At 33.6% G+C, this 230,686-nt stretch carries 192 protein-coding genes, 3 tRNA genes, 2 rRNA genes and 3 pseudogenes (1 of these 200 cut by a window edge); 90 read left to right on the forward strand and 110 right to left on the reverse strand.

Annotation, left to right across the window (positions count from 1 at the left end; genetic code table 11):
• A 23S ribosomal RNA gene (locus ACP7AQ_RS02735) occupies positions 1–111 on the forward strand; the annotation flags it as partial.
• Between the two features lie 188 nt (positions 112–299).
• Positions 300–409: ribosomal RNA gene (gene rrf, locus ACP7AQ_RS02740) — 5S ribosomal RNA — on the forward strand.
• A gap of 333 nt (positions 410–742) precedes the next feature.
• On the opposite strand, the gene ACP7AQ_RS02745 is transcribed toward rrf, so the two are convergent.
• Complete coding sequence (locus ACP7AQ_RS02745) at positions 743–1,969, reverse strand: aminotransferase class I/II-fold pyridoxal phosphate-dependent enzyme (RefSeq protein WP_426094305.1); 1,227 nt, start codon at positions 1,967–1,969, stop codon at positions 743–745.
• A 285-nt stretch (positions 1,970–2,254) separates the two neighbouring features.
• On the opposite strand from ACP7AQ_RS02745, the gene ACP7AQ_RS02750 reads away from it, so the two are divergent.
• Positions 2,255–2,713 (forward strand): Lrp/AsnC family transcriptional regulator, encoded by a 459-nt coding sequence (locus ACP7AQ_RS02750; RefSeq protein ID WP_426063350.1) that lies wholly within the window; start codon positions 2,255–2,257, stop codon positions 2,711–2,713.
• A gap of 151 nt (positions 2,714–2,864) precedes the next feature.
• Entirely contained in the window at positions 2,865–4,268 is a 1,404-nt protein-coding gene (gene lpdA, locus ACP7AQ_RS02755) for a dihydrolipoyl dehydrogenase (protein WP_426094306.1), read from the forward strand.
• A gap of 78 nt (positions 4,269–4,346) precedes the next feature.
• Here lpdA and ACP7AQ_RS02760 read toward each other — a convergent pair whose 3' ends face one another.
• Positions 4,347–4,727 (reverse strand): DoxX family protein, encoded by a 381-nt coding sequence (locus tag ACP7AQ_RS02760; protein WP_426094307.1) that lies wholly within the window; start codon positions 4,725–4,727, stop codon positions 4,347–4,349.
• Between the two features lie 585 nt (positions 4,728–5,312).
• Between ACP7AQ_RS02760 and ACP7AQ_RS02765 the strand changes: the two genes are divergently transcribed.
• From ACP7AQ_RS02765 to ACP7AQ_RS02780, 4 genes are all read left to right on the forward strand, one after another.
• Positions 5,313–6,614: an anthranilate synthase component I family protein gene (locus ACP7AQ_RS02765; protein WP_426094308.1), complete on the forward strand. Its 1,302-nt coding sequence runs from the start codon at positions 5,313–5,315 to the stop codon at positions 6,612–6,614.
• Between the two features lie 12 nt (positions 6,615–6,626).
• A complete protein-coding gene (tilS, locus tag ACP7AQ_RS02770; RefSeq protein ID WP_426094309.1) occupies positions 6,627–7,937 on the forward strand; it encodes a tRNA lysidine(34) synthetase TilS in 1,311 nt (436 codons plus the stop codon).
• The gene (locus ACP7AQ_RS02775) at positions 7,937–9,970 is read left to right on the forward strand and encodes a protein-disulfide reductase DsbD family protein (RefSeq protein WP_426094622.1); all 2,034 of its coding nucleotides are present in this window, start codon (positions 7,937–7,939) and stop codon (positions 9,968–9,970) included. Before tilS ends, ACP7AQ_RS02775 begins: the two co-directional genes overlap by 1 nt.
• A gap of 132 nt (positions 9,971–10,102) precedes the next feature.
• The gene (locus tag ACP7AQ_RS02780) at positions 10,103–11,950 is read left to right on the forward strand and encodes a CocE/NonD family hydrolase (protein WP_426094310.1); all 1,848 of its coding nucleotides are present in this window, start codon (positions 10,103–10,105) and stop codon (positions 11,948–11,950) included.
• A 247-nt stretch (positions 11,951–12,197) separates the two neighbouring features.
• On the opposite strand, the gene ACP7AQ_RS02785 is transcribed toward ACP7AQ_RS02780, so the two are convergent.
• The 4 genes from ACP7AQ_RS02785 to ACP7AQ_RS02800 all read right to left on the reverse strand — a co-directional run bounded on the left by ACP7AQ_RS02785 (position 12,198) and on the right by ACP7AQ_RS02800 (position 18,605).
• Positions 12,198–13,514, reverse strand: a complete 1,317-nt coding sequence (locus ACP7AQ_RS02785) for an ammonium transporter (protein ID WP_426094311.1) — start codon at positions 13,512–13,514, stop codon at positions 12,198–12,200.
• 329 nt (positions 13,515–13,843) lie between these two features.
• Entirely contained in the window at positions 13,844–14,221 is a 378-nt protein-coding gene (locus ACP7AQ_RS02790; RefSeq protein WP_426063343.1) for a PH domain-containing protein, read from the reverse strand.
• 9 nt (positions 14,222–14,230) lie between these two features.
• A complete protein-coding gene (locus ACP7AQ_RS02795; RefSeq protein WP_426094312.1) occupies positions 14,231–15,538 on the reverse strand; it encodes an amidohydrolase family protein in 1,308 nt (435 codons plus the stop codon).
• A gap of 70 nt (positions 15,539–15,608) precedes the next feature.
• Positions 15,609–18,605 (reverse strand): amidohydrolase family protein, encoded by a 2,997-nt coding sequence (locus ACP7AQ_RS02800; RefSeq protein WP_426094313.1) that lies wholly within the window; start codon positions 18,603–18,605, stop codon positions 15,609–15,611.
• 233 nt (positions 18,606–18,838) lie between these two features.
• On the opposite strand from ACP7AQ_RS02800, the pseudogene ACP7AQ_RS02805 reads away from it, so the two are divergent.
• Both ACP7AQ_RS02805 and ACP7AQ_RS02810 read left to right on the forward strand, forming a co-directional pair.
• Positions 18,839–20,263 (forward strand): annotated as a pseudogene (locus ACP7AQ_RS02805) (YifB family Mg chelatase-like AAA ATPase); the annotation flags it as partial.
• A gap of 819 nt (positions 20,264–21,082) precedes the next feature.
• Positions 21,083–22,432 carry a hypothetical protein gene (locus ACP7AQ_RS02810; protein ID WP_426094314.1) on the forward strand — a complete coding sequence of 450 codons (1,350 nt, stop codon included), beginning with the start codon at positions 21,083–21,085 and terminating at the stop codon, positions 22,430–22,432.
• A 582-nt stretch (positions 22,433–23,014) separates the two neighbouring features.
• Here ACP7AQ_RS02810 and ACP7AQ_RS02815 read toward each other — a convergent pair.
• From ACP7AQ_RS02815 to ACP7AQ_RS02825, 3 genes are all read right to left on the reverse strand, one after another.
• Positions 23,015–23,770: a hypothetical protein gene (locus tag ACP7AQ_RS02815; protein WP_426094315.1), complete on the reverse strand. Its 756-nt coding sequence runs from the start codon at positions 23,768–23,770 to the stop codon at positions 23,015–23,017.
• Positions 23,771–24,220: 450 nt separating this feature from the next.
• Positions 24,221–24,598, reverse strand: a complete 378-nt coding sequence (locus ACP7AQ_RS02820) for a hypothetical protein (RefSeq protein ID WP_426094316.1) — start codon at positions 24,596–24,598, stop codon at positions 24,221–24,223.
• A 140-nt stretch (positions 24,599–24,738) separates the two neighbouring features.
• The gene (locus ACP7AQ_RS02825; protein WP_426094317.1) at positions 24,739–26,073 is read right to left on the reverse strand and encodes a hypothetical protein; all 1,335 of its coding nucleotides are present in this window, start codon (positions 26,071–26,073) and stop codon (positions 24,739–24,741) included.
• Between the two features lie 359 nt (positions 26,074–26,432).
• On the opposite strand from ACP7AQ_RS02825, the gene ACP7AQ_RS02830 reads away from it, so the two are divergent.
• On the forward strand, positions 26,433–27,020 hold the full coding sequence (locus ACP7AQ_RS02830; RefSeq protein WP_426094318.1) for a recombinase family protein: 588 nt from the start codon (positions 26,433–26,435) through the stop codon (positions 27,018–27,020).
• A 117-nt stretch (positions 27,021–27,137) separates the two neighbouring features.
• Here the strand turns inward: ACP7AQ_RS02830 and ACP7AQ_RS02835 are convergent, their stop codons facing one another.
• Together ACP7AQ_RS02835 and ACP7AQ_RS02840 are read right to left on the reverse strand one after the other, a co-directional pair.
• Positions 27,138–27,536, reverse strand: coding sequence for a hypothetical protein (locus ACP7AQ_RS02835; RefSeq protein WP_426094319.1), 399 nt, complete (start codon positions 27,534–27,536; stop codon positions 27,138–27,140).
• An 88-nt stretch (positions 27,537–27,624) separates the two neighbouring features.
• Positions 27,625–28,155, reverse strand: coding sequence for a hypothetical protein (locus ACP7AQ_RS02840; RefSeq protein WP_426094320.1), 531 nt, complete (start codon positions 28,153–28,155; stop codon positions 27,625–27,627).
• Positions 28,156–28,282: 127 nt separating this feature from the next.
• Between ACP7AQ_RS02840 and ACP7AQ_RS02845 the strand changes: the two genes are divergently transcribed.
• Positions 28,283–28,534, forward strand: coding sequence for a helix-turn-helix domain-containing protein (locus tag ACP7AQ_RS02845; protein WP_426094321.1), 252 nt, complete (start codon positions 28,283–28,285; stop codon positions 28,532–28,534).
• 161 nt (positions 28,535–28,695) lie between these two features.
• Here the strand turns inward: ACP7AQ_RS02845 and ACP7AQ_RS02850 are convergent, their stop codons facing one another.
• On the reverse strand, positions 28,696–30,189 hold the full coding sequence (locus ACP7AQ_RS02850; protein WP_426094322.1) for a recombinase family protein: 1,494 nt from the start codon (positions 30,187–30,189) through the stop codon (positions 28,696–28,698).
• Positions 30,190–30,246: 57 nt separating this feature from the next.
• Between ACP7AQ_RS02850 and ACP7AQ_RS02855 the strand changes: the two are divergent.
• Both ACP7AQ_RS02855 and ACP7AQ_RS02860 read left to right on the forward strand, forming a co-directional pair.
• Positions 30,247–30,363 (forward strand): annotated as a pseudogene (locus ACP7AQ_RS02855) (ATP-binding protein); the annotation flags it as partial.
• A gap of 152 nt (positions 30,364–30,515) precedes the next feature.
• Positions 30,516–31,301, forward strand: a complete 786-nt coding sequence (locus tag ACP7AQ_RS02860) for a pseudouridine synthase (protein WP_426063339.1) — start codon at positions 30,516–30,518, stop codon at positions 31,299–31,301.
• A 421-nt stretch (positions 31,302–31,722) separates the two neighbouring features.
• Here ACP7AQ_RS02860 and ACP7AQ_RS02865 read toward each other — a convergent pair whose 3' ends face one another.
• The 13 genes from ACP7AQ_RS02865 to ACP7AQ_RS02925 form a co-directional block, all read right to left on the reverse strand.
• On the reverse strand, positions 31,723–32,733 hold the full coding sequence (locus tag ACP7AQ_RS02865) for an alpha/beta hydrolase (RefSeq protein WP_426094323.1): 1,011 nt from the start codon (positions 32,731–32,733) through the stop codon (positions 31,723–31,725).
• 367 nt (positions 32,734–33,100) lie between these two features.
• Complete coding sequence (locus ACP7AQ_RS02870) at positions 33,101–34,390, reverse strand: DEAD/DEAH box helicase (protein ID WP_426094324.1); 1,290 nt, start codon at positions 34,388–34,390, stop codon at positions 33,101–33,103.
• 167 nt (positions 34,391–34,557) lie between these two features.
• A complete protein-coding gene (ypfJ, locus tag ACP7AQ_RS02875; protein ID WP_426063336.1) occupies positions 34,558–35,418 on the reverse strand; it encodes a KPN_02809 family neutral zinc metallopeptidase in 861 nt (286 codons plus the stop codon).
• An 82-nt stretch (positions 35,419–35,500) separates the two neighbouring features.
• Positions 35,501–39,439, reverse strand: a complete 3,939-nt coding sequence (locus ACP7AQ_RS02880) for a PAS domain S-box protein (RefSeq protein ID WP_426094325.1) — start codon at positions 39,437–39,439, stop codon at positions 35,501–35,503.
• A gap of 211 nt (positions 39,440–39,650) precedes the next feature.
• A complete protein-coding gene (locus ACP7AQ_RS02885) occupies positions 39,651–40,433 on the reverse strand; it encodes a hypothetical protein (RefSeq protein WP_426094326.1) in 783 nt (260 codons plus the stop codon).
• Positions 40,434–40,453: 20 nt separating this feature from the next.
• Positions 40,454–41,191: a nitroreductase family protein gene (locus tag ACP7AQ_RS02890; RefSeq protein WP_426094327.1), complete on the reverse strand. Its 738-nt coding sequence runs from the start codon at positions 41,189–41,191 to the stop codon at positions 40,454–40,456.
• Positions 41,182–42,510 carry an aldehyde dehydrogenase gene (locus ACP7AQ_RS02895; RefSeq protein WP_426094328.1) on the reverse strand — a complete coding sequence of 443 codons (1,329 nt, stop codon included), beginning with the start codon at positions 42,508–42,510 and terminating at the stop codon, positions 41,182–41,184. The genes ACP7AQ_RS02890 and ACP7AQ_RS02895 overlap by 10 nt, the downstream gene beginning before the upstream one ends.
• A gap of 156 nt (positions 42,511–42,666) precedes the next feature.
• On the reverse strand, positions 42,667–43,356 hold the full coding sequence (locus tag ACP7AQ_RS02900; RefSeq protein ID WP_426063331.1) for an RluA family pseudouridine synthase: 690 nt from the start codon (positions 43,354–43,356) through the stop codon (positions 42,667–42,669).
• A 30-nt stretch (positions 43,357–43,386) separates the two neighbouring features.
• Positions 43,387–44,205: a 3-methyl-2-oxobutanoate hydroxymethyltransferase gene (panB, locus tag ACP7AQ_RS02905; RefSeq protein WP_426063330.1), complete on the reverse strand. Its 819-nt coding sequence runs from the start codon at positions 44,203–44,205 to the stop codon at positions 43,387–43,389.
• A gap of 582 nt (positions 44,206–44,787) precedes the next feature.
• Positions 44,788–45,135, reverse strand: a complete 348-nt coding sequence (locus ACP7AQ_RS02910; protein ID WP_426094329.1) for a hypothetical protein — start codon at positions 45,133–45,135, stop codon at positions 44,788–44,790.
• A 4-nt stretch (positions 45,136–45,139) separates the two neighbouring features.
• Positions 45,140–45,772 (reverse strand): SatD family protein, encoded by a 633-nt coding sequence (locus ACP7AQ_RS02915; protein ID WP_426094330.1) that lies wholly within the window; start codon positions 45,770–45,772, stop codon positions 45,140–45,142.
• A 128-nt stretch (positions 45,773–45,900) separates the two neighbouring features.
• Positions 45,901–46,071, reverse strand: coding sequence for a hypothetical protein (locus ACP7AQ_RS02920; protein ID WP_426094331.1), 171 nt, complete (start codon positions 46,069–46,071; stop codon positions 45,901–45,903).
• Between the two features lie 85 nt (positions 46,072–46,156).
• Positions 46,157–47,584: an L-serine ammonia-lyase gene (locus ACP7AQ_RS02925; protein WP_426094332.1), complete on the reverse strand. Its 1,428-nt coding sequence runs from the start codon at positions 47,582–47,584 to the stop codon at positions 46,157–46,159.
• A 238-nt stretch (positions 47,585–47,822) separates the two neighbouring features.
• Between ACP7AQ_RS02925 and ACP7AQ_RS02930 the strand changes: the two genes are divergently transcribed.
• Positions 47,823–50,330 carry a M14 family metallopeptidase gene (locus ACP7AQ_RS02930; protein ID WP_426094333.1) on the forward strand — a complete coding sequence of 836 codons (2,508 nt, stop codon included), beginning with the start codon at positions 47,823–47,825 and terminating at the stop codon, positions 50,328–50,330.
• Between the two features lie 68 nt (positions 50,331–50,398).
• On the opposite strand, the gene ACP7AQ_RS02935 is transcribed toward ACP7AQ_RS02930, so the two are convergent.
• From ACP7AQ_RS02935 to ACP7AQ_RS02960, 6 genes are all read right to left on the reverse strand, one after another.
• Positions 50,399–52,693 carry a BamA/TamA family outer membrane protein gene (locus ACP7AQ_RS02935; protein ID WP_426094334.1) on the reverse strand — a complete coding sequence of 765 codons (2,295 nt, stop codon included), beginning with the start codon at positions 52,691–52,693 and terminating at the stop codon, positions 50,399–50,401.
• Positions 52,686–57,689 carry a translocation/assembly module TamB domain-containing protein gene (locus ACP7AQ_RS02940; protein ID WP_426094335.1) on the reverse strand — a complete coding sequence of 1,668 codons (5,004 nt, stop codon included), beginning with the start codon at positions 57,687–57,689 and terminating at the stop codon, positions 52,686–52,688. Before ACP7AQ_RS02940 ends, ACP7AQ_RS02935 begins: the two co-directional genes overlap by 8 nt.
• Before the next feature lie 168 nt (positions 57,690–57,857).
• Positions 57,858–59,540, reverse strand: coding sequence for a Na/Pi cotransporter family protein (locus tag ACP7AQ_RS02945; protein ID WP_426094336.1), 1,683 nt, complete (start codon positions 59,538–59,540; stop codon positions 57,858–57,860).
• 166 nt (positions 59,541–59,706) lie between these two features.
• Complete coding sequence (locus ACP7AQ_RS02950) at positions 59,707–60,516, reverse strand: NIPSNAP family protein (protein ID WP_426094337.1); 810 nt, start codon at positions 60,514–60,516, stop codon at positions 59,707–59,709.
• Between the two features lie 519 nt (positions 60,517–61,035).
• Entirely contained in the window at positions 61,036–61,620 is a 585-nt protein-coding gene (locus ACP7AQ_RS02955; protein WP_426094338.1) for a cytochrome b/b6 domain-containing protein, read from the reverse strand.
• An 85-nt stretch (positions 61,621–61,705) separates the two neighbouring features.
• Entirely contained in the window at positions 61,706–62,143 is a 438-nt protein-coding gene (locus ACP7AQ_RS02960) for an acyl-CoA thioesterase (RefSeq protein WP_426092700.1), read from the reverse strand.
• 262 nt (positions 62,144–62,405) lie between these two features.
• Here ACP7AQ_RS02960 and ACP7AQ_RS02965 point away from each other — a divergent pair, with 262 nt between their 5' ends.
• On the forward strand, positions 62,406–62,786 hold the full coding sequence (locus tag ACP7AQ_RS02965) for a hypothetical protein (RefSeq protein ID WP_426094339.1): 381 nt from the start codon (positions 62,406–62,408) through the stop codon (positions 62,784–62,786).
• A gap of 107 nt (positions 62,787–62,893) precedes the next feature.
• On the opposite strand, the gene ACP7AQ_RS02970 is transcribed toward ACP7AQ_RS02965, so the two are convergent.
• The 3 genes from ACP7AQ_RS02970 to pyrE form a co-directional block, all read right to left on the reverse strand.
• Complete coding sequence (locus ACP7AQ_RS02970; RefSeq protein WP_426094340.1) at positions 62,894–63,130, reverse strand: hypothetical protein; 237 nt, start codon at positions 63,128–63,130, stop codon at positions 62,894–62,896.
• A 71-nt stretch (positions 63,131–63,201) separates the two neighbouring features.
• A complete protein-coding gene (locus ACP7AQ_RS02975; RefSeq protein WP_426063317.1) occupies positions 63,202–63,594 on the reverse strand; it encodes an SRPBCC family protein in 393 nt (130 codons plus the stop codon).
• Positions 63,595–63,618: 24 nt separating this feature from the next.
• On the reverse strand, positions 63,619–64,266 hold the full coding sequence (pyrE, locus tag ACP7AQ_RS02980; protein ID WP_426063316.1) for an orotate phosphoribosyltransferase: 648 nt from the start codon (positions 64,264–64,266) through the stop codon (positions 63,619–63,621).
• Between the two features lie 7 nt (positions 64,267–64,273).
• On the opposite strand from pyrE, the gene ACP7AQ_RS02985 reads away from it, so the two are divergent.
• Positions 64,274–64,876 carry an NUDIX hydrolase gene (locus tag ACP7AQ_RS02985; protein ID WP_426094341.1) on the forward strand — a complete coding sequence of 201 codons (603 nt, stop codon included), beginning with the start codon at positions 64,274–64,276 and terminating at the stop codon, positions 64,874–64,876.
• A 118-nt stretch (positions 64,877–64,994) separates the two neighbouring features.
• Here ACP7AQ_RS02985 and ACP7AQ_RS02990 read toward each other — a convergent pair whose 3' ends face one another.
• A complete protein-coding gene (locus ACP7AQ_RS02990) occupies positions 64,995–66,725 on the reverse strand; it encodes a M14 family metallopeptidase (RefSeq protein WP_426094342.1) in 1,731 nt (576 codons plus the stop codon).
• 157 nt (positions 66,726–66,882) lie between these two features.
• Here ACP7AQ_RS02990 and ACP7AQ_RS02995 point away from each other — a divergent pair, with 157 nt between their 5' ends.
• Complete coding sequence (locus ACP7AQ_RS02995; protein WP_426094343.1) at positions 66,883–68,229, forward strand: DEAD/DEAH box helicase; 1,347 nt, start codon at positions 66,883–66,885, stop codon at positions 68,227–68,229.
• Positions 68,230–68,387: 158 nt separating this feature from the next.
• On the opposite strand, the gene ACP7AQ_RS03000 is transcribed toward ACP7AQ_RS02995, so the two are convergent.
• From ACP7AQ_RS03000 to ACP7AQ_RS03025, 6 genes are all read right to left on the reverse strand, one after another.
• The gene (locus ACP7AQ_RS03000) at positions 68,388–68,966 is read right to left on the reverse strand and encodes a PhnA domain-containing protein (protein WP_426094344.1); all 579 of its coding nucleotides are present in this window, start codon (positions 68,964–68,966) and stop codon (positions 68,388–68,390) included.
• Positions 68,967–69,113: 147 nt separating this feature from the next.
• The gene (gene coaD / locus ACP7AQ_RS03005; protein ID WP_426094345.1) at positions 69,114–69,569 is read right to left on the reverse strand and encodes a pantetheine-phosphate adenylyltransferase; all 456 of its coding nucleotides are present in this window, start codon (positions 69,567–69,569) and stop codon (positions 69,114–69,116) included.
• A gap of 44 nt (positions 69,570–69,613) precedes the next feature.
• Positions 69,614–70,306: a DUF421 domain-containing protein gene (locus ACP7AQ_RS03010; RefSeq protein ID WP_426063310.1), complete on the reverse strand. Its 693-nt coding sequence runs from the start codon at positions 70,304–70,306 to the stop codon at positions 69,614–69,616.
• A gap of 9 nt (positions 70,307–70,315) precedes the next feature.
• A complete protein-coding gene (locus ACP7AQ_RS03015) occupies positions 70,316–70,660 on the reverse strand; it encodes a DUF5615 family PIN-like protein (RefSeq protein WP_426094346.1) in 345 nt (114 codons plus the stop codon).
• The gene (locus ACP7AQ_RS03020; RefSeq protein WP_426094347.1) at positions 70,657–70,881 is read right to left on the reverse strand and encodes a DUF433 domain-containing protein; all 225 of its coding nucleotides are present in this window, start codon (positions 70,879–70,881) and stop codon (positions 70,657–70,659) included. The genes ACP7AQ_RS03015 and ACP7AQ_RS03020 overlap by 4 nt, the downstream gene beginning before the upstream one ends.
• Positions 70,882–70,917: 36 nt before the next feature.
• On the reverse strand, positions 70,918–71,892 hold the full coding sequence (locus tag ACP7AQ_RS03025) for a D-alanine--D-alanine ligase (RefSeq protein ID WP_426094348.1): 975 nt from the start codon (positions 71,890–71,892) through the stop codon (positions 70,918–70,920).
• Between the two features lie 263 nt (positions 71,893–72,155).
• Between ACP7AQ_RS03025 and ACP7AQ_RS03030 the strand changes: the two genes are divergently transcribed.
• The gene (locus ACP7AQ_RS03030; protein ID WP_426092710.1) at positions 72,156–72,782 is read left to right on the forward strand and encodes a PASTA domain-containing protein; all 627 of its coding nucleotides are present in this window, start codon (positions 72,156–72,158) and stop codon (positions 72,780–72,782) included.
• Positions 72,772–73,815, forward strand: a complete 1,044-nt coding sequence (locus ACP7AQ_RS03035; RefSeq protein ID WP_426094349.1) for an RluA family pseudouridine synthase — start codon at positions 72,772–72,774, stop codon at positions 73,813–73,815. The genes ACP7AQ_RS03030 and ACP7AQ_RS03035 overlap by 11 nt, the downstream gene beginning before the upstream one ends.
• A gap of 527 nt (positions 73,816–74,342) precedes the next feature.
• Here the strand turns inward: ACP7AQ_RS03035 and ACP7AQ_RS03040 are convergent.
• From ACP7AQ_RS03040 to ACP7AQ_RS03055, 4 genes are all read right to left on the reverse strand, one after another.
• Positions 74,343–74,573, reverse strand: a complete 231-nt coding sequence (locus tag ACP7AQ_RS03040; protein WP_426094350.1) for a hypothetical protein — start codon at positions 74,571–74,573, stop codon at positions 74,343–74,345.
• 538 nt (positions 74,574–75,111) lie between these two features.
• The gene (locus ACP7AQ_RS03045; RefSeq protein WP_426094351.1) at positions 75,112–76,584 is read right to left on the reverse strand and encodes a serine hydrolase; all 1,473 of its coding nucleotides are present in this window, start codon (positions 76,582–76,584) and stop codon (positions 75,112–75,114) included.
• 84 nt (positions 76,585–76,668) lie between these two features.
• Positions 76,669–77,739 (reverse strand): ligand-binding sensor domain-containing protein, encoded by a 1,071-nt coding sequence (locus tag ACP7AQ_RS03050; protein WP_426094352.1) that lies wholly within the window; start codon positions 77,737–77,739, stop codon positions 76,669–76,671.
• A 960-nt stretch (positions 77,740–78,699) separates the two neighbouring features.
• Positions 78,700–79,284: a DUF4142 domain-containing protein gene (locus ACP7AQ_RS03055; protein ID WP_426094353.1), complete on the reverse strand. Its 585-nt coding sequence runs from the start codon at positions 79,282–79,284 to the stop codon at positions 78,700–78,702.
• A 399-nt stretch (positions 79,285–79,683) separates the two neighbouring features.
• Between ACP7AQ_RS03055 and ACP7AQ_RS03060 the strand changes: the two are divergent.
• Positions 79,684–80,283: pseudogene (locus ACP7AQ_RS03060) on the forward strand (IS91 family transposase); the annotation flags it as partial.
• Positions 80,284–80,526: 243 nt separating this feature from the next.
• Here ACP7AQ_RS03060 and ACP7AQ_RS03065 read toward each other — a convergent pair.
• The 3 genes from ACP7AQ_RS03065 to ACP7AQ_RS03075 form a co-directional block, all read right to left on the reverse strand.
• Positions 80,527–81,072 (reverse strand): hypothetical protein, encoded by a 546-nt coding sequence (locus tag ACP7AQ_RS03065; RefSeq protein ID WP_426094354.1) that lies wholly within the window; start codon positions 81,070–81,072, stop codon positions 80,527–80,529.
• Positions 81,073–81,167: 95 nt separating this feature from the next.
• A complete protein-coding gene (locus ACP7AQ_RS03070; protein ID WP_426094355.1) occupies positions 81,168–82,733 on the reverse strand; it encodes an IS1182 family transposase in 1,566 nt (521 codons plus the stop codon).
• A 224-nt stretch (positions 82,734–82,957) separates the two neighbouring features.
• Positions 82,958–83,467 carry a hypothetical protein gene (locus ACP7AQ_RS03075; RefSeq protein WP_426094356.1) on the reverse strand — a complete coding sequence of 170 codons (510 nt, stop codon included), beginning with the start codon at positions 83,465–83,467 and terminating at the stop codon, positions 82,958–82,960.
• A gap of 560 nt (positions 83,468–84,027) precedes the next feature.
• On the opposite strand from ACP7AQ_RS03075, the gene dnaK reads away from it, so the two are divergent.
• Positions 84,028–85,917, forward strand: a complete 1,890-nt coding sequence (dnaK, locus tag ACP7AQ_RS03080; RefSeq protein ID WP_426063298.1) for a molecular chaperone DnaK — start codon at positions 84,028–84,030, stop codon at positions 85,915–85,917.
• A gap of 87 nt (positions 85,918–86,004) precedes the next feature.
• Here the strand turns inward: dnaK and ACP7AQ_RS03085 are convergent, their stop codons facing one another.
• Positions 86,005–86,907 (reverse strand): Brp/Blh family beta-carotene 15,15'-dioxygenase, encoded by a 903-nt coding sequence (locus ACP7AQ_RS03085; protein ID WP_426094357.1) that lies wholly within the window; start codon positions 86,905–86,907, stop codon positions 86,005–86,007.
• A gap of 111 nt (positions 86,908–87,018) precedes the next feature.
• Between ACP7AQ_RS03085 and ACP7AQ_RS03090 the strand changes: the two genes are divergently transcribed.
• Positions 87,019–87,744, forward strand: coding sequence for a bacteriorhodopsin-like (locus tag ACP7AQ_RS03090; protein WP_426094358.1), 726 nt, complete (start codon positions 87,019–87,021; stop codon positions 87,742–87,744).
• 265 nt (positions 87,745–88,009) lie between these two features.
• Here the strand turns inward: ACP7AQ_RS03090 and ACP7AQ_RS03095 are convergent, their stop codons facing one another.
• Complete coding sequence (locus tag ACP7AQ_RS03095; protein ID WP_426094359.1) at positions 88,010–90,571, reverse strand: zinc-dependent metalloprotease; 2,562 nt, start codon at positions 90,569–90,571, stop codon at positions 88,010–88,012.
• Between the two features lie 341 nt (positions 90,572–90,912).
• On the opposite strand from ACP7AQ_RS03095, the gene corA reads away from it, so the two are divergent.
• From corA to ACP7AQ_RS03155, 12 genes are all read left to right on the forward strand, one after another.
• On the forward strand, positions 90,913–91,983 hold the full coding sequence (gene corA / locus ACP7AQ_RS03100) for a magnesium/cobalt transporter CorA (RefSeq protein WP_426091660.1): 1,071 nt from the start codon (positions 90,913–90,915) through the stop codon (positions 91,981–91,983).
• A gap of 52 nt (positions 91,984–92,035) precedes the next feature.
• Positions 92,036–94,129 (forward strand): phosphate acetyltransferase, encoded by a 2,094-nt coding sequence (gene pta / locus ACP7AQ_RS03105; protein WP_426094360.1) that lies wholly within the window; start codon positions 92,036–92,038, stop codon positions 94,127–94,129.
• 1 nt (position 94,130) lies between these two features.
• Positions 94,131–95,330: an acetate/propionate family kinase gene (locus ACP7AQ_RS03110; protein ID WP_426094361.1), complete on the forward strand. Its 1,200-nt coding sequence runs from the start codon at positions 94,131–94,133 to the stop codon at positions 95,328–95,330.
• Between the two features lie 98 nt (positions 95,331–95,428).
• Positions 95,429–98,173, forward strand: coding sequence for a histidine kinase (locus ACP7AQ_RS03115; protein WP_426094362.1), 2,745 nt, complete (start codon positions 95,429–95,431; stop codon positions 98,171–98,173).
• Between the two features lie 242 nt (positions 98,174–98,415).
• Complete coding sequence (locus tag ACP7AQ_RS03120) at positions 98,416–101,397, forward strand: SusC/RagA family TonB-linked outer membrane protein (protein ID WP_426094363.1); 2,982 nt, start codon at positions 98,416–98,418, stop codon at positions 101,395–101,397.
• 4 nt (positions 101,398–101,401) lie between these two features.
• The gene (locus ACP7AQ_RS03125) at positions 101,402–102,871 is read left to right on the forward strand and encodes a RagB/SusD family nutrient uptake outer membrane protein (protein WP_426094364.1); all 1,470 of its coding nucleotides are present in this window, start codon (positions 101,402–101,404) and stop codon (positions 102,869–102,871) included.
• Positions 102,872–102,958: 87 nt separating this feature from the next.
• A complete protein-coding gene (locus ACP7AQ_RS03130; RefSeq protein ID WP_426094365.1) occupies positions 102,959–104,341 on the forward strand; it encodes a glucoamylase family protein in 1,383 nt (460 codons plus the stop codon).
• A 52-nt stretch (positions 104,342–104,393) separates the two neighbouring features.
• Positions 104,394–105,380 carry a hypothetical protein gene (locus ACP7AQ_RS03135; RefSeq protein WP_426094366.1) on the forward strand — a complete coding sequence of 329 codons (987 nt, stop codon included), beginning with the start codon at positions 104,394–104,396 and terminating at the stop codon, positions 105,378–105,380.
• A gap of 65 nt (positions 105,381–105,445) precedes the next feature.
• On the forward strand, positions 105,446–106,150 hold the full coding sequence (locus tag ACP7AQ_RS03140) for a prolyl oligopeptidase family serine peptidase (RefSeq protein WP_426094367.1): 705 nt from the start codon (positions 105,446–105,448) through the stop codon (positions 106,148–106,150).
• 244 nt (positions 106,151–106,394) lie between these two features.
• The gene (gene bglX / locus ACP7AQ_RS03145; RefSeq protein ID WP_426094368.1) at positions 106,395–108,695 is read left to right on the forward strand and encodes a beta-glucosidase BglX; all 2,301 of its coding nucleotides are present in this window, start codon (positions 106,395–106,397) and stop codon (positions 108,693–108,695) included.
• Positions 108,696–108,837: 142 nt separating this feature from the next.
• On the forward strand, positions 108,838–110,934 hold the full coding sequence (locus tag ACP7AQ_RS03150) for a glycoside hydrolase family 97 protein (RefSeq protein ID WP_426094369.1): 2,097 nt from the start codon (positions 108,838–108,840) through the stop codon (positions 110,932–110,934).
• A gap of 140 nt (positions 110,935–111,074) precedes the next feature.
• A complete protein-coding gene (locus ACP7AQ_RS03155; protein ID WP_426094370.1) occupies positions 111,075–112,454 on the forward strand; it encodes a M28 family peptidase in 1,380 nt (459 codons plus the stop codon).
• Positions 112,455–112,499: 45 nt separating this feature from the next.
• Here the strand turns inward: ACP7AQ_RS03155 and ACP7AQ_RS03160 are convergent, their stop codons facing one another.
• The 4 genes from ACP7AQ_RS03160 to ACP7AQ_RS03175 all read right to left on the reverse strand — a co-directional run bounded on the left by ACP7AQ_RS03160 (position 112,500) and on the right by ACP7AQ_RS03175 (position 116,139).
• Positions 112,500–113,594, reverse strand: a complete 1,095-nt coding sequence (locus ACP7AQ_RS03160) for a PAS domain-containing sensor histidine kinase (protein ID WP_426094371.1) — start codon at positions 113,592–113,594, stop codon at positions 112,500–112,502.
• Positions 113,595–113,806: 212 nt separating this feature from the next.
• Positions 113,807–114,652: a hypothetical protein gene (locus ACP7AQ_RS03165; protein WP_426094372.1), complete on the reverse strand. Its 846-nt coding sequence runs from the start codon at positions 114,650–114,652 to the stop codon at positions 113,807–113,809.
• A gap of 18 nt (positions 114,653–114,670) precedes the next feature.
• Positions 114,671–115,489 carry a 3-deoxy-8-phosphooctulonate synthase gene (gene kdsA, locus ACP7AQ_RS03170; protein WP_426094373.1) on the reverse strand — a complete coding sequence of 273 codons (819 nt, stop codon included), beginning with the start codon at positions 115,487–115,489 and terminating at the stop codon, positions 114,671–114,673.
• A 200-nt stretch (positions 115,490–115,689) separates the two neighbouring features.
• Positions 115,690–116,139, reverse strand: coding sequence for a 2-dehydro-3-deoxyphosphooctonate aldolase (locus ACP7AQ_RS03175; RefSeq protein ID WP_426094374.1), 450 nt, complete (start codon positions 116,137–116,139; stop codon positions 115,690–115,692).
• 194 nt (positions 116,140–116,333) lie between these two features.
• On the opposite strand from ACP7AQ_RS03175, the gene ACP7AQ_RS03180 reads away from it, so the two are divergent.
• Entirely contained in the window at positions 116,334–116,894 is a 561-nt protein-coding gene (locus ACP7AQ_RS03180; RefSeq protein ID WP_426091794.1) for a YeeE/YedE family protein, read from the forward strand.
• A 44-nt stretch (positions 116,895–116,938) separates the two neighbouring features.
• On the forward strand, positions 116,939–117,355 hold the full coding sequence (locus ACP7AQ_RS03185; protein ID WP_426091675.1) for a DUF6691 family protein: 417 nt from the start codon (positions 116,939–116,941) through the stop codon (positions 117,353–117,355).
• Between the two features lie 44 nt (positions 117,356–117,399).
• Here the strand turns inward: ACP7AQ_RS03185 and ACP7AQ_RS03190 are convergent, their stop codons facing one another.
• From ACP7AQ_RS03190 to prmA, 4 genes are all read right to left on the reverse strand, one after another.
• Positions 117,400–118,071: a lysoplasmalogenase gene (locus tag ACP7AQ_RS03190; protein ID WP_426094375.1), complete on the reverse strand. Its 672-nt coding sequence runs from the start codon at positions 118,069–118,071 to the stop codon at positions 117,400–117,402.
• A gap of 9 nt (positions 118,072–118,080) precedes the next feature.
• Positions 118,081–119,352 carry a sterol desaturase family protein gene (locus ACP7AQ_RS03195; RefSeq protein WP_426094376.1) on the reverse strand — a complete coding sequence of 424 codons (1,272 nt, stop codon included), beginning with the start codon at positions 119,350–119,352 and terminating at the stop codon, positions 118,081–118,083.
• Positions 119,353–119,446: 94 nt separating this feature from the next.
• Entirely contained in the window at positions 119,447–119,722 is a 276-nt protein-coding gene (locus tag ACP7AQ_RS03200) for an ATP-dependent Clp protease adaptor ClpS (RefSeq protein ID WP_426094377.1), read from the reverse strand.
• A gap of 45 nt (positions 119,723–119,767) precedes the next feature.
• Positions 119,768–120,601: a 50S ribosomal protein L11 methyltransferase gene (gene prmA, locus ACP7AQ_RS03205; RefSeq protein ID WP_426094378.1), complete on the reverse strand. Its 834-nt coding sequence runs from the start codon at positions 120,599–120,601 to the stop codon at positions 119,768–119,770.
• Between the two features lie 95 nt (positions 120,602–120,696).
• Here prmA and ACP7AQ_RS03210 point away from each other — a divergent pair, with 95 nt between their 5' ends.
• Positions 120,697–121,920: a porin gene (locus ACP7AQ_RS03210; RefSeq protein WP_426094379.1), complete on the forward strand. Its 1,224-nt coding sequence runs from the start codon at positions 120,697–120,699 to the stop codon at positions 121,918–121,920.
• Between the two features lie 54 nt (positions 121,921–121,974).
• Here the strand turns inward: ACP7AQ_RS03210 and tpiA are convergent, their stop codons facing one another.
• The 4 genes from tpiA to ACP7AQ_RS03230 form a co-directional block, all read right to left on the reverse strand.
• Positions 121,975–122,727, reverse strand: a complete 753-nt coding sequence (gene tpiA / locus ACP7AQ_RS03215; RefSeq protein WP_091204488.1) for a triose-phosphate isomerase — start codon at positions 122,725–122,727, stop codon at positions 121,975–121,977.
• A gap of 65 nt (positions 122,728–122,792) precedes the next feature.
• Positions 122,793–123,290 (reverse strand): TlpA family protein disulfide reductase, encoded by a 498-nt coding sequence (locus ACP7AQ_RS03220; protein WP_426094380.1) that lies wholly within the window; start codon positions 123,288–123,290, stop codon positions 122,793–122,795.
• Between the two features lie 199 nt (positions 123,291–123,489).
• Positions 123,490–124,590, reverse strand: coding sequence for a BT_3928 family protein (locus ACP7AQ_RS03225; RefSeq protein ID WP_426094381.1), 1,101 nt, complete (start codon positions 124,588–124,590; stop codon positions 123,490–123,492).
• A 19-nt stretch (positions 124,591–124,609) separates the two neighbouring features.
• Positions 124,610–125,155: a DUF1599 domain-containing protein gene (locus ACP7AQ_RS03230; protein WP_426094382.1), complete on the reverse strand. Its 546-nt coding sequence runs from the start codon at positions 125,153–125,155 to the stop codon at positions 124,610–124,612.
• An 88-nt stretch (positions 125,156–125,243) separates the two neighbouring features.
• Here ACP7AQ_RS03230 and folP point away from each other — a divergent pair, with 88 nt between their 5' ends.
• Positions 125,244–126,068, forward strand: coding sequence for a dihydropteroate synthase (gene folP, locus ACP7AQ_RS03235; RefSeq protein ID WP_426094383.1), 825 nt, complete (start codon positions 125,244–125,246; stop codon positions 126,066–126,068).
• 2 nt (positions 126,069–126,070) lie between these two features.
• Entirely contained in the window at positions 126,071–126,703 is a 633-nt protein-coding gene (locus tag ACP7AQ_RS03240; protein ID WP_426094384.1) for a hypothetical protein, read from the forward strand.
• 43 nt (positions 126,704–126,746) lie between these two features.
• Here ACP7AQ_RS03240 and rlmH read toward each other — a convergent pair whose 3' ends face one another.
• The 3 genes from rlmH to ACP7AQ_RS03255 all read right to left on the reverse strand — a co-directional run bounded on the left by rlmH (position 126,747) and on the right by ACP7AQ_RS03255 (position 128,372).
• Positions 126,747–127,220: a 23S rRNA (pseudouridine(1915)-N(3))-methyltransferase RlmH gene (gene rlmH, locus ACP7AQ_RS03245; protein WP_426094385.1), complete on the reverse strand. Its 474-nt coding sequence runs from the start codon at positions 127,218–127,220 to the stop codon at positions 126,747–126,749.
• Between the two features lie 116 nt (positions 127,221–127,336).
• Positions 127,337–127,828: a CIA30 family protein gene (locus ACP7AQ_RS03250; protein ID WP_426094386.1), complete on the reverse strand. Its 492-nt coding sequence runs from the start codon at positions 127,826–127,828 to the stop codon at positions 127,337–127,339.
• Between the two features lie 109 nt (positions 127,829–127,937).
• The gene (locus ACP7AQ_RS03255; RefSeq protein ID WP_426094387.1) at positions 127,938–128,372 is read right to left on the reverse strand and encodes a hypothetical protein; all 435 of its coding nucleotides are present in this window, start codon (positions 128,370–128,372) and stop codon (positions 127,938–127,940) included.
• Between the two features lie 358 nt (positions 128,373–128,730).
• On the opposite strand from ACP7AQ_RS03255, the gene nadC reads away from it, so the two are divergent.
• From nadC to priA, 4 genes are all read left to right on the forward strand, one after another.
• Positions 128,731–129,588 carry a carboxylating nicotinate-nucleotide diphosphorylase gene (gene nadC, locus ACP7AQ_RS03260; RefSeq protein WP_426094388.1) on the forward strand — a complete coding sequence of 286 codons (858 nt, stop codon included), beginning with the start codon at positions 128,731–128,733 and terminating at the stop codon, positions 129,586–129,588.
• Entirely contained in the window at positions 129,585–130,493 is a 909-nt protein-coding gene (locus ACP7AQ_RS03265; protein ID WP_426094389.1) for a YihY/virulence factor BrkB family protein, read from the forward strand. Before nadC ends, ACP7AQ_RS03265 begins: the two co-directional genes overlap by 4 nt.
• Before the next feature lie 122 nt (positions 130,494–130,615).
• Positions 130,616–131,044, forward strand: a complete 429-nt coding sequence (locus tag ACP7AQ_RS03270) for a DUF2147 domain-containing protein (RefSeq protein ID WP_426094390.1) — start codon at positions 130,616–130,618, stop codon at positions 131,042–131,044.
• Between the two features lie 76 nt (positions 131,045–131,120).
• Positions 131,121–133,586, forward strand: a complete 2,466-nt coding sequence (gene priA / locus ACP7AQ_RS03275; RefSeq protein WP_426094391.1) for a replication restart helicase PriA — start codon at positions 131,121–131,123, stop codon at positions 133,584–133,586.
• A 10-nt stretch (positions 133,587–133,596) separates the two neighbouring features.
• On the opposite strand, the gene ACP7AQ_RS03280 is transcribed toward priA, so the two are convergent.
• A complete protein-coding gene (locus ACP7AQ_RS03280; protein ID WP_426063260.1) occupies positions 133,597–134,292 on the reverse strand; it encodes a LytR/AlgR family response regulator transcription factor in 696 nt (231 codons plus the stop codon).
• Between the two features lie 164 nt (positions 134,293–134,456).
• On the opposite strand from ACP7AQ_RS03280, the gene rpsF reads away from it, so the two are divergent.
• From rpsF to ACP7AQ_RS03310, 6 genes are all read left to right on the forward strand, one after another.
• On the forward strand, positions 134,457–134,798 hold the full coding sequence (rpsF, locus tag ACP7AQ_RS03285; protein ID WP_035671622.1) for a 30S ribosomal protein S6: 342 nt from the start codon (positions 134,457–134,459) through the stop codon (positions 134,796–134,798).
• Positions 134,799–134,803: 5 nt separating this feature from the next.
• On the forward strand, positions 134,804–135,100 hold the full coding sequence (rpsR, locus tag ACP7AQ_RS03290; RefSeq protein ID WP_086454224.1) for a 30S ribosomal protein S18: 297 nt from the start codon (positions 134,804–134,806) through the stop codon (positions 135,098–135,100).
• Between the two features lie 65 nt (positions 135,101–135,165).
• Complete coding sequence (gene rplI, locus ACP7AQ_RS03295) at positions 135,166–135,609, forward strand: 50S ribosomal protein L9 (protein ID WP_091204520.1); 444 nt, start codon at positions 135,166–135,168, stop codon at positions 135,607–135,609.
• Positions 135,610–135,746: 137 nt separating this feature from the next.
• Positions 135,747–136,220 (forward strand): DUF6495 family protein, encoded by a 474-nt coding sequence (locus ACP7AQ_RS03300; protein WP_426063259.1) that lies wholly within the window; start codon positions 135,747–135,749, stop codon positions 136,218–136,220.
• Between the two features lie 75 nt (positions 136,221–136,295).
• Entirely contained in the window at positions 136,296–138,323 is a 2,028-nt protein-coding gene (ligA, locus tag ACP7AQ_RS03305) for an NAD-dependent DNA ligase LigA (protein ID WP_426094392.1), read from the forward strand.
• A complete protein-coding gene (locus tag ACP7AQ_RS03310) occupies positions 138,298–139,038 on the forward strand; it encodes a hypothetical protein (protein WP_426094393.1) in 741 nt (246 codons plus the stop codon). The genes ligA and ACP7AQ_RS03310 overlap by 26 nt, the downstream gene beginning before the upstream one ends.
• 15 nt (positions 139,039–139,053) lie before the next feature.
• Here the strand turns inward: ACP7AQ_RS03310 and ACP7AQ_RS03315 are convergent, their stop codons facing one another.
• A complete protein-coding gene (locus ACP7AQ_RS03315; RefSeq protein WP_426094394.1) occupies positions 139,054–139,965 on the reverse strand; it encodes a bifunctional metallophosphatase/5'-nucleotidase in 912 nt (303 codons plus the stop codon).
• 153 nt (positions 139,966–140,118) lie between these two features.
• On the reverse strand, positions 140,119–140,895 hold the full coding sequence (locus tag ACP7AQ_RS03320; protein WP_426094395.1) for a 5'-nucleotidase C-terminal domain-containing protein: 777 nt from the start codon (positions 140,893–140,895) through the stop codon (positions 140,119–140,121).
• A gap of 47 nt (positions 140,896–140,942) precedes the next feature.
• Between ACP7AQ_RS03320 and ACP7AQ_RS03325 the strand changes: the two genes are divergently transcribed.
• The 12 genes from ACP7AQ_RS03325 (at position 140,943) to ACP7AQ_RS03380 (ending at position 152,890) form a co-directional block, all read left to right on the forward strand.
• On the forward strand, positions 140,943–141,461 hold the full coding sequence (locus ACP7AQ_RS03325) for a DUF6913 domain-containing protein (RefSeq protein ID WP_426094396.1): 519 nt from the start codon (positions 140,943–140,945) through the stop codon (positions 141,459–141,461).
• A gap of 7 nt (positions 141,462–141,468) precedes the next feature.
• Complete coding sequence (dapA, locus tag ACP7AQ_RS03330; RefSeq protein ID WP_426094397.1) at positions 141,469–142,356, forward strand: 4-hydroxy-tetrahydrodipicolinate synthase; 888 nt, start codon at positions 141,469–141,471, stop codon at positions 142,354–142,356.
• A 168-nt stretch (positions 142,357–142,524) separates the two neighbouring features.
• Complete coding sequence (locus tag ACP7AQ_RS03335; RefSeq protein ID WP_426094398.1) at positions 142,525–143,325, forward strand: outer membrane protein assembly factor BamD; 801 nt, start codon at positions 142,525–142,527, stop codon at positions 143,323–143,325.
• Between the two features lie 8 nt (positions 143,326–143,333).
• On the forward strand, positions 143,334–143,651 hold the full coding sequence (locus ACP7AQ_RS03340) for a DNA-directed RNA polymerase subunit omega (protein ID WP_035671643.1): 318 nt from the start codon (positions 143,334–143,336) through the stop codon (positions 143,649–143,651).
• A 7-nt stretch (positions 143,652–143,658) separates the two neighbouring features.
• Entirely contained in the window at positions 143,659–144,876 is a 1,218-nt protein-coding gene (gene coaBC / locus ACP7AQ_RS03345) for a bifunctional phosphopantothenoylcysteine decarboxylase/phosphopantothenate--cysteine ligase CoaBC (RefSeq protein ID WP_426094399.1), read from the forward strand.
• A 66-nt stretch (positions 144,877–144,942) separates the two neighbouring features.
• Entirely contained in the window at positions 144,943–145,827 is an 885-nt protein-coding gene (locus ACP7AQ_RS03350; protein WP_426094400.1) for a DUF4835 family protein, read from the forward strand.
• Between the two features lie 52 nt (positions 145,828–145,879).
• Positions 145,880–147,532, forward strand: coding sequence for a DNA repair protein RecN (gene recN, locus ACP7AQ_RS03355; protein ID WP_426094401.1), 1,653 nt, complete (start codon positions 145,880–145,882; stop codon positions 147,530–147,532).
• Between the two features lie 90 nt (positions 147,533–147,622).
• Complete coding sequence (fabV, locus tag ACP7AQ_RS03360) at positions 147,623–148,813, forward strand: enoyl-ACP reductase FabV (RefSeq protein ID WP_426094402.1); 1,191 nt, start codon at positions 147,623–147,625, stop codon at positions 148,811–148,813.
• 114 nt (positions 148,814–148,927) lie between these two features.
• The gene (locus ACP7AQ_RS03365; RefSeq protein ID WP_426094403.1) at positions 148,928–149,929 is read left to right on the forward strand and encodes a glycosyltransferase; all 1,002 of its coding nucleotides are present in this window, start codon (positions 148,928–148,930) and stop codon (positions 149,927–149,929) included.
• Position 149,930: 1 nt separating this feature from the next.
• Positions 149,931–150,527: a dephospho-CoA kinase gene (coaE, locus tag ACP7AQ_RS03370; protein ID WP_426094404.1), complete on the forward strand. Its 597-nt coding sequence runs from the start codon at positions 149,931–149,933 to the stop codon at positions 150,525–150,527.
• A 59-nt stretch (positions 150,528–150,586) separates the two neighbouring features.
• The gene (locus ACP7AQ_RS03375; RefSeq protein WP_426094405.1) at positions 150,587–152,170 is read left to right on the forward strand and encodes a sensor histidine kinase; all 1,584 of its coding nucleotides are present in this window, start codon (positions 150,587–150,589) and stop codon (positions 152,168–152,170) included.
• A gap of 3 nt (positions 152,171–152,173) precedes the next feature.
• Positions 152,174–152,890 (forward strand): response regulator transcription factor, encoded by a 717-nt coding sequence (locus tag ACP7AQ_RS03380; protein ID WP_091204557.1) that lies wholly within the window; start codon positions 152,174–152,176, stop codon positions 152,888–152,890.
• A gap of 54 nt (positions 152,891–152,944) precedes the next feature.
• Here ACP7AQ_RS03380 and ACP7AQ_RS03385 read toward each other — a convergent pair whose 3' ends face one another.
• The 8 genes from ACP7AQ_RS03385 to ACP7AQ_RS03420 form a co-directional block, all read right to left on the reverse strand.
• Complete coding sequence (locus ACP7AQ_RS03385) at positions 152,945–153,685, reverse strand: acyl-[acyl-carrier-protein] thioesterase (RefSeq protein WP_426091708.1); 741 nt, start codon at positions 153,683–153,685, stop codon at positions 152,945–152,947.
• A 45-nt stretch (positions 153,686–153,730) separates the two neighbouring features.
• Positions 153,731–154,648, reverse strand: coding sequence for a tRNA (adenosine(37)-N6)-dimethylallyltransferase MiaA (gene miaA / locus ACP7AQ_RS03390; protein WP_426094406.1), 918 nt, complete (start codon positions 154,646–154,648; stop codon positions 153,731–153,733).
• A 44-nt stretch (positions 154,649–154,692) separates the two neighbouring features.
• Complete coding sequence (locus ACP7AQ_RS03395; RefSeq protein ID WP_426094407.1) at positions 154,693–155,637, reverse strand: ion transporter; 945 nt, start codon at positions 155,635–155,637, stop codon at positions 154,693–154,695.
• Positions 155,638–155,661: 24 nt separating this feature from the next.
• Positions 155,662–157,023, reverse strand: a complete 1,362-nt coding sequence (locus tag ACP7AQ_RS03400) for an exonuclease domain-containing protein (RefSeq protein WP_426094408.1) — start codon at positions 157,021–157,023, stop codon at positions 155,662–155,664.
• A gap of 118 nt (positions 157,024–157,141) precedes the next feature.
• Positions 157,142–157,795: a YggS family pyridoxal phosphate-dependent enzyme gene (locus tag ACP7AQ_RS03405; protein WP_426094409.1), complete on the reverse strand. Its 654-nt coding sequence runs from the start codon at positions 157,793–157,795 to the stop codon at positions 157,142–157,144.
• 33 nt (positions 157,796–157,828) lie between these two features.
• The gene (locus ACP7AQ_RS03410; protein ID WP_426094410.1) at positions 157,829–159,049 is read right to left on the reverse strand and encodes a DUF1015 domain-containing protein; all 1,221 of its coding nucleotides are present in this window, start codon (positions 159,047–159,049) and stop codon (positions 157,829–157,831) included.
• 78 nt (positions 159,050–159,127) lie between these two features.
• Positions 159,128–160,015, reverse strand: coding sequence for a 3-hydroxyacyl-CoA dehydrogenase family protein (locus ACP7AQ_RS03415; RefSeq protein WP_426094411.1), 888 nt, complete (start codon positions 160,013–160,015; stop codon positions 159,128–159,130).
• A 42-nt stretch (positions 160,016–160,057) separates the two neighbouring features.
• Positions 160,058–161,023: a Gfo/Idh/MocA family protein gene (locus tag ACP7AQ_RS03420; protein ID WP_426094412.1), complete on the reverse strand. Its 966-nt coding sequence runs from the start codon at positions 161,021–161,023 to the stop codon at positions 160,058–160,060.
• A 144-nt stretch (positions 161,024–161,167) separates the two neighbouring features.
• On the opposite strand from ACP7AQ_RS03420, the gene ACP7AQ_RS03425 reads away from it, so the two are divergent.
• The gene (locus ACP7AQ_RS03425; RefSeq protein WP_426091715.1) at positions 161,168–161,809 is read left to right on the forward strand and encodes a protein-L-isoaspartate(D-aspartate) O-methyltransferase; all 642 of its coding nucleotides are present in this window, start codon (positions 161,168–161,170) and stop codon (positions 161,807–161,809) included.
• Between the two features lie 39 nt (positions 161,810–161,848).
• On the opposite strand, the gene ACP7AQ_RS03430 is transcribed toward ACP7AQ_RS03425, so the two are convergent.
• Together ACP7AQ_RS03430 and smpB are read right to left on the reverse strand one after the other, a co-directional pair.
• A complete protein-coding gene (locus ACP7AQ_RS03430) occupies positions 161,849–162,898 on the reverse strand; it encodes a Fic family protein (RefSeq protein ID WP_426094413.1) in 1,050 nt (349 codons plus the stop codon).
• Positions 162,899–162,983: 85 nt separating this feature from the next.
• Positions 162,984–163,436 carry an SsrA-binding protein SmpB gene (gene smpB, locus ACP7AQ_RS03435; RefSeq protein WP_091204586.1) on the reverse strand — a complete coding sequence of 151 codons (453 nt, stop codon included), beginning with the start codon at positions 163,434–163,436 and terminating at the stop codon, positions 162,984–162,986.
• A gap of 145 nt (positions 163,437–163,581) precedes the next feature.
• Between smpB and ACP7AQ_RS03440 the strand changes: the two genes are divergently transcribed.
• On the forward strand, positions 163,582–164,253 hold the full coding sequence (locus ACP7AQ_RS03440; RefSeq protein WP_426094414.1) for an OmpW/AlkL family protein: 672 nt from the start codon (positions 163,582–163,584) through the stop codon (positions 164,251–164,253).
• A 105-nt stretch (positions 164,254–164,358) separates the two neighbouring features.
• Here the strand turns inward: ACP7AQ_RS03440 and ACP7AQ_RS03445 are convergent, their stop codons facing one another.
• Entirely contained in the window at positions 164,359–164,844 is a 486-nt protein-coding gene (locus tag ACP7AQ_RS03445) for a SixA phosphatase family protein (protein ID WP_426094415.1), read from the reverse strand.
• 49 nt (positions 164,845–164,893) lie between these two features.
• Here ACP7AQ_RS03445 and ACP7AQ_RS03450 point away from each other — a divergent pair, with 49 nt between their 5' ends.
• Positions 164,894–165,124 (forward strand): VF530 family DNA-binding protein, encoded by a 231-nt coding sequence (locus ACP7AQ_RS03450; RefSeq protein ID WP_426094416.1) that lies wholly within the window; start codon positions 164,894–164,896, stop codon positions 165,122–165,124.
• Positions 165,125–165,131: 7 nt separating this feature from the next.
• Here ACP7AQ_RS03450 and ACP7AQ_RS03455 read toward each other — a convergent pair whose 3' ends face one another.
• From ACP7AQ_RS03455 to ACP7AQ_RS03465, 3 genes are all read right to left on the reverse strand, one after another.
• A complete protein-coding gene (locus tag ACP7AQ_RS03455; protein ID WP_426094417.1) occupies positions 165,132–165,680 on the reverse strand; it encodes a DUF3575 domain-containing protein in 549 nt (182 codons plus the stop codon).
• Positions 165,681–165,813: 133 nt separating this feature from the next.
• Positions 165,814–166,362, reverse strand: coding sequence for a GNAT family N-acetyltransferase (locus tag ACP7AQ_RS03460; RefSeq protein WP_426094418.1), 549 nt, complete (start codon positions 166,360–166,362; stop codon positions 165,814–165,816).
• Positions 166,363–166,372: 10 nt separating this feature from the next.
• Complete coding sequence (locus ACP7AQ_RS03465) at positions 166,373–167,224, reverse strand: aldose 1-epimerase family protein (RefSeq protein ID WP_426094419.1); 852 nt, start codon at positions 167,222–167,224, stop codon at positions 166,373–166,375.
• Between the two features lie 171 nt (positions 167,225–167,395).
• Between ACP7AQ_RS03465 and ACP7AQ_RS03470 the strand changes: the two genes are divergently transcribed.
• Positions 167,396–169,663, forward strand: coding sequence for a M1 family metallopeptidase (locus ACP7AQ_RS03470; RefSeq protein ID WP_426094420.1), 2,268 nt, complete (start codon positions 167,396–167,398; stop codon positions 169,661–169,663).
• Between the two features lie 77 nt (positions 169,664–169,740).
• Here ACP7AQ_RS03470 and ACP7AQ_RS03475 read toward each other — a convergent pair whose 3' ends face one another.
• The 4 genes from ACP7AQ_RS03475 to ACP7AQ_RS03490 all read right to left on the reverse strand — a co-directional run bounded on the left by ACP7AQ_RS03475 (position 169,741) and on the right by ACP7AQ_RS03490 (position 173,393).
• Positions 169,741–170,787 (reverse strand): agmatine deiminase family protein, encoded by a 1,047-nt coding sequence (locus ACP7AQ_RS03475; protein WP_426094421.1) that lies wholly within the window; start codon positions 170,785–170,787, stop codon positions 169,741–169,743.
• On the reverse strand, positions 170,787–171,674 hold the full coding sequence (locus ACP7AQ_RS03480) for a carbon-nitrogen hydrolase (RefSeq protein WP_426094422.1): 888 nt from the start codon (positions 171,672–171,674) through the stop codon (positions 170,787–170,789). Before ACP7AQ_RS03480 ends, ACP7AQ_RS03475 begins: the two co-directional genes overlap by 1 nt.
• A 524-nt stretch (positions 171,675–172,198) precedes the next feature.
• A complete protein-coding gene (locus ACP7AQ_RS03485; RefSeq protein ID WP_426094423.1) occupies positions 172,199–172,399 on the reverse strand; it encodes a hypothetical protein in 201 nt (66 codons plus the stop codon).
• Positions 172,400–172,883: 484 nt separating this feature from the next.
• Positions 172,884–173,393: a GNAT family N-acetyltransferase gene (locus ACP7AQ_RS03490; protein ID WP_426094424.1), complete on the reverse strand. Its 510-nt coding sequence runs from the start codon at positions 173,391–173,393 to the stop codon at positions 172,884–172,886.
• Between the two features lie 223 nt (positions 173,394–173,616).
• Between ACP7AQ_RS03490 and ACP7AQ_RS03495 the strand changes: the two genes are divergently transcribed.
• Complete coding sequence (locus ACP7AQ_RS03495) at positions 173,617–174,156, forward strand: YSC84-related protein (protein WP_426094425.1); 540 nt, start codon at positions 173,617–173,619, stop codon at positions 174,154–174,156.
• Positions 174,157–174,214: 58 nt separating this feature from the next.
• Here ACP7AQ_RS03495 and ACP7AQ_RS03500 read toward each other — a convergent pair whose 3' ends face one another.
• Both ACP7AQ_RS03500 and ACP7AQ_RS03505 read right to left on the reverse strand, forming a co-directional pair.
• A complete protein-coding gene (locus tag ACP7AQ_RS03500; RefSeq protein WP_426094426.1) occupies positions 174,215–174,700 on the reverse strand; it encodes a hypothetical protein in 486 nt (161 codons plus the stop codon).
• A 182-nt stretch (positions 174,701–174,882) separates the two neighbouring features.
• Entirely contained in the window at positions 174,883–177,093 is a 2,211-nt protein-coding gene (locus ACP7AQ_RS03505) for an AAA family ATPase (protein ID WP_426094427.1), read from the reverse strand.
• 348 nt (positions 177,094–177,441) lie between these two features.
• Between ACP7AQ_RS03505 and ACP7AQ_RS03510 the strand changes: the two genes are divergently transcribed.
• Positions 177,442–178,350, forward strand: a complete 909-nt coding sequence (locus tag ACP7AQ_RS03510) for an SH3 domain-containing protein (RefSeq protein ID WP_426094428.1) — start codon at positions 177,442–177,444, stop codon at positions 178,348–178,350.
• Between the two features lie 111 nt (positions 178,351–178,461).
• Here ACP7AQ_RS03510 and ACP7AQ_RS03515 read toward each other — a convergent pair whose 3' ends face one another.
• From ACP7AQ_RS03515 to thrA, 4 genes are all read right to left on the reverse strand, one after another.
• Positions 178,462–179,871, reverse strand: a complete 1,410-nt coding sequence (locus ACP7AQ_RS03515) for a hypothetical protein (protein ID WP_426094429.1) — start codon at positions 179,869–179,871, stop codon at positions 178,462–178,464.
• Positions 179,872–180,335: 464 nt separating this feature from the next.
• On the reverse strand, positions 180,336–181,625 hold the full coding sequence (gene thrC, locus ACP7AQ_RS03520; protein WP_426094430.1) for a threonine synthase: 1,290 nt from the start codon (positions 181,623–181,625) through the stop codon (positions 180,336–180,338).
• A 128-nt stretch (positions 181,626–181,753) separates the two neighbouring features.
• Complete coding sequence (locus ACP7AQ_RS03525; RefSeq protein ID WP_426094431.1) at positions 181,754–182,680, reverse strand: homoserine kinase; 927 nt, start codon at positions 182,678–182,680, stop codon at positions 181,754–181,756.
• Between the two features lie 107 nt (positions 182,681–182,787).
• Entirely contained in the window at positions 182,788–185,235 is a 2,448-nt protein-coding gene (gene thrA / locus ACP7AQ_RS03530) for a bifunctional aspartate kinase/homoserine dehydrogenase I (RefSeq protein WP_426094432.1), read from the reverse strand.
• Between the two features lie 727 nt (positions 185,236–185,962).
• Here thrA and hutH point away from each other — a divergent pair.
• From hutH to ACP7AQ_RS03545, 3 genes are read left to right on the forward strand one after another with little or no spacing between them, the layout of a single operon-like run.
• Entirely contained in the window at positions 185,963–187,477 is a 1,515-nt protein-coding gene (gene hutH, locus ACP7AQ_RS03535) for a histidine ammonia-lyase (protein WP_426094433.1), read from the forward strand.
• Positions 187,478–187,526: 49 nt separating this feature from the next.
• The gene (locus ACP7AQ_RS03540) at positions 187,527–188,171 is read left to right on the forward strand and encodes a DUF47 domain-containing protein (protein ID WP_426063211.1); all 645 of its coding nucleotides are present in this window, start codon (positions 187,527–187,529) and stop codon (positions 188,169–188,171) included.
• 30 nt (positions 188,172–188,201) lie between these two features.
• Positions 188,202–189,485 (forward strand): anion permease, encoded by a 1,284-nt coding sequence (locus ACP7AQ_RS03545; protein ID WP_426091738.1) that lies wholly within the window; start codon positions 188,202–188,204, stop codon positions 189,483–189,485.
• Positions 189,486–189,554: 69 nt separating this feature from the next.
• Here ACP7AQ_RS03545 and ACP7AQ_RS03550 read toward each other — a convergent pair whose 3' ends face one another.
• The 4 genes from ACP7AQ_RS03550 to ACP7AQ_RS03565 form a co-directional block, all read right to left on the reverse strand.
• Positions 189,555–189,836 (reverse strand): GNAT family N-acetyltransferase, encoded by a 282-nt coding sequence (locus ACP7AQ_RS03550; RefSeq protein WP_426063209.1) that lies wholly within the window; start codon positions 189,834–189,836, stop codon positions 189,555–189,557.
• A 43-nt stretch (positions 189,837–189,879) separates the two neighbouring features.
• Positions 189,880–190,395 (reverse strand): DUF421 domain-containing protein, encoded by a 516-nt coding sequence (locus ACP7AQ_RS03555; RefSeq protein ID WP_426063208.1) that lies wholly within the window; start codon positions 190,393–190,395, stop codon positions 189,880–189,882.
• Positions 190,396–190,479: 84 nt separating this feature from the next.
• Positions 190,480–191,862: a 30S ribosomal protein S6--L-glutamate ligase gene (gene rimK, locus ACP7AQ_RS03560; RefSeq protein WP_426063207.1), complete on the reverse strand. Its 1,383-nt coding sequence runs from the start codon at positions 191,860–191,862 to the stop codon at positions 190,480–190,482.
• 137 nt (positions 191,863–191,999) lie between these two features.
• A complete protein-coding gene (locus ACP7AQ_RS03565; protein WP_426094434.1) occupies positions 192,000–194,546 on the reverse strand; it encodes an ATP-dependent Clp protease ATP-binding subunit in 2,547 nt (848 codons plus the stop codon).
• 256 nt (positions 194,547–194,802) lie between these two features.
• Between ACP7AQ_RS03565 and gyrA the strand changes: the two genes are divergently transcribed.
• Positions 194,803–197,451: a DNA gyrase subunit A gene (gene gyrA / locus ACP7AQ_RS03570; protein ID WP_426091739.1), complete on the forward strand. Its 2,649-nt coding sequence runs from the start codon at positions 194,803–194,805 to the stop codon at positions 197,449–197,451.
• 46 nt (positions 197,452–197,497) lie between these two features.
• A complete protein-coding gene (locus ACP7AQ_RS03575) occupies positions 197,498–198,766 on the forward strand; it encodes a tetratricopeptide repeat protein (RefSeq protein ID WP_426094435.1) in 1,269 nt (422 codons plus the stop codon).
• A gap of 52 nt (positions 198,767–198,818) precedes the next feature.
• Here the strand turns inward: ACP7AQ_RS03575 and ACP7AQ_RS03580 are convergent, their stop codons facing one another.
• The gene (locus ACP7AQ_RS03580) at positions 198,819–199,580 is read right to left on the reverse strand and encodes an NlpC/P60 family protein (protein WP_426063203.1); all 762 of its coding nucleotides are present in this window, start codon (positions 199,578–199,580) and stop codon (positions 198,819–198,821) included.
• A gap of 72 nt (positions 199,581–199,652) precedes the next feature.
• Positions 199,653–200,831: an acetyl-CoA C-acyltransferase gene (locus ACP7AQ_RS03585; protein WP_426094436.1), complete on the reverse strand. Its 1,179-nt coding sequence runs from the start codon at positions 200,829–200,831 to the stop codon at positions 199,653–199,655.
• Positions 200,832–201,059: 228 nt separating this feature from the next.
• Between ACP7AQ_RS03585 and ACP7AQ_RS03590 the strand changes: the two genes are divergently transcribed.
• From ACP7AQ_RS03590 to ACP7AQ_RS03600, 3 genes are all read left to right on the forward strand, one after another.
• A tRNA-Ser gene (locus ACP7AQ_RS03590) sits at positions 201,060–201,143 on the forward strand.
• A gap of 19 nt (positions 201,144–201,162) precedes the next feature.
• A tRNA-Pro gene (locus tag ACP7AQ_RS03595) sits at positions 201,163–201,237 on the forward strand.
• Between the two features lie 22 nt (positions 201,238–201,259).
• Positions 201,260–201,333: transfer RNA gene (locus ACP7AQ_RS03600), tRNA-Arg, on the forward strand.
• A 1,072-nt stretch (positions 201,334–202,405) separates the two neighbouring features.
• Here the strand turns inward: ACP7AQ_RS03600 and ACP7AQ_RS03605 are convergent.
• From ACP7AQ_RS03605 to ACP7AQ_RS03640, 8 genes are all read right to left on the reverse strand, one after another.
• Entirely contained in the window at positions 202,406–203,239 is an 834-nt protein-coding gene (locus ACP7AQ_RS03605) for a universal stress protein (protein ID WP_426094437.1), read from the reverse strand.
• Between the two features lie 287 nt (positions 203,240–203,526).
• Positions 203,527–203,673 carry a TerC family protein gene (locus tag ACP7AQ_RS03610; protein ID WP_426091795.1) on the reverse strand — a complete coding sequence of 49 codons (147 nt, stop codon included), beginning with the start codon at positions 203,671–203,673 and terminating at the stop codon, positions 203,527–203,529.
• Positions 203,664–203,906, reverse strand: coding sequence for a TerC family protein (locus ACP7AQ_RS03615; RefSeq protein WP_426094623.1), 243 nt, complete (start codon positions 203,904–203,906; stop codon positions 203,664–203,666). Before ACP7AQ_RS03615 ends, ACP7AQ_RS03610 begins: the two co-directional genes overlap by 10 nt.
• 933 nt (positions 203,907–204,839) lie before the next feature.
• Entirely contained in the window at positions 204,840–207,572 is a 2,733-nt protein-coding gene (locus ACP7AQ_RS03620; protein WP_426094438.1) for a cation-translocating P-type ATPase, read from the reverse strand.
• Between the two features lie 75 nt (positions 207,573–207,647).
• Positions 207,648–208,082, reverse strand: a complete 435-nt coding sequence (locus ACP7AQ_RS03625; RefSeq protein ID WP_426063197.1) for a phosphate-starvation-inducible PsiE family protein — start codon at positions 208,080–208,082, stop codon at positions 207,648–207,650.
• A gap of 1,266 nt (positions 208,083–209,348) precedes the next feature.
• Positions 209,349–211,886, reverse strand: a complete 2,538-nt coding sequence (locus tag ACP7AQ_RS03630; RefSeq protein WP_426094439.1) for a TonB-dependent receptor — start codon at positions 211,884–211,886, stop codon at positions 209,349–209,351.
• A 9-nt stretch (positions 211,887–211,895) separates the two neighbouring features.
• A complete protein-coding gene (locus ACP7AQ_RS03635; RefSeq protein WP_426063195.1) occupies positions 211,896–212,795 on the reverse strand; it encodes a FecR family protein in 900 nt (299 codons plus the stop codon).
• Positions 212,796–212,840: 45 nt separating this feature from the next.
• Positions 212,841–213,362 (reverse strand): RNA polymerase sigma factor, encoded by a 522-nt coding sequence (locus ACP7AQ_RS03640; RefSeq protein ID WP_426094440.1) that lies wholly within the window; start codon positions 213,360–213,362, stop codon positions 212,841–212,843.
• Positions 213,363–213,591: 229 nt separating this feature from the next.
• Here ACP7AQ_RS03640 and ACP7AQ_RS03645 point away from each other — a divergent pair, with 229 nt between their 5' ends.
• From ACP7AQ_RS03645 to ACP7AQ_RS03655, 3 genes are all read left to right on the forward strand, one after another.
• Positions 213,592–214,623 carry a hypothetical protein gene (locus ACP7AQ_RS03645; RefSeq protein ID WP_426094441.1) on the forward strand — a complete coding sequence of 344 codons (1,032 nt, stop codon included), beginning with the start codon at positions 213,592–213,594 and terminating at the stop codon, positions 214,621–214,623.
• 148 nt (positions 214,624–214,771) lie between these two features.
• On the forward strand, positions 214,772–215,491 hold the full coding sequence (locus ACP7AQ_RS03650; protein WP_426094442.1) for a hypothetical protein: 720 nt from the start codon (positions 214,772–214,774) through the stop codon (positions 215,489–215,491).
• A 384-nt stretch (positions 215,492–215,875) separates the two neighbouring features.
• Positions 215,876–216,244: a hypothetical protein gene (locus ACP7AQ_RS03655; RefSeq protein ID WP_426094443.1), complete on the forward strand. Its 369-nt coding sequence runs from the start codon at positions 215,876–215,878 to the stop codon at positions 216,242–216,244.
• An 838-nt stretch (positions 216,245–217,082) separates the two neighbouring features.
• Here ACP7AQ_RS03655 and ACP7AQ_RS03660 read toward each other — a convergent pair.
• Both ACP7AQ_RS03660 and ACP7AQ_RS03665 read right to left on the reverse strand, forming a co-directional pair.
• Positions 217,083–217,160, reverse strand: a complete 78-nt coding sequence (locus ACP7AQ_RS03660) for a hypothetical protein (protein ID WP_426094624.1) — start codon at positions 217,158–217,160, stop codon at positions 217,083–217,085.
• A 647-nt stretch (positions 217,161–217,807) separates the two neighbouring features.
• Positions 217,808–218,224, reverse strand: a complete 417-nt coding sequence (locus tag ACP7AQ_RS03665) for a DUF932 domain-containing protein (protein WP_426094444.1) — start codon at positions 218,222–218,224, stop codon at positions 217,808–217,810.
• A 51-nt stretch (positions 218,225–218,275) separates the two neighbouring features.
• Between ACP7AQ_RS03665 and ACP7AQ_RS03670 the strand changes: the two genes are divergently transcribed.
• The 3 genes from ACP7AQ_RS03670 to ACP7AQ_RS03680 are packed head-to-tail and all read left to right on the forward strand — an operon-like array spanning position 218,276 to position 219,453.
• On the forward strand, positions 218,276–218,575 hold the full coding sequence (locus ACP7AQ_RS03670) for a transposase (protein ID WP_426094445.1): 300 nt from the start codon (positions 218,276–218,278) through the stop codon (positions 218,573–218,575).
• Positions 218,572–219,099, forward strand: coding sequence for an IS3 family transposase (locus tag ACP7AQ_RS03675; RefSeq protein ID WP_426094446.1), 528 nt, complete (start codon positions 218,572–218,574; stop codon positions 219,097–219,099). Before ACP7AQ_RS03670 ends, ACP7AQ_RS03675 begins: the two co-directional genes overlap by 4 nt.
• 3 nt (positions 219,100–219,102) lie before the next feature.
• Entirely contained in the window at positions 219,103–219,453 is a 351-nt protein-coding gene (locus ACP7AQ_RS03680; RefSeq protein WP_426094447.1) for a transposase, read from the forward strand.
• 58 nt (positions 219,454–219,511) lie between these two features.
• Here the strand turns inward: ACP7AQ_RS03680 and ACP7AQ_RS03685 are convergent, their stop codons facing one another.
• A complete protein-coding gene (locus ACP7AQ_RS03685) occupies positions 219,512–219,721 on the reverse strand; it encodes a hypothetical protein (protein ID WP_426094448.1) in 210 nt (69 codons plus the stop codon).
• A 307-nt stretch (positions 219,722–220,028) separates the two neighbouring features.
• Between ACP7AQ_RS03685 and ACP7AQ_RS03690 the strand changes: the two genes are divergently transcribed.
• From ACP7AQ_RS03690 to ACP7AQ_RS03725, 8 genes are all read left to right on the forward strand, one after another.
• Complete coding sequence (locus ACP7AQ_RS03690; protein ID WP_426094449.1) at positions 220,029–220,994, forward strand: MlaD family protein; 966 nt, start codon at positions 220,029–220,031, stop codon at positions 220,992–220,994.
• 5 nt (positions 220,995–220,999) lie between these two features.
• Entirely contained in the window at positions 221,000–222,331 is a 1,332-nt protein-coding gene (locus ACP7AQ_RS03695) for a 4Fe-4S dicluster domain-containing protein (protein ID WP_426094450.1), read from the forward strand.
• Positions 222,332–222,426: 95 nt separating this feature from the next.
• Positions 222,427–223,218 carry a (Fe-S)-binding protein gene (locus ACP7AQ_RS03700; RefSeq protein WP_114755209.1) on the forward strand — a complete coding sequence of 264 codons (792 nt, stop codon included), beginning with the start codon at positions 222,427–222,429 and terminating at the stop codon, positions 223,216–223,218.
• 63 nt (positions 223,219–223,281) lie between these two features.
• Complete coding sequence (locus tag ACP7AQ_RS03705; protein WP_426094451.1) at positions 223,282–223,764, forward strand: ABC transporter ATPase; 483 nt, start codon at positions 223,282–223,284, stop codon at positions 223,762–223,764.
• Positions 223,765–223,777: 13 nt separating this feature from the next.
• On the forward strand, positions 223,778–226,774 hold the full coding sequence (locus ACP7AQ_RS03710; RefSeq protein WP_426094452.1) for a glycoside hydrolase family 3 N-terminal domain-containing protein: 2,997 nt from the start codon (positions 223,778–223,780) through the stop codon (positions 226,772–226,774).
• Positions 226,775–226,875: 101 nt separating this feature from the next.
• Positions 226,876–228,894 carry a heavy metal translocating P-type ATPase gene (locus ACP7AQ_RS03715; RefSeq protein ID WP_426094453.1) on the forward strand — a complete coding sequence of 673 codons (2,019 nt, stop codon included), beginning with the start codon at positions 226,876–226,878 and terminating at the stop codon, positions 228,892–228,894.
• A gap of 77 nt (positions 228,895–228,971) precedes the next feature.
• On the forward strand, positions 228,972–230,105 hold the full coding sequence (gene bshA / locus ACP7AQ_RS03720; protein ID WP_426094454.1) for an N-acetyl-alpha-D-glucosaminyl L-malate synthase BshA: 1,134 nt from the start codon (positions 228,972–228,974) through the stop codon (positions 230,103–230,105).
• Positions 230,106–230,176: 71 nt separating this feature from the next.
• Positions 230,177–230,605 (forward strand): protease complex subunit PrcB family protein, encoded by a 429-nt coding sequence (locus ACP7AQ_RS03725; RefSeq protein ID WP_426094455.1) that lies wholly within the window; start codon positions 230,177–230,179, stop codon positions 230,603–230,605.
• A gap of 61 nt (positions 230,606–230,666) precedes the next feature.
• On the opposite strand, the gene ACP7AQ_RS03730 is transcribed toward ACP7AQ_RS03725, so the two are convergent.
• Positions 230,667–230,686 (reverse strand): IS3 family transposase gene (locus ACP7AQ_RS03730; RefSeq protein ID WP_426094456.1); it runs 1,239 nt beyond the window's last position. Within the gene, positions 230,667–230,686 belong to an annotated coding region that runs on past the window's edge; the region does not span the whole gene.

Below are 230,686 nucleotides of genomic sequence, written 5' to 3' on the forward strand. Positions count from 1 at the left end.
AAGATGAGATTTCTTTTAAGGGTCGTGGGAGATGACCACGTTGATAGGCTATAGATGTAAAGGCAGTAATGTCATAGTCGAGTAGTACTAATAACCCGTAAGCTTATGTACGCTTTTCCCCGGGGCAACCCGGGGAAGAAACTTTCTTAATGCTGAACTTGTTTCAGTATCTTTTTTATTAGTTCCTGAAATAAATTCAGGATAAATTCTTTATCTCAGTATGTTAAGATATTATGTAATTGATGTTTATAGCAGTATAAACAACTTTACAATGATTGCCCAAAGCAATTATAACCTCTTAAGGTGGTTATTGCGGCGGGGCTCACCTCTTCCCTTCCCGAACAGAGTAGTTAAGCCCGCCTGCGCAGATGGTACTGCAGTTATGTGGGAGAGTATGTCGTCGCCTTTCTTTGAAAAACCTATTCATTTATTTGAATAGGTTTTTTTGTGTTTAATAAGTATGAGATAGAAGCATAGTAACAAATAAAAAACAATTTGATGGTCAAATAAAATACACACTTAAATTGTTTTTAATATCTATAATGTTGCATTTTAACGGATTACGGATTACGGAAATTTATAAACTTTAGAGTTAATTTAAGCATACGTTAGGTTGATTAAACCTATATTTAGGAGTTTTAGGTTACAATTCTTGTTGTCTTGTTATACCTTGATTGCAATAAAAATTGGTAAAAGAAAGCAGCAAAATATTTGCTGCTTATACAAATTGTAGAAAAATCAACTATACTGTTGAAACGTATTCGGATGTAAGAATATTCAATTCTATCATGCATTGCTTCATCATTTGATAAGTTCTTTCAATGTCATTATCTAATCCTATAGAAAATCGAATTAAACCATCAGTCAATCCCATTTCCATTTGTTCTTCGATCGGTATTTCACTAGAAGTTGAAGTTCCCGGCGCACTGAATAAGGTTTTGTAAAACCCTAAACTTACAGCAAGGTAACCCAAGTTTTTTTCTTGCATCAATTCCATTAATGCATTGGCTTTTTCTAAAGTTCCAACATCCAATGTCATCATTCCGCCAAAACCATATTCTGGATCAATCATCGTTGCATACAATTCATGACTAAGGTGACTTTTTAATCCCGGATAAACCGTTTTTAGTCCCTCTTTTTCAAAACGTTCTGCTAGATATAGCGCATTGCGACTGTGCTGTTTCATTCGGATATGTAAGGTACGCAAGTTTTTCATTACACTGGCCGAACGCAAGCTATCCATTGTTGGACCTAGTAACATACTGGCGCCACTATTCACGTTTTTTAAACTGTCAATAAATTCGTGTGAACCACAGGTAACACCAGCTACAGTATCACTGCTTCCGTTGATGTATTTTGTTAAACTGTGAATGACAATATCTGCACCTAATTTGGCTGGAGAAACGGATAATGGTGAAAATGTATTGTCCACAACTAACTTCAAATTATGTCTTTTGGCTATTTTTGCTAAACCGGCAATGTCAGCTACTTCTAGCAAAGGATTGCTCACCGTCTCGCAGTACAAAACTTTTGTTTCTTGTGTAATTGCGAATTCAACTACATCAAGTTTTGTGATGTCGACAAATGTTGTTTTGATACCTAATCTTGGCGTGAAATTCTTTAAAAAAGCATAGGTTCCACCATAAATAGTTCTGCTCGAAACGATGTGATCACCGGTTCCACACAATTGCAATAGAGTAGGCGTAATCGCTCCCATGCCTGAAGCCGAAACATTAGCTGATTCTGTTCCTTCCATTGCTGCCAATGCTTTGTCTAAGTATAAATTGCTCGGCGAGGAATGTCGAGAATACAAATAACAGCCTTCCATATTGCCTTCAAAAGTATCAAACATCGTTTTTGCCGATAAGAAAGTATAGGTTGAAGAATCTGAAATTGATGGGTTTACACCACCAAATTCACCAAAGTGCTGTAAATCCTGAATGTTGTCTGCTGGCTTTAAATTTTTCATAATTTATATTTAATCGTTAATTTAGGAGCTATTTCCAGCTATTCGTTGCAATCTTTTCTTTTTTTAACAAAAAAAGAAAAGGATTTTCACTGCTACCTGGGCTAGAAATCTGGTGTACATCGAGAAATCTATTTCAAAATAAAATCATTATAGATTAATTATCAATCATATCATTAAATATTGGATTTTAAAACTGCAAAATATGATTAATGTAAATTAAATTTCTAAATTAGCTTCTTAAATAGTGTTTATATAGATTTTATTTCAATTCAATTTTAACAAAAAATGATATTAGATTCAGTAGATAAAAAACTGCTTTTTTTATTACAGACAGATAGTAAGAAAACAACCAAAGAACTTTCCTTAAAACTCAATCTTTCAGTTACTGCCGTTTACGAACGCATAAAAAAATTAGAAAGAGAAGGAATCATCGATAAATATGTTGTGTTAGTTAATCGTTCGAAAGTAGGAAAAGGGTTTGTGGTTTTTTGTCACATTAAATTATTACAGCACATTAAAGAGTTTATCGCTAAGTTTGAAAGCGAAGTGATACAACTCAGGGAAGTGATTGAATGTCACCATGTGAGTGGAGATTACGATTATATACTAAAAATAGTCGTAAAAGATATGGAAGCCTACCGGGAATTTTTGGTTACAAAACTCACTACATTACAACATATAGGAAGCACACACAGCACATTTATGATTAGTGAAGTAAAAAGCACGACCGTTGTTGATATTTAGTAGATAGGTCCATTTACATAAATATTTAACGTTTAGTAAATACTAATTGGTAAAAATTCATAATAAAAAACCTTATGAATTAAACTTTAAACAAAACTTAATTCCTTAATTTTGTGGAACATTTTACAAAACACAATAAAAAAAATATACTATGAGTTCATTTGACGTAGTCATTATAGGTTCTGGACCAGGCGGATATGTATCAGCAATTCGTTGTGCACAGCTGGGTTTCAAAACAGCAATTATAGAAAAATATTCAACTCTTGGAGGAACTTGCCTTAATGTAGGTTGTATTCCATCAAAAGCATTACTTGCTTCCTCTCACCATTACAGTGAAATTGCTCATTTTGCAGAGCACGGGATTGAAGTTTCCGGAGAAGTAAGAGTGAATCTTGAAAAAATGATTGCCCGCAAACAAGCTGTTGTAGATCAAACTTCAGGTGGTGTGAAATTTTTAATGGACAAAAATAAAATAACAGTTCTCGAAGGGTTAGGTTCATTTGTTGATGCTACACATGTTGCTGTTGCAAAAGCGGATGGAACTTCTGAAACGATTGAAGCTAAAAATATCATTATCGCTACAGGTTCAAAACCATCTTCTTTACCATTTATTAAAATTGATAAAGAAAGAATCATCACTTCTACCGAAGCTTTGAAACTGAAAGAAGTGCCAAAACATTTGGTGATTATTGGTGGTGGAGTTATCGGAATTGAATTAGGTCAAGTGTATTTACGATTGGGAGCGCAAGTTTCTGTAGTAGAATATTTAGACAGAATCATTCCTGGAATGGATGCGTCATTGTCTAAAGAATTGACTAAAGTATTAAAAAAACAAGGCATGAAATTTTACGTTTCACACAAAGTGAAATCAGTAGAAAGAAATGGCGAAGGTGTTGTTATTCAAGCGGAAAATGCAAAAGGAGAAACAATTACTCTAGAAGGGGATTATTCATTAGTTTCTGTGGGACGTCGTCCATACACTGACGGTTTGAATGCTGAAAAAGCTGGAGTAAAAATCTCGGAGAGGGGAATGGTAGAAGTAAACGATCATTTACAAACTTCAATTCCTAATATTTATGCCATTGGCGATGTAGTCCGTGGCGCGATGTTAGCGCACAAAGCAGAAGAAGAAGGAGCAATGGTTGCTGAGATATTAGCGGGTCAAAAACCACATATTGATTATAACTTGATTCCGGGTGTCGTTTATACTTGGCCAGAAGTGGCTGCTGTAGGTCAAACGGAGGAACAATTGAAAGCGGCTGGTGTAGATTTCAAATCAGGAAGTTTCCCTTTTAAAGCGTTAGGTCGTGCAAGAGCAGGTGGAGATTTAGACGGATTTGTGAAAATTCTTGCTGATGCAAAAACGGATGAAGTGTTGGGAGTTCATATGATTGGAGCTCGATGTGCGGATTTAATTGCTGAAGCAGTTACAGCCATGGAATTTAAAGCATCTGCTGAAGATATTTCAAGAATGTCTCACGCGCATCCAACATTTGCGGAAGCGATTAAAGAAGCGGCGTTAGCGGCTACTGACAATAGAGCTTTGCATGTATAATTAGTTAAATAATTTTATTTAAAAAAAGTGAAACCCGTTCAATTGAGCGGGTTTTGTTTTTTTACCGGGTGCCTTTATTTAACCTTTTGCTACAAATAAACCTTTATAATTATCCCAATGAGTGTAAATTAAAAACAGATTTCCTAAAAATAAGAACACGGCAACAGGAATTCCTTCAGGGGACAAGAAAAAATTAATAAATAAAATGTTTAAGGTTATGGGTAGGATTAAGATATTGGCTAACGTAACATACCGTCCCACAATAAAGGAGAGTCCGCAAAGTAGTTCTATTGATTTTGCTAATGGCAAGATATAAGTAGAGGCGACTAAACCTATATTAAAAGCTTTGAAGTTTCCGGTAACTTCGGGTTCTGGTGCTAATTTTAGAAAAAAGCTAATGGACGCATAAAGTAATATAAGTCCAATTAAAGTTCGGATAGTAATAATTGCAATTTTCATAATATATTGTGTTAGAGGTTACAAATTAGATAGTTATTATTTTGGAACATCATTGTCATTCCTGTACATAATTTCCCATTGATGTCCATTTAAATCGGCAAAATTGTAATGGTACATTTATACATGATTTTATAGCTTCATATCGATCGAACCACTTTCATCAAGGGCATTTTTGACCATTACATTAACTTTTTCTCTACAATCAACATTTATGGCAACTAATAGTAGTGCACTTACATGGGCCTGGCAAATTTCTTTTTTAATAAATTCTACACCACGTAGCTCAGTAACTGGGATAGCAAAAATATTTTTGACTGTAATCTTGCTGGCAGCATGCTCATCAGAAAATTAAGGATTGCAAGAAAATCTAAGTTTAGAAAAAAAATAAATTGATTTTTTTCGCTTCTTTAACAACTAAATTTAGGGAAATTTTCGAAGCCATTATGGGAATGATTAAAAGATTAAAAAAAGTCCGAAATTGATCCTACACTATTAAAATTACAAAAAAATAAGCTAATTTTAATAAAATCGGTTATTGAAGGTTTATTTTTTGTTGTAATTTTGAATTTTAAACACCAAACCTTTTTGAGAACTTCAATTTACAAGTCTATTTCCGATCCAAAATTGTTCAAACAACAACTTTTATTTTGGTCTCAACAGTTTCGAGAAATTATTTATTTGGACAGTAATGATTATACACACAATTATTCCAATTATGATTGTGTCCTTGCCGTCGATTCATTTACTTCAATAAAGACCGATTATCACAATGCCTTTGAGGATTTAAAACAGTACCAGCAAAACACCAAAGACTGGCTTTTTGGTTATTTATCGTATGATTTAAAAAATGATATTGAGCAATTACAATCTAAGAATTATGACGGGTTGGATTTTCCGGATTTGTATTTCTTTCAGCCTAAGAAGTTGTTTTTATTGAAAGGAAATCAGCTGGAAATTCAATATCTCAAGATGTGTGATGATGAAGTGGAGGATGATTTTGAAGAAATCAGTGTTCAGCGTTTAGTGTTTAATAATCAGGAATCTGCAATAAAAATTCAGCAACGAATTCCGAAGGCGAATTATCTTGAGAAGGTCGCTAAAGCACTGGAGCACATTCATCAAGGCAATATTTATGAATCTAATTTTTGTATGGAATTTTTTGCTGAAAATGCCGTCATAAATCCAATCGAAAAATATATCAAACTCAACGAAATTTCTCAGGCACCATTTGCAGTTTTTTTTAAAAACAATAAACATTTTTTACTGTCGGCGACACCGGAACGCTATCTAAAGAAAGAAGGAGAGTTCATTATTTCGCAACCGATTAAAGGAACCGCAAAACGATTTTTGGATGCAAGTGAAGATGAGCAATCAAAAATGCGATTGGCATTAGATCCAAAAGAACGAGCCGAAAATATTATGATTACGGATTTAGTCCGCAATGATTTGTCGCGAACGGCACAAAAAGGATCAGTGGAAGTGCGAGAGTTGTGCAAAATTTATTCTTTTTTGCAAGTTCACCAAATGATATCAACGGTTACCTCTAAATTAGATTCGAAATATTCCGTAATTGATATTTTGAAAACAACTTTTCCAATGGGAAGTATGACTGGAGCGCCAAAGATTTCGGTGATGAAAATCATTGAACAACTGGAAGAAACAAAACGGGGTTTATACAGTGGAGCAGTAGGGTACTTTACACCTGAGGGAGATTTTGATTTTAACGTAGTAATTCGCAGCATTTTATACAATCAAGAAAAAAAATATGTTTCTTTTTCGGTTGGAAGTGCCATCACTTCGCAATCAATTCCTGAAAACGAGTATGAAGAATGTTTGCTAAAAGCAAAAGCTATGCGAGAAGTTTTAAGTGAAATTAAAACGAATTAATTAAATTTGAACATGCTACAGAAATTCAAAAACCATATTCTTCATAATTTCCCGTTTTTGAACGGGAAAAAAATACTGCTTGCCACAAGCGGCGGGAAAGACAGTATGGTCATGGTGCATTTGTTTCAGCAACTGGATTATAAAATAGGAATCGCACATTGCAATTTTCAATTGCGCGGAATGGAAAGTTTTGAAGATCAGAATTTCATTAAGGAATATGCCCTTACAAATGCTATTCCGATATTTATAACACAATTTGATACCAAAGCTTTTGCTGAAGATTATAAAATTTCTACACAAGTTGCAGCTCGAGAATTACGCTACAACTGGTTTTATGAATTACTAGAAACTGAAAAATATGATTATATTCTAACTGCCCATCATGCCGATGATAATTTGGAAACGTTTTTAATCAATCTGGTTCGAGGAACGGGATTAGAAGGTTTGACAGGGATTCCGGAACAGAACGAAAAAGTAATTCGTCCACTTTTGGCATTTAGCCAAGAAGAAATGGAAGAATATACAAAAATAAATACCATTCAGTGGCGCGAAGACAGCAGCAATGCATCGGATAAATACTTTCGAAATAAAATTCGTCATCATTTGGTTCCGATTTTAAAGGAATTAAATTCAAATCTCCTTTCCTCGTTTCACAAAACACAGGCGTATTTGCAGGAAGCACAAGTTATGGTCGAAGATGCTTCCATCATGATTTATCAGCAAGTTGCAAAGCAAGAGGAGGATACTATTTATTTTGATTTAATAAAATTAAAAAAATTACCCAACTATAAATCATATTTATATCAGTGGCTGAAAGAATTTGAATTTTCGGCATGGGATGATATTTATGATTTGGTCGAAAGCCAATCTGGAAAATACGTGTATTCTCCTGAATTCCGATTATTGAAAGACAGAGATTCTTTAATCCTAAGCCCAATAAATTTCGTAAATGAAAGGGAGGAATATTTTATTGCTGAAGATCAAAAAGAAGTTAATATTCCCTTAAATCTTTCATTTTGTAAAGTAGCTGACATTAGTAACGTTTCTAATAAAGCTATCTTTGTGGATGTTGATAAATTGCAATTTCCGCTAGTCTTACGTCATTGGAACGAGGGCGATAGCTTTAAACCTTTTGGTATGAATGGTAAATCGAAGAAAGTGAGTAAGCTTTTTAAAGATGAAAAATTATCGTTGATAGAAAAAGAAAACTCGTGGCTTTTGAGTTCGGATAATGAAATTGTTTGGATAATTGGCCTGCGTCAGGATGAACGTTTTAGAATAGATGACACAACAAAAAATATACTTAAAATACAATTAGAATGATGAAGAAACTACTATTTATACTTATTGCTTTTTTGGCTTTTGCCAATGGTGACGCTCAAATTCTTGATCCTGCAAAATGGACGACCAAAATAGAAAAAAAATCAGATACTAATTACATCCTAACTTTTGATGCTATTATAGAAAAAGATTGGCATCTGTATTCCCAATTTACGGCTGAAGGCGGCTCTTTGCCTTTGGAAATTAGTTTCAATAATCAAAAAGGAAATTTTAATTTAGTTGGCAAAGCCAAAGAAAGTAAAACCAAAACTGCTTTCAATGATATATTTGAAGTGAACGAAACGTACTTTGAAAATAAAGCTCAAATTCAGCAGGAGATTTCGATTATAAATCCAAAAATCACGAAAATTGAAGTCAACTTTAATTATCAGGTTTGTAAAGAAGCGTGTATCAATATCGAGAAGAATTTTACGTTTGCGATTCCTGCGACTTCAAAAACAGCAGAGATAGCTATTTTAGCAACTGATTTAACGACTATAGATTCGGCTAAAGTTGATACTGAAGTTGTAAATACCGATGTAAATAAAGCAGAAACTGTCACTCCTGAAATCGTTCCTGTTTTAGATAATAAACCTTCAACTCAAAGAGGATTATGGTCTATTTTCTTCATTGCTTTTCTTTCTGGATTTGCCGCTTTGCTTACTCCTTGTGTCTTCCCGATGATTCCTATGACAGTAAGTTTTTTTACGAAACAAAGTAAAACAAAAGCAAAAGGAATTAGGAACGCCATTATTTATGGAATTGCCATTATATTCATTTATGTAGTTTTAGGTTTCTTAGTGACTTGGATTTTTGGTGCCGATGCACTGAATGCGTTATCGACAAATGTTTGGTTTAATATTATATTTTTTATATTATTGGTCACATTTGCTGCGTCGTTTTTGGGCGCTTTTGAAATTATGTTGCCTTATTCATGGGCTAATAAAGTGGATAATCAAGCCGACAGAGGCGGAATAATTGGAATTTTATTCATGGCCTTGGCATTAGCGATTGTATCTTTTTCATGTACCGGGCCAATCGTAGGAACTCTTTTAGTCGAAGCTGCTTCCAAAGGCGGAATTGCACCAATTATTGGAATGTTCGGATTTTCATTGGCCTTAGCTTTACCTTTTATGTTGTTTGCGATGTTCCCGGGTTGGTTAAATTCATTACCAAAATCCGGTGGTTGGTTAAATACAGTTAAAGTAGTTTTAGGATTTTTAGAATTGGCTTTGGCATTCAAATTTTTATCGAATGCGGATTTGGTACTGCAGTTGCATTTCTTGGAAAGAGAAGTTTTCTTAGCGATTTGGATTGCTATTTTTGGAACATTGGCATTTTATTTATTCGGAAAAATTACGCTTCCGCATGATAGCCCGATGAATCATATTTCGGTGGGAAGATTGTCTTTTGGATTAGTAGTTTTGGCCTTTACCATCTATTTAATTCCAGGAATTTGGGGAGCACCTTTAAAATTAATTTCTGGTTTCCCGCCGCCAATGACCTATAGCGAAAGTCCATACGGAGTGGGAAACTCTAAAGGTGGTACTAATGCATCAGCTGTAATTTTGCCGAACGGCGCACATTTAGGACCACATGATCTTATAGCCTTTGAAGATTATGAAAAAGGATTGGCTTATGCCAAATCAATAAATAAACCAATTTTACTTGATTTCACAGGATATGCTTGTGTCAATTGTAGAAAAATGGAAGATTATGTTTGGTCTGATCCTGCGATTTTAAAAATATTACAAGATGAAGTGGTGCTGATCTCTTTATATGTCGATGATAAAAGAGAATTACCAAAAAGCGAGCAATATGTGTCTAAAGAAACCGGTAAAGAAATTGTAAGTGTGGGGAATAAATGGAGTGATTTTCAAATTACAAGATACAAAGCCAATGCGCAACCGTATTACATTGTTTTGGATACTGAAGAAAACATGTTATCTGATAAACCAGAAAGTTACAACTCAGATATTAACGCCTATAAAGGCTGGTTGAGAGAAGGAATTGATTCATTTAAAAAGGCCAAATAGGCCTTTTTTTTTGTTTTTTTATATTTTAAAGGCATTCGAAATATTGCTTTTAAAAATCATAAATTTAAATTTATGTTGGTTTTATTTGGTAAGATTTTTTATCTTTAAAAACTATTTTAACTTATAAAATTTATGAAAAAACTACTAAGTATTTCTCTTTTATTTCTTGGTGCGGTGTTATTTGCACAAGATAATAAAGTGAATTATGTGTCTGAAAATTACACTAAAAAAGAAGTGCATATCAAAATGCGTGACGGAGCAGAATTATTTACATCGATCTACACTCCAAAAGACATTTCCAAAAAATATCCTATTATAATGCAAAGAACGCCCTATAATTCAGGGCCTTATGGAGAAAATCAGTTCAAAAAAAGTATTTCTCCAAGTGAAACCATGATGAAGGACGGGTATATTGTAGTCTATCAAGATGTCCGCGGTCGATTTATGAGTGATGGTTTGTACGATAATATGCGTGGTTTTATTCCAAATAAAAAAGGAAAGAAAGATACCGATGAAGCTTCGGATACGTATGATACGATTGATTGGTTGGTTAAAAATGTGGCTAATAACAACGGCAATGTGGGTACTTGGGGGATTTCTTACCCTGGATTTTACGCAACATATTCTTTGTTGAGTAATCATCCGGCTTTGAAAGCAGTTTCGCCTCAAGCGTGTATTGCTGATTTCTTTTTTGATGATTTTCATCACAATGGTGCTTATTTGTTGAGCTATTGGAAAGTAACTCCATTATTTGGTCCGCAAAAAACAAAGCGTACCGTTGAGCCTTGGTATAAATTTGCGAATACGGGCACAAATGATGACTACCAGTTTTTCCTTGATGCTGGACCTCTATCTAATTTAGACAAATATTACGGTAAAGACGATGAATTTTGGCAACAACTGAAAGACCATTCCAGTTATGATGATTTTTGGCAAAAGCGTGGCATTTTACAACATTTAAAAAACATTAAACCAGCTGTAATGACAGTGGGAGGTTGGTTTGATGCTGAAGATTTATACGGTCCTTTAAATACTTATAGTACGATAGAAAAGAGCAGCAAAAACTACAACACAATCGTAATGGGACCCTGGAGTCACGGTGATTGGGCTAGAAATTCTGCAAAACAAGTAATTGGTAATATTAATTTTGGCGACAGTATTTCCGGTTATTATCAAAAAAATATAGAAGCTAATTTCTTCCGTCATTTCTTAAAAAACAACGGTAAAGGTGAAAACAAATTACCGGAAGCATATGTTTTTGACACTGGAAGAAAAGAATGGAAAACGTATGAAACTTGGCCTCCTCAAAATACTGAAAAACAAGATTTCTTTTTGCAAGGAAGTCAATTGACAAAAATGGCGAAGAAAAATATTTCTTTTGAAGAATTCATCAGTGATCCTAAAAAACCGGTTCCTTATTCTGAAGATATCAAACAAGCAGGGCTAACGCCAAGGAAATACATGACAGATGATCAGCGTTTTGCTGCTAGACGCCCCGATGTAATTGTTTTTGAAACAGAAATATTGAACGACGATACTACATTAGCCGGAGAAATATTGGCAAAATTACAAGTGTCAACCACTGGAACTGATGCGGATTGGATTGTTAAGGTGATTGACGTTTTCCCGAATGATGAACCGGAGACAAAAGAAGTGGCTCCTTATTTAAAAATGAGTAATTATCACATGATGGTGCGCAGTGAAGTGATGAGAGGGCGTTTTAGAAACAGTTTTTCAAAACCAGAACCTTTTGTAGCCAATGAAAAAACGGCAGTTAACATTAAATTACAGGATGTTTTTCATACTTTCAAAAAAGGACATAAAATCCAGATTCAGGTTCAGAGTACGTGGTTTCCATTTATTGATTTGAATCCGCAAACGTTTGTTGATAATATTTTTTATGCTAAACCAGAAGATTTTCAAAAACAAACCCACAGAATTTATAATGATTCAAAAGTTGAGTTTACTATCTTAAAATAGATAATCGGGTTAAGTAATAAGAAACCCTAAGACTATATTTTAAAATGAAATCCCAATCTTTATCTTAAGATTGGGATTTTGTTTTAAAGTATGTTGGCTAAAATTAATATTTGATAAATTAGATTTAATGCTGTTAGTTTAATGTTTAAAAAAAGAGTCTTATTTTATAAATTATCAGTTTTTAGGACAGTTGTAGAGCAAAAATAAACGCTCTGAATTTTAGAGTGTTTATTAATTTTATGATGATTTACAAAAACTCACCATGTTGAGAAATATCTAAGCCTAACTCTTCTTTTTCTTCACTTACACGAAGCGGAGTAATTTTATTTACAATAAAGAAAAGGAAATAGGAAGCTGTAAAAGCAAATATGGAAACGACTGCTAAAGCAGTTAACTGGTTCAAGAATAATGTAGCATCGCCAAAAATCAGTCCTTGGTTATCACCAACAACAGAGTTGATTGATTTTGAAGCAAATACTCCAGTTAAAAGCATTCCAACCATTCCACCGACACCATGACAGGCGAAAACGTCTAAAGCATCATCAATTTTCTCTTTATGGAAACTCCTAACCACTAAATTACTCACTATACTGGCAAAGGCTCCGATGAACATACCGTGTGAAATGCTTACAAATCCTGCCGCAGGAGTTATGGCGACTAAACCTACTACAACACCGATACAAGCTCCCATTGCGGAAAGTTTGTGACCAAGAATTTTATCAAGAAATACCCAAGACATTCCCGCAGCCGCAGCCGCAACAGTAGTCGTACCAAGAGCTTGAACTGCCAGACCGTTTGAACCTAAAGCTGATCCCGCATTGAAACCAAACCATCCAAACCATAATAAACCAGTTCCTAATAATACATAAGTGATACGAGCAGGATTTACTTTTTGTACTTTTCTTTTTCCTAAGAAAATGGCTCCGGCTAAAGCAGCCCATCCAGCACTCATGTGAACAACTGTTCCACCGGCGAAATCTAAAACTCCCATTTTAAAGAAAATGCCATCTGGATGCCAGGTCATGTGTGCCAATGGCGTGTAAACGAGTAATATGAATAAAACCATAAATAATAAGTACGCCCAAAAACGAATTCTTTCTGCAAATGCGCCTGTAATTAATGCTGGCGTGATTATGGCGAATTTCGCTTGAAATAAAGCAAACAACATAAAAGGGATTGTTGGAGCCAAACTCCATGATGTGTTGGTTCCTACACCTTGGAAAAATAAATTTGGGATAGGATTTCCTATGATACCACCAATTGATGGGCCAAACGATAATCCAAAAGCGATAACAATCCATAAAACGGTTACAATTATCATTGCCATAAAACTTTGAAGCATGGTACTGATAACATTTTTTTTGCCTACCATTCCACCATAAAAGAAACCTAAACCAGGAGTCATAATGAATACAAGTGCTGTCGCAACAATCATCCAAGCGGTATCGCCAGTATCAAATTTTACAGCTTCTGCCGGAGCAGGGTTATCTGTTAGAAAATAATTTGAAAAAAAGGTTAATACCAAGATTGTGATTAATAGTACACTTAAAATAATTTTCCTCATTGTTTTTAGTTTTAAATTTCAATAAAAATATAAAAATCATCATTAACCCCCTTAAAAAAAGCTGTTGAATGTTTTATTTTTATGATTTAAACAATGTGTACCCCTTTTTATTATAGGTATAGTGTAATATTAAGTGAAAAATTAGAATTTGTCAAAGTAAGCTCAAAGAGAAATCTTATTTTAACTGTTAAAGTGGGTATTCTTATAATATTTAATTCTCTGATCCGGATTTGTTTTATTTTTTAATTGTAAACAGAATTGGGTAAAATAAAAATGACACTAACTGAATTTCAATTAGTGTCATCTTTAGGATTTCTTCAATATTGTTTCTATTTCAAAGTATGCATACTTAAAATTTTGTATACTTCATTAATGTTGTTTCCGCCTTTTCCGAATTGTTTGATAATTGGATTGTTGTCATTATTCAACCAAATTTTTAATTCGGCATCTAAATCCAATATTCCGGCGCTTTCTTTAGAGAATTTCTTAATACTTGAATACGGAATTGACATGTAATCAACTTTGCTTCCAACCAATTGTTTTTCGACCAAAATCAGTCTTTTATTGGTGAAAATAAACATATCCCGAATAAGTTTATACGCTTTTTCAATTATCTCGCCATCAATTAAGATTGGCTCAAATTCATTAGAAATATTTTCAATATTTACTTCAGATGCATTGCCTAAAATGGCATTAAATAGTCCCATTGTATTACTTTATTTTTGATTGTATTTTGTTTTATAGCGGTCGTTCAGCTTTGTTTGATGCGTTTCCAGACTGATCATCCTGCCTTGGATAAAAGCGTTGGTCAATTTATTTGTTCTCATATCCAAAGCATCACCTTCAGAAACAAATAGTGTAGCGTCTTTTCCTTGCTCTAAGGTACCACATTGCGCATCAATTCCTAATATTTTAGCAGTATTTGATGTTATTAATTGCAACGCTTGCTCTTTGTTTAGTCCGTACGCAGCGCATGTTCCAGCTAAAAATGGTAGATTTCTGGTATTCATTCTTTCATGGGCACCGCTGTTTTCTAAACCTACAAGAACTCCTTTATCTGTTAGTAATTTAGCATTTTTGTATGGTAAATCAATATCATGATCGTCATTTTCAGGCATTTCATGCACTCGTCTAAGCAGCACGCCAATATTATTTTTTTGTAATAATTCAGCTGTTTTGTAGGCTTCATATCCGCCAACAATCACCATTTTTTTAATGCCACTTTCTTTAACAAATTGCACCGCATCGATGATTTGTTTTTCTTCATTGGCATGAATAAATAGCGTTTGGCTTCCGTCGTACAAACCTTTTGTAGATTCTAAAACTAAATTTCGCTCTTTCGAACTTTCGCCTAAATACGCTTTTGCATTAGATAAAAAAGAAGATAATTCTAAAATTTGTTTTGAATAATCCTTATTGGCCTCGATGTTTCCCGGTTCAAATCTGGTACCGCCACGTTTGAACGTAGTAGGGAAGTTGATGTGAATGCCATCATTTTCTTTTATAAGCGCATCTTTCCAGTGCCAGGCATCCAGTTGAACAATTGAGGAAGAACCAGATATAACTCCGCCTCTAGGCGTGATTTGAGCCATCAAAATACCGTTCGGTCTTACAGTTTCTATTACTTTTGAATCGGCTGTGTAAGCAACAATACTTCTTACGTGAGGCTTCATAGCGCCAATTTCATCTTCATCATCAGAAGATTTTACAGCATCAATTTCAACTAAACCTAGTGTAGAATTGGGAGCTATAAATCCTGGATAAACGTGTTTTCCGCTTGCATCAATTGTTACATCGTATGCACCGGCGGCTAATCGGATTACTCTGGCATCCGCAACCAAAGTAATTTTCCCGTCCATAAATCCGATGGCACTGTTCTCAATTATTTCGCCATTACCAAGGTGTGCTGTAGCATTGAGAATCAAAATAGATTTTGATTGTTTCGCGGCAGGTGTTTGTTGTGCCTGTGTAAGTACTGATATACTAAATGCCAATATTAAAAGATATATTTTTTTACTAATCATAGTTATAGATTTTTTAGAATTGCTTTGCTTTATCATAAAAGCACGATTGTTGAAATTTAAATGCATTGTATTATTCTTCTAAAGTATCACAATGATATTCTTTCTTCTCCGTTTTTTTTGGTTCTTGCGTGGTCATGCCTTTATTTTTTTCTTGCAATAACTGACCTATTAGCTCACTTCTTTCTTTAGCAATTGCTACTCTTTGCGCTTCATCTTTTTGAGCATCGTAATATACTATACCTTCAATTAAGGTTTTCTCAGCTTTGGAATAAATTGATAATGGATTGGTGTTCCACAATACAATATCGGCATCTTTACCCACTTTGATACTTCCTACTTTGTCATCAATATGCAATAGTTTAGCAGGATTCAGAGTAACAAATTTCCAAGCATCTTCTTCAGAAATATTCCCATATTTTACTGCTTTTGCTGCTTCCTGATTCAATCTTCGGGACATTTCAGCATCATCAGAGTTGTAGGCTACTACAATTCCGGCATTATGCATGATAGGTCCGTTGAAAGGAATAGCATCATTTACTTCAAATTTATAAGCCCACCAATCCGAAAAAGTAGAGGCTCCAACACCATGTTCTTTCATTTTGTCGGCGACTTTATAGCCTTCAAGAATGTGGGTGTAGGTATTGACTCTAAAATCGAATTTTTCGGCTACATTCATCAACATCAAAATTTCAGATTGTACATAAGAATGACAAGAGATGAAACGTTTTTTGTTTAAGATTTCGGCTAATGTTTGAAGTTCTAAATCAACTCTTGGCGCTTTCCCTTTTCCTTTTCCTTTTTTACCAGTAGAATTGTAGTTTTTCCAAGCTAAGTCATATTCTTTAGCACGTTGAAAATAGTCTGTAAAAACTTGCTCAACACCCATTCTAGTTTGCGGAAAACGAGTAGGATTTACGTTACCCCAATTGGCTTGTTTTACATTTTCTCCCAAAGCAAATTTAATAAATCCTGGTTGGTCTTTGTACAGCATTTCATCTGCAGGTGCTCCCCATTTCCATTTTACAATCGCTGAACGTCCCCCAATTGGATTGGCTGAACCGTGTAATAATTGTGATGTCGTAACTCCACCGGCTAAATCTCTGTAGATATTAATGTCTTCTGAATTCACTACATCTTGAATTGTGACCTCGGCGCTGGAGTTGTGTCCACCTTCATTCACACCATTAGAAATGGCAATATGTGAATGTTCATCAATAATTCCACTTGTTAAATGTTTTCCTTTGGCATCAACGATTGTAGCGGATGCATCAGAAATATTTTTTCCGATAGATGCTATTTTTCCGTTTTTGACCAATACATCTGTTTCTTCTAAAATACCATCTTTTTCATTGGTCCAAACGGTAGCATTTTTAAAAAGTATTGTTTCTGCTACAGGTTTCTTTAGATTTCCAAAAGCAACATTAGGAAATGTTGTTGGGATAATCATATTGTTCTTCTCAATTTTGGAGGAATCAATCGCTTTTGTAAATGGGGAGGTTTTTACCGCCGACCATTTCACTTCATTTCCATTGAATAAAACCGCTTTTCCAGAAAGATTTTGGGTGTCCTCAATATATCCAATTAATCTTGTGAAACTGGTTTTTGTTGAATCATTGGGTTTAATAACTGTAGAAATCCAATTATTGGTCATTGTAAGTTTTGACTTGATTTTTTTTGCGTCAACCGTTGTGATTTCTGATTTTGGTGCAGTAATTTCGCCATCAATCTTCCATTTGTATTTTTCAGCATTTATGGTTAAATCATAATTTCCACGAATGTCCTTCGTTGCGATGTCATTGACAACAAATTTGTTTCCTTGAACCCAGTTTTCGTATAGCACCGTTTTTTCTTCGAAAATTTCTCCGGATGTAATCACAAAATTCGCCAAACTTCCTGTTTTCAAAGTTCCCATTTCGTTACTTTTTCCTAAAAGAGCAGCAGGAATTGTCGTTAATGCTTCTAATGCTTTCGTTTTATCAAAACCATATTTGATAGCTCTTAAAAGATTTGGTCTGAAATCTTCCATCTTCTTTAACTTGTCTGTTGTCAAGGCGAAAATAATCCCATTGTCAGCTAAAACTTTAAGGTTCGTCGGTGCTTGGTTCCAAAAACGCAAGTCTTTCAATTCCATTTGGTTCGCTTGGTTTGGGTCTGAAACATCATACGCTTCCGGGAAATTGACAGGAATAATAAATTTCGAATTCGTCTTTTTGATTTCCTCAATGCGTTCAAATTCATTTCCGTTTCCTTTTAAAACATAATTTAAGCCAAATTCATTTGCTATTTTGGCAGCGCGTAAACTGTTTAATTTGTCTTCTGAAGCAAATATTTGCACTAACTTTTCATTATTCGCTAAGGCTTCTAACGACAAATCTTTGGTAGTTGAATTTCCTTTTTTATACCAGTCTAAATCATAATACATTTGGCGTAATAATGCCATCATTCCCATTAATGAACTTGGATAGGATTGATTAGTGGTTACACTTTTAGTAAAAGCAAAATGATTGGTCACTTTATCGGAAAGCAGTTGATTCTTTTTTTCAAAGTTGTTCAAAGCGATTAAAGTTCCTGATCCGCGGGCGATTCCGTCAGGTACATGAGTTCCCACTACACCAAATCCAGCTTTCAATAATTCTTCCGCTTTAGTTTGGTCGTATTTAAAAGCTTGGTAGGCATTTACCTCGGAACGAATGCTCTCATTCCAATAAAAACCGGATCTGTTAGTATCGTATGACGGATTCCTTTCGGTGGTTGCTTTTGGTTTTTCGATTCCAAAACTGGTGTAAATGTCAATAAAAGAGGGATAAATGGATCTTCCATCTAAATTGATTGTCGTACAATTTTTAGGAATTGAAATGTTATTTCCAACACCAATTACTTTTCCGTTTTGAATCAGTAAAGTACCTTTTTCAATAACTTGTGTCGGTGTTACATAGATTTTTGCATTGGTAAAAGCAGTAAAATTGCTGGTTTTGTTTTGAACACTTTCATTATTTGGAAAGTATTCCTGTGCGTAGGTTTTTGGCAGTAAAAAACTGAAAAAGAGTAGGAGTAAGATTTTTTTCATAGTATGGTTTCTAATTATTTTCTAAAAGTAGAAAAATGCTAATAGTATACGTCAATTTTTTTAATTTTAACATTTGGTTTTTGCGAAAAATGAATGGTATAGGGCTATATACCAAAGAATTTTGACTATTTTTTGAATAAATTTTTGTTATTCATTATTTCATTAAAAGTTTTGTAGGATTTGTAATTATAATAAGAAAAGTTTTTTCTAATTTTAGAATTAAATAAGGACACATGTTAGTAAAAGTTTTTGGAAGTGCAGTTTTTGGAGTCGAAGCCACAACGATTACTGTTGAAGTAAATATTGACAAAGGGATTGGATATCATTTAGTTGGCTTGCCAGACAATGCTATCAAGGAAAGTAGTTACCGTATTGCGGCAGCGCTCAAAAATAATGGCTACGCGATGCCCGGCAAAAAAATTACTATCAATATGGCTCCGGCCGATTTGCGCAAAGAAGGTTCTGCCTATGACTTGACTTTAGCCATTGGAATTTTGGTAGCCTCGGGACAAATTAATGTGGAAGATGTTGATAAATATATTATTATGGGGGAACTTTCCCTTGATGGAAGTCTTCAACCGATACGAGGTGCTTTGCCAATTGCCATAAAAGCCAAAGAAGAAGGTTTTAAAGGTTTTTTTCTTCCGAAGCAAAATGTGAAAGAAGCCGCAATTGTTGCCGGATTGGATGTTTATGGAATTGAAAATGTGCAGGAAGTAATTGATTTCCTGGAAGGAAAAGGCACTCTGGAACCAACAACAATAGATACGAGAGCAGAATTTTATAAAACCTTAGATTTTCCCGAATTTGATTTTTCTGATGTGAAAGGACAAGAAAGCATCAAACGTTGCATGGAAATTGCCGCAGCCGGAGGACATAATATTATTTTAATTGGCCCGCCGGGAGCAGGAAAAACGATGTTAGCCAAACGATTACCCAGTATTTTGCCGCCCATGACGTTGCGTGAAGCTTTAGAAACTACTAAAATTCATAGTGTGGCAGGAAAATTAAAGGAAGTCGGTCTAATGAATCAAAGACCGTTTAGAAGTCCTCATCATACCATTTCAAATGTGGCACTTGTAGGAGGAGGAAGTTATCCACAGCCTGGCGAAATTTCTATGGCGCATAATGGTGTTTTGTTTCTGGATGAGTTGCCGGAATTTAAGAGAGATGTTTTGGAAGTGATGCGTCAACCATTAGAAGATAGAGAAGTGACTATTTCCAGAGCTAAGTTTACGGTTACTTATCCGTCTTCGTTTATGTTGGTGGCTAGTATGAATCCGAGCCCTAGTGGTTTCTTCAACGATCCGGATTCTCCACAAACTTCTTCGCCACATGAAATGCAACGGTATTTGAGTAAAATATCAGGACCATTATTAGACCGAATTGATATTCACATCGAAGTAACGCCAGTTCCTTTCGAAAAATTATCGGATGACCAAAAAGCAGAAAGCAGTGTTGATATTCGCAAAAGAGTGACTGCGGCTCGTGAAATTCAAACCGAACGCTTTGAGCAAATGGAAAATATCCATTATAATGCCCAAATGAATACCAAACATATTCGGGAATATTGTGCCTTGGACGATGTTTCGAAGCAATTATTGAAAACTGCCATGGAACGATTGAATCTTTCGGCTCGGGCGTACGACCGTATTTTGAATAACAAACTTTGTTACATATAGCATAAAATTAAATTTCACTTTAACTGTTTTTAAACGAGAGTATTTCTTTAATTAACTAAATTATTAAATAGATTAAATAACTGCTTAGAACCATTGTAAGGTTACTTTTAAAGATGTTTATTGTAAGCGGCACAATGTAATATAACTCTTAACTCTTCTATAAATCAAAACTTTAGTGCTAGGTAGTATGTATAACATAGTACAAAGCACTAAAGAAATGACTTATTTTGAACCGTAATCATTTAACATGGTTTTTAAGGCGGATAAAATTAAAACAATGTAAATGTATTAAAACGAATAAAGACTCGCTTGAAGGCGCTGTATAACTGTTAAAACTCATTAAATAAACAAATGTAAAGACAATAGAATATCATTCATAATGTAATTCTGAACTTCTTAAAACTTTATTGTTGGTTGATATGTTTGTCTCGTTGTGAAAAATATTCCAAAATTTAAGAACTATTATTTTGACTGTAAATTATCTAATGAAAATTAATCAAATAGCTTAAAATTAAATTGAAAGTTGTTAAAAATTATATGTATAATTTAATATATATTTACAGATATATAAACTTGAAATAATGTCAAAAAAATACACCTTAAAAATCGTTAAAATACGGTTTAAACTCAATTAAAGTAAGGGTTTGTGTTGTTTTTTGTCATTCAATAAGTATGATACATAATGATATATAATAATTTTTTTTAATATATTTTAAGTATTAATGGTTTTGTTATGAATGTTTATTTGAGTTTGTTTGAATAAAATTAAAAAATGAAAAAGTGTCGATTAAAATAATGAAAAAAGAAGTGCCAGAAAACCAAAGTAGCGCAATTCATAATGGAATATTAGATGAATTTAAAGAATTCGAACAATCGATAAAACTTTTTAGAGACATTAGAACAATTGTTATTCCGAAACATACGGAAGAACAGTTAAGGATGAAGCGATTTGAAAAAGAACTTCTAAATGTGCATAAAGATAAAAACTTAGCCATAGAGTATTGTCTAGTATTTTTATCAAATTTTGCACATATTCATTTTGATTACAATAATCAAGATAAATGGAAGCCATTATATAGTAAGATATTGTTGGAACAAATTCCTGGGTCAGATGCTAGATATAAAAAAGTTATTGAATTTCTCTTAAAGAATATCTTCTCATCAAGTCCCATGATTGAGGTTAAAAAAAATAAAAAAGGAACACCAAGTTATGAAGTTGGTATTAATTCGATTCAATATAGACTTTCTAATAAATTTTCAAACAATGGCTTTATAAAATACACGATAACAAGCGATTCTCTTATAAAACAAAGATTAAAAGTGCAATATCGTAACATGAAAGATGTCACCACAAATCCAATTGCAAAAAATTTATTAACTGTTTACCCTAAAATAACTCTACCAACATCAGCGGAAATTTTCATCGAAGCCAAACAATTAAAAAAAAATAAATTTACGAATAACAAAGGTAAGAAGTTAACTATTTTAGGTCGAAGAAAGAAAAGTGAGTTAAAAGATTTTAGTAAGCGTTTTTCTTATGAAGACTGTTTAATGCATTTTAATTACTTAACGGTCAATGGTTTTTTGATTCCCACTATTTCAGGAAGACGAGCAGGAGGAAGAGTTTATGATTCCTTCAACTTGATGCCGTCATTCATTAGAAATCTCATTAAGATTGATAAAGAAAATGTAGTCAATATAGATTTGAAATGTCTACATCCAAATCTTTCCATGAAGTTATATAATGGAAGCAGTAAATACTTGACTCATCAGTTTATTGCAGATCAATTAAAACTTGATGTTAAGGAAGTAAAAATAGAACATTTGAGTTTTTTCAATATGAAAGAAAGTCAAATGAAATTAAGTCCATTGTTTGATTATTACACAAAGAATGAACCACAAATGTTAGAGAACCTTATAGAGGATAAAAATAAAAATACATTTAAAATAACTAGTGAAAAAATGTTTAATTTAGAAGTTAAAATAATGACAGAATCGATAAAAAGATTAAATGAAACAGATATTTACCCTTTATATGTATTTGATGCTTTACTAGTTAAATGTAGCGATCAAAATGAGACAGAATTAATTATGAATGATGTATTAAAAGAAATGGATATTTATACTATTGGAGTAAAGTCATAAAAGAGCATCGTTCGGAACAATGATAATTGAGAATGGAATTAGTCATAATAATTTTTACAAACTACTGAATGAATCAATAACCATATCTCTCTCATAAAGTACTCAGTTAAAAAACACGATTAATTACTTGATTAATAATAAAAACAGATTTCACCTGCAAAGAAGCGAACAAACCACTTGTTATAGATTGCTTAAATAATTGTAAATGGTTTATATTAACCGTATAAACAATTTTATGTAAAAATAATTAAAAAGGTATATTATATTGTTTATACATCAAGTCTTTATTGAACTATTAATGCTCTAAAAACAGATAGAACAAGTTTATATTTTATCAATTTTATAAAACTGTACGATATAATTTGAATTCAAAGCGTATCAGTTTTAAACATATATCCCAAATGCAGTACTTGTACCAATAAGTAAATTGCCCAAATCAATTGAGGCATGTGTCGTTATTTATAATGTTTTGTAGTTTTCATTACGCCTAAAGCGCTAATAAAATTTCGCTCATAGAATTTGTGGCGCCGAAACGAAGTGCATTCTCTGCTATCGACAACCAGCCATAAGGTTTATGCACTGTTAAAATAACCGTTCAATGAACTGTCTTAGATTTTGAAGTGAATCATCAATATTTTTAACTTCTTGTGCTAGCGACCTCAAGTTTGAACCAAATTCTGCCTCTACATATTGTTTTATAATTAGAGACTCTGAATCTATCAATGCAGTTGTCAGTTTTAAATTTTCATTTAGTCTCTCCTGCTTCATCGAAAGAATGATTGAAAGAAATATTATAAGTAGAAAAATCCCTATAATAAAAAAACAAGAGATTTCAATAATTCGGGCAATTATCGAGATTGGTTTTACGATTTCAATATCGGCAAAAGTGATTGTTTTAAGTGTGTAGTAAAAAAAATCAAAAGTCCTATAAGCACCTTGATAAATAAAATTTGAATCATCAACTCTATATAATTGTAGATTTAGAAAACTAAAAAATAAAATCGAATACATTAGAAACATAAAAGCTCCAAACATCCACGAAATCATATAAGCTTGCTTTCCTCTATGACCAATGATTCGCTCTTTTAATAAGTCAGCGCAGAAATTGAACATTAAAACTCTCCGAATTTGACTTTCCCTGCGAATGTCAATTTCAAGTTTTTCGTCTCCTTGATTGATGATAAATGATTTTAGTAAAAATGATGTAGACCTATCGTTTCGATTGATAATTTTCTTTATCGTTTCTTCTAACGAGTTTCCGAATATAGATGGAGGTTTAAACGCTTTACTAAGTAAAGCGAATAAATATTTAAAATAAAAATATGATATACTACACATTGTGAATACAATTGCGACTGGGCTTTTAAAAATAAGAAAAACAGCAATAGTACAAATAAAAAATATTAAATTGAATATTGATAATTTCAAATTGGTGAACCATGAAATTATAGAATTAATATAATTTCCAAACATATAGATTTTGCCAACAGATAGTATCGACTTAGGGATGAACCAAAAAATCAACAGAATTGGGTACAGAAAAAATGTAATAATGTAATACCATTTATTGAATAGAAAAAATAAAAGTAATAATACAATGTAAACTATTGGTGCATAAGAATAGTATTTTTCAAATTGCGTATTAAGAAGTATAATTTCGTCTATTCGCAAAATGAAAATGCAGATTGCTACCAGCCAAAATGAAACAAAGAAAAAATGTTTCAATGCAAAATTTAGATTCATTTGACGATCTAAATTGATATTTAAAAATGTTGACATCAGAAATAATTATTTATAATCGTAATAATTCTTGTCGTTACTCCAAAACTTTATGCATTCTCTAATTTGTATAGCTTCAAATACCGCATCATTTTTTAATTTTTGCCATTTTCCGAAACCTAAATTTTCAGCTAATTTATAAAAACCATCACCTTCATAATTATCACCAGCTCTTAAAACTAATGCACTAAGTAAAGGTCTTTCATAGTTTTCAAATTCATATACTGAAATGTCTCCAAGAATTTCACCTAGCATTTTTCTATCATAGGGGTTTTCTCGCATATTAAAATTTAAACCGCAATCATCGGAAAGTTTTTGATAAGTTACTGTTTGATTAACTTTTTGTCTTGCCAACTCAATTAAATAATTTCTAACTTTTATATTCATATTATTCAGTTTTAATTTTCTACGAGATTGTCGCATGCTACCAACATTCCTGTACTATAACCATTATTCGGTTTTTACAAATCATTCCAAATAAACCAACTTCCCATTAAGTCTATTGCCCAAATCCGTTGTAGTAGCTGTTATGCATCCTTTTTCCAATTCATATAGAATTTAAAAATCAAATCAGTTAAATATATTTTACCTTCATCAACATATAAAACTGGTCTCGAGCTGTTTTTCGAAAGGCTAGTGTTAATGTTTTGTACGGCATCTTTTATTTGAGTTCTAAATGAATTTTTAAATGATGTCTCGTCAACGTAAGTCTCGTTCTTTATGAATTTTTGTACAGTTTCGGGATCAATATTTTGCCACGACCATTTGAATATATCTGTGTAATGTACACCTTTTTCTAAATCTTCTATGCCATGACTTTTTAAGACTTTTAAAATTTCTTCGTATTGATTAAAAGCCTTATTTTCTTGCTGTTTTCGAACTCCTGCATTGATTATCCCATAAATATCTTTGTAATCATTATCTAGCTTGTCGGCAATTATTTTGCAAGTATTAAAAACCAGAACTTTTTCTTCTAACCTTTTAGTTTTAATCTGCGTAGACTCAACTCCATTTTCTAATAATAGTATTTTACAAATATACTGCACTAAAAAAGCATTGTTCATTGATGACTTTATAATTTCATTTATTACATCTTCTGATAGAAAGACATTTAATTTTGTTGTGCCTAGCTTAATTATTTCTTTGATTTCATTAATTGTAAGATAATCGAATACTAAATGTTCTAACCTTCCTGATAAATCAGGGTTATTTCGCAATGCGCGGTTTGGACTACTTGGAATTCCAATTAAAACAAATAAAATTTCATCATCTAAAAAATGTTTTAAATCTTCTGATAATGTTTTATTAAAATTAGTACTAACTAGATGATAATCTTCAAGTATGATTAAAGTGTTACTTTCTTTTAATTTGTTGCATAAGAAATTCACATCCACCTTAACTTTAGTTTTTTCTTCTGTGTAGAGGAAACTGTAGTTGATTTCATCAGAGTATGTTGAATTCACACCAGCAGTATCTTTTATACCTATTGTTGCAGAATCGGTATATGTTTTTTTATTCCCATTTGAATCGGTAGTGTGAATAATTTGACCCAAAGAAGTTTCTGATGCGATTTGATCGTAAAGTTGACTAATCGTGGATTCATTGTTACACCTGAACGTCACAATCTTTACACCATCTTTTTCAAGATGCTTTTTTCTATATACAGTTTTACCACTTTTAGAATAACCTAAAAAAAGGAGAGCGGCATCTTTTCCAGTGAAAAATTCTTCAATTCGTTTATTGAGTGAAATTCTTTCCACGAAGGTATGCAGAGGGACACCACTTATTTTAAATACTTCGGATGTTTTAAATGAGGGATTTTCAATGTTTTTTTTTCTAAATATTCTTGTAAATATATTCATAGGTTCTTGTCTGTTTTGTAAATAATAAATAACTCTCTATACCAGCTATAAGATGGCTCCAATCCATCTATTTAGTTTTGTGCCATAAAAGGCTTTAGTACTTATTTAGCTAATGTAAGATAAAAATATTACAAATCATTTAATAGACTTCCTGTTATATTATAAAAGCTTTATTTTTTTATTTAATAATCAATCAATCTATCAATTTTTAACTATACCTAAAAAGTAATACGATTTCTCATAAAGTCGAAACGTATTTATTATGGTTTTTACTGTATCAAAAGATATTACCCTAATAATGATACTATTTTGAAAGAAATGTATTACATTTATACTTTTAAAAGAAATCAAAATTAAATATGATAACAACAGCAAAATATATTAGAATCTCAACAAGCGGACAGAATGAAGCAAGACAGAAGGATTCTTCAATGATTGAGTACTTCGATATTGTATCAGGCATTGTTCCATTTACTGAACGACCACAAGCAAAGAGATTACTAGATGATGTTAGAAGCGGAGCGATTAAAACAATTGTTGTTCATTCTGTTGATAGGTTAGGACGTAACGCTTATGACATTCAAACCACGATGGAACTGTTAAATAAAGAAGATGTAAATCTAGTTATTGAGAATTTAGGTTTGCATTCAAGAATAGATGGAAAACCAAATCCAATTTTTAAAATGATATGTGACTTATTAGCAAACGTGTCACAAATTGAAAGAGAATCAATCAAAGAGCGTATAGCAGAAGGTATTGCAATTGCTAAGTTGCAAGGAAAGTACAAGGGAAGAATCAAAGGTATTACCGAATCAAATGACGATTTCTTAAGCAAATACAAAGCAGAAATAAAATTCATCAAAAACGAATCCTTGTCATTAAGTCAATTGAATAAAATGACTGACCTTTCAATCAATACAATCAGAAAGATTAAGACATTAATTTAAACAATAAATTCATTACCGCATGAATAATACCATGGAAAATGAAAGAGAAGTGAAGCACAAGACAATAAGAAAATAGACACCTTTTGAGTGTCTATTTTTTTTGCTTTAAATTTTCTTTTAAATTTTACTAAGATCAATAAAAGAAAATTTAGTGTCCGTTACCATACCACCGAATGAATTCTTTGCACGATATGTATATGATACATATACCATACTTCCATTATTTACTTGCTTTACATTATTTTCAATTTTCTTTGCCAACGTGTATTTGCTAGCACTATCTGCATCACCATATTTCTCATAATTTAATTTTCTCGTTTTTACTTCTTCTTTATTTTTTTCAAAAAGAATATTAACAACATCCGTTTTCTCTTGATTTAAACTAACTAAGACAAAGCTATCGGGGTCATTCAATTTATCTTTTACTGTCTTTTCTACAAATTTTTCTAACTTAGATTGTTGTGTGCAAGAAATCATGCTAAATAATAGTATAGCTCCTAATAGTACTTTTTTCATTGTTAATTTTATTTATTATTTAATTTTCAATTACATTATGACAAATAAGATGAGTATATTATACTCTTTGAATTTCTTATTAAGCTCTTTAGCTTTTGCTTAAATCTTTTACTAAATCACTTTTTTTAATTATATATAGAGGACTATATGTCATCATGTTAATTCTAATTTTGAATTCCTCTTTTGAAATATTATCGATAAAATTAACTTGGAATTTCCAATCAACGCCATCGGTATCTTCGGGTTGATACATCTTATTTACTGCGGCTTCAATTTCACTATAAGTCTTTGCTTGTTGTAACATGCCTTGACCAACAGATTTATTTGATGTTAGACTGCCTAATTTTGTTGCCCATCCTTCAGGAACTGGTACTTTACCAACTTCAATAATTGAAATATCAGTGAAGCCATATTTAATCAGTTTTTTAGGCATTCTTTCTGTTAATGCTTTTATTACTACTAGTGAAAATCCTTGTTGACTTATTTTTTGCAAATATTCTCCTTCGTGACTTTCTTTTACTTCTAATACTTTTTCGCCTATTGTTGGTGAGACCTGAGCAGTCATACTAAATGTCAATGCTAATAATAAAATTGTAATAATTTTTTTTGAATTTTTCATTCTTTTTAATTTGTTAATATTTAATGATTTAGATTTTAAGCAACTAAATGTTATGCATGTGGTTAAATTTACATGTTGACATTTATGTTTACTTATGGGATAAATATAACGAGTATTATTGACAACTATGTCAACAGAGTCAATAAAAATCGAATTTTACGTAAAACAATTCGGAATAAATTTAAAGAGAATTAGAGAATCGAAAAATATGACTCAATTCGATTTGGCTACTGCTATGAATGACTTGGGTTCTGAATCTCCTATTGAAAAAACAACTATTTCTAGAATTGAAAATGCAAGAACCAAAATAACCCTTACTACTGCCATAAAGTTATCTTTGGCACTTGAAGTAGATTTAAAAACGCTTTTTGATTTCTAATTAGAAAACGCAAGAATGGTAACGGATGTTTTATAAAGAAATCTCTATTATCTTTTTTATTAGATTCATTTGCGTCTGATAAATCAATTTTAATAACTTCATGTTTGTACTCGTCATTTAAAGTACTTTTTCAAAAATAGGTAGATTAAGATTTTACTATCTTAAGATAAAAAGTCGTCAACCATCATTTGTAAATTTTCATCATCAATAGGAATTCTTAATGGAAGTTCTTCATTAATATACCTTTCATTTAGAGGCTTTCTTGCTTCCCATCCAAGTTTTACGCTATTTGGTTTGTTTAGGTCATATTCTCGCCAACCAAATATATTTATTAAAACTCTTTCTTTGTCAATAATGACGTGACTAATTATTTCTTGAATCTCTGCTTTAAATAATTCTAAGTCTTCGCTAAAATGTTTGATGTCTGTTTTTAAGGCATTTTCAGAAGCTTTAATGACTTTATCAAGTTTGACGTTAATATTGGAATATTCTTCGATTTCTGTAACTAGATTAACTTTAATTTGATTGTATTCTTCTTTAGGAATATCAGAATCGAGATAAAGGTCTCTTGCTTTTATTTGTCTTTTTTCCAGTTTTTCAATTTCCTTTTTATTTAAATCAATTTTTACTTTATGAGATGATATTTGTAATTTAAATGTTTCACGAACTTGTTCGTCTTTTGTTTTTAGTGCGTGTCTTTCAACTACTTTACGCACCATTCTAAATAACCAAGGTCTATTAATTGCATTTTTGCATTTTTCATCCTTGCATATAAAGGAATCAATTCTCCCTTGTGGAATCACTTTTTGATGCATAACATTACCACATGCACATTTGATTTTTCCACTAATGATGTTAGTATTTACATTCGTTCTACTTCCAAACTTACTTCTATTACTAATAGAATCATTTGCAATTTTCCACAATTCTTCCGAAACAATTGCTGGTACAGTAAGTTCTAATCCATTATATTTTCTTAATCCTTTATGGAAGCTATTTCTGATAATACCATTCAAAGTTCCAATTGCTATTTTTCTATCATATTCTGACTCAATCATTGTGGATACATTACGCATGCCAAGGCCTTTTGAAGCGAACTCAAATATTTTTTTAATCATTGGTGCTTGAATCTCATCAATGATTGGTGTGCCATCTTGTCCTTTCTTATAACCAATAATTTTTCCTCCAAATGCTAAATTTTTTCTTGCTCTTGACATTTTTCCAGAACTTATTCTTGATGACAGCAGTCGTGCTTCATTTGCTGCCATTACACCTAATAAAGAAATCATTATTTCGGAGGCAAATGAGCGATTACCTTTCTTATCAAGAGTAGATATATCTAAGTCGTCAATGTGAATATTAATTCCTTTTTCTATATATTTTTCAACAACATTTTGAATATCATTATTTTTTCTTCCTAGTCTAGATATTTCTAGAACTAAAATATTTTTAACATCTTCATTAAGTTTGAGGTATGTTTCCATTTGATTAAAACCTACTCTTTCATCAGTTTTGGTTTTTGAACCACTTATTTTATCCTCAAAAATTTGAACTAACGTTAATTTCTTTGTAGATGCGAATTTTTTAATGTCCTCATACTGTCTTTCTAAAGATTGGTCTTGTGTACTTACTCGGAGATACGCAACTGCTTTCATTTATCTTGAATTTTTCTGTAAATATAAAAAACATTAATGAACTATATGTTATTATTAGTTATTAAAGTAGCACGCACAATCGCTGACTTGGATGCCGCTCCAATAGTTGTTTCCAGTCATATTTCCGAAGCGATTCAGTACAGAAGTTTGGATCGTGATGGTTGGTTGGGCTAAAACAGATTTCAGATTTTTGATTAGCGATTTTTGATTGGAGATGATTAAGCTCTGCAAAATTGGGAATACGCTCGCGTTAGGGAAAAAGAAAAAGATAGAAATAAATAAGTCAAAAAAGAGATTTCGATAGGAATCTCTTTTATTTTTGCCAAATGCTAGAAATTCTTTACCAAGACGAATATATTATTGCAATTAATAAACCAAGTGGATTATTGGTCCACAAATCGTTTTACGCGCGCGATGCAAAAGTGTTTGCTATTCAAGAATTGAGAAATCAAATAGGAGGGCAACATGTTTATCCTATTCATCGGTTAGATCGCAAAACATCTGGTGTCTTGTTATTTGCGTTGGATAAGGAGATTTTAAAAATTATGAATGATCGTTTTGCCACACGCGAAGTCGAAAAAAAGTATTTAGCAATTTTACGTGGTTGGTCACCCGAAGATCTAACGATTGATTATGATTTAACCAATGATGATGGCATTATACAAAATGCAATAACTTACTTTCATCGATTGCAAACTACCGAAATTGAGTTAGAATTTAACAATAAACCTACTTCACGATATTGTTTGGTAGAAGCGATTCCTGAAACTGGACGTATGCATCAATTACGAAAACATTTTAAACATATTTTTCATCCTATTTTAGGAAGTCGTCCACATGGTTGTAACAAACAAAATAAATTATGGTTGGAGAATTTTGAACTGAAAGGAATGATGCTTCATGCCCATCAATTAATTTTTAATCATCCTATAACTAATGAACAACTGATCTTGAATGCAAAGATTAATGAAGAGTTTAGCCGAGTAGGTATTATTCTTAATCTAGATTTGAATAAGTATGAAATCGCCATGACAGAAGCTGTCGCAAACACCAATGAAGATCTGGCGATACCATATTCCTATAAAAAACAAATATTATCTACATATAAATAGAATACTAATTTGTAAAGTAATGCTTTAAATTATTGTTGCATTTGGAAACAACAGTTTTCAGTATAAAGAGGAGCCGATTTCAGATTTTTTATTGACGATTTTTGATTTTAAATGTTAATTACAACGTTCCACAAAGTCTCCGATTTTGAGGAAGTGACTTTCGGTTTTCAACCGATTTTATTTTTAAAATATTTGAATTTAAAGGTCAGCCGGAGACTGAAAAATACGTACTCAAAGTCGGAGACTTTGCGTAGTGGGGAGACAAAATTAAGCTAATTATTGAGATTCGCCACCCGAGCGACAGCGAACAGGCGAAGCAAATCATCCCAAATACAAAACTAACTTTCTACAAAGTCTATTTCCCGACTAATGCTGTGAAGCTATTGGCTGCTGCCTTTCTTATTGGTGATTTATTTGTAATTCAATTTTTATTTTTATGATTGATTTCTTTCGCTATTTCACTATATAATTCAGTTCTATCTCTTTCATTAAATGGACCTGGCATGCAATGAAGCATTCCTTTCATTTCTTTATGAACTGTTGAAACTTTTGCTTCGCTTAATTTTTTTGCGTAATCCCGTCCTGTATCTCTTAAAGGATCAAATTCACAAGTTATCACAATAGCTGGCGCTAAATTTGACAAATTTTCTTCGTAGTACGGCATTGCTAAAGGATTTGTATAATCAGTCATATTTGGCAAATAACTTTCTACCCCAAAAAGCATTTCAGTTTCTTCTAAAAAATATCTATTCTTGAACTTTATATAAGCATCAGTTTTGTAAGGAATATAACTAACAGGACAATCTAAAAGTTGATATTTAATGTTTGTTAAATGTTCTTTTTTAGCTTTTATTGCTACTAATGCGGCCAAAGTCGCTCCAGCACTTTCGCCAGCTACAATTATTTGATTTGGATTTCCTTCCCATTTACTTATATTTTTTATTGTCCAAAGTAGTGTAGTATAACAATCATTGTTAGGTGTCGGAAAGGGGTGCTCTGGAGCAACTCTATAATCAACACCAACTACAATAGCGTTAAACGTGTGAGCCAAAAGTGTGGCATAAGTTACTGATACATTTGTCCACGGTAAAACAAATGCCCCACCATGAAAATAGACGATCACAGGGCTATTCTTAGGTAAATTTTTAGGTTTGAAGATAAAAACAGTTAGACTATCATTTGTGATTTTAAGAGTATCAATATTTAAACCTTCAGTATTTATAGGTACCGCATCTGTAAAATGACTACGTTGCTTTACTGTCATTTTTTTTAGTAAACCTATTTGTTTATCATTGTTACCTACCATTTTTAAGAATAAAGCTTGCCCCCAATCTATCCGCCCTTCGGGTTGGAATGTTAGAGAGTAGATGTAACCTACTATAATTACAGAAACAGCTAACAATAAAATTAATATGATTTTAAATTTTTTCATGATTTATATCTTATGAAATTGTATGCAAGTGATTAATATGTGTGCGTTTTGCAAGGCTGCCGCCAATTTGTATGTATAACAAAATCAAATAAAGCCACCCAATTTAGTGTAGATAGGAGTGACAAAGATTATATTATTTTATTCCAAATATATTCATTTTTTCTTACAAATTATCTGGCTATTGTAGATTTGTGGGATGAATTTACAAAACGATAGTATGAAAGTAAAAACGCTCTGAATAGCCCCGATAGAAATGAAAAACCTTCTTAGAGCTGGTGTTCAGCCCTAAGAAGGTTTGTAATGTATAGCGGGAAATACGTTCTAAAAAAACGAAAATATTCTGCTCCTAAAAAAGAATAAAAATTAATTATCTATTAGAACGTCTGTCATTATTTTGACTTGGACGCCTTGGACCAAAACTATTATTGGTGCTTCGGTTTGTAGTATCTGTTTTTGGTTTCTTAGGAGTGGAATCGCGTTGCTGTCTTCCTTGCCCTTGTTTGATTGGTTCTTTTGAAGCGTTAGGATCTGGCTCAAAACCTTTGATATTTTGAACCGGCAGTTTCAAGCCAACTAATTTTTCTATATCGCGCAAAAAGACCGTTTCGTCCGGACTGAATAACGAAATAGCTTCTCCATTGGCTCCGGCTCTTCCTGTACGACCAATTCGGTGAACGTAATCTTCAGGAATGTTAGGCAATTCAAAATTTACCACATGTGGTAATAACGGAATATCTAAACCTCGCGCGGCAATATCCGTAGCGACTAAAGCGGTCAGGCTTCCGTCTTTGAAACCTGCCAAGGCTTTGGTTCGTGCTCCCTGACCTTTATTTCCGTGAATAGCTGCTGCTTTGATTCCGGCACTAATCATGCTTTCCGTCAGCTTATTGGCGCCTTGTTTGGTGCGGGTAAAAACCAAAATTTGTTTCCAGTTCCCTTCTGTAATCAATTTAATTATTAATTCGGTTTTTTTCTCTTTTGCAACAGGATAAACTATTTGAGTAATAGCATCCACGGTTGTGTTTTCCGGGGTAGCCTCTACATGAACGGGATTGTGCAAAATGCCCATTGCCAATTTCTTGATGTCTTTTGAGAAGGTTGCCGAAAACATCAGGTTTTGCCTTTTTACAGGTAATACTTTTATAATACGCTCAATGTCTCGCACAAAGCCCATGTCCAGCATGCGGTCTGCTTCATCTAAAACTAAAATTTCAACTTTGGCAAGCGATATTAAACCTTGGTTTTGCAAATCGATTAACCGACCTGGTGTGGCGACTAAAATATCGACACCCTGACGCAGTTGGGTAACTTGTGGATTCTGGTTTACACCTCCAAAAATAACGGTGCTTTTTATGTCTAAAAATTCACTGTATTCTTTGATATTGGCCAATATTTGTGCTGCTAATTCTCTGGTTGGAGTTAATATTAAAGCACGAATGGGTCTTTGTCTTAAATGCTGACCCTGCGATAAGATTTGCAATATGGGTAACGTGAAACCGGCCGTTTTTCCTGTTCCAGTTTGCGCGGATGCTAAAACATCTTTGCCTTCTAATATTGGGGGAATTGCTTTTTGTTGTATTGGTGAAGGAGTTGTATATCCTTTTTTGCTGATGGCTTTAAGTAAAGCATCAGATAAGCCTAATGAGTTAAATGACATAAATTGTGTTTATGAAGCAAACACATTTATTTAGTTTACTTCTTTAATTTGGCGCGAAGGTACTGTTAATTTTTCCGATGTGCTTTTGATTGGTTGAATTTGTTTAAACTGGATAAAAAAAAAATCGGGAATACATCCCGATTTTTAAATTCTAATTGATTTTTCAATTATCTTATTTCTGCAAAAGTATCGCCTTGAGTGATATCTCCGGATTTATAGCCTTTCATAAACCAAGCTTTTCGTTGTGCAGAAGTTCCGTGTGTAAAGGATTCCGGAACAATATGTCCTTGAATTTTGGCCTGAATTGCATCATCACCAACTGCATGTGCCGCACTTAAAGCTTCATCAATATCGCCTTCCTCCAAGAAATTATTCATTTTTTGGTTGTAATGCGTCCAAACTCCAGCATAAAAATCAGCTTGCAGTTCTAAAGCCACTGATAATTTATTGGCTTCGGCAGTGCTTTTTCCTTCTTGCATTTGTCTCATTTTATTGGAAGTTCCCAACAGTGTTTGTACATGATGACCAATCTCGTGGGCAATTACATAAGCGGTGGCAAAATCACCTCCTTGCGCTCCAAATCTTGTTTTTAGCTCTTCAAAGAAAGCCAGGTCCATATACACTTTTTGATCACCAGGACAATAAAAAGGTCCCGAAGCAGAGGTAGCATTACCGCATGCAGTTTCTATAGCTTGATTGAACAGTAATAAGTTTGGTCTTTTATACTGCATGTTGTTTTCCTGAAATATTTTTCCCCAAACATCCTCTGTATCTACCAATATAGCTTCTATAAATTTGCCTTCTTCAATTTCGGCGGCTGTTAGGTCTCTTTGTTCAGTAGGAGCGCTGTTTCCTTGATGCATTTGTTCTAATATCGGCGTAAGCATTTGGGCGTTTTCACCACCAAAAACATTCAATAACAAGATAATAATCCCAATAATTCCTCCTCCAACAATTGTTTTTCCACCAGAGGACATTCCTCTTCGATCTTCAAAATTTTCACTTGAACGTCTGCCACTCCATTTCATACTTTATTATTTTAGTTGTTAATTATCTGTAATTTTATAAAATTACATTTTTTAGAGCGTTAAATAATCTTTTTTAAATACGTTAGTGTACCCACTTTAAAAATGTTTCTTCAATAATTCCTTTTATTATCGGCTTTGGAATATAATCATTCATTCCTGCCTTAAGACATTTTTCTTTTTCTTCTTTTTCCGTACCTGCAGTTATAGCAATAATAGGTACATTTTGTCCAGATTTTAAATTCCGTATGATTTCTGTTGCTTCATAGCCATTCATGATGGGCATTTGGATATCCATAAAAATAATATCTGGATGAATCGTTTCAAATTGTTCCACCGCCACTTTACCATTGGGAATTTCAAAAATTGTCACATTTGTAAATAAGTTTTTAATGATAGTTTTAAGTAATAACATGTTAACATTATTGTCCTCAACAAGCATTATTTTTATTTTTTTTGCGCTTTTATTTGGTTTGCCAACAATTTCATTGGTAATAACAGGAATTGTAATTTGCTTTACATCTTCTGATGGTTCATTGCTAATTTCTAAATCTAAATAAAAATAAAAGGCACTACCAAATTGAACTGTACTTTCTAATTGTAAGTGACTATTCATTAAACCTAATAATTGGTTAGAGATGGTGAGACCTAGTCCAGTTCCTCCAAATTTTCTTGTAGTTGAGTTATCTTCCTGAGAAAAGGCTTTAAAAATTTTCCTTTTGTTCTCCTCTTGTATTCCAATACCGGTATCAATAACAGAAAAAAGTATTTTAGCTATGGAATCATTTGTTTTTTCAGCAACTGAAACATTTAATTGTATGGAACCTTTTTCAGTAAATTTCACCGCGTTTGATAAAAGATTTAATAAAATTTGTTTTAAACGTACGCTGTCTGTCCAAATATATTTAGGTACATCTGACGCAATATTCAGTTTTAACGTCAAATTCTTTTGATTTGATTCATATAATATCAAATCAATAATTTGGCTCAAAATTTCGTGAACATCATTTTTTTCCAAATACAGTTCTAATTTTCCAGCTTCTATTTTAGAAAAATCAAGTATGTCATTTATAATATCCAATAATGATTTAGCTGACTGATTTATCGTAATCATGTATTTTTCTTGGGTTTTACCAAGATTTGTATTCATTAACAAATCAGTAAAACCGATAATTCCGTTTAATGGAGTTCTGATTTCGTGACTCATGTTTGCCAGAAATTCCGATTTCGCTTTGTTGGCCGCTTCAGCTAATTCCTTTTCCTGAACTACGTTTTCGGATTGTTTTCTCTCCGTAATATTAATGAAAATGCCTTCAAGAAAAGCAATTTTTCCGTCTTTGTAAATGGTATCTCCAAATTCCTCTACCCACACCGTGCGATTGTCTTTGTGAATTATTCGGTACGTCAAATGAATGGGGATTGTACTTTCTATTGCATTTTTTTGAGCATTAATTGTCCTTATTTTATCTTCCGGATGAATTAAATCAATGAATGACAAATGGTTATTTAGGAAATCTTCTTTTGGATAACCAGTAAGTTTTTCAACTTCATCATTGATGTAAATTTTAGTATTATTTTCATCATAATTGGATAAATAAACGGTTCCCGGAATGTTATTAGCTAATAATCTGAATTTTTCTTCGCTTTCATAAATAGCGGTTTCATTAGCAATACGCTCAATGGAAGAAGCAATATTACTCGCTAATGTTTGTAAAATATTCAATTCGTCTTCTGACCATTCTCTTTCATTTTGGGTGTCATCAAATCCTAAAAAGCCATGAAATTTGTTTTTAACGAAAATTGGAATAAGAATTATTGAAACCGCATCCACATTATTTAATTTGTTCCTAAGAGATGGATTTTCAATTTTTGGAACAATTGCTTTATAAATTTTGTTATTTAAAAGAGGTGTCAATAGCTCTTCAAAAAAATCATGAGGCAGATTTTGAAGGCTAATATTGTTAGGTGTTAATTTGATGTTATTGATCAGCCATCGGTATTTTTGGCTTATCAACCCAGTGTTCCCTTCATTTTCATAATAGTACGCTCTGTGAGATTCTGTCGCCTTTCCCATAATAATAAGGACATCCGAGAAAATATCGTTTATGTCATTACTATTCAAAAATTTCTCCGTGCAAAGTGCCAGTGCGGATAAAAGTTCACTCTTGTATTCTAATTTTTTTTCTGTTGTATAGCGACTGTGCGAAATCATGGTCAGCGATATAATATCCGAAATTGTTCGAGCAAAAATAATATCGTCGTTATCCCAATTTCTTTGTGTTCTTGTAGTTTCAAAGCTTATGGTTCCAGTTAATTCTCCATTGATAAAAATAGGAATATCAAGTTGTGATTTGATGTCAAATTTCAAGAAATAGTCATAAATGAATTCAGATATTTCCCATTTGTTAAAAACGTCTGGAGCACTTATTTGTGTTTTACTTTTTATTGAATTAAAATAAATTGGATATTTTTCTTTTTCTAAAACAGTACCTTTGCTGTACGAATTTGTGTCTAAATCATATAAGTTTTCGCATGTGATTATATTTTCGGTATATTTCCAGTAGCTTACGCGATTGCACCGAAAAACTTTTGCTGCAGATTCAATGATTTGCATCACGCTGACATCCAAATTTTTATCGTTACTAAAGTTGGTAGTTGCTAATTCTTTAATCGTTTGGTTGTATTGTTCTACTTTTTCCTGACGTATTTTATTTTCAGCTTCAATATCTTTAAATTTAGTGATATCTCGGGCAATCCCAGAATAGCCAACTACTTTTCCTAGATCATTTCTTCGGATTATCACTTTTTGTGAAACCCACAATTCTTCACCGTTCTTTTTTAATAAAGGGAACTCAATAGTTGGAAAATAATTTTCATGTTTTAATAAATTCTGATAAAAATCCATGATGCTTGTAATGTAATCTTGCCGAATAAATTCCGAATAATTTCGATTTATAATTTCGTCATTCTCGTAACCCAATGATTTGATGGTAAAGTCATTTACAAATATAAAAGTACCGTGATTATCAACTTCAAAAATGAGATCGATAGCATTTTCAATTAAATTTTTATACTGATTTTGGATTTGAATTTCATTAGTTACATCTTGCCCAATACCAATAATTAAGTTGTCCGAAAATTTTTTATGGTTCCATTGAATGTGTTTATAATCTCCATTTTGACATTTGAGTTTACGGATGAAGATCCTGTCATCCTTAAATTTAGTTTGGTAATCTTCACTTAAAAACGCTGTGTCTTCCGTGAATTTCCAATAGCCTAATCCCATAATTTCATCAACGGTATATCCTAAAATCGATTCTACATTTTCACTGCAAAATACAATTTCACCTTTTCTGTTTATAGCTAAAATCAGTGAATTCCCTTTGTTAATGATTTGATTGTTGAAACGAATTTCTTCAGTACTATTTAACCATAAAATGTAGTGCATGTAATTTATGATTAGAATTATTGAAGCACTAATTACTAGCGACAAAATTGTTTTTAATGGTACTAAATCGAAAATAAAAACAATGCCAAAATAAATAAAAACTGCCACAACAAATCCCCAATACAATTTAGCAGGTTTTATAACGCTGTAAGAAAAGAAAAAGGCTACTACATAAGCTACAATTGGTATATTGTCAGTAGGAGAAATAATTATATTTCGAGAAATAGAGCTAAAATAGACTAAATAAAATACAATAAAAATTTGTTTAATATTTCTAAAAACTATCGATGACTTAGTACTAACAAAATACAGAGCCATTAAAAATACCCCAATGGTGCAGTTTACTATCAATAAACTTTGTGGCCTTACTTTTAAAATTTCGTAAGTGATTTCTATGATAATAAGTATAATTCCTAGAAACAAAAGATAGATTTGATATTCTCGTTTTTGTGTAATTGCCTTATGGCTTCTTTCTAATAAATTACTTTTTAATCCGGTTTTTATTTTATGAATTTTGTAAATTAAAAAAATTATTAAAATAGGAATTATAACATAAAATAATTGTTTATTTATCATAGAATTAAATGTCCAAAATAAATTCAATTGTTTGGGCAAAATATTTAATTGGCTACAGTACAACACCATAGTAAAATTTTTATTAGGTTTGTGAAGAGTAGATTTGGGTTTCTGTCTTCTTTGGTTGTCAATGTAGGAAAAAAAATTAAATAAAAACCAAAACAAATTAGTATTTATGCCTTGGTTTTTATTCGTAAAGGAATTTTATTTTTTAGTTTTTTTCTTCAGATTCATCTTCAGCTTCAAAACCAATTATCTCACTGTATATGGCGTAGTGTAAGGAATAAATAAAAGGAAAAGTAAAAAAGATTCCAATACAGCAGCCTATAAAACCTACCAATGTTGCAATAGATCCAATAATAATTAATCCGAGTAAAACTAAAGGTTGTTTGGAAACTATAAGGATGCTGGTTTGTATAGCTTCTGCGGCTTTCAATTTTCCAAAAATGATAAGGGGAATCATTAGCATGGTGAATAACGACACTGTCACGGTATTAACGAAACCAAGTGCAGGTATTTGGGCGTAATTTATTATTGAGGAAATGATATAACTTGTAAGAGAAACGAGAAATGTTGCTACAAAAAGTTCCTTGAAATAAGGAGCTTTATAATACTCAAACATGGTTGAGACATGAAATTCTTCGTCTCTTTCTGCACAATATGCCATTTTTATCAGTCCTGCCGGAAATGGACTTAATAAACAGGAAATCAAGGCTGATGCTCCGGCAATGATTAAAAGAGTAATATTACTGATATTTTCCGATTGTAAATTTTCTGGTTTTAAAAAATCAACAACTGCGGGAGCTCCAAAAATTGCGATCAGTATTCCAAATGCCAAAAGACAAAGCAGAACAAAAAATACAAAAATGATTAAACCGCCATAAAGCGCAATTTTTTTGTAATTCTCGAAAGCGTGGTTGAAAACATTTCCAAAATCTAGGACGTAGCCATTCTTTTTTATTTCTTCAATACGGTATTGTGTAGCTTTATTCATTTGATTTGTAAATTGGTTGATTATATTTTAAAATAGGTTTCTTCAAAAGGGATTCGGAATCGTTTTCCATAAACACCATTTTCGTCTCGAATTCCACAGCCTAAAATCATATTGATTTCTGCGGAAGCGGGCAAATGTACTATTTTTTTAATTCTCAACGAATCAAAACCCTCCATTGGACACGTATCGTAATTTATGGCTGCCATGCTGATCATAAAATTCTGAGCTGCAAGTCCCGCACTTTTGTGGGCTACAATTCGCATGTCGCTTTGTCGAGCCTGTCGGTAAATAGGTTTGAAGATTCCAATGATTTGAAAAACAAGAAATTTTAGCATTCCGATAATTCCTAAAAAATCAAAATACAGTGTCGGAATAATTTTTTGGTAATAATTTAAAGCAAATTTTTCTCTTTTTGAATACGCTTCTTTCGGTTTTTCGCCATATAGATTTTTTAAAAAATCAATGTTCGATTGCACTCTTTTGGGCCACAAATCTTTCCTCGCTACAACAACAACCAATTGTTGTGCTGTTTTTGCAGCATTCTGGTCAAAACTGGCTTTGGCTATTTCTTGTATGATTTCCGGGGATACGATATGATAAAATTCCCAAAGCTGCATATTACTGCTTGTGGGTGCCAGAGTCGCTAATTGAATACATAGCTTTACTTTTTCTGCATCAATAGCTTCATTTTTAAAAATCCGAACGGAGCGTCTGTATTTTATGGCCTCGCTTACTGATTTTTCATTGGCTACAACCATTTTAGTACTTTTTGAATGGTTTTTAATTTGTCTTTATAAGGTGCATAACGAATAGGTAAATCAAGCCATAGTCCTCTTTTTACAATCGCTTTTTTATGCGAAAAAATATCAAAACTTAATTTTCCATGATATGCTCCCATTCCTGAGTTTCCAACTCCGCCAAAAGGCAGGCGATTGTTAGCCAAATGAATTACCGTATCATTGATGCAACCGCCACCAAAAGAATATTTTTGCAATACCTCATCGACAAACGATTTGTTTTGGGAAAATAAATAAAGCGATAGTGGTTTTTCGAAGCTTGAAATTATTTTGTCTATATCAGCTTTCGATTCATAAGAAAGTATAGGGAGTATTGGACCAAAAATTTCTTCTGTCATCACCAAACTATCCATTTTTGGTTCATCCAGTAAAGTAGGAGCAAGATATAACGAATCTCTGTTCGACTGTCCTCCAAAAAGTATTTTCTGATTTTCGAGTAAACTCAACTGACGATGCCAATTTTTTAGGTTGATGATTCTGGCAAAATCCGGAGATTCTTCAGGATTTGTGCCAAGTGCTTTTTCGATTTCCTGCATCAGTAATTTTACGAAAATAACTTTTATTTTATGGTGTACTAAAATATAATCAGGAGCCACACACGTTTGTCCAGCATTTATGATTTTCCCCCAAACAATGCGTCTGGCACTTAATTCTAAATTTGCCGTTTCGTCAACAATACAAGGACTTTTTCCGCCCAATTCCAATGTTACTGGCGTTAGGTTTTCGGCAGCTGCCTTCGCCACTATTTTTCCAACAGCGACACTTCCGGTAAAGAAAATATAATCCCAACGTTTGGACAATAAATTTGCCGCTATAGTGGCATCTCCCGTGATGACCACCACATCTTTGACAGCAAAAGTTTCGCTTATAATTTTCGCTATAATTTTCGAAGTATTTGGAGTCAGTTCAGATGGTTTTAAGGTTACTTTATTTCCAGCAGCGACAGCAGCAATAAGCGGACATAATGCCAATTGAAACGGATAGTTCCACGGAGAAAGAATCAAAACATTTCCGTATGGTTCACTATATATATAATCGGAGGAAGGGAAATTTAAAAATGAAGCCATAACTTTCTTTGGCTTAGCCCAAGAATCGATATTTTTTATGGTTTCTTTCAAATCAATAATCACATAATTAGTTTCTGTTAAAACAGCTTCAAAAGCAGGTTTTTTAAAATCATCGTACAAAGCCAAAATTATCGCTTGTTCATGTTGTGTGATGACGTGCAATAATTTTTTAAGGGATTCTTTTCGTGATTTTATATCGGTTTTGTAATTCATAAGATTATTTTAAATTAAAATTACATAATTATTATTTTATTGCAACTTTCTAACTAACGTAAAGAATAAAATAAACAGGATTATATTCCTATTTTAAACGATATAGGTCGGTAAAGTATCGTTTTTGTAATCGTTATGTTTAAAAACAGGAAAGTATCAGACTGCATTCCAAATCACATCATCTGGAGTTGGTGCGATGATTTCTATATTTTCTTTAGTAACAGGATGTACAAAAACTAATTTTCGGGCGTGCAAATGAATTCCTCCATCGGGATTGCTTCGGTCAAAACCATATTTCAAATCACCTTTTATTGGTGAACCAATAGCCGAAAGCTGTGCCCTGATTTGATGGTGTCTTCCGGTATGAAGATTGATTTCTAAAGCAAAATAATTGTTGAGTTCCTTAATAATTTTGTAATCTAAACTGGCTAGTTTACTGTCCTGAACTTCTTTTAAATGCGCTTTTGAAGTATTGTTTTTTTCGTTCCTTTTCAGGAAATGAACCAATTTATCCTCGGAATTTGATGGTTTATTCTTGACAATGCACCAATACGTTTTTTGAGTCTCACGGTTGCTGAACAACTCATTCATTCTCGTTAACGCTTTACTGGTTCGGGCAAAAACGACTATTCCAGTCGTTGGTCGGTCCAAACGGTGTACCACGCCCAGAAATACTTCTCCAGGTTTGTTGTATTTGTCTTTGATGTATTCTTTAACCACATCAGATAGTGGTTTGTCACCGGTTTTATCGCCTTGCACAATATCGCCTACTCGCTTGTTTACCACAATAAGGTGATTGTCTTCGTGAAGAACTTGAAGGTTATTTTTATTGGATATTATTTTCATTATCAGTTCCCCTTTAGGGGGTTAGGGGGCTTAATATTGTTCGCTTGAATTAGGAAAATCGCTTGATTTCACATCGGCAACATATTGACCTATGGCAGATGTCATTCCTTCATATAAATTCATATATCTCCTCAAGAAACGCGGGCTAAATTCATTGTTCATTCCTAACATGTCGTGAATTACCAAAACTTGTCCGTCAACACCGCCACCAGCACCAATCCCAATTACCGGAATCGAAATACTTTGGGCTACTTTTTCGGCTAAATGAGCAGGAATTTTTTCTAAAACTAACGCAAAACAACCTAATCTTTCCAGCAATTTAGCGTCCTCTATTAGTTTATGCGCTTCTTCTTCTTCTTTAGCACGAACGGTGTAGGTTCCAAATTTATAAATAGACTGTGGCGTTAAACCTAAATGTCCCATAACTGGAATTCCTGCGTTAAGTATTTTCTTGATAGAATCTTTTATTTCTTTACCGCCTTCCAGTTTTACAGCATGACCGCCACTTTCTTTCATGATTCTTATTGCAGAACGTAAGGCTTCTTTAGGGTCTGATTGGTAGCTTCCAAAAGGCAAATCTACAACAACCAACGCTCTTTCTATTGCTCGCACAACAGAGGAAGCGTGATAAATCATCTGATCTAATGTAATCGGTAAAGTGGTTTCATGACCGGCCATCACATTCGAAGCGGAATCACCCACTAAAATCACATCAATTCCAGCGGTATCAACGATTTTTGCCATGGTGTAATCGTATGCAGTAAGCATGGAAATTTTCTCTCCATTAGCTTTCATATCAATCAACGATTTCGTAGTAATCCTTTTATAATCTTTTTTTGCGACAGACATAATTGTTGTTTTAGAATCGTAAAGGTAATAAAATGTATATTTTTAACTCAAAAATGTAACAGTAATGTTTTTGGAGGTATCAATTAACAAAAAAAAATAATTATGCGCAGAATAGTTGTATTGATTGGATAGTTCACAGCTGCTAATTCTCAAGATCAAAATCAAGAAATTTAAAAAGTGGTTAAAACTTTTTTTGAGACTTTGCAAACCAATGATACTTTAAAACTAAAGGCTCTTTGTGATTAAACGATGATTTTACAGTCTATAAATGAGAATGCGAAAAACACTAAATTATCCAATGAAAAACAGGAAGTGTTTTTTAAATTGATAGCTTCTATTCCCTCAGAAGTAAAGTTTCAGAAAAAAATTTTGAGTTACTCCATTTAGGTAGATGGAAGTATGGCGCACGTCTGTACACCTTATAAGTTTTATTTAAATGGAAAATCAAGCCACAAAGGAGTGAATGCTTTTACGCTTTTCAAAAAAGATAATATTTGGAAAATCGTACGTCTTATTGATACCCGAAGAATGAAGTTTTGATTGGGTATTGGTTTTAAAAGATAATAGAGGCAATTAATCGTTTTATCCAATGTATTTACTGTAAAGAAAAACGTATAAAATTGCGATCATGACCGAAATAAAATTCCCCACCAAATAAAAATCATTGTACAGAGATTGCTTTACTTTATCTTGTTCATCGTCTCTTTTTAATCGTGTAGCCAATTTCAAAGCGCCAAATAAAGTCAGCGCATGTGGATAATCATTAATCATTGAAACTAATAAAAAGATTCGTTCAACGATTCCTTTAAGAAGTGATTTATAATCTATTATTTTAGTTTTTCGAATTGATTTTGGCGTGATAATATAATAAAATATACCCAGAAGCACTTCTGTAGAAAGAACTAAAACTATAAATTGAAATACTTCCATACTTTTATTTTATTGAAGTAATTGTTTGAATTATATTTTTTGCCGCATTATAGGATTCCATGTGTAATGTTTTTTCTCTTTTCCATATCAAGGAGCGGGTTTTACTCATTTTTTCAGAAACGATTTTATAGTCTTTAAATTGAATGAAATTTGACGCTAATTCATAGTCATTTTTTAAAGACCATTTGTCAGTAATATTTTCAAAAATTATGAACGCATCATTCAAAATACTTTGCTGTAATAGATTGTCTAGTGCAATGTTAAATCTAAATTTTTTGTATTTCGAATCATTCAGTTTCAATCGTGCTTCTGTTAAACCGCTTCCTAACATTTCATAAGCAATCTTTTCATTTACCAGCGTTTCTATTTCACCTTGATTCAAAACGTAGCGTAATTTAAAATTTAATTTATTGTAAATACTATTTTCCTCTAAAGTAAGAATAATTTGAATTGATGCAGTTAAGTTTTTTATTACGCCTTGAAATTCATCACCCAAAGTAATAGTCAACGGAGATAATATATCGGCTTTGTAAATTTGATTTATCTCTGCTATTAAATTTTTAAAATCTTCCATTAGTGGTTTTTGCTCCTTTTTTCCACTATTAATAATATCCGCCATCAGGATGTATTGTTTCATAAAAAATGAAATTATATATTTTATATCAAAAATAGTGAAATAAAACATATAATTTCATTTTTTGTGAAATTAAAAATAAAGTTTAAAGAAGGATAGAATTAAGTTTTAAAATTTAAAGAGAATACAAGTCAATACGAGTCCTCATTCAAGTCTGACTCTTCTTCATCTGCTTTTTTGAAATCATTGTTTAAAAAATCGATGTATTTTTTTTTATCCTTTTGATTTTTTCTAATAAGAAATACAATCAAAACGAGCATACAAATGATTACAATGCTAACTACTATCCAATTAATTTTCATAGTTTTTGATTTGAGAATATAGGCTAAATCTACTGTAAATTGGTGAATATTCGATTTTCCGTATTTTAAATTTGTGTTATAAAATTTAACAATCAGCCATATTCACTGCAATGGCTAATCCGCCTTCAGAGGTTTCTTTGTATTTATTATTCATGTCTTTGGCCGTTTGCCACATCGTGTCCACTACTTTGTCCAAAGGCACTTTTGCGTTTTTTGGGTCAGTTTCCAAGGCTAGTTCAGCGGCATTAATGGCTTTTATGGCACCCATTGTATTTCGTTCAATACACGGAATCTGAACCAGGCCGCCAATAGGATCACAGGTCAATCCTAAATGATGTTCCATCGCAATTTCGGCAGCCATTAAAACCTGTTCAGGAGTTCCGCCCATCAGTTCGCATAAGGCCGCTGCAGCCATCGAGGAAGAAACGCCAATTTCGGCCTGACAACCTCCCATTGCTGCGGATATTGTGGAACCTTTCTTGAAAATACTGCCTATTTCTCCGGCAACCATAAGGAATTGTTTGATTTCTTTTTCTCCTGCATCATGGTTTTCAATCACTAAATAATACATTAAAACGGCAGGAATTACACCTGCACTTCCATTTGTAGGAGCAGTAACCACTCGACCTAAAGCCGCGTTTACCTCATTTACCGCAAGGGCAAAACAAGAAACCCATTTTAGGATCTGGCGGAATTTGACTTCCGTTTTTCTGATTTCTTCGAGCCAGGTTTGAGGCGAATCGTAATTTGCTAAACCGATGAGGTTTTGGTGCATGTCAAAAGCACGGCGGCGTACGTTTAATCCTCCGGGAAGAATCCCTTCAGAATGACAACCAATGTACATGCATTCGAGCATCGTTTTCCAAATGCGCATCAACTCATGATCAATAACTGCTTCAGTACGCATCGATTTTTCGTTTTCATAAACGATTTCCGATATGGATTTGTTCTCTTTTATGCAATAATCCAGTAGTTCTGCCGCTTTCTCAATTGGATACGGAAAAGCACATTTTATTTCGATTTTCTTTTTAGCGTTGATGCGTTCTTCTTTGACCACAAATCCGCCACCAATAGAATAAAAGGTGGAAACGTATTCGCTGTCATCCGTCATATAAGCTGTAAAAGTCATTCCATTGGCATGAAAAGGAAGAAAGTTTTTATTGAAAACGATATCTTGAAGGAAATAAAAAGAAATTGCTTTTTCGTTTCCTAAATTGATTTCGTTTTTAGATTCAATTGATTTGATAATTACATCAATATTTTCCACGGGAATGTATTCCGGATCTTGTCCGCTCAAACCCAGCATTACTGCTAAATCCGTGGCGTGACCTTTTCCGGTTAAGGAAAGGGAACCATATAAATCTATTTTTACCCGATTTACGGCAGGAAGTAAATTTTCTTTTCTTAATTCGCTAAGAAAGCGTTCGGCAGCTCTCCAAGGCCCCAGTGTGTGGGAGCTAGAGGGTCCAACGCCAATTTTTAGCATATCAAAAACGGAGATACATTCTTCCATCTGTAGTGTCAATTTTGTTGGTTGCAAATATAATAGATTGTTGCAATGATTCGAATTGAAAATAGAATATTATTGTTTTTTTAATACCGAATATTGCCGTATTGTCAGTATCGTGCAACAAAAAATGAATTAACTAAAATGAGAAGTTTGGCAAAATTAATATTTCGTTAATCCGAAATTTGGCTTGTGAAATACTTGGTAAATGGCTATTTTTGAAGCATAACTAACCCAAAACAATATGAAAAAGACCGTTTTTTATTTTTATCTAATGCTAACTTTGGTATTGAGTGTTCATTCACAAGTGCAAAGTCCTTCCCAGTTTTTACCCAATTACGGAAAACAAATAACCTACTACCATGAGGCTGAAAATTATTTTAAGCAACTTACGGAAAAGTCCAATTTCATCAAACACCAGAAATATGGAGTAACTCCGGAACAAAGGGATTTGAATGTTTATTTTATTTCCAGTCCGGAGAATTTAGCTAATTTGGAACAAATCCGAAACAACAATTTAGCAGCCATTGGTTTATCCCAAAATAAATCTCAAATGATTGGGGATAAGTTAATAGTTTGGTTGAGTTTTAATGTTCACGGAAATGAATTTGCCGGAACCGAAAGCGCGATGACAGTGGCTTACGAATTGGTAAATCCCTCGAATGCAGAAACTAAAAAGTGGTTAGAAAATACCATTGTAATTTTGGATCCATGTATTAATCCGGACGGATATTCCAGATACGGGAATTGGTTACGAGAAATTTCAGGTAAAAAAACGCATCCGGAATTATCAGATAGAGAGCACATGGAAGTTTGGCCGGGCGGCAGATACAACCATTATATTTTTGATTTAAACAGAGACTGGGCTTGGCAAACGCAACCGGAAACCCAACAGCGTATCGCATTGTACAATCAATGGATGCCGCAAGTTCATACGGATGTACACGAAATGGGATACAATTCTCCGTATTTTTTTCCACCCTCAGCGGAACCTTTGCACGAATATATTGAAAAGTATCAAAAAGATTTTCATTACACTTTAGGTAAAAATATTTCTAAAAAATTTGATGCTCAAAACTGGATGTACAATACCGGCGAACGTTTTGATTTGTTTTATCCAAGTTATGGCGATACGTATCCTACGTACAATGGTGCGGTAGGAATGACGATGGAACAAGGCGGAATAGGCGCGGGGAGAGCCGTCACAATGAGTAACGGAATTACGCTTACGATACAAGACCGGATAACACATCACGCTACGGCAGTACTTACTGTGGTAGAATCTGCTGCGGCGCAAGCGGATGTTTTGCTGAAAGGTTTCAGAGGTTTTATGAATAATTCCCGAAAAACTGTGAAGGGAAATTATAAAATGTATGTGATGAAAAACAATCCGAAGTTGGTTCAAATGGCGGATTTATTGAAAAGAAATAATGTCGAATTCAGTTATGCCGATGCCAGTCAAAAAGCGTCCGGATTTAATTACAATACCAAAACAGAGAAAAGTTTTACGATAGAACCAAATGATTTAATTGTAAAAGTAGACCAACAAAAAGCCGTTTTTGCTCAGGTCCTTTTTGAACCAAATCAAAAATTGAATGACAGTTTATCGTATGATATTACTTCTTGGGCTTTGCCGTTGGCATATGGAGTGGAAGGCTATGCGTTGAAAAATAGTTTGCCTGTCAAAACAAAAGCGTCTATTGAAGTAAAAGATAAAGGGATTCCGCAAAATGTATATGCTTTTCATATTCCTTGGAATAACAGAATCTCAGCCCAGGTGCTTTCGCTGTTGCACCAAAATAATATCAAAGTTCGATCTGCGATGAAAAAAGCCATTTTTGGCGATGTAATAGTGGAACCAGGCGGTTTGATCGTGACCAGAGCAGATAATCCCAAAGTTATTAATTTTGAAAAAACGATTGGTGAATTGGTAAAAATAAAAACTGATTATAATTACATAGCCACAGGCTTTTCGTCGAATTCTAAAGATGTTGGTGGTGAAAATTTCAATTTATTGAAAGCACCAAAAGTTGTATTATTTTCAGGAAAAGGAGTTGGTTCTACAGAGTTTGGTGCTGCTTGGTATTTTATGGAAGAAACTATTGGGTATCCGGTGAGCGTGGTTGAGGTTAGTAATTTTGACAGATTAAAGCTTTTCAATTATAACACTTTGATTTTGGCGGACGGATATTATGATTTATCAGAAGACCAACAAAAGAAAATTGGTGAATGGATTAAAAATGGCGGAAAAGTAATTGCGATGAACAGCGCTCTTGCTCTTTTTGAGGCCAAAGAAGGATACGCGTTAAGCCCTTTTGCAACCGAAGAAGACAAATTAAGTTCTGAGAAAGAAGCCGAAGAAGAGGAGTTAAAAGAACGGTTTCTAGATTTTCAGGATTCAGAGCGCAGGTATATTTCTAAATCGATTCCTGGTGCTATCATTGAAAATCTTTTGAATAAAACACATCCAATGTCTTTTGGTTTAGGGGATAAATATTTCAGTCTAAAAACGGATGACAGGCATTATTCGCTATTGAAAAAAGCTACTAATGTTGCTTATATTCCTAAAGATTATAAAAGTTATGGTTTTGTGGGTAATGAAATCAAAAAGAAACTGAACAACACCGTAAGTTTTGCGGTGGAAAGTAAAGGCGACGGATCTGTAATTTATATGGTGGACAATCCCTTATTTAGAGGTTTTTGGGAAAATGGAAATCTGTTGTTTAGCAATGCCTTGTTTTTGGTAGACTAAATTTTAAAAATAGATTACATAAAAAGAGCATGATTATTTCGTGCTCTTTTTTGTATCAATAATATTGTTTAAAAAGGATATCCAATCGCTAAATTAAAAACTAAATTTTCTCTACGCCAAGGACCGCTTCCAAAATCAATTTTATCCAAAACCCAACGATCGCCATCAGGTAAATACGGTTTTCTTAAAGGAAAGGCAAGATCAGTTCTCAAAATAAGAAAAGAGAAATCAAAACGCAATCCGGCTCCGGCTCCAACGGCTATTTCATTCATAAACTCTTTGGAGAATTTAGCTCCGGGTTTTTCCGTATTCTCATTCAACAACCAGATGTTTCCAGCATCTATAAACAAAGCTCCTTTAACTAATCCATAGATTTTCGCGCGGTATTCAGTATTAAATTCTAATTTTAAATCACCGGATTGATCGGGTAAAAAAGTATTGGTATTTGTTGATGCGCCATCAAAACTTCCCGGCCCAATAGAACGTGCTCTAAAAGCTCTTAAACTATTGGTTCCGCCAATGAAAAACTGCTTAATAAATGGCATTTCACGGGAATTTCCGTAAGCAAAACCAGCGCCTGCGATTATTCTGGTGGCCAGTTGAGAATCAGGACCTAACTTATAGTAATGTCTGAAATCATTTTCTACTTTGATAAATTGGCTAAAAGGAACATTGAATAATTTAATTGGTTCCTTTTTTTCAATGTTTGCTCCCGAAGCTAATCCGGCGATATTACCGGCTAAGTCGATAGTTCCTTTGTAATAAAAAGTGTTTTTCTTTCTTCTTTGCAACGTATTGGTATACGTGTAGGAATAAGTTGGACCAAAAATTAACTGTTTTTCAATCACTTTTTGTAATGAAGGGTTTGCATTAATTTGTTCTTGATACAAGGGCGTTACATTTTGCGGACTGGCGTATGTAATTTCAGTAAGATTCAATAAATGTTCTTTCTGTTCGCTCTGTTTCCACAAATATCCAAAAGAGCCTTTGAAGGTTTGCAGCGAGTATAACTTAATTCTGTTTTGGAATTCATAACCCAAAGTTGCCTTAGTTTTTGGTACAAAACCACTCGGAGAATCAAGTTTGAAAGGCGCAACTAATCGTGGCCAAACTAAATTCGCTTCAGTTCCAAATCGGTAAACATTAAATCCATTATTTTGTCCGGAAACTTGTACTTCGACACCGCCAAAAGCAGATACAGTAAGCAATTCAGCACCTCTGAAAGTATTTCTGTTGCTCCAGTTTAAATTAAGTTCGGTTCCTGTATAATTAGCTGAATTCGTTTTGGCTAATAATTCCAGTCGAATTGATTTTTTAGGTAATGGTGTTAAATAATAATACGCATCCAAATAATTTCCTATTGTGTCAGAAACCGTAAATTGATTTTTTACAAATTTGAAAGTTCCCAAATTCACCAATCGATTCAGCGATAAATTATGGTTTGTACGGTTGTACAAATCTTCCTTTTTAAAGTACAATGCTCGGTCAAAAATTCGTGGTTTGAATAAATTTTCTGGGTCAATAATCGTTAAATCATTGTATTTTTGGATAGAATCCAAGTTGGTTTTTACACTGTCCATCCCAATAGAATAATTAGGATAAACAATAATTTTATTGATTTTATAAGGTGTCTCTGCAAGACTTGGCGTTTCGTCCTTAACTTTTACAATTAAATCGACCTGATGATCTGCAACAGTGCTATCAACCTGAACTCGTAAATAGTCAGGGTTAAAGTAAAAGAATCCTTTTTCCTTTAGTCTGGCGTCAATGCGAATCCTTTCTTCTTTGATGGCATCAAGGCTGTAACCGTCGTCTTTTTTCAATAAACTTCTGCGTCTTGTATTGCGCACACTAATTGAAATCATTGAAGAATCCGTAGGAAATTTAACTTCTCTAATTTTGTATTGTTGCGCTGGGTTTACAAGATATTCTGCACTTGCTTTTTTTCCTTTTCGGGTTGAATCTGCTGCAGTTTTCGTGTTGAAATAACCACTGTTTTCAGCAAAGTTTTGCAAAACGCTTTTGTTGTATTCTAAATCCACTTGGCTGTAAAAAACAGGAGGTTCACCCACTTTAGTTTTCAACCAATAGCGCCATCCTTTTTCTTTCTTTGGCGTTCCGGCCAAATTATAAATATATAGTTTTGGCTTTAATCCTAGAAAAGAAGAATTGGGTTTTGGTCTCACAATTTCTTCCAACTGGTTTTTTAACGCTTTGTTTTCTTTCTTTGAAGTTTGTTTTCCTTCCACTTTGATTTTTGCACCCGTGTAAAGCAGTTCCCCTTCCGGCAAATATTTGGTATTACTGCACGAAGACACGAACAATCCTAAAAAAAGAATATATAATAATGGACTCTTATTCATCTGATTTCTTTTTTAATTCTCTTTTTGCTATTTGCTTTGCTTTTTTTGCTTCGCTTTTAGCATATAATTCCTTGAACTTATTATAATTCATTGTAATAACGAATGCAATTCCTGTTTCAACTACTTCTCCTTGAAGTGCCACTTGATATTTGTTTACGCGGTACACTCTCATCTTATACCTTCCATCTTTAGAAAGTTGGTAATCAAGAGAGACATCTCCGGCAATATTATTGGCGTTTTGATTCACTTGTTGTGGGCCTTCGATCCCAAAGCTGCTGCCAATAGTAACTTTCAATCGGTCATTCAGCAATTTCTTGGAAATTCCCACATTCAAATCAGTTTTATTTTCGCGCTGACCAGTCGTATAATCGTCTGATGTATTCAAATCAAAATTAAGTTCTACACCTTCAATTAAGTCACCCGCTAAATTATTAAGCTGTTGTGACAAAATTTTGCTGGCACTTTCTCTTGCTAATGACGAAACGTTAGTTCCACCGGTTTCGCTGGCAAATGGATTTTCTCCAATGAAACGATTTAGTAAGAGTAAGGCAAAAACCTGCTTGTTCATTTCATCTGGTTGCTGGCGCAATTGAGTCAATTTAGCCTGTGTTGTATTTATGATTTCGGTTGAAACGCTGTTATTTCCATCAGGTAAAACAATGTCAAATGAAATAGTTGGTTTCATTAATTCTCCAGTCATTTTCAAACGGGTTTCAAAAGGAATTTTTTGTTTGTAAGTATTTCTTATTTCGGCAGTAACAGCTCCTAATTGGTCGTTTATTAAATCGATTGGCGCCGCTTCCGTTTTATAAATCGCTGTAATACTTATATCAGCAGTTGTTGGTTCTCCAGTCCACAAAATATAACTTCCTGATTTGATATCGAATTTTCTTTTGATAGCGTTAAAATTCATTTCATAACTTCCCTCAGATAATTCATATCTCCCGGTCAGCGTAGTTTTTCCGGAAGGATCAATGCCGCCGTTCAATTGTGCTTCTCCTTTTAATTTTAAGAAATCACCATTGGCTTTGTCAATAACGAGTGATAATTCAGCCTCTTTATCCACTTCAATATTTACAGAGGCATTAATCCCCTTTAACTCCATTTCACTTGTGATTTCATCAACTGAAACAGTCTTCAGAATTTGCGGATTATCTTGATCTATGAACTCAACGATTCCTTCTCTGTCTGCAATTGATGGATCAGATTGTGGTAATACTACAGTAAATTTAGTGTCTTTATTGATTTTGATATTTCCCTCAACGATAGGATTATCAATTGTCCCTCTCACTCGTAAATGGTTGTCCAAATACAATTCTCCGTAATACAAATCATTGTCTTTAGCTTCAGAATTTACGGCTTTAAAATTGTCAGCATCAATGGATAATTCAAATCCAAAATTGCTGAAATTTTCACTCTTGATAGTTCCGTTTATTGCTAAATCATTGTCTTTCTCATCTTTAATAATAAAATTATCGAAAATAATGGCATTATTTGTAAACGTGATTTTATCATTCAAAGACTTAAATTTCGCATTGAGCGGTACCGCTTTGAAACCAATTTCATTAAATTTTAATTCTCCAAGCACTTTTGGTTGTGTTGTATTTCCAGTAATCTTGAAATTCCCAGTCAAGAATCCAGTACTTTCAGCAATGTTATCCAAGGTAAAACCTTGAATACTTTTTAAATTCAGTTTTGCAATATCCAGATTCATGTCAAAACTGCTTTCGCTCGCTTTGTAATATCCTACCAAATCTACTTGATTTCCCTGACCACTGATATTCACTTTGGCATCAAATTGATTGGCAACCGCATTATTTACTTTGATGCTGATATTACCGACAGTATCTTTCTTAAAAGTGAAATTTTCAATATTTAAGTCTGAAGTAAAAAGAGGTGTGGTATTCAAATTTTTTACCAATGCGTTACCATTAATTCTTCCACTGAGCTGTAAATCTTTTTTCTCAACAAAACTTGTGATGGTATTAATGTCAAAATCCTTGAAATTAATTGCAATTGGAGCATTAGGATTATTAGATTCAGATTGGATTCGAATGTTATTTCCGTCTTTACTCAATTCGAAATTATCCGCGTAAATTCCTTTTTTTCCAAAACGAATTAGATTATTTTGCGCTATTTTCCAAGATTCATAGTTCAGTAACAAATTATCCGGACCAAGGCTCACTTCGTTATTTCCGTTAATGGCCTTTAATGTTCCAGTTATTAAATACCGTTCTACATCTTTTGCATCTTTTAGTTGTACCGTGTAATCCACAAGATTATTCTTGACTTTTCCAGTAACGCTCGTGTGCGGTAACTGAATTTGTTTGTTTTGAATGTCGTCTACAACAAAGCTGTAAAGCAGTGATTTCTCTTGAGTATCTATTTTTAAAGTCGCATTTGTAATCGTATTTGTTCCGTAAATTAATTTTGGAATAGCTCCATTAATAACAATTGAATCATTAATTGAATTGAATCGTCCTGTTACATTTATAGGTTCGAGACTTTTCAATGCAGGAATAAGTTTCAATATAATTGGATTGTCTTTTACGCCAATTTTAAAAGCGAACTGTTGGTTTTCAACTGCTATTTTTCTTGAATTTGGGTCGCTGTCATAATATTTAGCAACAGAATTTGATACCGCTTTTGCAATTTGTGACAACTTATATTTTCCATTAACTTCTGCGTCTAAAAATGGGGAATTTATTAACAAAGTGTTTTTATCAGCAGTTGATGTTGCTACAACATTTATCGAGTCAATTACAAATTGTTCTGCGGAATTGGTCACATTTATACTGTGCGCATTAACGGTTCCATTGAGATAATCTAGATCAGCCGATTGAATATCAGCATCTACTACACCTCTTATTTTTAAGGGACCTGCATGCAGATTTAGTTTTTCCAAATCGGCGATATCTACATTTAATTTTAATTTCCCGGAAGGATATTTGTCTTTAAAACTTCCGCTGCTGACTAAATCAAAAGTCAGATTAGGATCTTTAGCAGTAGCGTTTACATTGAAATTTCCATTGCGAATAGCACCTTTCACATTCAAATTTCGATACGTGTATTTATTGTAATAGGCCTTCAGGATACTTCCGTTCAATGAAGCTGTTGCAGTTTTTGGATCAAAACCAGTTCCCTTTATGTTGGCTTTTAAAGTTACTTTTCCAATGGAATCGTTTTTGATAAATTTTCCTAAATCAAAATTATAAAGTTCCGTTTGGGCATCGTATTTCTCGTAATTTTTTCTGCTTTGGTCGAAAGTTGCTTTGATTTTTGCATTGCCAAAACTGCTTACCAAGTTCATATTAGTTTTGAAACTGGCAATTGTTCCTTTAAAATTTCCTTTAACGCTGAATTTTGACGGTAACTGAATTGAATTTGGAATCGTACCTTTTGGTAAAAAGCCAACAAAATCTTTTGCACCGGTTTGCAAGTCTTTAATGTTTAAATCAAAATAGGCTTTATTCACGTCCGGTAAACCCACAATATTGCCACTTGCTGCTAATTTTGTTGTTCCAATGCCGCTAATCTCAATAGATGGAAATACAATATTATTCAATTTCCCTGTTATGGTACCGTTAATCAACAGTATGGCATTGGGATTACTCATGAAAGGATTCGTCTTATTTAGAGTAGGGGCAAAAAGCAAAATGTCTTTGATTCCCAATTTGCTTTTCTTTAAATAAGCGATAAGGCCCAATTCACCTGGGTTTCCAGCCAAAGATTCAATAGATGGGTATCCAATTCGGATTTCGTCTCGCAATTCAGTTTGAGGCGTTTTGAGATATAGTTTTTTAAGAAATGCATTCTTTTTTCCATAGAAAAATTCAGCATTAAAGGACTGAATGTTTAAACCGCTTTTGTCTTTAACTATTATGGAATTGGCATCACCAGATATATTTTCAGCATTGTAGTTCAGAAAATCGACTTGAAGGTTTAAATTGGTAAGATTTAAATGATTGTAATCAATCCCTTTTTGCACTGCTGCAACATTATTATTGTCGTAACGAAAATTAATCCGTTTGAATTCGGTCGTTTTTATTTTGACTTCCCAATTGTTTGATTTCCCTTCAACGGGTGCTTTTTTTGATACTGATTTATCTAATTTTCCAAAAGTCAAAGCGCCCTCCACACCGGTTAAATCAACACTTTCTATAATGGCAAATTGATTATCAAGATCAATTTTGTCAATTTTAACGAGTAATTTTTTCAAATAGAATGTGGTCTCTAATTTTGTTTCTTCACTTTCGTAATCGAAATCAATTTTTGCCAAATCAATTTCTCCTAATTTTAAATTTAAGATGGATTCAGGTTCGTTTTTGATTGCTGCTACTTTAGTCGCTTTGGGTATTTGAACGACACCTTGCCTCAATCTTAACTTTAATCCATTGATTTTTGCTTTGGGAATTTCAAAGTTCATTTGATCTAAATCGAAAGTTTTGATGTTTGTATCAAAATGATTTAGATTGGCATAGATATTATTTTTGGTGACAAAGTCATTGTATTTAAATTGAATTCGGTCCAGTTTTATTTGTTCTACGGAAAACTGCATTGGTGGCGAATCCGTTTTCTGTTTCTCTGGTGATTCAAAGGCTTTAATGATGTATTCAAAATTAAAAACGGCTTTTGAATCTCTATTTAAATGTGCCGTAATACCTTCTAAATGAACGGAATTAATTTCGACTTTATTGCTTAATAATTGGAATAAGCTGATATCTACGGCTAGTTTTTCTCCGGCAAAAAGGGTGTCTTTTTTCTGGTCTTCGAAATAAACACCTTCAAGAATCACTTTTTTGGGTAGTCCGATTTCTATTCTCTTTATAGTGACTTTGGTTTTGATTTTTCCTTCCAAATACGTTACCGCTTTTTTTCTGGCATAATTTTGAACGGATGGAATCTGAATAGCAACTATCAATATTAAGAGCAACAGAATTACGGATCCTATTATCCAAAGGAAAACCTTCGAAATTTTCTTTATGTATGTTTTCAAATGATGTGTTTTTTTGGTTAAAAATAACCAATTTAAATCAGAATCGCAATTTCACTGTGAAACCAAATTGGTAGCCAAGATCGAAAATTGAAGGTGAAATATGTTACGAAATTTTAAAATATAGTTGTAAAATTTTTGGGAATAAAATTTGAACGAATTACTAATATTTTAGGTTTTGTAAATAGAAATTTCATTAAAATTTTGAGCATTTTTTTCGTCCAAAATTAAATCTTTCAGTGCCATTAGCATGGCTTTATTTGACATAAATAGTTCTCTGTTGAAATTTATGACTGTTGTGATATCAATGTTTTCAACGATTGTAAGTTGTACATCGGTGTAAAAGGTATTAAGTGCTGTCGTGTAGTTTGTTTGAATAGTATTAAATATAACCTCCAATTCTTCAAAGTTTACAGGTTCTTCCAAACTCAGAAAAGTACTTAATTTTAAATATAGGTTTTCCGTTTCTTTTTTGTGATGAAGAAAAAACTGATATTTTATGTCTTTTGAAGAGTGACTGAGGTCCATTATATTGCTATCAATATCTTTTACACTTTTTACGGCATGCATGGAACTTCGCGCAGCAGAAATCAATTGGTTAAGCTCTGAATTTTGTTCGCTGTTCAATTTTGTTCTTAGTTTCAAATAGAAAGCCTGCATTTCGCCTTGTAATTGTTTTAGGAATTCATATTTCTCCTCACGGGTTTTAGATGTAAAGCTTTTTTTCTCATTGATTTCAATGTACTCGCTTTGTTTTTTAAAAGCGAGAGTGTCAATCTTGAATAATTCCAAATTGAAAAGCATTGAGTTATAAATGAAATAGCTCGTTTCTCTTCGGAATAAATCAAGGGCTGTTTCAGGTTCCGTAATAGAGGCGTGACTTATAAAAGCGGCAGTATTACCATCCGTGTTTTTGAAAAAACGTTCCAGAAATTGAGTAAATAAATCAAGAACCGGAAGGAACAATACAATTGCCAATAAATTAATAAGACTTGAAAACGTAACCAAACCAATGAGCGGATCTTTGATTTTTATGACATCAGTAATGAGCAACAGAATCGGTTTTAGCAGTGCGAACGTTATGGCAGTAATGAAAATGTTGAATAATAAATTGCCTAAAGCAACCCGTTTTTTGGAAGCGTTTCCTCCAATCGCACTCAAAAGAATTTTAATAATAGTTCCGGTTTCACCACCTAACACGATCGCTGCCGCCATTGGAAATCCAATTGCTCCGGCATTTAACGCGCTTAACGTTAATGCCATGGTTACGGAACTCGATTGAACAATGAGCGTAATAAGAAAACCAATAACGAGAAAAACGATTAGCGGCATCGAAGCATATTGCGAGAAATCGAAGTATTGAACCTGCGCTTCCATAGCGGTTTTCATAAAGGAAAGTCCGATGAACATTAAACCAAATCCCAAAAGAAAATAAGAAATGTACTTGATGTTCTTGCGGGTTCCAAGTAAAATAAGAAGAAAACCACCCAAACAAACTGCCGGATAAGCAATCACTTCAATATTAGTTTTAAAACCAAGTGTAGCGACTAACCAACTGGCAAGTGTTGTGCCCAGATTTGCTCCTAGAATAATAGCCATAGCATTCTTCATGGTAAAAACACCTGCACCCACAAACGCCAAAACCATTAGCGAAACCATCGAACTGCTTTGAAGTATGCCAGTAACTATTGTTCCACCTACCACTGCACCAATATTGTTTTTTGTTATCCGTTGCAGAAATAGTTTGAAGCTTCTTCCGGAGAGATTTTTCAGGGATTCCTCAACTAAATACATGGCGAAAAGGAATAAACCAACGCCTGCAGCAAGTTTTAGTATTGTAATGAGGGTTTCCATAGCTTAAATTGGTATTAAAGATACTTAAATTTACTAGTAAAATTTTGGTAAAATATCAACTGCTATTCTTTAAAAATTATTATTGAGGTTATTATTTTAAACAAAAAACTACAACTTTTAGGGTTGCAGTTTTAATAACTTACGATTATAATTATGTGTTGGAAAACTAATAATCAGAATAATCAGTTGGGTACAAAAAAGTAATATCTATATGGGAAATATTGTTTTTGTATTTTTCCATAGCTATTAATCCTTTCCATTCTGGTGAATCCACAAAGGCTTTCCAATGCGCATCTCTGCTTTGCTGATCTGCAAAAGTAGTCATGTACATCAAGTTCGGCATTTTGGCTCCCGAAATAACTTCGCCATAAAAAACAGCATTAAAGGCAAGGCGGTCAAAGAGTTTTATTTCTCCTCCGGCATTGAACATATCGACTTTGTTTTTGTAAATCGCTTCAGTTGCTGATTCATAACTTCTTAATTCATACACTCTATTTGCTCTTGGACTATTCAAAGCGGGACTTGACAAAATAGGATGATCTGAAAAAGCCTTTAATATAATAGATTCGATACGCAAATAAGGCGCTTGTTTGTAAGAAGCATTCAAATAATCGGCTGCGGCAGTTAAATAGATTTTGTCATTGGCCAGTTTATCTTCTAATCTTAGAAATTGATTGATGGATGAAAACGGAATAACTACGATAACTTTTTTTAGGGTGTCCGTAGCATTCGGTTTTGGTTTGAATACACCAATATTTTTAATCCCAAGTTTTTTTAAACCCGGAAGCAAAGCCTCTTTCAAATACTTTTCAGTGGTTTGTACTTGCTGTTCCGTTTTGAAAATATAAGTTTTAATTTGGTAGAATTCTCTTGATGGTGCTGCAGTTTTTACTTCGAGAATATCATTTTGTATTGTTTTAAAACTGGTAATAGTAAAAACAGTTAGCAGTGCGAAAAATAGTTTTGTAAATTTCATTTTTTCGGGTCGGAATTTTGAAGTTAGTAATTCTATAAAAGTATTAATAAAATTGCAATTTTTTAGGGTACGATTACAAAAGGAGCAGATAACTTTTTTTATTTTAAAGAAGATTCAATACATATCCCAAAACAGAGTTGACCAAAACGATAAATACGCTATTTGTTTTTTTGAATCCAAAAATTAATATACTTCTGATTTTCTCAATTAGATTGCCTTGTTTTTCTTTGATAATTTTAATCCTGCTTTTTTAATTTTACTATTTAATTTCTTTTTTTCGGTGGCCGTGAGTTCTTCTTTGACTTCGATTTCACCAAGCTATTTTTATTGCATCGATATTGAGTTCATCTAAAGCCTCTTTTAAAAATATCTTACAACTTTCACAAGCCATGTTTTTGACATATATCGTTACAGACCAATTTTACACAATTATTTTTGGATTCAATCGTTTATCCCTAATTGTTTTTTTGCTAACTACAAACCGTATAATTGCTGATCAAAAAAGAGTATTTTTTGCTTCTAATTTTCGTTTGTCTTTGTTGGTCCACTTACGATTCTGGAAATTAATCCTTGTTGGGTTGTTAATTCAGAGAAGAAAACGCCGGACAAGTGAATCACGATAAACGCCAGAAGATAATAAATAGAAAGTACGTGTATTTCCTCCATCGGTTCCTTTAGATTTTTTGGACCTAACACAATAATTAAACCGGTGATCAGGGAAATAACAACACAAACATAAAAAATTAAATAAGTCCAGTAATGGAATTTTTCTATAATGCTCAAATCTTTGTTGAACGGATTAGAGAACTTCATTTGTCCAAAAAATGGAAGCGCAATACGAATACTGTACAAACCGACCAAAACATAACCAATATAAATATGCCAGTCCCACATTGGTTTTCTTATTTTTTTAGCAAGAGTAATGAGTTGGTCTTGCGTCAACTTTTGGTCTGTAGTCGCTAAATAGTCTTGAATGATTAGCGCCACATTATTTTTATTCATCCATGTAAGTCTCAAAAAGATAGTTACAAGCAATAAAGTCATACACATGGCGATTGACCAATGCATTATTCTGTAAATGGCGGAGTATTCTCTGTTTTTCATGATTATAACGCTGTTGTGTAATTATGCTTTTGATTCAACTTTTGTAGAAATTCGAAAGTAAATCTCGTTTTCCAAGGTTTCTTTTTTAAAGATTCACAAAGCTCTCGCTTTTAGGAAAAATACTTAAGGCCTCCAGTGCAATTGCGGGCGTTGGCGACGCTAATTTTCGAAGTTTAAGGTCCATCCAAGCACCATCAACAGTTATAGTTGCGCATAGTTTATTGTCTTCATTCATGAATTCATGTACAATGGACCAGCGAGAAGCATCCGCATTTACTTTTGAGGTTTTGGTATGCATAAAAATTTTATCCGAAAGTTTTATTTCTTTTCTAAATACACATTCTTCCCTAAAAAGAATAGGACCAAAGCCTTGCGCTTGCATTACTTTCATGGTCAAGCCAAGACTTTCCAGAATTTCGATACGATGTTGTGCGCCAAAGTCATAATAAGCACTGTGTCGAACATGAAAATTAGGGTCAAGATCAGACCAACGAAAGGATAATTCTTTACTAAATGAAGTCATTGTAATTGTTTTTTAAAGTTGTTTGCGTTGTTTTTTGGATTGCTATAAAGCAAAATTAAGACGCATTGATACGGTCAAAACTACGAATAATATGTGGAAACAAACAGAACTCACAAACTTTTTAATCCTTTTTTAAGGATACGTTGCCCAATGCAATTGGGGGTTTTGTGGTTTTTTTTTCTTCAAAAAAAAATGTGGCTTGTATTTTGTAAGGGGTAAAAAGGACTATCCAATTTCGGATACTAAAAAATAACAAAAGGATATGAAAAAAATAATTCTGTTGTTGTTGATATCAGGTGGTTTGTACGCTCAAGAACAAGTGTTTAATGTGCAAAGATATTGCATAGATGAACAACCTTTCAGAAAAAACGAATGCAATGTAGCAGGAAATGAATACTCTTTTGTGTTTCTTGATATTCAAAAGCATAGTGTGGTTCTCTTTCTCACGGCGACAAAGATGAAATATAAAATTGTAGACTCCGGTGTTTTTGCTTCCGACGGGAATTACACCTTTTATACTTTAGAAAATGAGAAAGGTCAAGTAGCAATGCGGATAAATAAACAGCACACTAAAATTGAATTTATTTATCCCAATACGCATATTTATTTGACGGTTGGGAAGTCTACTAAAGCTATACGATAGGAAAGGGAATTCTAGCTCTTTACGGTTTTGTTGGCTTGATGTTTGTCGTAGTTCGGCGCTGTCGGATACGGACTAAATCAAAGTAAAACTATTAGTAGAATTATTTTTTAGCAACTATCATTGACATCTAAATTTAATATCTCTAATTCTAATGCAGATCCTTTTTTAAAAAGATCAATTAATTTTTTAAATTCTGGCTTGGCGATAAGTAAAATGCGTATTTTTTTGATTAAAATTTTAAAATTTATTTCCACAACTATGTTGCTAGCTTCTACGTTTTCTTTTGTTGCAGTAATAAATGGAAACGTATTTTCGAAAGGATAAAAATCTAATTTTGCCGTCAATTGTTGTCCGATAAAAAAGAAGCTATTAATTTGGTTTCTTTTTTATCGGAAAACAATGAATTTAAATAGTTTTACAATTTATTCATATTGCCTGCTAAAGTTTCTATGAATTTCCCAATTGGACCTTTAATCATCATGGCCATCATAGGATTGAAATCGCCTTCAAAATCCAGTTTTACATCACTTGAAGTCTGCGAAACAGCATCTATATTCGCTACTAAAGTAAATGGAAGTTTGTCGCTCGCTGCCCCTAAAACGATTTTGGTAGGAGCTACTTTTTCTTTCATTTTTAACTTTATTTCTGGCATCCCTTTCAGTCCAAAAATGAAAGCGTCGTCACCAATAACTTCAAATTTAGCAATATTTTCGGGCATTAATTTTTCAAAATTTTTCACATCACTCAGTAAATTGAATAATTCTTGAGCTGATTTTTGAACAGTAACTTTAGCGCTTTCTAAATTCATTGTTTTTATTTTTTATTAGATTTTTTAAACTTCAATAGTCCAAGTAGACGGACTCACATTCCACTCTCTTAGAACCTGTTCTTCGTCCTCATTGATATATCTTTTGGCAACAGCCAAATTCAATAAATTTTGATAATTACTCAACGTAAATAAATCTAGATTTGCACTTTTAAAGTTTTGTTCAGCAACTTTAAAGCCGTAGGTAAAGATAGCGGCCATTCCTTTTACATTAGCACCGGCTTCGCGCAACGCTTCCACCGCTAGTAAACTACTGTTTCCTGTGCTGATTAAATCTTCTACTACAACTACATTTTGTCCTTTTTGTAAAAAACCTTCCACCTGGTTTTGTCTCCCGTGTTTTTTTGGTTCCGGGCGAACATAAACAAACGGCAACCCCATACTTTCCGCTACCAGCATACCAATTCCTATTGCTCCAGTGGCTACACCGGCAATAACATCTGGTTTACCAAATTGCTTCTCTATATTCTTGGAAAATTCATCGCGGACATAATTTCTTACCGCTGGAAATGAGAGAATTAATCGGTTGTCACAATAAATAGGCGATTTCCACCCAGAAGCCCATGTAAAAGGATTTCTTGGATTCAATTTAATTGCATTTATTTGCAAAAGAAATTCGGCTGTTTTTTCGGCTGTATCTTTATTAAAAATCATATTACAAATGTATAAAGTTTTTGTTAACGACAAACCACTTTTTTTGACAAATCACATCTCCAAAGAGACAGATTTTCAATTATTTCTATTAGAAAGCATTGACATAGAGCAACTTATAGTTAAAATCTTTCAAAATAAAATTAATAAGGCCTATCTGTATCATCCGGACGAAAGCTTGATTATGAAGACTTTAAAAGCTAAAATTCCAGTGTGTAAAGCGGGAGGCGGTTTGGTTTATAATAAAAAAGGGGAGGTTTTATTCATTTTTAGAAACGGAAAATGGGATTTACCCAAGGGCGGAATCGAAAAAGGAGAGGAAATTGCAGATACTGCCATGCGTGAAGTAGAAGAGGAGACTGGCGTTAATGGCTTGGCGATATCTCACAAACTTCAAAAAACGTATCATGTTTTTAAACGGAATGGCAAATACAAACTAAAAATTACCCATTGGTTCGAAATGCAGTCTGATTTTGAAGGCACACCACAGGGGCAATTAGAAGAGGGAATTGAGAAAGTAGCCTGGATGAATCCGGAACAAATCAAAGAAGCGCTAAAAAACTCCTATGAAAACATAAAATTATTGTTCGAAGAAGAGAAGCTGCTGAAATAGCACTTCATTTTGTAAACAGAAAAGTTGATATAATAAAGTTGAACACGAATTTCACAAATTTCCACTAATTATTTGGTGGAAATTCGTGCTTAATAAATTTTTTAATTCGTGATTTTTTTTAATTTAAAATGCGATACACAGGATATTGTAAATGTGCCTTTTCATAATAAACAGAATGTTTGTAAATCCAGTCCAACTGTGCTTCCTGATTATTGATAAAAGTAACGTCACTTTGTTTTTTCAAATCAAATTCGGCTTTTAATTTTGGATTTTCTTTCAAAATCTGTGTTGCCGAATCTTCAAAAACATAATCGGAATAACCTTCTTTTTGTTGTAACATCGTATCGAAAAAATTCCAGTTGAAAAAAGAATCTATTGCTTCCGGTTCCAAAGTTTCCAGTAGGTATTTGATTCCCTTTTGTTGTGTAGGAATAACGTAATCCCCTTTGGCGAAAGCCACTTTCTCTATTTTAGCGGTTACCGAAGTGTTTCGGTGTAAATAATGACCTTCATACGCTGAACTTGTTGTTTTAAAGTCGGCAATTCTATAGCTTTCGACTTCAATTATGGTATCTTTTTTTAGTAGACGATATGTTATCGTATTACTTTTTAATAATTCGATAACAGGCCAAAATCCTCTTGGAATTATATACGCTTCCGGTATGATTATCTCTTTTACCGATTTAAATTCCTTATTGTAAGGAATGTCTTTTTTGAATGGTTTTGTTTTATCATAAAACAGGCGATTTCCAGTTGTTACATCACTTTTTTTGTAACTGGCTTCGTAGCCTAAAAACGAAAAAGGAATCGTTTTTGTACTGTCAATTTCCCATTTTATCGTGTACGATTGTTGTGGTTTATATTGCTCTTCATTTTTCAATCGCAGTTGTTTGATTTTTTGATAATTAGCATCCGTAAAATCAATTGCGGAACGCATGTATTCATACGTCACTTTCACGCGGTCGGCATATTTTTTAAGCATGTGCGTTTCCACCACAAAACCAATGGTATTAAACAATGAAGTATAACCGGTTGCGAATCTTGGGCTTTCAAAAAATTGACCAAAACCTTTTTCTGGTGTGTCCTGAAAAGCATTGACATAAGGCGTAGTTTCAATATTCTTTTTTTGTAAATCTTTCACCAAAGCAGGCATCATTTCAGTATTTAAAAAATCACCTAATACGGTTCCTAATTTATTATGTTGGGTCATAATGTACGTCAGTTTGTATTGGTAATCTGCGCCATTGCTGACGTGATTGTCAATAAAAACATCTGCATTTACTTTATGGAATATTTCTACAAAGCTTTTCGTGTTACGGGTGTCTGATTTTATAAAATCGCGATTCAAGTCATAGTTTCTGGCATTGCCACGAAAGCCATAGATTTCCGGTCCGTCCTGATTGGCTCTTGAAGTGGAGTTTCTGTTTAAAGCGCCGCCAATATTGTACACCGGAATACCAACGATAACGGTGTTTTTTGGCGCTTTTATTTTACCTAAAGCTAAATCTCTAAAAAGCTGCATTGAAGCGTCAATTCCGTCCGGTTCCCCCGCGTGAATTCCGTTATTAAGCAGAATTACCGCTTTGTTTTTTTGGATGGTTCCAAAGTCAAATTGCTTTTCCGGATTAAAAATAACCATGTGCAAAGGCTCACCACTATCTGTCAAACCCATTTTTTGAATTTCGACAGTAGGGAAATCATCCGCCAGAAGTTTGTAGTACGCAATTGTTTCTTGATAAGAGGCAGATTGATTTCCATTACCTTTTTCGAAAAAAGTATCGTATTTGTTGTTTTTTTGTGCAAAAGTACTGATGGAGAATAGTAAAAAAAGGAATGTAAAAAGTCTCATTTTTCGATTTTTGAATGGAATATCAAATGTAGCTTTTTTTAGACAGCTGTAGATATGAATGTAAGAAAAGGAAATATCCGATTAAAAAAGAATGAAAATTCATAATTCAAAATTCATAACTCACAATTAAAAATTACCTTTGCACCAAATTGAAAAAATGAATAAGAAACACCATTCCAACAATATACTTTTGAATTTAGGCATCGAAAGCCTGAACGAAATGCAGGAAGTAGCGCAAGATACCATCCTGAATGACAATAATGTTTTATTGCTTTCGCCAACAGGTTCCGGAAAAACTTTGGCTTTTTTGTTGCCGATTTTAGAAATGTTACAACCCGAAATTCAATCGGTTCAATGTTTAATTTTGGTTCCGTCACGCGAATTAGGATTGCAGATTGAGCAGGTTTGGAAAAAAATGGGAACTGATTATAAAGTAAATGTGTGCTACGGCGGACATACTATTGATACCGAAATTAAAAATTTAAGCAATCCGCCAGCAGTTTTAATAGGAACTCCGGGAAGAATCGCGGATCATATCGACAGAGGAACTTTCCGTTTGGATAAAATCCAAACGTTGATTCTCGATGAGTTTGATAAATCATTGCAATTGGGTTTCCATGAACAAATGTCTTTTATAATTGGAAAATTAACGAAACTCAACAAACGCGTTTTGGTTTCGGCCACTTCCGATATTGAAATTCCCAAATATACAAGAGTCGTAAACCCAACTATTTTAGATTTTATTCCAGAAAACGTAGCAGAAATGAATCTTACGATGAAAATGGTCGTTTCGAAAGAAAAAGACAAAATTGGAAGTTTGTTTAACTTGATTTGTTCGTTGAAATCACAATCGGCGATAGTTTTTTGTAATCATCGTGATGCTGCAGAACGCATTAGCGATACGTTGAACGAAAAAGGAATTTATGCCACGTATTATCATGGCGGAATGGATCAGGACGAAAGAGAGCGCGCGCTAATCCAGTTCAGAAACGGAAGTGTAAGTTATTTAATCACAACTGACTTGGCAGCCCGTGGACTCGATATTCCGGAAATGAATCATGTAATTCATTATCATTTACCATCCAAAGAAGACGAATTTACGCATAGAAACGGACGTACGGCTCGTATGCTTGCTTCTGGAACTGCTTATATTATTGCTCATGAAAGTGAGAAAAAAATGGATTACATCGATTATGGAATGGAAGCTTTGAAAGTTGAAAATTCCACTTCATTACCAAAACCACCTGAATTTCAAACCATTTATATCAGTGGAGGGAAGAAAAATAAACTGAATAAAATTGATATCGTAGGTTTCTTTTCCCAAAAAGGGAAATTGGAAAAAGGCGATTTAGGATTAATCGAAGTGAAAGATTTTATCTCTTTTGCAGCGGTGAAATTTAATAAAGTAAAAGACTTGCTTCATGCTATTAAGGACGAAAAAATGAAAGGCAAGAAATTCAAAATCGAAGTGGCGCGAAAAGTGATAAAGAAAGAGGAAGAGTAGTAGTTTTTTAGTGTTTAGTGCTCAGTTTTCAGTTAAAAAAAATCGTTAACAGTAAAATATTTTACTGTTAACGATTTTTTGCTGTAATGGAGTCATTATATACTGAACACTTTTTTTACAGTTCAGTCCATGAAAACTGTGATTGAAAACTATAAATACTATATTTTCTTAACATATTGCGTAATAATAACAATAGTTTGACCATCTACTTTACCTTCAATATATTCGGCGTTTTCATGGTCTAATCTGATGTTACGCACTGCAGTTCCTTGTTTGGCTACCATGCTTGAACCTTTTACTTTCAAATCTTTGATTAAAACGACTGAATCTCCAATTTCAAGAATCACACCGTTGCTGTCACGGTGAATTACTTTTGGTTCGTCTTCTTCGCCTTCACCTGTTGCTTGTGCCCAAGCTAAAGTATCTTCATCTAAATACATTTGGTCCAGTAATTCCTGAGGCCAACCAGAACCACGCAAACGGCTTAACATTCTCCACGCGACAACTTGCACGGCGGTATGTTCGCTCCACATGCTGTCATTCAAACATCTCCAATGATTTAAATCTACGTTATCCGGATTTTCGATTTGGTCGATACAGGTGCTGCAAGCCACTATACTTTCATCAAGTCCACCTTTTTTGGTTGGTAATACTTGATATACTTTTAGGTTTTCGGTTGCACCACAAAGTTCACATTTCGATCCGCTACGTTTGCTTAATTCTCTTTCTATACTCATTGTTTGATGGCTTTTATTTTTGGCTAATTTAAGATTTATTGCCTCGTTTCGCAAGTAAAATTGGTAGTGATTATTTGTCAAGTCGAGCGCAGTCGAGACGAATGGATAGTTCTCGACTGCGCTCGACTTGACAAAATCTCTTTAAAATTATTTTACTCGAACTGCATCGGGAACTAGCATTTGATATTGTCCACCATTGCGGATTACATCCCGCACAATGCTTGAGCTGATATACGAAGTTTTTGCTGCGGTCAATAAAAACACGGTTTCTATTTTTGATAGACGACGATTCGTGTGCGCAATTGCTTTTTCAAATTCGAAATCGGCAGGGTTGCGCAAACCGCGAAGGATAAAATTAGCGTTTATTCTGTGGCACAAATCAATTGTCAAACCTTCATAAGTTATTACTGAAACTTTAGGTTCGTTTTTGAATGTTTCTTCAATAAAACGCTTTCTGTCTTCCAATGAAAACATGTATTTTTTTTCGGCATTGATTCCAATGGCAATTACGATTTCATCAAATAAAGAAATACTTCTGTTAATTATGTCTTCATGTCCTAAAGTGATTGGGTCAAATGATCCCGGAAATATTGCTTTTCTCATTATACAAGATATATTTAAATCGAATGGGTTTTATTTGGGTTGAATTAAGTTTTTCTAAGTGTTCGTATTGCTTCGACCCATTCAGATTTTTCACAAACCCTGCACTCCGCATTTCCTGGTTTATGGCTTTCAGTATTTCCGCAAAAGGTGCAGGCATAAACACCTTCAGTTGGAATCGTTTTACTTTTAAGTTTAAATAAGAAAGGCAGAATTGGTAAGCCTGGTTGAACTTCATGGTCTTCATAATAGAAAACACTGATTTCGCCACTAGTTTCCATAAAGGCATTTTTCACCTGTCCTAAATGCTCTACTGATTTTAATCGGAGTTCCGAAAAAAATTCATCTTGTGCCAGACTTTCCTTTTTAAAAGTAGCAATTGAAAATTTGCCTTCGCTGATAATACATTCAGTTTTGCCTTCTATAAACTCTTCAAATCGTTTACTTTTTCCGGTTAGCCAAGTTACTAAGCGGTATAAAAGGATAATTACTAGTAATACGGTTATGGGTGGGATTATTCCAACTTCTTCATAAAACATGGGATCTCCGGCTGCTGATCCTAAAGCAATAATGATGACTGTTTCAAAAACAGATAATTGCTTTACGCCACGTTTTCCAGCTACTTTTAATGTCAATAATAAAACGGTGAACATTACCGTGGAACGGAAAATGACTTCTAACAGAAAGGATTCTGGTAAATCATTGTATAATAATCGGTTCCATTCAAAGATTTCTATCATAGCAACATTTTAATTGGTTACCTCCAAACAGGCTATTTCTGAATATTCATCGGAATTTATAAAATCTTTGATGATTGCATTTTTTGTGTTTAATTGATCTGCTAGAAAATCAGTTTTGGTATTTCCAAAACGGAGCCAAATTATTTTTGGCGGATGACCTTTTAGATTTGCTAAATCAAAAAAATCAGCATCAAAAGTTACAGTTGTAAATTTGTTTTCTTTGGCATACTTCCATATTTCAAGATCAGAACGATTTTCAATTCCGAGTTGTCTGACTTGTTTTGCTTCAGGGAAATTGGATTTAATTTTAGAGATAATTCTAAAAGAAATGTTTTGATCAAATAACAAACTCACGATGCAATTTTAATTTTACGTTCTCTATCAGCAGCGTAAGTAAGGCAAGCTTTGATTTGATTTTCGTCAATTTCGGGAAAATCTTCAATTATTTCATTTGTCGTCATCCCATTAGCCAGCCAATTTAAAACATCAAAAACAGTAATTCTGGTTCCAATTATTGTTGGTTTACCAAAACGAACACCTGAATTTATTCCGATATATTGTTTGTAATTAATCATAATGAGTTTTTTATACAAAGTTAACGAAATAATCAGTTATTCAGGCGAAGCCAATTCTATTGCATTTGTAAACAAATCTTCTAATGAAATTCCGGCGGCTTTGGCTTGTTGCGGAATCAAACTTTCCGTTGTTAATCCCGGAATAGTGTTCATTTCCAGCATGTGTGGTTCTCCGTTTACCAATATAAATTCGCTTCGGGAAAAACCTTTCATTTTCAGGACTTCGTAAGCGCGTTTAGCAATTTCACTCACTTTTTGAGTCATTTCATCCGAAATTCTGGCAGGAGTAATTTCTTGTGATTTACCCAAATATTTGGCTTCATAATCGAAAAAATCATTATCCGAAACAATTTCGGTGATGGGTAAAACGGTTACTTTTCCTTTGTAGTTGATGACTCCTACCGAAACTTCGGCGCCGTCAAGGAAACTTTCTATGATGATTTCGTTGTCTTCTTTGTACGCAATTTCTATAGCGATAGGTAATTCGGCAGCTGTTTTAACTTTTGAAATTCCAAAACTGGAACCGGCTTTATTAGGTTTTACAAAACAAGGCAAACCAACTTTAGCGACAATTTCGTCAGTATTAATAACATCGCCTTTGTTTAAGTAATAGGAAGTGGCGGTTTTTATGCCGTATGGTTTTAAAACAGATAGTAAATCGCGTTTGTTGAACGTTAGAGCTGCTTGGTAGTAATCGCAGGAAGTTTGCGGAATGTGCAATAATTCAAAATAAGCCTGCATCAATCCGTCTTCGCCTGGAGTTCCGTGGATGGCATTGAAAACGCAGTCGAAAGTGATTTTGATACCGGCAACAGTCACTGAAAAATCATTTTTATCGATGGGGAATTCGGTGTCATTAGCATCAACATAGACCCATTTTTCTTTGAAAATATGGATTCGGAATCCGTTGTATTTCGTTTTGTCCAAAAATTGATATACTACGTTTCCGCTGATTAGTGAGATTTTATACTCGCTGGAATATCCGCCCATGATGATGGCAATGTTTTTCATTTTGTATCGTTTAATGTTGCAGGTTTAATGTTTAAAGTTTTTGGATTTAATTTTAAAAAGGTTTTCTTATGAAAACGATTTGTTTTTAGCCCCGATAATAGCGATATCCTTTGCTTTTTTTCTTTAAAAAAGCAAAGATACAAGCGAATAGCGGGAAACAGCTCCTGAAATTCATCAAGAATAATCCTAAAAACGATTAAACAAAATTATCATTTTTTTTGAAACGAAATAGCTTTATCTTTGCCGCATATAAAAATAAATTTATGAGTTTACGTAAGTATCTTAGTAGTCGTGTGTTTGTAGTACAAGTATTAATTGCGATTGCCATTATTTTTGCTTTGGGGTATTTGTTTATGCATTGGTTAACTTTTACAACTGATCATGGCAATGAAATTGAGGTTCCAAATTTGAGTAAATTGACTGAAGAGCAAGTGGAGCAAAAGCTGGACGAATTGGATTTAGATTATGTGCTTTTGGATAGCGTCGATTACAGGAGCAATTTTCCGCAATACAGTGTGGTTGAACAAGATCCGACGCCGGGTACAAAAGTAAAAGTAGGTCGAAAAATATATATAAAAATAAATACCTCTGGATTTTCATCCGTGCGAATTCCTGAATTAGTAAATAAAACGTATCGTGAAGCGGTACCTACTTTGAAAGCTTTAGGGCTTGAAGAAGGGGCGGTTACGTATGTGCCAAATCTTGGAAAAGATATGGTATTGGAAATGCGTTTCAAAGGAAGAAACCTGAAAGCAGGCGACAGAGTTTTGAAATCATCGAAAATCGATTTGGTTTTGGGAGACGGAAAAATGAGTTACGAAGAAGAGGAAAATGCTGCCGACACGCTCGCTGCACCAATAGAAGAAGAAATACCAGTTGATGAACAATAATATAGAAACAATAGATTTAGAGGACGAGTTATTTGAACATTTCAGGTTTGAAGTTCCCAAAGGCCAAGCGTCGTTGCGAATTGATAAATACTTGATGGGCCTTATTCAAAATGCGACTCGCAATAAAATACAAATCGCTGCTACTGAAGGAAATATTTTTGTAAACGACGCTACGGTAAAGTCGAATTACAAGGTGAAAGCCAATGATGTGGTCCGTGTTATGCTTACGCATCCTCCTTACGAAAACCATATTATTCCCGAGAATATTCCACTTGATGTTGTGTATGAAGATGATACGTTGCTATTGATAAATAAATTGCCAGGAATGGTGGTGCACCCTGGTCATGGGAATTATACCGGAACTTTAGTGCATGCGTTGGCGTATCATTTTGATAATTTGCCAATGAACAGCAGCGAACGTCCCGGATTAGTGCATCGTATTGATAAAGACACTTCAGGTCTATTGGTAATTGCCAAAACCGAGGCGTCGATGACCCATCTTGCCAAACAATTTGAAGCTAAAACTTCCGAAAGAGAGTATGTGGCTTTGGTTTGGGGAAATGTGGTGGCTGATAAAGGAACGATTGAAGGAAACTTAGCAAGACATTCAAAAGATCGCATGCAAATGGCTGTTTTTGCTGATCCGGAAATAGGGAAACCAGCCGTGACGCATTACAAGGTGTTAGAGCGTTTTGGTTATGTGACATTGATTTCTTGCCAACTGGAAACAGGAAGAACACATCAGATTCGGGCACACCTAAAACATATAGGTCATCCTTTATTCAATGACGAGCGTTATGGCGGTCATTTGATTTTGAAAGGAACTACGTTTACCAAATACAAACAGTTTATTGACAACTGTTTCAAAGCGTTACCAAGACAGGCTTTACATGCTAAAACTTTAGGTTTTATCCATCCTACAACCGGCGAGATGATGCGCTTTGATACAGAACTTCCTCAGGATTTACAGGATTGTATCGAGAAATGGAGAGGCTATTCAAAATCCCATGGTACGGACGAAGACGAAGAATAAAATAGGAAAGTCTCGATCTTATACTATACAAAAAAGTTTAGATAAATTTATATTTGATTTTGATACTAATGAGCTCAATACTATATTGGGTTCATTCCTTTAATATTTTTTGAGGTGTGCAATTATTTAATTTTTGTAATGCCTTGATATAAAAATTTTTAAGTATTCATCATTCTGTTTATTATCAACTCAAATATTTTTTTCTCGTAAACTAACGTATTAATTCTGTAACTAAACTCGTTTAGGTGCAACTGAAGATGCTCTTTATGAACCAAAGAAAAATAACTTCTCAAAGAAGATTTTAATTAATGAATTACAGTGTGTAATTTTTTTGATGATTTTCCTTTGTCACTCCTAATCTGTTTAAAATCAAACTTTTTTTAAACGAATTACATCCATTCTAGTCGTCAATTTTTATTGATGCAGATTTAGAAATATGTTTCTCAAATATTTTGCGTATTTATTTGCACAAATAATCTTCAAACTGGTCAAACTACACTCTTTTAATTCCGGTAGTATTATTGGTTTCAACGGCGATTATCAACTTTATTTTTTGGAATATTGCTCCTTTCTTGTTTAAGATTTTCTTTGCCACTAAAAATAAATTTATCGACAAAAATATTTACAATCATTGGCAATGAGGCACTATCTGCCACATTAATTCTAACTTTTTTAATGAAATTAGTCGGCCTATTTGTACTAATTTTTAATTGTTTTGCTGTTTGTTTTGTAGAGAAGCCTTTTGTGATTGCACTCATTTCAAAAACAATTGTAAATGCTTTTCGCAAATCAAATCGAACTTTATGAAAAATAGTATCAACAATTGGGCTTTCAACATGATGGCAAACGTCACAATCCCGCGCAAAATTCGTTTTACGAATCGTAAATTTTGTGTGATTACATTACACATTTGAAATCTGCTTTCCACTTTATTTTTGCTAAATATTCTAAGCAATCTAAATCCGTTGTGAACTCATCGTTGGATTTTAAAATACTTTCTCTTGTAAATTTTACGATACTTTGAATAAATGTCAATTGATCAGTAATTATCAAACCCCCTAAAAAAATAATTATACTGTTGCTGTCAATGGACAAGCCGCGATGAGATTAAACCAGCAAAATTCAAAAATTGAATTTCTATATCCCAATACACATGTTTATTTGACGGTTGGGAAGCCAACTATGGCAGTGAAATAAAAAATGAATTAAAAAGCGTGATTTTATTATTATCCGAACGGATCGTGTTTTTGAAATCAAACATGATCCGTGCGGTTTTTTTTAAACAGTTCTACTAATTTAGGACTTTGAAATTTCTTCCAATACTTTTTTCCCGTTTTCATTATTTGGATCTAGCTCCAATGATTTTTTATAGTTGATAATCGCCAGCTTTTTATCTCCGTTTTTTAAATAGGCTTCTCCCAAACTATCGTAGGCATTTCCTGATTTTGGAAACGCTTCTACATTTAGTTTAAAAACTTCTATTGCTTCTTTTACTTTTCCGGTTTGTAACAATTGATATCCTGCGCTATTCATTTCATTTTCGTTGACAGCATAGGTATTTGAATTTTTATTGTCATTAAAATAAGTTAATCCGGATGCAATTCCTTTTTCCAGAATAACGTCTATGAAAGCAACAGCCAATGATTTTTTAGGTAAACTATATGGTTGATTGTATAGAATATTTCTAATTGCTTTACTCATCTCGTTTAAGTTCGTACCACCCGTATTAGTTAACAATACTACTAGATTTTTGTCAGAAGGAATACGGGAAAGCAAGGTGTTGAATCCATTTATTCCACCGCCATGCTCAGTAACCAGGATACTCTCATTTTTTTCTCCATTGAAAGCCTTATTGATAAACCATCCGTAACCATATTGTCCCGGTCCTGCAGGAATATAGGAATTAAATAACAGCTCTTTATTTTTTGTTGAAAGTAACTGTTCTGTGTAAAGCGCTTGATCCCATAAATACAAATCGTCTACGGTAGCATATAAAGAACCGGCAGCGTAGGGGATAGACAAATCAAGATAACTGGCATTGCTGTAGTTTTTACCGTTTTTCTCATAACCGGAAGCTCTGTTTTTCAGAATCGTTTCATGGTGGTCGAATCCTGTATTATTCATTTTGAGTGGTGTAAGAATATTGTCTTGCAAAAACTGCTCATAGGTTTTACCGGAAACTTTCTCTATAATGTAACCCAATAAAAAATAGCCGGAATTGCTGTACGCAAATTTTTCGCCTGGTGTAAACTCCAGCGGTAAGTCAGCGAATTTTTTCACAAAAGCTTCCGGGCTGTATGGATTGAAACTTATTTCTTTCACGAAAATAGGAAACGAAGTATAATTAGGAATTCCAGATGTGTGCGTCAGTAAATGATGAATAGTGATTTTATCGCCCAATGTTTTAGGATAATCAGGAAGATAGGTTGTAATAGGAACATCCAACTTTAATTTTCCCTGCTCAAGTAATTGCAGAATCAACATAGCGGTAAACTGTTTGGTAACGGAACCCAATCTATGTTTGGTATCCGGTTGGTTCGGGATATTCCATTCCATGTTTGCCATTCCAAATCCCTTTTTGTAAATGACTTTACCTGCGTCAGCGACAAGAATGGAGCCGTTAAATTGCCCGTATTCTGAATATAGATTCATCAACTTATCGATTTGTTCTGCTTTGGTTTGGCCAAAGGAAACCGTTATTGTAATTAGCTGAATGAATACACCAATTAGGATTGTCTTTAGTGCAAAATGTTTGGAACGTTGTTTCATGATGATTGTTGGTTTAAGTGATTGATGTTTTTTTTGTTCATTTTTATCTGTTGTTGCAAATTTTGTTTGTTAGTCCATTACAGGCTAGTGTTTATATTCCGAATAATTAATAAATGTTTTTCCATCGTAAAGTGAGAGACCTGTTTCTCTCGTACCCACCCAAAGATTTCCTGTTTTATCTTCCAAAATTGCCCAAACACCGTTATTGATTAGTGCATCTTTTGTTGTAAAACAGGTGAAAGAATTTCCATCGTAACGGCAAAGGCCACCACCGCCACCAAACCAAAGATTTCCGTTTTTGTCTTCTATAATTCGCATAACCGAATCACTTAGCAAGCCATCGCTTTTTGTAAAACGCGTAAATGATTTTCCATCGTAACGGTAGGCACCGCTCCAATTGCTAAACCAAATATTTCCGTTCTTGTCTTGCAATGCGGGCCAAGCCCAATTGTCACCATTTGGTTTAAGATTGGTTATAGATTTTCCATCGTAACGAAACACACCCTTATTACCCCGTCCACCAAACCAAATGTCACCTGCGTTGTCTTCTAAAATATATTCAACGTTATTATTACTGCTCATATAGCCAACTCCGCCCTCATCAATTATAAACGGAGTAAAGGATTTGCCGTCGTAGATGTAAACACCATCAATTGTTGCGAACCATAGTTTTCCGCTTTTGTCCTGCATGATACTGAATACCTCCTGCGTTTTTCTAAACTTATTGGGAGGCAGGTTTTTTCGCAAAGGAATCTGGATTTTCGCAAATGTTTTGCCATCGTGAAGACAAACTCCTGCTGCAGTGCCTATCCAAACTGTACCATCTTTATCTTCTAAAAGGGCATTAATATTATTACTGTTTAGACCATCGGTCACTAAAAATTGGGTAAAGGATTTTCCGTCATATTTATAAAGACCATTTTCTGTGGTGCCAAACCAAAGGTTACCAGCTTTGTCCTGCAGCGCACATTGTACATTGCCATATTTAGGCGAGCCAATGGTTTTTATAAGTTTAGGATGTGCAACAGATAGTATGTTTGATTCACTTCCCTTTTCTTTTGGTACGTCTTTTTTAACGGGTCCGTTGCAGGCAGTGCCAAAAAGTAATATTATCAGAAAAGTAAAAACTCGCGTTTGTGAGAAATATTTATTCATTGTTCAAATTGGCATTAAGATTTTTTATCGATTTGTTGGTTTGGGTGTCGATGTGTAATGGCTGATGACGTACGTTCGTCTAAAAACCTTTACACGAACTCTATTTGGTTAATCAGTAAGTAAATATATGTGATTTAAACTACAACTGAAATTCTTTCTTGAAAAAAGCATTCTTCATTCTTAAAACAAAACAGTCCGTAAAAAGCGTTAAAAAAGGGTGTTAGAACTCCAAAATACAAAGCCAATACTTTTAGATATTATTTTATTAGGTTTTGGTATATTAAATTTAATATTAGACGCAAGTTGTAAGCTGAAAAAATCAAACCAACATCAGCTGAGGCATGTTTGATGGTTTTCTTAGTCATGATATAATAGAAGTCCCATTGGCGTTTTATCACTCTCCCGCGAAGAGCGGGACAGGCTATGGAATTTCCACTATAGCTTGCCTTCTGCGATATACTTCGTAATTGTTTTCGATTCTAACCTTGTTTTGATAAATCAAATGGGCGTGTTGGGAGCGTTCAATGATTTTGCCTTTTCCATTCTTAATGCATTTTGTAAAGAGTTTGCGATTTACACCGAATAGCGGTTTTTGATCAGCGCGGTCCGCCTGCTTGGTATCTTGGCGGTAGCAAAAGTTCAAGTTTCTGTAAAAGCTGATTTTATGGTAAGGGAATTTGTGTTTAAAAGTGAAGGAAAATATGAAAAAAACCAAGCTGAAACCACTCCGCAAAAAAAGAGAAACAAAATCCTCTTGAAAATACCGCTACAATCTTTACGATAACTCCATAGTGTTGACGGCAGGTAATCGGTTCTCCCGTAAAAACGGGACAGGCTGTTTGACCCGGGCTTCATTGTTCGTGCTTCGCAAGCAACGCAACCCTAACTGTTAGTGGCTGGCTTTATATAAATAAAAAAACAGGAAATGACTCCTGTATTTTTAATTTTTGGAATAACCTACTAAGCGTTCAGTTCGCTCAAAATACGTTGAGTAATTGCGACATGTTCTTTAAAAGTAGCTAAAGCAAGTGTTGCTAAATGCCTACCCTGACTTTCGGCTACAGCAGTTTTGCCTTTCGAATTGTTAAGATAATCCTGTGCCAAATCACGTAAGAATTCATGATTTTCAAGCTGTGCCTTTATATAGGTTTTATCAAATTCGTTTCCTGGAGGTGTGTTTTTAATTTTTTCTAGCATAGCTTTCGCTTTTGCATCCATTGGCGGAATTGGTGTGCCTAAATCTTTAAGAACAGTAGTTACTGCAATTGCTTCAGTCAATTCAAAGCCCGCAAATTCCTTTGCGTTTTTCTGTGATGCTTTTTCTGTGGCTATTTTGCTGGTCACTAATGATAATTCTGCAGGCCCAATTACACCCATTCGAAATTCCTTTTCGTTTTTAGCATTTGGGTCATTTTCTTCATCATCTTCGAAAGTAGTAAAGGATTGCATACTTGGCGCTAGAATTGAAATTCCTGTTCCAACAGCTAGAGTACTTAAAAAAGATTTTTTGATAAAGTTGCGTCGAGGTTGTTGCTGATTGTCCATAATTTATTTTTTATTATTATTAAATAAAGTTAACGGGCAATTGAATACTTTTTCTTATATCATTTACTGTAAAAATTATATAATTAACTCATTTTCCGGTTGTTATGAGTCAAAGTTGATAAGCCTACCACTAACGTCAGTTCGTCTAAAAACCTTCAAACGAACTCATTTTAGTTAATCAGTCAGTAAATATATGTGATTTAAACTACAATTAAAATTCTTTTTGGAAAAAAGCATTCTTCATTCTTAGAATAAAACAATCCGTAAAAAGCGTTAAAAAAGGGTGTTAGAACCCCAAAATACAAAGCCAATACTTTTAGATATTGTTTTAATAGATTTTGGTCTATTAAATTAAATATTCGTCGCAGGTTGTAGGCTGAAAAAATCAGGTCGACATCAGTCAAGGTCTTGTCGAAAGTTTTCAGGGCTAAATATTGCGAAAAATTTAAGGCGAAATTGCCTACTCAATACGAACAAATTCGGCAGAAATTATGGCAGAAACCATGGATTGTATTTGCTAAGAAACCTTTTGGAAGTCCTAAATCAGTGGTGGAATATTTAGGGCGTTACACTCATAAAATCGCCATTAGTAACAATCGAATTAAAAGCATTGACAATGAAAACGTAACTTTTGATTACAAGGATTACCGAGTAGCGGGCGTTAAAAAACAAATGACGCTCACACATCAGGAATTTATCAGGCGGTTTGCGTTGCATATTTTACCCAAACGTTTTACTTCGTCAGTTCGCCCTTTGGGCTCGGGTGTAAAAATACGGCATTATGGATTTTTGAGTAGCACTTGGAAACGAAAAAAGCTAAAGCTTTTAAAAGAGAAACTTAAAGTAAAAGTGCTAAAAAAAGCAGAGAAAAAGACCTTTATGCCTAGATGTCCGTGTTGTAAAACGGGCAATTTACATCGGATAGCGGTTTTTGACCAGCGAGGTCCGCCTGCATGGTATCTTGGCGGTGGCCAAAACACCATTCCCTGTAAAAGCTGAATTATGGGTTAGGGAATTTATGCCCAAAAGTGAAGGAAAACACTAGAAAACCAAGCTGAAACCACTCCGCAAAAAAAGAGGAACAAAATCCTCTTGAAAATACCGCTACAATCTTTACGATAATTCCATAGTGTTGACGGCAGGTACTCGGTTCTCCCGTAAAAACGGGACAGGCTCTTCAACACGGGTTTCATTGTTGGTGCTGCGCACGCAACGAAACCCTAATTGTTACCAGTAGTTGTTTTATTCAGGGCGTTTTCCACCATTTTTAATCCAATTATCAACTTTTCGCCTTTTCTCTTTCGGGTTTTGGTTTTCAATTCCATATCTAATAATATCGAAATAATTGAAACTTTTTGGATATTTCGTTTTTCTTGCAATTAGAGAATTTGGAAAAGTTACTCTATAAACATTATAGGCTCTGACCGATTGATTATAAACATTAACATTAGAATTTAGTTTTTCGTTAAAGTCAGTTTCGATATTTTCGGACATTAGCTTTTCATTGATTTTGTATTCGATATATTCAAATTCTCTTGAAAATTCCTTTTTTTGAATATCCCTCGAAGTTTTTAAATAGTGCAGTAAAGTATCATTTTTGATTGTTTCAAGAATTAATTTTTCGTTCCTTAAATTTATATTTTCAGTGTATTTTTTCCAATTTTCTTCAACCTTTTTACTCGAGCTTCCTAAATTAGAGACCACACTATTTCTATAAAAATAGTAACCAACTGTACAAATTAAAACAAAACCAATTATTGTTATTAAACAACCTTTTAAAATTTTCATATTATTGATTTATACTTATTTAGTTTTCGTTTTTCAGAGGTACAATTACTGGTAACGTCAGTTCGTCTAAAAACCTCTAAACGAATAGTATTTTGTTAATCAGTGAGTAAATATATGTGATTTAAACTACAATTAAAATTCTTTCTGGGAAAAGTCACTTTAGGAGTATCAAAATAAAACAGTCCATAAAAAGCTTTAAAAATTGCTCTTAGAACCCCAAAATACAAAGCCAATACTTTTAGATATTGTTTTAGTAGATTTTGGTCTATTAAATTAAATAGTCGACGCAGGTTGTAAGCTGAAAAAATCAAACCAATATCAGCTGAGGCATGTTTGATGGTTTTCTTAGTCATGATATAATAAAAGTCCCATTGGCGTTTTATAACACCATAAGGATGTTCCACTATGGCTTGTCGTCTGCGATAGACTTCGTAATTGTTTTCGATTCTAACTTTGTTTTGATAAATCAAATCTGCGTATTGGGAGCGTTCAATGAGTCTGCCTTTGACATTTTTGGTACATTTTTTATAAAGTTGACAAGTCAAACACGCACTAGTTTTATAATGCTTCATTTGGGTTATTGACTTGCCGTTCTTTTTGGCGTACCAATTTCCGTTGGTCGTTAGGGTTTCATTGGCAGGACAGGTATAGGAATCGGTGGTTATGTTGTATTTAAAATGTTCTACATCAAAAGCCAAATCAGGTGCGTGAGCAGAAACTCCTGGAATAGCTACCAACACATCAATGCCAAGTCTATTAGCATAATCGAACTCACTCCCTGTGTGATAGCCTTTATCATAAATGGCGGTAAAATTGTTGTGACCTAAAATGGTTTTGCTTCGGCGCAACATGCCGCCCATGGCTTTGGAATCGTTTTCATTGGTCACCTTGAAATCAATTGGAATGTTATGCAGCGCATCCACTGTAGTTTGTACCGTATAGGCCACTTCCGAGATGTTGTTTCGCGTCATTATTTGGCGACTATCAGGATCCGAAGTCGAGATTTGGGTAACCCCTGTAGTATCAATTGTGTTTTGATACCCGATGTATTTTTGCTTTTGAATACTGTGTTTTTTTATCTTCTTTTCAATAATTTGTTTTTCTAAAACATCATCTTCTTCTTTAGCTAAAGCCAAGTTATATTCTTCGAGTCTAGCATCGATATAAGCAATGTGACGCTCTATTTTATTGGGATTAAAATTGTTTTTCTTGGAGTTTTGTGCTCTGAGTTTGGTACTGTCACCAGCGACAAGGCTTCCGCCAATGAGTTCAAAATGGGAGGCTAGTTTTACCGTTGCCCGAAAAACGCGCGCAATGGCTTTGGGATTGTTTTTGCGAAAATTAGCAATGGTATTGTGATCAGGAGCCAAACCTTTCAAAAGCCACATCAGCTCAATGTTCCGACTGCATTCTTTCTCCAGAGTTCTGGAAGAACGCATGCGATTGAGATAGCCGTAAATAAAGAGTTTGAGTAAATCCGAAGGATGATAAGCGGGTCTTCCGTTTTCGACAAAATCGAAAGTAAATCCAAAATCAGCAAGTTTAAGACTGTCTACAAAAAGGTCAATGAGCCTGATTTCATTGTCTTGGGCAATGGCATCATTAATCGATGAAGCAAAAAGCGGGAGTTGGTTTCTGTTGGTTCCGTTGATGAATTTCATTCCTAAATTTACATAAAACCAACGAGTTACACAAGTTATTTGACCTATTTTTCATACAAATAAATTAATGGGAAGAAGAGAGGTTATTAGACAGTTTGACGTTATGCCACTTTGAGATGGCTGGAGATTCGTAACCGCTCAGTTTTCGGTTTAAAGAAAACTTGATGCGAAACGGTAATCCCACTAAACTCCAGCTAGCTCAAAATGGCGGTTAGCGGTAGTAGTTATTCTTCTTGTTCATCTTCAATTTCTAATAATTTATTAAACCTAAAGTCAGTAAGATTTCCTTTTTGTGTTTTTTCTTTACCTCTAATATCAGTTGTCTTATTATTTTTTAAGTTAGTTATTTTTATTAAGATTGAGTTTACATTTCCAACTGCATAATAAGTATCATGTACAACATATTTATAATCGCCATTTATAAACTTAATATAATTCAAATCCATTCCTTCATTTTGAATTCCGCCACCACGTAAATAAAATGAGTATTTAAATAGATTCCAGCTTTCTTTCGTTTTTTCGGGAAACTCAAATTCAATTTTATTTTTTGTACCAAATCTATAAATGATGTATTTATCGTTTTGGTCTTTCGCTAAAACAAGTTTCTTACCATTTTGAGTTTCGAAACTATAAATTAGTTTCTCGTTTGGCAAAAGATATTTTTGAGCAAAAATTAAGTTAGAAAAGGCTAACATTAATAATATAATTAAATTTCTATTTGTCCTTTCAGTCATAAACTTGATTTTATTTAGTTCTGCGCTACTATTACCGCTAATAGGCGCGCGCTAGGCGCTGCTTCCAAGTTGCGTTTAACGCGAAGTTGGGAGAAGTTCGCGCCTATTGGGAAAAATGCGTCGCGCATTTTCCCCAACTTCTATATACTCGCTACAAACTAGCGCATATACACCCAAAATCGGTATGCTTTGCGCTACAAATGGCTTTTCTATCTTTCTGCTAATGTAATTAATATATTACGAATTATTAATATTGAAATTTTAAAGTAATCGAAAAAAAATAAATGAAGTTAGGAATCAGATTTCCTAGCCCCGACAGCAGCGGCATCCTTTTCTTTTTTTCTTTAAAAAAGAAAAGATATAGCGAATAGCGGGAATCAGCTCCTAATTCCGACTTCCGCCAAAATGAAAAACCCACTGAAATGTCATCTTGTCAGATTTTTTTACGCCAATTTTAACACAAACTGACAATTCATTGGGCCGTTTTGTATTGGCACAAAGATTGACTTATCGATTCCGAGTCTTTAAAACATGTATACAAAAAATTAAATATATTAAAAATGGGTAAAATAATCGGAATTGATTTAGGTACGACCAACTCTTGTGTTTCTGTAATGGAAGGTAATGAAGCAGTTGTTATTCCTAATGCAGAAGGAAAAAGAACAACACCATCTATCATCGCTTTTGTTGAAGGTGGAGAAATTAAAGTAGGAGATCCTGCTAAAAGACAAGCGGTAACTAATCCAACAAAGACTATTGCTTCTATCAAACGTTTTATGGGTCATTCTTTTTCAGAAATTACAGCTGAAGCAAAAAGAGTTTCTTATTCAGTAGTAAAAGGGGACAACAACACACCACGTGTGGATATTGATGGTCGTTTATACACTGCTCAAGAATTGTCAGCTATGACACTTCAAAAAATGAAAAAAACAGCTGAAGACTATTTAGGTCAAACTGTTACCGAAGCAGTTATTACTGTTCCAGCATACTTTAATGATGCACAACGTCAAGCTACAAAAGAAGCGGGTGAAATTGCAGGTCTTAAAGTAATGCGTATTATCAACGAACCTACAGCTGCTGCACTTGCTTACGGTTTAGATAAAAAAGGTAAAGATCAAAAAATTGCTGTTTACGATTTAGGTGGAGGTACATTTGATATTTCTGTTCTTGAATTAGGAGACGGAGTTTTTGAAGTATTGTCTACAAACGGTGATACTCACTTAGGTGGAGATGATTTTGACCACGAAATTATTGACTGGTTAGCTGACGAATTTAAAGCTGAAGAAGGTATTGACTTACGTCTTGATCCAATGTCATTGCAACGTTTGAAAGAAGCTGCTGAGAAAGCAAAAATTGAATTGTCTTCTTCTGCTGAAACTGAAATCAACTTGCCATATGTAACTGCTACGGCTTCAGGACCAAAACACTTAGTTAAAAAATTAACTAGAGCTCAATTTGAAAAATTAACTGATTCATTAGTAAAACGTTCTATGGCACCAGTTGCTAAAGCGTTGAAAGATGCAGGTTTAACTGTTTCAGATATTGATGAAGTTATTTTGGTTGGAGGTTCTACTCGTATGCCAAGAATTGCTGAAGAGGTTGAAAAATTCTTTGGTAAAAAAGCGTCAAAAGGAGTAAACCCTGATGAGGTTGTTGCAATTGGAGCAGCTATTCAAGGTGGAGTTCTTTCTGGAGATGTAAAAGATGTATTGTTACTTGACGTTACACCTTTATCTTTAGGTATCGAAACTATGGGTGGTGTTTTGACTAAATTAATTGAGTCTAACACAACTATTCCAACTAAAAAATCTCAAGTTTTCTCTACAGCTGCAGATTCTCAACCAACAGTTGAAATCCACGTTTTGCAAGGAGACAGAGCCATGGCAGTTGACAACAAAACTATCGGTCGTTTCCATTTAGATGGTATTCCACCAGCTCCAAGAGGTGTTCCACAAATTGAAGTAACTTTTGATATTGATGCTAATGGTATCATCAAAGTTTCGGCTACTGATAAAGGAACTGGAAAATCTCACGATATTCGTATTGAAGCTTCTTCTGGATTGACTTCTGAAGAAATCGAAAGAATGAAAAAAGATGCAGAAGCTAATGCTGACTCTGACAAACTTTTAAGAGAAAGAGCAGAAAAATTGAATGAAGCAGACGGAATGATTTTCCAAACTGAAACTCAATTAAAAGAATTAGGTTCTAAATTATCTGATGAAAACAAAGTTGCTGTAGAATATGCATTAACTGAATTGAGAATGGCACACCAATCTCAAGACATCCCTGCAATTCAAACGGCTCTTGACAACATCAACGCTGCTTGGAAAAAAGCAACTGAGGCGATGTATGCTCAAGGAGAACAAGGTCAAGGAGAAGCACAACCACAAGGGGATGCTGCTACTCAAGGTGACAATGTTGAAGACGTTGAATTTGAAGAAGTAAAATAATAATTTCCCGTAAAGATACACTGCGGTGCATCGTTACTGTTGATTTAGAAAACCGTTTGCCTTTGGTGAACGGTTTTTTTATGCATTTTATTTTTTAGTTTGTTTTTTACCTCGAAACATTTCTGTAATTACTGCTGCATGGGGAAATGTTATAGCAGCTAAAAAAGAGAAAAATAAAGCATTAAAGAGCTGTTCTCCTTTGCACAAATAGTAGATTAATGTGATTCCTAATATTGAAATGAACCAATAAATTCCTGCTGCTCTACAATAGGCAATAAAATATTTCATGGAAAAAGAGCCATTCAAAAATTTAATTTGGTCAATTATAGAAGGAATACTGTGCCACAACACAAAATAAATAGCGAATCCCCATATTAGACTGGAAGATTTAAAAAGGATTGCAAACAGAACCAAATAGAAGAATTCCAAAAGTAGTTTATTTCTGATTTTTTCTGATTTCCAAAACAAATAAGCACTTAAACCGATAAAAACGATGCCTGAAATTTGCAGTAGTAAAAATAAAGACTGGCTTGGTATACTAATATTTGCGATGTTCAAGATGATATTTTGCACTTCACCAGAGTGAAAATTAAACAATAACAATAAAATTACAAATCCGTATAAAAATTGGAACAGTATTACGAGCCATTTTGGAAATTTATGCTGAATAAAAGTTTGCCATTGCTGTTCTCCAAAATGGTACGCACTCACAATAATGAATAATAGAAGCGCCACATAAGGTATTGTATAAAACAAAAGTATACCTGTTAAAACTACAGCAATATAATACCCTAATATTTTTAGTCTTGAATTGGATTGTTTTGTGGTATCGATATTTTCAATTAAAAGTAGATCATTTGCACCATGCAAAATACCAAAAGTAAAAATTAGGAGGAAACCCAATATTATCTGAAGCTTATCTGTAAAAAAAGAGTCCATCCACAACCCAAAAAAACTGGCTACAATTGCAATATTTGAATAATTTTTCATAAATTTTAATTATCGTTTAAAATTAGTCAAAAAATATTAAACAAAAATCATTTTTTATTGTTTAACTTTTACTACATTTGAGTAAACAAAAACCATTAAAATTATTTATTTATGACAAATTTTATGTTTATTTCAGGATTAGTCGGAAAATTATCCCCAACCGATTACGTAGGTTTTACATTTTTTGTGGGCTGTATGGCAATGATGGCCGCTTCAGCATTTTTCTTTTTATCTTTAAGCCAGTTTGATAAAAAGTGGCGAACTTCAGTATTAGTGTCAGGATTAATCACTTTTATTGCTGCTGTACATTATTTCTACATGAGAGATTATTGGGCTTCATTTGGTGAATCTCCTACATTTTTTCGTTATGTAGACTGGGTACTGACCGTACCGTTAATGTGTTTAGAATTTTATCTGATACTAAAAGTAGCAGGAGCAAAACAGTCATTATTATGGAAAATGATTATTTACTCGGTGATCATGTTAGTAACAGGTTACATTGGTGAAGTTATTTCACCGGAAAATGCAGCATTGTGGGGATTCATCTCTGGAGTAGCTTATTTTTTAATCGTATACGAGATTTGGTTAGGCGAAGCTGCGAAATTAGCAGCAGTAGCTGGAGGCGAAGTACAAAAAGCACACAAAATTTTATGCTGGTTTGTACTTGTTGGTTGGTCTATTTATCCATTAGGATATATGATGGGAACAACAGGATGGTACAACGGATTTATACCAGCGGGCAATATTGACGTGGTTTATAACATAGCTGACGCGATCAATAAAATCGGTTTTGGTTTAGTAATTTATAGTTTAGCCGTAAAATCTTCAAGAGATTAATTATTCGCTTTAAATTTAATATTTATTTTGTTAAAACCGGACTAGAAATAGTTCGGTTTTTTTGTGGTATTACATCAAACAAAATACCCGACCTATTTTTTAAATAAGTCGGGTATTTTAATTCAATCATTATTGTTATTTATCACGCAGAGACGCACCGCAGCACGTTTCTACAAGGTACATTTCTGAAAGAAACATTACATTAAAGTCACATTTAACAAAAAAAAGGGAAAATGTTGTTTGAACATTTTCCCTTTTTAATTTATTATTTAGGATCTAAAGCTTCACCAATTCTAGATATTAAATCAAGTACATGGTATTTACTAATTCGGTCTGACATTCTAGCGGAAGACATTTTTAAATCATTTTTAAGTGAATTCAATTGACCTCTGGCAATAGAAGGTAAATCTGTTTGGGCTAAATTCACTCTTCTGGTATTGAATCCGTACGTTACACCAACTGGTACCGACCTTACTTCTGCATTGCCAGGCTTGAGTAAGCCAATCATTTTATCTACGTATAATTTCTGAATGTTTCTGCGATACATATCGATAGAACTGTTGCTTTTCAATTCAGAAAAAATTCCTTTGTTCAAATCAGTAATTAATTCGTCTACTGAATAATTGTCTTTACTCGCCGTTGAGGTTTCTAAAAGGCGAACCATTCTGTCACCGGCTAACAAGCTAGTTAGTGTTGCATCCTGCATTCCTTTAATAGCTTCAACACCACTTTCCGGGTTTATTTTTGAAAGAACGTTTTGATCTAGTAACCATTTTGGAGTGGTGAACAATTGCGTATTTAAGAATGCCACAGCATCTTTTTGGATACTTTTTGGCACTACTTGAAATTGATTGCCAGACATGTCATAGGTTTTTGGAGAGTCATAAATTCCACCCACGTTTTTAGTAACGTGTCCCATGTATCTTCTGAATTGTCCTGTAAGTGCGCCATAAAGCTCATCTAATTCAGCATAACTTTCACCATCTTCTTTTGTCCATTCTAATAAATTAGGCAGAATTCTTTTCAGGTTTTTTATTCCATATTCAGAGGCTCTCATTGCATTATCACCAATATCTTCTGTTTGGTATCTTGGATCATAAGGACTTGTTTCAGAACCAAACCATAAGCGATTGTTTTTGTACGCTTCCTTAGTCATTTCGTTTAAGAAAGCTTTCTCTTGCGCTTCATTTTTAGTGTCTTCAAAATAAGAATATCCCCATTTGATAGCCCATTTGTCATAATCTCCAATTCTAGGAAATAAAGTTGTAACGTTATCTTCAGGCTGTGCAACATAATTAAAACGTGCATAATCCATGATAGAAGAAGTATGACCGTTTTTCGCTTGGTAATCTTTATCTCTAAGTTTTTCAACCGGAGTGGCTGAACTTGCTCCCATATTGTGACGCAACCCTAAAGTATGTCCTACTTCATGAGAGGAAACAAAACGGATTAACTCTCCCATTAACTTATCATCAAACTTTTTTGATCTTGCAGCCGGATCAACAGCGGCAGTTTGAATCAAATACCAGTTTCTTAAAAGACTCATGATATTGTGGTACCAACCAATGTGGCTTTCTAAAATTTCACCGCTTCTTGGATCGTGAACGTTTGGACCATAAGCATTTTGAATTTCAGCTGCGAAGTATCTTAAAACAGAAAAACGAGCATCTTCCAAGCTCATTGTTGGATCATTTTCTGGCCAATATTCTCCTCGAATAGCATTCTTCCAACCTGCTCCTTCAAAAGCGATTTGCCAATCGTCAATACCTTGTTTGATGAATTTTTTCCATTTTTCCGGAGTCGCAGGGTCAATGTAATATACAATTGGTTTCAAAGGTTCAATTAATTCACCCTTTTTTTGTTTTTGTGCATCTTCAGGTGACTTAGGCTCTAAACGCCATCTCACAGCAAATACTTTGGTGTCTGATTTTTGAGATTCTTCTTCAAACACACCATATTGGTTTGCAAAATAGCCTACACGAGCATCAAATTCTCTTTTGCGCATCGGATTTTTTGGCAATAAAATCATAGAAGTATTCATTTCTACAGTAACTACTCCCGCATCTAAAGCGGATGGTAAATCAACTCCAATTTTTGGTGTTGGTGTCGTATTGATTTTTGGGGGTGTTGTTGTGAAGGTTTTTACACTTCTAATTTCAGTGTTTATTGGAAAGCTACTTACTTTGGAGATAAACGATCTGTCTTTTTGAAACGTTTGGATGTTTAATAATTGTTTCTTAATTGGATCCAAAGAAAAAGTTTGAACATCAGCATCAAAAGTTGTTGCTAAATCTACTACATAACCAGTAATCTTTCCAGTTTCATCTTTTTTGTACGCCAGAACATCATAATTTCCAATGATTGGGTCAGAAGTTGAATTTTTAACCGCCTGAGCCATTGGTTTATCTTCATCCGGAGTCATAATAACGTAAGTAATTGATCGAAGCAGGATGTTGTTATTTAATCCTTTTTCCCATCGAACCACCTGTCTGTTGATTTCTTCTCCACCAAAAATTCCGCCACCGGCCGGAGTTTTAGAATATCGGGTAATGGTCATCATTTCGCTTCCTAAAATTGAGTCTGGAATTTCAAAAAGGTATTTGTTGTCTACTTTATGAACATCAATAAGTCCTCTTTGCGTAACTGCACTTGAATCAATGACTTTTTTGTACGGTTTAGGTTCTTTCTTGGCGTCAGAAGCTTTGGTATCCACTTTGGCAACAGCATTTTTATCTGCTTTTCTTTTTTTTCGACTTTGAGCGAATGTCTCTGGAGCTGAAAAAATCAGCAGAAATACAATAAATAAGGTTAATTTTTTTTTAAGCATTTGGTTCAACATAAAATAGTTAATAATTAGTTTTCAGTGCGTAAATAGGAGAATTTTCTATTTATTCGGCATTAATCTTCAAATCTATTGATATATTTTTAAAAATATATATTTTGAAAATGCAATTTTGAATAATTAACATAAATTAACATTCGTGGAATATGTAATTATTTATTATGCTTACATGATTTTTCTCATAGAAGAGATGGTTATTTCTGTGTATTTTCGCTTTAAAATTAATAAATAGTTAGGCATAACTTTTGATTTTGGCAATGCCAAAAGGCGGAAGTAGCCGTACTTTTGATTTTTTATTGTATTATTACTTTATAAATGATTTTTGAATGAGAAAAATTAAATACAAGAAAGGAAAGAAATTGCAACCTTACAATCTGGAATATACAGGGATTCACAAAACCAAAGATTCAGAGATGCAATTATTTGTTTACGATGATTTGAATTTAGCAGAATATGAGGATTTTAAGGTTTCTAATTTAGACAACTATATAGAAAAACAAAAAACGAATTGGGTAAATATTCACGGTTTAAATAATGTGGAATGGCTAAAATCTATTGGGAATTATTTTAAAATAGATAATTTCATGTTAGCCGATATTTTAAATACAACAAGAAGAACTAAACTTGAAGAATCACACGAATTTTTATTCTTTAATATCAAATCACTTTTACCTGCAGAACATTCTGATAATATTAGTGTTGAACAAATAAGTTTTTTGATAAAGGATGGTGTTTTAATTTCTTTTCAAGAAAAAAGAAGTGATTTTTTTACTCATATTCGGGAGCGGATTCGCACACATTCGGGCTTAGTGAGAGAGAAAAAAGCGGATTATTTGTTGTATATCCTGCTAGACGCTATTATGGAAAATTTCTACATTACTTTAGAAAATGAAGAAGACAAAGTAGAAGAGTTGATCAATCTTACCAAGAAAAGTGTAGATCCAATAATTTTAGAAAAGATTGAGAAACACAGGGATAATTTTAATTTCTTAAAACGATCCATCATTCCGCTGCGCGATTCTTTATATGATATTAAAAGCGTCAAGGACGACAATATTTTTAATGCTATGGAATCAGATACTTTCAGCTTTTTTTCTCGATTGCACCAAAAGAGTTTAGAACTTTTAGAACAAATTGAATCGGATATGGGATCATTAGAAAGTGCGTCAAATTTCTTTTTTTCGGCACAAACCCATAAGATGAATGAGATTATGAAAACGCTTACCATCGTTTCGGCAATATTTATTCCGCTTACTTTTATTGTGGGAGTGTATGGTATGAATTTTGAAAATTTGCCTGAACTAAAATATCAATATGGTTATCATATTGTGATGGGAATCATGTTTTTGATTGTGATGGGAATGATAATCTATTTTAAAAAACGCCGTTGGTTTTAATACGTAAAAAGCAATATCTCCAATTTTTTTGGAATTAATTTAAAAATAAAAAATGAATAAGGCCATTTATATAGCGACAAGCGAGCAAAATAGCGGTAAGTCTATTGTCACACTGGGACTAATGAGCATGCTAATTGGTAAAACTGCCAAGGTTGGTTATTTCAGACCAATAATCGAAGATACCGAAGAAGGAGGATTTGACAATCATATTGAAACGGTGTTAGGTCATTTTGGTTTGGATATCGAGTTTGAAGATGCATTTGCCATCACAAAAAGTAAACTAATCAAGAAAAAAAATAAAGGGAAAATAGGGGAGGTTCTCGATTTGATTATTGAAAAATATAAGAAATTAGAGGAACGTTTTGATTTTGTTTTAGTTGAAGGAACCGGATTTAGTGGCGAAGGAACGGTGATAGAATTAGATATGAATGTTCTGATTGCTAAAAATCTTGGAATTCCAACCATTATTGTAGGTTCAGGAGTGGGCAAAACGCTGGAAGAATTATTGGACAGTTTGTATCTCGCTTACGATTCATTCAAAGTTAAGGATGTGGAGGTTTTGGCCGTCATTGCCAATAAGGTGCAGCAGGAGAATATAGAAATAGTAGCGAATGGATTACGAAAAACTTTGCCTGAAAGCGTAATGGTAAATGCAATTCCATTAATCCATAATTTAAACAACCCAACAGTACAGGAAATCGTCAATGAGTTGGATGCCAAAGTTTTATTTGGTGCCGCTAATTTGAACAATCAAACGGGAAATTTTAGCGTTGGCGCCATGCAATTGTGTAATTATTTGCTGCATTTAAAAGAGAATAGCCTCGTAATTACTCCCGGAGATCGTGCCGACATTATTTTAGGAGCTTTACAAGCCAATGAATCCGTAAATTATCCTACAATTTCCGGAATTGTGTTGACAGGAAATATTTTGCCGGAAATTAGTATTTTGAAATTGATAGAAGGACTTTCGCCGGTTGTTCCAATTATTGCCGTTGAAGAGGGTACTTATTTTATCACCAATAAAATAGGATCCATAAAATCTAAAATCTACGCAAACAACAAGCAGAAGATTGAAATTTCTATTACTACTTTCGAAAAATATGTAGACTTAGACAACTTGGCTGAAAAGCTGATCACTTTTGAAGCTGAAGGAATGACACCAAAAATGTTCCAGTATAATTTGGTAAAAAGAGCCAGAAAACACAGGAAACACATTGTACTGCCGGAAGGAAATGACGATCGAATTATTATGGCGGCTTCCCGTTTATTAGAAATGGATGTGGTGGATATTTCTATCATAGGCAACAAGAAACAAATAGAAAACAAAGTATCAGAATTGGGTTTGTTTTTTGATTTTTCTAAAGTGCAAATCATTAATCCGATAGAATCCGAGCATTATGATGATTATGTAAACACGTATTTTGAGTTGCGAAAAGCAAAAAACGTAACTGTAGGAATGGCGAAAGATTTGATGGAAGATGTTTCGTATTTTGGTACGATGATGGTCTACAAAGGACATGCTGACGGAATGGTTTCCGGTGCTGCACATACCACGCAACATACTATTTTACCGGCGTTGCAATTCATTAAAACAAAACCCAATTCCTCTGTCGTTTCATCGATATTTTTTATGTGTTTAGAGGACAGAGTTTCTGTTTTTGGAGATTGCGCCATTAATCCAAATCCTACTGCGGAGCAATTGGCTGAAATTGCTATTTCATCTGCCGATTCCAGTTTGGCTTTTGGTATTGAACCAAAAATCGCCATGCTTTCTTACTCATCCGGTTCTTCAGGAAAAGGAGATGAAGTGGATAAAGTGCGAACAGCAACTGAAATAGTCAGAAAAAAACGCCCCGACTTAAAAATTGAAGGGCCTATTCAATATGATGCCGCCGTAGATATGGAAGTGGGAAAAAGTAAAATGCCAAATTCGGAAGTGGCAGGACAAGCCAGCGTTCTAATTTTTCCTGATTTAAACACGGGAAACAATACGTATAAAGCAGTTCAAAGAGAAACTGGCGCATTAGCCATTGGACCGATGTTACAGGGACTAAACAAACCTGTCAATGATTTAAGCCGCGGTTGTACAGTTGATGATATTATAAATACAGTCGTGATTACTGCGATTCAAGCTCAAGGATTATAAAATGAAAATAGTAATTATAAACTCAGGAAGTTCCTCCATAAAATACCAATTAATTAATATGCCGGCAAATGAAGTAATTTGTTCGGGGATGATTGACAGAATAGGATTGGAAACTTCGAATCTAACATATGTTACAAATAGTACTAAATTAGAGGAAACGTTGCCTATTGCAAACCATAAAATAGGTTTGGAGAAAATTGCCAAATTACTGATGGATGAAACAATAGGAGTAATCAAAAGTACGGATGAAATAGAAGCTGTCGGTCATCGTGTGGTGCATGGCGGAAGCGCTTTTTCGAATACCGTAATTATTACCAGTGAGGTAAAAGACAAAATCAGAGAACTTTTTGATTTAGCACCCTTACATAATCCAGCGAATTTAGAAGGAATAAATGTGGCCGAGGAAATTTTCAATTCGGCAATACAAGTGGCTGTTTTTGATACTGCTTTCCATCAAACGATTCCAGTTGTGGCGCACAAATATGCATTGCCGAATTCCCTTTTGACAGACAATAAAATACGCGTATACGGTTTTCATGGAACGAGTCATAAGTATGTTTCAGAAAAGGCGATTCATTATTTGAAACAGAATATTATAAATAAAGTTTCGAAAATTATTACCATACATTTAGGAAATGGATGTAGCATGACAGCCATAAAAGACGGAAAAAGCATTGACCATACGCTTGGTTTTGGTCCTATGAATGGTTTGATAATGGGAACCCGAAGCGGAGATGTAGATCAATCCGTGATTTTTTATTTGGTTAACTCTTTGGGATATACGCTTGATGATGTCAATACGATGTTGCAGAAACAAAGTGGAATGCTTGGGCTTACAGGCTACAGCGATTTGAGGGATATTGAAGCGAATGCAGCGATAGGGAATGTTGATTGCCAGTTGGCTTTAGAAATGAATGCCTATCGAATTAAAAAACATATTGGTTCGTATACGGCAGTTTTAAATGGACTTGATGCTATTGTTTTTACGGCAGGAATAGGAGAGAATTCCTCTTATATTCGAAAACTGGTATGTACAGATATGGATTATTTCGGAATAGAATTAGACGATTCTAAGAATGAAATTCGTTCAAATGAAATTCGGGAAATCAATACACCCGACTCGAAAACAAAAATATTGGTCATTCCTACTAATGAGGAAATCGAAATAGCCAATCAGGTATTTAAATTATTGACGAATTAAGAAATTAATCAACTTGAAAAAAGCTTCTGTAAACAGAGGCTTTTTTTATGGCTTTTATTTGAGAAATCTAATTATATTTGGATATAAAACGCCACATTTTGAAAGCAAGAATTACAGTATTGATCCTGTTATATTTTTTTTCGTTTCAACTTTATTCTCAAGAGTTGCTACCTTTTGTTGAAAATTACAACAAATCTGATTATCATGGGGATAACCAAATTTGGAATGTAGCACAAGGAAATGATAATGCTATGTATTTTGCCAATAATTATTATTTATTGCGGTATGATGGCGTAAAATGGGAGAAATATTCGTTACCCAACAAAACGATAATCCGTTCCATAATGGTGGATGGAGATAGAATTTATTCCGGTTCTTATAAGGAATTTGGTTATTGGTACCGAAAAAACGGAAAGATGTTTTATGTTTCTATTTCTGATAAAACAACGATTTTTGATGAGAGTGATAATGAGGAGATTTGGAAAATTTTTAAATTTAAAGATAAAATTTACTTTCAATCTTTTAATGGAATTTTTCTGTATAATGGAAAAATAATCAAAAAAAATAAGTTTGATTTTTTGGTTTCCTATTGTTTTCCTGTCGGTGATGAATTATTAGTTGCTTCAGTAGAAAAAGGTATTTACAAGATGAATAATTCCAAGTTTGAAAAAGTAAAAGGTTGGGATGTTTTAGAAAATAATGTTATTCATGCTATTGAAAAATTTCAGAACCAAACGTATGTTTTTACCAAAAAAAATGGCGTTTATGTTGACAATAATGGTGTTTTAAGTCCTTGGAAAAATCCTTTAAACGATATTTTAAAAATGGCTAACATCAATGTGGCTAAATTTATTAAAAACAATAAATTAATCATTGGTACAGCAAGTAAAGGTGTTTTTGTTTTTGATTTAAACACCAATTCCTATAAAAACATCAATAGAAATAATGTCTTGATGAACAATTCTATTTTGAGTGTGGGTCTGGACAAAGAAAATGATTTATGGCTTGGTCTGGATAATGGAATTGCACATATTGAGGTCAATTCGCCAATATCTATTTTCTATGATAACTCGGGCGTTTTAGGCTCTGTGTATTCTGTCGCTACTATTGATAAAGGTTATCTGATGGCGTCCAATCATGGTATTTTTAAATTAGAAGGCAATCAATTTTCTATAGTTCCCAATACTGAAGGGCAGGCATGGAATATCAGTAAAATTAATAACAAATACCTGATAGGTCACAATGAAGGCACTTTTGTTTACGATAAAGGATTGCTCTATAAATTAAGTGCTATACATGGAGGTTGGAATGTAGCAAAAAGCAGTATCAATAATTCGTATTTGCAAGCAACATATAGCGGCGTAATTATTTATAATGATGTTGATGATTTGAATCAAAAGATAAGTATTAAAAGATTAATTAAACCAATTAAATATGTAGCTCAAAATAGGAAAAATGAAATATGGGCTGCCGATAACAACAGAGGTTTGTACCGCATTCTGTATAATGATGCCTATGAAACTACTGCGATTGAAAATGTTACCCAACGTAGCAAAATTAGTAATGATTTTGGTGTAAAAATATTTGAGTTTAGAAACGACATACTTTTTTTGATAAATAAATCCTGGTATACTTACAATTCAATCACCAATCAACTGGAAGAAAATGAACTATTTAATACTAATTTTAAAAATGTATCAAATATTGTTTCTATTGATGAAAATTACTTTCTAATACTTCAAGAAGGCCTTTTGTACCATGTTTATGCCAATGGCAATAAATTTGTCCGTACTGTTATTCAAGAGAAATATTACAAGGGGAAAATTATTAATGATAATTTAAAAGTTTTTAAAAACAAAGATAATTATCTGTTAAATCTCGATGACGGTTTTATCTCGTTGCAATTAAAGTACACGAATAAAATAGAATCAAATATAAAAATAGAAGCTTTTGTTAATGATAATTTGGTCAGCAATAAAGCAACAATACCATACAATTCGGAACTTCGTGTAGATGTAATCTCAGGTGCTTTTGGTGCAGCAAGGCCGAATTTATTTTACAAAATTAATGGAACTAAAGAATATATACCTGTAAATGAAGGTCTGATTGTCTTGAATAACTTGAATAGTGGTTCTAATGAGATTACCGTTTATCTTCATGATGGACTGAATTATGATAAAATTTCCAATTTTCAATTTGTTGTCGCTAAACCGTGGTATTTTTCTATTTGGATGATTTTATTGTACTTTATTGTAGTTGGAGGAATATTGTATTTGTATTACAAATGGAATAAAATGCGATATATACAGAAACTGGAATTGCGTGACGAGGAATTAAAACATCAAAAGAAAATATTGGAGATGGAATTGAAAGCCGAAAACGAACTGAATATTCAGGAGTATGAAAAGCACATCTTAGAACTGGAATTACAAACTAAATCATCTGAGGTTACCGGCAAATCACTTTCAATTGCGAAACAAGGTGAAATGATTGAAAACATTCAAAATATCCTGGATTCCGATGTGGATTTTAATAAACTGAAAAGTGAAATTAAAAAAGTTATAAAAATTAATGCTGTTAACAAGCATGAATGGGAAACCTTTGAAACAAATTTGAATCAGCTGCACAACGAATTTATAATTAACCTTTCTAAAAAATATCCTAACCTAACTTCGAAGGATATTAAGCTTTGCATTTACTTAAAAATGAATCTTTCGTCGAAAGAAATTGCACCTCTGATCAATATTTCTTTCAGGGGCGTAGAACTACATCGTTATCGTTTAAGGAAAAAATTGAACTTAGTTCAGGACGAAAACCTTTCTAAATTTTTATTGTCAATATAAAAAAAGAGTTCTTTTTATAGATATTATATTATTTAACCTCTTTTATTGTGGAATTAAAGTACATCATTACTACATCATTTAGATGCAGTATAATGTGTTTTTACCTTTCGTAGCTATTGTAAAATGGTGATTTTGTGTGCTAAAATAGTATTTTGATGTATTCATGTAGTAATTCCGTTTTGTCAACTATAACGTTGTAATTATCTAATTTGGCGTTACTAACTTTAACAAATTATTAATATATGAGAAATTTTATTATTAGCTTTTTAGTACTTATTCTACTTCCGGCGTATATGTCTGGCCAAGTAATTAAGGGAAAGGTATTGGATCAAAGTGGAATTGGGATTCCAGGAGCAATTGTAATTGCAGCTGATTCTAGAACTTCTGCCGATACTGATTTTGACGGTAATTTTAATATTAATGCCAAAGTAGGCGAAATATTAAAAATTAGTATGGTAGGTTTTGAAGCTGTATCAGTAACTGCGATTGCGGGTGAAATGACTATAATATTAAATGAATCGAAAGACACTGAACTAAGAGAGGTGGTTATCATAGGATATGGTTCGAGAAAAAAATCAGACAATACAGGATCAATATCACAACTTTCTGCAACAGACATCACCAAAACTAAAGTGTTGAATGCCACACAAGCAATTCAGGGAAAAGCAGCTGGTGTTCAGGTTATTGGAACAGATGTTCCGGGAAGTTCTCCTTCGCTAATCATTAGAGGTATTGGTACATATGGTGCTGACAGAACTCCTTTATATGTAGTAGATGGTATTCCTACCAAAAACATCAATAATTTGAACTCAAATGATATTGCCTCATTTGATATTTTAAAAGATGCATCATCATTAGCAATTTATGGAAATCAAGCCGCCAATGGAGTTGTAATTATTACCACAAAAAAAGGTAAAGGAGACAAGACTACTGTTGAATATGATGGGTTTTATGGCGTTCGTACTCCGCTAAGAACAGTTAAAATGGCAGGCTCAAATCGTTTTGCATATTACTCAGATGTGGCAGAACAAAACACCAGATTTTCAACCGATCAACGTTATAATACCAATTGGTTTGATGAAATTACCAGATTAGGAATGTATTCTTCGAATAACTTATCACTTTCTGGTGCTTCTGAAAAAATCAATTATTTATTCAGTTTGAACTATTATGACGAAAAAGGTGTTTTAGACGGATTGGATTTTAATCGTTTTACTTTTAGAAATAACAACGATTACAAGCTTTCGGATAAATTAAAAATTACGCAAACATTAAGTGGTTCGATTTCAAAGTCTACACCTAAACCGTTATCTGCTTTTACTTCAGCGTACAAACAATCGCCTTTAGTACAAGTTAAATATGACAATGGACGATGGGGAATGCCAATTATTGGTGCGGACGGACAAGCCTCTACCACTGGATCTTTGTTTAACAACGTAGGTAATCCTGTAGCTCAGTTAGCTTATTTTACTGAGGAGCAAAAAAATATATTGTTACAAGGAAGTCTTGCATTGGAATACAAAATTTTTGATGAATTAAAATTTACATCAAGAGTGGGATTGGAATACAACACCTTCAAAAGGTTTTCTTACACACCTACACGTGAATTGTGGTTAGCGGCAGATCCTTCAAGAGAAACAGCTAATTACTCCGCTTCAGAACCAATAAATGAATTGGTAACTGGAAGAAGTGATTACTTTAACTGGAACTTCGATAATTTCTTGACGTACAATAAAAAGTTTGCCGATATTCATGATGTTGAAGTGACATTAGGTATGTCAGCTCAACAATTTGGCAGCCGCGAAGAATTAGAAGTAAGAGGTAGAAACGTACCTGAAAATTCTAACTATTGGAGTTTAAATCAATCTAGTGCTCCTTCTAATAGTCTTGTAACACGACACGTAATAGGAAATCAAAGAAATTTAATTGGATATTTTGCAAGATTCCAATATACATTAATGGAAAAATACCTTTTCACGGGTACGATTCGTAGAGATGGTTCTTCACAATTTGGTTCCGATAACAAATGGGGTAATTTTCCATCATTTGGTTTGGGATGGGTACTTTCTAAAGAAGATTTCTTAGCGGAAAGTAAAACAATCAATTTCCTAAAACTACGTGGTGGTTGGGGAAGATTAGGAAATCAAAATGTTCCTATTAACCAACAAACATTCAATTCAGGAGCAGGTTTAGGATATGATTTTGGAGGTTCGCTTTATTCGGGAACTACTATTGGTGCATTTATTGACCCTACTTTGGGTTGGGAAATTACTGATGAGACTTCAGTTGGTTTAGACTTTAAAACATTAGAAAATAAATTATCAGGATCTTTGGACTGGTATGATAAAAACACTTCTAATGTAATTCTGAATGTTACTCCGCCGCTTACAGTGGGTACAGGAGCAACTCCTGCTCATGCAGGTGAAATCTCTAACACTGGATTTGAAGTTTCTTTGCGTTGGGATGATAACATCAATGATGATTTAAAATATTGGATTGGTGCTAATTATTCGAATAATAAAAATGAAGTTTCAAAGGTATTTAATCCATTAGCGATCAGACAAAATGGTGGTTTCATCAACAACGGACAGTTTACAAAAAGATTGGAAGTAGGACAACCTTTGGGAAGTTTTTATTTGTTTGAAGTAGCAGGTTATGATGCGAATGGGAATTTTACTTATTTTGATAAAGATGGTGGAATTACTTCGAATCCGGTTGAAACAGACAGAAAATTCTTTGGATCGTCACTACCAACTTATTATTACGGTATGAATTTAGGTTTCGAATACAAAAACATTGATTTTTCAGTGGATGCTTATGGAGTGGGTGGAAATAAAGTGTATAACGGTAAAAAAGCGCAACGTTTTGGTAACGAAAATATTGAAGCAAGTATTGCTACGGATTTTTGGACACCATCAAATACAAATGCAGGAAATCCGGCACCGTTTAATTCAGTTCCGTTATCTTCAGATTATTATTTAGAATCAGGAGCTTTCCTTCGAGTAAACAACATTACTTTAGGATACACATTGCCTAAAATAACAACATCTGTTTCTTCAGTTCGTATTTATGCAAGTGCAATAAATCCATTTATATCTCAAAAGTTCACTGGATATTCTCCAGAATTGAATAATGATGGTGATCCAATGGGACTGCAAGGAATTGAGTTAGATGCTTATCCTACTTTGAGTTCATTCATTATTGGTGCTAACGTAAAATTTTAATAAGATGAAAAAAATATTTATACCCATAACTTTAGTGGCTGTTGCGCTGCTTGTTACTAATTGTTCAAATGAATTTATAGAAGTAGCTCCGACAGAAAACATTGCCGAAGCCGATTTATTAACAATTTATAATAATAATGATGGCGCAAAAAGCTTTGTAACGGCTGTTTACAGCAACGCATTGAGTTTTAGCGCGAGTTCTTTTTCATGGAACGGATTAACGAGTATGACCTCAGATGATGCTGATAAAGGATCAGATCCTGGAGATTCAGGAACAGATAAAGACAAGTGTGATGCGCTTACTTTGGATGCTACATCTTTATCCGTTCAAGAAGTTTTTGAAACTAATTATCAAGGGATAAGTAAGGCTAACATCGCGTTGAACTACCTTCCCAGATTAGACAAAGCTGATGCTGCCGTTGTGGCACGATTAACAGGTGAAGCTAAATTTCTTCGTGCTTTAATGTATTTCAATTTGGTAAGATGTTACGGTGGTGTGCCAATTGTGGATCACGTTCCGGTACCATCATCTGCTGCAGATACTGATATGACATTAATACGCAAATCGAAAGAAGAAGTATATAAATTCATCGAAACAGATTTATTAGCGGCTATTGCGGCACTTCCTGAAAAATCAGGTTACGCAATTTCTGATTTGGGTAGAGCTACAAAAGGCTCTGCTCATGCTTTATTAGCGAAAGTATATTTATACCAAGGAAATTGGCAAGGTGTCAAAGACCAATGTGCTGCTGTTACAGGTTATAATTTAGTGGCTGATTATGCTACAATTTGGAGAGAAGTTGGCGAAGATAGTGTTGAATCTATTTTTGAAATCCGTGGTTATGGAGGAAATCCATCTCAAGGGATTGAAGGCTATATGGTCTCTCAAGGAGGCAGAGGAACCAGCGGATGGGGTTGGGGTTTCAATACGCCAACTGCAAGTCTAGCTAATTCGTATGAAGCAGGCGATGTGAGAAGAAACGCTACAATTGTTTTTGCGGGCGAAACAATGTGGGATGGCAGAGTGGTTTCTCCATTAGTTGCTAATCCTAGATATAACGAGAAAGCGTATGTAAGTAACACCAAAGAAACATTCAATGGTGATTGGGAAACGACAAAAAACATTCGTGTATTGCGTTATGCAGAAGTTTTATTGATGCAAGCTGAAGCGGCAAACGAAAGTGGGACTGGTGATGTAACTGGGCCTTTAAACAGAGTCAGAAACAGAGCTGGTTTAGCCAAAACAACTGCTACAGGACAAGTTGCTTTGAGAGCTGCAATTAGAACAGAAAGAAGACATGAGTTGGCTTTTGAACATGACAGATGGTTTGATATTGTAAGAACAGGTCAAGCAAAATCAGCTATGGCTGCTGACGGAAAAACTTTTGTTGAAGGAAAACATGAATTGTTTCCAATTCCTCAAAAATTTATCACGCAAGCGGATGGAAAAGCGACACAAAATCCAGGGTATTAATTAAAAATAAATCCCAAACCTTTTCTCTTTCCTAATGTATTTCGGGAAGGAGCTAGGGTAAAGGAAAACTACATAAAAAATCTAAAAATGATTAAATTTTCAGCTTTATTTATGCTCATTACTTTTCTTGGATGTGATTCTTCCGGACCAAGCACAGATAATGGTCCCGTAATTACTCCACCAGTTACTGTTACTCCGGTTGTAAAACTAACGGACGAGGAATTGTTGGATGTCGTTCAAAAACAAACTTTTGCTTATTTTTGGGATTATGCGGAGTCCAATTCTGGGATGGCTAGGGAGCGCTATATTCCTCAGGATCCTTCATTTGATCAAAATATTGTTACCACAGGTGGTTCTGGTTTTGGTCTGATGGCTATCGTTTCAGGAATGTCTCGTGGTTATATTTCAAAAGCACAAGGAGCAGAACGTCTGAACAAAATCGCTAATTTTCTAAATACTGCGGAGCGTTTTCACGGAGCTTGGCCGCATTGGATAAATGGTACTACAGGTCGCGTTATTCCTTTTGGAACAAAAGATAACGGTGGTGATTTAGTAGAAACCTCTTTTTTAGTGGCCGGTATGATCACCGTTCGAGAATACTTTAAAAACGGAACAACCGAAGAAAAAGCAGTAGCCCAAAAATTCGATCAGTTATGGAAAGGAGTGGACTGGAAATGGTACACCAACAATCAGAATAAATTATTCTGGCACTGGTCTCCTAATTACAACTGGGAAATGAATTTTCCTCTGGAAGGCTACAATGAATGTCTAATTACGTATGTTGTGGCAGCAGCTTCGCCGACACATGCAATTGCTCCGGCTGCTTATCACGAAGGTTGGGCAAGAAGCGGCGGCATAGTTTCATCCAAAACTAAATACAATCTCCCTTTGATTTTAAAACATAATGGTGCCGAAGAATTTGGCGGACCATTATTTTGGGCTCACTATTCTTATTTGGGTTTAGATCCAAATCAATTGACGGATAAATATGCCAATTATTGGGATTTAAATTCCAATCATACTAAAATCAACTATTTATATGCAGTGGCCAATCCAAAAAGTTTCAAAGGATACGGCGCTAATTATTGGGGATTGACAGCTTCGTATTCTCGTAATGGCGATGGTTCTATTGGATATGATGCTCACATGCCAAGCAATGATAAAGGCGTTATTTCACCAACTGCAGCGATAAGCTCGATTGTGTATACACCGCTGGAAAGTATAGCATTCATCCGTAATTTATATGAAAATTATAAAACAGAAACTTGGGGCGTTGCGGGATTTTATGACGCACATAGTCAGCATTATCAATGGACTGCGCAACGTTATTTGGCAATAGACCAAGGACCCGAAATGGTTATGTTGGAGAATTATCGTACCGGTTTATTGTGGCAATTATTTATGAATGCTCCTGAGGTAAAACAAGGTTTGATTAATCTTGGTTTTCATTCTGGTAAATATGGATTTTAAGCAAATCCACTCATATAAATAAAAATTATTAGTAATTAATAAAATATAAAACATGAAAAATAGTATAAAAATATTTTGTCTGACTACGGTGTTTTCAATGCAGTTACTGACAAGTTGCTCGGATAATGTAGACGCGAATGAGCCATTAGAATACCCTCCAATTGGTTCTTATAATACTTCTGATGATGTAAATGCTGGAAATCTGATTGCAAAATGGAGTTTCGATAATAGCATTGCTGATTCAAAAGGCGGCCTTACCGGAACTGGGAAAAATGTAGCCTACACCGAAGGTATCAAAGGTCAGGCTTTTCAAGGTTCTAAAGCTCAGGAGCGCTATGCAGTTTACAACAATGCAACTGCTGTAGGTGCGTTGAGTAGTTTCAGTTTCAGTTTTTGGATGAAATCCGGCCAAACCGTTCCTGATGGCGGTGCTCCGGGACAAGGGAAAGGAATTCAAGGAATCTTTTCTTTAGTAAACCCGGCTGGTTTTTGGGGAGGATTAAACTTGTTTCTTGAAAATCCTGATAATGCCAGACCTAATACTCTTCGTTTGAAAATGGGGATTGAAAACAAGAGGGTTGCTTGGGGTGGACAAGGTCCTATTTTTAATATCGATGGAGCAATTGATACCTGGATTCAAGTGGTTTTAACCTATGATGCTGTAACTTCGAGATACACCGTTTATAAAAATGGAGAAAAAGGAACGACTAGTATTTATGGAACGCCTTATGGTCCTTTTACGGACTTAAACGGTTCTTGTATTCTTTACGGGGATAATCCAGGTGGACCTGACGGAAGCAATGCCAATCCTAATAATGCTCCATTGTACGGTGCATTGGTTTTTGCAACTCCTAATTTATCTCAACTAGTGATTGGATCTAATCAATTCAGTACTTCACCATCGTTAACAACCACGCATGGAGACGAAGGCTGGGCAACAGATTATGCTGGATTGCTGGACGAAATGAGAATTTTTAAATCAGCTTTAAACGCTAGCGAAGTAGTTGCTCTTTATAAATTGGAAAAAACAAATAGATAATAATTCATAAAGTAAAAACAGATTACTGAATCTTAAAAGTAATCTGTTTTTTTAATTCTTTTCTAATGAATCCAAAGCTTCTTTTTCTTCTCTTAATGGTAACCCATTTTTCGTTTTCACAAAATGATATAATTGGTACCATAAAAACGGAAATCGTCCAAAAACGTGAATTAGCGTATGTTTTACATATTCCAAAAAATACCAAAGAAAAAAAACCTCTGCTTATTTTTTTGCACGGTTCTGGAGAAAAAGGAATGGATATTGAAAAAGTAAAAGTGCACGGACCGTTCAAGTATTTGAAAAGTCACGACCTAGACGCCTATGTTTTGGCTCCACAATGTCCGGAGAATGAATATTGGAATGAAGAAGTGTTGTATCGATTGATTTTAAAAATCCAGAAAGAATACAATATTGATCATAGCAGAATTTATCTCACTGGTCTTAGTATGGGGGCTTGGGGCGCTTGGAATCTAGCTTTTGCACATCCTGAAATTTTTGCGGCTTTAGTGCCCATTGCAGGATATGTGGATAGAATTCCAATGGTAGAAAATTGTAAAATCGAAGCTATACCTATTCGGATTTTTCACGGATTATTAGATGATGTTGTCAATGTGGAGTATTCCATTTCGATGTATAAAAAATTAAAAAGTTGTAACGCCAATGTGGAATTAACCATTTTTGATGACGCAAATCACGACAGTTGGTCCCGTGTATATGACAACCAAGAAATTTATGATTGGATGTTTAAACAAACAAAAAACAAACAATAAACGCAGGTCCAACGCATTAAAAATTGAACCACATAGAAACATAGAATTTAATTTAATTTTTGATTTAAATCTGTTCCGAACAGTCTAAATATAGGTGACCTAGAAAAAAAGCCAAACCTTTTTTTTCTATCGTGAACTCCTATCATCGCCAAAAATTTATTTTTAAAGAAATAAACACTATGTTTCTATGTGGTTTAAACTTAATTTATTTTAATGCGTTTGATCTAATAACAAACAGACAAAAATGAAAATCAAACTTATTATACTACTTTTTGGAATTTCTCTCTTTGGCTACAGCCAAAAAAAGCAAACTAAAAAGAACGTTAAAATTAAACCGAAAACAGAATTTGTTGCCGAATTAATATTGAAAATGACTTTGGAAGAAAAAATTGGGCAATTAAATTTACCCACTTCGGGAGATATTACAACTGGTGCTGCCAATAGTTCTAATGTAGCTAAAAATATCGAAGATGGAAAAGTAGGCGGTTTATTCAATATCAAGTCCGTTCAAAAAATTAGAGAAGTACAGAAAATTGCTGTCGAAAAAAGCCGATTGAAAATTCCGTTACTTTTTGGAATGGACGTTATTCACGGGTATGAAACGACCTTTCCTATTCCGCTTGGATTGTCTTGTACTTGGGACATGAAATTGATTGAACGCTCCGCTCAAATTGCAGCGAAGGAAGCCAGTGCTGATGGTATCAACTGGACATTTTCGCCTATGGTTGATATTTCTCGCGATCCGCGTTGGGGAAGAGTTTCTGAAGGTTCTGGTGAAGATCCATTTTTGGGAAGCCAAATTGCAAAAGCAATGGTCAACGGCTATCAACAAAATGATTTGTCTCTTAATAACACCATTTTGGCTTGTGTCAAACATTTTGCTTTGTACGGCGCGCCTGAGGCAGGACGTGATTATAATACAGTTGATATGAGTAGAATCAGAATGTATAATGATTATTTTCCACCGTATAAAGCCGCTGTTGATGCTGGAGTTGGTTCGGTTATGGCTTCTTTTAATGAAGTAGATGGAATTCCTGCAACCGGAAATAAATGGTTAATGACGGATGTGTTGCGCAAGCAATGGGGATTTGACGGTTTTGTGGTAACTGATTTTACAGGAATTCCTGAAATGATTGAGCACGGAATGGGAGATTTACAAACCGTATCTGCTTTGGCATTAAATGCCGGCATTGAAATGGATATGGTGGGCGAAGGTTTCCTGACGACTTTAAAGAAATCATTGGAAGAAGGAAAAGTAACTATCGAACAAATAGATAATGCAACTCGTCTTATTTTGAATGCCAAATATGATTTGGGATTGTTCCATGATCCCTATAAATATTGTGATGAAAATAGAGCTAAAACCGAAGTTTTTACAAAAAGCCACAGAGCTGAAGCAAGAACGATTTCAGCACAATCTTTAGTTTTATTAAAGAATCAAAACCAGTTGCTTCCTTTAAAAAAGTCAGGAACTATTGCTTTAATCGGACCATTGGCTGATGCCAAAGAAAATATGGCGGGTACTTGGAGTGTGGCCACCAATATGGAAAAATCTATTTCACTATTGGCAGGAATAAAAGAAGTAGCGGGGAATGGAACCAAAGTGCTTTACGCCAAGGGAAGCAATCTGGATTATGATGCTGCTTTCGAGGAAAAAGCGACTATGTTCGGGAAAACCTTGCACCGAGACAGTAGAACTACGGAAGAATTATTGGCAGAGGCTTTGAAAATAGCGAATCAATCGGATATAATTGTTGCTGCCCTTGGCGAATCAGCAGAAATGTCCGGAGAAAGCAGCAGCCGAACTAATCTTGAAATTCCACAAGCGCAGAAAGATTTATTACAAGCCTTATTGAAAACAGGAAAACCGGTTGTGTTAGTTTTATTTACAGGTCGTCCATTGGTTTTAGTACAGGAAAACGAAACAGTTCCGGCTATTTTGAATACTTGGTTTGCCGGAAGTGAAGCAGGTGCGTCCATCGCGGATGTTTTGTTTGGAGATGAAAATCCTTCCGGAAAATTGACAACTACGTTCCCAAGAAGCGTTGGTCAGGTGCCTATTTATTACAACCAAAAAAATACGGGAAGACCATTAGGAAACAAAGAAGGTAAGTTCGAAAAATTCAGATCGAATTATATTGACGAAAGAAATGAACCTTTATTTCCTTTTGGTTTTGGATTGAGTTACACGACTTTTGGATATTCTAACTTGAAAATTTCATCTGATAAAATGAACTTCAATGAGAAAGTAAAAGTTACTGCAGATGTAACTAATACCGGTAATTATGATGGTAAAGAAGTGGTTCAATTGTATATACGAGATTTAGTGGGTTCAGTTACAAGGCCACTAAAAGAGTTGAAAGGATTCCAAAAAGTATTCATTAAAAAAGGAGAAAAACAAACACTTACTTTTGAAATTTCTGTTGAAGAATTAAAATTTTACAATTCGGATTTACAGTTTATAGCAGAACCTGGTACTTTTCAGGTTTTTGTTGGTACAAATTCGAACACAGACATCAAAGTTAGTTTTGATTTGATTAAATAGATTTGGTTTGTTTATTTATGATCGGCCCTTCAGTACTTTTACTGAAGGGTTTTTTTTAACAAAAAAATAGTATTTGTTATAAGTTACACTTTGAAAAACGGCTATTTTATTTACTTTTATCAATTCAAAAAAATCATTCAAAATGAAATATTTATTTTTTCTTTTTCTACTTTTTCTGTTCAATTTTGGGAATGCCCAAAGCGTTCAATCCCCATCTGGGAAAATAGTCTTAAATTTCAAATTAGCGGCTAATGGACAACCGTCATACGCTGTAAGTTACAAAAACAAAGCGGTTATTTTAGAAAGTGCATTAGGCATAAAATTAAAGGAAAAACCAGCTTTAGATGCTAATTTTGAAATCCTGACTTCAAAAACTTCTAGTTTCAACGAATCTTGGAAACCAGTTTTAGGGGAACAATCCAGCATCGTAAATCATTATAATGAACTTATAATTTCTTTAATCAGCAAAGAATCTAAAGTAAAAATGAATATCATTTTTAGAATTTTTGATGAAGGAGTAGCTTTCAGATACGATTTTCCAAAACAGGCGGAGCTAAATTATTTTATCATTTCTGATGAGGTTACGCAATTCAACTTAACCGAAAACAATAAAGTATTCTGGATTCCAGGAGATTTCGACAGCAATGAATACGAATACAATGAAACTAAATTTTCAGACATTGATAATAGCAAAATCAATATGAACAACGGAATTGGAGTGAAATCGATTCCTGGTAAATATATGGTCCAAACGCCATTAATGATGAAAGTGCCATCAGGATTGTATCTTAATATTTTTGAAGCGGCATTGGTCAATTATCCGGTGATGCACCTGAATGCTGATGTGACGAATTACAAATTGAAAGCTGAATTGGTTCCTAATGCCATTGGTGATAAAGCCTATTTGCAAACACCCTGCGTATCGCCTTGGAGAACAATCATGATTAGCGATGATGCCAGAGATATTGTGGCTTCTAAAATGATTTTGAACCTTAACGAACCATCAATATTAGAAGATACTTCTTGGATTAAACCTATGAAATATGTTGGGATTTGGTGGGAAATGCACGTAGGGAAATCCACTTGGGATTATGCAGGCTCTCAAAATGCCACTAATTTTGCAGATGCACCAAAAGCGTCTGGAAAACACGGCGCTACTACTGAGAATACTAAAAGATACATTGATTTTGCTGCAAAAAATGGTTTCGACGGTGTACTTGTTGAAGGATGGAATGTAGGTTGGGAAGATTGGAACGGGAATTGGAAAGAAGAAGTTTTTGATTTTACAACGCCGTATCCGGATTTCGATATTGCGGCTCTTTCAGCTTACGCCAAAGAAAAAAAGGTTAAAATGATTATGCATCATGAAACATCTGGTTCTGTTAGTAATTATGAAAGACACTTGGATCGCGCTTTTGATTTAATGAAAAAATACGAGTATCCGGCTGTAAAATCAGGTTATGTGGGTAAAATTATACCACGTGGAGAGTTTCATGACGGCCAAACGATGGTGAATCATTTCAATTTTGTTGCAAAACGTGCGGCCGATTATAAATTAATGGTTAACTCTCATGAATCTTCAAGACCAACTGGTTACGGAAGAACGTATCCTAATTACATCGCTGCCGAAGCGGCTCGTGGTAATGAATTCAATGCCTGGAGCGTTGGAAATCCACCTATGCACGAAACTATTTTGCCATTTACAAGACAATTGGGCGGACCTATGGATTACACGCCGGGAATATTTGAAATAAAAATGAGTTATTATGATAAAAATAAAACGGAGCAGGTTCATACGACTTTAGCCAAACAACTGGCTTTGTACGTAACCATGTATTCTCCGTTGCAAATGGCAGCCGATTTGTTAGAAAATTACGAGAAATACCCAGATGCTTTTCAGTTTATCAAAGACGTTGAAACAGATTGGGACGAAAGCAAGTATTTAGAAGCAGAACCGGGAGATTATATTACTGTTGCCCGAAAAACAAAAGGAAAAGAAACTTGGTTTCTTGGCGCAATTACTGATGAGAATGCCAGAAAATCAGAGATCAAATTAGACTTTCTGACCAAAGGCAAAAAATACAAAGCCATAATTTATGAAGATGCGAAAGATGCCGATTGGAAAAACAATCCAATTGCGTACCAAATCAAAACAATTGTGGTGACCAGCAAATCAAAAATTAATTTGAATTTGGCTCCGGGAGGAGGAACAGCAATCAGTTTTGAACCTATCCAATAATACTTAAATCCTTCAAGAATTTAAAACTTGCACGATTTTTTTTGAATCATACCTCAGATATTCGTTAAAAATTACGAAATTGCCACAGCAACCAAAACCAAAATTGTAAAGAAAAATACCAAAAAAGACCTGAATTTATTATGAAAAAATCAATTGTTTTAGCCACACTTTTGTTTGGTGGAATTACTGCTTTTGCGCAAACCAAAGACGAGCAAACTTTAAAGGAAATATACAAATCATCCTTGACCGATGCTAAATGCTATCCTTGGCTGGACCATTTATCCAATACCATTGGATCCCGATTATCAGGTTCAACTGGAGCAGAGAAAGCGGTTTTGTATGCCAAAGCACAGTTGGAAACACTGGGATTAGATAAGGTGTATCTTCAGGAAGTAATGGTGCCAAAATGGGTGAGGGGCCAAAAAGAAATCGCTTATTTACAAGTGGGAAAACAAAAAATAACTTTTCCAGTATGTGCGCTTGGTGGCTCCGTTGCCACTCCTAAAAAAGGAATACAAGCAGCTGTGCTGGAAGTAAAGAGTTTAGAAGAATTAACCGCATTAGGGGAAGAAAAAGTAAAAGGAAAAATCATCTTCTTCAACAGAGCGATGAATCCTGAATTTATCGAAACTTTTAAAGCATACGGAAGTTGTGTCGACCAAAGATCATCAGGAGCCAGAGAAGCCGGGAAACTGGGTGCAGTAGCCGTAATTGTCAGATCGATGAATTTGCGCTTGGATGATTTACCGCATACCGGAGCAACTAATTATGGTGAAATCGCCAAAGGACAACGAATTCCGGCTGCTGCTATTAGTACAAATGGAGCCGAACTTTTAAGCAAAAGTTTAAAACAAAATCCGAACGCATTATTTTATTTCAAACAATCCTGTCAGACCTTTGACGATATTTTATCGTATAATGTGGTAGGAGAGATGACGGGTTCTGAACATCCTGAAAGAATAATGGTCGTTGGCGGGCATCTTGATTCCTGGGATTTGGGAGACGGATCTCACGATGATGGCGCTGGTTGTGTGCAAAGTATGGAAATACTGAATATCTTCAAAAATATTGGGTATAAGCCTAAAAATACGTTGCGTGTGGTGTTGTTTATGAACGAAGAAAACGGTGTTAGAGGCGGTAAAGAATATGAAACACTATCTAATAAAAACAATGAGAATCATATTTTTGCTTTAGAAAGTGATTCGGGCGGGTTCTCACCAAGAGGATTTTCAATTGATTCTGATGAAGCTAATTTCAATAAAATCAGTAGTTGGGCCACGTTATTCGAACCATATTTAATTCACAAATTTGTAAAAGGACATTCCGGTGTTGATATTGGTCCTTTACAATCCAATCATATCGTAAAAGTGGGATTGCAACCGGATTCACAACGTTATTTTGATTACCATCATGCTTCAAATGACACTTTCGATGCTGTCAACAAAAGAGAGTTGGAACTTGGAGCAGCGGCTATGGCTTCCTTACTTTATCTGATGGATCAAAATGGTATAGCAAAATAAAAAAACTCTAATTTGAAGGTGCTAAAATCATTTTTTTTTTTTTTTTCAATATTTGAAAGAAATAGTGAAGGTAGCACCTTCATTTATTTTACTCTCCACTGCAATTTTGCCACCTAATCTAGTAATATGATTGTAAACCAGATACAATCCTATACCGTTACTATCAACATTGCTATGGAATTTTTCGTACAATCCAAAAATCTTATCTTTAACTTTTTCCATATCAAAACCAAGTCCATTATCAGAAAAAATTAATTGATTCACTCCGTTGACTTTTCTAGATTGGATGGTAATAACGGGTGCTTGATGCGGTTTTGTATATTTAATGGAATTAGTGAGTAAATTTAAAAAAATACTTTTGATGTATGCTTTGTTAAAAATAACTTGTTCAAAAGCTGAAAAGTCAATATTAATAATTGCTCTTGAATCTCTTACCAAAGAATTTATAGAGGCAAGGACTTCGTGAAGGGATTCATTTAAATTTATTTCTTCTATTTGAGTATTGATACTCTCATTTTCAACTAATTTATCGATAGAATCATTTAAAGTTTTTTTTAAGTTTTCACTGATTAATTTAAGAATTTCTATTAACTCTAACGTTTCTGGATCATTAATTTTTGAAACATCAATAAGGCTGAAAACAGAAAGCATATTATTTATGGGAGACTTTAAATCATGTGAAGTTTTATGAGACAAAAGCGTAAGTTCCTTATTGATTTGTGTAAGGTTTGTAAGAAGTAAATTCCGTTCTTCTTCAACTCTTTTTTTATGCGTGATGTTCTTGGCAATGGCGTACACTAATTTCTCGGATTCCACGGGCATTGATGTCCATGACAACCAGACAATCTCCCCGCTTTTAGTTAAATAACGGTTTTCGAAATTCAAAAGAGGTTTATTTTTGTATACTTCTTCCCTTGTTTTTATGGTAATTTGGAGGTCGGCGGTGTAAATAAAACTGCTGATTGGTCTGGAATATAATTCCTCTTCCGTAAAGCCTAATAATTTTGAAACAGCAGGATTTATTCTTTTAAAATAACCATCAAATCCTGCAATGCAGATAAAATCAGCTGAGATATTAAAGAAATTATCAAAGTGATAGTCCGTTTTTAAAGAAGATATAATGGTGTTATTTTTGGTCATTTATAATTTTAAAGAACTTTTTCGTGTTAACATTATTCAACTTGAAATAAACAAATTCGATGGTTAAATTTAACTAATTAAAATTTAAATAAAGAAAAAAAATCAAACAATTCAACGGTTGTTAATTTTATACTTTTTGATTTATTTTAAGTGAAATTCATAAAAAAAGCCATCATAAATGACAGCTTTAATGATTTTTGACAATGGATGTATTAAATTCTAAAAATTCCTCCCACGGCAATGATTCTCTGAAAAAAGAAAAAATCTTGTGAGGCACTGTCTTCGGCATTTTCGGTAGTTCGTATGTCCTGCATAGTAATATAGCCACCTTTCAGCTCTCCTTGAATATAAAAGTGTTTGAAAAAAGTAACATTTAAACCTGCTTTCAATGAAGTTCCATAACCTGAAACATGAAAGTCATCGTGACGTTCTTTTCCTAACAAAGTTGTGTTTGTTTTTGGGTATAATAATCCAAGACCAACACCCTCTGTTAAATTAACTTGAATTTTGTCGGTATTTCCAATTTTGAAAATAGACGAAATATCATCATGTCTTGATAACTCAGTATTTACATAATTTAAACCATCAGTGTGTTCGTACTTAAGAAATTCTTCAGTCAGAAGCACTTGATTATTGCCCAATAACTCATCATAAGATCCCGGATTTGGATAATACCCATTGATGTCAACGGCCTTATTTTGTGACATCACATATTTCATGTGATCTACGCCTATAGCAATACTGTAATGATCGTTCATGAAATACCCCATTCTAAAATTAGTCTGAGGTATGGTCATACGGGCTGGATTGATGTAGTCTACATGCCAGCCTTTTGGTTTGTCGTGTGCTTGAACATTTTCTAGGGTAAAATCGTAATCTTTACCTTGAAAAGTTATGTCTGATTTGGAGTAACTGTCTCTGTTTCCTCCCCATGAAATAAAAAATTTCCCTTTGTTATGAGTTGAATATTTACCTCGAATTTCTGTAGTTTCCTGTGCAATTGTGTTATTGGTAAATAAAATAGTAAGGAATGCGGAATATAATAAAAAATGTTTCAATGAATTTGGGGCCTAAATTTAAAATGAATTTATTGTTTTTCTAATTGCGACTAATTTGGTCATTAAGGATTCAAAATAATCCAAATGCAACATATTAGCACCATCGCTTTTTGCGTTAGCAGGATCAAAATGGGTTTCTATAAAGATTCCATCCACGCCTACCGCAATACCAGCTTTGGCAATAGTTTCAATCATATCAGGCCTTCCACCAGTTATACCAGCCGTTTGGTTGGGTTGTTGCAAGGAGTGCGTAACATCAAGAACAGTGGTAGCGTATTGTTGCATCGTAGGAATTCCTCTAAAATCAACAATCATGTCTTGGTAGCCAAACATCGATCCTCTATCTGTAACCATCACTTTTTCATTGTGACAATCCAATACTTTTTGAACAGCATGTTTCATGCTTTCAGGGCTCATGAATTGTCCTTTTTTCAAGTTGACTACTTTTCCTGTATTGGCAGCAGCCATAACTAAATCCGTCTGACGCACTAAAAAAGCTGGAATTTGTAACACATCAACATATTGAGCCGCCATATCCGCATCTTCATTGGTATGAATATCCGTAACAGTGGGAACTTTAAAAGTTTCCGAAACTTTTCTAAGGATTTTTAATGCTTTCTCGTCTCCAATTCCTGAAAAACTGTCAATTCTAGAGCGGTTTGCTTTCTTGAAAGAACCCTTAAAAACGAAAGGGATTTGTAAATTTTCAGTAATACCAACTAATTTTTCGGCAATTCGCATCGCCATTTCTTCTCCTTCAATGGCGCAAGGCCCTGCAAGTAGGAAGAAGTTGCCGCTGTCAGTATATTTGATTTGTGGAATATGTTGTAGGTTCATAATATGATTTTTTAAAGGTGCAAAGGTAGTTATGATTTGCGATTTACGATTTACGATTTCCAAATAATTTCCCGCATTAACTTTTTTTTAGGAGCTGTTTCCTGCTGTCCGTTACAATCTCCCTAAAAAACAGGAGGATTTTCCCTTCCATCAGGGCTACGGATTTGGTTTACAAGGATGTTAGGGTATTCTAAAATCTATTATTTTTTTAATGAAAGTCCCAATGGAACCATCAAAACTCCTTTTTCATAGATGTTTAAATATAGTAAAACTGGTTTTTTCTGGCCCACCCATTTTAATTCATAAACATCCAAAAATCCTGCACCCAACTCGCTTCTTTTTGTTGGAAACGGGCAACAGCTTTCCAGTTTAGAAAATGTGATATTTTCGCCTTTTGGACCCGCTAACGCATTCAAAAACCTACCTTGATTTATTGTTTCGTTTTCGGTGTTGTTAAAGAAAATATTGATTGGGTAATCTTTGTCGTAGCCATATTTTTTGTCTTTACTGTATTCGGTAATCACAAAAGTATTGTCTTTTGAAAGAGTAAGATTTGGCGCTTTATCATCTGTGTTTTTCAAAGTAGATTGTGTACTGGAGCAAGATGTTATTCCAATTAGTAATGCAATAAAAAGGATTGATTTTTTCATATTTAAAATAATTTTACAGGTAAAGTTTAAAATAGCAATTACAGTACCATGTAATTTAAATAATACAAATATAAACAGAACTTTAAACCTTACAGCGTGTTCCCGTAATAATTTGAATTCGCACTTTTTAACTGTCAGAACTATTTCTTCCAAAATTTCGTAAAATGCTTCTTATCTTTGCACAAAAAAACAATATGGATATTATTTTTCAAACATGGTCCTGGTATTTTTCTGGGTTTTTGATTGGTATGATTATGCTTTCTTTGATTTATTTTGGAAAGTCGTTCGGGATGTCTTCTAACTTGCGTTCATTGTGTTCAATGGCTGGTTTAGGAAAACGAGTAGCCTTTTTTGATTTTGATTGGAAAGCACAACGGTGGAATTTAGTAGTCGTTCTAGGAGCTATGTTAGGTGGTTTTGTTGCCGTGCATTTTATGAGTGATGCTTCAAATGTGGCTATTAATCCAAAGACGATTGCACAATTAGCACAACTTGGTATTGAAGCTCCAAACGGAAAATTATTGCCGGATGCTCTTTTTGGAACAGCAATTTTACAATCACCAAAAAGTATTTTCATACTACTCATTGGTGGTGTTTTGATAGGTTTTGGTTCTCGTTATGCCGGTGGTTGTACTTCTGGACATGCAATTTCAGGTTTGAGTAATTTACAAATTCCTTCTTTAAAAGCAGTTATCGGATTTTTTATCGGTGGGTTGATAATGGTACATTTTTTATTGCCATTAATTGTAAAGTAGAAAATAGATAAGCTCTAATTATTTAAAAATTTAAAATATAAAGCATGAAAAATATACTAAAATATATATTGGTTGGATTTATTTTTGGAATTGTTCTAACCAAATCTGAAGCTGTTTCTTGGTATCGCATTTATGAAATGTTTCAATTTCAGTCGTTTCACATGTTCGGAATTATTTCTGTGGCTATTTTGACAGGAATTATTGGTATTCAAATCATAAAAAGAAATAACATAAAAGACATTAAAGGAGAATCGATTGAAATTCCGGATAAAGAAAAAGGATCTGCACGATACTGGATTGGTGGATTGTTTTTTGGATTGGGATGGGCTTTGGTCGGTTCTTGCCCAGGTCCTATATTTATCTTGTTGGGAGCCGGTTTTTGGACTGTTTCAATAGTACTTTTTGGCGCACTTTTGGGAACTTATTTATATGGATTATTAAAAAATAAATTACCTCATTAATCGAAAAATAGCTTAAATCAAAGTAGCGTTTTCGTATGAAGATGCTACTTTTTTTTGTTTAATTTTAAAATCCCAATGACAATCAAATACTGCGCAAGCAAATAGGTAGCCATAATCAGTAAGGAACTGTATTGCAACGGCGCATAGAATTTATCAAAGGCCAAAAGACTATCAGAAGCTACAAAAACGATAGCTCCAATTAAAATATAGCTATTGGCAGGTTTTTGCCAGTTTAAGAATCCTTTGAGCGCAAACAATAACATAATTGAAATTGTCAGCGCATAAACAAAAACAGGAATTTTTAAATCACCCAGACTTGGCAGTAAAATCAGCATTATTACTATTAAATAGAAGGCAATTGCGGTAACTCCAACCCAAAAAATGATTTTACTTTTTTTTAAATTAATCTTTAATTGTTTGCTAAATAGTATTATGTAGGAAATATGCGAAAGTAGAAAGGCAATCAATCCTGCGATAAAATACAATTCTCCTTTGTCAGCGAACATCAAAATAATATCACCTACCCATGACAAAGTCAAAGCGGTTAAAAGAATGTTCTTAGTAGAGAACCTTTCTTGAAAATAAACAGCTAAAAGTAAAAATGGCAATAAAAAAGGTTTTAAAAACCAAGCTGTATATTCATTCCCAAAAAATATAAACGAAAGATAAACGAGACTAAATCCGATAAAACTATTTAATATTACGTTGCTTTTCATATTTTGTTTTTAAGATTGCGTTACAATCATTTTTTCTTTTTCGAAATTAATACTGACAAAATATATAGTTACAATCAATGACAAGATCAGATAAACTGCAACGACATAACTCGCAAAAGGAAATAGTTGGTCCATGCCAAACCAACCTCCAAAATAGAAGATTAGTCCAATTCCGAATGTAAAACGAATACTTTCCCAGAATACAGAAATTTTCCGGGTGTCCATCAGTTCTGTGTAACTGTAAACGGTCAGGAAGATGAATGCGCCGTAAATAAATACATTTGGCAAACCTATTTTGGCAATGGAATTATACATATAACTAATAAGTAACAATGTAATGATAGCTTGAAATAAGGACCAGTACATCAGTTTTTTAGAATGTTGAACTCCATATTTTTCAAAATCATAAACATTGGTGATTTTGGTTACGGGATATTTCTCTTCAAAATTTTCTGGACGCCAGCCTGTTGGTTTAAACCAAATGGTAAACTTGTCTTTCCAGTTTTCAGCGCGCCAAGAATCTGTAATCAGCAACCATAAATGCTGAAAATTAATCCTAATGGGATTCCAGGTTCTCGCTGGTCTCGTGATTCCAAAAACTGGTGGAACAGTTTCTAATTCCGCTTGAAAAGTACCAAACAATTTATCCCAAATGATGAATACCTGTGAATGATTCTTGTCCATATATTCTGGGTTAATGGCATGATGAACCCTGTGATGTGATGGCGAAACCAGTATGTTTTCCAGAAAACCAATTTTCTTTATGTGCTTGGTGTGATACCAGAATTGGAGGAATAAATGAATCGGCAACGTTATTGCAATTACTTTGGAGGGAACTCCTAAAAGAGCAGCCGGGATTAATAAAAAGGTAAATAGATTGACAAAACTGGAAATAGGTTGGCGTAGGGCACAGGCCAGATTGAATTCCTCACTACTATGATGAATAGCATGTTTGTTCCATAAAAAATTAATTTGATGAGACCAACGATGACTCCAATAGCCATAAAAATCTATAGCAATAAATCCAATAAAATAGGTGAAAATGTTAGCCTCAAGATCGAATAATGCTATTTTAGAGACAATCCAATTGTAGGAAACCAGCGTAATGCTAAGTCCCAAAACATCTTTCATCGAGTTCACCATTCCAGAGCTCACGCTGGAAACAGAATCCATGTTAGGTGACGTATCTTCCCCTTTGTAATGCCCATAAATTTTCTCGATGATAATCAATATCAAAAAGACGGGCATCACAAAAACTAAAATTTTACCATATTCTTCCATAAAAACACTTTATATTACTCAAATATAGAATAAAAGAGAATGTTTTTGAATTATTCACAGTAATTTATTTCTCAATGGGAAGTTCTTATTCTTCTTAAATTATTTCTGCATTCAATCCTGCTTCTAATAATTGGGTGCATTGTGGTTTCAATTTTTCGTAAGGACCCGTTTTGACGGTACATTTGCCATTATAATGCACAATTAATGAACATTGTTCGGCTTGTTCCGGAGTGTGATTACAAACGCGAATTAAAGTTTCAATGACATGATCAAAAGTATTTTCATCATCATTATAAACAATGATTTCGTTGTTTAAACTCGCGGACTCTTTTACACTAACTCTCTCTCTTACTTTTTCTTTAGTACTCATTTTGTACGTTTTTGTACTTTCGTAATTAATAAAAAAATAATACCACTAATTTACGAATTTTAAAGATACCCAATTGTTTCTTTCAAATTTTTTAACATACGTAAGGCCTTTTTCGGTGCACGAAGCGTCTATAAATGGTATATCTTCGTGATAAAACCCGCTTAGAAGTAGTGTTCCATTAGAATTTAAACTGTCTACGTAATTTTGCATATCGTTCAACAAAATATTCCTGTTAATGTTGGCTATAATTAAATCGTATTTTTTGCCTTCCAGTAATGCAGCTTCACCTTCATAAACTGTAATATGTTTGCAATTATTGCGTTCGGCATTTTCAATGGAGTTTAAATAACACCAATTGTCAATGTCAATAGCATCAATTGGTTGGGCACCTTTCATCTCTGCAAGAATCGCTAAAATGGCAGTTCCGCATCCCATATCAAGGGTTTTCATTCCGGTAACATCCATTTCCAACAAATGCTGAATCATCATGTGTGTAGTCTCATGATGACCTGTTCCAAAACTCATTTTTGGCTCGATAACGATATCAAATTCGGCATTCGTTTTTGGGTGAAAAGGAGCACGTACGTGACAATTTCCCTCTACATCAATGGCTTTAAAATTCTTTTCCCATTCTTCATTCCAGTTTATTTGGTCAATTTCTTCAAAAGTATAATCAATCGTAAACTCTTTGGATTGTAAAATGTGAATATCTTCTAAAATAGTTTCATCCCATAAATCCTTTTGAACAAAAGCCGAAATCCCTGTTTCAGTTTCTGTGAAACTTTCGAAGGCTTTTTCGCCCAACTCTGCAATTAGTATTTCAGAGCCTAATTCTTTTGGAGTAACAGTAAAATGATACCCAATATAAATGTTTGACATGCTTATTTTTTTTGCAAAGGTAACAATCACTATTTAAACCGCATTTGTAAATCAAATTTTATTTTACATTTGCACCGTTAACACACAACTTTACAATGAAAAAAATTATTTTATTTTTTATTTTTCTATCCAGTTTTACCAGTATTGCTCAAGTTAATATAAAACAAAACAAACAGGATAATGATTTAAAATTATCGGCACTTCCTTATTATAGTTTTGGTAAAGGAATTGGAATAACTTCACCTGACAGTCTCTACCAATTAAATATTCGTTTTCGAATGCAAAACAGATTAACTTATTATGAAAATGAGGATGAAAAAGGCGCTTACGATGGACAAATCCGAAGATTACGTTTGCGATTAGACGGGTATGTGGGAAGTCCAAAATTTTTATATGCAGTTCAATTGTCATTTGCTCCGGGCGATGTTGGTGAAATTAGAGAAGGTGAGAACATAAATATTATCAGAGATGCAGTTGTTTTTTACAGACCTAACAGACACTGGAATATCAGTTTTGGACAAACAAAATTACCAGGAAATCGCCAGCGTGTGAATTCTTCAGGCGGATTACAGTTAACAGACCGATCGATTAACAATGCCAAATTTACAATTGATAGGGATTTTGGTTTTCAAGTTCACAATATGAACGAATTTCAAGAGAAATTTTCCTATAATTTTAAAACAGCTATTTCAACAGGAGAAGGTCGAAATATCACGGGGAATACAGATACTGGTGTTGCCTTAACTGGTAAGGTAGAGTTGTTACCGTTTGGAGCGTTTTCAAGAGACGGAACCTATTTTGAAGGGGATATTGTAAGAGAAAAAAAGCCAAAATTAATGTTTTCAGGAGCTTTTCAGCAAAATAATCACGCCAAAAGAACTCAAGGTCAATTAGGGAATGATTTATTCGAAGCTCGTACTATGAAATCATTGATGCTGGATGTTTTGGTTAAATACAACGGTTGGGCCGCCATGTCAAGTTATATGTCGAGAACTACTTCAAGAAATGCCGTTACGATAAATCCATATGATATTTCACAATCTAATTTTGCTTTTGTTGGTAACGGATTTGATCATCAATTGAGTTATAATTTTCCTTCCAATTATGAAATTATCGGCAGATATTCCACTCAAAAAGTAGGAGCGGATATCCGGACTTTGGCTCCAAATGCTAAACAATACACTATTGGTTTAACCAAATATGTTTGGGAACATACTTTTAAGTTGCAAAGTGAATTGACTTTTGATGCTTTAAATTATTTTGACGGAAGCACAAAAAATAATTGGTATGTACGTTTTCAGGTGGAAATAGGAATTTAAAAAAAAAGCGATGAAATAAATCATCGCTTTGTTTATAAAGTTTAAAAATGATATTTAAATAGCATTGACAATCGCAACAAAATCATCAGCTTTAAGCGCAGCACCGCCAATAAGACCACCGTCTACATCAGGTTTTGAGAATATTTCTTTTGCATTATCCGGTTTTACACTTCCGCCATAAAGAATAGATACATTTTCTGCAATCTCGCTTCCATATGCTTTACGAACTGTTTCTCTGATAAATTCATGCATTTCCTGCGCTTGTTCTGGTGAAGCTGTTTCTCCGGTTCCTATTGCCCAAACTGGTTCGTAAGCTAAAACAATATTATCCCAGTCTTTTGCTTCAATATGAAATAAACCGTCTCTTAACTGATTTTCTACTACGTTAAAATGATTTTTTGATTGACGGTCTTTTAACTCTTCTCCAAAACAAAAAATAACTCTCATGTCATGTTCCAAAGCTGTATTTACTTTGTTAGCAATTAAAGCATCCGTTTCATGAAAGATTGCTCTGCGTTCTGAATGTCCCAGAATTACAATATCTACACCAACGCTTTTAAGCATATCAGCTGAAATTTCGCCTGTAAAAGCGCCACCTTCTGCTTCATGAACGTTCTGTGCAGCTACGTCAATATTAGTAAATTCTAAATGATCAACAGCGGAAGCCAAGTTTATAAAAGTAGGAGCTACAATAACTTGAACAGCTGTGTCTGTTGGAATTTTCGCTATCAATTCATTTAATAAATCCTCTGTTTGCTCTGCATTTTTATGCATTTTCCAGTTTCCGGCAACAATCTTCTTTCTCATTTTAATTGGGTTATATTTAGTTTTTGGCTATGTTATTTAAAATTGTAATTGAACAATTGAATGTATTATTTTAAATCTTTAAGGGTCTTATTGATTTTATCAAAATCGGTTTCTATGGCGCGGTATAAAACAATATTGCCATTTTTATCCACAATGATGTATCTTGGAATCCAGTCTACGTCTACGGCTTTAGCAAATACACCTTTCATTTGGTCATTTGCCATAAAATGACCTCCTTTTAATTGGTGTTTTTCAATTCCGGCTTTCCATTTATCGGCGGTTTTATCCATCGAAATAAATAAGTAGGCGACTTCAGGATTATTAGCTTGTAATTCTTTTAGTTTGGGCATTGCTTTTACACAATCTCCACACCATGAAGCCCAAACTTCTATTACCAATGTTTTTCCTTTATATTTTTTTAGGATATCCTTAAAAGCGACTTGGCTTCCGTCAGTGGCCAAAAGGGTTTCTGATAAAGCTTCTTTGGAGAATTCAGTTTTTTCTGTACTTGAGGTGCAAGAGAATGTTGCAAACGCAATCAGTAATGCTATTATTCTTTTCATTTTCAATTTGTTTTTAACAAAGTTAAACAAACAATTTGAATGCGTTGTTAGCAAGAAGTAATTTTGAAAGCATTTTCCGAAAATTACAAAGCAATAACGTTATAGTCTAAAAATAATCGAAAGCATTTATCATTTCTTTTAAGTCCAAAGTCGTAAAGGTATCCATTCGGGCTTCACGACTTTAAACAATATAATTTTTTTAAAATTTTAAATCAGCAATATCATTGTGATGTACCTTTTGTTGTATCGTTCCTTTTTCAATCAAAATAATACTTGGATTGGCTCTCTCAATCGTTTTTACGGTAATAGCATCACAAAAATAGAAGTCAAATGTCAATTTAAATTGTTTTTTTGCAGCAGCTATTTCTTCTGCTGAAGATGCAGTCATACCAACTACTTTATAACCTTTTTCTTTAGCTTCTTGATTTAACTTTTCCATTTTTGCCATTCCACTGTGATCTGCTTTAACCAAATCATAAGCGGTTATTAACATCAATTTTGGTTCTGCTAAAAATTCGTCTTTATAATCGGAACCGTCTTTTTCCATTGTAAAATCATGAATAGGAGGAACGTACCCTTCCGTGATGACTTTGTCTTTTCGGTCAACAAATACAGCACCTTCAGGAATTGCCATTAACTCTTTTTCAGTAAATTCTTTGTTGACACCGCCAACTTTGTAAATAAATACCATTTCCACTACCGATTTCTCAGCTCCGTCAGGAATTCGCATTCCTTTTTGAATATTGTTCCCTACTTTATAAGGTCGGAAATCGATTAAAGGTAAATGGTTCAGTACCCAAACTCCCGTAAGCGAGGATAAAACGATACTAGCGTAAATAACTATGTTTTGTACGCTATTACTAAACAACGGTTTTACTAATTTTTGATTAAAAAATAATATCAGAATAAAGAAAAGTAAAACGATATCTTTAGTGAACGATTGCCAAGGTGTCAGTTTTAATGCGTCGCCAAAACAACCACAATCTTTTACCACATTAAAATAAGCAGAATAAAAAGTTAGGAAAGTAAATAATACAATCAAGATTAATAAACTCCAAACAGTAAATTTTGTCTTGTAACCAATGAGCAGCATAATTCCCAAAACTACTTCTAGAATTACTAAAAATAAGGCAATTCCCAAAGCAAATGGAATGAAGAAGGGCATGTTGAAAACGGGTTCACTGAAATATTCCGCTAATTTATAAGAGAACCCAATTGGGTCATTCAGCTTGATTAATCCAGAGATAATAAATAGAATTCCAACGAAAATTCTAGAAAATTGAGTAATTATATTTTTCATGTTTTGTTATTGCTTTTAATTAATTATTTCCAAAACCCATTAGAATCAAGGCAAAAACCGAATAATTTATCATATCCTGATAGTTAGCATCGATTCCTTCAGAAACTAATGTTTTTCCTTTATTGTCTTCAATTTGTTTGACACGAAGTAGTTTTTGCAAAATCAAATCTGTCAGTGAACTCACACGCATTTCTCGCCAAGCTTCTCCATAATCATGATTTTTATCTTCCATTAAATTTTTGGTCAATTTGATTTTAGCATCGTACAATTCAGTCGCTTTTGCAACTTCTAAATCGGGTTGGTCCGCAACGCCTAATTCCAATTGAATCAACGCCATGATAGAATAGTTGATAATCCCGATAAATTCGCCCGTTTCATCTTCATCAATTTTGCGAACTTCGTTCTCTTGTAAGCTTCTAATTCTTTGGGCTTTGATGTAGATTTGGTCTGTCAATGAAGGTAATCTTAAAATGCGCCAAGCACATCCGTAATCTTTCATTTTGTTGATAAACAGCGCTCGACAAATCGCAATTACAGTATCATATTCATTTGAAGTATTCTTCATTATTGGTGTATATTTGTATTCAAATTTTTTCAAAAATAAGATAATTTTTTTGAATGTAGAATTTTGAAGTCTTTTAAACTGTAAACGAATGACGATTAACTGCAAAGGATTACTTGTTGACTTATCAACTCCCAAAGTAATGGGGATTTTGAATGTGACTCCAAACTCTTTTTTTGATGGTGGAAAGTATAAAAATGAAACTGAAATATTATCTCAAGTTGAAAAAATGCTACTTGATGGCGCAACTTTTATAGATATTGGGGCTTATTCCAGCAAACCAAATGCAGAATTTGTCTCGGAACAAGAAGAAATTTCGAGAATTGTTCCTGTTGTTGATTTGATTCTAAAGCATTTTCCAGAAACAATAATCTCGATTGACACCTTTAGAAGTGAAGTGGCCAGAGCTTCTATTGAAAGCGGTGCAGCTATCATCAACGATATTGCAGCCGGAAATCTGGATGATAAAATGCTGGAGACAATAGCAAAATACAATGTTCCGTATATTATGATGCACATGCGAGGAAACCCGCAAACGATGCAAACACTTACTGATTACGATGATATTGTAAAAGAAATGTTGTTCTATTTTTCTCAAAAAATAGCGCTGGCCAGAAGTTTTGGAATTAATGATTTAATCATCGATCCGGGCTTTGGCTTTGCTAAAACAATAGCTCAAAATTACGAAGTATTTCAAAAAATGGAATTGTTTAACATGCTGGAGTTGCCACTTCTTGTTGGGATTTCAAGAAAATCCATGATTTATAAAGCGCTTGACATTACAATAGAAAATTCGCTAAATGGAACTACGGTTTTGAATACTCTGGCATTGACTAAAGGAGCAAAAATCCTGCGTGTTCACGATGTAAAAGAAGCTGTGGAATGCGTTACATTATTTAATAAAATCAATTTATAAAGATGAAATATTTTACTCTGATTGTTCTTTTTATGCTATTTTCTTGTGGAAACAAAGAAGCTGTTTTATTACCAAAAGCCAACACAACGATTGTTAAAGATGTTGTAGATCTTTCGCCAATCTATATTTTTTTTAGGACAAAAGGCAAAGATACGCTGGCAGAAGTAAACCGAAAAAACAGTATTATTTCTACCAATTGGATTCTAAATGTAGACAAACGTTTGCCGTTGCGACTTACAATTCCGGAAATCATGAAATTGCAACAAAAAAAGCGTGAAGAAAAAGCACACAAGAATGAAAAGGCCGAAAATTATTATTCTTACGCCGATACGATTGGTAAAAATCTCGCCTTTATTCCTTTTACAAATGTGTATTACAACATGGAAAAACCAAAGTCAGGAGTTGTTGTCTTTTTTACCAAAAACAATGAAATTTTAGTAGATGATATTGTGGTAAAACAAGAAAAACTGCAAGCCTATTTTAATAAAGCACCAAATAACAAATCCAGCCAATACATTTTTTGCTTTGATAAAAACTTGAATTTTGGAAGTTACATTCAAGATAAAATTTTCATAAATAGTTTAAAGTTGCCTTCATCGGAATTTAATATAAAACAGGAAGAGTTTATTTTTTAATCAAATCAACTGAGAACTGAGATTAATTATTAAACACTCAATTTCACTGATGATGATAAGGTTCGTTTCTTAAAATCGTGAAGCCGCGGTACAATTGCTCTATAAAGAATATCCGCACCATTTGATGCGAAAAAGTCATTAAAGACAGTGATATTTTGCCTTGTGCTTTAGCATATACGGCATCTGAAAATCCATAAGGACCACCAATTACGAAAACTAATGTCTTTACTCCGGAGTTCATTTTCTTCTGTAATTCTTCTGAAAATCCTACACTGGATAGATTTTTTCCGTTTTCGTCCAACAAAACAAGTTGGTCCGTTGGTGTAATTTTCGCCAAAATCAGTTCGCCTTCTTTCTCTTTTTGTTGACTTTCGGATAAGTTTTTTACGTTTTTGATATCAGGAATAATATCTAAGTCAAACTTAATGTAAAAAGACAACCGCTTCATATAATCGTCTATTAAAGATTGTAAGGCTTTGTTATCAGTTTTACCGATAGCAATCAATTTGATGTTCATTTTTGTTGAATTTCAGAGGCGCGAAGATAGAAAAATTAACAGTTTCAAAGCATATTCTCTTTGATGGAAATTGATAATCTGACTTTAAGTTTGTATAATGAAAACTAAGATGATATTTATTTCACTTCAATGCTATCAATTTGTAATCGAAATGGTTCTTCTTGTTTATTACCTATCAGGAAAGCAATTTCCTCTAAATTAGAACCGTCATAATTAGGTAGATCTAGTTTTTGTCCTCTGAAAGCAGGATATAATTCGCTAATTGGAATTTCTATAGTTTGCCAATCTGTAGTAGTTTGAAAAGGAAATACATACGAATGGGAATCAGTTTGATTGGGCTTAACTCTGAATTGGTATTGTTTACCATCACCTTTAAGACGGATAGAAATGTGTTTAGCATCTGTCAAATCAATTGGTTCACAAACATATTTTACGGAACAAAATCCGCCATTATTTTCTAACGAAACGCTGCCTTCAAAAGTTCCAAATCCATCGGAATTCAGATAGAATTTACTTTGAGATTTTCCGCCCATCACAGTGTCGTTTACAATTTTCCAATTGTTTAAGTCACTTTTTAAATTAAAATCAAAAATTAAAATTGGTTCCATAATTAATGGGTATAAGAAATTATTTAGTGCTAATTAATGTTTTTATTAAATGCAATATTTAAGATTTAAAAACTAAAAGTAGCGTCAACTTTTTAGGATTTATACCTAATTATTTTGGCAACGGAGCACCAACAGCAATATCACAGCGATGATTCGTTTGTCCGTGTGGCGGATTCATGCCTTCAGCGGTAGGCGTTGTTTCCGGTTTAGTTGTGGTTACTGTGTTAGCAGGAACCGCTGCGTTTTGTTGTGGAGTTGCTGAAGCATTTTTAGTGATCGGAGCGCTTAATGGTGCGCCTACAGCAATATCGCAACGATGACCCGCTTGTCCATGCGCCGGATTCATTCCTGCTGCTACGGTTGTTGGCTGCGTATTTGTATTTTGTTGTTGTTGGGTGGCAGTTTGAGACTGACTTTGCATTTGTCTGCCAACCTCAGTAAAAGGAACTACATTTGTTGGAGTGGTATTTGATGTTTCTACTTCTTTTTTACAAGAAGTGAAAAGTAATGCTGTTACAAAAAAAAGGCTTAAAAAAGATTTCATAAATATTGATTTGATTACTATTTTCAAATATAAGATTTTAAATAATAAATGCCTAAATAAAAATTATTGATTTCGTAGAAACTTGTTTGGATTAAATCTGCCAAATCGTTATTTTTAGGTTTAAATCCACGAATTTGAGATAAAATTGATGGTGGTTTTTTCCTGTCTAAAAATCAGAAAATATTATTTTTTTTATAGCCTTGTTTACTAACGGAATGAAGCCACAGATTCTGATTTTGGGTTGTAGTTTAGTAAATAAAATAGATCCGTTTGCTACTTTTTCTAAAGATGCCAGTTCGTAAATTTTCAATTCCACAAAATATGCATTACTTTAGCATTCTATAAATTTCCTATAAAAATGATTAGCGATATACAGTTCAAAAACGAGTTAGAGATATTGATACAAAATGCCATTCGGGAAGATGTTGGACCAGGGGATTATAGTTCATTGGCTTGCATTCCGGCATCAGCAACAGGAAAAGCAAAACTACTTGTGAAAGAAGACGGCATTATTGCTGGTGTAGCTTTTGCAAAAATGGTTTTTAAGCATGTGGACGCTAACCTTCAGATTGAAACTTTTATCGAGGATGGAACTACAGTAAAAAAAGGAGATATTGTTTTTCATGTTTCTGGGAGTTCGCAATCTATTTTGAAATCAGAACGTATAGTTTTGAATTCAATGCAAAGAATGTCAGCAATTGCTACTAAAACCAAAGAATATGTTAGTTTGTTAGAAGGAACAAATACAAAAATTCTCGATACTCGTAAAACAACACCAGGTTTTAGAGCATGTGAGAAATGGGCAGTCAAAATTGGAGGAGGCGAAAACCATCGTTTTGCGTTGTATGACATGATAATGCTTAAGGACAATCACAATGATTTTGCGGGCGGAATTACTTTGGCGATAGCCAAAACCAAAGCATATCTCAAAGAAAACAACCTGGATTTAAAAATAATTGTGGAAGCCAGAAATCTGGATGAAATTAAAGAAATTCTGGAGAGCGACGGAGTTTACAGGATTTTAATAGATAATTTTAATTTTGAGGATACTAAAAAAGCAGTAGCTTTAATAGGTACAAAATGTTTGACAGAATCCTCCGGAAATATTAACGAAAATACGATTCGGAACTATGCGGAATGCGGCGTAGATTATATTTCGTCTGGCGCATTGACGCATTCTGTTTTTAACATGGATTTGAGTTTGAAAGCATTATGAGCAAAGAAATTGAATTGAAACTACGAAGAATTCCAATTTTACGGAATCTTATGTTTGGTTTAAAAAAGATAAAACTACCTTGGTTAGAAGGTTTGTCTTTGTATGATTTGATCGAAATATATGGCCTTGGAATCATTGAAAGCGCTTTAACTTATCACGCCAGTGCCATTGCGTTTAGTTTTTTCATGGCATTATTTCCTTTTGCATTATTTATTTTAAATTTAATTCCATTTATACCTATTGAAGGTTTCCAAGAAGATTTTTTGATGTTTGTTAAGGACGGAGTGCCACCAAATACTTATGATGCTATTTACAAAATCATCAGCGATATTCTGAATAATAGTGATTCCGGATTGTTATCTTCGGGATTTATATTGTCGATTTTCTTGATGGCAAATGGATTAAACGGAATTTTAGGAGGTTTTGAAACCTCTCGTCATGTGCTTATCAAAAGAGGTTTTGTTCGTCAGTATATAGTTGCATTGGGAATGTCATTATTACTGTCCTTACTGTTATTAGTCACAGTGGCAATAATCGTAGTTTTTGAAGTTTTTATTCAAAAAACAGTCTTTAGTGATCAAATTCAATTAATCGTAATTGGCCGTTACGCTTTTGTTATTTTGATGATTTTAATGACCACTTCGATACTTTTCAAATTTGGTACAAAACACGACAAAAACCGCGCATTTATCTCAATAGGTTCAGTGTTTACAACGATTTTAATTATTTTAGATTCGTATTTTTTTGGGATATGGGTCACAAAATTTTCACAATACAATGAATTATATGGCTCAATAGGAACATTATTGATTTTGATGTTTTATATTTGGATCAACTGTATGATATTGCTGTTGGGATTTGAATTGAATGCCACAGTAAATAAACTAAAAGCAAAAAAAGAGTAAAGTATTAAATTAAAAATAGGTTTAAAATTAGGAGCTATTTCCTGCTATTCGTTTTAATCTTTTCTTTTTTAAAGAAAAAAAGAAAAGGATTTCCACTGCTATCAGGGCTAAAAAAAGAAAAAATGAAAAAAATTATCACAATTCTGGCATTATTTGCTTCAATGGCTTTTTATGGTCAAAATCAAACTGTTCTAGGAAAATGGAAAACCATTGACGACGAAACCGGTAAAGCAAAATCTATTGTTGAAATCTACGAACGTTCCGGTAAAATTTACGGTAAAATCGTTGATATAATTGATGCCGAAAAGAAAAAAAGCTTGTGTACGCAATGTACCGGCGAGGAGAAAAATAAACCGGTTATGGGCCTTGTTATTATCAAAGGACTAAAAAAAGATGGTAAAGAGTACAATTCAGGAAAAATTCTTGACCCAACTACGGGGAAACAATACAAATGCTTTTTAGCTTTGGATGGAAATGATAAATTAAAAGTTCGAGGATATATTGGTGTAGCCTTATTTGGAAGAACACAAACTTGGAATAGAGTAAAATAATTATAAATTAAGAGTTATGAGTTTAAAGTAAAAAACTACGCATAACTCACAACTCACAACTCTTAATTACTATTAAATGCATTTCGTCGAAGTAATTTTACCACTTTCTCTAGCTAAAACCTTTACCTATAGTGTTTCCGAAGCGGAGTTTCATTACATCAAAAAAGGAATGCGGGTTGCGGTTCCTTTTGGAAAAAGTAAAATTTATACGGCTTTAGTTATTGAAATTCATCAAAATAAACCCGCATTATACGAAGCCAAGGAAATTCATCAAATTCTCGATGAAAGACCCATTGTAACCGAAATCCAAATTGCGCATTGGCAATGGATTGCTTCTTATTATATGTGTGCCATTGGGGATGTGTATCGTGGCGCCATGCCAAGTGCACTTTTGCTGGAAAGCGAAACCCTTATTTCTCAAAAAACCGATTCGTTTATCGATACCAGCCTACTTTCAGATGATGAGTTTCTGGTTTATGAAGCTTTGCAACAGCAAAATTCATTAAAAGTGCAAGATATTATTGCGATTTTAAACAAAAAAAATATTTTCCCTGTTATTCAAAAACTGGTTGATAAGAATATTTTAGTGCTTCAGGAGGAAATTCAAGAAAGTTACAAACCTAAATTAGTTCGATACGTACGTTTACATCCAAAATATGAATCCAATCAAGGCTTAAGTGAGTTATTGGAAACATTGAAAAATGCCAATAAACAAAAGGAAATCGTAATGCGTTATTTCCAATTGTGCGCAACTGAAAAGACACAAGGTAAAGCAAAGCCCATTACCGTAAAAAAATTAATTGAGGAAGCTAATTCTTCTGCTGCGATTGTAAAAGCGTTAATCGAAAAAGAAATTTTTGAGGATTATTTTCTACAAGAAGACCGAGTAAATTTCAACGGGAAAATAAAAGAAGATGAATTACGATTAAGTGCAACACAACAGACGGCTTTCGAGGAAATTAAAGAAAGTTTCACTCATAAAGAAGTGTGTTTGTTGCACGGGGTAACTTCCAGCGGAAAAACTGAGATTTATATTAAACTCATCGAAGGATATTTGGCAACGGGAAAACAAATCCTTTATTTATTGCCCGAAATCGCTTTGACGACTCAATTAGTGGGACGTTTAAGAGCGTATTTTGGAAATAAAGTGGCTGTTTTTCATTCGAAATACAACAATAATGAGCGAATTGAAGTTTGGAATCAAGTCTTGCAAAAATCTGAGAAAGCACAAGTGGTAATAGGAGCAAGGTCTGCTCTGTTTTTGCCATTTCATGATTTGGGATTCATAATTGTAGATGAAGAGCATGAACAAACCTTCAAACAAGTAGATCCGGCTCCGCGATATCATGCGCGCGATGCGGCCATAGTGTTGGCAAATTCGCATAAAGCAAAAGTACTTTTGGGTTCAGCGACGCCAAGTATAGAAACGTATTTTAATGCCACATCAGATAAATTTGGTTTAGTGGAAATTTTCAAGCGCTTTGGAAACGTGATGATGCCCAAAATCGAATTGGTGGATTTGAAGGACAAGTACTTTCGTAAAAAAATGACGGGACATTTTAGTGATGTTTTAGTTGAAGAAATTACAAACGCATTGTCATTAGGAGAACAAGTAATTTTATTTCAAAACAGAAGAGGTTATTCTCCCATCATTGAATGCATCACTTGCGGTCATGTGCCTCACTGTTTACAATGCGATGTGAGTTTGACGTACCATAAAAATAAAAATCAATTGCGCTGCCATTATTGCGGATATAGCATGGCTAAGCCTACGCATTGTCACGCGTGCTCCAGTGTTGATTTGACTACAAAAGGCTTTGGAACCGAACAGATCGAACAAGAATTGATTTCTATTTTTCCAAATTCAAAAATAGGTAGGATGGATCAGGATACTACACGCGGAAAATTTGGTTTCGAGAAAATCATTGATAGTTTCAAAAATAGGGAAATAGATATCTTAGTTGGAACTCAAATGCTGGCTAAAGGATTGGATTTTGATAACGTAAGTTTAGTGGGAATCATGAACGCAGATAATATGTTATTTCATCCTGACTTTAGAGCTTTCGAAAGAAGTTTCCAGATGATGACGCAAGTTGCAGGAAGAGCTGGACGTTCTGGAAAACAAGGAAAAGTAATCATACAAACTTATAATCTCAATCATAATACGATACAACAAGTAACTAACAATGATTATTTGGGAATGTATAAAGAGCAATTGTATGACCGGCAAATTTATAAATACCCGCCGTATTTCAGAATTATAAAACTGACTTTGAAACAGCGTGATTATGATAAATTAAAAGAAGGTTCTATGTGGTTGTATCAAGTGATGAGTCAAAACCTGAATATGCCGGTATTAGGTCCGGAGGAACCGGCTATCAGTAGAATTAGAAATGAATACATTCGAACAATAATTATCAAAATCCCTCAAAATGCGTCTATTGGAAACACAAAAAAAACTATTCAGAAAATGTTAAATAGTTTTGAGGCTGTTGCTCAGTACAGAGCGATTAAAGTTACGTTGAATGTAGATTTTTATTAATGACAAGATATTAAGAAAAGGAAAGGGCTCGAACTAAATCTTCTTTTTTATGGCGACTCAAAGGAATTTTTGTCATTCCAATTTCAGCGTATTTGCTGTTGAAACGTTCCACTTTATCAATATTGATGATATAGGACTTGTGTACTCTGACAAATTTTTCTTTTGATAAATCATTCTCAAAAGATTTCATGGTAGAAAGTACTAAATTGCTATCTTCTTCGGTGACAACTCTAACATAATCACCAAACGCCTCAATCCATTTTATTTTAGAAGTAAATATTTTTAGTTTTTTCAAATTACTTTTAATGAAAATATGCTCTCCTTCTTCTTCTTTATTGTCCTTTTTAAGTAAATAAAAATCTATAGCTCTTTTGACCGAAGCATTGAATCTATCGACTGCAATTGGTTTCTGAAGGTAATCAGTGGCATCATAATCAAAAGCTTTCATTGCATATTCAGCCTTTGAAGTGATAAAAATAATTTGTGGTTTTACTTTTAAGCCATCTAGAAAATCAAAACCGTTAATTACTGGCATCTCGATATCAAGAAAAATCAAATCCACATTATGAATAGACATACAACTTCTTGCTTCGATTGCATTAGAAAAATCACCTATTAAATGTAAATTCTGATGATTATTAACTAACTTAGCGATAATCATTCTCTGGATAGAACTATCATCCACCACGACACAGTTTAATTTCATAATTTTGTATTTTAGATTTGGCTACGTAAACGTAATACTTTTTTATTAAAAAAAAATTAATAGAGCCGATTTTTTTACTACACATCGAATAAAACGAAAGAAGACTTGTTTATTAAGAATTAATGGTTACTTTTGCACCCAAAATAACAAATAAATATATATTTATGAATCATTATGAAACTGTTTTCATTTTAAATCCCGTTTTATCTGAAGTTCAGGTAAAGGAAACAGTAAGCAAATTTGAAGATTTTCTTACTAGTAGAGGAGCAGAAATGGTGTCGAAAGAAGACTGGGGCCTTAAAAAAATGGCTTACGAAATTCAAAACAAAAAAAGTGGTTTTTACCATTTATTCGAATTCAAAGTAGCTGGAGAAGTTCTTATTGCTTTTGAAACTGAATTTAGACGTGATGAAAGAGTAATGCGTTTCTTGACTGTAAGTCTTGACAAACATGCTATTTCTTGGGCTGAAAGAAGAAGAACTAAATTAAAATCTACAAAAGCTTAATTATCATGGCAACATTACAACAATCGGCTTCAGGAAAAAAAGACGGAGATATCAGATATCTTACGCCTTTGAACATAGAAACTAACAAAACTAAAAAGTATTGTCGTTTCAAAAAATCAGGTATCAAATATATTGATTATAAAGATGCTGATTTCTTATTGAAATTCGTTAATGAGCAAGGAAAAATTCTTCCTCGTCGTTTGACTGGAACTTCATTGAAATACCAAAGAAAAGTGTCAGTTGCAGTGAAAAGAGCACGTCACATTGCTTTAATGCCATACGTGGCTGATTTACTAAAATAATAAAATAACTCAGTTGTTGGTTTTCTGAAATAAGAAACCTAACTTCTATAACAAAGGACAACAACATGGAACTTATATTAAGACAAGACGTTCAAAATTTAGGATTTAAAGATGATATTGTAACGGTAAAAAATGGTTATGGTCGTAACTTTTTGATCCCACAAGGTCACGCGCATTTAGCAACTTCTTCTGCAAAGAAAGTATTAGCTGAAAACCTAAAACAAAGAGCACACAAAGAAGCTAAAGTGGTAGCAGATGCAAAGGCATTGGCGGAAGCTTTGAAAGCTATCGAAATTAAGATCTTTGCGAAAGCAGGTGGTGAAAAATTATTTGGTTCAATCACCAATATTGATATCGCTGAAGCTTTAGCTAAAGGAGGACAACAAATCGAAAGAAAATTCATCACAAGCGGAATTGTTAAACGTACTGGTAAATATACTGCCAGCGTTCGTTTACACAGAGATGTTATTGTTGAATTAGATTATGAAGTTGTTGCTGAAAAAGCATAAATTTTTATAAATTTATATAATTAAATCTCGATGGAAGTCGGGATTTTTTTTGTTTAGTCTGAACTTGTTTCAGATTCTTTAATTCATAAATAAAGAGCATCTTAAATAATTAAGATGATGAAATAAATTTAGCATAAATGAAATACTCAAGATTAACAAAAGAGCAATTTGAAGAATTGAATCAGGAATTCAGTACTTTTTTAGCAACTCAAGCTATTGATAGAGCAGAGTGGGATACAATTAAAGCTTCAAAACCAGAAGTGGCAGAACAAGAGTTAGACGTTTTTTCTGATTTAATTTGGGAAGGTGTTCTCTCAAAAGCAACCTATTTAGAACATTTTTCTAAAAATCATATTTTCCTCTTTCATTGTTTTGATACCCATGTTCAATCGATTGTTTTGAAATCGTTGGTGCCTGAAGTTGATTTTTTGACCAAAGAAGGATTGCAATGGCTTAGCGATAATATGTTTACGGATACTATTGAAATGAAAGTGGGTAAAAAAGAGTTTACGGAAGAGCGTAATACTTCAATTTTTGAATTAATACAACAAGGTTCGTTTTTGAGTGATGGACTTTTATTCCAGCAAATAAATACAATTATAGCATCATAATTGCATTGTTATTTCTTTTAAATTGGTTATTTTAGTACACTTTTTCAAAACTAAAATAGCCAATTTTTATTTTCTATGGATATTCAAAATACGATTCAAAAATTAAGGGAGGAATTAAATCAACACAATTATAATTACTATGTGTTAGATAAACCTATAATTTCTGATTATGAATTTGATTTTAAATTAAAGCAACTTCAAGAACTTGAAAGTCAGTATCCGGAATATTTTGACGAAAGTTCACCATCTCAACGTGTAGGAGGAACCATAACGAAAAACTTCCAGACTGTAACGCATGAACACCGTATGTATTCTCTTGATAATTCGTATTCTAAGGAAGAATTAATCGAATGGGAAAAACGAGTTCAGAAGGTCTTAGGCGATGTCCCGCTAGAGTATACCTGTGAATTAAAATACGATGGTGCTTCAATTAGCATTACCTATGAAAACGGAATTCTCAAATGTGCTGTTACGCGTGGAGACGGTTTTCAGGGAGACGATGTAACAAATAATATTAAAACTATAAAATCAATTCCGTTGAAATTAAAAGGAAATTTCCCTTCTAAATTTGATATTCGTGGCGAAATAATTCTGCCATTTGCAGGTTTCGAAAAGATGAACCAGGAATTAATTGAAATAGGTGAAACACCTTACTCAAATCCGAGAAATACTGCTTCTGGAAGTTTAAAATTACAAGACAGCGCTGAAGTTGCAAAACGACCATTGGATTGTTTGTTGTATTTTTTAATTGGCAATAATTTGCCTTTTAAATCGCAATTTGAAGGCTTAGAAACGGCCAGAAAATGGGGATTTAAAGCTCCTAAAGAAGCTAAACTGGCGCATAATTTGGATGAAGTTTTTCAATTCATTGATTATTGGGACACTCACAGGCATAATCTTCCTTATGAAACCGATGGTGTAGTAGTAAAAGTAAATTCTTTTCACTATCAGGATGAATTGGGTTTTACTGCAAAATCACCTCGTTGGGCAATTGCCTATAAATTTAAATCAGAACAGGCTTCGACAAAATTAAATTCTATTTCGTATCAGGTAGGACGAACAGGTTCTATAACTCCAGTGGCAAATTTAAATCCTGTGCAATTAGCCGGAACTATTGTTAAACGCGCTTCTTTGCATAATGCGGATCAAATCGAAAAATTGGATATTCGTGTTGGAGATACCGTTTTTGTAGAAAAAGGAGGGGAGATTATTCCTAAAATTATTGCTGTTGATTTGACTAAGCGTCTGGATACTTCAGAAACTACAAAATACATCACCCATTGTCCGGAATGCAATGCTGAATTGGTAAGAAGTGAAGGTGAAGCCAATCATTATTGTCCTAATTTTTACGGTTGTCCGCCGCAAATTATTGGGAGAATCCAACATTTTATTTCAAGGAAAGCAATGGATATTGAAGGTCTTGGCGGTGAAACGGTAGCCTTATTATTCAATAACGGGTTGGTTCATAATTATGCCGATTTGTATGAATTAACAGTTGAGCAAATTCGCCCTTTGGAGCGAATGGCTCAAAAATCTGCAGAAAATTTGGTGAATGGTGTAGCGAATTCAAAGGATATTCCTTTTGAACGGGTTTTATTTGCACTTGGAATACGCTTCGTTGGAGAAACAGTAGCGAAAAAATTGGCTAAACATTATAAAAGTATCGATGCATTGCGTCAGGCTACTTTGATGGATTTGATTTTAGTAGATGAAATTGGTGAACGAATTGCACAAAGTGTACTAGATTTTTTTGATAATCAGGAAAATAGTATTATCATTGAAAGACTTAAAAAATATGGAATACAATTTGAAATTATTGAAAAGGTAAATCCAAATGCTACAGATAAACTTAGCGGCAAAACGTTTGTAGTTTCAGGAGTATTTGAGAAATTTTCCAGAGACAATTTGAAAAAAGCTATTGAAGATAATGGAGGAAAAGTGGGAAGTTCCATTTCGGCAAAAACGGATTATGTTATAGCTGGCGATAATATGGGACCCGCTAAATTAGACAAAGCCAATAAACTAAATGTTTCAATAATTTCGGAAGATGATTTTATCACTTTAATTAATAAAACTGATGCAGCTACTGACAAAAAATTATAATTTTACACAAGGAAACGCAATCGTTGGTTTAATTTTTTCTTTTGCAATTATCGAAGTTTTGGCAGAATTATTTTCATTCAAAGTAATTTTGTTTGCATTTCGACCTTTGACGGCGTTACTAATACTCTGTCTTTATTGGCTTACTTCTGAGGAAAAGAGCATGCTTTTTTTTGTAAGCTGGTTTTTTTTGCTGCTGACTAGTATTTTAATTCTTTCAGAATCATTACTTTTTTTAATGTTAGGATTAGCCGGAATTGTAATCCATCGAATTTTACTCATACTATATATTATAAAGTTGAATAAGGTCAGCGATTTTGTACCAATACTAATAGCAGTAATTCCTTTTGTTTTTATTTTTTCTTATTTGCTTTCTATTTCGGATGAAATTCCAAAGGAGAGTTATTATCCTTTAATAATCCAAAATATTTTGGTATCTATTCTTGGAGCAGTTGTTTTGTCTAATTATTTTATGAATGAAACTAAAAATACACCTTGGCTGTCAATCTTTGGAGTATTATCTATAGCGCTGTATTTTACTGTATTTATTGAGAAATGTTTTTTGTCTAACTTACCTCCAACGTACTTTAGACCATTGGGAATGGTTTTGTATGTAACGAGTTATTATGCTTTTTATAAATTTGTCATTGATACCGAAAGATTCAATGCAGATGTAAATGAAGATAACAAACAAACTACTAAAGTTTATTTCAAATAATAAAATCGGTTATAGCTACACTATAATCGATTTTCCTTCAAAAGCTTTTGATTTATTATTATCTACATAAAAATCTATTCTTCCTAAGTTAATACCGTAGCAACCTACCTGATTTACCAAAACTTCTTTGCCCACAAGATTCTTTGCAACCGTAGGTTTGTGCAGAAAAGTATGAGTGTGACCACCAATGATTAAGTCAATATCCTGGGTCAGCTCGGCTAATTTTAAATCACAAATCTTATTTGGCTCGTCTCTGTATTTGTATCCTAAATGCGACAAACAAATCACGATATCACATTGCTTTTCTTTCTTTAAAATCCGAACCATATCTTGAGCAGTGTCGACAGGATTATTGTACACGGTTTCCTTGTACATTCCTTTGTCAACCAATCCTGCAAGCTCGATTCCAAGCCCAAAAACACCCACTTTTATTCCGTTTTTATTAAATATTTTATAAGGCTTTACAAAACCATCCATTACAGTATTTTTAAAATCATAATTGGCGGACAGAAATTCAAATTTAGCGTGGGGCATCTGCGCATGTAAACCTTCAACACCATTATCAAAATCATGATTTCCTATTGTAGACGCATCATATTGCATCATACTCATCAACTTAAACTCTAATTCTCCACCGTAATAATTAAAATAAGGCGTTCCCTGAAAAATATCACCTGCATCGAGCAACAATACATTTGGATTTTCTTTTCTGATCGTTTCAATCAAAGCTGCTCTTCGTGCCACGCCACCCATATTTGCATTTCTAGGGTGATCCGCAGGAAATGGATCAATATAACTGTGAACATCATTAGTGTGTAAAACCGTCAATTGTCTGGTTTTAGAGATATCAAAACTGCTTAATGACACACCTAAACTCAATAAAGCTGAACCAGCAGCTGTTTTCTCAATAAATTCTCTTCTTTTCATTTTATATTTTTTTGGAGCTATTTCCCGCTTTACGCTATATCCACGCAAAAAAGCGTGGGATGCCGCTTCAATCGGGACTAAGGCTTCATATTTTCAAAATTACTTTCAGTTGTTTAAAACTAAATAATGCGTCTGAACTCTTAATACTTATTTTTATTGTACCGTAATTCTAACATCTTTTATTACAGGAATAGTGTCAACTTCTTTAAAATAATCAATAAGGATATTTCGTAATTTGTATTCTAAATCAAATTTCTGAACACCTTTTTTGAAGAAATTCATGTTGTCTCCACCATTAGACAAATAATCGTTGGTTCCCACATAATAAATGGTTTCTTTTTGAACAGGATTCCCTTGAACTAAAATATTTTTGGCAACATTATTTTTATCTATTGTGAAAGTTACTCCGGCTAATGGATGCGGTTTCTTTTCAGCGATAAAAAAGTCGACCATTTCAAGAATTTGCTCTCCTTTTAATGCAATCACAACCAAACTGTTTTCAAACGGCATAATTTCAAAAGCTGTTCTGGCTGTTACATTCCCTTTTGGAAGTATCGAACGAATCCCTCCGCTGTTAAGCAAACAAATATCAATATTCTTTTTTTCTCTGGCTTGAAATACGACATTTCCTCTCATTAAGGTAACATCAGCCATCAAATTACCGATTGTAGTTTGCCATTTACCACTGCTTTTATCCAATGTTTCCGGACAATAAGCTAACACGCTGTCTAAATCTTTGTTAATGTGTTCCCGATACGGTTTTATAAAATTTTCAATTGCAGGAACTTGATTCTCCTTTTCAGTAATAGGAATTCTTTTTCCTTCTATTTTGGTGACGTAATTTTGTTTGCTGCAAGAGGCAACAAATAAAAATGTTAAGAATATAACAAAAAGTTTAGAAACGTCGTTATACTTTTTTAGATTTACCATTTTAAATGCGACTTAATTAATTAATTTTGTAACCAAGTAAAAGTAATATGTTTTTGAATTATATAAAGAATTTTTTAGTAAAAAAAACATTAAAAAATAGCTTGCAAGATTCAAAAATGAATCACTCCTCAGGTATTGTACAAACAGTTGGTCTGTTGGTAGATGTAACTAATTTTTCGGCAACCGAATTATTGATTGCAGAGTTAGTAATAAACGGAATTTTAGAGAAAAATATAAAAACAATCCTTTATTGTGATGCTGTTAAGAAAAAAAAAGTATCGAAATATCCCATATTTAGCGGAGCACAGCTAAAATGGAATGGAGAAATTAGAGGTCATGAGATTAATGACTTCAGCAATGAAAAGTTTGATTTGTTAATCAGTTTTTATGACATCGAGAAAGCAATTTTAATGCAAATTACGCATGATTCTAAAGCGCAATTTAAAGTTGGCTTTTCATCAATAGACAAAAGATTAAATCATTTTATAATCAAAACGGAAATCAATAGTGACGCCGTTTTTGTAAGTGAGTTATTTAAATATTTAAAATTATTAAACAAAATATAGATATAATATGCAATCATTAATAGGAACTGGAGTTGCTCTTGTAACTCCGTTTAAACAAGATTTTTCAATTGATACTGAAGCATTAAAAAGAATTGTGAATTTTTCTATCGATGGAGGAATTGAGTATCTTGTCGTTTTGGGAACCACGGCAGAAAATGCAACTTTGTCTCAAGACGAAAAAAAATTAGTTATACGTACCGTAATCGAAGCAAATAATGGCGCTTTGCCATTAGTTTTGGGAGTGGGAGGAAATAATACAGCAAAAGTTGTTGATGAGTTAAAAACCAGAGACTTGTCAGCATTTTCGGCTATACTTTCTGTTTCTCCATATTATAATAAACCAACGCAGGAAGGGATTTACCAACATTTCAAAGCCGTTGCTGAAGCTTCTCCAATCCCAGTAATTTTATATAATGTTCCAGGAAGAACAGCAAGTAATATGCTGCCTTCAACTGTTTTGCGTTTGGCTAATGATTTCGAAAATGTTATAGCTATAAAAGAAGCGGCAGGAGATATTGTTCAGGCGATGCAATTATTAAAAGACAAACCGAAAAATTTTCTGGTAATCTCCGGTGATGATATGATTGCTTTACCGATGGTTTTAGCAGGTGGATCAGGCGTAATATCAGTAATTGGTCAAGGTTTTCCGAAAGAATTTTCTGAAATGATTCGGTTGGGCTTAAATCGCAAAGTAGATGAAGCATTCAAAACGCATTACCTTTTAGCGGAGTGTATCGATATGATTTTTGAGCAAGGAAATCCAGCTGGAATCAAACAAGTATTTCTGTCACTGGGAATTTCTGAAAACACAGTGCGTTTGCCATTGGTAAATGTTGATGATACGTTAGCAAACAGAATTGATAAATTTGTCAAAAAAGTAAATAGAAAAGGTTAAAAAATCGGTCTTTTTATAAACAAAAAATATATTTTGAAGTCGCTGAATTAATAACTAAATTTGCCACCGAAACTTCGGTATAGTTTTGTGGGTTGTTTCAACTTGCAAATCATGATAAAAGGAAAAAAATGAAATCAAAGATTCACGAAATCTAAAAAACAATATTAAATGTTGAGTAAAAAAATAATATCTCTATTGCTTCTTGTTGCTGTTTTCAGTTCTTGTAACGAGTACCAAAAAGCATTAAAAACCGAAGATGTTGCTGTCAAGTTCGAAATGGCGACTCAGTTATATGATGCAGGAAAATATTCGAAAGCGATTCGTATTTTTGAACAAATTGCTCCGGCTTACAGAGGAAAACCTCAAGCGGAAAAACTGTTTTATATGTTCTCGCAATCGTATTACAAAACAAAACAATATTATTTAGCCGGATATCAATTTGAAAGTTTCGTTTCTGGTTATCCTAAAAGTGAAAAATTAGAAGAAGCTGCTTATTTAGGTGCAAAAAGTTATTCAATGTTGTCACCAGTTTACAGTTTAGATCAAACTGAAACTAATAAAGCACTGGATAAACTGCAGTCTTTTATAGACAATTATCCAAACTCACAATACATTGCTGAAGCAAATACTGCAGTGAAAGTATTAAGTGAGAAAATTGAGAAAAAAGTATTTGAAAATGCTAAAGGATACAATACAATTTCAGATTTTAAATCGGCTATTGTGGCTTTAGATAATTTTGTTGCTGATTATCCTGGAACGCCTTACAAAGAAGATGCATTGTATTACAAGTTAGATTCTGCATATCAATTGGCCATCAATAGTGTTCCTGCAAAAATGGAAGAACGATTAAATGTTGCCAAAGTTTCACAATCAAATTTGATAAAATTTAATGCAGAAACGAAATACAAAAAAGTAGCTAACGAAATGTTAGTTCGAATAGAAAAAGATTTACAAAAATTTACTAAATAAATAAAGTCATGGATTTAAAAAAGACGAATGCTCCAGTAAATACAATAACATACAACAAAAATGTTATTGAAGAACCTACTGGTAATGTGTATGAAGCGATAACCATTATGGCTAAAAGAGCAAACCAAATCAACTCTGAAATTAAAAAAGAATTGACAGAGAAATTAGAAGAATTTGCTACATATAATGACAGTCTTGAAGAAGTTTTTGAAAACAAAGAACAAATTGAGGTTTCAAAATTTTACGAAAAACTACCTAAGCCACACGCTTTAGCAGTTCAAGAATGGTTAGACGGTAAAATCTACCACAGAGATTCAAATAAATAATAGTACGATGTCAGTTTTAAGCGGTAAGAAAATTCTATTTGGAGTTTCTGGTGGAATTGCAGCCTATAAAACAGCATCATTAGTACGACTTTTCATAAAAGCAGGTGCACATGTCCAAGTGATAATGACACCTGCTTCTAAGGATTTTGTAACTCCTCTTACTTTATCCACGTTATCAAAAAATCCTGTTCATTCCAGTTTTTACAATCAAGACGACGAGAATGAAAAATGGAACAATCATGTTGAATTAGCACTTTGGGCTGATTTGATGGTTATTGCTCCCGCAACAGCAAATACTTTGTCAAAAATGACAAATGGGACTTGCGATAATCTTTTGATCGCAGCTTATTTATCGGCAAAATGTCCGGTGTATTTTGCTCCTGCAATGGATTTAGACATGTACAAACATCCTTCAACGATAGCTAATTTCTCTTCTTTGTCTCGATTTGGCAATGTTATAATTCCTGCTGAAAGCGGTGAATTAGCAAGCGGATTATCCGGTGAAGGAAGAATGGCGGAACCTGAAAATATTGTAGCTTTTATTGAAGCCGATTTAAACAGCAAATTGCCACTTAAAGGAAAAAAAATATTAATTACTGCTGGCCCCACTTATGAAGCAATAGATCCGGTACGCTTCATAGGAAATCATTCTTCGGGTAAAATGGGTTTTGATATTGCCTCAAGCGCTGCGAATTTAGGTGCTTCTGTAATTTTGGTTTCGGGACCTACAAATTGTAAAGTTTCAAATCCTTTGATCGATGTTATTTCAGTAGTTTCTGCCGAAGAAATGTACAATGTTTGTCATCAGTTCTTTGCTGACGTAGATGTTGCAATTGCAGCGGCAGCCGTAGCTGATTATAAACCTAAGAATGTTGCTCTACAAAAAATCAAAAAAGAAGCGGATAACTTTACAATTGAACTCGAAAAAACGAAAGATATTTTAGCTTCTTTGGGTGCTCAAAAGAAAAATCAGTTTCTGATAGGTTTTGCTTTAGAAACAGAAAATGAAATTGAAAATGCAAAGCTGAAAATTCAGAAAAAAAACTTAGATTTGATAGTTTTAAATTCATTACAAGATCAAGGTGCAGGTTTTGGTAAGCCAACGAATAAAGTAACTTTTATTGATAAATATTTCAATATTGAACCGATGGAATTAAAATCAAAAGAAGCAGTGGCAGATGATATCCTAAACAAGGTAATAACGCACTTAGGAATTCAACGATAGCGAACAATACGTTCTGGCTTACAATAGTTTTGATTTGGACAAAAGCAAAATAATAGAAATCTACAGATGAATAAAATAGTTACTTTTTTGCTGCTTTTTATTGTTGGTTTTGCCCAAGCGCAACAACTAAATTGTGTGGTTACCGTAGATTCAAAAAGGTTGAGCGTCACCAATCAGCAAGTTTTTAAAACCTTAGAAACATCTATAAGCGAGTTTTTAAATAAAACAGATTGGACGGGTCAAGCTGTTAAGCAAAGTGAAAAAATTAATTGTTCAATGTATATTACTGTTTCTGGCAACAGTTCGGATCAATTTACAGCAACAATTCAAGTACAATCTTCCAGACCAGTATTTAATTCTTTTTATTCTTCACCTGTATTAAATTACAATGACAAAGACTTTAATTTCAGATACATAGAGTTTGAGAATCTAGTATTCAATCCCACTACGTTCGATTCTAATTTAGTTTCGGTGCTAGCTTTTTACAGTTATGTAATTTTAGCAATGGATGCCGATACATTTGTGGCTGAATCTGGAACACCTAATTTTGAGATTGCTCAAAATATTTCAAATGTGGCGCAATTAGGCGGTTCCAAAGGTTGGAGTCAAGCTGATGGAAACCAAAATCGTTACTTTTTGATAAATGATATTTTATCTCCAACTTTCAAACCAGTCAGACAAACCATGTATGATTATCATAGTGGATTAGATTTGATGAGTCAGGATTTAAAAGTTTCGAAAGAAAAAATAAAAGCATCATTGGTTAATTTAGCAAAATTAAACCTTTCAAGACCGAATGCCTTTTTAACACGTGTCTTTTTTGATGCTAAATCAGATGAAGTCGTTTCTATATTTTCTGGTGGACCCAGTATTACCATATCAGATTTAGTTGATAATCTGAACAAAATTTCTCCTTTAAACTCAAGCAAATGGGTAGCAATTAAATATTAATTGGTCTTCAATTTACTTTTATTTTACTTCTCCCTAAAACACAATATATTAAATGATAACGTCACTTTCGATAAAAAACTATGCTTTAATAGAAAAATTGACTATCGATTTTTCAAAAGGTTTTTCAACAATTACCGGTGAAACCGGTGCGGGTAAATCAATAATTTTAGGAGCATTAGGATTGGTTTTAGGAAAAAGAGCCGACTTGACTTCTTTAAAAAATAAAGAAGAAAAGTGTATAATTGAAGCTCATTTTGAAATTTCTAAGTATAGTTTGCTTCCTTTTTTTGAGGCCAATGATTTAGATTATGAAAATGATACTATAATTAGACGTGAAATTCTTCCTTCCGGAAAATCAAGAGCTTTTATCAATGATAGTCCCGTAAATCTGCAGGAATTACAGGAACTGAGCTTGTTCTTGATTGATATTCATTCGCAGCAGCAAACTCAAGAACTTTCGGATGAGAATGTGCAGTTCGAAATTATTGATGCAATTGCCAACAATAAAGAAACAATTCTGGAATATCAATCGCTTTTAAAAAGCTATAAATCGGATAAATCCAAATTAAATTCGCTGCTGAAAAGGCAAAGCGAATCTAAAAAAGAGCAAGAATACAATACTTTTTTATTGGATGAATTAATATCAGCACAATTAAAATCAGGCGAGCAAGAATCTCTTGAGGCTGATTTTGAAAAATTAAATAATGTTGAGATTATAAAAGAAGCTATCGACAGATCTCTGGCTGTTGCCAATGAAGAACAAATTGGTGTACTCCATAATTTGAATGAAATCAAGGTTTCATTACAAAAAATAGCCTCTTTTTCATCGGAATATCATACTTTGCTTGAGAGGATTACAAGCTTGACAATTGAATTTGATGATATTTCGGATGAAATGAACCGTTGTTCTGAAAAACTGATAAATGATCCGCAACAACTGGATTTGATAAGTCAGAAGCTTCAGGTAATCTTTACTTTGCAAAAGAAACATCAGGTTTCATCTGTGGATGAATTACTTCAAATTCAAGCAAATTTGGAAAATTCAGTTTTGGAGCTAGGTAGTATGGAAGAGGAGATTGCTGCACTGTCGCTTTCTATCAAACAAAAAACGGTTGAATTGGATGCTTTTTCGATAACAATTCATAATAATAGATTGGTTTCGATTCCAGTTTTATCTCAAAAATTGATTACTATTTTAGAAACGTTGGGAATGCCAAATGTTCGTTTCAATATTGATATTAATACGACGGAAACCTATTTCCAAAACGGAAAAGATGAGCTTCAGTTTTTATTTTCTGCCAATAAAGGAACTGATTTCGGTTTGTTGAAAAAAGTAGCTTCCGGCGGCGAAATGTCAAGAATTATGCTTGCGGTAAAGGCGATATTGGCACAATATTCAAAATTACCGACATTGATTTTTGATGAAATTGATACAGGTGTTTCCGGAGAAATCGCTATCAGAATGGGCGAAATTATGAAAGAAATGAGCCAAAAAATGCAAATTTTTGCAATTACGCATTTACCCCAAATTGCGGCAAAAGGAAATGAACATTTTAAAGTGTTTAAATCGACTGTTGGCGAGGATACGCAATCGGAATTGAAGCTTTTGAGTGACGATGAAAGGATTGTTGAAATCGCGCAAATGTTATCAGGAACGGTTGTCTCTGATTCGGCCTTAAATCATGCTAAAGCCTTGCTGAACTAATATTTTAAATTATATTTGTCATTTTTTAAGCTTATGAAATTGCTTGAGAAAAAGAGTATTTGAAGAATAAATAAACGAATAACCAAAGTTATGATTATTGAACCAAGAATGAGAGGATTTATTTGTACGACATCACACCCAAAAGGATGCGAGCAAAATGTTAAAAATCAAATAGAATACATACAATCAAAAGGCGCAATTGACGGTGCTAAAAAAGTATTAGTAATTGGAGCTTCAACTGGTTTTGGATTGGCTTCCAGAATTACAAGTGCTTTTGGCTCTGATGCAGCAACTATTGGTGTATTTTTTGAAAAAGCTCCTTCTGAAGGAAAAACAGCTTCTCCAGGTTGGTATAATTCTGCAGCTTTTGAAACTGAGGCACATAAAGCAGGTTTATATGCAAAAAGTGTTAATGGTGATGCGTTTTCAAATGAAATAAAACAACAAACATTAGATCTTATAAAAGCTGATTTAGGGCAAGTAGACTTAATTATCTATAGCTTAGCTTCTCCGGTTCGTATGCATCCGGTTACCGGTCTTTTGCATCGTTCTGTATTGAAACCTATCGGTGGAACGTATACCAATAAAACGGTTGATTTTCACTCAGGTAAAGTTTCTGAAATCTCAATCGAGCCATGCAGTGGAGACGATATTGAAAACACAGTTGCCGTTATGGGCGGTGAAGATTGGGCGATGTGGATTGATGCTTTAAAAGCAGAAAATCTTCTTGCTCAAGGAGCTACAACGGTTGCTTATTCTTATATTGGACCGTCATTGACAGAAGCAGTGTATAGAAAAGGAACTATTGGTCGTGCCAAAGATCATCTTGAAGCGACAGCCTTCGCTATCACGGATAGTTTAGGTGCTATTGATGGAAAAGCATATGTTTCAGTAAATAAAGCATTGGTTACACAAGCAAGTTCCGCCATTCCGGTTATTCCATTGTATATTTCTTTATTGTATAAAATAATGAAAGAAGAAGGAATTCATGAAGGTTGTATCGAACAAATTCAACGTTTGTATCAAGAAAGATTGTATACTGGAAGAGACGTTCCGGTTGATGAGAAAGGAAGAATCCGTATTGACGATTTAGAAATGCGCCCGGATGTTCAGGAAAAAGTAGCTAAATTATGGATTGAAGCTGTAACTGAAAATTTAGCTGAAATTGGAGATTTAGAAGGATATAGAAAAGATTTCTACAATCTATTTGGCTTTGACGTAGCGGGAGTAGATTATAAAACAGATGCAAACGAAGTGGTAAACATCGAAAGTATTGGCTAATCAAATTAATGAATTTAAAATTTATAAAACCATCAATTAATAGTTGATGGTTTTTTTATCGATAAAGATTACATTTGTTAAAATTTTTTAAGTCTAAAAATACACATTATATTTATGTTTTTTTCCCTAATTATACCTGTTTATAATCGTCCTGACGAAGTTGATGAGCTTTTAGAAAGTTTATCGCATGCAACGTATCCTGAAATATTTGAAATTGTTTTAGTTGAAGATGGGTCTACTTTAGTTTGTAAAGATGTTGCTCAAAAATATGGTGACAGATTGAATATTTCTTATTATTATAAAAAAAATACAGGACCTGGCGATTCCAGAAATTACGGAATGCAGAAAGCCAGAGGAGATTATTTTATCATTTTCGATTCGGATTGTATTATTCCAACACAATATTTATCGGAAGTTGATAAAGCTTTAAAACAAAATTATGTGGATTGTTTTGGAGGACCTGATAAAGCCTTAGATAGTTTTTCGGATATTCAAAAAGCGATTAATTTTGCAATGACTTCGTTTCTGACTACAGGAGGAATTAGAGGCGGTTCGGAAAAAATTGATAAATTTCAACCCAGAAGTTTTAATATGGGATTATCCAGAAAAGCTTTTGAAGCATCAAAAGGTTTTGGAAATATCCATCCGGGGGAAGATCCTGATTTGTCAATTCGTTTGTGGAATTTGGGTTTTGAAACCAAACTGTTTCCTAACGCTTACGTGTATCATAAGAGAAGAATTGATTGGGAAAAGTTTTCAATTCAGGTGAATAAATTTGGAAAAGCAAGGCCTATTCTCAACAGTTGGTATCCAAAATATAGTAAACTGACTTTTTTCTTTCCTTCCGTTTTCATCATTGGATTTTTTACTTCCATTGTATTGTTGTTCATTTTTAATTTTGATTACCTACTTCAGTTGTATTTTTTTTACTTTTTCGTGCTGTTTTTGGTGTCTTCTTACCAGAATAGAAGTGTTAAAATAGGCTACTTATCAATAATAGCGGTTTGGAAACAGTTTTACGGATACGGTTTAGGCTTTATAAAATCGTATTATAAGGTAATTATTTTGAAACAAAAACCCCAAGAAGCTTTTCCCGAATTATTTTTTAAAGTGTAACATGACAAAAATTATTGGTTTAACTGGCGGTATCGGAAGCGGAAAAACTACTATTGCAAAGTATTTTCAATCCTTTGGGATTCCAGTTTATATTGCTGATGATGAAGCGAAAAACATTATGCAATCTTCGGAAATTATTGCTACGATAAAAAATACATTTGGCGAAGCAATTTTTGAACACGGAACATTGAATAGAGAGAAACTGGCCAACATCGTATTTAATAAACCGGAAAAATTAGAATTACTTAACAATATTGTTCACCCTGCCGTAAAAAAGCATTTTGAACACTGGCTTTTGCAGTATAAAAAAAGTCATTATGTAATTTATGAAGCTGCTATTTTATTTGAAAGTGGAGGTTATAAAAACTGCGATTTTATTATAACTGTCGCAGCTCCAACAGATACAAGGATTCAACGTGTTGTCGAACGTGATAAAACCACTCGTGAACTTGTTTTAAAAAGGATAAATGCACAGTGGACAGATGAAAAACGAATCTCTAAAAGTGATTTTGTTATCGAAAATATTTCACTTGAAAATGCAAAACTGGAAGTGTATCGAATTCTTAAAATTTTAAAGATTAAACAAAAACATTCATAGGTGTTAATGTTTGGTTAATCTATTATTTAATATATTGTTAAAATACTAAATTTGTTTTGATGAATAAACTTTTTTTTAGAGTACTTGTTTTATTAATGAGCTTGTCCCTAATTGGGATTATTCTAGTTCAGGTGTATTGGTTTAATACCTCATTTAAAAATAATGACGAGCAATTTAAATTTCATGTTAAGCAAGTTATTGGCAGTGTGGCTGATAAGATTCAAAAACAGGAAGCGTATAACTTTTATGATAAAATAAATCACTATCGTGACAGCACGGGAAAAGTACCAAAAAAGGATGATATATTGGAATTTTATTACGTTCAAAAAAATCCAAGGACCAATAAGACAATAATATATTCAAATAGTATAATTTCTGAAGATTACAATATTTCACCTACGTTCTTTGATAAAAAATTTGATAGTGAAAAGTTTAAGAGCTTCAATTCTAAACGTGTTACAGAAGTTTACAACAATAATTCTATTGATAAATCCAACGTAACACAAAGCTTAATACCAGATATCAGGATTGAAAAAACTGGTAATTTAGATGTTTTAGATAATGCTTCTTTTGAGATATTTTATAAAGATTTTGCTTCTGTTTTACCAATTCAGGAAAGAGTTTCAAAAGAAACGCTGAATAAACTTATCAAAAAAGAATTAGAGGAATCTGGTGTTAATACGAAATTTGAATTTAGTATTTACAATAATAATTTGGCCACTAATGTAAAATCGAACGAATTTAAATACAATAAAGAAGCAACGTACTCCACTCCAATATTTTCTGATAATGAAGGGAATAGTAAGTACCAACTGTTAGTTACGTTTCCCCACAAAAAGAAATTTTTACTATCTGAATTGGTAAGTATAACGGTTCTTTCAATAATTTTTACATTAATTATTTTAATTGCGTATTCGAGCGCGTTAAATCAATTAATTCGCCAACGTCAGATTTCTGAAATCAAGAATGATTTTATCAATAACATGACACACGAGTTCAAAACTCCTATTGCTACGATAAACTTAGCTTTGGATGCCATCAGAAATCCAAAAATAATAGATGATAGAGAAAAGGTATTGCGATATCTGCAGATGATAAAAGATGAAAACAAGCGGATGCATGCACAAGTAGAAAATGTACTGCGCATCTCTAAATTAGAAAAGAAGGAATTAAATATCATCAAAGAATCACATAATATCCATGATATAATAAACGACGCGATTGAGCACGTGAATTTGATTCTGGAAGATAGAGAAGGTACAATTAAAAGTCATTTTGATGCTGTAAGAACCACAGTTTTGATTAATGATGTTCATTTTACCAATGTAATTGTAAATATTCTGGAGAATGCTATAAAATATTCTCCAAACGTTCCTGAAATTGAGATTTTTACTGAAAATATCAAGGACATGATTATTATCAAAGTAAAAGATAAAGGATTGGGAATGAGTAAAATTGCCCAAAAAAGAATTTTTGAAAAATTTTACAGAGAACATACTGGCGATATTCACAATGTCAAAGGACATGGTTTAGGTTTAGCGTATGTAAAAAGAATTGTTGACGACCATAACGGTCAAGTTTATGTAGAAAGTGAAAAGGGAAAAGGTAGTACCTTCATAATAAAATTACCATTAATAAATTAGAATATGGAAAATGTAAATAAAAAAATACTTCTAGTCGAAGATGACCTTAATTTTGGTGCAGTTTTAAAAGATTATTTAATGCTAAATGATTTTGATGTCACTTTAGCGAAAAATGGAATGGAAGGATTTGAAAAATTCAAGAAAGATACTTTTGATTTATGTATTCTTGATGTGATGATGCCATATAAAGATGGATATACATTAGCCAAAGAAATCAGAGAAAAAAACAATGAAGTGCCAATCATTTTCTTGACAGCAAAATCGATGAAAGAAGATGTGTTGAAAGGTTATAAAGCAGGTGCTGATGATTACTTGAATAAACCTTTTGATTCGGAAGTATTATTGATGAAAATAAAAGCCATAATTCAAAGAAAATCATCTGATACGAAAGCAGAGCAAGTACAATTTGAATTTAATATTGGTAAATTTCATTTGAATTCAAAACTTCGTTTTTTAACTTTTAATAATGAAGAACCAATAAAACTGTCTCCAAAAGAGAATGAATTATTGAAAATGTTAATTCTTTATGAAAATGATTTGATGCCAAGGGAATTAGCCTTGACAAAAATCTGGAGAGATGATAACTATTTTACTTCAAGAAGTATGGACGTGTACATCGCTAAGCTTCGAAAATATTTGAAACTGGACGAAGATGTGGAAATTTTAAACATCCACGGAGAAGGATTTAGATTAGTGGTTAAAAATAAAGTAGCAGAATAAATAGAAGCAAGCCTCAAGAAATTGAGGCTTTTTTTTAGAACAAAAAGACGTATTTTATTTCCAGTTCAATTGTAGAGCAAAACTCGTTTTGTCCTCTTTTGTGATACTAAAAACAGTTTCATTCTCTGCAATACTTTCGTGAATGATAACCTTATCATTTAGGGATAATTCTTTTAAAAAATTCATCTCAAAACTTTCAATTTTTTGATTTAGGATTAATTTTTCATCGACAAAATCCAAACACCATTCCAGATATTTGACATTATTGACATGATTTACAATATCTAAATCGGATAAAAAGACGTTTTTTTCGAAAACAATTTCTTTCTCATTATTGAAATTTATTTTGGAGAAACCATCTTTAGTAGCTCTTTTTTCGGGATATAATTCAAAATGTTCGAATGGCAATTTCAATCCTTCCGGCCGACGCTTTTTAGTATTAAAAACAGCCCAAAAAGTCTCAGAACCCACAATTTTTTCTCCATTTACATGCATTTCCAACGCACGAACGGAACGAGAATTTTCTAGGGAATTGATCCATGTTTTCACAGTTACTGTATCTCCCCATTTTGGTAATTTAGTGATTTCAACTCTCATTCGGCTTAATACCCAAGCTTGGTTAAATTCTTGCATGTCTGTAAAACTGATTCCGCCAACTTCGGAATGTGCAGCTGCTGTTAATTGCAAAATATTGCACAAATCAGTATATTTTAAAAATCCATTTGGCGCACATTGGGTGAAATTAATTTCCCAGTCTTTGCTTAAAACAGATGTGAAGTTAGGAGATATAGGCATGGAGAGAATTATGAATTATAAATTATTAATTTGGATTCTTTAGTTTTATTTTTTCGAATTGATGTAATCCACAATAGTTTCATACGGAGTTTCGAAATCAAACCATTTTGTATTTTCATTTCTTTTGAACCAAGTCAATTGGCGTTTTGAAAATCGTCTTGTGTTTTTCTTTATTTCTTCAATGGCAAATTCCAATGAAATTTCTCTGTCAAAATAACTGAATAATTCCCGGTAACCCACGGTTTGTAGCGCATTGAGTTCTTTGTTCGGAAACAACGTTTTGGCTTCAGCCAGAAGTCCTTCATTCATCATGATGTCAACGCGTTGATTGATTCGGCTATAAATTATCTTCCTGTCGGCTTCCAGACCAATTAAAATAGGAGTAAATTTTCTACTATTTTTTTTCTGGTTTAAAAAAGATGAATACGGTTTTCCAGAACCCAGACATACTTCTACAAAACGCATCATTCGTTGCGGGTTTTGCAATGTTTGAGGATTCTCAGCAGTCAAAGTTTTGTAATAATCGGGATCTATAACTTCGAGTTTTTGTTGCAAATATCCAATTCCCAGTTTCTCATAGTTTTTGTTTACTTCTGCACGTACTCCAGCATCTATTTCGGGAAATTCATCAAAACCTTTTAGAATTGCATCTACGTATAATCCGGAACCACCCACCAGAATTGCGAAATCATTGGTCAAAAATAGTTCGTCCAGTTTTACAATCGCTTCTTTTTCGAAATCCCCAACGGTGTAATTTTCGAATATAGATTTGTTTTGGATAAAATGGTGTTTTGCTGTAGCTAACTCAGATTTGTTGGGAACTGCTGTTCCAATAGTCATTTCCTTAAAAAACTGTCGGCTGTCACAGGAAATGATTTCACAATTGAAGTAATTTGCTAAAACAATGCTTAAGGAAGTTTTTCCTATAGCTGTAGGTCCGATGATAGTGATTAGGTATTTCATATTTTTTAGCCCAGATGGAAACGGAAACCCCGCAGTTATGGAAGTTAGTTTTTCTTGGTGTAAAAGAGCGACCGTAGGAAGCTCCTTTTATGCCTTAGAAAAACAATTGAAATAACGAGGAGTTGCAGTGTACAGCTGGAATTGCTTAAAATTAATAAATTATAGTTCTGCTCCGCAATGGAAACAGTATTTGGCATTAAATTCGTGGCCTTCGGTTCCGCAAACAGTGCATGGATTGATTTTTCTGCTCTTGATTTTTTACGGTTGCTGTTTGCAAATTCAGCCGAAACAATTCCTGTAGGCGAGGCTATTATTCCGTAACCCATAATCATTATTACCGACTCGATGGCTTGTCCCAATGTCGTTATGGGCGAAATATCTCCGTAGCTTACTGTTGTGAGCGTGACTATGGTCCCATAAATACTGGTTGGAGTACTACTGAATCCTCCTTCTTCTCCTTCGACATCATAAATTATGGAACCGATTATGTTACTGCTGATGAGCATAAAAAAGATAAAAATCAGTATTTTTCCCCTGCGGGCAATCAGCGCTTCTTTTAAGCGAGTGAACTGGCCGGAGAATATAGGATGCTTTGAAATTTTATATAAACGCAATAATCCGAGTGCTCTGCCGATCGTTAAAGTATTTTGTCCAACAAAAAATAACGAGAAATACAAGCGTAAAGTCGCTATTAAATCAATAGTGCCGTAAAAACTAAAGTTGTATTTGAGTGGTTTCTTTAGAGAAATAATTCGGAATAGGTGTTCGAAAGTGAAGAAAATTATAATAACCCACTCCAAAATAATAAGTTCTTTGTGGTATTTTGTGCCAAAACTTTTTAAAGTTTCCAGCATGACGATTACAATACTTACCAGAATTACTCGTAAAAGAACGAGATCAAATAATCGTCCGGAAGCTGGATTGGTTCCGTAAAGTACGACATTTGTCTTTTGCCTTAAAGGGTCGGAATTTGACCTTATTCTTTGCATATTTATTTAAGGATTGGTATGCGTTTAGAATTTCACAGTCTTTAACGTTTGGTTTTTTCGGATGTGTCCTTGAATAATATTTTTGGTGTCACGATTATTTTGCATCGGAATAATGATGTTCTTCAATATTTCGATATTGTTAATTTGATAGTTTAAATCATAGAAAGCGTAACCTTTGTAAATCCCGTTTTCTATCAAAACTGCTGAACGTTCGCTGATGGTTCTTCCTTTATCAATCAAAACCATATTTTGATTTTGGAATGTATTTTTATCTATAAAATTTTGTACTCTGGCATTATATTCTTCAGGAGAAACCTCGCCAATACAAGCACCGTCACACTCTTTTATACTGTATTGAAAACAGTTTGTTTTGGAATGATACAAACCGCTAAGTTTTTGACATAAATTGTAATGGGAAGTGATTCTGAACAACGCATTTTTTCCTTCTTGAATGGAAGTAAAAGAGGTAATTTCTTTTTTTCGGCCATCCGCTTTTTGAAGTTTTAAATTAATGTATCCCTTTTCATCTTTTTCCGCGTACAAAGCTAATTGAAAGATACTTTTTCGCTGTGCTCTGTTATATATGGGTTTATTGATTTTTATTTCTTCACTTTCTTTCAATAATGCAATCAATTCACTTCCGGTTTCATCATACGTTACCGTAAAAACTTCGGCTTGAATCTTTTTACATTTAGTGGAAGTTCCTGTAAAATGCTGGTTGATGCGTTTTTTTATATTTCGGCTTTTGCCAATGTAGACCAGGTTTCCTTTTTCATTATGAATGTAATAAACACCTGTTTTGGCAGGTAAGCCGGCAACAATATCTAGTAATTTTGGAGTAATTCCTTTTTCGATTTCCAGTTTTATAAAATCCTTTACAATTTCTTTTTCTAAATCTTTTTCCAAAAGGATTTTAAATAATTTCACAGTAGCCAAAGCATCACCGCTTGCTCTGTGGCGATCTGCCATTGGGATTCCAAGAGCACGAACGAGTTTCCCTAAACTATGAGATGGCTGTTCCGGTAATAATTTTTTTGATAATTCGACTGTGCAAATTGTTTTGGCTTCAAAATCATACCCTAATCGTCGGAATTCAGTTCTTAGAATTCTATAGTCAAAAGAGGCATTATGAGCCACAATGACACAATCATTTGTCATTTCGATGATGCGTTTAGCTACTTCGAAAAACTTGGGAGCAGATTGCAACATGGCATTGTTGATTCCCGTCAGTTTTACAACAAATGGCTGAATTGGGATTTCCGGATTTACCAAACTGATGAATTGATCTACTACTTCATGACCATCAAATTTGTAGATGGCGATTTCAGTGATTCCCTCTTCGTTAAATTGTCCTCCGGTGGTTTCTATGTCTAGTATTGCGTACAAAATAAGTATTCAGTGTTCAGTTTTTAGTATTCAGTTTTGAAGTAGAGATTTTTAAATCTGAAATGCTTCGCCAGTTCGCTACCGTTTGGGTCAATATTCGTTAATCTCAAATCAAAAATCAATTTCGTTCCCCAAAGATACTACTTCCTATTCGAACCATTGTGCTTCCGCATTCAATTGCGAGTTGATAATCGCCGGACATTCCCATCGAAAGAATGGTGAATTGTGAATTATTCATTTTGGACTGATCAAAAATAGATTTTAATTGATTAAATTCTTTTTTGACTTGTTCTTTATCATCTGTGAAAGTTGCCATTCCCATTAATCCAACGACTCGGATATTTTTTTGTTGCTGAAAGTCATCCGAAGATAGGAGTGAAACTAGTTCTTCCTTGTTAAGACCAAATTTAGTTTCCTCTTCAGCAATGTGAATTTGTAATAAGCAATCTATAATTCTGTTGTTTTTCTTAGCTTGTTTATTGATTTCCTCTAATAATTTGAAACTATCCACACCGTGAATCAAACTTACAAACGGCGCCATAAATTTTACCTTATTTGTCTGAACGTGACCTATCATGTGCCATTGAATGTCTTTTGGCATTTGTTCCCATTTCTCGGTCATTTCTTGGATTTTGTTTTCTCCAAAAATGCGTTGACCAACTTCGTACCCTTCCATTAAATTCGAAACAGGTTTGGTTTTCGAAACCGCAACTAAGATTACATTTTCTGGTAAAGTGGATTTTATTTGGAGTAAATTTGTTGCTATTGCCATTTTAATAGTATGATTTTAAAAGGTTATTGAAATCTAAAGTTCATATATAACCAATCCACTTCTGAATTTAGGTTCAATGTACGTACTTTTTGGAGGCATAATTAAATTGGAATCGGCTAATGCTTTTATTTCTCCAATGTTCGAAGGAAATAATATAAAACCGATTTCAAATTCTCCTTGATCTATTTTATTTTTTATTTCTAAAACGGATTGTTTTCCTGAAAGATATTCGATTCGTTCGTCGTTTCGTAAATCTTCAATGGCAAGTATCGGCAGCAACACTTTTTTGTATAAAATTTGTGTGTCTAAACTGTCCAAAGCAGTTAAGAAAACTTCATTTTCTTTTCGTAAAATTAAACTATAAAACTCATTGTGCAGGTACATTCCGAAATGATGCTTTTGAGAAGGGTGAAAAGGTTGCTGAAATTTATTTTCAAGAATAAAATCCTTTTCTAATTCTTTGATAAAATCTTCTTTCGTGAACCCGTTTAAATCTTTTACTAACCGATTGAATTCGTATATTTTGACATTATTTTCGGAAATTAAATAACTCAGAATGTGATTTTTTGCTGTATTTTCTGGATCATCATTTTCCTCAGATAATAATTTCAGCGCTTCGGTGCGATGGTGACCGTCCGCTATGTAAAGATTATCGGTCTTTTCAAATATATTTTGCAACCAATCGATTTCTAATGCGTCATGAATTTTCCACAGATAATGAATTTCTTTTTTCGTCGTTGAAAATTCAAAATCGGCTAATTTTTGGGTACAATTAAATATCCAATTTTCAATCGTTTTATTATCAGGATAGGTCATTAAAACAGGTTCGGTATTGAACTCTGAATATTTCATATATTCTTTTAATAATCGAACTCTGAACGCAATAATATCTTCGTGTTTTTTAATGATATTGTTGCAATAGTCTACGACACTTGTACCTACGATAATGCCGGTGAAAGCGTGTGTTTTAGTTACAATTTTATGAATATAAATTGCTGGTTTATTGTCTTTTATTAAAATAAGCTCATTTTTGAAATCCTCGTATTTTTGATGTACTTGTCGGTATCTTTTTTCAAAAGAAACAGTTTCAGGATTGGTATATGCAGGCTTTAGAATATGTAAAAAGGACAACGGATTAAAATCTAATTGTGCTGCTAATTCAGCATTTACATATTCTTCATAAGAACGACAAGTGACAAGACAAACCTTATCACGAGTGGGACGAACTGCTTTAAAAGGAACTATTTTAGCCATCTGATTTAGTTTATAGTCACAGTCGCAGTTTTCAGGTGATCGTACAACCTGAAAACTGCGACCGAAAAGGATGACTTTTTATATAAATTGTTTAGAAATTTTCTCAGCTTTTTTGCTTTCAGAATAATCGTAAAAACCTTCACCAGACTTTACACCCATTTTCCCTGCACGAACCATATTTACTAATAATGGGCAAGGCGCATATTTTGGATTTTTGAAGCCGTCATACATTACATTTAAAATTGCTAAACATACATCAAGACCAATAAAATCAGCAAGTTGTAAAGGTCCCATTGGGTGACCCATTCCAAGTTTCATAACAGTATCAATTTCATAAACACCGGCCACTTTATTATACAAGGTTTCGATAGCTTCATTAATCATGGGCATCAAAATTCTATTGGCAACAAAACCAGGATAATCGTTCACTTCAACGGGTGTTTTTCCTAATTTTCCTGAAAGATTCATGATGGTTTTAGTCACTTCGTCCGAAGTGTTATAACCACGAATAATTTCTACCAATTTCATAATTGGCACCGGATTCATAAAATGCATTCCGATAACACGTTCTGGATGTGCCACAACTGCTCCAATTTGAGTAATAGAAATAGAAGAAGTATTGGTTGCCAAAATCGTATTATGAGAACAAGCTTCGTTTAATTGCTTGAAGATATTTAATTTCAATTCTACATTTTCAGTTGCCGCTTCAACCACTAAATCTACACCTACAACACCATCTTTGATATCCGTGTAGGTTATAATATTGGTAATCGTATTAGCTTTGTCTTCTTGGGTAATACTGCCTTTTGCAATCATTCGATCTAAATTAGCGGCAATTGTTGCTATTCCTTTATCTAATGATTTTTCAGAAACATCTATTAATTTTACGGTAAAACCGCTTTGTGCAAAAGTATGGGCGATTCCATTCCCCATTGTTCCTGCTCCGATTACAGCTATTGTTTTCATTCTTATTTTGGATTAAAATATTTTAATTTTAGGATTTAAAGATTATTTTTTGAAACAATCAATAATTTGGTACGCTACTCTTAATGCTTCAGTTGCTTGTTCCAATGTCACAATGGGAGTAGTGTTATTATTTATGGCATCTGCAAATGATTCTAATTCATCAAGAATTGCGTTGTTTTGATATACATCTGGATTGGAGAAGTAGATTTGTTTTTTTACGCCTTCGGCATTTTGTAAAATGATATCAAAATCGCCAGGAATTTCCGGAGCATCTTTCATTTTTACCACTTCACATTTCTTTTCTAGGAAATCAACCGAGATGTAAGCGTCTTTTTGGAAAAAACGAGATTTACGCATGTTTTTCATCGAAATTCTGCTCGCCGTCAAATTGGCAACACAACCATTTTCGAATTCGATTCTCGCATTAGCAATATCCGGTGTATCACTGATAACTGAAACGCCACTGGCATTTATATTTTTTACTTTAGATTTTACAACACTTAAAATAGCATCAATATCATGAATCATCAAATCTAAAACTACAGGAACATCGGTTCCACGAGGATTAAATTCAGCAAGACGATGGGTTTCAATGAACATAGGGTTTTCAATCATGTTTTTGGTAGCTATGAATGCAGGATTAAAACGTTCCACATGCCCAACTTGACCTTTAACATTATATTCTTTTGCTAAAGCAATAATTTCTTCGGCTTCTTCCACCGTATTTGAAATGGGTTTTTCTATAAAAACATGCTTGCCGGATTTGATGGCTACTTTGGCACATTTGTAATGAGAAAGAGTTGGGGTAACAATGTCAATTACATCAACTGCATGAATAAGAGTTGCAATTGTGCTAAAATGTTTATAGCCAAATTCTTTGGAAAGCTTTTCGGCATTCTCTTGATTTGGGTCATAAAAACCGACTAATTCATATTTATCAGATTGTTGTAATAGTCGCAAATGTATTTTTCCCAGATGACCAGCACCTAATACTCCAATTTTCAGCATAATGATGTAATTTTTACAAAAATAAGAATAAAATGATTAATCTATTATTGATGCAGGACAATTCTTCAGTTAATTTAAATTTTAAAATCCAACATTTGATTTCAAAAATTGTTTTCTATTTTTACCAAAATAAAATAGTAAATTTTGCAAGACAAAGCCAAGCATCAAGGACTTAGAAATCAATTAGTAAGCGTTTTAGAGCAAAAAGGAATTACAGATAAAAATGTTTTGGATGCGATAAAAAAGATTCCGAGACATTTATTTTTGAATTCCAGTTTTGAAGACTTTGCGTATCAAGATAAAGCATTTCCTATCGGAGCTGGCCAAACGATATCACAACCGTACACTGTAGCTTTTCAATCTCAATTATTAGAAGTAAAAAAAGAACATAAAATTTTAGAAATAGGAACCGGCTCCGGATATCAAACGGCTGTTTTGTGTACTATGGGAGCAAAAGTATATAGTGTTGAAAGGCAAAACGAGTTATTCAAAAAAACATCTGCTCTGTTTCCAAAATTGAATATTCGTCCCAAACATCTTTCTTTTGGAGATGGTTATAAAGGATTGCCAAGCTACGCTCCTTTTGATAGCATAATTGTAACGGCAGGCGCTCCATTTATTCCCCAACCTCTGATGGCACAGCTAAAAATAGGAGGAAGGCTCGTTATTCCATTAGGCGAAGAGGTGCAAATAATGACTTTGCTAATCAGGAAAAATGAAACTCAATTCGAAAAGCATGAATTTGGAGAATTTCGATTCGTTCCTTTATTAGAAGATAAAAATTAAATAAAAAACACGTCGCGCTTAAATAGCGAAACGTGTTTTTTACTGACCGATAATATTTAAATACCGTTCTAAGCTTTCTTTTTCCATTTGAGCGATGAACAATAAAAAATCTTCTTTATTGTTTTTAGTTTGAGCCGTTTCTAATGTCTGATAATATTGCATTCTACTATCATAATCCCCTTTTATGTTAGCGATGATATAGCCATGTTGTAACAATATCAAGTTCATAACCAAGCGGGAAGTTCTGCCATTTCCATCAATAAATGGATGGATAGTGACTAATCGTTCGTGTATTTCGCCAGCCAAAACTATAGGATGAAGGATTAATTTATCGGTTTCATACCAAATAAAAAAGTCTTCCATTTCTTTGGCATTCAGAAAAGGTTGTGACGGCACATGGCTGCTTCCTTGAATCATCACCTGAACCTTCCTGTAGCGACCCGCATCTTCCGGATGAATCCCCCTCAAAATAAGATTATGAATAGACAGTATTTCGCGTTCATTTATGGAAGTATTTTTTTGCATCAAATCTTTGATGTATGCAATTGCTTCATGATGATTAATTACTTCAAGATGTTCCCGCATGCTTTTTCCTGAAATAGTTAAACCTTCGTTGATAACCAAATCAGTTTCTCGAAGCGTCATCGTGTTTCCCTCGATACGGTTACTTTCAAAAGTATATTCCAGCTCTAAAGCTTGTGCAATGCGATAACTTTCAAATTGACGAAGCCCATCTAGTTTTGTCTTCAAATTATCTACTTCGTCTAAGACTTTCTGCAGTGTAGTAGATAATTTTTTCTTTGCAGGTTTACTTTGATATCTAATCTCTTTTTCAGCCACGAGTAATGCTTTTAACGCAAACTCGTCATGACCAATTTCATGAATAATTTTTTCTTTAAGCCAGGCGACCATTATGGTTTCTAAATCGATTTCCAATAATGATGCTAGTTTTACAACCTGCTCTCTTGTTGGTTTTCTGGTCCCACTTTCAAATTTACTTATTAAGGCTTGATCAATTCTTAAAAGTTGCGCCACCTCCCTGGTTTTGAGTCCTTTTTGTTCTCTTGCATTTTTGAGTAATGTTTTCATTTCAAAGTGAATGTTTTAAATTGTCTTGACAAATTCAGTCATTTTTTTTAAATAAAAAAATTATTTAAATCAATTTAACCTTAACTTAAAATGATTTTTTGATTCGGTCCAGATCGCGTTTGGTATCCTGTTCTTTAAGAGATTCGCGCTTGTCATAAGTTTTTTTACCTTTACAAAGCCCTATTTGTAGTTTAGCCAATCCTTTTTCATTAGTAAACAATTTCAAAGGAACTATTGTTAATCCTTTGGCTTGAACACTTTTTAACAAACCTTTTAATTCCTTTTTCTTTAAAAGTAATTTCCGTTCGCTTCTGGCTTTGTGGTTGAATTGATTTCCAAAAGTGTATTCTTCGATATATGTGTTTATGGCAAAAAGTTCATTATTGCTAAATTCACAAAAACTCTCTGTTATGTTTGCTTTTCCTAGTCGAATGGATTTGATTTCGGTACCAGCCAAAACAATTCCAGCATTAAATGTTTCGATAATTTCATAGTCGAATCTGGCTCTCTTATTGAATATATTTATTGTTTTTAGCATAGACTGCAAATGTATAATAAAATTGAAAATTTATTTAGTACTAAGCCCTAAAATAAGTGTAAATAATTTTCAAACTATGATTTATATCAGTTAAAAATGAAAGGCTCAAACATACATTTGTTTAACAATTTAAACTAAAGTTAAAATGAAAAAAATTATCTTAGCCTTTATGGCGGTGTCTTTTTTGACATTAAATGCACAAGCCCAAGAACAAAATAATACTCAGGATTTTAAAAAATGGCAGGCTCGAATCAGGGGAATTGCGGTTATACCATATGAAAGTGCCAAAATCGGAATTATTGGAGGTGATGTCTCTCTTTCAAACACATTTGTTCCGGAACTGGACTTTACTTATTTTTTCACAAAGCATTTTGCAGCCGAGTTAATTTTGGGAACTACCAAGCACGATGTCAATACTGTCGGCTCCGATATTTCTGCTATTGGAGGACCAACTAATGTCAACATAGATTTAGGAAATGTTTGGTTATTGCCTCCAACATTAACATTGCAATACCATTTTACACCTTTTGAAGAAAAAGTATTTAAACCTTATGTTGGTGCTGGTGTCAACTATACTATTTTTTACAATGTAGAGGATGGAAATACAATTAAAAATGTTAGTTATAAAAACAATGTCGCTTATGCTTTCCAAGTTGGTTTTGATTTAATGTTGAACGACACTTTTTTTATCAATGTTGATGCTAAAAAATTATTTCTAAAAACCGACGTAACTGTTGATGCTTCAAATGTAGCAACAGGGCTAAGTATTCCTGCGGATGTAACTATAAATCCATTAATTTTAGGAATGGGAGTATGAATGAAATTTTAAAAAAAAACTGTTAAAAAAGCACGATAATATAAAAAGTAACTATCATTCGACAGTGACTTTTTTTTATTTTCACTTTATTTTTAGGGAGTGTTTTTATTCAAATTTTAATAATTGATAAGAAATTATATTATCTACTACGGTTACCATATATAGATTCCCAAAAGTTCCATCCTCGATATCTGCGTATATTTTTTGATTAATAATCTGATTGACAAATGTTGGTGTGGTATTGCTATGTCCTACGATTAAAACTTTTTTTCCTAAAGTTTCTTTTTTGAATGATTCAATGTTTAGGGTTTTAGGATTATACAATTTTATTTGAATCTTCTTCGCTGTAGCGGTAGGACTTGCGGTTTGTGTAGTTCTTTTATAATCCGTTGAATATATTTTATCAAAACTAATTTCTGAAAATATTTTGTTCCAAAGTTCCGCTCTTTTCAACCCTTTTTCAGATAGATCAGGATTTTGAGAATTATCGACTTTTTCAGCATGTCGAATGAAGTAATAAGTAGTTGTGCTTTGTTGTCCAAAACTGATATTTAAAATTAATAGTGCAAGTAGTAATAGAATTTTTTTCATTTGAATGAATTTAAAAAATTAGTATTTCACGATTTTATATATTTGCTAAATGGAAAATTTAAAATCGAAAGATCCGCTTCACGGAATCACACTTCAAACGATAGTTGAACAATTAGTAGCTCATTATGGATTTGATACTTTGGGAGAACTGATTAAAATAAAATGTTTTACGGACAATGCCAGTGTAAAATCCAGTCTGACTTTTTTACGAAAAACGGATTGGGCAAGAAAACAAGTGGAAGATTTATACTTAAAATCAGTCAGTAAATTTACAAAATAAAAGGTGATTATAATTTGTAAGAAACCATTACGCCACCTCTATATGGGAACCATTCGCCGCTTTTGTTATATTTCTTTGCTTTGTCGTATCGTTCTCCGGTAGTTAAATCATAACCTTTGTAAAATCCTTGATGCCAGCCGCCACCTAAGAAACAGTCTAACATGAATTTATCATTTATTTTAACCCTGTAACCGATGGTTGCGCCTATAAAATAACCCACTCCTTTTTCATACAAATTAGTATTTAAATAATTCCATTTTTGAAAATTAAAGATACTCGCGCCAATGTGCGCGCCTGCATAAAATCCATTGTATTTTTCTTGAAAATGATATCTGTATTCGGGTGTGAAAGTATAAAATTCTCTGGGTTTGCCGTTTATTGATTTCCAAAAAGAGGCAAGAGCATCAAAGTGTAACGTCGATTTTTTTCCGATACTGGTTTCAATACCCACGTTTGGAATTGTCAACAATGTAGTAAAAGCATTAACTTTTACATACGTTTGCGCTTGCAGTAAGATTGAGAAGAGCAGGAAAAAAACAATAAATAATTTTTTCATAAAAAGAGTTTTTTAACACTTAAAATCAATTAAATACAAATTCTGAGTATTACAAATGTAGTATTAATAATTCAAATTTTCTTGTTGAAATTAATTAAACGTCCTAAATTATTTTAGTCATACAACACAAGTACTATCTATTCCACGTAGAATAAATTACTGTATCCAAAAATCGCCCTTCATAAAATTTATTTTCTTTTAAATGCGCTTCCTTAATAAAACCGTTTTTTTCTAAAACTTTTGCAGAAGCATGATTATCAGGGTCAATTACAGCCTCTAACGAATGCAATTTCATAACAGTAAATCCATAGTTTACGGCTTCTTTTACTGCTTCAGAAACAATTCCTTTTCCATGAAATTCAGGCAATAACATGTACCCAATCTCGGCGCGATAATTTTCCGATTTTATTCTGTGGTGTCCAATAACTCCAACGAGTTTGGGGTTGCCTTTCAGCGTAATAGCCCAATTTATACCTTCATTACTATCTATTTTACTGTCAATCATAGCAATGTGTTCCAAGGCATCTTCATCCGTTTTTACTAAAGGTCTTGGAATATATTTCATGGTTTCGGGATTAGATCGCAATGCAAAAATCTCCTTTATATCATTAGAATCTACTCTTCTTAAAAGTAAGCGTTCGGTTTCTAAATTTGGAAATGGACTGAAGTTTATAGTTAACATATTTTAGGAATTAAAGGATTTCAATACTGAATTTTGAATGGAAAGTTGCATTTGATTCTAAAATTTGAATGCCTTCTTTTTCGAATAGACTTCCGTAATTTTCAGTGGTATCCGCATAACCAAACCAAGGTTCAATACAAATAAAAGGAGCATTCTTTTTGGTCCAAATTCCTAAACTCGGAAAATCCTCAAAGTGTACTCTTAAAATTGGATTTTCATTTTCTAAAATCGTCAGCGATTTGGATTTGATTGTTTTAAAAATCAATGCGTCGTCTTCAAATAATTCATAATTCAGAGGAATCTTTTTATCGTGAACTTCTAATTTCTTGGTTTTATTTGAAATTAAATCATTCTGTAAAAGATAATATTCCAACGATTCATCTTTTTCAAAAGTAATAACATAATTTTCAAATTGATTTGGCAAAGCAAAAGCAGGATGTGCTCCAATGGAAAACGGCATCGCAATTTTTCCTTTATTTATTACTTTATAGATTATTGATAAATTATTCTCTGGTAATGTGTAAATGATTTGTAATTCAAATTCAAAAGGATACACTTTTACTGTTTCTGCAGAGGATTGTAGGGAGAAAGTAGCGCTATTTTCGGTTGCATTAATTAATTCAAACTCCATGTCTCTGGCAAAACCGTGTCGCGATAAATGATATTCTATTTCATTATGATGAAAGGAATTATTTTTTAATGTACCAACAATTGGAAACAAAACAGGAGAGTGCTTGCCCCAAAATTCTGGATTTCCTTCCCAAATATATTCTTTATTCAGATTTGTTTTTAAGGAAATTAATTCGGCACCAAAATGTTTGATTTCAGCCGTGAGAATTGAATTTTTTATTATGGTTGTCAAAATTGTTCGTCTTTGATTTAAAAATTGCTTTTCTATGGTAAATGTATTTTATAATTTTTAATTCTAATTCAATTTAAGGTTGATTTTATATATTTAAAATGGAATCATTTCTTTCCAAATAGCTTAAAATTCTCTTTTTTTTCCTTAATTTGTGATATAAAATACAAGAATATGAAAAACATTCGTTTCGGAGTCATATTACATTTGACTTTATTATTGGGAGTTACGTCCATTTGGGCGCAACAAACTCCAGCAAGTACAATTGGTAGCGCTGTTTCTAAGTACGATTACCATGATGCTTTTGCTCCGTTTTTTTACTCCAATAATGGAACAAGTACACGATCTGCAAGTGGCCAGCCCGGAGCTGAATACTGGCAAAATAGTGCCGATTATAAATTAACGGCAAAACTGGACGAAAAAAGCAATGAAATTTCCGGAACAGGAATTATAACCTACACAAATAATAGTCCGGATAAAATGGCTTTTGTTTGGATGAACTTAGACCAAAATTTATTCAAAGCTGATTCTCGTGGAAATGCAGTTGTACCTATGACAGGAAGCCGAAATGGGGCTCAAGGCCAAATTTTTGATGGCGGTCATAAAATAAAATCGGTGAAAGTAATAACTACTTTAAAAGGAGTTTCTACTGAAAAAGAAGCTAAGTACGTCATTACGGATACTAGAATGCAGGTTTTTCTTCCGCAAGGATTAAATGCTAAAGGAGGTTCTGTTAAAATCAAAATCGACTTTTCCTTTATCGCGCCTTTTGAAGGCTCGGATAGAATGGGAATTTTGGAAACTAAAAACGGTAAGATTTTCACCATCGCGCAATGGTATCCACGCATGTGTGTTTATGACGATGTGCGCGGTTGGAATACAAATCCGTATTTGGGAGCTTCGGAATTTTATTTAGAATATGGTGATTTTGATGTCAGTATTACAGCGCCATCAAATCATATTGTGGTTGCTTCCGGCGAATTGTTAAATTCTACAACAGTTTATTCTACTGTGGAGCAAAGCAGATTAGCACAAGCAAAACAAAGTGATAAAACAGTTTTTATCCGTACTGCGGCTGAAGTTGAAAATTCATCGAAAATGGTTACAGAAACTACTAAAACGTGGAATTATAAAATTAAAAATGCTCGAGATTTTTCTTGGTCTTCGTCCGCGGCATTTATTTTAGACGCGGCAAAGATAAATTTGCCAAGTGGTAAAAAATCATTGGCAATCTCAGCTTATCCTATCGAAAGTGCTGGTGAAGCAGCATGGGGACGTTCAACAGAATATACGAAAGCTACCATAGAGAATTATTCTAAAAGATGGTTGGAATATCCATATCCTGCAGCTACCAACGTTGCCGGTAATGAAGGCGGAATGGAATATCCAGGAATTGTTTTTTGTAGTTGGGAGTCAAAAGGAGCTGATTTATGGGGTGTTACAGATCATGAATTTGGACACATTTGGTTTCCTATGATTGTTGGGTCAAATGAAAGAATGTTTGCTTGGATGGATGAAGGTTTCAATACTTTTATTAATTCATTGAGCTCCATAGATTTTAATAATGGCGAATATAAAGACAAGCCCGCCGATATGCATCAAAGAGCTGAAGCATATACAAGTCCGAATCTTGAAACGATAATGAGTTCTCCGGATAATATGAAAGAAAGCAATATTGGTCTTTTAGCTTATTCAAAACCAAGTTCGGGATTAGTGATTTTGCGAGAACAAGTATTGGGACCGGAACGTTTTGATTTAGCATTGAAAACTTATGTAGAGCGCTGGGCATACAAACATCCGCAACCAGACGATTTTTTCAGAACAATTGAAAATGTTGCAGGAGAAGATTTAAGTTGGTTTTGGAGAGGTTGGTTCCAATACAATTGGCGTTTAGACCAAGGAATAAATTCGATAAAATATGTAAAAAACGATCCTAAGAAAGGCGTTATAATTTCGATAGAAAATTTTGAAAAAATGGCAATGCCGGTAAGTTTAGACGTGAAATCGAAAAGCGGAAAAATAACTCGTGTAAAATTACCGGTTGAAGTGTGGCAAAAAAACAAAGCGTGGTCATTCAAACATAATTCGACGGAGGAAATTGAGAGTATCACGCTAGATCCGGATCATGTTTTACCAGACAGTAATGAAGGAAATAACATTTGGACAGCAGCTACAGGTTTGATTGAAAAAGATGTAATTCTGGATGGTTATTTAGGAACATATTCTACTAAAATGGCACCTTTAAAAATTACTTTTTCAGAAAAAAATGGTGCGTTAAATGTTTTGATACCGAATTATCCAAGTTTCACAGTGGAACCTACAGGGAAAAATAGTTTCGAATCGAAGCAAGCGGGACTTAAATTTCAATTTGATGACAATCTGAACGGATTTGATATGACTGTTCCCGAAGGACAAAAAATACCGTTTACCAGAGACAAATAGTATTTTGGTTTGTTAAAAATAAAAAAGACTTGTAGCAATTAGATCTACAAGTCTTTTTTATTTTCTTTATTTTAAATCTATTCCGGAATTTGCTGACTCAAGCAGTGCAACGTTCCAAAACCCCATATAAAATCAGTTGCACTAATTCCGATGATTTCTCTATCAGGAAAACATTCTGAAAGGATATTCAGCGCTTTTCTATCATTACTGTCGTTAAAAGTTGGAACAAGAACACAATTGTTCAAAATTAGGAAATTAGCATAACTGGCGGGTAATCTTAAGCCATCAAATTCCAAACGTTTTGGCATTGGTAAAACCACAATTACAGGTGATTTTCCATTTTCCAGTTTGGCGTTTTGCAATCGTTTTAAATTTTCTTGTAAAGGTTTGTAGTTATTATCGGTTGGATCTGTTTCCACAATAGTCACAATCGTATCCTCGTTGACAAATCTGCATAAATCATCAATATGTCCGTGCGTATCATCGCCTTCAATTCCGTCGCCCAGCCAAATCACATTTGTAATTCCAAGGTATTCTTTGAAAACGGCTTCGTAATCAGCTTTGGTGAAATTTGGATTCCGAACCTGAATATCAGGGTGCATTAAGCATTCTTCTGACGTCAGTAAAGTACCACGGCCATTAGTGTCAATCGCGCCACCTTCAACAATTACCGGTTTTCCTTTGTACATCACTTGAGTCACAGGAATATGGAGAAATTCGCCCACTTTCGCAGGAACAAATTTGTCCAGCTGAATGTTTTTATACTTAGCCCAACCATTAAAATTAAAGTTTAAAGCTTCTCTTTCGGTTCCATTTTTCACAACAATTGGACCCGAATCACGCATCCAACTTCTATTGGTTTTATGAATGATGTACGAAACATTAGTTAGTTCCACATGAGCTGTTTCCAGCATGGTATTAACTTTTTCTTTTTGGTTTTCATCCGCAACTACCAAAAAGACTTGTTCGAAAGTAGCCACTTTTTTAATGAATTCTACAAAAGCCCATTGAACCGCTTCATATTTTCCTGGCCAATCCTTGCCGTTGTGCGGAAAACAAAGTAAAATTCCTTCTTGCTTTTCCCACTCAGCAGGGAATCTTCTGTTGTTACTCGTTTTCATCATTAGTCAATTGCTCTTTTTGTGATATCACCAAAAGCGTCTATTCTTCTGTCTCTAAAGAAAGGCCAGTTCTGACGCACATTTTCTTGTAAGTCTAAATCTACTTCGGCAATCAAGATTTCTTCTTGATCGTGTGAGGCTTGCGCCAAAATTTCGCCTTGTGGTCCCGCAATAAACGAAGATCCCCAAAACTGAATTCCCGCCGTATCAGGCAAGTATTGTTCTAAACCAATCCTGTTTGCTGCTGCCACATAAACACCATTTGCAACGGCGTGACCTTTCATTACACTCATCCAAGCACCATGTTGGTTTACTCCATATTCCTCTTTTTCACCTGGGTGCCAGCCAATTGCTGTGGGGTAAAACAACACTTCTGCACCCTGCAAAGCAGTTAATCGAGCGGCTTCCGGATACCATTGATCCCAACAAATCAGCGTTCCAACCTTTCCTTTTTTCGTTGGAATCGTTTTAAAGCCCAAATCACCGGGGGTAAAATAAAATTTTTCATAAAAATGGGGATCATCTGGGATGTGCATTTTACGATACAATCCTGCTTCGGAACCATCAGTATCAATGATGTACGCACTGTTGTGATAGATTCCCGCCATTCTTTTTTCGAAGAAAGGAACAATAATAACCACGCCTAATTCTTTTGCCAAAGCGCTAAAAGCAATAAACGAAGTGCTGTATAATGGTTCTGCCAAAGCAAAATTATCTACATCTTCGCTTTGACAAAAATAATGACTGCTGTATAATTCCGGTAATGAAATCACCTCGGCACCAAGGTTTGCGGCATCACGAACCCAACTTAAACATTTTATTAGGTTGTTTTCAGCAATATCATTAAGGTTTAATTGAATGACCGCTATTTTGTATTTCTTGTTTGGCATGACTAAAATTTTAGACTGCAAAAATAGTGAATTTTATAAAGAGTAGAAAATAGGGATTCTGTGTTTTTCAAAAAGTATGTGAATATACAGTTGTTCAGGTACAAACTAAATTTTTATGGGTTATAATTTCCATTATTCAGTCTACTGCTGTTTATTATCTTACTATAAAATATCTCTTACTTAATAGAAATAAGTAACTTTAAATCAATCATATAATTTTTTAAGTTAATTACATTGGAGTCGATTTTAAGGCTTTATATTTATTTTTTAGAGAAAAAATTTAGGATGTCGCCGCAATCCCTTTATTTAGCGACCCGAAAAAACTTAGATATTTTCATCTCCTCATCAAAGATTTTTAAATTTGTATTTTCTGGAAATAACATTTTAAGTTGCTAAAAACAAGCGGTATTGCCTTGTATAAAGCCCATTTCAATCACGGTTGCTATTTCTTTTTATTTGAAAAAAAACATTTTGAATTCTACTGAAATATCCGATGCTGTGGCAGTAAAAACAATAATTCATTGTTAAACCTGCAACGAAGAATTAACGTTTCCTTCTTCATCACCAAAACTGTCTTTAATTTCAAAACTCAAATGCGGCGTAACAGCTGTGTAGCCCATGCGTACCCAATATTTTTCATTTTGAAGTTCTACTTTAGCGCACAAACAGTGACCGCCAACAGAAAAGTGAATCGTTTTTGTTTCAGTTTTCCAAGGTTTTGTCACTCATCATTGTTTTAACAATTCACTTTCCGTGCAGCCACGCTAAACTTCTTCAAGCGGGGCGCTAAATGTTCTGGAAACTAGAATTGATTTTTCTTCTAAATCTTTTACAACGCGTTTTTTGGGAGTACTTGCCATTTTATTTTGATTTAAGAATAATACTTCTAATGGATTGATTCAAAATTTATTACTGTTCATTCGGATTGAACAATCAACAATAAAGGTTAATTTATTTTTACCCAAACAAACATTTGATTCATGTACCAATTGGATTAACTATTGAAAGCCTCCTTTTTGCTGTAAAGCACTATATCTTAATAGAAAAAATGATGTACAATGATTTTAGTGTACCGTGGGAACGCTACGAAAAGATGAATGTTGCGCACGTTCGGCACAGTAACAAATTTCATATCTAATAGCTGTCGATATTTGGTACTTCTGGGCACATTCCAATCCTTAATTCAAATAAAAAATTAATCAGTAATAATTATCCAATCCTTTTTTCCATAACAATAAATTCCAAAGGTTCTTCCGTAATTGGAATATGAACATCACTTGCCGGGAACGGTTCTTTTGCGCCCGTATCCTTATAACCGTTGCGTTTGTACCAAGCAATCAGTTCCTTACGAACAGAAATTACAGTCATTACAATTTTTGGCAATCCCAATTCCGAAGCATGAATTTCTGCCTGCTGCAGTAATTTTTTTCCAACACCACTATTTTGTAATTCGGGTGAAACTGTCAGCATCCCTAAATACAATTCCTGCTCTTTTTCGACCAATAAAACACAACCTATAATCTGGTTATTTTCCGTAAATTTTAGAATCGTATTTTTATGGTTTTGAATCATTTCAGTCAGTTCCTCTTCAGTAGTTCTGAGTCCTTCCAAAATATTTGCTTCAGTTGTCCATCCTTTTTTAGAGGATTCCCCGCGGTACGCTGAATTGATTAATTTATTTAATTGCGAAACGTTCTCTAGTGTTGCTTTTGTGATCATCCGTAGTAGTCTTGTGTTTTTGTATTTTTCAAAGGTAAAAATAAGGTTTATACAATTGCATCAAGCTGTGGATTCTCTTTTTTGCACAAGTTTTATTACGCTACAATTAATTTCCAAAATATCAACATTAAAATATTGATAATCAATATTTTGTATTTTTAAGTAAAGATTTTTTTTTATCTTTGAGTAAAGAAACGGAGCAAACAATTTAAAAGTTATAATTATGAAAAATCTAAATAGTATTTGGTTAATAATAATGGTTTGTGTTTTAAACACAGCATTAATATTTGGGCAAACGACCACTAAAAAGAATAAAATTATTGCTGATAGCGAAACCGCAAAGAAAGAATTTATCAAAAGTGATCCGTTGATGAAAGCACTTTTTGATAAAGCATACGGCTATGTTATTTTTCCTAATGTGGGCAAAGGAGGATTTGGTATTGGAGGAGCAGCGGGCAACGGTGTCGTTTATGAACAGAACAAGCGAGTGGGTATGGCCAAGCTGTCGCAAGTGAGCATAGGATTTCAAGCGGGCGGACAAGCGTATCGGGAAGTGATATTTTTTGAGTCCAAAAACGAAATGGACCGTTTTAAAGAAAGCCGATTCGAGTTTTCGGCACAAGCCTCAGCAGTTGCGGCAACTGAAGGCGCTTCCGCAAATGTAAAATACACCAATGGAGTGATGGTCTTTACCATGCAAAAGGGAGGACTCATGTACGAGGCATCAGTTGGCGGACAAAAATTTAAGTTTAATAAAATGTGATAAAAACCAAAACGGCTAAAAAAATTTTCTCAGCCGTTTTGGTTTTTTAGTGAGTAAATCATTTCTTTTTCTTTTCTAATACAATGTACTTTTTGAATACATATTTCCAAGGCATGAAGAGTATCGGTATGATAATTCCAGAGAACATATACGCCATTTCTTCGGCTGGTGAACCTTTTAGCGTGCCTGCGGACCATAAAGGATATGCGACAACAATAAGCCAAAGTCCTTTGTAAAAAATCATAAAAAGCATAATGGGTAACATACGCAACGTATGAAATACTCCTAAAAGTGCCAATGTTGAATAAGCAGCCAAAGTACACCAAGCAACAGCTTTTATGGGGTCCCATGCACCTTCATGGGTAAGAATAAACGTCCAGGAATCTGTGGCAACAAAAACAAACATTAAGGCGAAAAACAGCCGCATCACATAAATATTGATTCTGCGAACCCCTTCGTAGTTTTCGTAGTCCGGAACAAAAATGTTTTTGATGCTGAACTTTGATGACTTTTGCTGTTGTGACGCTTGTTCAGTTGTGTTCATATTTTTTCCGGTTGGTTTTTATTGTAGAGGCAAGGTATAAAAAAAGCTACATCCTTTTAAGTCAGTACCTTGTTTTGTTTTTTATCTCATTGTTGTGCGATGTCTTTGTGGGCACGGGCAGCATTTTCTAGCTATCCAAGTCAGAGAAATTATGAATATCTGAGCGACTGAGTATCTTCTTGTTAAATGTCTTCTGAAATTTCCATCATCATATTGTAATGTCCAGCGTTTTCAGTGTGCCTAAAAATCTCTTTAAAAACCTCCAAATATTTAGCAATTGTACCGTCTGGTGATTCTATAAATAAGTCGTCAGGCATTGTGTGAGAACCTTCATTTGTCCAACTCATTAATGATCTACATATTTCTTTTTCTTCTTTTGAAGTAAATTGACCTATTAAAAAATCATCTCTACGGTTTCCTAAAATACTGAAATAATTCTCAATTATTCTTCTCATTGTATTTTGAATTGTTATTCCAGAATTTTTCTCCCATTCTTTTATTTCTCTCCATAATAATTCATAAGAAGATTGGATTGGATTTTTTTCTAAATACGGTTGAATACTTGAATGTTTGTAGTTTTTTCGGAGTATCCAAAAACTTGCTTTTTCTCCTTTTCTATACGAACTGTCAACATAAGAAACCTCTTTGTGAAAATATACATTGTGCGTCAAAAGAATAATTTGTCTGATATTGCCAATATCAATTCTTACTTCTTTGATTATTTCTTTTATTAGAGTGCTTACCAAAAATAAAACATTACTGTCTAAACTTGAAATTGGATCATCTATAACTAAAATTCTTTCGCTATTTACATCGTCTTCAGAACTTCCTCCTTTTGCTAATTGCAAATAATATAGAAAAGTAATAAATGTAATTTCGCCTTCACTTAATGTAGATTCTGCAACGGTTCCATCTTCTCTCTGGATTTGATAAAAGCCATTTTCTGTTGAAGGAACAATTTCAAAATTAAGAAACCCATACGATTTTAGTGTCGTGTTTATTTCGTCAATTGTTGGCTGAATACTAGTTACTTGCTTACTTAATGCTTTAATTTCTACATTTAAATTTTTATGTTCCTCTCGCTTAGTTTCAACTTCAATTTTTAATTTATCAATATATTTTTGAATTCCATCTGCTGATTTTAAAAATGTTTCAATATTTGTTTTATATTCTTCAATTACATATTTCCAAATTGATTTTGTCAATTTATTTTTTTCAACAGTAAAGTTGGTTACAATATCGTTGTGGTCAGTAATTGCTTTATTTGCGTCTGTTATTAATTCTGAAATTAAATCTAACTGTTCTCTTAAAGAAACCAATTCAACAGTTCTGCTTGGCTCTTTGTTTTTGTTATTTAATAACTCTTTATCTGTAGCAACTTGACTGATTAATGTTTTGAGATATGCTGCATATTTATCGTTATTGAGTTTCGATTTTGAAAAATCTTTTTGATAGGTCTCAATATTATTCAATTCGTTAATTATATTATCAATCAATAAATTATATTCTTCTTTTAATGATTTCATTGCATTTAAATCTCCGAGATAGGTTTCGTCAAAATAATTTTCTAATTGTTTTTTGAAATCTTTAGTAATGGTTTCTTGTTGACAAAACGGGCAAGTAGCATCTTCTTGAATGTAATTTCTACCTTGGTTTACCCAATCATTTAGGTTTAGTTTTTGAATGAGTTTTGCAATATCCACATCAGCTTTACCAACAATTATTTTTTTCCAAATAGAATTATCTTCTATTTCGATAATTCTGTCGAAAGTAAAAGTATTTATTGGTGTAATATTTTGAGGAACTTCTCCGAAAATAGTTTTTGCTTTTTCTTTTAAATCTTCAATGGTTTGAACTGCTGAAGTATTATTCGTATATTCTTGTAGCAATTTGTTTTTAAAAAGTTCAGATCTTTGTGAACCCACAAAAGCCTCTTTGAAATCTTTTTCATGTTTTTTGTAAACGTTTGTCCAAGTATTATCTTTAAATTTAGTTTCTAAATTTAATTTGTTTTCTCCTTGCTTAATTACAGTTTCTTTCTTTAAAGTAAAATCAGCTTTTATAACTTTTAATTCTTCATTTTTTATTCTTATTATTTCAATTTCTTCGGTAGTTGCTTCGCCAAGTGTGAAAATGCCATTCATTTTACCATTGCCAAAATTATGTTCTCTAAATTGTTTATTATATACCAAGGTTTTTAGAGATTGCTCATTTTTCCAACTCACATTGCAAGTTCTAAAATCATTATTATCCGTATTAATCAAAAAATTTGATATGGTAGTTTTGCCACAACCGTTTGCTCCATAAATAAAATTTACTTTCTTCAAACCGTTGATTTTAATTCCTACATCATCATATGATGCTACTGTTTTTATATTTATCGATTGAAGCATAGTCTTTTATATTCTACCAAACTTAATGATTTTACTTACAGAAAACTAATCTATCAATAAAAAGAATATAGAATTGATTTACATAAAAAAAACCGACTGAAAATTACTCCTCAGTCGGTTTTTTTTATGTATGCGCTACTACGCCAAAATCACTTTCAATTCTTTCTAAACCTTCAATTTTTACGTTCCCTTTTTCTTCATACCAAATAGTATTCCTTATTGCTATTTAGTGCTGTTGTTTTTTAGAATTAGTTCAAAATAAATCTAAAAAATAATGGTTTACTGTGATGCTTTCTTGGTTGTTTTTAGTATTTTGGCAGTAGAATCATTTATAATTAACTGATTAGTATGAAATATAGAGTCGCTACTCCGTCATTAAATCTAAGAGATTATCCGGCAACCCAGGATAATTCCAAAATTTTAATACAAATACCTTTTAGACATACCGTTAAATTAATTGAAAAAACAGCATCAGATTGGTGGAAAGTAAAGCTTTTAAACACTGAAAAAGAGGGGTTTGTGTTTTCAAAAGACATCGAGCTTGTCGATGAAACGAATCAAAAAAGTATGGATATCGAAGTACCCAATTTTGAGCCGGATGCTAAAGCAAGTCTGGACAGTAAAGAGGAAACATACAAACCTATTGGTGATCCTTCAATTCCGTTTAGAGATTTAGCAAGTCTGGACTCTAAACTGACATCAATTCGTAAGATAATTACTGCGCTAAATGTTTCAAAAAGTTTCCGGTATCAGAAAGACGCATTGGATACCTATTGTAATATTTATACTTTTGATTATTGTTTTTTTGCCAAGGTCTATATCCCCAGATTGAGATGGACTGATAAAGCAATCGAGCAACTGGAGAAAGGGAACGAAGTAGTATTGGTTTTTGATGAAACGGTAAGGCCTTTTTATTCCAATTATATCTACGATTGGTTTTTGCAATCGGGAAGTGAGTTTGGTTGGGAAAGAATCGATGATGTTGATGAACTTCAAAAGAAAGTAAATGCCAATGGAGGAGTAGGAATCATCTGTGCCAAAAGATTTATCCTGAATAAATCAGGACATATTGTAGTGGTTGTTCCGGAAACGGATACAGATAAAGCTTTTAGGAAAGACGGCAAAGTCATTTATCCGTTGCAATCGCAAGCAGGAGCGGATAATTACAATTATTTTTCAGAAATCAGAAAAGATTGGTGGGACAATAAAGATCCGGAAAAAGGATATGCGGCTGCTATCTTTTATTATCATGATTAGTTTTAAAAAAAATTGTATAAATAAATACCCTTCTTGCGGGCTTACTGTCAGCGAGAAGGGTAATTATGTAAAGCTTATTCTAAAAAGACACCTTGCATTTGTGATGCATGCTTATTTTTTAATTAGTAAAGAACTACAAAAGCCTTTTTCGTAATAGGTAGCGTGTAAACTGCTGAATATTTGATCGTAAATTTCTAAAGGATCATTCGATTCTATCGTAATAGACAATATGTTTTCTAAAAGACCGATGAATTTTGATGGTACATGCGTTTCTTTGCCGTGGATAATAGATTCGTAGACAAAGTTATTCCATTCCAAATCGCAAATAGGATTTTCGATTTCGTTTAACAAGGCATGATCCATAATAAAAACAAGAAAATTCAAAACCTCTTGTAAGTGCTTTTCATCGAAATAATCAAATATTCGAAATTCAATACCATGATTTTTGTGCTTGTGAAAATTGATGTCTAGCCCAATTTTATCAATTTTTTCATAATCCGATATTTCAGAATAACGATTTACCCACCACAGCGGATTATCATGCATCGGATGTTCGTCAAAATTCATCTGGACGATTTTCCCTGTTTTCATCACATTGGTGTCATAAGTTCCTACCCCAATGTATCTCGACATGGCACATCGTTGTGATGCTTTTGTTAAATTGACGCTACTGTCATTGTGCGATAAATAATCAGAAGAACCGAATTTTATCATAAATAATGGACTCAACCATTGGAATAATCGAATTGCTCTCTGGTGTTTTTTTATAAAACCTATTTTGTCTTTAATTTCACCATCTTTATTTAACTCAGTAGGAATAGTTAAATTGAAGTGATAGGTCATATTATTAAAAACAGAATAATTAGTGTTGTTTGAAATAAATATCGCAAAAGGATGGTTTGTAGAACATATTTTTATGGCGCCATATTCCGCAAATATTTTATCTTTATCAAAGGCGCTTTGTAAGTTGTTTATGAAACCTTGCTTTATTGTTGCCAGTTCAGCAATGGCCGAATCAATATCTGTTTTGTAAAATTTTTGCGTAACAAATTCAACTGTGTCACCGTCAAAAATGAATTCTTTTTGAAGCTCGTCTATAAAATAAGGATTGTTTTTTTGTAATATTTCAAAGATACTTTCCCCTAAATATTCAGGATTTGGTTCATTATCTATGGGATCAAAAGTCTTATGCTGGTTGTTGATGTCCGTTTTTGTAAACGAATGGGAGTTCATCAGTACAGGCAAATAATATTCTTTATCGGATAATATTTTTAGTAATGAATTCTGGTAAATGTTTTCTTTGTAATTCTTAAAGTGATTAACACTATACTTTTCATGAAGTCCTTTAGTCAGTAAAAAATCTTTGTCAACCACACGGTGGTTTTCAAACTCTAAATAACATTCATTTTCGATTCCCACGCCCCAATACAAATCATTTGACTTATATTGATTCCTATAATCTTTGTGCTTATCCAATAATTCAATTTCAAAACTTACAGCATTCATGCTATGATCCGTCATAAACTTTTTTCTCCTTCTTTTAATAAATTATGTTGATATGGGATGCTACTTTATCAGGTAGTTTTTTTGAAGTATTTTTAATCTGCTGATTTTAAGTTAAGATTTAAACAGCTTCTCAAATACTTAGTTGTTTTTTTGATGCGGTTCAGGTGTATTTTTTCGCTTGCAAAAGACCTGATAGAGACAACTCAATTTTTTTGCAAATTTACGTTTAATTTAAATCATATTCAAGCTATTTTTTCAAATCTGGAATTTTATTTTTTTGTGGTAGAAAGTATTGTTTTGCTTCACTGTAAAATACTCATAATTATACATTTAAAAGGGAAGTGTAAAATGCGTAAAATTGTTTTTTTGTTCCAAAATAAAAGTTTACGACCACTTTATAACTAGACTTATTTAGACACAAAAAAAAAACGATTAATATTGGATTTTCAGTCGTTTTCTATTTGTTAAAACAGGTATTTTTATCCCAAAAAAGCTTTCAATTCCTCATACGTTTTAATTTTTAAGCTCACTTTTTCCTTTCCCAAGACGCTTTCAATTTGTGTAGGAATCGGCAGTTTTACCTTTAATGTTGGTTCGACGGTGTCTAAAAACTTAATTGGGTGAGCAGTTTCTAAGAAAATACCAATCGCATTTGGGTGATTTTCTAATTCTTTTTTCAATCCCAAATAACCAACTGCTCCGTGCGGTTCTGCAATGTAACTGTCAATATTGTAAATGGTTTTCATGGCTTCAATCGTTTCTGCATCAGAGAACGTAAACGAAGAAAAATCTTTTTTGAGTTGTTCCAAATCATTTTGGTACATTTCCTGAATTCGGATAAAATTACTTGGATTCCCCACATCCATCGCATTCGAAATTGTAGCTTTGGAAGGTTTTGGATCATAAATTCCGTTTTCTAGAAATCGGGGGACCGTATCATTTACGTTCGTAGCCGCTACAAAATGTTCAATTGGCAATCCCATCTTTTTTGCAATAATACCCGCGCAAATATTTCCGAAATTCCCACTTGGGCATGAGAAAACTAACGGTTTGTTTTGTTTCTTCAATATTTTATACGCAAAAAAGAAGTAAAACATTTGTGGCAACCAACGCGCAATATTTATCGAATTTGCTGAAGTCAGGTTTTTATGCTTTAGACTTTCGTCCAAGAATGCTTTTTTGACCATATCCTGACAATCATCAAAAACGCCATCTACTTCAAGCGCTTTTATATTCTGTCCCAAAGTGGTCAATTGTCGTTCCTGAATATCGCTCACTTTTCCAGATGGATAAAGTATAATCACTTCTACACCTTTTACGCCAAGAAAACCACTGGCCACAGCACCGCCAGTATCGCCCGAAGTCGCTACAAGAACCGTATTTTTGCTGTCTTTGTTGTCTTTATTGAAATAACCCAAACAACGCGACATGAATCTGGCGCCTACATCTTTGAAAGCCATCGTCGGGCCGTGAAACAATTCAAGGGAATAAACACCTTTCTCCACTTCTATTACAGGAAAATCAAAACACAACGTTTCGGCAATGATCTGTTTTAAAGTAGCTCTTGGGATTTCGTCGCCCACAAATTGTTGAATCGCTTCAAAAGCAATTTCTTCATTGCTCATATTTTCTATAGTTTCAAAAAAAGCAGGAGCTAAAGGAGTTATTACCTCTGGAAAATACAATCCTTTATCGGTTGCCAATCCCTGAATTACGGCTTCTTGAAAAGAAACTTTGGGTGCGTTATGGTTTAAACTGTAATATTTCATTGTGTGTAGTAATTGTAGAATCCGCATCCCAACCCTCTCCACAAGGAAGGGAAACGAAACTGGATTTAGAATGTATTTATTGTAATTTTAAAATCGCTGCGTTTTTTCTTTTATTCCCTTTTCGGGGGTTAGGGGGCTATTATTTTCATTCCTTCATCATTCACCTTAGAAACGTGAATTTCATACGGTAAATTTATTTCGTCGTACACGGCACTCATGGCTTTTGCGATTTTATCAGCAGTTTCCTTTCCTTTGCTTAAAGCAAAAATAGAGGGACCTGAACCCGAAATCCCAGAACCCAAAGCTCCGTTTTCTAAAGCAGTTTGCTTGATTAGATCAAATCCGGGAATCAAAACACTTCGCAACGGTTCCACGATTTCGTCATGCAGAGAACGCCCGATTAAGTCATAATCTTTGGAGTACAATCCGGCAATCAGTCCGCCCACATTTCCCCATTGTATAATAGCACTTTTCAAGGAAACCGTTTGCTTCAATACCGAACGCGCATCCGCAGTTTTCAATTCAATTTGCGGATGAACCACGGTGGCATACAATTCAGATGGGCTTTCAATTTTTATGATATCTAATGGATTATAACTTCTTACTAACGTAAAGCCTCCCAACAGGGCAGGAGCGACGTTATCGGCATGGGCGTTTCCACTGGCTAGTTTTTCGCCTTGCATGGCAAACTGCACCAACTCTTTTCTTGTAAATGGACGTCCCAATAGCTCATTGATTCCAAAAACAGCGCCAGCTGAACTTGCGGCGCTACTCCCAATTCCACTTCCGGCTTTGATGTGTTTGTAGATTTCGATTTCAAAACCAAATTCCGTTTCAATGGCTTCCAACATCGCTAAAGCAGATACACCAGCTACATTTTTTTCAGTTTGCAAAGGCAAGTCGGCACCCACAATTTTAGTGATGCGAATCCCTTTTATATTTGATTTTCGAATAATCATTTCGTCACCCGCAGTTTCTAAACACAGTCCGAGGACATCAAATCCGCAGGAAAGATTGGCTATCGTAGCAGGACAAAATATTTTTATTTCATTCATAATAGTAGTCTTAAAGTCTAAAGTCATAAAGTGGTAAAGTCGTAGAAATGAAAATAAAATCAAGTTGCTATCTTTCAAACTTTACGACATTTGACCTTACGACATATTTATAGGTTTCCAATTCTGATTACATCAGCAAATATTCCTGAAGCCGTTACCGCAGCTCCCGCACCAGCGCCTTTTATTAATAAAGGTTGGTCCACATAACGGTCCGTAAAGAATAATACTATATTGTCTTTTCCTTCCAGATTGTAAAAAGGATGGTCTTTCGGAATAAATCTTAAACCAACATTTGCTTTTCCGTTTTCGAATTGCGCGACGTATTTTAGTCTGGATTCTTTGCTTAACGCTTCTTTATAGATAGTTTTAAAATGTGCCGCATGAGTTTTCAGAGATTCGAAGAAATCTTCATTTGAAGTAGTACCCAAACATTCTGCAGGCATAAAAGATTCATTGACAATTTCATCGATTTCCATTTTGTAACCACTTTCTCTAATCAGGATCAATATCTTTCTGGCAACGTCAATTCCGCTCAAATCAATCTTAGGATCCGGTTCTGTAAATCCTTGTACACCTGCTTCTTTTACGACATCATAAAAAGTATTGTTTTCGTCAAAATTATTAAAGATAAAGTTCAAACTTCCTGATAAAACCGCTTGAATTTTATTTACTTTATCTCCAGAAGCAATCAGATTTTTTACGGTATCAATAATTGGTAATCCAGCACCAACATTGGTTTCAAATAGGAACGGAGCGTTAAATTGTCTGGATAATTTTTTTAATTTTTTATAATTATCGTACTCCGAAGCACAAGCAATTTTGTTACAAGTTACTACAGCAATATTGCGTTTTAAATACTGTTCGTAGGTTTTAGATACACTTTCATTCGCCGTAATATCAACGAAAATGCTGTTGCGTAAATTGAGCTCTTTTACATTTGCAATGAACTTTTCTTTATCAGCTGGTTCTCCGGTTTCTAGTAAAAATTGCCATTCTTTTAAAGCGATTCCATCCTCATCAAAATACATTTTTCTGGAATTGGACAAAGCAATAACGCGTAGGTTTATTTTCAGATTGTGTTTAAGGAATTTTTTTTGTTGGTGAATTTGCTCGATGAATTTCTCCCCCACATTTCCAACGCCCATCACAAATAGGTTTAACTGTTTCGTATTTTCTTCAAAAAAGTTTTCGTGTAAAGTATTTAGTGCTTTCTTAACGTCTCTTTCATTGATAACCGCCGAAATATTTCTTTCGGATGCACCTTGAGCAATCGCTCTGATGTTGACGTTGTTTTTACCCAAAGTGCTAAACATTCTTCCACTTAAACCTTGATGATTTTTCATGTTTTCGCCAACCAAAGCAATGATACAAAGGTTTTTTTCAACAATGCATGGATCAATTTTGTTTTGTAAAATCTCTACTTCGAAAGCTTTGTTGATGGCATCTTCAGCCAAATCAGCATCAGAATTTAAAATTCCGATACAAATTGAATGCTCTGATGAAGCCTGAGTAATAAAAATCACATTGATATTTTCATGTGATAATACTTCAAAAAGCCTTTTGGATGAACCTGTAACGCCAATCATCCCGGGTCCTTCAAGTGTAATCAAAGTAATATTGTCAATATGGCTAATTCCTTTCACAGGATTGTTGTGACCCATTTCCTGATTTGAAATATAAGTTCCTTCGGCTTCCGGTTCGAAAGTATTTTTGATGAGAATTGGAATATTCCTTTTCAATACCGGTTGAATGGTTGGCGGGTATAAAACTTTGGCACCAAAATGCGACAACTCCATCGCTTCCTGATAGGAAATGAACGCGATAGGTTGTGCTTGTTTTACAATTTTTGGATTTGCAGTGTACATTCCGTTTACATCAGTCCAGATTTCTAAGTCATTTGCATCGAGAGCTCCGGCAAGAATAGCAGCTGTATAATCGGAACCACCACGACCTAGCGTAGTGTTTATGCCATCAAGTGATGCGGCAATAAATCCTGGCATTACAACCACTTGATTCTCATTCGAAGCAAAGAAATCAGCAATTAATTGGTTCGAAACTTCAAAATTTACGGTTGCTTTTCCGAAATGATTATCGGTTTTTATCAATTCGCGACTGTCTTTATAACCGCTATTTTTTAGATTTTGTTTTAAAGCTTCTGCTACAATGTAAGAAGACAATAATTCGCCAAAACTCAAAATAGTATCTGAAGTTCTGGGAGATAATTCGCCTAAAAGGTAACATCCGTCCAGTAAGGTTTCCAGATGATTGATGATTCTTTTGATGTGGCTCAAAAGACTGCTTTGTTCGCTAACGGGAATAAGTTCTTTTAAAGCATCTAGATGTTTTTTCTCAATATCGGCAAGAATATTTTTGAAGCTTTCGTCACCGGCAGCCGCTTTTTGGGAAGCAAGTTGAAGTAAATCAGTAACTTTGCTAAAAGCAGAAACCACAACGATTAATTTTTCCTCTCTAGCTTTATTACTAACAAGGGTTAAAACCAGTTTTATATTTTGTGCATTGGCAACCGAAGTTCCGCCAAATTTTAATACTTTCATAACGAAGTTATTTATTTTTTATGCACCTCTGAATCGCCATTTTCGTGATTAATAGAATGTGGGCGATGTATTGGTGTGTGTTGTTTTTTATGAAAAATGTAATGCTTATTATACATCCAAAGACTGCCTTTCTTTCGAAAAAAAATATAATAACATAGGATTATATGTAAAATGTTTACCCCAAAGGGGTGATTGTAGTTGTTGTAGTAAACGTAACATTAGCGCCAACCCAGATTTGAGTTGTTATAGAAGAGTGATATGTAGTTTTGTTGTTTACCATTTTAATATTTCAAAAATACGAATTTTTATAAAAGACAAATCATTCAATCATGTTTTTGCGAATATTTGAAAATAATAGATGCTATTCGAGGATTGTTAAATATTGTATGATTTGCGAAGGCGGTAATGGAGTTATTCGTATAAATCTTCAGATTTTTTGAATAATGTTCACGGTTGCAGCTTAATTTTATTAGAGATCGAGAATGCAAATCAGCCCTTGTTTTTTTAAAGTGATCAAATTTACTTTTCTCTAATACAAAAAAAGTTCACTTTTCATCATAAAGGGAGGATTATGTTACAATTATAAAATGCTGGATTGTAAGTCGCATAAGAATATTTGCATAAAATCAAATTTTTGGTTTTGTTTAACTGTAAGTTTAAATTATTGGCAATAAATGTTGTGTAATTATAAAGATTTATTCAATTTTACCTTTCAAACATCTTCAAAATGGACAATACGCATTATATTAGCAATCAATTACTTAGCCTGGAAACATTGACTGAAATTGTTTCGCATCATAAATTACTGGCTTTGTCAGATGAGGCGAAAATAAATATTCAAAAATGTCGCGATTATTTAGACAAAAAAATGGCTTCGCATTCGGATCCTATTTATGGGATAAATACAGGTTTTGGATCGCTTTGTAATGTGAAAATATCCAAGGAGAATTTATCAAAACTACAGGAAAATTTAGTAAAATCACATTCTTGCGGAACGGGGGAGGAAGTGCCAACCGAAATTGTAAAATTGATGTTGTTGCTCAAAATTCAATCGTTGAGTTATGGACATTCGGGAATTCAATTGCAAACGGTCGAGCGATTGATTGCACTTTATAATAATAATATTCTGCCGGTAATTTATACACAAGGTTCATTGGGAGCTTCAGGAGATTTAGCGCCTTTAGCACATTTATCATTACCGTTATTGGGAGAAGGCGATGTTTATTTTGATGGGAAAAAAGTGCATTCCAGCGAAGTTTTGAAACATTTTGATTGGGAACCGATTGTTTTGCAGTCAAAAGAAGGATTGGCTTTGTTGAATGGAACGCAATTTATGACTGCTTATGGCGTGCATATTTTGATGAAAGTGAGCAAATTTTCTTATTTGGCTGATTTGATAGGAACAATTTCACTTGAAGGTTTTGATGGGAGAATTGAACCTTACAACGAATTGATTCATTTTATCAGACCTCACAAAGGACAAATTGTAACAGCCAATCGCATAAAAGGATTTTTGGAAGGAAGTCAAATTATTGAACAGCCCAAAAATCATGTGCAGGATCCGTATTCGTTCCGATGCATGCCGCAAGTTCATGGCGCTTCTAAAGATGCGATTGATTATGTCAAAAAAGTATTCAAAATAGAAATCAATTCAGTAACAGATAATCCTAATATTTTTACAGAAAGCGACCAAATTATTTCCGGAGGGAATTTTCATGGGCAACCATTGGCTTTGGCTTTAGATTTTATGGCAATCGCTTTGGCCGAATTAGGAAGTATTTCGGAGCGAAGAACCTATCAATTGATTTCAGGAAATCGAAATCTTCCGGCATTTTTGGTGGATAATCCCGGTTTGAATTCTGGTTTGATGATTCCACAATACACTGCCGCCAGCATTGCCAGCCAAAACAAGCAACTGGCAACTCCCGCCAGTGTCGATAGCATTGTTTCCAGCAACGGACAGGAAGATCACGTCAGTATGGGCGCAAATGCCGCTACGAAAGCATTACGTGTTTTGGATAATCTGGAACGCATTTTAGCGATCGAGTTAATGAATGCTTCGCAAGCCATTGAATATCGAAGACCATTGCTATCAAGTGATTTTATTGAAATGTTTTTACAAGCGTATCGCGAAGAAGTACCTTTGATTAAAGAAGACCGAATTTTGCATTATGATATCGAAAAGACAGTTTCTTTTTTGAACACTTTTCAAATAGAAAATAATTTGTTAACAATAGCATAACATTAGCAGGTAATAATGAAGTAATTTTGCAAAACTAAATTTTAATGAAATGAACATAAATAATTTTTTCCAATTTTTGGTTCCTAAAGACAAAAAGTTCTTTCCACTTTTTGAAGAAGCGTCAAGTAATTTAATTGAAATTGCTACAAATTTGCATGAAGCTGTAAACCTTCCTCTAAAAGAGCGTGAAGTTCTTTTTCAGAAAATTGATGTTTTAGAGCAAAAAGGGGAGGATATAACGCGTCAAACCAACCTTGAGTTGAGTAGAAATTTTATTACTCCATTTGACAGAGAAGATATTTACTCATTAATAAGTTCGATAGACAACGTTGCCGGTAATCTTCATGGTGCAGCGAGTAGAATGCGATTGTACCAAGTGGATAAAATTACAAAATCTATCAGAAAACTGACCGAAATTAATCTTGAAGCTTGTCAGAACATTGATGTCGCGATAAGAGAATTGAGAGATTTGAAAAAAATGAAGAACATCACTGATGCTTGTCTTCGAATTAATAAGTTGGAAAATAAATCAGATAACGTTTATGATAAAGCAGTTCTTGATTTATTCGAAAATGAAACTGATGCTAAAAACATTATCAAATACAAAGAAGTGTTGTCAGTTTTAGAAACTGCAACGGATAAATGTAAAAGTGTAGCGAGTGTTTTAGAATCAATTTCTGTAAAACATTCTTAATTCAATCAGTTATATTCTGAAATTATAATTATGGAATTTACTCTACTTATAGTTATTATAGTTCTGGCATTGATCTTTGATTACATTAATGGTTTTCATGATGCTGCCAATGCTATAGCAACGGTCGTTGCCACAAAAGTATTAAGTCCTTTTCAGGCAGTTGTGTGGGCAGCTTTTTTTAATTTTTTGGCTTATTGGGTTTTCGGTTTTGGAGTAGCGGATACTGTTGCGAAAACAGCTAACACGATGGATATCAATTTAGTTGTGATTCTAGCAGGTGTTATTGCTGCAATTATTTGGAATTTATTTACTTGGTGGCAGGGAATTCCTTCAAGTTCGTCCCATACTTTAATAGGCGGATTTGCCGGAGCAGCAATTGCTCATGCAGGTTTTGGTGTTGTTTCTTGGTACAAAGAAGGAAAAGATGGTGGCATGCCTTCAGGAGTTTTAATCATTGTTGCTTTTATTATTTTAGCACCCTTGTTAGGAGCTTTAATTTCTTATTTAATCTCGATTTGGTTGCTTAATGCTTCTAAAAAGAGCATTTATCCAAAGATTTTCACAGCTTCTTTAATGATTTTGACAATCTGGTTTGTAGAAAGCCAGATGATATATTACGATCAAATCACAAAACCACGTTTCGACTCCCATTTTTGGAGTGTCGCGTTAGAAGCACATAATATAAAATGGTTTTTAGTTGCATTTATTGTTCTTTCCATCAGCACATTCTGTTTGATATTTAGTAGTTTAAATTTAAATCAAGCAACGGCATGGCTGAAAAAAATGCAATTGCTATCTTCTGCAGCTTTTAGTTTAGGACACGGTGGAAATGACTCCCAAAAAGTGATGGGTATCATCGCCGCAGCGGTTGCTGTTTATATTAATACAAGTGGTGTTGCCCAAGAAGCATTGCCTAGTTGGTTAGATGTGGTGTTGCCAAATGATGAAGGTGCCTTCAAAATGCCGACTTGGATTCCGCTAGCGTGTTATTCTGCAATTGCAGCTGGAACATTAAGTGGTGGCTGGAAAATCGTAAAGACGATGGGTTCAAAAATCACAAAAGTAACTTCTTTTGAAGGTGTTGCCGCAGAAACTGCCGGAGCATTGACCTTATATTTTACGGAGCATTTTAAAGTGCCTGTAAGTACAACACATACGATTACCGGATCTATCATTGGAGTAGGACTTACTAAAAGAGTTTCTGCAGTACGCTGGGGAATGACGGTAAGCTTATTATGGGCGTGGGTTTTAACCATTCCAATTTCAGCAATATTAGCTGCAATCATTTATTATACTTTCAGTATTTTTATTTAATATGTGAATACCATCCATAAAAAAACCATTCTTCAGGAATGGTTTTTTTATGCACTAAAATTAAGTTGGCTAAAACTGGAGATCTTGAATTTCTTTTGTTTTATCAAATATGCTTTTCGCAAATGAACATGTGGGCACAATTTTAAAATTGTTTTCTCGAGCGTATTGTGCGGCTTGTAATACCAGTTTTTTGCCCACATTTTGTCCCGAAAAATCAGGATTTACTTCGGTGTGGTCAATGATAAATTTATCGGTTCCCGACCAAGTATATGTCATTCTTCCGACTTCTACTTGATTGACAACCGCTTTAAAATGGCCATTTTTAGTTTCGTTTAAATGTTCAATTGTCATAAATTTATAATTTAATTTGTTACTATTTCAAAGGGAGGTGTGATTAATTTATTCCACTTAAACTTTTGTGAATGTGTTTTCGTTTGTGATAGGTTTGTTTTAAATTTTGATTGCCGGAGATAATGCTGATGTTACCATCTATTTCAAGCATTGCGAGTTTTACATCTTTAAAATATTCGATTCCATGTTCGCGCATGGCTTCTTTCAATTCATCAGAAGAAATGTTTAATTTGCTCAAGGTTTTAAAATCCAAATTTCCGTCATGGATTAAAATCTCTGGTTTTTCTTGCATGAAATCACTGAATTTGGGGTACTTAAACATCAATTTCTTTAAAATAAAATTAGTGATAAATAGGACTGAAGCTGCGGCCAAACCTCCCCATAAACTGGTGTTGTTTCCAACCATTGCATTTTGAACGGCGTTGCTGATGAGCAGAATCAATATTACATCAGCGGTGTTCAGCTGTGACAATTCTTTCTTGCCAAAAAGACGTAATGCAATAACCATAAAAAAATAAACGGCACTACTACGGAGAATTATCACTAAATACTCGTTCATTTTTTTAGGTTTAATATATTTTTAAAAAGTACTACAAGGACAATAATTCAATATACTGTATTTATAGTGATGCAGAATTATTGGTTATTTCAACTCAGTTTTTTGTTTGAAATTTTTTTCAATTGCTTTGATCATTTCTCCGGCTATGTCTTTATTTGTAGCTCCTTCAATTCCTTCTAATCCCGGTGATGAATTTACTTCCAGCAATAATGGTCCTTTAGCGGAACGAATAATATCAACGCCAGCTACTTTCAAGTCCATTGCTTTCGTTGCTTTGATCGCAATCCGTTTTTCCTCTGCAGTAACTTTTATGACAGATGCCGTTCCTCCAAGATGGATGTTGGCTCTAAATTCGCCTGGCATCGCTTCGCGCTGAATGGCAGCCACTACTTTTCCGTCAATTACAAAACAACGAATATCTTTTCCGTTGGCTTCCTTGATGAATTCCTGAACTAATATATTGGCATTTAAACTTTTGAAAGCATTGATAACGCTTTCTGCGGCTTTTTTTGTTTCGGCTAAAACGACACCCTTTCCTTGAGTTCCTTCCAATAATTTTACGATTAAAGGAGAACCGCCTACCATTTTTATCAAATCATCGGTATCCAAAGGCGAATTAGCAAAACCAGTCGTAGGAATTTCTACACCGTGATTTAGCAGTAATTGCAAAGAATATAATTTATCGCGTGATTGCGTAATGGCGTTCGATGAATTTAAACAATATACTTTTAAGGCTTCAAATTGTCTCGTCAAAGCGCAACCGTAAAAGGTAATACTTGGTCTGATTCTAGGAATGATGGCGTCAAATTGATTTAATATCTTACCTCCACGATAATGGATTTCCGGTGTTTTTGCATCCAGTTTCATATAACATTCCTTGATGTTTAAGAAATGCATTTCATGGCCTCGCATTTCTCCGGCTTCCATGATTCGCTTGTTGCTGTACAATTCAGGATTACTGGCTAGAAGCCCGATGCGTAAACCGGATGTCGCTTTTTCAGAATTTTTATATAATTCTTTTAAAGTATCTGTTGTAGGTTGTCCTAAAAGATATTTTTGTTCCGGATCTACTAAAACTCTTCCACTCATTGCTTCACGACCCAAAAGCATTCTGAAACCCATAGAATCTCGATTAGTCAGTGTCATTTCTATTGGCCACTGTGAATTTCCAATTTGTAGATTTGTTTGAATAACATAGCGTTGCTCTCTAAAACCACTGGAACTTTTCACAATACGTTTATCAATTAAAGCTGCTTCACAATGAATTACCGTTTTTTGATTATTTTGTATCGGATTAATGTCAAATTTTACCCAGTTGCTCTCATTTTTTATAAATGGAGCGATGTTGATAGCGTGTAAAGCTGATGTTTTTGCACCTGAATCCACTCGGGCTTTTATCGTGGGAATTCCTAATTCAGGAAAAGAACACCATTCTTCACTACCTAGAATAACTTTATTATCTGACATAAAACAATTTTAATTAACCTTTTTTATAAAGACCAAATGTAAATATTTGTTTTCAAAAAAAGTGTGTTAATCGTAAAGAATAAACCCGCTATGTTATAAAAACGTAACGGGTTTACATTATATATTCTTACCAGAATTTAAAGGTTGGTAGGCTCTCCGGCTTTGTGAACCTTAACTGTTAATTCTTGTGCACCATCTTCTATATCCATGAAAATCTCATCTCCAATTGTAATTTTTGAAGTAATAATTTCCTCAGCCAGCGTGTCTTCAACATATTTCTGAATGGCTCTTTTTAATGGTCTTGCGCCAAATTGCCTGTCGAATCCTTTATCCGCAATAAAAGCTTTGGCTTTATCAGAAAGATTCAATTGATAGCCTAATTCTGCTACTCGAGCATATAGTTTTTTCAATTCAATTTCAATAATCAAATCAATATCATGTTTTTCTAAAGCATTGAACACAATTACATCGTCAATTCTATTTAAGAATTCTGGCGCAAAAGTTTTTTTCAATGCATTTTCAATGATACTTTTTGAATTATCATCTGCCTGAGCCACTTTGGCAGCAGTGCCAAAACCAACACCTTGTCCAAAATCTTTTAATTGTCTGGCTCCAACATTTGAAGTCATGATAATTATAGTGTTTTTGAAATCAATTTTTCTACCTAAACTGTCTGTTAAATAACCATCATCCAAAACTTGCAACAACATGTTGAAAACATCAGGATGCGCTTTTTCTATCTCATCTAACAATACAACGCAATATGGTTTTCTGCGAACTTTTTCCGTTAGCTGCCCACCTTCTTCATATCCTACATATCCTGGAGGCGCTCCAACTAAACGAGAAATTGCAAATTTTTCCATGTATTCACTCATGTCAATACGAATTAAGGCGTCTTCAGAATCAAATAATTCCTTCGCCAGAACTTTTGCTAATTGGGTTTTACCAACACCGGTTTGTCCCAAGAAGATGAAAGAACCAATTGGACGATTCGGATCTTTTAATCCCGCACGATTTCTTTGTATCGAACGAGCAATTTTCATTACTGCTTCTTTTTGTCCAATAACCTTCCCTTCAATTAGTTCTGGAAGTTTAGCTAGTTTGTTACTTTCTGTTTGAGCAATACGATTTACGGGAATCCCGCTCATCATAGAAACTACATCGGCTACATTATCTTCTGTAACTTCTATTCGGTTATTTTTAGCATCTTCTTCCCATTGTTCCTGAGCAACAGCTAAATCTTTTTCAATGCGTTTTTCATCGTCACGAAGTTTTGCGGCTTCTTCGTATTTTTGTTTTTTCACCACAACATTCTTCAATTCACGTACATCTTCTAATTGACGTTCGAGATCTAAAATTTGTTTTGGAACTTCAATATTGGTAATGTGAACTCTAGAACCTGCTTCGTCTAATGCATCAATCGCTTTGTCCGGCAAGAAACGTTCAGACATATATCTGTCCGTTAATTTAACACAAGCTTCTATTGCTTCTTGTGAGTAGGTAACATTGTGATGGTCTTCATATTTGTTTTTGATGTTATTCAAAATAGTTATCGTTTCGGAAACTGATGTAGGTTCCACAATTATCTTTTGAAAACGTCTTTCTAATGCACCATCTTTTTCTATATATTGTCTGTATTCATCTAATGTTGTGGCGCCAATACATTGAATCTCTCCGCGAGCTAACGCAGGTTTAAACATATTAGAAGCATCAAGTGAGCCTGTTGCGCCACCGGCACCCACAATCGTGTGAATTTCATCTATGAAAAGAATGATATCGTCATTTTTTTCTAATTCGTTCATCACCGCTTTCATGCGCTCTTCAAACTGTCCACGGTATTTAGTACCTGCAACAAGACTGGCTAAATCTAAAGTGACCACACGTTTATTAAATAAAGTACGTGATACCTTTTTCTGGATTATACGTAAGGCTAAACCTTCGGCGATAGCTGATTTCCCCACTCCTGGTTCCCCAATAAGTAATGGATTATTCTTTTTTCGACGGCTCAAAATTTGAGAAACACGTTCAATTTCTTTCTCGCGTCCTACTACAGGGTCAAGTTTTCCTTCTTCGGCCATTTCTGTTAAATCTCTTCCAAAATTATCTAATACAGGAGTCTTCGATTTTTTATTGGATTTATTGGCTGGATTGTTGAAAGTTCCTTCTTTTAGACTGTCATCTTGTCCTGAATCGTCATTGTATGATTCGTTTCGGGGCAAATTTTCTATAAAATTTTCTTCGTTTGGAGTCATGTTTAAATATTGTTCTTTAGCAACGTCATAATCGATTTTCAGTTTATTCAGTAGCTTGGTTGTTGGATCGTTTTCGTTTCTTAATATGCACAATAATAAATGCGCGGTGCTAATGGACGAACTTTGAAATACTTTAGCTTCTAGGAAAGTGGTTTTCAATGCTCGTTCTGCTTGTCGTGTTAAGTGTAAGTTTTTCTTTTCAACATTTACTTCCAAGCTTGAACTCACTGGGCTCAGGATTTCCACTTTTCGACGTAAGTAATCTAAATCAACATCCAGGTTGTTCAATATTTGAATTGCTTTTCCGTTTCCGTCTCTTAAAATGCCTAACATTAAGTGTTCCGTGCCTATAAAGTCATGCCCTAATCGCAAGGCTTCTTCTTTGCTGTAAGTAATAACGTCTTTTACTCTTGGTGAAAAATTATCATCCATAATATATATTTGATATCGTAAATTTAGTGAATTAATGATAGAGGAACAAAAACCATTCCCATAAGAAGTCATGTCAGCTAAGAGACAAAAATAATCATAATATAATAGTTAATTTTCCCTTAAATTATTAACTAAAAACGAAGTTTAATTTGTTAATAAATCATTGAAATAAGTATTTTAAAATTAGTTTAAAAATTTCAAAAAAGCGTATATTGGCACGTTTTGAAACTAATATAATTATTTAATATAACAACCTATGTCTGAAGGAGAAAAGTTAATTCCTATTAACATTGAAGATGAAATGAAAACAGCTTACATTGATTATTCGATGTCAGTAATTGTATCAAGAGCACTTCCAGATGTCAGAGATGGCTTGAAACCAGTACATCGAAGAGTACTTTATGGAATGCATGATTTAGGAGTAAACTCCAGATCTGCCCATAAAAAGTCCGCAAGAATTGTCGGGGAAGTTCTTGGAAAATATCACCCACACGGTGATACCTCTGTTTATGATGCCATGGTTCGTATGGCACAAGAATGGAGTATGCGTTATTTATTGATTGACGGTCAAGGTAATTTTGGTTCCGTGGATGGGGATAGTCCTGCAGCAATGCGTTATACGGAGGCTAGAATGCGTAAAATTTCGGAAGAAATCTTGGCGGATATAGATAAAGAAACTGTTGATTTTAAATTAAATTTTGATGATACTTTAGAAGAGCCAACAGTTATGCCAACGCGTGTTCCTACCTTATTAATAAATGGGGCAACAGGAATTGCAGTGGGTATGGCTACAAATATGCCTCCTCACAACTTAACCGAGGTAATCAACGGTACGTTAGCCTTCATGGATAATAATGATATTGAGATTGATGAGTTGATGACGCATATCAAAGCCCCCGATTTTCCTACAGGTGGTATTATATATGGATATGAAGGCGTTCGTGAAGCATTCAAAACAGGTAGAGGACGTATTGTAATGCGTGCCAAAGTAGGTTTTGAAGAAGTGGACGGAAGAGAATGTATTATTGTTACCGAAATTCCTTATCAAGTTAATAAGGCCGATATGATTAAGCGTACGGCTGATTTGGTTAATGATAAAAAAATTGATGGAATTGCGAATATCCGAGATGAATCGGATAGAAACGGGATGCGTATCGTTTATATTTTAAAACGTGATGCTACGCCAAACGTAGTTTTAAATACACTTTATAAGTTTACACAATTACAGTCTTCTTTCAGTGTAAACAATATTGCAATTGTAAAAGGGCGTCCGCAAATGTTGAATCTGAAAGATCTGATTCATTATTTTATAGAGCACCGTCATGATGTGGTGACTCGCAGAACGCAATTTGAATTGAAAAAAGCGGAAGCTAGAGCGCATATATTAGAAGGTTTGATTATCGCTTCGGATAATATTGACGAAGTAATTGCTTTAATCAAAGCTTCAAAAAGTACCGAAGAAGCAAGAGAAAAATTAATTGAAAGATTCAATTTATCCGATATTCAATCTCGTGCAATTGTTGAAATGCGTTTGCGCCAATTAACAGGTCTTGAACAAGATAAGTTAAGAACAGAATACGAGGAAATTATGAAGTTAATTGAGCATTTAAAAGCTTTATTAGCAGATGTAAACTTAAGAATAGCCTTGATTAAAGAAGAACTAACGGAAATTCGTGATAAATATGGCGATGAACGTCGTTCTGTTATTGAATATTCAGGAGGAGACGTAAGTATTGAAGATTTAATTGCCGATGAAAATGTAGTTATCACGATTTCTCATGCAGGATATATTAAACGTACGAACCTTACAGAATACAAGACTCAGAATAGAGGCGGAGTTGGACAAAAAAGCGCTGGTACAAGAGATCAGGATTTCTTGGAGCACATGTTTGTGGCAACGAATCACCAATACATGATGTTTTTTACCCAAAAAGGAAAATGTTTCTGGATGCGCGTTTATGAAATACCAGAAGGAAGTAAAACGGCTAAAGGTAGAGCGATTCAGAACTTAGTTAATATTGAAAGCGACGATAAAGTAAAAGCATTTATTTGTACCCAAGATTTAAAAGATCAAGATTACATCAAAAGTCACAACCTTATTATGGTAACTAAAAAAGGTCAGGTTAAGAAAACTTCTTTAGAGAAATATTCTAAACCGAGAGTTAATGGTGTTGCTGCAATTACTATAAAAGAAGGCGATGAATTATTGGAAGCGAAATTAACTAATGGTGAAAGTCAAATTATCTTGGCACTTAAATCTGGGAAATTAGTTCGTTTTGAAGAAACAAAAACCCGTCCTATGGGAAGAACAGCTTCTGGAGTACGTGGAATTACTCTTAAAGATGAAACAGACGAAGTTATTGGCATGGTTACTGTTGACAAGGAAAATATTAACGATTCACAAATTTTAGTTGTAACTGAAAATGGATATGGTAAACGTACCAAATTAGTCGATGAAGATGGTGAAGATGTTTATAGAATTACTAATCGAGGAGGAAAGGGTGTGAAAACACTTAACATTACAGAAAAAACCGGAAAACTTATTTCGATTAATGCAGTTACTGATGCTGATGATTTGATGATTATCAATAAATCTGGATTAACAATCAGAATGGCTATTGAAGATTTGCGTGTAATGGGACGAGCAACCCAAGGAGTTAAATTGATAAATCTAAAAGGTAAAGATTCGATTGCTGCAGTAACTAAAGTAATGAAAGACGATGTTGCAGAAGTGGTCGTTGACGAAGAAGGTAATGTCATAGAAACAGAAGCTATCGAAAGAGTGAAGCCTATTTTAGAAGTTCTTGAAGATGAAGGTGCAGATGAAGATGATGAAGAAGATGATTCTGAACAAGAGGAAGTTGATGACGAGGCTGAAGGTGACGACGAAGATGATCAAGCATAAATAAAAATAGATAACAAGAATAATTATAAAACAAACTTAGAATATTATGAAAAGTAAATATGTATTACTAGCATCAGCGTTATTGATATCAGTAGCTACTTTTGCTCAAAAAGATCAAATAAAAGCTGCTGAAAAATTATTAAAAGGAGGTAAATCGCAGGAAGCAGCAATCATCTTGATGGAAGCAGAGTCGTTACTATCTAATGCGACAGATGCTGAGAAAGCTCAATTTTTCTTTTTAAAAGGAAATGCCTTATTAGATTTGGCAAACAAAAATGTTGATGCAAACACGAATCTTTCGCTTGCAGCAAAAGCTTATCAAGATTTAATTGCTGCTGAAAAAACTTCTGGAAAAGCTAAATTTTCAACACAGGCAGCTGCTTCAATTACTGATATTAAATTTAAATTGATTAACGGTGCAATTGCTGATTCAAAATTGGACAAGCATTCAGATAGTGCTAAAAAATTATCTGACGCTTATTTGCTAGATAAGAAAGACACAATCAATTTGTATTACGCAGCTTCTACTTATGTTAATGCAAAAGAATATGACAAAGCGCTTGAATTGTATGATAATTTAAAAACGCTGAACTATTCCGGCAAAGGAACGAGTTATTTTGCTGTTAATAAATTAACTACTCAAGAAGATTTTTTTACTACTGCTCAAGAAAGAGATAGAATGGTGAAACTTGGAACGCATGAAAAGCCAAGAACTGAAGTTGTGCCATCTAAAAGAGGAGAAATTTATAAAAATATGGCTTTAATTTTAGTTGAAAAAGGTAAAACGGAGGAAGCTAAAAAAGCAATCTCTGAAGCGAGATTGGCAAATCCGGAAGACACATCTTTGACTTTGACAGAAGCTAATCTTTATTTAGAAACGAAAGATTATGAAATGTATAAAAAATTAATCGCTGAAGTTTTGCAAAAAAATCCAAATGATGCGGATTTGATTTTTAACTTGGGAGTATTAAGTGCAAATGCAAAAAATGTAGCAGATGCTGAAAAATATTACAAAAGAGTTATTGAAATTAATCCAAAATATATCAATGGTTACATCAATCTTGCTGCAATGAAGTTAGAGAATGAAAAAGCAATTATTGACGAAATGAACAAATTGGGGACTTCTGCAAAGGATATGAAACGTTACGATGAATTGAAAAAGAAAAGAGAAGAGCTTTTTAAAGCAACAATTCCTTATCTTGAAAAAGCGGTTGAATTAGATCCTAAAAACGTAGATGTTTCTAAAACTCTTTTAGGCGTTTACAGCGCGTTAGAAATGACTGCGCAATACAAAGCATTAAAAGCAAAAATGTAAAATTTGCTTTTGAAATGTACAAAAAAACCTGTCTATATTTAGACAGGTTTTTTTATACTATTTTTTTAATGACTCTCAATTTGTGTGTATGCTTGTTTGTTTCAGCATTAAATATTCCTAAATGATCCAAGCGGTCTATCCGAACTTTTCCACTGGCGTGAATGATATAATTGTCGGCCATTATAATTCCAACATGAATGATGTTGCCTTCTTCATTATCAAAAAAAGCTAAATCTCCAGGTTCGCTCTCTTCAATAAAACTTAAGGCTTCTCCTTGCGTTGATTGTTGCGAAGCATCTCTCAGCAATTTGTAGCCATTGAGTTTGTATACCATTTGAGTAAATCCGGAACAATCTATACCAAAAGGAGTTTTTCCTCCCCAAAGATAAGGAGCATTCAAATACATAAAGGCTGTATTTAGTAGGCTTTCTTTAGTTTTCTCGCCGCTGGTTTTAGTTCCTTCAAAGTCAAAATTTGAAATATTTATCTCATTGTGATTTATAAACGATATCGAAGAACCAAGCGGAATCGGTATCAACAGACTATTTGGTGTCGTGATATATTCTATTAAATCGGCATTTAAAATGATCGCCTCGTTCGATAATTGATTAAAATTCGCTTCGGAAATCAGTTGCAATTGTTTTGAATCTATCCATCCTTCGTAACCGTCATATTGCATTCTGATTTTGGACCACTGCTTTAATTGTTCTAAAATTTCAAAATGTTCACCAAATAAAACTTGAGAAACGGTTTCGCTTCTGTCATTAGGTTCAATTCTAAGTGGGATTATGGCTAGATTACAAATTCCGAACATTTAGATTCTTTTATGAGTTAAGAATTAAGAGTTATCAGTTTTTTAAGCCGATAACTCTTAAAATATAATTATTTAAGCTCTTTCAATTACAATAGCTGATGCACCTCCGCCACCGTTGCAAATTGCGGCAGCACCGATTTTAGCATTGTTTTGTTCTAAAACATTTAATAATGTAACGATGATTCTAACTCCGGAACAACCTAGAGGATGACCTAAAGATACGGCACCACCATTTACATTTACGTTGCTGTCACTTAAACCTAAAATTTTTGAATTAGCTAAACCTACAACAGCAAATGCTTCATTGAATTCAAAATAATCCACATCATTGATTGTTATTCCGGCTTTTTCCAATGCTTTTGGAATCGCTTTTGCAGGGCTTGTAGTAAACCATTTTGGCTCTTGCGCCGCATCAGCATATCCGTTAATATACGCCAATGGTTTTAGTCCTAAAGCGATTGCTTTTTCTTCACTCATCAAGATTAATGCTGCTGCACCATCATTTATTGTTGATGCATTGGCTGCGGTTACAGTTCCATCTTTTGTAAAAACGGCGTTTAGGGATGGTATTTTATCTAATTTTACATTAGTAAATTCTTCATCTTTAGAAACTATGATAGGATCTCCTTTTCTTTGTGGAACAGGAACAGGAACTATTTCATTATCAAATTTTCCGGAATCCCATGCTTTTGCGCTACGCTCATACGATTGAATTGCGAAGTTGTCTTGGTCTTCACGCGTAAAGTTATATTCTGATGCACATAAGTCCGCACACACTCCCATAGCGCTGTTATCGTAAGCGTCAGTAAGTCCGTCTTTCTGCATTCCATCAATCATGGTTGCAGGGCCAAATTTAGTTCCGTTTCTCAAATGCATGTAATGTGGAATCAAACTCATGTTTTCCATTCCACCGGCAACCACAATTTCGGCATCGCCACATTGAATAGCTTGCGCACCCAACATAACTGCTTTCATCCCGGAAGCGCAAACTTTATTTATTGTGGTGCAGGCAACCGTATTCGGTAAACCGGCAAATATAGCAGCTTGTCTGGCAGGAGCCTGTCCTACACCAGCTTGAACTACGTTACCCATAAATACTTCATCAATCAAATTTGGATCTAAATTTATTCTATCCAAAGCGCCTTTAATAGCTATTGCGCCTAATCTTGGAGCGGTAACTGTAGACAGTCCCCCCATAAAACTTCCGATAGGTGTTCTAACGGCAGAAACGATAACAACTCTTTTGTTCATGACTTTCATAATGTTAGTTTATGTAGCAAATTTAATCTTTTTTAAACAATTTCATATTTTGATGTTCAGATTATCTTTTTTAAATTTATTTTTATTCTATATGTTTGATTGTGAAGCTTTTTTATAAAAATGATGAAAAAAATTTAAAAAAAGAAGTAAAATAGTTGTGAGAAGTGTAAAGATGTCTTATTTTTGCAACCGCAAAACAGGTCACGTTTCCTTGAGCTTGGAGGGGTGCCAGAGTGGTAATGGAGCAGTTTGCTAAACTGTCATCGAGCAATCGGTGCCAGGGTTCGAGTCCCTGTCCCTCCGCTGTTATAATTTTGTTTTTCGGGGTGTAGCGTAGCTCGGTTATCGCGCCTGCTTTGGGAGCAGGAGGCCGCAGGTTCGAATCCTGCCACCCCGACTGAATTTTTTACATGAGCAATGGAGGCATAGCTCAGCTGGATAGAGCACCTGCCTTCTAAGCAGGCGGTCGAAGGTTCGAATCCTTCTGCCTTCACAACAAAACCCACTGAATTCAGTGGGTTTTTTGCGTTTACTGATTTTTGTATTTCTTATTTTCTTACATTTACAACAACAAAACGCAACTTTTTGCGACATTTTCACGAACAATTGACGAACATGAAAATTGAAATTAAACTGATTACTTCCCGAAAAGATTTTTTTTTAGGGTTTCCTCTGATGGTGTAAATTTCACAACAAAACAAACGTAAATCCAAAACGTTTGCTTTTTGTGCAGTTAATCATTTTATGCAGGACAGAAAAACGATATTTGATTAGCATCCTGATTATGATGTTTTGGTTTCTAATTAATATTGAATTGAAAATTTGAGCACGCAAATTGATTTTGAGTGGTGTTACGGATATTAAAAAAACGTTTCAGGTTATGTTTGCACTGGATTTTTTGCAAATTGTACTTTTGGATTATGCTAATTATCGAAGTCCCTTAGAATTGATAATTAATAAAAATATATTTTTTTTCATTTTAAATCTTTATTTGAATTCATCTTTTTTTTAAAGATATAATATTTTAATATTGGATTGTATTCTCTGCTAAAATTCTTTAAAGTCGTGCTATTTCTTGTCTTAATACAAATGCTTCTTTAGACGTACTTGTGATCTGCTGTTGCAATTCTGTTGCATCTGGAATTGTTATATTTTTTTAAGCTCTTCAACTTTATCCTTATCTTTTCAATTTACGGAAGCAAACAACCGTAAAACAGATACAACTGACAACAATTATGGCATTTTTGGACAAATCTCAGCCTGTTACGTTAATGATTTTTCAACTTCCTACAAATGGAAAAATCGGAAATGGAAAGTTGTAATTACTAATTTCAAAAACAACAGTTATTTTACAAGTAGCGCTGTAGGTTATCCAAGTCCAGATATAATACCTTCTGATATTAAAACTTTTTACACAAATTAGGAATTTGTTTTTTAATGTTTTAGAGTAAAAAAAGGCTACCTGGCTTTTCTCCTAAAGTTAATGGTGAACATTAAAATTAGTAATTACTAGAAGTTGCCTAATAGTATTTTACCGTTCTTTTTCATCTCGCCATTTCTGGCATTTATATTTTATTAAAAACGAGCAACGGTATTTTGGCTTTGAAGGAATAATTGACTGTGTTACTGGAGAAAAATATTTTATCGAAAAAACTTCTGTTTTGTTGCGTGAACATGATTATCATTGCAGGTTTTGACCGCTTGATTACCGCTTCTATATTTGAAATTAAACTTTCGGCGAGATTGATCTTTTCGACATGCAGTTTGATATTATGCTTTGAATTTTTTTTTACCAGTTCATTTATGACGTTTTTACTGGTTTTTATTTCGGTTGGGTAATTGAAATGGAGTATTTCAACTTTTGCCTTTAATGGCTTTGTGAATTCAATTACTTTTATCAGTTCATTCTCAAGATTTACAAGGTCTGAGGCGTAGAGGATATTTTTTATTTCACTTCTGTGATAATTGTGTGGCACGGCTATAACAGGAACCGTGGAATGAGTGATTAGACTGGAAGTGTTTGTCCCAAATATTTTTTTTAGTTTTCCTAGGCCTCTGGTGCTGATACAGATAAAATCGAATTTATTTTCCTGAGCATATTCCCTAATATTACTGTCTGCAAAAACAGCACTATTTATTACACAATCTTTTTTTTTGGAAACAACATCCATGTCTCTGTAAACCGATTCTACAAATTGGTTTAGTTTTTTTTGAATTTTATCAGCTTCTTTCCTTTCACAATCAGCGAAGGCGGAATCGCTCATTGACGTAAGATTTGCAATGTAATAGGAATGAAAAAAAGTCAGCTCAAATTTATTTTGTGATGCCAATTGAATGGCAAAACGCAAACCTGCTTTTGAGTTAGAAGAAAAATCGGTGGTAACAAGAATTTTATCCATAATCGTTTATGTTAATTATTATTTTGACAAAATGCAATTCAATTGACTGATTAAACCTATTATATTCTCCTGCTTGATATTAATGATATTGCAATGCTCAAGATTGAATTAATAACTATTACCAACAACACAATTTGTATTGGCAACTTGCAAAAATCAATCACCAACATTTTTAATCCCACAAAAATTAATTTAAAAGCAAGCCCCTTTTATAAATACCAGAATTTATCCATCATACCCGTGAGTGGAAAATACGGAGAACGCAAGCCATGTATGGCGTACACATTTCAAGTGTGAACAATAAAATGCTCTTGCGTAGAGGCCAGTATTACACGAATGCTATCTGCCGAAAAAATCAAATCGGTGGTTTCAATCAAGACCAAAACTAAAAATAAAGACGTTGCAAACGGTTTCCCGTCTTGTTTTATAAAAATTTTTCACTCATGCATATCATTGCTAACAGGCATTGCTCTACTGAATAATTTTTACAGGGAATTTTTTTTGACTCAATTATTACCTCTTTTTGTGTAATCATCTTATATAATCTAAAAATCAATATCGCTCCAAAAACATAAATCGTCGAATAAAATTTCTCGCTTAAGGCCACTCCCGCAAAAATAAAAGCAGCTCGCATTATCAAATCCCCGATCATTCTCCAAAACAGAATTTTATGCTAATGAATAGCAGGAGTGTTAAAATAAAAGTGAATACAAAAATATCATATATGCTCCATGCTTTTTCGATCACATAAACCGTAAAAAACTCCAATGCTTTTGTCTCACCTTCACAATAATAGAAAAGCATATCGAAGCACAAAGCAAGCGTCATCCGAACCCCTATCTAAATCAAAGATTATAAAACGCTTACTTCATGAGATTTACGATTAAATACCCCTAAATTTAATGCCGGAATCAGCAGTACAAATTCATTAAATCCAATCCAAAAACTCAAATCCGTTTGCATATTCACAAAATGTATAATTGATACTCTATGCTTATTTTGTCAAATTCAATTGGTCAATTTCATTGTTTACCAAAATTTTTGTCTGTTACCAAAATACGCACCTTTAGTTACGGTCAGACGATTTGCGTTTAAAAGCTGTTCGGGATTTACAGGCACAAATCGTTTTAAACGAAAATGCTTATGAAAGATAATAAGTTTTTTATCAAATGCCCAACAAAATTTTATACAATTAAAAAAACTTTACGCTTGTATAAATCCGTCACTGTTTATGATGGTTATATTTCTGACTTGTAATCCTATTTACTATTTTTTTGTTCGTATGCGGTTCGTTTTGTTGATATATAATACTTTGTAATTTTGATGCAGATGTTGTGTTAAAAAAATCTTGTTAAACACTCCAAACCTCGTGATCATTAACTAGTTTTAATGGTTCTTATGTTATTTTGCACTAATTGTCCAAATAGTTTGATGAGTTTAGTCTATTTGTTTTTTTATTTCATCTCGATAAGAATTATATTTAATTTCTTTTGGTTATTCTTTGATTGGTTCGCAAGATAATTCATTTACAATGCTACAACCCACATTTCATTTTTGTCAAACACTTCTTGATTACGAGTTTTACTTTTTCACTGTAATATTACATCTCAATATTTTTAAAATATTTTCTTTGAATCCATTTTTCAATACTGATGATTATTAGAATTGAAAAAGCGACCATGGCTGACACCCCCCATGCCTCCGCTTTTAATGGAGATGAATGAAACCAACGATTCATAAATGGAAAATAAACAAAAGCGGCTTGAACAAACAGTACTGTTGCAATTCCGATGTAAATAAACGGATTAGAGAAAAGCCCGATTTTATTGACTGAAAAATGAAGAGATCGGCAATCAATAAGATAAAACACCTGAAATAAAACCATTGCTGTTACAGCCATTGTTTGAGCTTCCGAAATGGCCAGTGAATGTGCGATGCCCCTGGACAGCTCATTATTATATTCCCAAAGAAATAATCCAATTGTTCCACCTGCCATTACCAGAGAAACTAGTATCATCCTGAAAATTATGAAGGAACTTAATAAAGGCTTCTTGGGCTTACGTGGAGGACGATTCATTACATCGGGTTCCATTGCTTCAAGCGCAAGCGGCAATGACAAGGCAACGGCAGTTATAAGATTGATCCACAATACCTGAACAGGTTGTATTGGGATGAGTAAAATTCCGTCTTTTGAGGGAAAAAACAACACAGCAATAAAAATAACCAATCCCAATCCTATACTTGTAGGCAGAAGAAATACAATAGATTTTAATAGGTTGTCAAATACTCTGCGTCCTTCTTCAACAGCCGCCTTTATACTTTCAAAATTATCATTGGTCAGGATCATGTCTGCCGCCTCTTTGGCAACAGCCGTACCACTGATACCCATAGCTACACCAATATCTGCACGTTTTAGTGCTGGGGCGTCATTTACACCATCTCCTGTCATGGCTACCACTTCCTCGCTGGCCTGAAGGGCTTTTACTAGATTTAATTTATCTTCAGGGGATACCCGTGCAAAAATATTGGTGTTTTTTACTACTTCTTGAATCTCTAGAGCATTCAAATTCTGAAGCTCCTTTCCGGTGATAACCCGATCTGCATTTATAAATCCAAGTTCCATGCCTATTGCTGCGGCTGTTGCAGGATGGTCGCCGGTAATCATTTTCACTGTAATACCTGCATTATGGCACGATTTTATCGCTTCTTTTACTTCCATTCTTGGAGGGTCACTTATGGCCTGTATTCCTAAAAAAGTAAAATCGTTAAGATCCTCTTCCATAATCTTTGATGAATGTTGGCTATCTAAGTTTCTGAAAGCGAAAGCCAATACTCTCATTCCTGTTCCTGCTAACTGTAAAGCCTCCGCTCGCACCATTTCTGTGTCAAAGACAATGGATGAATTTTCACTTTTTAATAAAAGTGGAATAACTGATTCAGGGGCGCCTTTTAGGTAAATTATTTTTTCTCCCAAAGGGGAGAGATGTAGCGTAGTCATTATTTTTTTTTCAGAATCAAAGGGTAATTCATCCAGCCTCGGCCATTTGCCTCTTAATTCGTCTTCGTTTATTCCAAACTTCCCGGCTACTGCTATAAGGGCAACCTCTGTGGGATCTCCTACTGCTTTCCAAAGACCCTCATTATTATGAAGTGTTGCGTCATTGCATAATGCAGCAGCCCTTATCAGTTCTCCAATTTCATCATCCGTTCCTTTTTCATCGGAATCATTTTTTAAAATTTCACCATCAGTGTTAATGCCTACTCCTGTGACATTGAATTTTTGCTTTCCATTCCAAAGAACCTGAACGGTCATTTCGTTAAGGGTAAGCGTTCCCGTTTTGTCTGAGCAGATTACAGTGGTGCTACCCAAAGTCTCTACAGCGGATAAATGCCGGATAATAGCTTGTCTTTTTGCCATTCGCATAACACCGATAGCTGATGAGATAGTAATTACGGCAGGCAGTCCTTCGGGGATAGCTGCGACCGCAAGAGTAATGGCAAAAAATATTGCATCAATAAGTGTGTAATTACGAAATATTCCAATTAGAAAAACTAAGACACCAACAAATATGATGGAATATGTAATTCCCCGTGCAATTTTTTCAAGAGATTTTGTCAGTGGAGATTTGACTGACGTGGTGGTTTGAAGAAGTACGGAAATTTTACCGATTTCTGTTTTAACCCCTGTTAAAACAGCTACGCCTTCCGCAGTACCAGAAGTAATCATTGTACCGCTAAAAACCATATTCTTACGGTCAGCAACTCCTGCATCTGAGTCAATATTATCCGTGTGTTTTTCTACCGGGAAGGATTCGCCGGTAAGGATAGATTCATTACACTGCATGTTTTTTACGAATGTAAGCCGTAAATCTGCGGATACCTTGTCTCCAGCCTGAAGCAATACATAATCCCCTGGTACAAGGTCAGCAGCCTGGATATTTTTTTGCTTTCCGTCTCTCATTACCGTAACATTCTCCGGTATCAACTGCAGAAGCCCCTGAATGGTTTTACCGGCTTGGTATTCTTGAACAAATCCGATAGTAGCATTAATAATTATAACGCAAAATACCACTATTCCATCAGTGATTTTACCCATAGCTATGGCAAGGGTGGTAGCAGCAAGGAGAACATATATAAGCGGGTTAAGAAATTGCCTCAGCAAAATTTTAAAGGCACTTTCTCTATTTTGCCTGTGTAGAATATTGGGTCCTACTATTTTCAGGCGTTTTTCTGCTTCTTTCGTATCAAGACCTTGCGAGGAAGCATTGAAGTTCTCTAATACATCATTATAAGAAACTGAATGCCATTTTTTATTTTGCAGTAATTGATCCATAATAACTTCATTTTATAGTTGTTATATTTTTAAATACAATTAAATAATTAAAAAACAGCGCGCTACTGGATTTGTTCAGGGTTTGTTTTGTGGTTTCTTATAATATTTTAACAAAAAATAAGCAAGACCGAGTGCAGCAATCATTAAAGCTAAACTCATAATAATATTACTACTTGTTTGCTGTATATCCAGTGTGATTATTTTAGTTGAAATAGCAATAATTGAGATTTCTATAATTTGAATAGTGGGAATTGTATCGGACGAAATAATTAATAGCAATGCTTTTATGAGCTCATATCCTACTGCTATGATCAGTATTAAATTAAATACTTCGAATAAGGTGGAAACTTCAATCAATAGATAAGGAGGAGCGATAATTTTTTTTAATTCTAAATAGATAAGATGTACTGTTCCCAAAATTAAAATTAAAGTCATAATGCTAATTAAAACACGAATTATATTTTTATTAGTGGCTGTAATTATTCTTAAAAATTTATCATCGCTCTTCATAGTATTTATTTTAACGGATTGAAGTTGCAGATTAATTATTTCAACTTTTAAGCGAGAACTTGTCAAATTGACAGAAAGCCCGCCGAAAATTGATTTTTTGTTTTTGATATTTTATGTTTTTCCTCTGTGTCAATTTTATCAGGGTTGTCTTTTACACTATAATGGTCCTATTATTACCAGTAAATTTAGTTATAAAAAAGTGTCTCTTTAGCAATATAATTATTTTTATTTTTTATTTTTGTTGATTGTTAGCAAAAAATAGAAAAAAAGTATATTGTTGTTTATCAGAGTGTTAATCTTAATTTGTCATTGTTTTATGTTCAATAATTACAATACATTTGTAGGATCTCTATTTTTTTGCGTAAAATTTACTTTGCCACTTTCCACATTTTAATTGTCAGGTCAAATTCGATGGTTTAGTTTTTTTACCTCTCTATTTCTCACTTTCCAAATTTCTTTTTTTGCGTTATTGCTTGCTGATTAATATGATTTGCTAAAAGGGAAAATGCCTAACTATTTTTCAATCGGAAATACTTGTTCGTTGTTTTCACTTAAACTTTTAATCATTGACCGCTGTTTGGAAAAATGCTGATTAGTTTTTTTTAATATATCTCGAATTAACTCAGCATCCTTAAGTTCTTTTTCCAGTTCATGGATTTTTTATTGCTTGGGACTTATTTAAAATTCCATTTTTTAGGAAAACTTCCTTCTTTAAACTCCTCGAACTCTTAACGCCATTTACACAACTGTGGCGCTGTTATTCCCAAATCTCTTAGAAACTCTGATTCATTGTGATTTCATAACTTAATTATCAAGCTTTTTCTATAAAGGCTTTATCATAAATTTTGCACACTTTTTTTATAGGTTAAAATTGAGGTTATTTCTTAATTATATGTGATTACTACGTTAGCATGTACACTATTATGTTGCTGATCTTTCATCCTCCAACAAATGAAAACTGCTAGTCGGAATTCCCAATTTTACAAATAAAAGTTATTTCAACTCCGGACCAACCAGTTATCTGCGATCAAGAATAATACATTTCGATGCAAGAACTTATTACACTACCCTTAAGTTTGTTTTTTAACCTATTTTAAATCTGATTTTTTGGTGTTTTTTTACAACTAGGCAAGTAGCGCTTCGATGACAATGCGATTTATTATAGTTCTTACTACGTTAAATAGGGGAGTACACAGAAACATGGTTTTTTAACCAATTGATACAATTGAGTAACTTAATAAATTTATTCAATGTTATGGAAATCGTTTAATAAGCTATTCTAAAACTTAAATTTGGAGTGCGTCGAAGTGAAAAAGTTTTTACATCTTCTATAGAATTTGTGACCGTATTTATTTTATAATATTCGTTGATTTCATTTTTTCGATTCAATACATTTAGTAAAGAGAACCCCAATTTATATTGAATTTGATTTAAGCTTTCCCATTTGTATGTTGTTGAAAAATTAACTTGAAAAAAGTCATCTAGTATTTTATTGTTTGGAGTATTGTAATCAATCTTTGGATTAGAGAAATTACTGTAATTTATTGTCGAACTTATAGGAGTGGTCTCTGGTTTTCCAGAATACCACTTTGATCCCAATGCTATTTTTAGATTTTTTCTTTCATAGATTCCAGCCCAGGAAATAATATGGTCTAATTTAAAGTTATTTGGAAATACAGGTTGTTCTAAATCTGGAAAGTGATAATTATTAGTATTGTAAGTGTAACTAAACCAGGTAATAAAATGATTTATCTTTTTTTGAACCAGCATTTCCATTCCTAAAACTTCATAATCGCCATTCGTTTTTACAAATTCTAATTGGTTTTGAAATTCTTGACTCGAACTATTAATTCCGGTTACTTTTTTATAAAAATTATCTAAAGTAAATAACCAATTATTTTTGTTGTAAAACAAACTAATTGATGCTTGCTTACTTCTTTGAATAGGTATCGTTGTGTTGTTTGCCAATATCCACCTTCTTTTTTCAATACCAAAATAATCGTTTTGCAAATCAATAATCTGATAAGAATTTTGACTTTTAAATTCTCCTAATACTTCTAAATTAAAATATTTTGTAATGGCATAATTAAACTGTAATCGTGGTTCTAAAAGGCTTTTTTTGAATTGTTCAATGTAGTTTAATCGCAATCCTGCATTAAAATATATTTTGGATAAAGTATCATTATATTTTGCTTCAGCTATAAGTGCATGAATTCGTAAAACTTCTTTAATTCTTCTGTAAAATATAGGACTATTTACTTCATCTGAATTTATGGTGCCAATTTCGTTAAATTGATATCCATTTTTAAGAGTAAATTTCGAATTGATTGTATGACTATTTTCAAGCTTAAAGCCATTGTCTAGCACTTCATTTTTTTGTTTTACAATTTGATTGTCTTGTATTTTGTTTTTTTCGGCATTGAGTACATAAGACGATGTGTAGACATTCAAATGAGTGCTATTTTTAGTATTCCAGTTTCGTATCCATGAAAGATTACTTCCGTAATTTTTTTGGTATAAAATATTATTTTCAGACTGAATTTGAGAACTGGCGTTGGTTGTTTGAAAAATTTTAAGTTGATCGTTAATTGTAATAAAATCGAAAACAAAATGGTTTTTTTGTCCGATTTGTTGAGAATATTTAGCCGTAATATCGTAAAAATTAAATTTTTCGTCACCTAAATAATCTATATTTTGATTATTGGAAAAATTAGTAATACTTGTATTTTGAAAGGCTTTATTATAATATTCTTTGTACGTCGGTGTTTTTACAAGATCGGTTATGGATTTTCTTCCTGAAATTTCTACAAAACTTTTTTCGGAGATTTTGAACTTTGAATATACATCGGCATTTATCATGTTTATTCCTGCACTAAAACTGTTTTTTTTAAATGCATTGGAGTTTGAGGAAATATCCACAACGCTTGAGACGCCTTCTCCAAAAAAAGCAGAAGTCCCATTTTTAATTATAGAAATGGTATGGGCTAAATTAGGATTGAAAGCCGAAATTAATCCAAAAAAATGTCCCGTCTGATACATTTTTATTCCATTCCATAAAAACAAATTTTGATCATGTGTGCCTCCTCTTACATTGATACTTGAAATACTTTCATCAGCACTATAAATACCGGGAATTTGCAACATGGTTTGTAAAACATCGGGTTCAATTAAGCCAGGTAATATTCCAAGTTTTTTGGGTTTAATTTCAAATGTTCCATTAATTTTTTTTGAGATTCCAGATGTTAAAAGTTGATTCGCAATTATATTATTTAATTCAGAAACTTCCACTTCAATAAAAATCTTTAAACAATTTTTATTTTGTAAAGCAGAGACAGAAATTTTTTCAGTGGTATACCCAATGTTACTAATTAATAAATCAGTTGACTTTTCTTTTTTTAGTTCAAAATATCCTTTTTTATTGGTTGAAGTACTGGAACCATCTTCAAACTTAATATTCACATTTTCCAGTGGAGAATTATCTTCTTTAGAATATACATATCCACAAATATTCTTTGTGTCAACCCTATTATCACTAAAGATAGTAATGAATTTATTATCGATATTTTTAAAGAAGAGGTTCGTTTTTTTTTCAAGATAACTGATCTTCTTGTTCAAAGGCAACGATTTTTTTGGAGGTACAATTTTAAGAGTAACTATTTCATTGTCAATATAATTAAAATAAATAAGATGTTGTTTTTCAATAGACTGCAGAATATCTTTTAATGCAATTGCTTTACTTCTGTTTTGAGCCGTCATACTCAAGACAAAAACAAGGCAAAAGAATAAAACAGAAGTGTATTTCATTTAAAAAATTTATTTTCCTTCAAAAATTATTTTGTTTGCAGTAATTTTTTTGGCTTCTAAATGATAGGTTGTGGCAATAATTTGAAGGGCAACATCAAGATTGTTAATTGGGATTTTTCCAGTAAATAATTCACTCGAATATTTTGTTTTTACTTCAATAGAAACATTGTATTGTCTTTGAATTTCATCTAGGATGTTGCGTAAATTTTCTTTATTAAAAGCAATTGTGTTTTCCATCCATTCTGGTTGAGCTGTAGCAATGGTTGTGTTTATTTGTTTTCCATCTTCAAAATAAACACTTTGTCCCGGAGTTAAAATCAATTCTTTTTCTTGGTACTTTACAAGTACCCTTCCTTCAAAACAAGTTACATCAAAACGATTTTTTCGTACTTTTACATTAAATTGGGTTCCAAGAACAGCAACTTTTCCAAGAACAGTTGTAACCTCAAATTTTTTACCTTTTGCTACTTTAAAATAGGCTTCGCCCTTCAACTCAAGGTTTCTATTATTGTCCCAATTCCATTTTTTATATTTAATTTCAGAACCGGCATTCAACACTACTTTAGAATTATCCGGTAATAAGAAAGTGGTTTTTTTACCATTGAAAGCATATTGTGTTTGCAACGAAAAATTCTGCATCAAAAATAAAATTCCTAATCCAATAACAAAGACGGCAGCCACTTTGAATAACCATTTTTTGTATGAAGGAATAATTTTAGGTGTTGTTTTTTTGTGATTAATAACATGCTCTAAAACTTTCTCTTCATTGAAAGGAGGTACTTCTAAATGTGCAGTATAATTTTTAATTTGCTCGTATTTTTCGTTATCAGGATTAGCTTTGAATTCAGCTAATTGATCTTCTGTTAATTCGTTGTTTAGCCATTTTGCCAAAATGTGATTCTTTTCCATTGCATTAATCGTATTATATTTAAAACATGTAAAAACAAATTTACCCTACTTTATCATATCAATTTCTTTTCGTAATTCAATTAAAGCCAAGTGTATCCGCTTTTCAACTGCTTTTACACTAATATTTAATTCCGCTGCTATTTCGCTATATTTCTTGCCGTCTATTCGATGCATCAAAAAAGCAACTCGCTGTGTTTCTTTCAAATTCTCAATTGATTTTAAGAGCTTACTTTTGAATTGCTTTTCTTCGAGTATAAATTCCGGAGTTTCATTTGTATTATTATGACCAACAAAATTTTTTTCATATTGCAAAACTACTTTTTGATGTGCAATTTCGTTAAGAGAGCTATTATTTGCAATGGTATAGATATAAGATTTAGCTTTTTCAATGGGGACTGCAGCACAGTTTTGCCAGAGTTTAATAAAAGCTTCTTGAGTTATATCATCGGCTTGGTCTTTATTTCCGTATTTGTAAAAAAGAAAATTGCGAAGCGCTTTCGCATGACTTTTAAAAAATATTGAAAAAATAATTTTATCACAAGTACTTGATAATGAATGTATGGTCATTTAATTCGTAATTTTTTGCTTTACAAAGATATATTTATTTTTAAATTTTGGTAGGGTAATATGGATGTAAACTGTTTTACTATAGAACCATTACTATTTTAATGTATAATATATGAAATGAAATCGGTTTGTAAAGATTGAAACCGACGCGCAAAACAGAGTTTAATGCCACGCAAAACAATATAAAAAATATCAGTTCAATAGTCTAGATATTAAATATTAGCTAAATATGAAAACAATTAAATATTTATTGATGTTCGTTGCTGTAGTAGTATTTATTTCGTGTCAAGATGAGGAAATATTGGTTATTCAAGACATTACACAAAACTTAACAGCTAAATCTCCTCTCGCGAGTTTGATATCGAGGGTATCACAAAATCCTACGTCTAAGGATAATATTTTGGACAAATCAAGTTGTTTTAATGTTCAGTTGCCAGTTAGTGTTATTGTAAATAAAAAGCAAATTACAGTATCTAGCCAAAATGATTATAAAGTAGTTCAAAACGCACTAGATGCTTTTTCAAATGATGATGATGTAGTAAATTTTGTATATCCAATAACAATCCAGTTTCAAAATTTCAAAACAGAATTGATTTCAAATCCGGATCAATTAGAGGATGTTATTGATAACTGTGATGATGATGACGGGTTTGATGAGATTGACTGCCTGCAGATAAATTATCCTATAAAGATTAATATTTATAATGCAGATAATCAAATAGCAAACACCATTACTATTCAAAACGATAAGGATTTATATAACTTCTTAAAAGATACAAAAAGTAATGTGTTCATATCCATCAATTATCCAGTTTCTATTACAAATTTTAAGGGTCAAAATGTTATAATTACAAACAACTCTAATTTTGAAAGCAGTATTGAAGATGGGATTAAAGATTGTAACACTAATTCAGGTTCTGCAGGAAACCAGAATTTCGCTGCGATTTTGACTAATGGAACGTGGCATGTATCCTATTATTTTGATGACAAAGATGAAACTTTAAATTATAAGGGATATAATTTTACTTTCAATTCTAATGGAACTATTATGGTTGTAAAAGAAAAAAATACTATCGCCGGAAATTGGTCCACTTTTGTAAATAGTGGTCAAAATATATTTCTGTTAAAATTTGATGACAGTAGATTAGATGAATTGAAGGACGAATGGAAAATTACAGAATTTACAAGCACAAATGTTAGACTGAAAAATAAAAATGCCAGCGATGGAGCAACTGATTATCTTTATTTCACAAAAAACTAATTTAAATGAAATAGAAACGTACTTGTTCTAAATTATAAAGAAACTATTTTTTATAAAAACAATTATTGAAATTGTTTTTCACAACCATTAATAATACCCCTTAATTATATATTATTTAACCTCAAAAAAAATGAAAAAAATGAAAAAAATGAAAAAAACATCAATTTTAGCATTACTTGTTATCATGATGAGTTCTTGCACAGACAATCCATCTTCGAGCGGTAATGTCACCGTAAAAGCGTCGTCCGTTTCTGCAACAGGAAAAACGTCAACAACTGCTCGTACTGCTGCATCAACAGTAGTGTTTACGGAATTTAAAATAAACATTGGAAAGATAAAATTTGAATTAGATGAAGATGATGATAAATATCTTTCAAATCCTTTTTATGATGATGATGTAAAACTTGTAGGTCCTTTTTTAGTGGATATATTAGATCCTAACAAAACTTTGACTCAATTTATAACTTCTGTTAATATTCCGAATGCCAAGTATGAGGAAATTAAATTTAAATTTGAAAAAAGTACTATGCCGGGCGAAATGTTAGGTAAAACTTTTTTAATTAAAGGGACAATAAACGGTAAAAACTTTATCATCTGGAGTGGAAAAGATGCTGAACTTGAAATGGATTTTGCAGATCCAACTAAAGATTTTACAGTTAACGGTAACGATATGTCACTTAACATAAAAATACATCTTGATGCCATAATGGCAAGACTAATTGCTCTAGCCAATCAAAATTTATTGATGGATACAGATGGGGATGGAGTAATTGAAATTAGTACTGATAACGATGATGGACATCATGATATTGGAGAGCAAATAAAAAACTTGCTTGAAAATGAAACAGACTTAGATGACAAGGACTAATTAAATTAAAACGGATTAATTAAAAAAGAGGCTATTTTTAAACGGTAGTCTTTTTTTACTTATTTTGGATACTATTGTATAAGTCTTATAAATAAGCTACTGTACGGAAGCCTCTTTCAGCATAAGTTTTGGTAAAGAAGTTTCGATTCATTAAAATGCTATCTAAAGCAGTAATGAGAGTATTTATTAAGACTTTATAATATTTACTTTTGCCAATTTCATAATCTTTCTTATGGGCGAGTCCGAGGCAATTAGATGTAAATTCGTTTGTATATTTCCAAAATATTTTAGTTTTGTACAACTGTCTTAATAACACTGACACATATTTTAAGAAAACATTTTTTTTTAAACACTTAATTTACAATAATTTAAATACATATAATTATGAGAATGAAATATTTTTTTATTACTGCACTATTCGTTTTAGCGAGCGGATTATTTTTGAATTCATGCTCAAAGGATGATGCTGCAGTTCCAACAATAACTTTTAATCAAACCGAGGGCAAAGCTAATTCACAAGGCGAATATACAGTGAGCGGTCGAATCCAATCTGAAATTGCGCTTTCCAAGGTTATAATTACAAAAGAGGGATCAAATATTCCCTTTTTAACCGATGACACGACAGCGAAAAATAAAACTGACTATAATTTTTCGTATTTAATTACAGGTGTTACTACTAATACCTATATAATAGTTGATATTTATAATCAAGCGAACGATAAGACAACAGTACGATTTTTAATTCGTCCTTAATTAGAGGAAATAACTTTTATAATTATAATTGATGGAGAATTTGACCTGCGCTTTGCAAAGGTGTACTTTCCAAAAAATATATTTTTCTGGAAAATGCGCAAGGTAATAAACTTTGCGCTTTTTTTATGGAAGCTAGTATGATGTACCCATTTTCCAGACAGAAATCTCAAAGATTTACGATAGGTTTTTTGTTTAAAATTCTATTATCTTGGTTAAAATCGGATATTGCTTTTTTGGCTATTTTAAAAAGCCAAAAAAAATTATTCAGATTTTCTTCCACTTCTTTTTTATAATAATTCTTTTAAGGCGTTCCATAATCAAGTGACTGATGAAGTCGCCGTGTATTTTAAAATTCAAAATAATATTTTAGTCCTCTATAAAAGCTGATTCCGTCAGTATATGCTTGTAAATATACATTCTCGTATTTGATTGTCCTCCATAATCTTTCTATAAAATGTTGTAATTAGCTCGTCCTTTACCGTCCATAGAAATTTTTATTCCATTGCATAATAGCACATTGGTGCGAACTTCACTAATATATTGACTTCCTTAATCTGTATTGAAAGTTTCACGCGCACCATACTTTTGTATGTTTTTTTACAAAATTATCGGCACACCAATAAGCACTCGTTGTGTTGCTTGCACTGCAGTTCAAAACAAATCTTGTATGCAAATCTTCAATCGCAGTCAAATACATAAATTCTTTTGTAGGAAAAATGGTAATATCTGTTGCTCGCACTTGATTTTTATGGTTGATCTTCAAACCTTTAAGTATATAAGGGTATTTCTTATGTTCTTTATCACGTATTGTTGTTTGAGGTTCTTGATAAATGGTTTGCTAATTAATGATTTGCATCAATCGTTTTACCCGTTTGCGATTCACTTTAATACCTAAATCCTTGAGCCAGAACGTCAGTTTCCTTCAGCGATAAAATGGAGTATTAAAATATTGTTGGTCTAGTAATTACATTATTTTCAAGTTCTCTTTACTTTCCTGTTTTGCTTTATAATAAAGACCGCCACGATGAATTTCTAATAGTCGCCATTGTTTGATAATACTTAATTTATTTTGGGTATCGACCATTTTCACTCGCTCACTGATCGATATTAACCCAGACTTTTTTTTTAAAAGTCATTCTCCAAAGTCAGCTGACCTATTCTAGAATAGCGTTTCTCTGTTGAAATTTCATCTTTGGGGAAAACCATTTTTTCTGCAGAAAAAACCGCAAAAAGATAAAGGATGGCGTCCGTCTTGCACATTAAAATTTTGTACAGCAGTAACTTTTATTTTTTTGCTAATACTGCAATGGTATCTTTCTCTTTTAAGGCTTCCAAAACAACTTTGGCTTTGAAGTCTTTCCCGAATGTTCTTCTTGTTCTTAACATATCACTGCTAATTTAAGGTTTTTAGTTCTATCTAAATTAGTCGGGATATATTGTCCGAATTTTAAGGGTCAGCACAGTTACTAATTTTATTTTTAATATCAATAATTACCTTTTCTATCTACTTGCGCCAGTAATTTTTTGCATGCACTTTTCTTGTTAAATCAGTCTATGTAGAATTTATAATTTCATTAAATCCAATTTTATTTGATGCAATTGCTTGATCTTTTCTGAACTGGGAGCGAGTGCGGATTGCACCATTATTTTTAGTTCCCTATCAATAATGCGCACTTTTGTCCAGTTATTGAAAATTGCTCCCATTTGCACCGATAAGATACCGGATATCTCCATGACCTTGTGCGCCTGCTCCAAACATTGTTTGGCGTTATAGGTATGCAGAATGCGAACGGTATTAATTTGTTTGCGCAGGGAGGCATTTAGGGTATTGGCGCACAGGATAAGACTAGGAGTAAAGGCTGCAGTTATGCTTCCTCTCCCATCGTGAGAAGTCGTTAAGAACAAGTACTTTTGGACTAGGTCATCTTTTCCTACCTCAACATAGTCGGCCAGGTTGGCGATTATAAATATACTGGACATGCTAACTTTACCCTCATAAAAAGTTAAGAATAAAAACCTTAATTTTAATTTATGAAAAAGATGCTAAAAATTTACGACCGAGTTTTTAAAGAGAAAGCGGTTCAATTGAGTTATGAAAGGCATAACATTTCAGAATTAGCTAGAGAAATGGGTATTACTGCTCCACAATTGTATAAATGGAGAAAAGAGTATGAAGAGTTTGAGCAAGGAAGTTTTCCTGATAACGGCAATGTAAAGCAAACGCCAGAACAGGATCGAATTGCAGAGCTTGAAAAAAAACTCAAAGATGCGGAAGTAGAAAGAGATATATTAAAAAAAGCAGTAGGCATCTTTTCCAAAATCGGTCGATGATTTATATTTTCATCAGAAACAATGAAAATATATTTCCGATTGAAAAGATGTGCAAAGTATTACAAGTCGGTCAAAGAATTTATTATCAATGGAAAAGCGGGGCTATTTTGGATAGAAAACAAAGAGCTGAGCTGGTTAAAGAAAAAATAACATCCATTTATTTTGATTCAAAACAAAGATATGGAAGTCCGAGAATGACGGCAGAGTTGGCTTCTTTGGGTAATAATATATCAAGAGTTAGCGTTGCCAAATATATGAGTCAACTCGGTTTACGAAGCAAATTAAGCAAGAAATTTAAGGTTACAATCAACTCAAAGCATAAGTATTTAATTGTACCAAATGTTTTGAATAGAGAATTTTTAGTTACAGAACCGTCAAAAGTTTGGGTGTCGGACATTACATATATAAAAGTAAAAGAAGGATTTATATATTTAACAACCATTTTAGACTTCTATGACAGAAAAATTATTGGCTGGAGTTTGAGTAATGGAATGAGCATAGAGGAAACTTCGTTGTCAGCTTAGAGAATGGCTATTAAAAACAGATGTGTTGAAAAAGGATTACTATTTCATTCTGACCGAGGAGTTCAATATGCTAGTAAAAAGTTCACCAATGTGATTGATTCCTATAAAATGATTACAAGAAGCATGAGTAGAAAAGGGAATTGTTGGAACAATGCAGCAGCTCAGAGCTTTTTTAAGACTTTTAAAACAGAACAAATTTATGGAAATAAACTTATATCAAAAAAACAGATGGAACGAGATATATTTGAAATTATTGAAATTTGGTACAATAGAAAAAGAAGGCATTCAGCTCTAGATTACAAGACAATTAAAGAATTCTGGCAACAGAAAAATAATTTTAAAAATGTTGCTTAATTAATACAGCTGGTTTTATTTACACATCCACAGATAATTTTTTTGTTTGATTGTTCATCTATGGCAAAGGTACAATATTGTGAGTTGAATAATCATATCCAATATCTCTTAACCAATATATTAAGCGTGAATTACCGATATTATACTTATGTTTAATTTCTCGTCTTGTTGATGTTCCAGTTAAAAATTCATTACCAACAAACCTTTTAAATTCTTCACTATATTTTGATTGCCATTTTGATGAAGATTCTTTTGAATATCTTTCCATAATTTGACACTTTTGTGTAAACCTTTTTTAGGACAAGACAAAACGCAATATTTTAAATCCATCCAATTTTAAAGGCTTAAATAATGTTGCTTCCCGAATAAATAATGGTTCTTTTTACAAATAATTACATGGCTCAACATTAATTTATTGTAGTGTAAAAGAATATTTGACTTCGGTTAAATCTAAAGGATTTTTTTACTTATATAATTGAATTTAGAGACGGAAAAAACATTAGTCTCAAAGAAGCGGTGAAATAATTATAACAAGTCAAATATTTTATATTAAATTTGTACAAAATACATATATTTTGAAAATAACACGAGAAATTAAAACTGCCATTTTAGTAATTGCATCTATTTTATTATTTATTTGGGGCTACAGTTTTTTAAAAGGAAGAGATCTTTTTACCAATTACAAAACCTTTTTTGTAGAGTATAAAAGTGTTGAAGGTTTAGCAACGTCAGCGCCAGTGACTCTTAACGGTTTAGTTATAGGTAAGGTGAGTAGTATCACCATAAATCAGAATACGGGCGTACTGTTAGTTGAACTGCAATTAAAAACGGATTTTCCAATTTCTAAATCCAGTATTGCTTCTATTTATGAGCCAGGATTTATTGGAGGAAAACAAATTGCGATTATCCCTAATTTCAATGATAAAACCTTAGCTGTTGACGGTGAGAAATTGCAAGGTGGTATAAAAATGGGTCTAACAGATAAAGTAGGAGACCAATTGGCACCTCTTCAAGAGAAATTGGAAAAATTATTGGGAAGTACTGAAAAATTAATTTCCGGATTGAACAATGTTTTAGATCAAAAGGGGCAACAAGATTTAAAACTCACATTGTCTGAATTAAGTAGCACTGTTGAGCAATTCCATAAAGTTTCCATGAGCGTTAACGATTTATTAAGTACCAATAAAAGTCAAATAAACGGAGTGGTTACTAACTTTAATAAAATATCAGGAAATTTTTCTAAAATTTCAGATTCGTTGGATAAAGCTGATTTAGGCAAAACAGCCAGAAATTTGAATGCAACTTTAGCTAGAGTTGATGGCATTGTGAGCGGTTTGGAATCTGGTAAAGGTTCTATGGGCAAATTGTTAAACGATGAAGCTTTCTACCAAAATATTAGAAGTTCTACAAAAGAATTAGAATTATTATTGCAGGATATTAGACTTTATCCAACTAGATATGTTAACATTTCTGTGTTTGGAAAGAAAAATAAACCGTACATGGGTCCTGTAAAAGATTCTGTATCTAATGAAATAAAATAGCAAATATGAGCTACTTAGACAATATTTTATTTGCCATTCTATTGGTAATTGGTTTTGGATATTTTTTTACCAGTGTTAAAAAAATCATGCGAAACATCAATCTTGGAACTAATGTAAACCGTTCCGACAATCCAAAAGCCCGCTGGAGTAATATGGCGATGATTGCTTTTGGTCAATCAAAAATGGTAAAACGTCCTGTTACTGGAATACTCCATATTGTAGTTTATGTTGGTTTTGTAATTATAAACATTGAATTATTAGAAATTATAATCGACGGACTTTTTGGTACGCATCGTGTGTTTGCTTTTTTAGGAACTACGTATGATGTGCTGATTGCTTCTTTCGAAATTTTAGCATTTTTAGTTTTAATTGCTGTTATCGCTTTTTGGAGTCGAAGAAATGCAATCAAATTAAAAAGATTTGTCAGCACTGATTTAAAAGGTTGGCCCAAAAGTGATGCAAATTATATCTTGTATTTCGAGGTAGTTTTGATGACTTTATTTTTATTGATGAATGCATCTGATTTGCATTTGCAAAATGTACCGGGAGGTTTTTCTCATTTTATAAAAGCAGGTTTTTTTCCAGTAAGTCAATTTATTGAACCAATTTTCAATGGAATGTCAAATGAATTGGTAATGTTGCTTTCAGAGATCTTTTGGTGGTTGCACATTGTGGGGATTTTGATTTTTATGAATTACCTTTATTTTTCAAAACACCTGCACATACTATTAGCTTTTCCAAATACCTATTTTGCCAATCTGAATCCTCAAGGTCAATTTGATAATTTGGAGTCAGTCACCAAAGAAGTGAAGTTAATGATGGATCCTAATGCTGATCCTTTCGCCTCAGCACCAGTGGATGAAAATGCGGTTCCAAGCAAGTTTGGCGCCAGTGATATTCAAGATTTAAACTGGGTACAATTATTGAATGCCTACACTTGTACAGAATGTGGTCGTTGTACTTCATCTTGTCCGGCCAATATAACAGGTAAAAAATTGTCTCCACGTAAAATCATGATGGATACCAGAGACAGGATGGAAGAGGTGGGTAAAAATATAGATGTTAATAAAGGTATTTTTATTCCGGACAACAAAACATTATTGAACGATTATATCACACCAGAAGAACTTTGGGCTTGTACCTCCTGTAATGCTTGTGTGGAGGAATGTCCTGTAAACATTAGCCCGCTTTCTATCATTATGGATATGCGTCGCTATTTAGTTATGGAAAAAAGTGCGGCTCCAATGCCTTTGAATGCCATGATGACCAATATAGAAAATAATGGAGCACCTTGGCAATACAATCAGCAAGATCGATTGAATTGGAAAAATGAATAATTGTTTATTTGTTTAAATTTCATCTAATAAAGTGAAATATCAATTTTCCGTTTGCTCGAATAATCAAATCAACGAATAACCGAATCACAAATAGTATGTCAGAGAATTTAATAGTGCCAACAATGGCCGAAATGTTAGCTCAAGGGAAACAGCCAGAAGTTTTATTTTGGGTAGGTTGTGCAGGAAGTTTTGACGACAGGGCAAAGAAAATAACAAAGGCATTTGTTCGTATTTTGAATCGTGCCAACGTTTCCTTTGCCGTTTTAGGGACTGAAGAAAGTTGTACCGGTGATCCTGCAAAAAGAGCTGGAAATGAGTTTTTATTCCAAATGCAGGCCATGATGAATATTGAGGTTTTGAATGCATACGAGGCAAAAAAAATTGTTACAGCTTGTCCGCATTGTTTCAATACTTTAAAAAATGAATATCCGGAATTAGGCGGGAAATATGAAGTAGTTCACCATACGGAATTTCTAAAATCATTGTTAGATGATGGAAGATTGACCATTGAAGGAGGACAATTTAAAGGAAAGCGAATTACTTTTCACGATCCTTGCTATTTAGGCAGAGCCAATAATGTCTATGAAGCACCTAGAGATTTAATTCTAAAGTTGGATGCTGAATTAGTCGAAATGAAACGCTCCAAAGCAAACGGTTTATGCTGTGGTGCCGGTGGTGCGCAAATGTTTAAAGATGCTGAGCCCGGGAATAAGGAAGTGAACGTTGAAAGAACCGAAGACGCATTAGAAACTAAACCAGAAATAATTGCCGCGGGTTGTCCTTTTTGTAATACGATGATGACTGACGGTATTAAAAATAAAGAAAAGGAAGGCGAAGTCAAAGTCATGGATATTGCGGAATTGATCGCTAATGCTCAAGATTTATAATAAATTAAAAATTACGAATATTGATTTTTTAAATCAAAATTCATAACTCATAACACAATTAAGATGTACGTTCCTTTTGAAAATTTACCTGAAGAATCTAAAATCTGGATTTATCAATCGAACAGAAAATTTTCGGATGCGGAATTTTCTGAAATAGAAACTGCTTTACAAACCTTTCTGGAAAGTTGGGCTGCGCATGGTACCAGTTTAGAATCATCGTATCAATTAAAATACAACCGATTTATAATTATTGCCGTTAATCAAGATGTTCAAGCTGCAACAGGTTGCTCGATTGATTCCTCAGTAGAATTTATTCAAAATCTGGAACAAAAATACACCGTTGATTTATTGGATAAAATGAATGTCACTTTCAAACTTGGGGAGCATATTGCACACAAGCCATTGATTGATTTCAAGAAAATGGTAAAAGATAAAGCTGTTACTGAAAATACTGTAGTTTTCAATAATTTAGTAAACAATATAGAAGAATATAATGAATCGTGGGAAGTTCCGGCTATTGATAGCTGGCATAGCCGATTTTTTTAAATAAACTTGGTGAATGAAAAAAATAAGAATTAAAATTGTTTTTTTTTATGTCTTATTTATTTTTGTTGCTGCGGGTTGTGTTGGTACAAAAGTGAACAAGAAAAAAACAATTGTAACCAATATTCCGCCCAAAATAGAGAATTTCGACAGTATAAATTCTACTAATACTCCGCATCTTTTTGAATTATCTCCGGAAGGCAATAAATGGGTGGATAGTGTTTATAATGCAATGACTTTAGAGGAAAAATTAGGGCAATTATTTATGGTTGCTGCTTATTCCAATAAAGATTCAGCGCATATTAAAGCTATTGATAAACTTATTTTAGATCATAAAATTGGCGGATTAATTTTCTTTCAAGGCGGTCCGCAACGCCAGGCTAAGTTGACCAATCGTTATCAATCCAAATCAAAAATTCCATTATTTATTGGTAATGATGCCGAATGGGGCTTGGGTATGCGACTGGATTCTACTTACATTTATCCTTGGAATATGACACTTGGAGCCATCCAAAATATGGAACTTTTGGAGAAAGTAGGTGTTCAAATGGGACAACAAAGCAAACGAATGGGATTGCAATTTAACTTTGCCCCAGTGTTGGATATCAATTCAAATCCCAATAATCCAATTATAGGTTTTCGTTCTTTTGGCGAAGATAAATTTAACGTTACCGAGCGCGCCATTGCCATAATGAAAGGCGTTCAGAGCCAAGGTGTGTTTTCTACCGGTAAACATTTTCCGGGTCATGGAGATACGGAAACGGATTCTCATAAAAGTTTACCAACTATAAATTCCTCAAAAGAAAAATTATCGGACGTAGAGTTTTACCCTTATAAAAAAATGTTTCATGAAGGACTCTCGTCTGTTATGGTGGCACATTTAAACGTTCCCAGTTTAGAATCAAGACCTAATTTTCCTTCTTCGATTTCTTATAATGTAGTTACTGATATTCTCCAAAAAAAATTGGGTTTTAAAGGACTGATTATTACAGATGCCCTAAATATGAAAAGTGTCAGCGATTTTAAATTACCAAGCGAAATCAACTTTGAAGCTTTTATGGCCGGAAATGACGTGCTGTTGTTTCCTGAAAATGTTCCCGCTGCGATTGATAAATTTAAACTCGCTTATTCTCTAAATTTATTTACTGATGAACGATTGGCTTTTTCCGTAAAGAAAATTTTAAAGTTCAAGTACAAAGCCGGTTTAAACAATTACAAACCAATTGTGACTGAAAATTTAAACAAAGATTTAAATTCAGTTGATAATGATGCTTTACAGTACGAATTGTATGAAAATGCGATTACTGTTCTAAAAAATACGGGAACTGTTTTACCAATTAAAAATTTGGACAAACAAAAAATCGCTTATGTCAAAATAGGAGACGACAATAATGATGCATTTGTTTCGACTTTGAAAAAATATGCTGAAGTTACGGTGATTTCAGATCCGAATCTAGACAGTCTTCAAGTGAAATTGCAAGCTTTTACAACAGTGATTATTGGCTATCACAAATCAGATGTAGCTTTCAAAAACGACGATTTAAAATCGGATGAAATATTTAAAATCAATTTTTTAGCTAAAAATAATACTGTAATTCTGAATATTTTTGCAAAACCATACGCTTTTTTACCTATTACAAATTTCGATGGTATCGAAGGATTGGTCGTTTCTTATCAAAATAGTACCATTGCTCAAGTCGTTTCTGCGGAACTAATTTTTGGTTCGATTGCAGCTAAAGGAAAATTGCCGGTTTCTATTAACAATAGCTTTAAGGTAAATGACGGTTTGTCTACGGAAAAACTGAATCGTTTAGGATTCACGACTCCGGAGAATGTTGGTATGAATTCAGCTATTTTATCAAAGATTGATGCTATTGCCAATAAAGCTATCAGCGCCAAAATGACACCGGGAATTCAGGTTCTTGTAGCCCGAAAAGGGAAAGTCATTTATCAAAAATCATTTGGACATCATACCTATGATGAATCGATTAAAGTTCAAGATTCAGATATATATGACGTAGCTTCTTTAACAAAAATTTTAGCAACATTGCCCAATATTATGTTGCAGTACGATCAGCAAAAAATAAATTTGGAAACAACATTAGGAACAATGTCTCCAATTTTTAAAGATTCGAATAAAGCAAATATTAATTTCAAGGATTTATTGTCTCATTATGCGGGACTTGCTGCCGGGATTCCATTTTACAAAGCAGCAATGGATAAAGGCAAATTACCTTCGGATGTTTATTTTAGAAAAGTAGCTGAACAGGAGTTTTCAAAAAAACTGGGCGACAGTCTTTTTATCAGAAATAATTTTAGTGATACGATCATGAAAATGATTGTTAAAAGTAAAATTGCAACAAAAAAAGAATACAAATACAGTGATCTTACATTTATGATCTTGAAGGATTATTTGGAAAAAACTACGGGTAAAACATTAGATGTTTTAATTCAAGAAAATTTTTATCGTTCACTTGGTATGAATAATTCCAGTTTTAATCCTTTGACCAAATTTGATAAAAACAGAATTCCTCCAACAGAAACGGATACTTATTTCCGTCGTCAACTTCTACAAGGTTATGTCAATGATTTGTCAGCTGCTTTAGAAGGTGGAGTTTCGGGTCATGCAGGTGTTTTTTCAAATGCAATGGATGTGGCTAAAATAATGGAACTTTATTTACAAAAAGGTAATTATGGCAATCAGCAGTATTTTTCTGAAAAGACATTTGAAGATTTCAATACGTGTTATTTTTGTGCGGTCGGAAACAGGAGAGGTGTTGGCTTTGATAAACCCCAATTGGGTTCCGAAGGTCCAACGTGCGGTTGTGCTTCCATGACCAGTTTTGGACATACCGGCTACACAGGAACGATGGCTTGGGCCGATCCTGAAACACAAATTGTTTATGTATTTTTATCCAATAGAACTTTTCCGATTGCGGCTGAAAATAGATTATCCAAAGCAAACATTCGCGAAGACATCCAGAAGATAATTTACGAAGCGATTACTAATTAAAAGATGCATTAGTGTGGCACCAGTCAGGTTAAGAAACAGTTGAACTTCCCCCTTTCTGGAAGTAAATTTTGTACTTTTAGAACTCTTAATCTATTCTAATTATGGCACACAAACATAAAAATAACGCTAATCATCAAACTGCCTGTTGCTCATTAGAAGAAAACAAGCAGGAATCAGATAAAGATCAAAAGGGATGTTGTACCGTAGATAATGATGCTGAAAATTACGACGGACATGATCATGATGATAGAAACGGAAGCGAAAGTGTCTTCAGATTATTTTTACCGTCTATCATCAGCTTCGTATTATTAATTATCGCGTTGTTATTTGATAATTATTTTCCCCAATCATGGTTTAATGGCTGGGTTCGAATTGCATGGTATGTTGTAGCCTATCTTCCCGTAGGTTTTCCAGTTCTGAAAGATGCTTTTCAAAGTATTAGAAAAGGAGCTTTTTTTTCCGAATTTTTTTTAATGAGTATTGCTACAATCGGTGCTTTTGGAATTGGTCAATATGCGGAGGGAGTAGCCGTAATGCTTTTTTACGCAATTGGAGAACTATTTCAGATGATGGCGGTACAAAAAGCTAAATCAAATATTAAATCATTATTAGACCAAAGACCTGATACAGCAAATGTATTATACGGCGCGAATGTTGTTTCCAAAAAAGCTTCGCAAGTCACTATTGGGGAAATAATAGAATTAAAACCAGGAGAAAAGTTAGCATTAGATGGAAAATTACTTTCGGATCATGCGACTTTCAATACTGCCGCGTTAACCGGAGAGAGTAAACCAGATTCTAAATCAAAAGGGGATATTATTCTTGCTGGAATGATTAATCTAAATTCTATTGCGCAAATAGAAGTAACTACCGCATTTACCGACAGTAAATTATCTAAAATTCTTGAAATGGTGCAAGAAGCTACGGCCAAGAAAGCACCAACAGAGTTGTTTATCAGGAAGTTTGCTAAAATTTACACGCCAATAGTCGTTTATTTGGCTATCGGAATTTGTTTGATTCCACTGTTATTTGTCGATAATTATGTTTTTAAAGAGTGGCTGTACCGTGCTCTGATATTTTTGGTAATTTCATGTCCATGTGCTTTAGTTATTTCTATACCGTTGGGTTATTTTGGCGGAATTGGGGCAGCTAGTAAAAACGGAATCTTATTTAAAGGATCTACATTTCTAGATACTATGGCAGCTATTCAAGTTGTAGTGTTGGACAAAACAGGAACGCTGACCAAAGGAGTTTTTAGAGTTCAAAAAGTAGTTGCGATAGGGATTTCAGAGACCGATTTAGTTGATTATACCGCAGCGATTGAAGCTAAATCTACACATCCTGTAGGTTCAGCAATAATTACATTCGCTAATATTGCTAAAAACGAAACTGTTGTTACCGAAGTTACCGAAATCGCTGGTTACGGAATAAAAGGTTTTGTTGATGGAAACGAAATCTTGGTGGGAAGCCCTAAATTGATGAAAAAATTTAATATTGATTATGACACGAAACTTGACACGATTCCGTACACTATTATTGTCGTTGCCATCAATCAAAAATATGCAGGTTATTTTCTGATAGCCGACGAAATAAAAGAAGATGCAAAATCGGCCATTGAAAGTTTACATAAAATAAATATTAAAACAATATTGCTTTCAGGAGATAATCAAGCTGTAGTTATGGCTGTAGCCAAAGAATTGAATATCGATGAAGCATTCGGGAATTTATTGCCGGAAAATAAAGTCGAAAAAGTGGAAGAGCTATTGCGACAAAAGTTAAAAGTTGCATTTGCTGGAGACGGCGTAAATGATGCTCCAGTAATCGCTTTGGCGGACGTCGGAATTGCAATGGGTGGCTTAGGAAGCGATGCTACTATTGAAACCGCTGATGTTGTAATTCAAAATGACCAACCCACTAAAATTTTCACCGCTGTCACCATCGGGAGAAAAACAAAACAAATCGTTTGGCAAAATATCGGATTGGCTTTTTCAGTAAAACTAATAGTGCTGATTCTGGGAGCTGGCGGACTGGCATCGATGTGGGAAGCTGTTTTTGCAGATGTGGGCGTTGCCTTGTTAGCAATATTGAATGCGGTACGAATCCAGCGAATGAAATTTTAAAATCCGATGGTATTTAACTTAAAATTCCATAAAACCCATTCCTATTTTTCTTAATTTCGTTTTATTAAATTACATACATGAAAATTGCAATAGTTTGTTATCCTACCTTTGGAGGTAGTGGTGTTGTCGCTACAGAACTGGGACTGGAATTGGCTCGTAGAGGTCATGAAATACATTTTATAACTTACAGTCAGCCTGTGCGTTTGGCGCTTTTGAACCCCAATGTGCATTACCATGAAGTGAACGTTCCAGAATATCCATTATTCCATTATCAACCGTATGAATTGGCTTTATCAAGCAAATTGGTAGATATGGTAAAATTATATAAAATAGAATTGCTTCACGTTCATTATGCTATTCCACATGCGTATGCGGGATATATGGCAAAACAAATGTTGAAAGATGAAGGAATTAATATACCAATGGTCACAACGCTGCATGGAACTGATATTACATTGGTGGGAAATCACCCTTTTTATAAACCAGCGGTAACTTTCAGTATCAACAAATCAGATTTTGTTACTTCGGTTTCCCAAAGTTTGAAAGACGATACCTTAAAATTATTTAATATAAAAAATGAAATTGAGGTGATTCCAAATTTTATCGAATTGAATAAAAACATGAACGACCCGAGTATTCCTTGTCAACGTTCGGTTATGGCGAAGGAAAATGAGCGAATCATAACGCACATCAGTAATTTTAGAAAAGTAAAACGAATTCCGGATGTCATTAAAATTTTCTATAACATTCAGAAGGAGATTCCTGCGAAATTGATGATGGTTGGAGATGGTCCTGAAAAAGAAAAGGCGGAATATTTATGTCAGGAATTAGGGATTTTAGACAAGGTGATTTTCTTTGGTAACAGTAACGAAATTGATAAAATACTGTGCTTGACAGATTTATTTTTGCTTCCTTCAGAAACAGAAAGTTTTGGACTTGCGGCATTGGAAGCTATGGCTTGTAAAGTTCCAGTTATTTCCAGTAATTCCGGAGGTTTGCCAGAGGTAAATTATGATGGTATTTCCGGTTACTTAAGTGATGTTGGAAACATAGAAGAAATGGCTCAAAATGCCCTGAAAATTCTACAGGATGACGTGGTTCTTAAACAATTTAAAGAAAACGCTTTGACAGTTGCAAAACAATTTGATATTAAAAACATTTTGCCACTTTACGAAGGGTTGTATAAAAAAGCCCTTAATAAATTTTTATAAATTTTAGAATTTGTAAATTGAAATGAGAATGAGTTTCAGAAACTATTCCATTTAATTAAAAAATATAAAGAATGAAAAAAGTAATTCTATCAGTACTTGCTATATCTCTGGCTTCATGCGGTGCTACTTCTTCAAAAAGTTCAGATACAAATAAATTGTATGAAGTTTTGACACAACAGACAACTGGCGGCGCTAATATTCGCTTTTTTGAGATTCTTTCGGAACCAAACGAAATTAAAATGCTGCAGAATGATGAAAATTTAAAAAATAAAATTAGTGCTAATGATGTTCATAAATCTAATTTTATTGTTTTGAATATGGGAGAGAAAACCACTGGTGGTTATAATATAGGGATTGACACTGTAGTTGAAACCGATAAAAATATAATCATAACTGTGAAGGAAACAAATCCTGAACCGGGAAGTATGGTTACACAAGCGTTTACTACTCCCTTTTGTGTAGTAAAAATAAATTCTAAAAAGGAAATTATAATCAAATAATAAGAAGATTAATTTGTCTAATCCTGAAAAAAGTTGACACGAATTAGATTTTAAAATTACATTAATTATTAACCTCTGAAG

The sequence above is a fragment of the Flavobacterium sp. DSR2-3-3 genome, assembly GCF_049896585.1.
Classification (GTDB): domain Bacteria; phylum Bacteroidota; class Bacteroidia; order Flavobacteriales; family Flavobacteriaceae; genus Flavobacterium.

Excerpts from the sequence above, each read along its gene's own strand:
- ACP7AQ_RS02745 (WP_426094305.1), bottom strand. The coding sequence starts at position 1,969 with ATGAAAAATTTAAAGCCAGCAGACAACATTCAGGATTTACAGCACTTT.
- ACP7AQ_RS02750 (WP_426063350.1), top strand. The coding sequence starts at position 2,255 with ATGATATTAGATTCAGTAGATAAAAAACTGCTTTTTTTATTACAGACA.
- lpdA (WP_426094306.1), top strand. The coding sequence starts at position 2,865 with ATGAGTTCATTTGACGTAGTCATTATAGGTTCTGGACCAGGCGGATAT.
- ACP7AQ_RS02760 (WP_426094307.1), bottom strand. The coding sequence starts at position 4,727 with ATGAAAATTGCAATTATTACTATCCGAACTTTAATTGGACTTATATTA.
- tilS (WP_426094309.1), top strand. The coding sequence starts at position 6,627 with ATGCTACAGAAATTCAAAAACCATATTCTTCATAATTTCCCGTTTTTG.
- ACP7AQ_RS02775 (WP_426094622.1), top strand. The coding sequence starts at position 7,937 with ATGAAGAAACTACTATTTATACTTATTGCTTTTTTGGCTTTTGCCAAT.
- ACP7AQ_RS02780 (WP_426094310.1), top strand. The coding sequence starts at position 10,103 with ATGAAAAAACTACTAAGTATTTCTCTTTTATTTCTTGGTGCGGTGTTA.
- ACP7AQ_RS02785 (WP_426094311.1), bottom strand. The coding sequence starts at position 13,514 with ATGAGGAAAATTATTTTAAGTGTACTATTAATCACAATCTTGGTATTA.
- ACP7AQ_RS02790 (WP_426063343.1), bottom strand. The coding sequence starts at position 14,221 with ATGGGACTATTTAATGCCATTTTAGGCAATGCATCTGAAGTAAATATT.
- ACP7AQ_RS02795 (WP_426094312.1), bottom strand. The coding sequence starts at position 15,538 with ATGATTAGTAAAAAAATATATCTTTTAATATTGGCATTTAGTATATCA.
- ACP7AQ_RS02800 (WP_426094313.1), bottom strand. The coding sequence starts at position 18,605 with ATGAAAAAAATCTTACTCCTACTCTTTTTCAGTTTTTTACTGCCAAAA.
- ACP7AQ_RS02810 (WP_426094314.1), top strand. The coding sequence starts at position 21,083 with ATGAAAAAAGAAGTGCCAGAAAACCAAAGTAGCGCAATTCATAATGGA.
- ACP7AQ_RS02815 (WP_426094315.1), bottom strand. The coding sequence starts at position 23,770 with ATGTGTAGTATATCATATTTTTATTTTAAATATTTATTCGCTTTACTT.
- ACP7AQ_RS02820 (WP_426094316.1), bottom strand. The coding sequence starts at position 24,598 with ATGAATATAAAAGTTAGAAATTATTTAATTGAGTTGGCAAGACAAAAA.
- ACP7AQ_RS02825 (WP_426094317.1), bottom strand. The coding sequence starts at position 26,073 with ATGAATATATTTACAAGAATATTTAGAAAAAAAAACATTGAAAATCCC.
- ACP7AQ_RS02830 (WP_426094318.1), top strand. The coding sequence starts at position 26,433 with ATGATAACAACAGCAAAATATATTAGAATCTCAACAAGCGGACAGAAT.
- ACP7AQ_RS02835 (WP_426094319.1), bottom strand. The coding sequence starts at position 27,536 with ATGAAAAAAGTACTATTAGGAGCTATACTATTATTTAGCATGATTTCT.
- ACP7AQ_RS02840 (WP_426094320.1), bottom strand. The coding sequence starts at position 28,155 with ATGAAAAATTCAAAAAAAATTATTACAATTTTATTATTAGCATTGACA.
- ACP7AQ_RS02845 (WP_426094321.1), top strand. The coding sequence starts at position 28,283 with ATGTCAACAGAGTCAATAAAAATCGAATTTTACGTAAAACAATTCGGA.
- ACP7AQ_RS02850 (WP_426094322.1), bottom strand. The coding sequence starts at position 30,189 with ATGAAAGCAGTTGCGTATCTCCGAGTAAGTACACAAGACCAATCTTTA.
- ACP7AQ_RS02860 (WP_426063339.1), top strand. The coding sequence starts at position 30,516 with ATGCTAGAAATTCTTTACCAAGACGAATATATTATTGCAATTAATAAA.
- ACP7AQ_RS02865 (WP_426094323.1), bottom strand. The coding sequence starts at position 32,733 with ATGAAAAAATTTAAAATCATATTAATTTTATTGTTAGCTGTTTCTGTA.
- ACP7AQ_RS02870 (WP_426094324.1), bottom strand. The coding sequence starts at position 34,390 with ATGTCATTTAACTCATTAGGCTTATCTGATGCTTTACTTAAAGCCATC.
- ypfJ (WP_426063336.1), bottom strand. The coding sequence starts at position 35,418 with ATGAAATGGAGTGGCAGACGTTCAAGTGAAAATTTTGAAGATCGAAGA.
- ACP7AQ_RS02880 (WP_426094325.1), bottom strand. The coding sequence starts at position 39,439 with ATGATAAATAAACAATTATTTTATGTTATAATTCCTATTTTAATAATT.
- ACP7AQ_RS02885 (WP_426094326.1), bottom strand. The coding sequence starts at position 40,433 with ATGAATAAAGCTACACAATACCGTATTGAAGAAATAAAAAAGAATGGC.
- ACP7AQ_RS02890 (WP_426094327.1), bottom strand. The coding sequence starts at position 41,191 with ATGGTTGTAGCCAATGAAAAATCAGTAAGCGAGGCCATAAAATACAGA.
- ACP7AQ_RS02895 (WP_426094328.1), bottom strand. The coding sequence starts at position 42,510 with ATGAATTACAAAACCGATATAAAATCACGAAAAGAATCCCTTAAAAAA.
- ACP7AQ_RS02900 (WP_426063331.1), bottom strand. The coding sequence starts at position 43,356 with ATGAAAATAATATCCAATAAAAATAACCTTCAAGTTCTTCACGAAGAC.
- panB (WP_426063330.1), bottom strand. The coding sequence starts at position 44,205 with ATGTCTGTCGCAAAAAAAGATTATAAAAGGATTACTACGAAATCGTTG.
- ACP7AQ_RS02910 (WP_426094329.1), bottom strand. The coding sequence starts at position 45,135 with ATGGAAGTATTTCAATTTATAGTTTTAGTTCTTTCTACAGAAGTGCTT.
- ACP7AQ_RS02915 (WP_426094330.1), bottom strand. The coding sequence starts at position 45,772 with ATGAAACAATACATCCTGATGGCGGATATTATTAATAGTGGAAAAAAG.
- ACP7AQ_RS02920 (WP_426094331.1), bottom strand. The coding sequence starts at position 46,071 with ATGAAAATTAATTGGATAGTAGTTAGCATTGTAATCATTTGTATGCTC.
- ACP7AQ_RS02925 (WP_426094332.1), bottom strand. The coding sequence starts at position 47,584 with ATGGAAGAATGTATCTCCGTTTTTGATATGCTAAAAATTGGCGTTGGA.
- ACP7AQ_RS02930 (WP_426094333.1), top strand. The coding sequence starts at position 47,823 with ATGAAAAAGACCGTTTTTTATTTTTATCTAATGCTAACTTTGGTATTG.
- ACP7AQ_RS02935 (WP_426094334.1), bottom strand. The coding sequence starts at position 52,693 with ATGAATAAGAGTCCATTATTATATATTCTTTTTTTAGGATTGTTCGTG.
- ACP7AQ_RS02945 (WP_426094336.1), bottom strand. The coding sequence starts at position 59,540 with ATGGAAACCCTCATTACAATACTAAAACTTGCTGCAGGCGTTGGTTTA.
- ACP7AQ_RS02950 (WP_426094337.1), bottom strand. The coding sequence starts at position 60,516 with ATGAAATTTACAAAACTATTTTTCGCACTGCTAACTGTTTTTACTATT.
- ACP7AQ_RS02955 (WP_426094338.1), bottom strand. The coding sequence starts at position 61,620 with ATGAAAAACAGAGAATACTCCGCCATTTACAGAATAATGCATTGGTCA.
- ACP7AQ_RS02960 (WP_426092700.1), bottom strand. The coding sequence starts at position 62,143 with ATGACTTCATTTAGTAAAGAATTATCCTTTCGTTGGTCTGATCTTGAC.
- ACP7AQ_RS02965 (WP_426094339.1), top strand. The coding sequence starts at position 62,406 with ATGAAAAAAATAATTCTGTTGTTGTTGATATCAGGTGGTTTGTACGCT.
- ACP7AQ_RS02975 (WP_426063317.1), bottom strand. The coding sequence starts at position 63,594 with ATGAATTTAGAAAGCGCTAAAGTTACTGTTCAAAAATCAGCTCAAGAA.
- pyrE (WP_426063316.1), bottom strand. The coding sequence starts at position 64,266 with ATGATTTTTAATAAAGATACAGCCGAAAAAACAGCCGAATTTCTTTTG.
- ACP7AQ_RS02985 (WP_426094341.1), top strand. The coding sequence starts at position 64,274 with ATGTATAAAGTTTTTGTTAACGACAAACCACTTTTTTTGACAAATCAC.
- ACP7AQ_RS02990 (WP_426094342.1), bottom strand. The coding sequence starts at position 66,725 with ATGAGACTTTTTACATTCCTTTTTTTACTATTCTCCATCAGTACTTTT.
- ACP7AQ_RS02995 (WP_426094343.1), top strand. The coding sequence starts at position 66,883 with ATGAATAAGAAACACCATTCCAACAATATACTTTTGAATTTAGGCATC.
- ACP7AQ_RS03000 (WP_426094344.1), bottom strand. The coding sequence starts at position 68,966 with ATGAGTATAGAAAGAGAATTAAGCAAACGTAGCGGATCGAAATGTGAA.
- coaD (WP_426094345.1), bottom strand. The coding sequence starts at position 69,569 with ATGAGAAAAGCAATATTTCCGGGATCATTTGACCCAATCACTTTAGGA.
- ACP7AQ_RS03010 (WP_426063310.1), bottom strand. The coding sequence starts at position 70,306 with ATGATAGAAATCTTTGAATGGAACCGATTATTATACAATGATTTACCA.
- ACP7AQ_RS03020 (WP_426094347.1), bottom strand. The coding sequence starts at position 70,881 with ATGATTAATTACAAACAATATATCGGAATAAATTCAGGTGTTCGTTTT.
- ACP7AQ_RS03025 (WP_426094348.1), bottom strand. The coding sequence starts at position 71,892 with ATGAAAAACATTGCCATCATCATGGGCGGATATTCCAGCGAGTATAAA.
- ACP7AQ_RS03030 (WP_426092710.1), top strand. The coding sequence starts at position 72,156 with ATGAGTTTACGTAAGTATCTTAGTAGTCGTGTGTTTGTAGTACAAGTA.
- ACP7AQ_RS03035 (WP_426094349.1), top strand. The coding sequence starts at position 72,772 with ATGAACAATAATATAGAAACAATAGATTTAGAGGACGAGTTATTTGAA.
- ACP7AQ_RS03040 (WP_426094350.1), bottom strand. The coding sequence starts at position 74,573 with ATGAGTGCAATCACAAAAGGCTTCTCTACAAAACAAACAGCAAAACAA.
- ACP7AQ_RS03045 (WP_426094351.1), bottom strand. The coding sequence starts at position 76,584 with ATGAAACAACGTTCCAAACATTTTGCACTAAAGACAATCCTAATTGGT.
- ACP7AQ_RS03050 (WP_426094352.1), bottom strand. The coding sequence starts at position 77,739 with ATGAATAAATATTTCTCACAAACGCGAGTTTTTACTTTTCTGATAATA.
- ACP7AQ_RS03055 (WP_426094353.1), bottom strand. The coding sequence starts at position 79,284 with ATGGACAATCAGCAACAACCTCGACGCAACTTTATCAAAAAATCTTTT.
- ACP7AQ_RS03065 (WP_426094354.1), bottom strand. The coding sequence starts at position 81,072 with ATGAAAATTTTAAAAGGTTGTTTAATAACAATAATTGGTTTTGTTTTA.
- ACP7AQ_RS03070 (WP_426094355.1), bottom strand. The coding sequence starts at position 82,733 with ATGAAATTCATCAACGGAACCAACAGAAACCAACTCCCGCTTTTTGCT.
- ACP7AQ_RS03075 (WP_426094356.1), bottom strand. The coding sequence starts at position 83,467 with ATGACTGAAAGGACAAATAGAAATTTAATTATATTATTAATGTTAGCC.
- dnaK (WP_426063298.1), top strand. The coding sequence starts at position 84,028 with ATGGGTAAAATAATCGGAATTGATTTAGGTACGACCAACTCTTGTGTT.
- ACP7AQ_RS03085 (WP_426094357.1), bottom strand. The coding sequence starts at position 86,907 with ATGAAAAATTATTCAAATATTGCAATTGTAGCCAGTTTTTTTGGGTTG.
- ACP7AQ_RS03090 (WP_426094358.1), top strand. The coding sequence starts at position 87,019 with ATGACAAATTTTATGTTTATTTCAGGATTAGTCGGAAAATTATCCCCA.
- ACP7AQ_RS03095 (WP_426094359.1), bottom strand. The coding sequence starts at position 90,571 with ATGCTTAAAAAAAAATTAACCTTATTTATTGTATTTCTGCTGATTTTT.
- corA (WP_426091660.1), top strand. The coding sequence starts at position 90,913 with ATGAGAAAAATTAAATACAAGAAAGGAAAGAAATTGCAACCTTACAAT.
- pta (WP_426094360.1), top strand. The coding sequence starts at position 92,036 with ATGAATAAGGCCATTTATATAGCGACAAGCGAGCAAAATAGCGGTAAG.
- ACP7AQ_RS03110 (WP_426094361.1), top strand. The coding sequence starts at position 94,131 with ATGAAAATAGTAATTATAAACTCAGGAAGTTCCTCCATAAAATACCAA.
- ACP7AQ_RS03120 (WP_426094363.1), top strand. The coding sequence starts at position 98,416 with ATGAGAAATTTTATTATTAGCTTTTTAGTACTTATTCTACTTCCGGCG.
- ACP7AQ_RS03125 (WP_426094364.1), top strand. The coding sequence starts at position 101,402 with ATGAAAAAAATATTTATACCCATAACTTTAGTGGCTGTTGCGCTGCTT.
- ACP7AQ_RS03130 (WP_426094365.1), top strand. The coding sequence starts at position 102,959 with ATGATTAAATTTTCAGCTTTATTTATGCTCATTACTTTTCTTGGATGT.
- ACP7AQ_RS03135 (WP_426094366.1), top strand. The coding sequence starts at position 104,394 with ATGAAAAATAGTATAAAAATATTTTGTCTGACTACGGTGTTTTCAATG.
- ACP7AQ_RS03140 (WP_426094367.1), top strand. The coding sequence starts at position 105,446 with ATGAATCCAAAGCTTCTTTTTCTTCTCTTAATGGTAACCCATTTTTCG.
- bglX (WP_426094368.1), top strand. The coding sequence starts at position 106,395 with ATGAAAATCAAACTTATTATACTACTTTTTGGAATTTCTCTCTTTGGC.
- ACP7AQ_RS03150 (WP_426094369.1), top strand. The coding sequence starts at position 108,838 with ATGAAATATTTATTTTTTCTTTTTCTACTTTTTCTGTTCAATTTTGGG.
- ACP7AQ_RS03155 (WP_426094370.1), top strand. The coding sequence starts at position 111,075 with ATGAAAAAATCAATTGTTTTAGCCACACTTTTGTTTGGTGGAATTACT.
- ACP7AQ_RS03160 (WP_426094371.1), bottom strand. The coding sequence starts at position 113,594 with ATGACCAAAAATAACACCATTATATCTTCTTTAAAAACGGACTATCAC.
- kdsA (WP_426094373.1), bottom strand. The coding sequence starts at position 115,489 with ATGAACCTACAACATATTCCACAAATCAAATATACTGACAGCGGCAAC.
- ACP7AQ_RS03175 (WP_426094374.1), bottom strand. The coding sequence starts at position 116,139 with ATGAAAAAATCAATCCTTTTTATTGCATTACTAATTGGAATAACATCT.
- ACP7AQ_RS03180 (WP_426091794.1), top strand. The coding sequence starts at position 116,334 with ATGGATATTATTTTTCAAACATGGTCCTGGTATTTTTCTGGGTTTTTG.
- ACP7AQ_RS03185 (WP_426091675.1), top strand. The coding sequence starts at position 116,939 with ATGAAAAATATACTAAAATATATATTGGTTGGATTTATTTTTGGAATT.
- ACP7AQ_RS03190 (WP_426094375.1), bottom strand. The coding sequence starts at position 118,071 with ATGAAAAGCAACGTAATATTAAATAGTTTTATCGGATTTAGTCTCGTT.
- ACP7AQ_RS03195 (WP_426094376.1), bottom strand. The coding sequence starts at position 119,352 with ATGGAAGAATATGGTAAAATTTTAGTTTTTGTGATGCCCGTCTTTTTG.
- ACP7AQ_RS03200 (WP_426094377.1), bottom strand. The coding sequence starts at position 119,722 with ATGAGTACTAAAGAAAAAGTAAGAGAGAGAGTTAGTGTAAAAGAGTCC.
- prmA (WP_426094378.1), bottom strand. The coding sequence starts at position 120,601 with ATGTCAAACATTTATATTGGGTATCATTTTACTGTTACTCCAAAAGAA.
- ACP7AQ_RS03210 (WP_426094379.1), top strand. The coding sequence starts at position 120,697 with ATGAAAAAAATTATTTTATTTTTTATTTTTCTATCCAGTTTTACCAGT.
- tpiA (WP_091204488.1), bottom strand. The coding sequence starts at position 122,727 with ATGAGAAAGAAGATTGTTGCCGGAAACTGGAAAATGCATAAAAATGCA.
- ACP7AQ_RS03220 (WP_426094380.1), bottom strand. The coding sequence starts at position 123,290 with ATGAAAAGAATAATAGCATTACTGATTGCGTTTGCAACATTCTCTTGC.
- ACP7AQ_RS03225 (WP_426094381.1), bottom strand. The coding sequence starts at position 124,590 with ATGAAAAATATAATTACTCAATTTTCTAGAATTTTCGTTGGAATTCTA.
- ACP7AQ_RS03230 (WP_426094382.1), bottom strand. The coding sequence starts at position 125,155 with ATGAAGAATACTTCAAATGAATATGATACTGTAATTGCGATTTGTCGA.
- folP (WP_426094383.1), top strand. The coding sequence starts at position 125,244 with ATGACGATTAACTGCAAAGGATTACTTGTTGACTTATCAACTCCCAAA.
- ACP7AQ_RS03240 (WP_426094384.1), top strand. The coding sequence starts at position 126,071 with ATGAAATATTTTACTCTGATTGTTCTTTTTATGCTATTTTCTTGTGGA.
- rlmH (WP_426094385.1), bottom strand. The coding sequence starts at position 127,220 with ATGAACATCAAATTGATTGCTATCGGTAAAACTGATAACAAAGCCTTA.
- ACP7AQ_RS03250 (WP_426094386.1), bottom strand. The coding sequence starts at position 127,828 with ATGGAACCAATTTTAATTTTTGATTTTAATTTAAAAAGTGACTTAAAC.
- ACP7AQ_RS03255 (WP_426094387.1), bottom strand. The coding sequence starts at position 128,372 with ATGAAATCTTTTTTAAGCCTTTTTTTTGTAACAGCATTACTTTTCACT.
- nadC (WP_426094388.1), top strand. The coding sequence starts at position 128,731 with ATGATTAGCGATATACAGTTCAAAAACGAGTTAGAGATATTGATACAA.
- ACP7AQ_RS03265 (WP_426094389.1), top strand. The coding sequence starts at position 129,585 with ATGAGCAAAGAAATTGAATTGAAACTACGAAGAATTCCAATTTTACGG.
- ACP7AQ_RS03270 (WP_426094390.1), top strand. The coding sequence starts at position 130,616 with ATGAAAAAAATTATCACAATTCTGGCATTATTTGCTTCAATGGCTTTT.
- priA (WP_426094391.1), top strand. The coding sequence starts at position 131,121 with ATGCATTTCGTCGAAGTAATTTTACCACTTTCTCTAGCTAAAACCTTT.
- ACP7AQ_RS03280 (WP_426063260.1), bottom strand. The coding sequence starts at position 134,292 with ATGAAATTAAACTGTGTCGTGGTGGATGATAGTTCTATCCAGAGAATG.
- rpsF (WP_035671622.1), top strand. The coding sequence starts at position 134,457 with ATGAATCATTATGAAACTGTTTTCATTTTAAATCCCGTTTTATCTGAA.
- rpsR (WP_086454224.1), top strand. The coding sequence starts at position 134,804 with ATGGCAACATTACAACAATCGGCTTCAGGAAAAAAAGACGGAGATATC.
- rplI (WP_091204520.1), top strand. The coding sequence starts at position 135,166 with ATGGAACTTATATTAAGACAAGACGTTCAAAATTTAGGATTTAAAGAT.
- ACP7AQ_RS03300 (WP_426063259.1), top strand. The coding sequence starts at position 135,747 with ATGAAATACTCAAGATTAACAAAAGAGCAATTTGAAGAATTGAATCAG.
- ligA (WP_426094392.1), top strand. The coding sequence starts at position 136,296 with ATGGATATTCAAAATACGATTCAAAAATTAAGGGAGGAATTAAATCAA.
- ACP7AQ_RS03310 (WP_426094393.1), top strand. The coding sequence starts at position 138,298 with ATGCAGCTACTGACAAAAAATTATAATTTTACACAAGGAAACGCAATC.
- ACP7AQ_RS03315 (WP_426094394.1), bottom strand. The coding sequence starts at position 139,965 with ATGAAAAGAAGAGAATTTATTGAGAAAACAGCTGCTGGTTCAGCTTTA.
- ACP7AQ_RS03320 (WP_426094395.1), bottom strand. The coding sequence starts at position 140,895 with ATGGTAAATCTAAAAAAGTATAACGACGTTTCTAAACTTTTTGTTATA.
- ACP7AQ_RS03325 (WP_426094396.1), top strand. The coding sequence starts at position 140,943 with ATGTTTTTGAATTATATAAAGAATTTTTTAGTAAAAAAAACATTAAAA.
- dapA (WP_426094397.1), top strand. The coding sequence starts at position 141,469 with ATGCAATCATTAATAGGAACTGGAGTTGCTCTTGTAACTCCGTTTAAA.
- ACP7AQ_RS03335 (WP_426094398.1), top strand. The coding sequence starts at position 142,525 with ATGTTGAGTAAAAAAATAATATCTCTATTGCTTCTTGTTGCTGTTTTC.
- ACP7AQ_RS03340 (WP_035671643.1), top strand. The coding sequence starts at position 143,334 with ATGGATTTAAAAAAGACGAATGCTCCAGTAAATACAATAACATACAAC.
- coaBC (WP_426094399.1), top strand. The coding sequence starts at position 143,659 with ATGTCAGTTTTAAGCGGTAAGAAAATTCTATTTGGAGTTTCTGGTGGA.
- ACP7AQ_RS03350 (WP_426094400.1), top strand. The coding sequence starts at position 144,943 with ATGAATAAAATAGTTACTTTTTTGCTGCTTTTTATTGTTGGTTTTGCC.
- recN (WP_426094401.1), top strand. The coding sequence starts at position 145,880 with ATGATAACGTCACTTTCGATAAAAAACTATGCTTTAATAGAAAAATTG.
- fabV (WP_426094402.1), top strand. The coding sequence starts at position 147,623 with ATGATTATTGAACCAAGAATGAGAGGATTTATTTGTACGACATCACAC.
- ACP7AQ_RS03365 (WP_426094403.1), top strand. The coding sequence starts at position 148,928 with ATGTTTTTTTCCCTAATTATACCTGTTTATAATCGTCCTGACGAAGTT.
- coaE (WP_426094404.1), top strand. The coding sequence starts at position 149,931 with ATGACAAAAATTATTGGTTTAACTGGCGGTATCGGAAGCGGAAAAACT.
- ACP7AQ_RS03375 (WP_426094405.1), top strand. The coding sequence starts at position 150,587 with ATGAATAAACTTTTTTTTAGAGTACTTGTTTTATTAATGAGCTTGTCC.
- ACP7AQ_RS03380 (WP_091204557.1), top strand. The coding sequence starts at position 152,174 with ATGGAAAATGTAAATAAAAAAATACTTCTAGTCGAAGATGACCTTAAT.
- ACP7AQ_RS03385 (WP_426091708.1), bottom strand. The coding sequence starts at position 153,685 with ATGCCTATATCTCCTAACTTCACATCTGTTTTAAGCAAAGACTGGGAA.
- miaA (WP_426094406.1), bottom strand. The coding sequence starts at position 154,648 with ATGAAATACCTAATCACTATCATCGGACCTACAGCTATAGGAAAAACT.
- ACP7AQ_RS03395 (WP_426094407.1), bottom strand. The coding sequence starts at position 155,637 with ATGCAAAGAATAAGGTCAAATTCCGACCCTTTAAGGCAAAAGACAAAT.
- ACP7AQ_RS03405 (WP_426094409.1), bottom strand. The coding sequence starts at position 157,795 with ATGGCAATAGCAACAAATTTACTCCAAATAAAATCCACTTTACCAGAA.
- ACP7AQ_RS03410 (WP_426094410.1), bottom strand. The coding sequence starts at position 159,049 with ATGGCTAAAATAGTTCCTTTTAAAGCAGTTCGTCCCACTCGTGATAAG.
- ACP7AQ_RS03415 (WP_426094411.1), bottom strand. The coding sequence starts at position 160,015 with ATGAAAACAATAGCTGTAATCGGAGCAGGAACAATGGGGAATGGAATC.
- ACP7AQ_RS03420 (WP_426094412.1), bottom strand. The coding sequence starts at position 161,023 with ATGCTGAAAATTGGAGTATTAGGTGCTGGTCATCTGGGAAAAATACAT.
- ACP7AQ_RS03430 (WP_426094413.1), bottom strand. The coding sequence starts at position 162,898 with ATGAAAACATTACTCAAAAATGCAAGAGAACAAAAAGGACTCAAAACC.
- smpB (WP_091204586.1), bottom strand. The coding sequence starts at position 163,436 with ATGCTAAAAACAATAAATATATTCAATAAGAGAGCCAGATTCGACTAT.
- ACP7AQ_RS03440 (WP_426094414.1), top strand. The coding sequence starts at position 163,582 with ATGAAAAAAATTATCTTAGCCTTTATGGCGGTGTCTTTTTTGACATTA.
- ACP7AQ_RS03445 (WP_426094415.1), bottom strand. The coding sequence starts at position 164,844 with ATGAAAAAAATTCTATTACTACTTGCACTATTAATTTTAAATATCAGT.
- ACP7AQ_RS03450 (WP_426094416.1), top strand. The coding sequence starts at position 164,894 with ATGGAAAATTTAAAATCGAAAGATCCGCTTCACGGAATCACACTTCAA.
- ACP7AQ_RS03455 (WP_426094417.1), bottom strand. The coding sequence starts at position 165,680 with ATGAAAAAATTATTTATTGTTTTTTTCCTGCTCTTCTCAATCTTACTG.
- ACP7AQ_RS03460 (WP_426094418.1), bottom strand. The coding sequence starts at position 166,362 with ATGTTAACTATAAACTTCAGTCCATTTCCAAATTTAGAAACCGAACGC.
- ACP7AQ_RS03470 (WP_426094420.1), top strand. The coding sequence starts at position 167,396 with ATGAAAAACATTCGTTTCGGAGTCATATTACATTTGACTTTATTATTG.
- ACP7AQ_RS03475 (WP_426094421.1), bottom strand. The coding sequence starts at position 170,787 with ATGATGAAAACGAGTAACAACAGAAGATTCCCTGCTGAGTGGGAAAAG.
- ACP7AQ_RS03480 (WP_426094422.1), bottom strand. The coding sequence starts at position 171,674 with ATGCCAAACAAGAAATACAAAATAGCGGTCATTCAATTAAACCTTAAT.
- ACP7AQ_RS03490 (WP_426094424.1), bottom strand. The coding sequence starts at position 173,393 with ATGATCACAAAAGCAACACTAGAGAACGTTTCGCAATTAAATAAATTA.
- ACP7AQ_RS03495 (WP_426094425.1), top strand. The coding sequence starts at position 173,617 with ATGAAAAATCTAAATAGTATTTGGTTAATAATAATGGTTTGTGTTTTA.
- ACP7AQ_RS03500 (WP_426094426.1), bottom strand. The coding sequence starts at position 174,700 with ATGAACACAACTGAACAAGCGTCACAACAGCAAAAGTCATCAAAGTTC.
- ACP7AQ_RS03505 (WP_426094427.1), bottom strand. The coding sequence starts at position 177,093 with ATGCTTCAATCGATAAATATAAAAACAGTAGCATCATATGATGATGTA.
- ACP7AQ_RS03510 (WP_426094428.1), top strand. The coding sequence starts at position 177,442 with ATGAAATATAGAGTCGCTACTCCGTCATTAAATCTAAGAGATTATCCG.
- ACP7AQ_RS03515 (WP_426094429.1), bottom strand. The coding sequence starts at position 179,871 with ATGACGGATCATAGCATGAATGCTGTAAGTTTTGAAATTGAATTATTG.
- thrC (WP_426094430.1), bottom strand. The coding sequence starts at position 181,625 with ATGAAATATTACAGTTTAAACCATAACGCACCCAAAGTTTCTTTTCAA.
- ACP7AQ_RS03525 (WP_426094431.1), bottom strand. The coding sequence starts at position 182,680 with ATGAATGAAATAAAAATATTTTGTCCTGCTACGATAGCCAATCTTTCC.
- thrA (WP_426094432.1), bottom strand. The coding sequence starts at position 185,235 with ATGAAAGTATTAAAATTTGGCGGAACTTCGGTTGCCAATGCACAAAAT.
- hutH (WP_426094433.1), top strand. The coding sequence starts at position 185,963 with ATGGACAATACGCATTATATTAGCAATCAATTACTTAGCCTGGAAACA.
- ACP7AQ_RS03540 (WP_426063211.1), top strand. The coding sequence starts at position 187,527 with ATGAACATAAATAATTTTTTCCAATTTTTGGTTCCTAAAGACAAAAAG.
- ACP7AQ_RS03545 (WP_426091738.1), top strand. The coding sequence starts at position 188,202 with ATGGAATTTACTCTACTTATAGTTATTATAGTTCTGGCATTGATCTTT.
- ACP7AQ_RS03550 (WP_426063209.1), bottom strand. The coding sequence starts at position 189,836 with ATGACAATTGAACATTTAAACGAAACTAAAAATGGCCATTTTAAAGCG.
- ACP7AQ_RS03555 (WP_426063208.1), bottom strand. The coding sequence starts at position 190,395 with ATGAACGAGTATTTAGTGATAATTCTCCGTAGTAGTGCCGTTTATTTT.
- rimK (WP_426063207.1), bottom strand. The coding sequence starts at position 191,862 with ATGTCAGATAATAAAGTTATTCTAGGTAGTGAAGAATGGTGTTCTTTT.
- ACP7AQ_RS03565 (WP_426094434.1), bottom strand. The coding sequence starts at position 194,546 with ATGGATGATAATTTTTCACCAAGAGTAAAAGACGTTATTACTTACAGC.
- gyrA (WP_426091739.1), top strand. The coding sequence starts at position 194,803 with ATGTCTGAAGGAGAAAAGTTAATTCCTATTAACATTGAAGATGAAATG.
- ACP7AQ_RS03575 (WP_426094435.1), top strand. The coding sequence starts at position 197,498 with ATGAAAAGTAAATATGTATTACTAGCATCAGCGTTATTGATATCAGTA.
- ACP7AQ_RS03580 (WP_426063203.1), bottom strand. The coding sequence starts at position 199,580 with ATGTTCGGAATTTGTAATCTAGCCATAATCCCACTTAGAATTGAACCT.
- ACP7AQ_RS03585 (WP_426094436.1), bottom strand. The coding sequence starts at position 200,831 with ATGAACAAAAGAGTTGTTATCGTTTCTGCCGTTAGAACACCTATCGGA.
- ACP7AQ_RS03605 (WP_426094437.1), bottom strand. The coding sequence starts at position 203,239 with ATGGATAAAATTCTTGTTACCACCGATTTTTCTTCTAACTCAAAAGCA.
- ACP7AQ_RS03620 (WP_426094438.1), bottom strand. The coding sequence starts at position 207,572 with ATGGATCAATTACTGCAAAATAAAAAATGGCATTCAGTTTCTTATAAT.
- ACP7AQ_RS03625 (WP_426063197.1), bottom strand. The coding sequence starts at position 208,082 with ATGAAGAGCGATGATAAATTTTTAAGAATAATTACAGCCACTAATAAA.
- ACP7AQ_RS03630 (WP_426094439.1), bottom strand. The coding sequence starts at position 211,886 with ATGAAATACACTTCTGTTTTATTCTTTTGCCTTGTTTTTGTCTTGAGT.
- ACP7AQ_RS03635 (WP_426063195.1), bottom strand. The coding sequence starts at position 212,795 with ATGGAAAAGAATCACATTTTGGCAAAATGGCTAAACAACGAATTAACA.
- ACP7AQ_RS03640 (WP_426094440.1), bottom strand. The coding sequence starts at position 213,362 with ATGACCATACATTCATTATCAAGTACTTGTGATAAAATTATTTTTTCA.
- ACP7AQ_RS03645 (WP_426094441.1), top strand. The coding sequence starts at position 213,592 with ATGAAAACAATTAAATATTTATTGATGTTCGTTGCTGTAGTAGTATTT.
- ACP7AQ_RS03650 (WP_426094442.1), top strand. The coding sequence starts at position 214,772 with ATGAAAAAAACATCAATTTTAGCATTACTTGTTATCATGATGAGTTCT.
- ACP7AQ_RS03655 (WP_426094443.1), top strand. The coding sequence starts at position 215,876 with ATGAGAATGAAATATTTTTTTATTACTGCACTATTCGTTTTAGCGAGC.
- ACP7AQ_RS03665 (WP_426094444.1), bottom strand. The coding sequence starts at position 218,224 with ATGTCCAGTATATTTATAATCGCCAACCTGGCCGACTATGTTGAGGTA.
- ACP7AQ_RS03670 (WP_426094445.1), top strand. The coding sequence starts at position 218,276 with ATGAAAAAGATGCTAAAAATTTACGACCGAGTTTTTAAAGAGAAAGCG.
- ACP7AQ_RS03675 (WP_426094446.1), top strand. The coding sequence starts at position 218,572 with ATGATTTATATTTTCATCAGAAACAATGAAAATATATTTCCGATTGAA.
- ACP7AQ_RS03680 (WP_426094447.1), top strand. The coding sequence starts at position 219,103 with ATGGCTATTAAAAACAGATGTGTTGAAAAAGGATTACTATTTCATTCT.
- ACP7AQ_RS03685 (WP_426094448.1), bottom strand. The coding sequence starts at position 219,721 with ATGGAAAGATATTCAAAAGAATCTTCATCAAAATGGCAATCAAAATAT.
- ACP7AQ_RS03695 (WP_426094450.1), top strand. The coding sequence starts at position 221,000 with ATGAGCTACTTAGACAATATTTTATTTGCCATTCTATTGGTAATTGGT.
- ACP7AQ_RS03700 (WP_114755209.1), top strand. The coding sequence starts at position 222,427 with ATGTCAGAGAATTTAATAGTGCCAACAATGGCCGAAATGTTAGCTCAA.
- ACP7AQ_RS03705 (WP_426094451.1), top strand. The coding sequence starts at position 223,282 with ATGTACGTTCCTTTTGAAAATTTACCTGAAGAATCTAAAATCTGGATT.
- ACP7AQ_RS03710 (WP_426094452.1), top strand. The coding sequence starts at position 223,778 with ATGAAAAAAATAAGAATTAAAATTGTTTTTTTTTATGTCTTATTTATT.
- ACP7AQ_RS03715 (WP_426094453.1), top strand. The coding sequence starts at position 226,876 with ATGGCACACAAACATAAAAATAACGCTAATCATCAAACTGCCTGTTGC.
- bshA (WP_426094454.1), top strand. The coding sequence starts at position 228,972 with ATGAAAATTGCAATAGTTTGTTATCCTACCTTTGGAGGTAGTGGTGTT.
- ACP7AQ_RS03725 (WP_426094455.1), top strand. The coding sequence starts at position 230,177 with ATGAAAAAAGTAATTCTATCAGTACTTGCTATATCTCTGGCTTCATGC.